Origin of the sequence: Actinoplanes sp. NPDC051859 (assembly GCF_044452725.1) — a bacterium.
Lineage (GTDB): Bacteria > Actinomycetota > Actinomycetes > Mycobacteriales > Micromonosporaceae > Actinoplanes.
Genome location: NZ_JBITBX010000001.1, coordinates 387422 through 615868, shown reverse-complemented (window position 1 = coordinate 615868; position 228447 = coordinate 387422). Strand labels below are relative to the sequence as shown.

Sequence of the window (228447 nt, the reverse complement as noted above, 5' to 3'; positions counted from 1 at the left end):
TGGCATCGCGGGGTCGCCGAGTTCGTCACCAGCGTCGCCCTGACCCCGGAACGACGGCGACACTGCCTGGACTGTGCCGAGCAGTTGGAGGCCTATCTCGTGCCCGTGATCGAGCAGCGGCGACGCGAGCCCGGACCCGACCTCGTCTCGGCGCTGTGCACGGCAGAGCTCGAGGGCGTCGCCATGACCAACCGCGACGTCACCGCACTGCTGATCAACGTCCTGGTCGCCGCCGCGGAACCCGCTGACAAGACCTTGGCCCTGCTGGTCAAGCACCTCATCAACCACCCCACGCAACTGGCCGAGGTGCGCCGGGACCCGGAACTGCTGAGCGCCGCCATTGCCGAGACGCTGCGCTACACCCCACCGGTCCAGCTCATCCCCCGCCAGGCGGACCGAGCGGTCACGTTGGCGGGCCACCCCATCCCGGCCGGAACCACTGTCTTCTGCATGATCGGCGCGGCCAACCGGGACCCCGAGGCGTTCGCCGACCCGGACGTCTTCGACATCCATCGACCCGACCTGGGCACCGCACGGTCCTTCACCGCCGCCGCACAGCACCTCGCCTTCGGCACCGGACTGCACCAGTGTGTCGGCGCGGCCTTCGCCCGCGCCGAAATCGAGACCGTGGCGGCGCTGCTGCTGCCACTGCTCGATCGCGTACGCCTCAGCGATGCAGCCGGCTACCTGGAAACCGGTTTGTACACTCGCGGCCCGGCCGCCCTGCCGTTGGACTTCACCCCCGTAGCCTCGCCCCGTTTGGGAGACACTCGGCCATGACGCCTCGCTTGGGAGACACTCGGCCATGACGCCTCGCTTGGGAGACACTCGGCCATGACGCCGACCGGTATAGCTCGTGCCCTCGACGATCTGCTCTTCGACCCGCTTCCCGACCTGGCCGAGGCGATCGACCGGCACTTCGCCCCCGAATACCGCCAGCGCACCAACGGCGTGTGGAGTGACCATGCCGGGTTCGCTGCGCACATGGCCGCCCTGCGCGGCCTGGTCCGCAGCGGACACATCGAGGTGCACGACGAGCTGCGTGACGGACGGCGCTACGCCGACCGACACACCGTCACGATCACCCGACATGACGGCCACACGTCCCGCACCGAGGTCTACCTGTTCGCCGAGTTCGCTTCCGACGGGCGTTTCCTCCGCGTCGAGGAAACGACGCTGCTGGTCGAGGGCCACGCGAAGGACGCGGAACTCGGGTCGGTCCGCTGACGATGGCGTCGGTGGGAGAACGGCTGAGCACCGCCCGGGTCCGTGCCTTCGTCGGCCGCGAAGCGGAGGTGGAGCGCTTCGCCCAGGCCCTCGGCGGCGCCCCCCAGGCACCGTTCGCGTTCTATACGTACGGGCCGGGCGGCATCGGAAAGTCAGCGCTGCTGCGCCGGCTGGCCGACCGCGCCCGGCAGGACAACCGGCCGCTGATCGAACTCGACGGGCGCTTCGTCAGCCGTGACACCGCCGACTTCGCGCACGCCGCGGCGGCCCTGGTGGAAACGCCCGGCACGATCCTGTTCGTCGACTCCTTCGAGCACTGCCAGTGGCTGGAAAGTTGGCTGTGGCAGCAGTTCCTGCCCCAGGCGGCGGCTGACACCCTGGTCGTCCTGGCCGGACGCCTGCCCCCGCCGGCGTCGTGGACAGCCGACCCCGCCTGGACCGGACTGCTGCACGTCACCGAGTTGGCCCCGTTCTCCGCCGACCAGGCCCGGGCCCTGCTCGTCGTGGCACAGATCCGGCCCGAGCTGCGGGATCGGGTGTTGCGCTTCGCCGGCGGCAACCCGCTCGCGCTGTCCCTCGCGGCGGCCGCCGGGTCAGCCGGGTGGAGCCGCGACGACGACATCTGGGCGCCGTCCGCCGACGTCCTGCGTGCCCTGCTGGCCGGGCTCATCGGCGAAGTGCCGTCCGCAGCGCACCGCCGGGCGCTCGAAGTCGCGGCGCAGGCCCACTCGACCTCCGAGGAACTGCTCACCGCCGTCCTGCCCGAAGAAGACGCGCACCTGCTCTTCTCCTGGCTGCGCGACCTACCGTTCATGGAGGCGACGCATCGGGGACTGCACCCGCACGACGCCGCCCGCGAAACGCTCGCCGCCGACCTCCGCTGGCGCGCCCCCCACGCGTACGCCGCCATGCGCGAACGACTCGCCGAGGAATACCTGCGCATGCTGCGCGAGGCCCCCGAGGATCGGGTGTGGACGGTCACCGACGAGCTCTTCTTCCTGTTCCGCGAAGGCAAAACGCTAGCCAGGCTGCGCACCTGGTCCCGCGAGGACGAGGTGCACGACCGCCCGCTGCAGCCAGACGATGTCGACGACGTCGTGCGCATGGCCGAAGCGACCGAAGGGCCCGAATCCGCAGCACTGGTCCGCTACTGGATACAGCGCCAGCCGCAGGCCTTCAGCGTCTACCGGCTCGTCAGCACCGGCCGGACCGTGGCCTTCACCGCCCGCCTCGCGCTGAGCGCCCCACCCGACCCCGAAGACGTGTCCACCGACCCGGTCGTGGCGGCGGCCTGGGCCCACACCGACGCCAGCACACCGGTCCGACCCGGCGAACACATCGGCATCAGCCGCTTCACCGTCTACCCCGAGCGATACCAGGTGCCGTCGCGGGTCATCGACCTCAGCAGCTCCCGCGCCCAGGCCGAGGCCGCCCGCGCACACGGCCGGGCGTACGGCTTCGCGGTGTGGCGAGACGCCGAAAGCTGGGCCGCCCGGGTCAAAGGCAGCCTGCAGGACACCGGTGCACGCCCGCGGGTCGGCGCGCACAGCTACGGACTGTTTGGCATCGACTGGCGGCGGACACCCGTCGAGACCTGGCTGCGCCACTTCATCGCGGCCACCGACGTACCCGTGCAGTCCGGGCCGTCCGGTGTTTCCCGGACCGCCTTCGACCAGGCTGTCCGGGAAGCCCTCGACCACTGGCGCGACCCCGGCGCCTTCGCCGTCTGCGCACTGCTGCGTGTCCGGCTCGCCGCCGACCTCACCGATCCCGTCGCAGAGCTGCGGGCCCTGCTGCAGCAGGCGGTCGACGACGTTGCCCGGGATCCGCGCGGCGTCCGCGCCCGTGACGCCCTCACAGCCGGCTTCCTCTCCGGTGCGCCCACCCAGGAGGCCGCCGCCCGCCGCCTCGGACTGCCCTACGGCACCTACCGGCGGCACATGCGCCAGGGCCTCGACCTGCTCTGCGAGGCGCTGTGGCAACAGGAGCTCTACGGCACCCGGCAATAGCAGGCGGGCTTGCGCAGCCGAGGGTGGACACCCGTGGACAGCGTTGAACAGGGCCCGTCCCGTTCCGCCCTGGCCCCGGGCTCCGGTCGGCGTCAGGCTGGACCCATGTCCCGCACGCCGTACCTGACCGGCCACCACGCCCCCGTCGGCGACGAGATCACCACCACCGGTCTCGCCGTCGACGGCACCCTGCCCCCGGAGCTGACCGGCTGCCTGCTCCGCAACGGCCACAACCCCCGGCCGGGCGTCACCCCGGCCCACGGCGGCACCGGCAGCGGCATGGTCCACGGCATCCGCCTCCGCGACGGCCGCGCCGAGTGGTACCGCAACCGCTGGGTTCGCACCCCCGCCCTCGACGGCGCGCCCCACCTCACGGAGAACGGCGTGGACCTGACCGCGAGCCCGGCCGGAACCCACGTCGTCGCGCACGCCGGCCGCCTGCTGGCGCTGAGCGGCACGCACCTGCCTTTCGCCCTCACCGCGGACCTGGAGACGCTCGGCCCGGACAACTTCGCCGGCCGGCTGCGGACCCCTATGACCGCGCACCCCAAGGCGGACCCGGTCACCGGCGAACTGCACTTCTTCGGCGCGTCGCCGTTCCCACCGTTCCTGACCTACCACGTCGCCGGCCCGACCGGCGAGCTCGTCCACAGCACCGAGATCCCCCGCGCGACGGCAGCCCTCAAGCACGACTTCGCCCTCACCGGGCGGCACGTGCTCTTCCTGGAAGGCAACGTCACCTTCCACCCCGACGACCAGTCCGGCGTCCCGTACCGCTGGGACGAGCGGCATCCCGCCCGCATCGGCGTCCTGCCCCGAGGCGCGGGCGGGGGCCGCGACGTCCGCTGGTTCTCGATCGAGCCGGGCAGCCTGCGGCATGTCGCGAACGCCTACGAGGACGGCGACGGCCGCATCGTCGTGGAGGGTCCGGCCATGGACCGGGAGGGCTTCCAGCTCTCCTCGGACTGGTGGACCGGGGCACCCGGGCGGGGCAGCGAACCGTACGCCCGCTCGTACACCCGGCGCTGGGTGATCGACACTGTGGCCGGCACCGTCGACGAGCAGATCATCGACGACCTCACGGTGGAGTTCCCGACCATCAACGCCGCTCTCCTCGGCGCCGAACACCGATATCAGTACGCGGTCGCCTACCCCGACCACGAGGGCTACGGCAGCCACGGCATCGTCAAGTACGACCGGGTCACCGGGGCGCGCCGCATCCACCGGGTCGGCGACGCCCGCATGCCCGGCGAGGCGCTGTTCGTCCCCGCGGACGGTGGCACTCGCGAGGACGACGGCTACCTGCTCACGGTGGTCTCCGACCTCAAGCAGGACACGTCGTCCCTCGTGGTACTGGACGCGACCGGCCTGAACCGGGTCGCGGCCGTGGCACTCCCACGACGGGTGCCGGTCGGCACGCACGGCTCCTGGATCCCGGCAGGCTGATGTCCCGCCGGCGCCAGGTGCGGGCCCGGCCGACGACCTCCTGCCCGCGTCAGGTGCGGGCTCGGCCGACGACCTCCCGCCGGCGCCAGGTGCGGGCCCGGCCGACAACGTCCTATCGGCGCCAGGTGCGGGCCGGGAGGCTGCGGACGTTGCCGAGTTTGTCCCTGGCGCGGAGCTGGACCGTGAACACCTTGCCGTACCTGCTGGTCTGCATGGAGAACGTGGAGGTGGACTTCGCGTCCCACTGAGCCAGCCTGCCGTTGATCCACAGCTCGACGCGGGAGACGCCGGCCGGGTCGCTCGCGGTGGCCTTGATCTGCACGGTTCCCCTGACACCGGCCCTGTCCGCCGGTCCGGACTTCCAGGTCAGCTTCGGGCCGGCGTTGTCGGCGATCACGGTGCGGTCCAGCGAGCTCACGTTCCCGGCCCGGTCGAAGACCTTCCACTGCAGTGCGACCGTACGGTTCAGCGAACCGCTGCGGTAGCGCACCGCGAACGGCGCCGATTCGTCCTTGCCGACCAGTTTGCCGTCGGCGTAGAGCAAGGCGTGGCTGACGCCGGAACCCTTCGGATAGCCCCCACCCGCGTCGGTGCCGGCGGCCGCGGTGACGGTGACGGTGCCCCGGATGCGGGTCCGGTCGACCGGAGTCACCGCTCCGATCGTCGGCGGGGTGGTGTCCACTCTGGTCACGGCCCGGGCGGCCCGGACCTCGCCGTACGTCAGCCACCTGCCGAGGATGGGCAGGCCCGCCGAGGTGCTGGTCAGTGCGTTCTCCATCGTCCACGGGGTGGCGCCCGCCGTCCGGGACCCGACCAGACCGGCAACCCCCGAGGCCAGGGCGGTCGAGTACGCGGTGCCGCAAACCGGCTGCGGGTCACCGGCCGTCGTCACGCCCGTGGCGCAGTACGGGGCGGCCACGTCGACCCAGTCGGCGCCGTAGTTGGAACCGGCCGTCAACGGCGTACCGGCGAACCTCCTGCCCGCCGAGTCGCTGCCGCCGACCGCCAGCACCCCGGCGTTCGCGGCCGGGTAGTACGGCACCGGACCGCGTGCGTCGTCACCGGCGCCGGCCAGCACGACCGCGCCCTTACTCCGGGCGTAGTCGATCGCGGGCTGGAGTCGCACGCCGGACTTCGGGTCACCGGTCTGATCCGGGGCGCCGAACGACAGGTTGATGATTTTCGCGCCCTTGTCGGCGGCGGCCCTGACACCCGCGGCGATCTCGCCCTCCAGAGCCGTGCCGCGCTTGTCCACCGCCTTGATCGGCAGGATCTTGCAGGCCGGGCAGACCGCCTTGATGAGGACGGCGACCGAGGTGCCGTGGCTGTTGCGGCTGTCGTCGAGCGTGTTCTGCGGGTCGGGCGCCCGGTTCAGCACGTTGGCACCCGGCACCAGCGATCCCGCGAGCTCGCTGACCGGCGTGACTCCCGTGTCGACCACGGCGACGGTGACGTTGCGCCGGCTGGTGGTGGTCTTCCACGCATCGGGCACGCCGATCTGGGCGAGGGCTTCCTCGGTCGTCCGGCTGCGCGTCGCGCCGCCGGCGCCCGCACGCTCCACCAGGTCCGCCGGCTCCGCCTCACCGCGGCCCGCCAGGTCCTCCGGCTCCATCCCGGGGTAGTCCGGGTCCCGGCCGGTGCCAGAGTTCCCGGCTGCCGGACCGGTCGGTGCGCTCGACTTCCGGATCGGCTGGGGCGCGACGTCGGCGCGGGGGCCCAGCGTCGCCACCGTCCGCCGGACCTTCCGGCTCTGCGCGGAAGCGGGCTTCGTCGCGGGCCGGGCCACGTGCGGAGCGCCGCCCTCCTCGGTCGAGGTCACGTACTGCCGGAACGCGCGGACATCGTGCTCACCGTTGAGGCAGGCGACGGTCGTCTGACAGACCTTCCTGTCATGGAGGGCGTAGGCATGGAAGATGTCCAGCTTGCGGTTGCCCGCGGTGTAGTAGACGTTGGCCGGTGACTTCGCCCCCGCGTACGCCAGGTAGCCGCTGATCCGGTGCGGCGTCCGGTACTGCAGGTGCGCGTCGTACGTCAGGAGTGCGGTCGTGCGGTGATCGACATGGTCGGTGCCGCGGTGTTTGTCGGAGTAGTCCATCGTCTGGATGGTGTCCGGCCGGTACGCCCGCATGATGTCCAGCAGCAGCGTGGTCAGCCCGGCCTTGGTGTAGGTGTTGACGCCGTCCACCGAACGGATCACGGGCAGGACACCGCGGTAGAGCTCCTCCAGGCTTTCGCTGTTGTTCGCGGGGAAGCCCCCTCGGCCGCCGTCCGGGGCACGGAGAAAGACCAGGGCCACGTTGGGATTGCCGGTCAGAGTTTCGTACTGGATGAGGTGACTGCCGTACTTGACCTTTTTTCCGGACCATTTGTCGTCGGTGTCGGCCATCATCGCGTACGCCGCGCGCGGGCCCATCTCGCGCCGTTGCCAGTAGGCCTTGCCGGCACCGGCGTCGCCGGCGGTGACGAAGACGGTTAGAGTGCACCGGCCCGCATCGATGTCCCGTTGGATATCGGGATTCATGAACAGCAGATCGTCGTCCTGGTGCGCGACAACGTTCAGCACCCGACCGCGCGCACATCCGGACCCGTCGGCCACGCCGGCATTCGCCGGAGCCGTACCGGCAGAGGCGACCAGTAGTGCGGATGCGCCGATCAGCGCTGCCGCCCAACGTCGCATCCACGTCATGGCCGATCCGCCCCGCATGTGACTCCTGTCGTTGTTCTGCTGCGGGGGGCACAATACCTATCGCCACCAAATCGCCGTACGCCTCTCTTTTGGCGTGCGAAACAGCCGGCGAACGCGGGACGTCAGAAGCTTTCCGAAGGACCGGCAAGCTGCGGACGTTGCTGACCCGCAGCGGCGATCGACCGCCGGGGTCAGCCCATGCGCTCCCACCAGTCGCGGCTGATGAAGGTCCTCGACCTCGTCGGGCGGAAAGGGGGGAGTTCGCCGGAGAAGGCCCCGGACTCGCGAGCGAAGTCCTCGTCCAGCCTCCAGAGCTCCGGCTCGCCTCGCGCGGCCACCCGCGTAGGCCAGGAGGCTGCTCCCGGCGGCCGGGCATCCAGCTCAGCGCGGGCCCGGCGCAGGACGGCCCGGCCGGACCGGGTAACCACCGGGACATCAATCAACATGAAAGTGGCTACCGCGGCCACGACACTCAGTCCGAGCAACGCCAGCACCTGGAGCGAACGACCCGGGCCTGCGTGCAACGACAGAGTCAGCATGGACGCCGCGAAGCACCAGGCTGCGGTGACCCAACCGGGCATGCCCCACCAGGTCATCCGCTTCTGCTGCTTCGCCGACAGGATCCAGCCCCGGCGCACCAGGCGCGCGCCGACCGCGTCCGTGCGGGCGGTCAGGAGCTCGTCGTTGAACAGATCCGCAGCCTCGCGGGGCTGTTTCATGAGGGCCAGGAGTGCGGTGTGCAGCGGCGAGGCTCCCTCCGGGAGGACAGCACCCGGGACCGCCACGAGACCCTGGGAGCCGACCCGAATCAACGCGTGGTGCCGCAGCGCGGCGAGTCCGGTGAAGACCACCAAGCGCGGGCCGTCGTGCACGTAGGCCAGCTCGATCGGCCGGGCCGCCCCGTCAGCATTCGCACCACGGCAGATCCACCACCGGGCCGCCCCGACCAGGACCAGGGCCGCGAGTACCAGAGCCAGGTGCAGCAGCAGAATTTCGCTCGTCGCCGGCATCGTCGCCACCGGGTTCAGCTCTCGCTGGTCGCCAGCGGCCGGTCCGAGCCGGCCAGCTGCGCTTCGGCTTCGACGATCACCGAATGCACCGTGGAGACGTCCCGGTCCCACCAGTCCGCGAGAGCGGCCAGGACCAAGGTCTTCATTCCTATCTCGTCGAAGATGGACAGCTCCGGCAGGGGGACCTCCTCACCGAGCACCGCGCGGATGGCGAATTCCGTGTGCATGAGATGCAGCTCGGGATGCATGTCCCGCTGGATCCCGGCCGGCAGGTCACTGATCGTCCGGAGCGGCGCGTCGGGCCGGAACTCATGCCGAACCGCCGCAACGAAGGCGGCTCTGGTCAGCCGGGTCACGTCGTCCGAGCGCGTCGCATGCAAGATCTTCACGAGGCGTAACCGTTCCTCCTCGTGCCGGAGCATCGTGGCGCTGATGAATCGCCCAGCCACCGTGGACGGCCGGACATCGCCGGTGCCGCGACCGTCCCGCCGCGATCTCTTCGCCGGCCTGCCCCGGCCGAACAGGCGTCCCAGCAAACCAGGGGAGCCGTTGGCGCCGTCCGGCGAAAGAACGGCCGTCGCATCGTCGTCGGTGAGATAAGGCCGCCTCGCCCTTCGATGCAGCACCTTGTCCAGCACCGGTGGATCCGGCGGACCCTCGGGAAGCACCTCCGCGTCGTCGGCGGCTATCCGCCGTTCGGCAGCGAGGAGCAGCTCGTCGGCCTGCTCATCGTCGAGTCCTAGCTCGTCGATGAGCGCGAACAGCAAGGCATGCATGATCTCGATCGCTCGGCCGGATGCCACCGACGTCAGGAGCGGCACCTCCCCCAGCACACCACGCAGCACCGCTTCGACATCGGCGGCATCCCACTCGAGGTGTGTTTCGCGGGCGAGGAACCGGCGAACGAATACGGTGATCAGACGCAGATCGTGCCGCCCGAACCGCCGTACCGCCGCCAGCGCCATCGCGACCGGCAGAACCTCCAGCCAGCCACCGCCCTCGGGGTCCTCGATCTCCCGCAGTCGACGCCATTCCTCTTCGTCACCCCGCAAGGCGGCACTGAGCCAACCGGCTTCGACGGACTGGAACGGATCACAGGCTGCCACTAACGCCTCCACTGGAAGGTACCCCTGAGACTACTTGAACCCTTTTGCCATCCGCCGGATCAACGTCAGGACGAGCCAGGTGACCATGAAGAGTTCGTTACCGCCGTCGAAACTGGTGACGTGTCCCCCTGGTGTCGGTCGCGTGGTCGAAGCACGGGCGATGTAACCGAAAGCCTGTCCGGCCGATGTGCCCATGTCGTCCAGCTCATCACCCAGGGCATCTGTCTGCTTTTTCTGTTGCTTCTGCGTGTTCTCGGTGGTCTTCCGGGGCAGAGCCTTCGCATGCGGATTGTCGGGTAGCTTTTCGGCCTTGGGTTTGCCCTTAGGCTTGGCCGCCTTGTAGTTGGGCTGCTTCTTGCCGCCACCCTTCTTCTTGCCGCCACCCTTGTTACTGCCGCCACTCTTCTTGCCGCCACCCCCCTTCTTTCCGCTGCCCTTGGAGCCGCTGCCCTTCGAGCCGTTGCCCTTGGAGCCGCTGCCGCCCTTGGAGCCGGAAGGCTTGCTCTTGTTCTGAGTGGCCGGGTGCTGCCGGACGTATTTCTTCTCGCTCGCCGGAGTGGACTTTGCCGAGGGACGAGTGCGCCCGAACTTCTTCTCGCTCTGCAACCGTTCGCGTTCGTTGCGGATTGCATTCTGGTTGCTCTTCTGCTTCGGCTTCGGCTTCGGCTTGGCGCCCCTGCCGACGCGGCCGATGCCACCGATGCGGGGCATGGAGCCGCCGCCGGCGATAGCTGGTCCTCCGCCGCCGCCCTTGGGGTCCCAGGCGAGTCCGGTGGGGTCGGAGAAGCTGATCGGGTTGTTGTTGGCGTAGGCGTATCCGTGCAGGGTCTGCGGGTCACCCGGGGCGACCAGCGGGTCGACGGAAATGAAGCGCCCGGTGCCGGGGTCGTATTCGCGCGCGCCGAGGTGGATCAGGCCGGTGGGATCGGCGGTGCCGCCGACGAAGGCCTTGTTGCCCGGCCAGATCGGGGCGGCGCCCCGGGCTTCGCCAAACGGCGTGGTGCGGCGGCGGATGCTAGCGAGAGTGCCGGCGTCGATGGCGAGCTGCCCAGTGCCGTGGTGATCGGCGACGACCCACGTCAGGCCGGCGCCCGAGGTACGGACGGCATCGCCATAGAAGCGGGTGCCTGTGGCTTTCCCACTGGTGTCTACGCGAACCTCGCTGTGGCCCAGTTCCAGGGTGGTCGCAGCCGGGCCGGTGGTGATGAGTCGGGTGCCGTTGGCGTCGTACAGATAGGAGTGCGTGCCGCCGGCCGCCGCGGCGACGCTCTGCAGGAGTCCTTCGGCGTCCCAGGTGAAAGTGTCGGTGCCGGTCCCGGCAGAGCGCGTCTTCAAGTTTCCGGCGGAGTCGTAGGTGTAGTCGGTGGCCGGGCCACCGCGGGTATGGCGTCGCGTCAGAGTGTGGGGCTGGGCAGCGCCGGCCGCCGGCGTGGTGTAGTCGCGGACGGTGTCACCAGCCGGGGTGTGGCTGGTGTCGGTCAGGCGGTTGCCGATGTCGTCGTGGGTGAACGACTGCCAGTAGGCGTCCGGGCCTCCGACGACGGCCTGCGTCGGTTCGGTCTGGCAGGCACTGGCGGTGGTGGTCCATGCCTCGGTGAGGCGCTGCAGATAGTCCACCCGGAAGCACTGCTGGCTGATGGTGGTGTTGCCGGCAGTCTCGTTGACCTCGTTGATGGCGGTGACGTTGCCGGACGGATCGAACGAGTAGAGCTCGGTCAGCTTCTCGTCGAACACGTTGGCTGCCGCGGTGCGTTCGGTCGAGACCTGGGCCTTGACCCGCTCCAGGGTGGATTCGTCATAGCTGTCGGTGAGACTGACGCGCTTACCGCCGGCCCCGAGGAGGCGCTGGGTGACGCCGCCGTGCCAGGCGTAACTGGCGGAAGCGAGGTAGGTGTCCGTGCCGGAGAGGGTGGCGAGGTCGCCGGCGGCGGTGTAGGTCGGCGTGACCGTCTCCGCCGGCAGGTCCGCGACAGCGGGGTACTTCATCGAGGCCGGCGAGCCGTCCGCGTGGTAGGTGTAGTCAGTGGTGTAGGTCCCGCTGATGCCGGTGTGCCCGGCGGGGATGGTGACAGAGGTGCCGGTCGGGTCGTACAGGTCGGTGTAACCGTTGACGGTCTGCGTGTACTGCTTGCCGTTCGCGTGCCGGACGGCGGCGGTGATCTCGCCCTTGGCGAGGCTGTCGTAGGTCCACGAAGCCCGCACCGCGCCGGTCGCGGTGTCGTCGCGCAGTTCCGTCATACGGCCCAGCGCGTCGTACTTGCGCCACAGCTTCTCGCTCCGGCTGTCCGTGCTGGTGGTCAGCTGGTCGGCGTTGTCGTACTCGTAGGTCGTGGTCCCGGCGTCGGGGTCGCTGGACCCGGTCATCCGGCCGAGCATGTCGTAGGTGCGGGTCCACTTGTTCCCGGCCGGGTCGGTGATCCTGGTGAGGTTGCCGAGCCGGTCGTAGGTGTAGGCCGTCGTGTAGGTCGGGACCAGGTTGCCGGGTCCGCGGTGCTGCTGGACCTGGGTGACCTGTCCGGTCACGTCGATGTGCCGGGTGGTCTTGGTGCCGCCCGTGGGCGGGGTGACGGTGACCCGGTCGCCGAAGTACGAGATGAAGGTGCCCCACTTGCGGGCGTTGCGCGCCCAGGTGGCCTGCTCGGTCGGGCGTTCGAGGCCGTCGTAGGTGGTGCGTTCCTGGAGGTCCACTGCGGCGTCGTCGAAGGAGACGAGGGTGCCGGTGGGGCCGGAGGCGTTGTTGTAGAAGGTGGTCTCGGCGACGGCGAGACCACGGGAGTCGTAGCGGGCGTCGGCGATGGCGCGCTTGCCGTCGGGTGCGGTGCTCTGCTGCTGACGGTCCCGGCCGAGTCCGTCGACGATGTCGTAGGAGTCGATCTGGTTGCCGTTCGGGCCGAGCTCGCGGGTCCGGGTGTGGCTGGGCGCGGTGGTGCCGTTGACGACGTAGTCGTACTGGGTGTGCGGAGTCTGGGCCGTCGTACGGCCGGGCAGCCACAGCTTGGTCAGGCGGCCGAGCGGGTCGTACGCGGCGTTGGTGGTCTTGTTGTTCGCATCGGTCTCGGCCGTGGCCAGCCCGCGGACGTCCAGGCTGGTGGTGGTGACGTGCCCGGCCGGGTTGGTTTCCTTCTCCCCGGTGACCGGGCCGCCGCTGGCCGGAATGTATTCGGTCTTGGTGATGCGGTTCAGCCCGTCGGTCTCGGTCAGGGCGCGGCCGTAGGCGTCATAGGTGGCACTGCCGGCGGTGACCCAGTTCGCGGTGCTGCCGCTGTAGGAGGCCAGGTCGTCGGTGCGGGTGTCCAGCCCCCGCGTCGGCGCCGCGCCCAGCGTGGTGGAGCCGTCGTAGTAGGTGCGCTCGCCGCCCAGGACATCGGCGGGACCCGGGGTGGCGGCGCAGTTGGTGATCAGCTCCTCCGCGGGGAAGTCGAGCAGCCACGCGGCGGCGTTGGTGTTGCGGGCGTACGTGGTGGTGGTGCACACGTCGTCGTCCGGCGAGTCGATCAGCCCGCGGTCGATCTCCTTGGTGACCTGGCCGTATGTCGGGTCGAGGGTGTACTCGATCTCCCGCTCGCGCCAGGTGCCCGAGGTGGGCAGGTACTCGAAGGTCTCCTCGCGGGAGGTCGCCCTGAAGTACGACCGTGCGGTGGCCGGGGCGAGGTGTGCCGCGGCTTCGACGCGCTGACCGGTCTGACTGTTCCACGGCTGGAAGCGGTACTTGTAGAGCGGCGTGGTGCCGTTGGTGTCGTAGTCCAGCTGCTCGAGTAGATGGCCGGACCGGAACTCCGCGTCGGTCCAGACGGAACCGTGCGAGTCGGTGATCGAGGCCGTCCGCGCTGTCTCCCCGGCATCGGTGCGGTCGGCGTTCATGCCCCGGAAGTACCGGTACTCACTCTTGCTCTGGGTGCCGCCGGTCGCGCCGTCGGTCACGGTGACGTTCGAGTAGCCGCGCCAGTCGGACCAGGTCCGGAAGGGCAGCGATGACGCCCACTTGTCGTTGTCGTTGTGGTGCCACAGCACGCTCGAGGAGGAGCTGGCGGTGCTGTATCCGTAGGTGTGCACGACGTTCGGGGAACCGCCGACGAGGTCGCGTTCGGTGACGCTGGCGACCCGGTACTTGTTCCACCACGACCAGCCGGCCGGTGAGCCGGGCGGGGCGTAGTACTGCGGGAAACACCGCTTCGAGTTGTTGTCCGGGTTCGCCTGCGAGGTGACGGTGCAGTCCGAACCCTCGTAGGCGATCTGCAACTCGCCGCCGGTCTCCGAGGTGATCCGGGTGATCCGGTACTTGTTCGTCTGCGGCACCGCCTTGGCGGTGTTGAAGTCGGTGCGGTTGGCGTTGCGGGTGCCACCGAAGTCGACCTTCGGCAACGCCTGGCTGCCGCCGGTCTTACCGGTACGGGTGATCGTCGCCAGCCACAACGACGGGTCGGTCGTGTCGCCCGTGGCCGGGAAGCTGTGCGTGAACGCCCACTCGTCCACCGGCGCGTACGTGGAGCCGGACAGCACCGACGTGGTGACCTTCGACAGGCGCTTGGCGGTCCAGAACGACGGCGAAGCGTTGTTGTTGCACGGCGCCGCGCTGCACTGCAGGTCCCACGGGGTGTCAGGCCAGTTCACCGCGGTCGGCGTGGTGCCGTTCCAGCAGGTGGTCATGCACCGGTCGGCGGTGGTGAAGTCCACCTTCATCGGCGCCTTGGCCGTCGTCTCGCTACCGGCCCGGGAGCCGTACTCGATGCGCTCCAGCCAGCCGCCGCGGTCGTAGTTCCCGGTGGCCGTCGAAGCGGCGAGCTTCGTCTTGCTGGACTCCTTCTGGTACCAGTACGACATGGAGTTGCCGTTCGGGTCCACGACGTAGTCGAGGTTCCACCGCCACGTCATCGAGCACCACGACCCGGCGAATCCACCGGTCTTGTAACACGGTTCGCCGGTCCGATTGGCGAACACCGGCACACCCCACGCCGAGTTGGTGACCGGCTGACCGGTCTGCCAGCCCGGCAGCCGGCTCTTGCCGAACCAGAACTGGGTTCCGTCCGGGGTGGTCAGCTTCCAGTGCTCATTGTTGTGGTGCCCGGTGCCGAGGCCGCCCGTCACCAACTGGAGGTACGAACCGTCGTCGTCGGCGAGCCGCCAGCGGCCCGTCGCATCGTCGAGGATCAACTCGGTGGTCTGACCGCGCCACGAGAGCACCGCATTCTGGTCCCGGAAGCACAGATCGCTGGTGGCGTTGGTGTACTGCGCGGTGGTCGCCCCGGTCACGTCGTCGCGGCACGCCCGGAACTGACGCTCGATGAAACCGGGCTCGAAGTTCCAGCCCTCACCGATCCACGACGGCTGCGTGTTCTCACCGTTCGTACGACCGTCGACCGCACCCGAGTTGTAGTTCAGTGCCAGGTCCGGCTCGAGTTCGCCCGGCGCGGGCGGCACCTGCATCGGGTACGACCAGGTGAAGTCGCCGGACTGCTGACCGGCCGACCACGACGCCGACTGGGCGAGGCTGCTCTTCGCGAACGTGCCGGTGTCGACACTCGTCGCCGCCGCGGTCACGGCAAGCACCGTGGCCTGACCGGTCCGGGCGGGCGCCACCGTGGTGTCCGCGGTCAGCGTCGCGGCCTTCATGTCGTTCTTCGCCGCGACCGGGGTCGCCGTCTGGCACTGCGCCTTCTCCGGCGTGTCCGCCGAGCAGGCCGGCAGCTGGACGAGCTGCGTACGCCGCGCCCAGTCACCGCCGAACGCCTGCTTCAGCGACGAGTAGTCGACCTCCACCGACACCGGAGCGCTGGCTTTCGCCGCCGCCGAGCCGGACAGCCGCATCATCAACCCGGTCACACCAGCAGCGGCCGCCTTGCCTCGGCTCAGCACCTCGGAACTCACCTGACCGACAGCGGTGTCAGCCAGACCCGCCGCCGCCGCGGAACGACGTGCATCCGCGGCAGATGCTGATGCCGTCGGCGGCACGGCCGAGGACGCGCCGATCCGGATCGGCTGGCCCGGCACCGCGACCCGCTTGGCACCTGAGACCGTCACCTCGGCCTTGCCGGGAGCCGGCCAAGTCGTCCCGGACGGCTCCCAGAGATCGGTCTGCGACTGCGACACCTGCTTGGCTCGTGCCCCTACCTCGTCGACCGCGATCGACCGGTCCGCTTCGGCACCTGGCACCACCGGCTTCGGCGCTGCTTGAGCGTGCTGCGTGAACGGCACCGAGGTGACGAGAAAGACCGTCGTCACGAACAAGACGGCGCGCCGGACCCAGGGCCACAGAACGAGAAAGACGCGCGACGAACCGATTTCAGCGTGCATTGCCTCAGCCATCTCCAGTCGAGCCCGAACGCGGGCGCCGGAGACGTTACGGAGAGCCGGGAATAGCTCACATACGATCGTCGACCAGCTTTGGATCAGCCGCATTCGGCACCGTCTGGCACCTCCCGGTCCGCCAAAGCAGAAATCGATCTTGATTAGCCGCCAATGTGGGAAAAAGACGAGCTGTTGGCCCGCTTGACATCTCTGCGACTACCGGACGGGTCGTCCGCGAAATCAGGCATCAGCCCATTTCCCGGCACACGGTCCATGAAGCGCTGTTCTGAACCTCGGCCACGGGCCATCGCGCCGCCGGTTCAGCCGCCTGGGCTGAACCGGCGGTGAGCTACACCACAACTCGGGCTGTTCGTCGGGACTCCGAACGCGAATGCCCTCGGAAACCCCGCACCCAGAGTCGATCGCGCCCGCCCGCAAGGCCCGACTATTGCGACGATGGCTCGGTGAGGGGCAGGCGGACCAGGAAGCGGGTGTCGCCCGGCCGGGATTCGAGCTGGATGTCGCCGCCGTGGCCGTTGACGATGATGCGGTAGGAGATGTCGAGGCCGAGGCCGGTGCCTTCGCCGACGGGCTTGGTGGTGAAGAAGGGTTCGAAGACGCGTTTGCGGAGTTCTTCGGGGACGCCGGGGCCGGTGTCGCCGATGGAGACCACGACGTGTTCGTCGGCGCCAGTGGTGCGGATGGTAAGGGTGCCGGCGCCGGACATGGCCTGGACCGCATTGTCGATGATGTTGGTCCAGACCTGGTTGAGCTCGGCGGGGTGCGCCGGGACCTGCGGAAGGTCGCGGTCGTAGTCCTTGACGACCGTGACCCCGTCGCCGATCTTGTGAGAGAGCATGACGAGGGTGCTGTCGAGGCCGGTGTGGACGTCGATCCACTGGTGGGCGGCGCGGTCGAGCTGGGAATACTGTTTGGCCGCGGTGACCAGGTGGGAGACCCGGCCGGTGGCGTCCTCGATGTCGCTCATCAGCTGCTCGGTCTCGAGGGCGTAGCCGATCCAGTGGATGGCCTGGTCCAGCAGCTCGGGCGAGCCGACCTTGGCTTCGATGTCGTCGAGGCAGCGGGTGTCGAGGCCACCCTGGGCGAAGACCGGGGCGAGGTCCCAGGCGTGGGTGACGTTCCGATCCGCCATCCAGTCGCCGAGCTCGTCCTCCCGGTCCGCCGTCTGCATGGCGGTCAGGGTGGGTGCCTTGGCGGCCTTCTCGATGACCTCTTCCTGCAGCTCGACCAGCGCGTCGAGCCGGTCCGCGGCGACCTTGCCCGCGGCCAGCATGCCCAGCTTGTGCCGCATGCCGGCGACTCGCATGCGCAGGGCGCCGGTGGCCCGGGACGCGGCGGCGGCGGGATTGTTGAGCTCGTGCATCAGGCCCGCCGACAGCGCGCCGAGCGCGGTGAGCCGCTGACGCTCACCGATGGCCGCCTGAGTGCTGCGCATGCCGAGGTAGAGGCCTTCGAGCAAATGGATCGCCATCGGGAACCACTCGCGCATCAGAGCGCCGAAGTCGGCCGCCGACAGGACGAAGAAGTCGGTGTCATCGAGGGCACGCATCGAGGCCATGTACGTCCGCGGGACACCGTCGTCGCGGATGTAGGCCTGGGTGGCGCCCATGTAGACGCCGCGCTGTTCCGTCCGCGAGGTCTGGACGTCGTCCTGGCCGACCCGACGAAACAGGGAGATGGTGCCGCTCAGCAGGATGAAGAATTTCTCGGCGGGGTCGCCTTCGCGCAGCACCAGGGAACCGGCCGGGGCGTGCATGGTGCAGCCGTGGTCGGCGATCCAGGTGAGTTGCTCGTCGGTCAGCTTCTCGAAAAGGAACAGGGTGCGAAGCTCTGCGGCGGCGAGCTTGCCCGGCTCGCAGGGCTGCAGCTGAATCTCTTCGGCTTCGAGGTCGGCCATCACTGCGCCTCCAGATAGCGGTGGACCAGCGTGACGGCCATCGCGCCCTCGCCGACCGCCGAGGCCACCCGTTTCACCGAGCTGGCCCGGACGTCGCCGGCGGCGAAGATGCCGGGAACGCTGCACTCCAGGTAGAACGGATCGCGGTCCCGATTCCATCCCGGTGGGCGGCCGCCATCCCGCAGCAGATCCGGGCCGGTGCAGACGAAACCTCGCTCGTCTCGCCGGACGGTGTCGCCGAGCCAGTCCGTGCGCGGTTCAGCGCCGATGAAGACGAACAGGTAGCCGCATTCGACGCTGGTGGTCTGGCCGTTCTTGCTGTCACAGATGGTGATGGCTTCGAGACGACCGTCGCCGCGGGCGCCGACCACCTCGCACCGGGTCCGCACGTGAATGGTGTCGATCCGGTGTAGCTGCTGGATGAGGTAGTAGGACATGGATGCTTCGAGCGAGTCGCCGCGGACCAGCAGTGTGACGCTGCGGGCGTACCGGGCGAAGAACAGTGCGGCCTGACCGGCGGAGTTCGCGCCGCCGATGATGTAGACGTCGCTGCCCGCGCAGGATGGTCCCTCGGTCGCCGCCGAGCCGTAGTAGACGCCGGAGCCGGTCAGCTCGGCGACCCCTTCGGCAGCCAGCGGACGGTACGCGACGCCGGTGGCGAGCACCACCGCGTGCGACGACACCTCGCCACCGTCCGCGAAGGTCAAGGTGCGGGCCGAGCCGTCCGCCCGCAGCCCGGTCACCTCGCGGGTGGTCAACACCTCGGCGTCGAACTTGCCGGCCTGCCGCCGGGCCCGGTCGGTGAGCTGGGCGCCGGAGATGCCGTCCGGGAAACCGAGGTAGTTCTCGATGCGCGAGCTCTGCCCGGCCTGGCCGCCGACCGCCCGCCGCTCCACCAGCAGCGTCTTGAGGCCTTCGGACGCGCCGTACACCGCGGCGCCGAGCCCGGCGGGCCCGCCGCCGACGATGATCAGGTCGTAGAAGTCCCGATCGGGGGCGGTGGACAGCCCGACGGCCTCGGCTAGCTCCTGCGCGCCCGGCTGGGTCAGCGCCCGACCGTCGGCGGTGACCACCAGCGGAATGGCTTCCGGGCCTACCCCCGCAGCGTCGAGCAGGCGACGGCCTTCCGGGTCGTCCGCGCCAAGCCAGCGGTACGGCACGAGGTTGCGCGCCAGGAAGTCCCGGATCTGGTACGACGGCTCGCTCCACCGGTGCCCGACGACCCGGATGTCCTCGGTCTCGCGGTCGCCGGTGGCCCGCCACGATTCGAGCAGCGCGTCGATGACCGGGTAGAGCTTTTCCTCGGGTGGGTCCCAGGGCTTGAGCAGGTAGTGGTCGACGTCCACCACGTTGATGGCCTGGATGGCGGCGTCGGTGTCCGCGTAGGCGGTGAGCAGCGCCCGGCGGGCGTGGGGGAACAGGTCCATGGCTTGTTCGAGGAACTCGATGCCGTTCATCTGTGGCATCCGGTAGTCGGCGAGCAGGACGGCGACGCGGCCGCCACGCAGCTTGATGTCGCGCAGCGCGTCCAGGGCGTCGGCGGCTGAGGCGGCCCGGATGATCCGGTAGTGCTCGCCGTAACGACGGCGCAGGTCGCGGGCGATGGCCCGGGACACCGACGAGTCGTCGTCGACGGTCAGGATGGCGGGATGGCCCATGAGTGTTCCCTCAGCCGTAGGTCAGGGTGGGCGCGCCGGCGACCTTGAGCACCGTCTCGTCCGCGTAGCACCACCACCAGTCCTCCCCCGGCTCGTACGACTGCACGAGCGGGTGGTCCTCCGCGTGGTAGTGCGCGGTCGCGTGTTTGCCGGGCGACGAGTCACAGCAGCCGACGTGCCCACAGGTCATACAGACGCGCAGGTGCACCCAGCGGCCGCCGGCGGCCAGGCACTCGACGCAGCCGGCGCCGGACGGGGTGACGTCGGTCGCCTGGTCGAGGTGGGAGCAGACGGGAGCGGTCATGACGGTGTTCCTTCCGGGGCGAGCAGGTCGGAGAACTCGGGGTGCCGCGCCACGTAGCCGGCGACGAACGGGCAGCTGGCGAGCACGGGGGTGGCGCGGCGGCGGGCATCGTCGAGGGCGGCAGCGGCGAGCCGCTTCGCCAGGCCCCGCCCCTCGAAGGCCTGGTCGATCTCGGTGTGGGTGAGCTCGAGACGCGTGCCGTGCCGGCGGTAGTTGAGGACGCCCGCCAGTTCGCCGCCGAGCAGCACTTCGTAGCGGGACTGCTCGAAGCTGTCGACGACGACCGCGTCACCGGGGTCACCGCCGCCCACCTGGGCGCTGCCTTCGACCCGCAGCTTGCGCCGGGCACGTTCGTAGAAGGAAGTGCGGCCGAAGCGGATGACTTGTGCCGCTGCCGGCACCGGAATGATGCTGAGCCGGTCGCCGGGGCCCGCGTAGCCCTGAATGATGCCGTCGACCTCGATGGCGAGCCGGCCGCTGGTGGCCGCCACGTCGAGGGCGAGCTGCTCGTCGGGCGAGAGCACCAGCGAGCGGTTGAACGAGGAGTGGGCCGCCGAGGCGCCGACCAGGATGCCGGCCACGTTGGGCGAGACGATCGGCCCGCCCGCCGAGAAGCTGTACGCGGTGGAGCCGGTCGGCGTCGCCACGATCACCGCGTCGGCGGCATACCGCACGAAGTTGCTGCCTTCGACGTCGATGCCGATGTGGGCGAGGCCGTCGCCGGGGACCCGGACCAGGGCGATGTCGTTGAAGGCGGAAACCTCGCGGCCATCGGGCAGGACGGTGCGCACGGCGGTGCGCGGCTCGACGGTGAACCGGTGCTCATCGATCATGGAAAGCGCGTCGGGCAGGTCGGGCAGGTCGACCTCGGCGAGGAAGCCGAGGCGGCCGACATTGACGCCGAGCACGGGTGTCTTGCGGCCCTCGACCAGCCGCATGGTGCGCAGCATCGTGCCGTCGCCGCCGAGGCTGACCAGCAGCCCGGCGCGCTCGACCATCTCCCGGTCGGAGACGGCCACCGCGGCGCAGTCGATCCGGGTGATCTCGTCGTGCAGCCCGAGGACGGTCACGTCGCGGGTTTGCGCCCACCGCACGATCGCGTCGATGGCGGCACCGCAGTCCCGCCGCGGGTGCAGGACCAGACCCACCACCTTGACCATGCCCATGGCCCGATCCTCCTCCGCTGGATGTCGGAAGTAAGCCTTCCACGCCGGAGCGGCGGCGACGAACGGGGCTGTGGACAACCCCGACCTGTCATCATTAGGAAACAATATTGACAGATGTGAATGAACTCGCCAGACTCGGACCAAGAGAGCGCTCTCCTTCCGTTCCACCCCAGATCAACGGAAGGAATCCCATGTCCCGTGCCGTCCATGCGCTCGGCATCGGCGCCGCAACCCTCGCCGTCGCCGCCCTCCTCCCCCTCTCCACCCCCGCCGCCGCCGTGCCACCGAACGCCGCAAGCTCCGTGCCGCAGGACGCCGCGGCAGCGGCCGTCGGACGAGCCGCCGCTGCGCCCACCGCCGGCACCGCACAGACCGCCGCAAGGACGGCGGCCAGCAGTGTTCACGCCACGGCGCCGCGTATCGACCTGGACCCGGCGATGCTGGCGGCCATGCGTCGTGACCTGGGGCTCAGCGACGACCGCATAGCCGCCCGGCTCGCGACCGAGGCCGCCGCACCGATCACCGAGAAACGGCTGCGGGAACAGCTCGGGGCGAGTTTCGGCGGCGCCTGGATCGCCGCCGGGGCGGACCGGCTCACCGTCGGGGTCACTGACGCCGCCCGCGCCGGAGAGGTTGTTGCGGCTGGCGCCGTACCGAAAATTGTCGGAAGAAGTGCGCACGAGCTGGCCGCCGCGCGCGCCAAGCTGGACCACCGGGCCAGGCAGGCCGAAGGCACCGCGATTCGCGGATGGCACGTCGACCTGGCGGCCAACCGCCTGGTCGTGCTGGTCCAGCCCGGCGCGGCGGCGCAGGCCAGGGCGTTCGCGGCCGCAAGCGGTGCGGGACCGGTCACCGTGCGCGAAAGCCAGGACCAACCGCGCCCCATGTACGACATTCGCGGCGGAGATCAGTACGCGATCAACGGCAACACGCTGTGCTCGGTGGGCTTCGCGGTCACGGGTGGGTTCGTCAGCGCCGGGCATTGCGGCGGCGTGAACAGCACGACGGCCGGTTACAACAACGTGGCCCAAGGGACCTTCGCGGGCTCGTCATTCCCCGGCCACGATTACGGGTGGATCCGCACCAACGGCAACTGGACGCCCCGGCCGTGGGTCAACAACTACGCCGGCGGCACCGTCACCGTCGCCGGCTCACAAGACGCTGCCATCGGCAGCTCGGTCTGCCGCTCCGGCCGCACGACCGGCTGGCGCTGCGGGACCATCCTCGGCCGCAACGAAACCATTGTGTACGCCCAAGGCGCCGTCTCCGGCCTCTCCCGCAGCAACGCCTGCGCCGAACCGGGCGACTCCGGCGGTTCCTGGCTCTCCGGCAACCAGGCGCAGGGCGTCACCTCCGGCGGCTCCGGCAACTGCTCCTCCGGCGGCACGATGTGGTTCCAGCCCGTCAACGAGATCCTCGGCGTGTACGGGCTGACGCTGACCACGAGCGGCTCCGGCGGCAGCACCAGCGCGGTGGTGAGCAACTGGCACAACAAGTGCATCGACGTGCCGAACTCGAACTTCTCGGACGGCGTACCGCTGCAGATGTGGGGTTGCAACGGCACAGGCGCGCAGCGCTGGACGTTCGCCAATGGAACCCTGCAGACATCGAACAACAAATGCCTGGACGTGGCCTGGGGCTCGACCGCCAACGGCGCCGTCATCCAGATCGCGACATGCAGCGGAAACCCGGCCCAGCAGTTCGTGCTGTCAGCGGCCGGGGACCTGGTCAACCCGCAAGCCAACAAGTGTGTCGACATCAAGGACTGGAACGGCGGCGACGGTGCCCGCCTGCAGATCTGGGACTGTGCCGGCACCCTCAACCAGAAATGGCGCCGGTCCTGACAGCAGCAGGCGCTCGCCCGAGTCCTCAGGCGAGCGCCGCCGCTCTAGTCGTTCACGAACTTCCGCAAGGACGCTCAGCTTGGCGTAGATCTTGCGGTCCGCACCGACATACACGAAGGTCGGGCACTCCTGCTCGTCCCCGGCCATCGACTTGTCCAGCAGCACCTTGCCGGTCGCCACCTCGTACACCCGCAGCCGCCAGGTGGTCCGCATGAGCGAGACCGTCTCCGGCTTCGGGTCGTCTTACTTGCAGTTGCGCAGCTTCTTACCGACGCTGGACCGGTCCAGGCAGATACCAATTCATCCAAACTCCTCAAGGGGCGCGTCAGCCTAAGAGGTCGAGTTCCGTCGAAGCAACGCGGAATGTCACACCCCACCCGCTGCTCAGACTTGCTCCTCACGTCGCGTCATGCCCCATAGTCGGTGCCCATGGAGAAACGCCCGCTCGTGGCCTGAGGACCGCTAGGGTCGGTGTCCATGTCGCACAGGATTCTGGTCATCGGCGCCTCGGGACATCTGGGTTCGCGGGTGGCGGCCCGCGCCACGAAAGCCGGCTGGGGGGTCGCAGGGACGTACTTCTCGTCGCCCACCGTGCAGGCGGAGGTCGCGCTGGACGTGCGGGATCGGGATGCGGTTAGGGAGGTGATCGCCCGGGTTCGGCCGGCGGCGGTGGTGCACACGTCCGCCGGCCGCGACGACTGGCGAGTCATGGCCGATGGCGCCGCGCACGTGGCGGTGGCAGCGGCAGCCGCGGGGGCCCGGCTGGTGCATGTGTCGAGTGACGCCGTGTTCTCCGGGAAAGACGTCGACTATGACGAGTCCGCGCTGCCCGACCCGGTGTACCGCTACGGGGCCGGCAAGGCGGCCGCGGAGACGGCGGTCCGGGCCATCGATCCCGGCGCCGCCGTGGTGCGGACATCGCTGATCCTTGGGGACGGCGACGGACAGCATGAGGTCCTCACCCGCGACCTGATTGCGGGCCGGGTGCAGGGTGCCCTCTTCACCGACATGATCCGCAAGCCGGTCCACGTCGACGACCTGGCCGACGCGCTGCTCGAATTGGCCGCCGGCGACTATGCCGGGGTGCTGAACGTCGCCGGCCCGGAGGTCATCGACCGGTACGCCCTGGGCCTGCTGATCGCCCGGCGGGACGGCCTCGACCCGGCCCGAGTGCCGAAGGGTTCCATCGCGGCCGCCGGGCTCAGCCTGCCCACCGACGTCCGCCTGTGCACTGAGCGGGCGACTGACTTGCTGAGTGTCCGGCTCCGCGGCGTGTCGCAATTCCTGGCGACGGCCTAGGGCGCACGTCTTAGCGGCTCGGCGACTTGCCGGCCGTGAAGTCGCGGGCGCGGGCGATCAGCTCGGGCGATCCGCACTGCTCGGCGAGTTCAAGGCCGTCGCGCAGCACCCGGCGGGCTTGCGGGCGGCGGCGGGCCAGGTTCAGGAGGCCGCCGAGGTCGACCAGTGCGGTGGCCAGCTCGAACCGCCGGGGCGTACCTTGCAGAACGCGAACGGCTTCCTCGGCGGGCTCCCGGCCGGCCAGGCCGGGCCGCACCCGCCCTTGGATGCGCAGCGCCCGGCCCAGGGCCGAGGCCAGGCCGTGCCGACGGGTCAGCGCTACCTCTTCGGTGACCAGCCGCTCCGCCGCCTCGGCCGCGCCCAGTCCGGCGAGGACGGTCGCGGCGGCGGACCGCCAGGGCAGCACGCCCGGGTGGTCGGCGCGGCGGGCGGCGACGCGTTCCCCGCAGCGGTACAGGTCGGCGAGGCCTTCGCCCGGCCGGGACTGCGCGGCATGCAATCGCCCCCGGGAGTAGCGCAGCAGCAGGTATTCCGGCTCGTCGGGCAGGTCACCGCCGAACGGGGTGGCGGCGAGCAGGGCGTCTGCCGGTTCGAGCTCACCCCGGTCCAGCCGGACCGCCAGGCGGCGGGCGGTGAGCAGGGCGGCGGTCGCCCCGTCCGGCTCGGCCCCGGAAACCTGCAACAGCTCGGCGGCGGCCTCCGCATCGTCGCGCGCGGCGGTCAGGTCGCCCAGGCGGCGGGCTGAGGAGCTGCGTTCCGAGTACGCCATGACGAGCCCACCCGCGGAGCCCGCACGCCGCGCCACTTCGACGGCGACGGTGCACCCGGCGTACGCCACGGCGAGGTCATCGGCGTCGGACAAGCGGCGTAAGGCACCGAGGTAGCGGGGCAGGTCGTCCGCGTCGGCCGGGGCCTGCACGGGCACCGGCCGGGTGCGGCGGGCGATGCGGTCGCGGCCAGGGTCCGTCAGTCTCGGCCGTGCGTCGCGGACTGTCATGGGAGGGTCTGTACCCCTTCCGGCGCGGGAGGCACCTCCAGGTTCGCCTGCCGCGCCGCGGAACACAAGCGCCCCGTGCGGCGGGAAGAAGTATTTGCGAGGGGGTGCTGCTGACTGCCCTGGCATCTGCGAGGTTTACGCTGCGAGCGTGACGACATACCGCATCGGTGAGGCGGCCGAGCTGCTGGGCGTCAGCGCGGACACCGTGCGGCGGTGGGTGGACGGCGGCCGGCTCGACGCGGGCCGCGACGATCACGGGCACCGGAGCATCCCTGGGGCCGCGCTGGCGACCTTCGCCAGGCGGCTGGTCGACGAGCCGGATCCGGGGTCGCACCGCTCATCGGCGCGCAACCGGCTGCGCGGCATCGTCACCGCGATCACCCGCGACGCGGTGATGGCGCAAGTGGACATCCAGGCCGGCCCGTTTCGGGTGGTGTCACTCATGAGCCGCGAGGCCGTTGAAGATCTGGGCCTCGAGGTCGGGTCCACGGCGGTTGCCGTGATCAAGTCCACGACGGTGGTCGTGGAGCGAGGGGACGACAAATGAGGACACGCTTGCTGACGGCCGTCGCGCTGGCCGCGGTGTTGGTGACCGGCGGTTGCGGGGACGGCGACGACAAGGCCCCGAGCAACGGTGCGTCGTCGGGTGCCCCCCGGGTCGCCCAGACCAGCAAGGTGACGGTGCTCGCCGCGGCATCGCTCACCGAGTCCTTCGACAAGATCGGCGCACTGTTCGAAGATCTCAACCCCGGAGTCGACGTCACTTTTTCGTACGGCGGCAGCTCCGGCCTCGCGCAGCAGATCACCTCGGGTGCGCCCGCGGACGTCTTCGCGGCGGCCAGTCCGGCCACCATGAAGACGGTCGTCGACGCCGGAGACGGCAACGGGCCAACGGTGACGTTCACGCGCAACCAGCTCGTCATCGCCGTACCGAAGGGGAATCCGAAGGGCATCACCTCGCTGGCCGCGCTCGCCAAGCCGGAGGTGAAGGTGGCATTGTGCGCCGAGCAGGTGCCGTGCGGCGCCGCCGCGACGAAGGCGCTCGGCACGGCCGGGGTGAAGGTCACCCCGGTGACCCAGGAGCAGGACGTCAAGGCCGCGCTCGCCAAGGTCAAGCTGGGCGAGGTGGACGCTGCGTTGGTTTACCGTACGGACGCCAGGTCGGCAACGGCAGACGTGGACGGCGTGGAGTTCGCAGAGTCGGCGTCGGCGCTCAACGATTACCAGATCAGCGCGCTCACGAACGCCCCGAACCCGTCCGGCGCCAGCGCGTTCGTCACGTTCGTGCAGACACCGCAAGCGCAGCAGGTGCTCACCGACGCGGGATTCCAGCAGCCCTGAGCAAGCTCACCCGACGCACGCCGCTGGTCCTGGCGATCCCCGCGATCGCCGGGCTGGTGTTTCTTGTCCTGCCCCTGGCCGGACTGCTGATCCGCGCACCCTGGCAGACACTGCCGCAGCGCCTGACCGAGCCCGAAGTGCTGGCCGCGCTGCGGTTGTCACTGCTCACCGCGACGCTGGCGACCGGCGTGTGCCTGCTGCTCGGCGTACCCCTCGCATGGTTGTTGGCCCGGACCGGCTTTCCTGGCCGCAGGGTGGTGCGGGCGCTGGTCACCGTGCCGTTGGTGTTGCCGCCGGTGGTCGGCGGCGTGGCACTGCTGCTGGTTTTCGGCCGCCGCGGCCTGGTCGGCGAATGGCTGGACACGACGTTCGGCTTCACCCTGCCCTTCACGACGACCGGGGTGGTCGTCGCCGAGGCGTTCGTGGCGATGCCGTTCCTGGTGATCAGTGTGGAGGGTGCGCTGCGCGGTGCGGACGCCCGTTTCGAGGAGGCCGCGGCGACGCTGGGCGCCGGGCGCTGGACGGCCTTCCGCCGGGTCACGCTGCCCCTGGTGGCACCAGGAATCGCCGCAGGTGCGGTGCTGTGCTGGGCACGGGCCCTCGGCGAGTTCGGCGCGACGATCACCTTTGCGGGCAACTTCCCGGGCCAGACCCAGACCATGCCGCTCGCGGTCTATCTCGCTTTGGAACAGGACCTGGACGCCGCGATCGCGCTCAGCCTGGTGCTGCTCGCGGTTTCGGTTGCCATCCTGGCCGGACTGCGCGACCGCTGGCTGGGTGCGACGTGATGCTGGACGCCAGGCTGGTCGTCCGGCGGCCGGCATTCACCTTGGACGCGACGCTGGAGGTCGCACCGGGTGAGGTCGTGGCGCTGCTCGGGCCGAACGGGGCAGGCAAGACCACCGCACTGCGAGCGCTGGCCGGGCTGACTCCGCTCGACGAGGGCCACATCATCCTGGACGGCCGCCACCTCGAGCGGCTCGCTCCCGAGCACCGCAACATCGGCGTGGTGTTCCAGGATTACCTGCTGTTCCCCCATCTGTCCGCACTGGACAATGTGGCCTTCGGGCCGCGCTGCCGGGGCGCCTCCCGGGCCGCCGCGCGAGCCCGGGCCGCCAACCTGCTGGCCCAGGTGGGGCTGAGCGACTTCGCGGCCCGCAAGCCCCGGCAGCTGTCCGGGGGGCAGGCGCAGCGGGTGGCACTGGCCCGCGCCCTAGCCACCGACCCGCACCTGTTGCTGCTGGACGAGCCGCTGGCCGCTCTGGACGCGCGCACGCGCCTCGACACCCGGGCCCAGCTGCGGCACCAGTTGAGCGCGCAGCCGGGGCCGACGGTACTGGTCACGCACGACCCGTTGGACGCGATGCTGCTCGCCGACCGGCTGGTGATCCTGGAGGACGGCCGGGTGGTGCAGACCGGTGACGCGGCGACGGTGACGTCGACGCCGCGCACCGACTACGTGGCCCGCCTGGTCGGCCTCAACCTCTACCGGGGACGAGCCGAGGGAACCCTGGTACAGGTGTCCCCCGGCTTCGCCCTCACCACGGCCACCCCACTGACCGGCGAGGTGTTCGTCGCATTCCCCCCGGCCGCCGTCGCGCTCTACCCGACCCGGCCGCAAGGCAGTCCCCGCAACACGTGGGAGGCGACGGTGACCTCGATGGCCCCACACGGCGACGCCCTACGCATCGAGCTGAGCGGCCCGCTCGCCGTGGCCGCCGACGTCACCCCCGCCGCCGCGGTGCACCTCGCCCTCGCCCCGGGCAGCGCGGTGTGGGCCAGCCTCAAAGCCACCGAAGCCTCGGCCTATCCCGCCTGACGGCCGCCGCCGTTTACCCACCGGAGATTCAGCTAATTCACAACAAAGTCGCGCATAGTGGGGAGCTCACCCGCCACCGTCGGAGGTAGTCCATGGGTTCCCTGCTCACCGTCGTGAGCCTGCTGTTGCTGCTGGTGCAGGTGCTGCTCATCGCCCGGGCCATCCTCGACTGGACGGTGGTGCTGGCCGGGCCCAGCATGCCCGGCTCGGCCCGGTCCCGGCTCACGGCAGGCGTCCACGCGGTGACCGAACCCATCCTCGCCCCGGTCCGCCGCATCCTCCCGCCCCTGCGGTTCGGCGGCGTCGGCATCGACCTGGCCTTCATCGTCGTCTTCCTGTCCATCATCGTGATCCGCTGGTTCCTGCCCTACTGACCCGCGTTCCGCGTGATTGCCGGTCGGACGCTCGTCACCGACTAGGGCCTGCTCGGCGGCGGTGCGGGTGAACGGTCCGCCGGTCGACATCAGCCGCATCGCGGCCTCCCGGCCCGCACCGAGCAGCACGTCGACTGGTGCGCCCGGCGCGGAGGCGGCGGCGAGCAGTTGCTGGGGTTTCCTGGTCGCGGCGGGTCTGCTCCGCGGCGTCCCGCGCGGTGCGTTTGGCCATCAGCTGATCGCTGTGCCGCTCGGCCTCGGCAGCGCCGATACCCGCGTCGGTGACCAGGGCCAGCCGCTGCGCCTCGGCTTCGTCGGCGAGCTTCTGCACGGTCGCGGCCTGCTCCGCCGCGGCCGTCGCGGCGGTCGCGGCAACCAGGGCGGCGTCGGCGTGCGTCTTGGAATCCTTGGCAGCGTCATGGGCCTTGTCCGCCTCGTCGGCGGCCTTGCGTGCTGCGGCTGCTGCCGCCTTGGCGTGCGCCGCCGTCTGGCGGGCAGCCTTGCCAGACTGCGCGGCGGCGTCGGCGGACTTGTTCGCGAACGCCACCGCCGCCTGCGCGGCCCGGGTCGCCCGCGCCGCAGCCCGACGCGCGTTCGCGGCCTCGTTACGGGCCCGGTCTGCCTGCGCGTCCGCCGCCTGGGAATAGCCGCCGGCCTCATCCGCCGCAGCGCCGGCCTCATCCGCATTCTGCGACGCCGACGCCGCCGCCAGGGCTGCCGTGGCGACGTTACGTCCCGCCTCAGAGGCCTTCTCCGCGGCCTGCGCCGCGGTGTTCGCTGCCTCGACCACCTTCTCCGCCGCAACTGCGGCGTCCCTGGCGTCCTTGGCCTTGTTCTTGTCGCGGGCAGCAGCCGAGGCCATGTTGTAGGCGTTCGTCGCCGCATTACCGGCGCTGACCGCCATACTCGCTGACTGCGCGGCCGCGTCCGCGGCGGCCTGCGCGGCCGCGTACGCCTGCGCCGCCGCCGTGATCGCTACCTGCGCCGCGGCGGCCGCCTTACGCGCCGCATCAGCCGCCCGACCCGCCGCAGCAGCCGCGTCCTTCGACGAATTCTTCGCCTCAGCGGTCTCCTTCGCCACGACCCGCGCCGCTGTCTTCGCCCGCACCGAGCCCAGCAGGGCAGCCTTCGCCGCCTTCGCTGTCTCGGGCCCACCGTCGCGCATCAGCCAGAGCGCATAATCACGGTCAAGCCGTACGTCGAAAGGCTCACCGTCTTCGGCCCGGGCCGGAGACGGGACAGCGAGCATTGCCACCGCGAGTAGAAGAGAAACAGCGCCGGAAAGCCATCGGCGGATCCGATGGCTGGGCGGCGCACTGCGGGAGGCAGGCCGCAACGAGATGTAACCCCTTTTGGTACCAAAACGGCCGGAACACCGTCAGTGAATACGCGTATGCGGACCGCGTCTCGTCGATGCGAGAGAGGCCCGCGCGATTGACGCCGATAATGGCAGGTTGCCTCGCGCACAATCAACTCAGCCGGGTTGCGGGCCATTCGTAGGTTCCACTAGCCTTTGCCGGCCCGCTGCCAATGAAACTGGAGTGTCACCGTAGTGAAATCCCACCCGCGCCTGCTCACCACTGGGGCGCTGGCCGCCACGGCTATTGTGGCCAGTGTCACTGCCCTCGTCGCCGCCTTGCCCGGTGTGGCCGCCGAAAAGGCTGCCGACGACTCTGGATCCCTGGTCGAGTCCTTCGACTACCCTGGCGGCGCGAAGATCGAAGGGGCATCCGCCTGATCAAAGGTGACGGGACCATCATGCTCGTCGGCTGCGACGAGGGAAAGACTTCCGCAGAGGTGTGGAGCTACTCCACTTCCAAGCCTTACTGCTTCGAGTTCAAGGGGAAAACGGGCTTCGTCACCCTGGAACTCGAACGAGTCTACGGTATCCGCAACAACAACGACTTCCCCATTGAAGCGAAGATCAGCATTGACGAGGTCGTGAAGCCGCCCGTCGAGATCCGTGAAGACAACTGGAAGGGTGTTGGAGTGGCCGCCGGTGAAGGGCAGGCCCTGCTGCTGGAACTCCGTGCCTCCTAAGGGTCCTTCTACCAAGAAGGACTGCATGGATTCAGCGCAGATACCAAACCGATAAAAAGCGGCCGATTTGGCCCCTGGCCTTCATCGGCACCGATAGTCACCCGACCCCCTTGCGTCATAAGGAGATTTCTTGCACTCGCTAGGTTCTACTCGGCTGCGCCGCTTCGCTGGCCTCGCCGCCATTTCTCTCGCCGCGGGATCCCTGTGGTCCGCGCCGGCATCCGCGATCGGTGGACAGCCGCCAGCCGCTGACGCCTACAAGTTCGTCGCCAAGATCGACGTCGGTGCCGCCGGCGGTGAAGGCAGCCGCAGCTGCACCGGAGCGTTGGTCGCTCCGCGATGGGTCGTCACCGCCAAGGACTGCTTCGCCGTTGCTGGTCAGCCTGCTCCGACAGGACGGCCGACGCTGCCGACCAAGGCGACCATCGCCCGGCCGAAGCTGTCCGCCACTGACGCTGGCTATGTGGTGTCGGTGACTGAGGTGGTCAGTCACCCCGACCGCAACGTGGTACTGGCGAAGCTCGCGATGCCGGTGACCGAGGTGGCACCCGTCAAGCTCGCCACCACTGCCCCTGCTGCTGGTGACACGCTGCGGGTGGCCGGCTACGGACGCACCGCCACCGAGTGGAGCCCGGACCAGCTGCGCACTGCCACGTTCACGGTCAACGGCATCGACGCCGTATCGGCGCAGATCGCGCCCAGCGACGCTGAGCAGGTCGGACCGTGCAAGGGTGACGCCGGCGGCCCCGGTCTGCGCGAGAGCGGCAGCACGGTCGAGCTGGTCGCGATCACTCACAGTGCCAAGGGCCAGGGCGGCTGCCTGGGCGAGGACAAGAACGCCGCCCGCGGCGGCACACAGACCCGTCTGGATGATCTGGGTGGCTGGTTCGCGCAGCAGCTGAACGAACCCACCGTCAACATCATGATCAACGACAGTGCCAAGAAGTGCCTCGCAATGACCAGCCAGGCCGACCCCAAGGGTGCGCCTGCTATCCAGTGGGACTGCAGCGGCAACCCCGACCAGGACTGGCAGCTACGCGCGCGCAGCGACGGCAAGTTCGAAGTCCGCAACGACCGTTACAACATGTGCCTGGCTACCGCAGGCAGCGCCACACCGAAGCCCAAGGCATTCCTGTTCCAGTGGACCTGCACGAACGGCGCCGAGCAGTCGTGGGAACTGATCAAAGACTCCCGCGGGTTCACCAAGTTGAAGAACGGCCAGAGTGGTCTATGCATGGCCACCGAAAACCACAAGTCCACCGTAAACGGCCTGCGCATCCTGCAGTGGCACTGCGGCGCCATCCCGGACCAGGACTGGAACATCAAATCCCGCATCATCGGCCAGCACGTGGTCAACAACCACAGCAACCTGTGCCTGAGCAACGGCGGCACGAAGAACCCCAAGGCGATCGCAACGCAGGTCGTCTGCACCAACTCCAACGACATCGAGTGGCACCTGCGCGCCCGCGGCGGTAGCTACACCGAGATCCGCAACGACCGCAGCGGACTGTGCCTCGGCCTGCAAGCCGGCTCCGACAAGCGAGGAACCCTCGCCGTGCAGTGGCACTGCAACAACGGCAACAAAGACCAGAACTGGCTCGTCGACGTCGACGCCAACGGCCTCACCAAACTCATCAACGCCAACGGCGGCCACTGCCTCGCCATCGAAGGCGGCACCAACAAACCCGCCCGCCTACTGCAGTGGGACTGCAACGCCAACAACGGCGCCAACAAAGACCAGTACTGGCGCCTGTAACACCTGACGCAAGCACTGACTGACCACGCGAAGCGGGTACCCACCAGCCGGTGGGTACCCGCTTTCGCCGTCACCAGGGCTTCAGGTTTGGGGGCCCTGCAGCACCCCCAGCTGCCGTCGTCAGCATTCCAGGGGCAGCCGGCTCCCACCCGCCGATCTGCCACGGCCGGCACTGCCCCGTCCTTCCGGGCGTCGCGCTGACGGAGCGTTCGGATCACCTTGAGCATCTGGTCATGCCGAGCAATCCGCTCCACCGGCGATCAATCGCGATCGAGAGCGCAAAATCTTGACAAGAGTCAGGAACATCCGGTCGACAAACGGGATCGCCGTGGGCCGCCCCTGGCGGAGGGCGGGCCCACGGCGAAGTCAGGCGCCGATGAGATGCAGGGCGCCGGGCTGGACGCGGACCGTGACCGGCCCCGCGGGCAGACGCTCACCGTCGGCGTAGAAGGGGGTCGGGCGGTCCGTCTCGATCCGCACCTCACGGATCTGCCGGCTGGTGATGCCCGGCATGGTCACGTGCGTGCCGTGCTTCATGCCGTTGAGCACGGGCACCAGCCGGCGGCGGTTGAGGTCGCCGATGGTGACGAGGTCGAGCAGACCGTCGTGCAGGATCGCCGCCGGGGCGACCTTGAGGGCGCCGCCGTACCAGGGGCAGTTGGCGACCACCACCGTGTTTCCGCGCAGTTCTTCCGTGATGCCGTCGACCGTCAGGGTGTAGGTCAGCGGCTTCCAGCGGGCGAGGACGCCGGCCGCGGCGATCTGGTAAGCGATCGGTTTGCGGGGCAGCCGCCAGCGGTTGGCGGCGTCGTTGGCGGCTGCGTCGAGGCCGGTGCAGACGCTGCCGATGACCACCCGGTCGCCGGCCAGTGCCACGTCGACCGGGCGGCTGGCGCTCTCCCGCAGGGCGGCGGCGAACTCCGAGACGTCGTCGCGGGGCAGCGAAATGGCGCGGGCCAGGTCGTTGCCCCGGCCGGCCGGGATCACGCCGAGCTCCGCTTCGGTGCCCAGGACGCCCGCGGCGACGGCACCGACGATGCCGTCGCCGCCGACCGCGAGGACGGCGTCGCCGCTGCTGGCTGCCGCGGCGGCCAGCTCGGTGGCGTGGCTTAGACCGCGGCTGTACGTGACCTGGACCCGGGCGCCGGTTTCGCGGAGCACTTTGGCCAGGTCGATCATCGTCTTCGCGGCTGCGCCGGAGCCGGCCGCGGGGTTCACCACCGCCGTGAAGGATTCGCGGATCATGGGAGCAGGATTCCCGGGTTCAGCACGTTGTGCGGGTCGGTGGCCTGCTTGACCGCGTGCAGCATGGCGACGCCGACCGGGCCGATCTCGGTGGCGTACCAGGCTTTGTGGTCACGACCGACACCGTGGTGGTGAGTGATGGTGGCGCCGGAGGCCGAGATGGCGTCGCCCGCCGCGGTCTTGGCCGAGCGCCACTGGGCGATCGGGTCCTCGGCCTGCGCCGCCACCACGGTGTAGTAGAGCGAGGCACCGGTCTCGTACACGTGGGAGATGTGGCACATGACGATCGGCGGGGTGCCGGCGTCGCCGAGGGTGTTCACCAGGGCGTCGCGGACGGAGCTGTAGGTCTCGGGCAGCCGGTCCCAGAAGGTGGCGGTTTCCAGCGTCTCGGCCAGCGCGCCCGCGTCGAGCAGGGCGTCGCGCAGGTACGGCGCGCGGAACCGGCCCGCTTCCCAGGCCTTGCCCGGTGCCTCCCCGAGCGGCTCGGCGCCGAGCTCCGTGAGCCGTGCGGACGGGTCGGCGGCGCCGTCGAACCAGCCGACGATGGCGAGGCAGCCACCGTTGGCGTCGCTGGCACCGGTCGCCGCGTTGATCATGGTCTCGGCCTCGTCGGAGAGCCGGAGCACCGCGGGCAGCGGCCCGTCCTGGGCAAGGGCGCGGACCGCCTGCATCCCGGCCTCGAACGACGGGAAGGCCCAACCGGTGTAGGTCAGCTCGCGCAGCGGCCGGATCCGGACGGTCACCTCGGTGACCACGCCGAACGCACCCTCGGAGCCGAGCAGGAGCTGGCGCAGGTCGGGACCGGCGGCGGACTGTGGGGCCTTGCCCAGGTCGAGCGAGCCGGCGCCGGTGGCGGCGCGCAGGCCGACGACCATCTGGTCGAAGCGGCCGAACCCGGCGGAGGCCTGGCCGCTGGACCGGGTGGCGGCGAACCCGCCGATGGTGGCGAACTCGAAAGACTGCGGGAAGTGGCCGAGGGTGAACCCTTCGGCGTTGAGCATTTCCTCGGCCTTGGGGGCCGCTACGCCCGCTTCGAAGGTGGCCGTCCGGGAGGTCTTGTCCAGCCGGACGAGCCGGTCCAGGCCGCTAAGGTCAAGGGCGAGGACGCCTGCGTAACCCTCGCGGACTGCGCGCAGACCGCCCACCACAGAGGTACGGCCACCGTGCGGCACGACGGCGATCCGGTGCTCACCGGCGATCCGCAGCACCTCGACGACCTCGTCGTGGGTGGTGGGCCGGGCCACGCCGTCGGGCGCGTCCGGCACCGCACCGGAGCGCCCGGTGAGCAGGTCCTCGGTCGACATGCCGCCCGCGTGGCGCAGGCGCGCATCGGTGCTGGTGTCGAGTCCGGGGAAAGCGGGCAGCGGCGCGGGTGGGGTGAGCTCGGGCTCGGCGGCCGGGCGCGGACCGGTCACGCCCAGAGCGGACGTGAGCAGGTCGCGCACCGTGGATGGCAGCGTGACGGCGTCGGCGGGAGCTCCCCAGCGGAAGGTGGTCATGCGTTACACTGTGACACATGACGTCAACTCGTAACAGTACGTCTTCGAGAAACAATCCGGAGGACGCACTTCTCGACGCCGCCCGCGAGTGCGTGCTGGCCGTGGGACTGCGGCGCACGACGCTGACCGACGTGGCCCGCCGGGCCGGCGTCTCCCGCATGACGATGTACCGTCGCTGGCCGGACATGGCCGCACTCATGGCCGACCTGATGACCCGCGAGTGGAGCTCACTCGCGATCACCTCGGACTCCGAGGCACAGGGTGGCACCGCCCGCGAGCGCATCGTCGACAGCCTGGTCCGCGGCGCCCGGTCGCTGCGCCGGCACGCCATGTTCCGCCGGGTCGTCGAGCTCGACCCCGAGATCCTGGTCCCCTACCTGGTCGACCGGCGCGGGGGCGTCCAGAACGCGATCCTCGACCACCTCGTCTCCGCTATCAAGGCCGGCGACAGCGACGGATCGCTGCGCGCGGGCGAGCCGGTGCTGCTGGCCCGGTCGGCGATCCTGGCCGTGCACGGGTTCGTGATCTCGGCAGGCACCATGCTCGACCACGACAGCCCGGAGGTCACCGAGGACGCGCTCGACGCCGAGCTGCGCCTCCTGCTCGATCGGTTCCTGCAGCCGTGAGCGCGACCCGACCCGGTCCCGCGGCCGAGAACCCCACATCCCTCTCCGCAGCCCGCCGCGTACGCGAGCTGGCCGACCTTTCCGGCGGCATCACCGTCGACGTGCTCGTCGTCGGCCTGGGCGTGACCGGCGCGGGCGTCGCGCTGGACGCCGCCTCCCGAGGCCTGTCGGTGGCCGCCATCGACTCCGGCGACCTCGCTTTCGGCACGTCCCGCTGGAGCTCCAAGCTCGTGCACGGCGGCCTGCGCTATCTCGCGGGCGGGCACATCGCGCTGGCGTACGAGAGCGCGGCGGAGCGCAACGTGCTGTTGCGGCGCACCGCCCCGCACCTGGTGAGCGCGCTGCCGATGGTGTTGCCGCTCACGCCGTTTGTGCCGCCGTCCCGCGAGCTACTGGTCCGGGCGGGCTTCGCCGCCGGCGACCTGCTGCGCGCGGCTGCGGGCACTCCCCGTTCGGCCCTCCCCCGCTCCCGCCGGATCTCCGCTGTCGAGGTGCGCCGGATGATTCCCGCCGTCCGCCGCAACGGGCTGCGTGGCGGCCTGGTGCAGTGGGACGGCCAGCTGGTGGATGACGCCCGCCTCGTCGTGGCCCTGGCTCGGACGGCGGCCGGTTACGGTGCGCGCATCCTGACCCGATGCGCCGCGGAGGAACTGCACGGTAAGGGTGCGACGGTCCGGGACACGCTGACCGGCGAGCACCACGAGATCCGGGCTCGCACGGTGGTCAACGCCACCGGCGTGTGGGCCGGCGACCTGGATCCCGCGGTCAAGCTGCGCCCGTCCCGCGGCACGCACCTCGTGCTGCGCGCGGCAACGCTCGGCAACCCGACGGGGGCGCTGACGATCCCGGTGCCCGGCGAGACGAACCGGTTCGTGTTCGCGCTGCCGCAGCCGGGTGGTCTGGTGTACGCCGGACTGACCGACGAGCCGGTGGACGGCCCGGTGAGCGACGTGCCGCAGCCCAGCAAGACCGAGGTGGGGTTCCTGCTGGACGTGCTCGCCACTGCATTGGACGTCTCGGTGACCGAGGCGGACGTGGTCGGCAAGTTCGCCGGGTTGCGGCCACTGTTGGCTGGCCGCGCCGACAGCACCGCCGACCTCTCCCGCAGCCACGCGGTGCTGACGTCGGCGATCGGCGTCACCACGGTCGTCGGCGGCAAGCTGACCACCTATCGGAAGATGGCTGCGGACGCGGTCGACGCCGCGATCCGGCATGCGGGCTTGTCGGCGGGACCGTGCCGCACCGCACGGACCCCGCTGGTTGGCGCGGCGCCACCGGAGAAGCTGTTCACCGTCAACGCCCCGCCTCGGCTGATCGCCCGGTACGGCGCGGAGGCCACGGCGGTGCACCGGCTCGGCACGGAGGACCCCGCACTGCGGGAGCCGATCGCGCCCGGCATCGAGGTGACGGGAGCGGAGCTGCTGTTCGCGGTGCGTCATGAGGGCGCGCTCACCGAGGACGATCTGCTGGACCGGCGGACCCGCTTGGGCCTGGTGCCGGAGGATCGGGTCCGCGCGGAGCCCGCCGCAAAGGCGGCCCTGGCCGCAGCAGACCGGGCAGAGTAACCGCCGCGGCCGGGGGCGCAAGCCGGGCCAGGTACGACAAGCCGGGCTGGGCGAACAAGCCGGGCCGGGCGGGATAGACAGGGCGAGGAGGAACCCGGGCTCGGGGGAAAACGCCGGGAAGAAGGAAATCACTGGCTGAGTGAGTGCTCGCTCATTAAGCTCCCCGGCGTGACTTCTCCTACCGGCGAGGCCCGGCGGCGACGGGTGCGTGCGATGGCACCCGACGACCGCCGGGCCGCACTCGTCGCCGCCACCGTTCCGTTACTGCACGAGTGCGGTCTCGACGTCAGCACGCGTCAGATCGCCCAGGCCGCCGGCGTCGCCGAAGGCACCATCTTCGGTGTCTTCCCCGACAAGGACTCGCTGGTCGTGGCCGCGCTCATGCATGCGCTCGACCCACGGCCCACGATCGAGGCCATCGCCGCCATCGACCCGGCCGAAGGTTTGCGCGAGCGGCTCGCCCGGGCGGCGGCGCTGATCAACGAGCGGTTCACCTCGAACGCCCATCTCATGGCCGGCGCCCGCAAGCTGTTGTTCGCCTCGGAATCCCACCCGGAGGCCGCCGCGAAGATGGCCGCGGGCCGCGAGCGTCTGCACTCCGCGCTCGCCGAGCTGATCGAACCGGACGCCGCCCTGCTGCGGCGGCCGCCGGGCACAGTGGCCCGGCTCCTCCTGCTCTTCTGCGGAGCAAATTCCTTCGGGCCGTTCGGCGACCCCGCCCGCTTCGACGGGGACGAGCTGGTCTCGCTCCTGCTCGACGGGCTGCTCGTCGCGTCCGGTCCTGACCACGGGGGTGCGTGAATGCTGATCCGACTGTTGCGGGCGCGGCTGCGACCGTACAAAAAGCTGATCTTGTTGGTGGTGGTGTTCCAGTTCATCGCGACCATGGCGACGCTGTATCTGCCCGCCATGAACGCCGACATCATCGACCAGGGCATCGTGCCGGGCGACACGGGCTACGTGCTGGAGCTGGGCGGCGCGATGCTCGGTGTCACGCTGATCCAGATCCTCGCCCAGATCGCCGCGGTCTACTTCGGCTCGCAAGCCGCGATGGGTGCCGGACGGGACATCCGGGCCGCGATCTTCGGCCGGGTGATGGACTTCTCCACGCGTGAGGTGGGCCAGTTCGGCGCACCTTCACTCATCACCCGGATCACCAATGACGTCCAGCAGGTCCAGATGCTGGTGCTGATGGCGTTCCTGCTGATGGTCTCGGCGCCCATCATGTGCGTCGGCGGCATCCTGCTCGCCCTGCGTGAGGACGTGCCGCTGTCCGGGCTGCTGCTGGTGATCGTGCCGCTGCTGCTCATCGTGGTGGTGGCGCTGATCGCCGCCATGCGTCCGCTGTTCCGCGGCATGCAGACCCGCATCGACACGGTGAACCGGGTCATGCGCGAGCAGATCACCGGCATCCGGGTCATCCGCGCGTTCGTCCGCGACGACCGCGAGCAGGCCCGGTACGGCGACGCCAACGACGCACTCACCGCCGTGTCGCTCAAGGCCGGCAAGCTGATGGCGCTGATGTTCCCCACCGTCATGCTGATCGTGAACATCTCGAGCGTCGCCGTCCTGTGGTTCGGCGGGCACCGCATCGAGGACGGGCCGATGCAGGTGGGCGCGCTCACCGCCTTCCTCAGCTACCTCATGCAGATCCTCATGGCGATCATGATGGCAACGTTCATGCTGGTCATGATCCCGCGCGCCGACGTATGCGCCGAACGCATCCAGGAGGTACTGGATACCGACTCCTCGGTCCAGCCGCCGTCCGCGCCGGTCACCACCCTGGACCGGCACGGCCACCTGGAACTGCGTGACGTCGACTTCCACTACCCCGGTGCGGAGGCTCCGGTGCTCTCCCAGGTGCGGCTGCAAGCCCGTCCCGGCGAGGTCACCGCGATCATCGGCAGCACCGGCTCCGGCAAGACCACGCTGCTCAACCTGATCCCCCGGCTCTTCGACGCCACCGGCGGCACGGTGCTGGTCGACGGCGTCAACGTCCGCGAGCTCGACCCCGGGCTGCTGTCCCGCACGGTCGGCCTGGTGCCGCAGAAGCCGTACCTGTTCAGCGGCACCGTCGCATCGAACCTGCGCTACGGCAACCCGGACGCCACGGACGACGAGCTGTGGGCGGCGCTGGAGGTCGCGCAGGCCAAGGACTTCGTATCCCGGATGGAGGGCGGCCTGGCGGCCTCGATCGCCCAGGGCGGCACCAACGTCTCCGGTGGGCAGCGGCAGCGGCTCGCCATCGCTCGGGTGCTGGTCCACCGGCCGGAAATCTACCTGTTCGACGACTCGTTCTCGGCGCTCGACTACGCCACCGACGCGGCATTGCGGGCCGCCCTGGCCGAGCGCACCGCAGACGCCACCGTGCTCATCGTCGCGCAGCGCGTCAGCACCATCCGCGACGCCGACCGCATCATCGTGCTGGACGACGGCCTGGTCGTCGGCACCGGCACCCACCCGGAACTCATGGAGTCCAACGAAACGTACCGGGAGATCGTTTTGTCCCAGCTCACCGAACAGGAGGCCGCGGCATGACTGACTGCACCGAGGCTCGCCTGCCGGCGGCTAACGACGGCCGCACCGCCGAGGGCCACGAAGGCATGCCAGGAGGAACAGCATGACTGACTGCACCGAGGCTCGCCCGCCGGCGGCTAACGACGGCCGCACCGCCGAGGGCCACGAAGGCATGCCAGGAGGAACAGCATGACCTCGGCCGAACGGAGGCCGGCGCCGCCGGCGATGGGGCCGGCCCGGATGATGGCCGGTGGGATGCCGGCCGAGAAGTTGCAGGATTTCAAGGGGTCGAGCAAGCGGCTGCTGGGCATGCTGCGTCCGCAACGGATGCTGGTCGGCGCGGTGCTCGTGCTCGGCATCGCCAGCGTGACCCTGTCGGTGATCGGGCCGCGGCTGCTGGGCCACGCGACCGACGTCGTGTTCGCCGGCTGGCTCGGCAAGGATCTGGCCCCCGGGCTGAGCAAGGCTGACGTCGTGGCGCAGCTGCGCGCCCGCGGCGAGACCGGCCAGGCCGACATGCTGGCCAAGATGGACTTCGTGCCCGGTCAGGGCGTGGACTTCGACAAGCTCGGTCACATCCTGCTGTGGGTGTTGGGGATCTACGTCGCGGCGTGGGTCTTCGGCGTGCTGCAGGGCCGGATGACCGCGCAGGTCGCCCAGTCCGCCGTGCACGGGCTGCGCCGGGACGTCGAGGCGAAGCTGTCCCGGCTGCCGCTGTCCTACTTCGACCAGCAGCCGCGGGGCGAGGTGCTGAGCCGGGCCACGAACGACACCGACAACATCGCGCAGACCCTGCAACAGACGCTCGCCCAGCTCCTCACCGCACTGCTGATGATCGTCGGCGTGCTGGCGATGATGCTGTGGATCTCGCCGCTGCTGGCGTTGATCGCGCTGATCACCGTACCCGTGTCGATCTGGGTCACCACCCGGATCGGCAAGCGGTCGCAGCCGCAGTTCGTCGCCCAGTGGAAGACCACCGGCAAGCTGAACGGGCACATCGAGGAGATGTTCACCGGCCACGCGCTGGTCAAGGTCTTCGGCCGCGGCAAGGAGGCGGCGGAGACCTTCGAGCAGCACAACAGCGAGCTGTACGCGTCCAGCTTCCGCGCCCAGTTCATCTCGGGCCTGATCCAGCCGGCCATGATGTTCATCAGCAACATCAACTACGTGCTGGTGGCCGTGGTGGGTGGTCTGCGGGTTGCCTCGGGCTCGCTGACGCTGGGCGAGGTGCAGGCGTTCATCCAGTACTCCCGCCAGTTCAGCCAGCCGCTCACCCAGGTCGCCAGCATGGCCAACCTGGTGCAGTCCGGGGTGGCCTCGGCGGAGCGGGTGTTCGCCCTGCTCGACGCGCCGGAGCAGGAGCCCGATCCCGAGCCTTCGGGGGTACGCCCGGCAGCTGGCCGGATCGCCTTCGAGCACGTGTCGTTCCGCTATCTGCCGGAGAAGCCGCTGATCGAGGACCTCTCGTTCGTGGCCGAGCCGGGTCAGACGGTGGCGATCGTCGGGCCGACCGGTGCCGGCAAGACGACGCTGGTGAACCTGCTGATGCGCTTCTACGAGGTGACAAGTGGGCGGATCACGTTGGACGGCGTGGACATTGCCACGCTGCCCCGGGCTGAGCTGCGGGAAAGGGTCGGCATGGTGTTGCAGGACACCTGGCTGTTCGGCGGGACGATCGCGGACAACATCGCGTACGGCGCGGACGATCCGTCGACCGCGGATGTGGCCGCTGCGGCGGAGGCGGCACACGTGGATCGGTTCGTGCGTACCCTGCCGGATGGCATGGACACGGTGATCGACGAGGAGGGCGGCAATGTCTCCGCGGGTGAGAAGCAGCTCGTCACCATCGCGCGGGCGTTCCTGGCCGAGCCGAGCATTCTGATCCTGGACGAGGCCACCAGCTCGGTGGACACCCGCACCGAGGTGTTGATCCAGCGGGCGATGAACACGCTGCGTTCGGGGCGGACATCGTTTGTGATCGCGCACCGGCTGTCGACCATCCGGGACGCTGACGTGATCCTGGTGATGGAGGACGGCGCGATCGTCGAGCAGGGCAGCCACGCTGAGTTGATCGCCGCGGGTGGCGCGTACGCGCGGCTCTACTCGGCGCAGTTCGCGGAGGCCGCGGTCGAGGTGGACTGACCACGGCGGACATGCGGAAGGGGGCGGCCCGTGGGCCGCCCCCTTCTTACTGCTTCATTCGGTCAGCCGCTAGGTCAGCGGATGGAGAGCCGGATGCTCTTCGAGGTGTTCGTCAGCATGCCGACGTCACCGTCGCCGTACACCGTCGCCTTGTAGAGGTACGAGGCGCCGGAGCGGAGACCGGTCAGCGTCCGGACGAACTTGCCGTTGGCGTCCAGCGTGCCCTGGCCCACGGTGCTCCAGGTGCCGTTGCTGTTGGCGCGCAGGATGCGGACCGACAGCCCGGCGACCCGCGGGTCACCGAAGACCGACAGCACGGCCTGGCCCCGAGCAGACGACCGGGCGAAGAAGTCCGGGTCCTGCTTCAGGTTCACCTTGACGGCGTTCGACTGGTTGGTGCCGTCGTTGGTGCGGAACCACCAGCCGGTCGTCGTGAACTTCGGGAAGAAGTCGTACGTGCCGGCGCTGCTGGCGGTCGTGTTGCCGAGGTTCTGCCAGTCCGCGCTTTCCGCGGCACCGATCGGCTTGCCCCACAGGGTGACGCTCGCACCGGCGGTGGCCTTGCCGCTCAGCTTGAGCGAGCCGACACCGAGGCGGAAGGCGGCGGAGGACATGAGCGTGAGCTCCGCGTCCGGCTCGCTCGGCGCTTCACCGTCGTTGGCCGGGATGGTGACGACACCGTCCACGACCTTGCCGGTGCCGGCGAAGCCGGTGCCCGAGACCAGGATCGTCTCGGCCGGTTCCGGCGTGGTGTCGTCGGCGATCGTCAGCGTGCCGATGTTCACCGTCGAACCCGACGGGGTGTTGGCGCTGATGGTCACCGGGAAGGCGGCCGGGCTGAAGTCGGTGCCCGAAGCCGCGGCCTTGCCACCCATCGCCTTGCCGGTGAGCGAGATGTTCAGCACCGTCTGGGTCGACGAGCTGCCCGTCACCACACCCCGGAGCACCGGGGTCTCACCCTCGGCGGCGTCGATCGACAGCACCTCCAGCGACGGCGCCATGTCGTCGTTGGTGATCGTCAGCGACGTGTTCAGCGGGCCGCCGGTCGCGTCGTCGTCGCTGTCCCGCGTGATGGTGTAGCGGACCGTCTCGTCCGGCTCGAAGACCTCGTCGCCGTTGATGACGACGAGCATGTAGCCCGAGGTCTGACCCGCCTGGATGGTGCCGGTCAGCGGGGTGACCACCTCGTAGTCGACGTTGTTCGTGGCCGTACCGGCCGGGCTGGACGCCGCGGCCACCCAGTCGACGTCCTCGGCGCTCGGGTTCGACAGCTTGAGCTGGTAGAGCACCGCGACCGGGCCGTTGGTCTCGTTCTCGGTGAAGTCCGACTTGACCAGGCTGAGGACCGGCTTGTCGTCGTCGTCCTTGATGAGGACCTGGTTGGCGGTCAGGTTGAGACCCGCCGCGAGGCCGGGAGACGAACTCGCGTCGCTGAGGGTGATGACCATGTTCTCGCCATTGCCCTCGTCGACGTTGTCGCCCATGACGTCGACGGTGAACGACTTCTCGGTCTCACCGGGTTCGAAGGTCAGCGTGGTCGCCGAGACCGCGGTGAAGTCGACGCCGTTGGTCGGGACGCCGATGCCGGCACCCGCGTCGGCCGAGCCGGCACCGACGATGTACTGGACCTTCTGCTGCCGGCCGGAGGCCTTGCTCAGGGTGACCTTGAAGGTCCGGGCCCGGCTGATGGTCGGGCCGCCCTCGGTGACCTCGACCGGCGTCAGGGTGACCTGCGGGCCGGGCGTGGTGCCGCTGTCGTTGATGCTGCCGGTCTGCGCGGACGGGTTGCTGACCGAGGCGTTGGTCGGCTCGGTGATCTTGACCTGGAGGTCCTCGATCGCCTCGTCGATCGAGTCGAGCTTGGTCTTGACGGTGATCGGCACCTTCGGCGTCTGCGACAGCGGGTCGAAGGTCAGCGTGCCGGTGGCGGCCTCGTAGTCGTCGCCCGCCTTGGCGTTGCCGTGGCCGGCGACCTGAGTGCCGGCGGCACCGTCAGCGGTGGCCCACTTCGCGGTGACCGTGTTCTCCGACTGCCCGCTCAAGGTGGCGTTGAAGGTGAGCGTGCCACCCTCGGACACCGCGGTCGCGGGGTCCAGGTCGACCGTCGGCGCCGCGTCGTTGTCCTCGATGTTGACCGTCACCGACTGGGTGCCGGTGACGTTCAAGCCGGTGGCCGTCTTGACGGTGAAGCTCTGCACCTGCGGCTCGTCGATCGTGTCGTTCTTGACCTCGACCTCGATGAACCCGGACGGGTCGCCGGCCGGGATCACGATCGCGTCGTCCACGGCGTCGTAGTCCTGCGGCGCCTTCGCGGTGCCGTCCTCGGTGGCGATCGGGATCGTCACGTCGAACGGCGAGTCCTTCGACAGCGTCGCGGTGACCGTGGCGTGCCGATCCGCGTTCGCGAGTCCCTCACTGACCGTGGTGGGGTTGCTGGACAGCGTGAAGGTCGGGTTGTCGTCGTCACGGATGGTGCCGACCGCAGCGGCGGTGCCGAAGGTGATGTTCGGCGAGGCCGTCGACGCGGTCAGGGTGACGGTGAAGTCCTCGTCGTCCGCCTCGTCGTCCTGGTCCTGGGTGGTCTGGACCGTGACGGTACGCGTCATGTTGGACGCCGTGTTCGAGGTCGCCGGGAAGACGACGGTGCCGACGCCGGTGGTCTCGTTCGGCGTGACGGCGGTGTAGTCACCGGGCGCCGTCGCAACGCCGTTGGAGGTGGTGAACCTGACCGTCTCCTGCGGGATGGTGTTGCCGTTGGCCGGCTTGGTGCGGGTGATGGTGAAAGTCATCAGCCCGCCCTCGGTCACCTCCGTGTCGGCGATCGAGTAGACGCCGTCTTCGGCGGCGGCGTAGGCGGGCGACGAGACGAGGACGGTCGGCACGAGGCCGACGATGCCGGCGACCGCGGCCGTCAGCGTCGTCCGCACCGACTTCGGGCCACGCAGCATGAACGGTACCGAGCCGCTCTTGGCCGCATGGGCTGGTTGATAGCGCATGTGTTTCTGTCTCCTTCGGCGGCTGGGCCGCCTCCCGCTCGGGAGGTCCCTGGCTTTGCGTCCCCGTCTTCCGACGGGTTTGCCTTTTTCTCGGTACCGCTCGCGACAACTGTGGTACGCCGCCGCGAGACCGGTTCGGCGCGTCCTGAAGCACAGGAGAAGCTCGCACTTGGGAACTGCGCCGACCGTACTGTAACCACGGATTTGCGGGGCTGTGGGGGAAATGGACTTTTCGGTCGGATGGCCCACTCCGCACGGTTTTATGCCGAGCGGTGATCATCCGATCGTTCGAGGTCAAGGGCCTGTACCCGCCTCACGAGGCGACTGTCGACACTCGCCGCGCTCGCGCTTTCCCGCTTTGCGGAGACGCTGCAGAGAAGATCGGACGGCGGCGCGCAACATAGTCGAATGTCGCGGCATAAAAGAGCGGAACGAGCAAAAAGTAATGACTATTTCTTGGCTTGGTGGCGATTTCGCGAAAAGCCCGCCGATCGGGCTACCGGTAACCAAGCGAGCAGGACTGCCAGCGCCGCCGCCGCCAGCAACGGCACCCGCCACCACCGGTTCCCATCCGGCGCCGGCGCGGACTGCGGCGCGGACACCCACGGCCGCGCAGTCTTCGACCAGGCCAGAAAGGCGTCCCCGATCGGCAGTTGGCCGGCGGCGTACCGCTTGGTCCACGGGGTGGTGACCGGGACACCGGCGAGTTCGCCATAGTCGGCGAGCGAGTCAGCCAGACCCTCGTCGCCCTGCACCCGGGCCGCGCCCAGAGTCACCGCTGTCGCGGACAGGCTCACGCCCCACACGAGCGGCCCGGAGTCGACATCCCCGGAGCCCGGGCTGCCCGGCGGAAACTCCCGCACCGCCGGGCCGAGCCGCAGCGGCCGGGTCACGAACAGCGCGCGGAAGTGCAGATACTGCTCGCGGGCAAAGGTCGGGTCGATATCCGTCAGGAAGCGCAGGATCATGCTCTGCGAGGTGCCCCGGGCCACCGACGTGGGCGCGCCGGTCGCCGGGTCCACGGTGTGCGGCAGCAACCCGGTCGCCGGATCGAGGCGCGTCCGTACGCCGGCCAGCCACCGAGCGACCGTGCCGCCGTACCGGGGTGGGAAAAGCTTGTCGTGCAAGCGCAGCGACGCGATCGCCACGGTGGAGTCGACCGGCCAGGCCTGCCCCGGATAGGCGGTCAGATACGGCGTCGGCGCCGCATCGAAGGCCCGGGCCAGCGCCGCCGACGACGCCTCGAACTGCTCGCGCAGCACCGGATCCGGGCGCACCGCGAGGATGCCGCCGCGAAGCCAGTTCGTCCAGCCCTGATAGAAGACGCCGTACTCGGGCGTGAGCTGTGCGCTGAACGGTGCCCGGCCCTCCGGCGTTTCCAGCCGCTCCAACGCCCAGCGCGCTTCGCTCTCGTTGCCGAGGTCCGCCTGGGTCAGGCCGTAGAGGGCGTACAGAAAGAAATAGCCCTCGGGGAACAGCAGTTGGGCTTCGGCGGCTGCGCCGTCGTCGAGGGCTGAGCGCAGGAACGTGAGCTGCCGCCGTACGTCCGCGGTGTCATGGTCGCCGGTGAGCCGCACGGCCGCGACGAGGGCGACCAGGGTGACCACGACGGCGGCGACCTTGCGGAGCATGCGCCGAGCGTAGGCAACCGACGCACTGGGGACCACGCTGCCTGATCCGACGGAGCGGACCGGCCGAACGGACGACACCGGGAGCGGATGCGGCGTGCTGTGATCTTGCTCGGTTGCCTATACGCTCCGAACCCGTCGACCCATGAGGGAGCGTTGATGCCGTCCCCGGCGCCTCGGACCTTGCTCATCATTGGCGCGGCCGTGGTCGCTGTGCTCGCCGCGGCCCTGGTGCCGTTGTTCACCGGCGCCGACGACGGCCCACCCGCCCCGCAGACCGCACCGGCCGCCGTTCCCGGTTGGCGGCTGGTCTGGGGCGACGAGTTCACCGGCGGCGGTCTGGACCGGGCCAAGTGGAACCTGCGGAACAACGAGGGTCGGGACATGGACCTCGGCTGCAACGTCGACAACCCCAAGAACACGCTGGTCGGCGACGGCAACCTCACCCTGCGCGCGCTGCGGGAGCAGGCCACCTGCAGCTCGCAGACCCGGCAGTACACCCAGTCGTACCTCGACACCATCGGCAAGGCGTCCTGGACGTACGGCCGCTTCGAGATCCGCGCCAAGTCGCCGAACGAGCCCGGGACGTCGCAGGGCCTCTGGCCGGCCTTCTGGCTGCGGCCGGACGACAGCGGCAACGGCGAGATCGACGTGACCGAGCTGCCCGGCGGCCGGGACTGGTACGACAAGTCCACCGCCGCCATCTTCTGGGACTACACGCCGGTCAAGGAGGACGTCCGCATCGGCCTGCCCGGCGGCGGCTATCCGGGGGACGGTTTCCATACATATGTCACGGAGTGGGAGGCCGGCTCGCTGAAGTGGTACATCGACGACAAACTGGTCTGGACCCGGGACCGCAGCACCACGCCGTGGTTCGACAAGGCGTTCACCAAGCCGTACAACCTGCGGCTGAACTTCCAGGTGGGCGGCTGGCTCGGCAGCCCGGACGCGCAGACCACGTTCCCGGCCGATTTCGTCGTCGACTACGTCCGGGTGTACCAACGCTGACCGCAGGGCCCTGTCATTCGTGACAGAGCTTCACCTATCGTCTAGCGGATGCTGAACGAGTCGACGCGGGTCTCCGTCCCTGGGCAGCGGCCCCCGTCCGACCCGATTTCCACCGCCGCCGACCCGCGTGAGCGGCCGGACGGTCTCGGCTGGGTCACCCGCGCCATTTTCGGCGACCCCGGCGTCACCGTCACCGTTGGCGACAACCCCGGTGCCACCCTCCGGTACGCCGTCGTCCCCTCGCTCGACGACGCCCGGTTCCTCCTGCCGCTCGCCACACGCCGGGTGACCGCGGCGTCGCTGCTGGCCTACAACGCGCTACGCCCGCCGAAAGTCCGCGCGGGCCGCGCCGCCGTGGGCACACTCGCCCGGCTGGGGCTGCTCGGCCTGACCAAGGCCCCTACCCTGTCCGTGCACGCCGCCGAGCCCCGCGACCTGCTCGCCGCCTTCCTCGCCGAGCAGCTCGGCGTGCCCCGCCTGCACGCCGCGATCGGCATCCGGCCGCCGGACCCGCACCACAAGCCCACCCTCCAACTCTTCGACGACCAGGGCCGCCCCCGCGGGTACGCGAAAATCGGCTGGAACGACGGCACCCGGGCCATGGTCCGCGCCGAAGCCGCCACCCTCGGCGACCTCCCCACCGGCGGCGGCTTCCCGCCCGCACCCGAGCTCATGCTGCACACCCAGTGGCGCGGCCGGGAGATCGCCGTCATCGCACCCATGCCCCGCCGGGTCAAACGGATCCGACGCCCCGAGCAGCCCCGGCTCGCGGCCATGCTGGCGGTGGCCCGGCGCGGCGGACCCGCCACCGCCCCGGCCCCGGTCGCCGGCCTCGTGGCGGCCTGGCGGCACCGGGCGGCCGGCGGCGACCCGCGCATCCACGGCTTCATCGACGCCCTCGACACCGACACCACCCTGGAATTCGGCGACTGGCACGGCGACTGGGTGCCGTGGAACATGGCCCGACACCGCGGCGCCCTGCTGGTGTGGGACTGGGAGAACCGGTCCGCAGGGGTGCCGGTCGGCTTCGATCTGGCCCATCAGGCGTTCCAGACCGCCCTGTCCACGCACGGACGGGCCGCCGCGGAGTGTGCGGTCGCTGTGGACGAGGCGCTGCACGCGTACGGCCCGGAGCTCGGGCTGGACGAGACAGCGCAGCGGTACGTGGCGGACGCCTACCTCGTCGAGCTGTGGCTGCGCACGTACGAGCTGTCTGGTGGCGGTGCCGGCTGGAACCCCAAGCTGCACCCGGCGCTGCTCGACGTGCTCGGCAGCCGCATACCGCGATGATGCGCCCGGAGCTCCTTGCCGTCCGGCGCTACTGGACGGAGCGGGTGGCGTGTTTGGAAACGCCCGGCGACGCCGCGGCCGCGCAGGTGCGAGCTAGCGCGGTGGCCGTGCTCGGGACGCACGGCCGGCTGACCTCGATCCAGCGGTCCATCCTGGACGGTGCCATCGTCGAGCTGGAGCAGCGAACGTTCCCGCACAGTGCCGAGCTGCTGCACCTGGCGCGGCTGGTGCTCCGCGCGATTCAGGACCAGTCGAACGTCATACCGAGGCGGGCTTCCAGTGCCGCGTTGTACGGCCGGTAGTAGGCGCTCAGCTCGGCGCGTACGGCGTCGTCCATGCCCTGGCTGGGCCGGTCGTTGAAGACGTCGTAGGCGGGCAGCTCGTACGGCGGCAGCCCGAGGAAGTCCAGGATCTGCGCGTACGTCTCGGCGGGCTTGCGGTACAGCGTCTCGCTGCCCACGATGCACAGCTGCGAGGCGTCGAAGCGTTCCAGCCACGGCTCGAGATGCTCGAGGTAGCGTCCGCGTGCCCGGTACGAATACCAGTCGTACGGCTCGGAGAAGGCGTCCGGGTCGGCCAGTAGCCGCTCCCGCTCCCCCGCGGTCCGGCTGTCCTCGGCGGCCAGGGCGGCGGCGAAGTCCAGGGGTTCGACGCCTTCGCCGCGCCGCTCCTTCCAGTGTGAGTACGCCCGCTCGACCGGGTCGCGCAGCAGCACGATCATCCGGGCGCGGGGCATCAGGTCGGCGACCCGGCCAGCCACCATCGGGTGGAACATGTAGAGCGGCGCGGCCTCGCCCACTTTGGACGGTCCGCCGTGCTTGCGTTCGAGCGCGGCCCGCTGCCGCCGGGTCGGGAAATGCGACCGGTACCAGGCTTCGCCGCGCAACCAGTTCTCCTCGAAGTAGTGCGAGGTCTTGGTGTTCCAGGCGGGAAACAGCCGCGGCACGAGTGGGTGCTGGATCAGGTAGCGCCACAACGACGTGGTGCCGCCCCGCTTCGTGCCGATGACGAGGAAGTCGGGCAGCGGCCGCTGGTCGCTGGTGTGCTCGCCGTAGCGCACCAGCAACTCCCGGACCTGCTCCCGGGCGCCTCGCGGTGCGACGCTCTTGATCCGGTCCTTGACGGTCATTGTTTCTCCTGGGGCTTCAGTTGGTGCCGGACCGCTGCCACGGCAGCGCGGATCCGGCGGTCGGACAGCAGGGCGAGGGCGCTGACGGCGACGATGCCGAGGGCCACGGCCAGGCCGGGCAGTCCCCGGCCCGCGATCAGGGTGCCGATTGCGGCCGCAGCGCCGGTCGCGGCGGTCACGGCAAGGGCAGAGCCGACGAGGGTACGCCCGAACAGCGCCTCCCCCAACGCCCGGCGAGCCAGCACCGCCGCCCCGACGTTTTCGCACACGATCCCGGCCGACCACGCCAGCGCCGCACCCAGAGCGCCATATCGGGGAATCAGCAGGAAACACAGCGCCAGGTTGACGGTCAGCCCGGCCACTGTGGCGCACAGGTGTCCCCGGCTGTTGCCGCTCATCAGGAGCACGGTCTGCACCAGCCCCACGCCCACATTGACGGCCATGGCGACGGCGAGCACGGCCAGCGGCGCCGCACCCGAGGAGAAGTCCGCGCCGAACAGGGCAAGAAAGGCCGGGGCGAACACCGCGAGCAGCAGGTACGCCGGCCAGGACAGCAGCACGATCCACAGGCTGGTCCGCCGGTAGACCTGCGCTGCCTCGGCCAGCCGTCCCGCGCCGAGCAGCCGGGACAGCTGCGGGGCGATGGCGACGCGCAGGCCCTGCACCACGAGGAGCCCGGCCAGGGCGTACCGGCCGACGGCGGCGAACACGCCCGCCTCGGCCTGGGTCGCCAGCGCCCCGGTCAGCAGGACGCCGACCCACATGCTGCTGGCGTCGATCGCCACCGAGGCAGCGCGGGGCAGCGCGAAGCCCCAGAACGACCGCCAGTCGGCGCGTGCTGGCCGCCACGAGGCCCCTGCGCCGACACCGAGCGGCTGGGCCACCAGGGCGAGCGCGATGACCAGCGCCACAGCGACCGGCAGCAGCCAGCCGGCGAACCCGGCGAGCACTCCGCCACCGGTCAGGACCGCAGCGATCATCAGCGCCGGGCGGGCCATCGGCACGAACAGGAACTGGATCCCCACGTACGCCGACACGGCCCGGGTCGCGCGGACGGCAGCCAGCAGCACGGTGCCGACCACGATCACCGGGACCCCGGCGAACGCCACCCGGATCAGCGTGGCTCCGGCCGGGTCGTCGAGCAACGCCCGCGAGATCGGGCCGGCGGCGAACAGCCCGGCCGCCGCGACGAGCAGGGCAAGTCCCGCGGTCGGCAGCAACGCCACCGGAATCAGCCGGGCCGCGTCGCCGGCCGGCCCGGTCCGCCGGCGCGGCAGCGCCCACATCAGACCGGTGTCGGCGCCGAGGCAGCACAGCGCGCCGACGATGGTGACCACTCCGATGACGCTGAACAGCGCACCCGAGCCCGCCGGCCCGAACGACCGCACGATCACGATGGTGAGCACGAACCCGAACGCGCCGTTGACCGCAGCCCCGGCCAGCCCGATCGCCCCGCTGCGGGTGCTGCGCCGCACCTCGGCAGGGGCGACCGCCGTCACGGGTGCACCTCCAGGCCGGGCTTGGGCTCCCGGTTGACCGGACCGTCCACCGCCGCGAGCCCCAGACCCACGGCGAAGAGCAGGACCGACATATTGGGATCGATGTACGCGTAGAACGGCGTCACCACCGCCGCGATGACCGGCAACGCGCTCAGCCACAACCCGGCCGGCGTCACCGCACCCGCGAGCCGACGTGCGAGGAGCAGCAACAGCACGTAGAAGCACACCGTTGCGGGAATGCCGTGGCTGTACAGCAGCTGCCAGATCATGCCCTGGGTGCCGAGCGGCTCGGCGGCGTGCGTGGTGTCGACCGAGTTGGGCTGGCCGAAACCGAGCAGCGGCGAGTGCAGCACTGCCGCCCACGTCTGCACGTACAGGTCGAAGCGGTCGGACGTCGTGTCGGTGGTCGAGGTGCGGTTGGTGATGAGATCCACGACCGGGATGAACAGCGTGACGATCCAGCCGGCCAACACGATCGCGGCGATCGGCAGCAACAGCCGGACCCGGCCCTTGGCGATCTCCCGACCGAGCAGGTAGAGCACGCCGGCGCCGAGCCCGATGAACATGCCCCGGTTGAGGGTGAGGAACGCCGGGACGAGCGACAGCGGCAACGACACCAGCAGGACGATGCGCATCTTCCCGCGCCGCACCGACGTCAGGTACGCCAGCACGAACGGCACGAGGAACGAGTACGCCGTACCCCAGTTGTTGGTGAACGGGTAGGGCGCCGCCGGCCGGTAGATCGGGTTGTTGCTCAGCTTGTTGAACTCGGTGGTGTCCAGCCGGACCAGGTCGGTGATGAACCGTTCGCTCTGCACGCCCTGCGGCAGCAGCAGCTCGAACGGGCTCGGCGCACTGAACTTGGGGAACAGGACACCACACCAGCCGAGCGCCACCATGCCCAGCCAGAAGAAAGCCAGCGGGTTCGCGATCTTCACCCAGGACGCGCGGTCACGGGCCACGTTGTAGACGTAGACGCCCACGATCAGCGCGGTGCACAGGTGACTCAACCGCAACCCGAAGACGGCCAGCGAGGTGGCCCGGTCGAGCCGAGTCGCGCTGATGACGACGAGGCCAAGCAGGATGAACCACAGCCACGTGCCGGTCGGCAGTCGGACGTCACCGCGCGTGGTGAGCAGCGCCAGCAGCACCATCCCGAAGAACGGCCACACGAAGTAGAAGACACCGAGCCCCCACCAGAGCGGCATCAGCGCGAACATCGCGGTGAGCGGCCACAACGGCAGTTTTGCCGTACGCACCAGCCAGGCCTGCGGATCGAGCACGCCGGGCTCGACCGCGGCGACGGCCCGCACTTTGGCCGGCGCGCTGGCGCTGATCAGCCGCCGGGGGCGTGCCGACGTCCTGGGCAAGTCAGATCCCCTTGCCGCGTTTCTGCGCCATCCGCAGCACCCGTTCGCCGGTCATCAGCCGCAGCAGCACCGGCAGAATCACCAGGACGCGCTTCTCCCGCGGGTTGAGCCCGAGCACGGCGACCAGCTCGCGCAGCGCCTCGGTCCGCCGGTTGCCCGCGGCGAGGGCGAAGGCGATCTGCCCGCGCAGCCGGGCCAGTCCGACGCGGCTGTGGGACAGGTCGGGGTGCTTGCGAATGAGGTAGCGCTGGGCTTCCACGATCATCGCCCAGCGGCCGAAGTAGAACGAGCCGCCGTGCCAGTCGACGATGACGAGGGGCTGCGGCACGACCGCGATCGGCGTGTGGGCGGAGACCCGCAGCAGCCACTCGTAGTCTTCGCTGTAACCGCCGGGAATGCCCTCGTCGACCGGCCCCGCTGCGGCCCAGGTGCTGCGGCGCACCAGCATCGTGCTGGAGTGCACCTCCATGATCCGGTCGGTGAGGAACTCCTCGTGGGTCACGATCTCCCGGTCGAGGACCCGCTCCTTGTCGATGCCGGGTCCGCGCAGCCGCAGCCCGCAGCTCACCGCCCCGATCGCCGGGTCGGCGAGCCGCTCGACCTGCGCGCGCAGCTTGCGGGGCAGCCAGATGTCATCGTCGTCGCAGAAGGCCAGCAACTCGCCGCCGGCCACCTCGGCGCCGCTGTTCCGCCCGCCCGGCAGACCCTGTTTGTGCGTGTTGCTGATCAGCTTGAGCGAGCGGTCCGGTCCCACCGCGATGGCGAGGTCGCGCACGTCGACATGGTCGTAGACCACGATGCACTCGATGTGGCCGGGATAGTCCTGGCGCAGGATGCTGGCGACCGCCCGCTCCAGGAGCCCGGGCCGGTCGCGGGTGGCGACGATGACGCTGACATCGGGGAGGCGCTCAGGCACCGTGGCCTCCGGTCAGGACGAAACCGACGGTCTGGGCACCGGCCGAGCGCAGCCGATCCACCAGCCGGGTCAGCTCGCCGTTGGTGGTCCGGTCCCGCGCAACGACCAGCACGGCCAGGCCGGACTGGGCGGCGCGGACGCCACGCTCGTCGGTGTCCGAGGGCGGGGCGTCGATGACCACGACGCCGCTGCCTGGCTCGTCGCCCAGCGCGCAGAGCCGTACCGCGCCGCCGCCGATGAGCACCACCATGGGGGACCGGCCGTCGTTGTCCAGCGACGACCGGACCGCCCGCGAGGACCCGTTGATCCGGGCGGCCGCCTCCACGATCATCGTGCTGTCCGGGTCCAGGGCGGTCGCCACACCGGTGCGCGACTCGGCCAGCCGCATCGGCGAGGAGAGCGTGCGTCCACCGGCCGCGGACGAGCCGGACAGCCCGGCACTGTGGCCGCGGCCGAACGTCCCGGGTCCGCCCGAGCCGTTGAGTCCCGCGGCTGAGCCGGCGGTCCGCTGCCGCGGTGGCGTACGTTTCTGTGCCGCGAACAGCACCCGCTTCAGTTCCTCCACGCTTTCGCTGGATGCGGCCAGCGTGACGTCTTGGCCCGCCTCGGCCAGCGCCACCGCGAGGTTGCCACTCACCGTGGTGCGACCCTCGTCGTCCCGGCCAGAGAGCACGACCAGCGGCCGGTCGGGCTGCCGGTCGATCCATTTCAGGACGGCGAGCGACACGTAGCGGGCGTCGGCGGCGGGACCCGCGTCGCCGTGCCGGCCCACGGCCCGCACCACGCCGAGCGCGGGAACCCCGACGATGTCGGCGGCCTGGTCGATCGAGCGGATCCGGCGGTCCAGCGCCTCCCGGGCGTGCGCGATGACCACACCGAGGAGCAGACCGCCGAGGATCGCGGCCGCCAGATAGAGCGGGCCAGCGTCGTGGCTGGACGGCACCGGGGTACGGGCCGCGGCAGCGATCGAACCGGGGCTCAGATCGGCGGAGGCCACCTTCGCGCGGGCGTTCGCCAACTGGGCAAGCTGGTCGTTGAGCGCGCTGACCTGGTTCAGCTTGGCCTGGGTCAGCGGTGAGACGGTGTCCGAGCCGATCGCGGTGTCATCCGGCAGGTCGCCCTGGGCGTCGAGCCGCTGCGCGGTCACCGACTTCACGGTGTTGTCGTACGACCGGATCAGCGCGGCCCGCTGCTGCTTGTAGATGTCCTCGCGGACCTTCAGGTAGGTCTGCGCGGCCGTGTTCGCCCCGGTGATCGCGCTGTCCTCGCTGTCGTCGGCGAAGATGAAGCGCAGCACCTGGCCGCCCGTGGGGACCTCGGTGGTGAGCGCCTCCCGAACGTCCTCCGGGTCGCGGGCGAGGCTACGCGCGGTCGAGTCGATGACCTCGTTGCCGAGCGCGATGCCATTTTCCGCGGTCATGTTGATGGCCCGGTCAGCGCCGCTGGAGGGCAGCGTGAACGGGTCGGTCACCACCGGCCGCAGCACCACGACCGCGGTGGCCCGGTAGGTGGCCGGGAAGAAGAACAGGTAGGCGAGTAGCACGATCGTGACGCCCACCGTGGCGGCCAGCACGATGCGCCAGCGGCGCAGCGGAATCCTGACGACGTCCGCAAAGCCGACGACCCGCTGCCGGCCGGCGGCGACGGAATCAGTCACATCCATGGTTCGTTTCTCCCCGACATCTCAGTCGTGTGCACTGTCCACCTCCGACGTTCCCGACCGGGCACCGTTGCCCGGCCGGGACCGTCGCAGGTCCTGCGTCCGCTACGAGGTGGCGAAGAACAGGGTCGAGTTGTTCCAGGTCGCCGCCGGAGTGCCGGTCGCCACGACGGCGGCCGACGCACCGTTGACCGCCGAGGCGGCCGCCGGGTCGAAGGCGACAGTGCGCAGCTTGCCGTCCGTGGAGCCATAGACGAGCTTGCCCGCCACCCAGGTCATACCACGCACAGTGCGCCAGTCGATACCCGTAGTAGGCAACGTGAACTGGGTACAACCCAGAACCGAGCCGTCCGGCGTGAGGTACCGGTACAGGAGGTTGCTGCTGGATCCGGTCGTGTAGTACATCCGGCCCTGCAGGTAGAAGGCACCGGTCATCGTGCCCGCCGGGAACCAGGAGTTGAAGCCGCTACTCACCCAGGGCGCACCAGCCTGGCCGCCGGTGAACATCGACGTGTTGAGGACCGAGCCGTTCGCCCAGTAGAGCTTGTTGCTCAGCGCGAACGCCGCGCGGGCGTTGGTGAGCTGCGGCTGCGCCACGGTCGACGGGTTACCCAGGCCACCCGGCCCGAACGGGACCTTCGTCGTCTGGCCGTTGCCCGCACCCAGGTAGAGGAAGCCCGAGGTGGCCTGCGGCGCGTCCTGCACACCAATGGTGCGCCCGCCCGCGGTCGGGAAGTACCCGAGGCGGCCGTGGTACTCCTTGCCGAGGCCGTCCGAGTCCTGGCCGAGGAAGAGGCCGCCCGGGCCCTTCCACAGCTCCCACACGATCGGCCCCCAACCGGTGCCGCCGGCCGGCAGCGCGTTGCCCGGCGAGCGGGTCGGGTTCCAGGCCAACGGCACGCCGTTCTGCTGGTCCAGCGCCGCGAGGCCGTACCGGTCGACGCCGCCGGGGCCCTGCGAGTCGCTGCCGTTGGCGTTGTTCTGCCAGCGGAAGTGCCCGGCCACGTAGACGACGCCGTCGGCGACCTCGAGCGAGGTGACCGAGTCGGTACCGGTCAGGTTCACCCAGGTGGCCTCGACGTTCGCGCCCCGGTGGGCGGTCTCCCACCGGGCCGTACCGTCGCAGTAGGCGTTCGGACCACTGCCACCGTCGGCGATGATGACGAAGTAGTCGCCCTTGTCGGAGAAGTCGACGTCCCGGGCATAGAACGGGAACGAGCCGCTGTAGCACGCGGGCACGTACTTGTCGGTGTTCCAGTTCGCGACGGCCGGCGTGCCCGCCGTCTCGATCATGACGACCTGGTTGCGGGCCGCGCCGTTCACCTTCGTGAAGTTGCCAACTGCGACGACGGTCTTGCCGTCCGGGGCAACCGCGAGGCCCCAGACCAGCTCCGTCGAGTTGGCGTACGGCCGGGCACCGCTCGCGTCGATCTGGAAGCTCGCATCGATCGCGCCGGTGGTGGCGTTGAGTCGGGCCAGCAGCGAGTGCTGGGTGCCGTTGACCCAGTGGAACGCGCCGGCGATGTAGAGCTGGTTGCCGTGCACGATCGCGCGGCGTACGACACCGCCGTCGGCACGACCCGCCCAGCTGGCGACGGTGGCGCCGGTGGTCGGCTCGAGTGCGACCAGGTTCTTGCGGGCCACCCCGTTCACGGTGCCGAAGCTGCCGCCGACGATGAGCTTGCCCGTGGGGCTGACCGCCAGGGTCTGCACCGCGCCGTCCAGCTTGGGGGCAAAGCCGCTCTGCAGCGCGCCCGTGTTCACGTCGTACGCGATGAGGTGGGTGGCGGGGGTGAAGGCGGTGGCACCGGCCGCTTTAACTCCGGTAAAGGATCCACCGGCGTAGACGGTGTTTCCGATCTGCGCGAAAGCCCGCATGCTGCCGTTCTGTGCATGCGGCGTGTTGTCCGCCGGATTTGCCGTGACAATGGTGGCCGATTCGCTGGGTGGTACGTACGCGGCATGTGCCGGTATGGCGGTCATGGTGACCGTCAGACTCGTCACCACGGCCGGCACCAGCAAGCTGCTGGCGAGTCGCCGCGACCGGAGTCGACGTTTCAGGGACACGAGCCCTCCTAAGCGGAATTTAAGGATTGACGCAGCCTCCTTGCCGTACCAGGTGGTGCGCCATCGACCGTACGGACAACACCACCGCCTTTCGGGACGAGGCAAGGAGTTCAATCTTTTCCGAAAAAAAATGGCGAGACTCCGGGCACCGATCGCACCGACCAGCCCGCGGCCATATGCAGGTCCGCGAGCGTTACTTCGTGTGCTTCTCGGGCTACGACGAGCTTTCTTCCCTCGAGTTCGCGGGCCATCTCGACCTGGTGGTCGTCGACGTGCTCGCCGTGCTCGCGGCGCCGGGGCACGTACAGCGCGCGCTTGCCGGCTTGCATTGCCGCCAAGGCGGAACCGACTCCCGCGTGGGAGATGACGACGTCGGCTTCGGCGAGCGCCTGCCGCATCTCCGTGACCGGCACCTGCCGGCGCGCGCCTGGCGGCATCTCGTCGATGACCGTCGAGCCGACTTGCCACAGAATGTCCCATTCGGACGGCAGGAGACCGACTAGTCGGGAAAGCAGCCGCGGAAACGCGAACCGGGCGTGCGTACCGAGCGTCACCACCACCTTGCGAATCGGCGGCGGATCCGCCCGTACCTCCGCGCGGAAGGTGTCGAAGATCGAGCCGCCGTACCGCCAGGCACCTTCCGCCCAGCCCGGGTACTGGGTGTAGAGCCCGACCCCCGGCAGCCGCGCGGCCAGCCGCCCGGTCAGTGACGGCCCGCCGGTCCGAGTGGCGCTCTCGATGTACGAGCACGGCACTCCGGCGGCGACAGCCGGCAGGAAGAACGCCATCGCCACGGCGGCCCCGGTGCTGATCACGTGCTCGTAGCGCTCGGCTTTGAACATGCGCCGCGCCACGACGAAGTCGCGCAGCACCCCGGTGATGTCGCGGCTGGTCACCGGCGGGACGAAGACGACGTCCTCAGCGGCCAGCAGGGACCGGCTCTGCGGACTGTCGAACGTCACCCAGCGGCGCGCACCGAGGCCCAGCCGGGGTGCCAGGTCGTACAGCTCGGCCAGGTGACCGCCCGTCGAGGCGACCAGCATCGTCGTCACGCCGGCACCACTTCGGGCTGCTTGTCACCATCACTCTCCGACACCCCTGCGGCGATCCCCGCCGAGGCCGGTGTTCGGCGCGGAAACCGCCCGGCGAGGATGCAGACGGCTACCGCGTACCCGAGGAAGAGCGCCGGACCGAAGATCAGGCCGCTGATCACGTCGGTGATCCAGTGCTTCTGGGTGTACATCCGCGAATAGCCCTCGTAGAACGCCAGCACGAAGACCACCGTGCCGAGCACGACGTGCCAGCGGCGCTTGAGCTCCCAGGTCAGTGCGACGAACAGGGCGATCGCGCCGAAGGTCATCACGATCCGGGCAATGCCCCCGGACGGGTACGACCCCAGCCCGGTCGGCGGGTGCCCGCGGTTCACCATGCCGGCCAGGATCGCCTGCACATACTGCTCGAGCGGGAAGCTGATCAGGATCGCCACCAGGGGCAGCCAGAACCGGCGACGCCACAGCACGGCGAAGACCACCGCCGCGGCCACGACCACCTTCTTCAGCGGATCGCGATCACCGAGCGCGGTGTAGAACCAGTTGAACTCCTCGAACGTGGGGTTGCGTCGCTCGGTGACCCAGAGCAGCACCGGCCAGTCGACCGCGTCTTCCAGGCTGTGCGCCAGCAGGCCCACAGGCCAGAAGACGGCGATCGTCAGTGCGGACCAGAACAGCACGAAGACCAGCGCTGTCTGCGGCCGTCCGAGGGTCACGACGAGCCCGGCCACGGCCTCCCGGGTTTTCGTGACCACCCGCCCCCGGGCGAGCCGGCGCCCCGGCCCGTACGCGAGCAGCGGTCCGGCCACGGCCGGCACAATGACCGACAATACGGCGATAAAGTAGAGCAAGATCACCGAGCTGTTTCCCCACCTGTATGGCGTCCCCCGACCGCAGTTTTTGCTGAAAAGTGCGGCGCGTCTAGTACGCGCCTGCGCCCCGTATGACCACCATGACGGTCCGCATGAGGATCACCAGGTCCACCGTGAGTGACCAGTTCTCCACGTACCGCAGGTCGAGCCGGATCGAGTCCTCCCAGGACAGGTCCGACCGGCCACTGACCTGCCACAGCCCCGTCATGCCGGGCTTGACCACCAACCGCCGACGCATGTCCTGCGGATACTGCTCGACTTCGCTGGGCAGCGGCGGCCGCGGGCCGACCAGCGACATCTCGCCCAGCAGCACGTTGATGAGCTGGGGAATCTCGTCCAGGGAGTAGCGGCGCAGCCACCGGCCGGACCGGGTGATCCGCGGATCGTCCCGGAGCTTGAACAGCACGCCAGCCGAGTCGTTCTGTCCGCGCAGCGCAGCGATCCGAGCCTCGGCGTCGGTGTGCATCGTCCGGAACTTGAACATCCGGAACATCTCGCCACCGCGAGCCACGCGCACCTGCCGGAAGAACACCGGGCCACCGGTGTCCAGCTTGATGATCAAAGCGATCGCCAGGCACAGCGGCGCGAACAGCACCAACAGCAGTGCCGCCACCGACACGTCGAAGACCGACTTGATCAGCCGCCGGCCGCCGGACAGCCGCGGATGCTCGATGTGCATCATCGGGAGCCCGTCCACCGGGCGCACCGTGATCCGGTCCCCCGCGGTGTCGACCAGCGACGACGAGACCATCAGGTCGATGTCGTCGCGCTCCAACTCCCAGGCGAGCCGCCGCAGCATCGGCCCGTCCAGCTCGGGGCAGGTCAACACCATCACCGTGTCCGCGCCGGCCGCGGCAGCCGAGTTGGCAGCGGCGCCCAAAGCACCGAACACCGGCACGTCGACCGTACGCGCGGCGCCGGCCAACTGGTCCGCGGGCAGGCAGGCGCCGATGACCTGCAAACCGTGATGCGACCGCCGGTGCAGCTGCTGGATGAGCTGGGCGACCGCCGGCGCGTGGCCGAGCACCAGGACGCGATGCATACACGCGCCACGTTTGCGCGCCCGGTGCAGGATCTTGCGCAGCACGACCCGCCCGCCGAAGGACAACACCGTGGTCATCACCAGGGCGATCAGGAGGTAACCGCGCGCTATGTCGGCTTTCGCGACGTACGACGCGAGAGCCATCCCCGCGGTCAGACGCACCCCGGCCCGAAGCACCCGCTGGTACTCCTCGCCGCCGACGAACAGCACCCGCCGCTCGTACGCGTGCGACAACGCCAACAGGCCCACCCACACCGGGGGGATCAGCGCCGACAGGGCGAGATACCAGTCCGCGTACGCGGCGCCCTGGAAGCGCAGCACGAAGGCGGCCAGCGTAGCCACCAGCGTTGCCCCGAAGTCGACGACCAGGAGCAGCCGGACGTAACGCGCCTCCCACACCCAGCGGTCGGCGTGTCCCCGTCCCCAGACGTCACCAAGATCCCGTTCGGTGACGTCTGCATAGTCGCTGATTTTGGGAATGTCTTGCGTATCGGCGTTGCCCGCCGAAGTTCCCGTCGTTGTCACGACGCCTCTGCTTCCGGTGAGACCCGACGCTCACTCGGCAATTTCGCGCACACCAATTTCACGCCCTCCACTCCTTGGCCCACAAACAACAAGCGCAAGGACGCCTAGGCGGTGAACGCTAGACGAGCGAGGAGATAAAGCCGACCCCGCGTGTCGCAATCTTTACTTGGGCCGTACCCAAATTTCGGATGCTGAGGTGCGACGCATCCGGTTCAATGCCGTCGAACTCGTCTCGACTTCGGACAAACTAGCAGCCAGACCCAGAGTGACGGAAGACTTGACATCACCGTCAATGTCTGCCCGTTTTTTCCTCATTGCCGCGCGCCTTTTCGCCCGGTCTGAGAAGCCTCAACCGCGGACGGTGACACCGACGTCCCGCAGCGCGCAGGGTGCCCGACCGATCGCTGCAAAGAAGTTGATCGTCAGTACTGGACTGAACCACCCAGTCGAGAGACAGCCGCGTCGATCGGCCCACTTGACAGAACCGCACCCGTCGGCAGTGCCGTCGATTCACCCCAACAAAGTCTGAAATGTCAGGCGGGGAGTGGCGTCACCGTCGCGGTCGTCGCCTCGCCTCTCCCGCACCCCCCGACGCAGCGGGCGAGGCGGCACGGACAGCGCCCGATCCCAGGACCCACCAGCGAAAGGCCCGATTCGTCCTCAGCGAGAAGTTCGGGCACCGGGCCGCGGCGGAGCCTTACTCCCAGCGGAATTTGCGGGCGGCGGCGGTGAGGGCCAGGGCGGCCCAGAGGGACAGGCTCAGCCAGATGGTGCCGGGCACGGCTGCCCCCTCGGTCAGGGTGCTGCGCAGTGCCTCCGCGTGCGCGGCCAACGGCAACAGGAAATGCCCGGCCGCACCGAGGTCCGGCGCCGCGAACATGATGCCGCCCGCCGCCAGCATCAGGACGTAGATCAGCGTCGCCGCCGCGGTCACCGTCTCCGGGCGTAGCAGGCTGGCGATGAGCAGCGACAGCCCGCAGTACGCGGCGGCGGCCAGGACGGTCACTCCGATCGCCGACAGCAGGTGACCCGGCTCGGGCCGCCAGCCAGCGACGACGCCGACCAGGGCGAGCACCACGATCTGGACCGCCACCAGGCAGAGGATCGCGGCGGTCTTCGAAAAGAGCAGGCCGGGCCGGGTGAGCGGGGAGGCACCGAGGCGTTTGAGGACGCCGTAGCTGCGCTCGTAGCCGGTGGTGATGGCCTGGCCGGTGAACGCCGTCGACATCACGGTGAGGGCGAGAACGCCGGGGACGACATAGCCGAGCCGGTCGTCGGTCGGGAGGTTGGTGGCGCGGGTGAGGCCGGCGCCGAGCAGGACCAGCAGGGGGACGCCCATGGCGAGGACGATCGCCTCGCCGCGCCGGGCGGTCAGCAGCAGCTCCATCCGGATCTGCTTGCGCAGGATGACCCGCAACGGGGCGCGGCCGGGAGCCGGAGTGAACGTGCCGGTGCTCATCGGGCTGCTCCCGCGGTCAGGGCCAGGTAGACGTCTTCGAGGGTGCGGCGGCGGGAGTTCACCGCGGTCACCTGGGCGCCGGCCGCAGCGAACCAGGCCAGCACCGCCGCGATGGCCTCGGTGTCGAGGGCGCCCGCGATCGTGTACTCCCCCGGGGTGTCCTCGACGATCTTCGCGGCGAGGCGGGTGCCCAGGGCGTCGAGCGGGAGGCCGGGGTCCGCGCGTACGTGCAAGAGGTCGATGCCGGCCGCGGCCGTGAGCTCGGCGGGGGTTCCGGTGGCAGCGACCACGCCGTTGTCCATGATGACCACGTGGTCGGCGAGGCTCTCGGCCTCGTCGAGCAGATGGGTGGTCAGCAGCACGGAGACGCCGTCCGCACGCAGGCTCTCGACCAGCTGCCAGGTGGTCTGCCGGGCACCCACATCCATGCCGGCGGTCGGCTCGTCCAGGAAAACCAGCTCGGGCCGGCCGACCAGCGCCACAGCCAGGGAGAGCCGCTGCTGCTCGCCGCCGGACAACCGACGGAAGGTGGTCTTGGCAAACTTCCGCAGGCCGAGGCGGTCCAGCAACATGTCCACATCGAGCGGATTCGCCGAGTACGACGCGAAGAGCCGCAGGATTTCGCCCGCGGTGGCCCACGGGTAGACGCCGCCGGACTGCAGCATGATGCCGAGGCGCGGCATCAGCGCGTCGTGGTCGGCGATCGGGTCGAGCCCCAGCACCCGCGCGGTGCCGCCGTCCGGGCTGCGGAAGCCCTCGCACACCTGCAGGAGGCTGGTTTTGCCGGCGCCGTTGTTGCCCAGCAGGGCGAGGATCGCACCTCGGGGGACGGTCAGCGATACCCCGCAGACGGCGGTGACCTCGCCGTATTTCACGACGACGTCCTGCACCTCGACGGCGGCCTCGACCATGGCGGAAACTCTACTGGCTCGGCGTGACGCCGCCGCCGGGCCTCCGGCCGATGTGGTCTACGTCCTGCACGCCGCCGGCATTTACGAAGGGGGCAACGGGGGCTAAAGTCCTCGCTGGGAGCGCTCCCAGCATGCGGGAGCGAGCCGCCGGGCCTCCGGCCGGTTCCCCCCGGCAGCCTGCCCACGTCACGCAGGCGCCCGGCCCGGCGGCCCTCCCCACCGCTAAGGTGCAGCCCATGACAGGCTCGGTCACCCCGGTGGAAATCTTCACGGACGGCGCATGCGTGCCGAATCCCGGACCAGGTGGCTGGGGCGCCGTCCTGCGGTGGGGCACCCGAGAGAAGGACCTGCGCGGCGGCGAGGCGAACCCGACGACGAACAACCGGATGGAGCTGATGGCGCCCATCCAGGCGCTCGAAAGCCTGACCCGAGCACCACTGCCGGTGCTGCTCTACACCGACAGCATCTATGTCCGGGACGGCATCACGAAGTGGCTGCCCCGCTGGCAGGCCAACGGCTGGCTGACCTCGGCTAAACAGCCAGTCAAGAACGTCGACCTCTGGCAACGCCTCGACGCGGCCGTCCGCCGGCACGACGTCCAGTGGCACTGGGTCAAAGGCCACGCCGGCCACCCGGAAAACGAGCGCGCCGACCGGCTCGCCGCCCGAGGCCTGCAGGAAGCCCTGGCCGCCCGCTGACCAAGGGAGCCACCAGGCCCCTGAGAACCGCACGCCACAAAGACTGGTCGAGGTCAGGCGCCGCCGGGCCTCGTCCGCGGGCGCGGCACCGGCTGCAGCCGCGTCGTTTCCTGCTCGCTCTCGCCGCCCGGCACCTTCGCCCGCGCAACCCGGTCCGGATTGAGCCGATAGGTGGCCGCCTGCACCAACCCGTCGGGCACCAGATGCCGACCACCATCGCTGTCCGCCGAAACCGCACCGGAGCCGGCTCGCTCCCCTTCCGGCACCGGCTCCAAGCCAACCTGCGCAGCTGCCGGCGCTGCTTCCGAGCTGGCCGACATCCCTGCCGGCGCTGCTTCCGAGCTGGCCGTCATCCCCGCCGGCGCTGCTTTTGAGACGGCGCGAACGGCTGCCCGGCCCCGGGCCGAGCGGCGAGTGCCGATCATTCGGGCCGCGGTGCTGAAGACGCTGCGGGTCGCGGTCTCGTAGCCATCCCGGTAGGCCTCGTCACGGTCGAAACCGGTGCGGTACCACTGGTGCAGGCGGCCCACCGCGTACCCGACGCAGGCTGTGCACGCGGCGAGGAGAGCGATCACGAGGGCGTCTTGTCCGGGTGCGGCCATGCGACAGATTCTCACCAAGGGCATAGACCGGGAGCTATAGCCCTTTTGACGTACCCCGATCGATGGACAGACCTTGACGCCTCTAACTCGGCGCGCCCGACGGCGGCGTGCCACCCGGGCCACCGCCACCCGGAGCGCCCGACGGCGGCATGCCACCCGGGCCACCGCCACCCGGAGCGCCCGACGGCGGCATGCCACCCGGGCCACCGCCACCCGGAGCGCCCGACGGCGGCATGCCACCCGGACCGCCGCCGCCCGGAGCGCCCGACGGCGGCGTGCCGCCCGGAGCACCGCCCGGGGCTGTACCTCCGCCGATCTCTTCGCCGGCCGGGTCGATGGCGATGGTCAGGGTCGCGGTGAAGCCCGAGGCCACGTCGCCGGTGACGGTAGCCAGCTCGGTCGCCGCCGAGTCTTCGCCGAAGACGTTGTCGGTGGCTAGCGAGACCTGACTCATGTTGGTGACGCTCTTGCTGTAGCCGTCGGTCGCGTACACGAGGTCGGCGACGTTCTCGGGGATCGCGATCTGCGAGGTTTTGACAATGGGGCCGTCGCCGCTGGTGGCGTGGGCAAGGGAGGCGTACACCTCGAAGTGGATGTGCGGCCAGCGGCCCGAGTAGCAGGCGGGGAAGATACTGGTGAAGGTGGCCGCTCCCATGCTGTCGGTCACCTGGATGCCGCGCAGGTAGTTCTGGTCGGTGACGCCCGTCGAGTAGAGCGAGTAGTTACCGTCCCGGTCGCAGTGCCACGCGTAGACGGCTGCCCCGGTCACCGGCGCGCCGGTCAGATCCTTGACGATCAAGGAAAACTCCAGGGGTACGCCCGCAGCCGTGCCCGACGCGTCGCCGAACGACGAGCGGATGTCCTTGCGCACGATGCCGTCGAGGGTGCGCACATCCGGCCCGTTCGAGCCGTCCGCCGGGTAGGGACCCGCTGTCTCGGAGGCGACCTCGGTCAGGGTTCCCGCCGTGGCCGTGCTTGTCGACGCCTTCGAGCCGCAAGCAGCGAGGAGGGCCAGGGCACCCGCGCCACCGAGGCCGGCTAGGAGTCGGCGGCGGGACATGGTCTGTCGGTCGAACTGGAGGCCTTTGTCGTGCACTCGGCGTACAAATGCAGCATTTTCCCCTTGGTTCAGCACGATCTCACCCTTCTGCTGACTGCGACCCCTTCATCAGACCCGCGGCGCCTGTCTCCTTCCTGTGCGTTTCGTGTGCTCTGCTGGTGAATAAGCTCGCCGGGTGCCGACCGATCTCTACATCTCGACCGACGTCGAGGCGGACGGGCCGATCCCGGGGCCGTACTCGATGCTGTCGTTGGGCATGGCCTCGGCCGCGACCTACGACGGCACCACCTTCACCCGGCTCGTGCCGGACACGTTCTATGCCGAGCTGCAGCCGATCTCGCCGGAGTTCGTCCCGGCGGCGTTGGCGGTGTCGGGACTGGACCGGGCGGCCCTGGCTCGCACCGGGACCGCCCCCGCCGTGGCGATGGCCGAGAACGTGGCCTGGCTGTCGGAACTGGCCGAGCGGCATCGCGCGCGCCCGGTGTTCGTCGGCTACCCGCTCGGCTTCGACTGGATGTTCACGTACTGGTACCAGGTGCGCTTCACGGGTGGCTCGCCGTTCGGCCACTCCGGCCACCTCGACGTCAAGACCCTGTTCGCGACCAAAGCCCGCCGCCCCATCCGTACGGTGGGCAAGCGTTCGATGCCCGCCCACCTGCTCAGCAGGACGCCGCACACCCACCACGCGCTGGACGACGCGATCGAGCAGGCGGAGCTGTTCTGCAATATCGCCGAATGGTCCGGCGCCTAGGGGCTCTAACCGGCTTCCCGCTTGGCCTTGGCGCGTCGTTTGCCTTCGTGCATCGCGGCGACGCGGGCGACCGGGATGGTGTGGCCTTCGGCGATGAGGTCTGCGCTGAGGTGCTGCGGCGCCGGCATCGCGGTGGCCCACGGGTCGCCGGCCTTCAGCAGATCGGGCGCGGTGTGCACGGTGAAGTCAGCCGGCGTGACGTCGCCCAGGTCGTCCCATGCCACCGGGAAAGACACCGGCACGCCGGGGCGGACCCTGGGACTGTAGGCAGCGATCACCGTCGCACCGCCGGAGCGGGTGGCATCGAGGAAAACCTTGCCGTGCCGGTCCTGGACGATGAAGGCGGTCGTCGCCAGCTCCGGATCGAGCCGTTCGGCCCGGACGGCCACCGCCCGGGTTGCGGCGGCCACGTCGGGCGCGGCGGCCGTGCCGTCGAGGGGGACGAAGACGTGCACTCCCTTGGCGCCGCTGGTCTTCACCGCGCCGTCGAGGCCCGCGTCGGCGAGAGCTCGGCGCACCAGGCGGGCCGCTCGCACCGCGAGGTCGAACGCGCCGCCCTCCGGCGGGTCGAGGTCCATGATCAGATGGGTCGGCCGGGCCGGGTCGGCGATCGTGGTGAGCGCCGGGTGGTATTCGACGGCCCGCTGATTGCCGAACCAGAGCAGGGTGCGTCGGTCGTTGCAGAGCGCGTAGTGGACCTCGCGGTGTGAGGCTTCGGCCCAGACATCGGTGCGGGCCACCCAGTCCGGGGTGTACTTCGGCAGGTTCTTCTGCATGAACTTGTCCTGGCCCCGGAGCACCCGGATCACCGACAGCGGCCGGTCCTGCAGCACCGGGATCAGCCGGTCGCGCACCGCGTCGAGGTAGTCGACCAGGTCCCGCTTGGTCGCGCCGGCGCCGGCGAAGAGCTCCTGATCCAGGTTTGTCAGGGGTACGCCGTCGCGTTCTTCCTTTTCCGCTGCCATGCCCCCATCCTGCCCGGATCGCGGCGGCTTTTCCGCTCAGCCGGCTCGCATGATGCTCAGCCGGCTCGCATGATGCTCAGGGCGGGCAACACCATGGCGAGGGTGAGCATCGCGTAGGCGCCGCCGGTGAAGAAAAGCCCGCGCCGCGTGGCAACGACGGCCGCGGCGAAGGGCAGCACCACCGTGAGCAGTGCGGCGAAGGCTAGCGTGCCGCCTTGCCGTTCGGCTCCGAGCAGTCCCCAGCCGAGCAGGAACGGCACGGCCACCAGCCAGAGCAGGGTGATGAAGAGGACGTGCAGCGCTGCCTCGGCGCGCCCAGCTGCGGCACGCCGGTCGTCTTGCTTCTCCTGCGCCGTCCGGTGCGCGACAGCGCGGCCGGCCAGCCGCGGCCCCTCGATCTCCAGCGTCACGAGGTGCACTCTAGGTCAGCTTTCGCTGCTGCGCCCGTCGAGCGGTCACCCGTCTGGGCGCTGCTCAGCCGGCTGCGAGCGGGCCTCCGCCGGCACAGTTCAGGCGATCGAGGACACCGGGCCCCAGACCGACTGCGGACTCGTCGCCGTCAGCTATGGGATGTGCGTTCGCCGCTGCCACGGGCCACGACGGTCGTGGGGATGATCACCGTCTGGGCCGGTCCGGTGAAGCCGCTGATCCGCAGGTGAGCCAGCCGAGCCGCTTCGCGGCCGAGGGCGATCGGGTCGTGTGCCACCACGGTCGTGCCGAGCACGTCCGCCAGGTCGAAGTCGTCGAAGCCGATCAGCGCCGGTGGCCGCTCGAGCCCGCGCAAGGCGCGTAAGGCACCCGTGGTCAGCCGGTTGTTCGTCATGAAGAGCGCGGTGGGCGGCGCATCAAGGGCGAGCAACTCCCGGACGGTCGCCTCGGCCCCGTGCACATCGTGCACGTCGGTACGCAGGTAGGGGCGCCACTGTTCGGTCCCGGCCGCTTCCATCGCCTGCACGAAACCGTCGAGTCGAGCCTGCTGCGGCGCCATCCGGGCCAGGTCGGCGACGAAGGCGATCCGCCGGTGCCCGTGGTCCAGCAGATGCTGCCCGGCCGCCCGGCCGCCGCCCAGGTTGTCGATGAGCACGGTGTCGGCCTCGAGCCCGTCCGGCGGCCGGTCGAGGAACACGAACGGCACGCCGCGGTTGCCTTCGACGGCGAGGTAGTCGTGCCGTTCCGCGCTGGGGACGACGAGCAGGGCGCGCACCCGGCGTTCCAGGAACGCGTCGACCAGGGCCCGTTCCAACTCGGCGTCCTCGTCATTGTTGGCGGTCACCAATTGCAGCCCGTGTTGGCGCAGCTCGCGCTCGATGCCGCTGGCGACCGCGCTGTAGAACGGGTTGGTCAGGTCGCCGCTGATCAGCCCGACCAGCGCCGAGGTGGCGCCGCGGCGCAACTCGCGGGCGATGCCGTTCAACCGGTAGCCGAGCGTGTCGGCCGCCTGCTGCACTCGCCGACCGGTGGCCTCGGCGACGTTGGGTTCGTCGTTGAGCGCCCGGGATGCGGTCTTGAGGCTGACGCCTGCCAGCTCGGCAACCTGCGTCAGCGTAGGCCGGCGCGGGTTGGTCCCGTCCGCGGCCCGGGATGGCGACATGGTGCTCCGAGTCATAGAGGTGACGAAGGACAGCAGTATGACATCGATGTCGGCGTACGGACCCGGTGCGGCCGGTGGAGATCATCCGGCGACCGGCTGACATCGATGTCAGGAAAACCTTGTCAATCCCTCCATCGACGCGTGACGATGTGCATCCCGCAGCCTGCGACAAGGAGACGGTATGCACCGGCCACGTTGGGGTGTCGCCCTGTTGTCCGTCAGTCTCATCACGGCGGCCTCGGCCGTCGTGACCGGTGGTGCGGCACGGGCCGCGTCAGCCGAGCAGTTCCACTCCTCCTTCGAGGCTGGCGATCCGGCACCCACCTGGACCGACTCGGTGGACGGCAACCGCAGCGACGGCGTCGACGGTGGGGCTTCCGCCGGCATGCCGGGCAGTCTGCGAACCCGGGTCACCGCCATCACGGCGAACGCCCAGCCGATCCCGAACGAGGGCGTGACCAACCTCAACGACGGCGATGCCGCCACCAAGTGGCTGGTCGACACCCCAACGAGCTGGGCGCAGTACACCCTCGACGCCCCCGCCACCGCGGTGCGGTACGCCCTCACCTCGGCGAATGACGCTCCCGAACGCGACCCCCGGGACTGGACGCTGGAGGGCTCGACGGACGGCACCTCGTGGACGACCCTGGACGCCCGTACCGGGCAGACCTTCGAGCAACGCTTCCAGACGAAGACCTTCACGGTCACGAGCCCGGCCGCGTTCGGTATCTACCGTCTGCACATCACCGGCCATCCCTCCGGCGAGCTGACCCAGCTGGCCGACCTCGAGCTCGCGGACGCCACCACCACGGCGCCACCGCCGGGGCCGATGCAGAGCCGGATCGGTGCCGGGCCGGCCAGCTCACCCACCGCCAAGGCCGGCGTCGGTTACACCGGGCTCACAGCGTTCGCCATCGCCGGGCGGCACACCGCCTCGGGCCGCGGACACTCGACCAACAAGGTGTTCGACGTCAACGTGCCAGTCACCGCCGACACCGAGCTGTCCTACCTCGTGCTTCCCGAGTTCAACCGGGCGGACCTCAGCAACCCCGCCACCTACACCGCGGTCGACCTGGCCTTCACCGACGGGACCTACCTGTCGGACCTGCGCGCCAGAGACCAGCACGGCACCGTGGTGAGCCCGGCCGCCCAAGGAGCCGCGAAAACGCTCTACACCGCGCAGTGGAACAAACGGACGTCCCGCATCGGTGCGGTCGCCCGCGGCAAAACCATCGACCGGATCTTGATCGGATACGACAAGCCGGCCGGTCCCACCAGCTTCCGCGCCTGGTTCGACGACATCACCCTCGCCGAGGTCGCGCCGGCAGCACGCAAAGCACACCTTTCCGAGTACGCCGAAACACGCCGCGGCACCCAGTCGTCCGGCGACTTCTCCCGCGGCAACAACTTCCCGGCGACCACGGTGCCGCACGGCTTCAACTTCTGGACCCCGGTCACCAATGCCGGATCCACGTCGTGGCTGTACGAGTACCACCGGCAGAACAACGCGGCGAACCGGCCCACCTTGCAGGCGTTCGCCGCCAGCCACGAACCCAGCCCGTGGATGGGTGACCGGCAGACCTTCCAGGTGCTGCCGTCCGCCGCGACCGGCACGCCGGATGCGAACCGCGGCGCCCGGGCGCTCGCCTTCGGGCACGAGAACGAGGTCGCGAAGCCGTACTACTACGGCGTGACGTTCGACAACGGCATCAAGACCGAGATCGCCCCCGCCGACCACGCGGCCCTGTTCCGGTTCACGTTCACCGGCGACAGCGGCAACCTGATCTTCGACAACGTCAACAACAACGCGGGGCTGACCATCGACGCGGCCGCCCGTACGGTCAGCGGCTGGTCGGATGTGAACAGCGGCGGCCTGTCCGCCGGGTGGACCCGGATGTTCGTCTACGCCACGATCGACGCGCCGATCACCGCCAGCGGCATGCTGCCCACCGGGAACCGGCCTTCGACCGGCTACGTCAAGGTCGGCACGGGGCCGGACCGGACGGTGACGATGCGCATCGCCACCTCGCTGATCAGCGTGGCGCAGGCGCGGCACAACCTCGAGCTGGAGGTGCCGGCAGACGCGACACTCGCCACCGTCCGGGACCGGGCCCAGGCGGCCTGGGACGCCAAGTTGCGGACGATCGAAGTGGAGGGCGCGTCCGAGGATCAACTCGTCACCCTCTACTCCAACCTGTACCGGCTGTTCCTCTATCCGAACTCCGGCTTCGAGAACACCGGAACCGCACAGCAGCCGGTGTACCGGCACACCGTGCAGTCGGCGGTGACCAGCCCGCCCAGTTCGCCGACCGAGACCGGCGCACCCGTCAAGGACGGCAAGGTGTACGTCAACAACGGCTTCTGGGACACCTACCGCACGACCTGGCCGGCCTACGCACTGCTCACACCGCAGGCCGCCGGGGAGATGGTCGACGGGTTCGTGCAGCAGTACCGAGACGGCGGCTGGATCTCCCGGTGGTCGTCGCCCGGCTACGCGAACCTGATGGTCGGCACCAGTTCCGACGTCGCCTTCGCCGACGCGTACCTCAAGGGCGTACCCGGCATCGACGCCGAGGCGGCCTATCAGGCCGCGGTGAAGAACGCGACCGTGACGCCGCCGAACCAGAACGTCGGCCGCAAGGGTCTGGCAACGTCGATCTTCAAGGGCTGGACGCCGAGCGACGCCACCGGCGAGGCAATGTCCTGGGCGATGGACGGCTACATCAACGACTTCGGCATCGCCACCATGGCCGCAGCGCTGGCGAAGAAGGGCGGACCGAAGGCCGCCGAGTACGCGGAACAGGCCGAGTATTTCCGCAACCGGGCCCTGAACTACGTCCACATGTTCGACAAGTCCGTGGACTTCTTCCAGGGCCGCGACAGCGCCGGCGCCTGGCGGCTACCGCCGTCGGCCTACGATCCGCGGGTCTGGGGTTACGACTACACCGAGACCAACGGCTGGAACATGGCGTTCCACGTGCCGCAGGACGGCCAGGGCCTCGCCAACCTGTACGGCGGCAAGGCCGGCCTCGCAAAGAAGCTCGACACGTTCTTCGCGACACCGGAGACGGCCGGATTCCCCGGCTCGTACGGCGGCACCATCCACGAGATGCTCGAGGCCCGGGACGTCCGGATGGGCCAGTACGGCCACAGCAACCAGCCGTCGCACCACATCATCTACATGTACGACCACGCCGGGCAGCCGTACAAGACGCAGAAGCTGGTGCGGGAGGCCCTGTCCCGGCTGTACCTGGGTAGTGAGATCGGTCAGGGCTATCCGGGCGACGAGGACAACGGCGAGATGAGCGCCTGGCAGATCTTCAGCGCGCTCGGCTTCTATCCGCTGCGGATGGGCAGCCCGGAGTATGCGATCGGTTCACCGCTATTCACCAAGGCGACCGTCAACCTGCCGGGTGGCAACAGGATCGTGATCAACGCCCCGCAGAACAACGCGGACAACGTGTATGTGCAGTCGTTGCGGGTGAACGGCAAGGTGCATCAGTCGACGTCGCTGCCGCACTCGGTGCTTGCTGGTGGTGCGACGCTGGACTTTGTCATGGGTGCCGCACCTTCCGCCTGGGGTACCCGGGCCGCAGACGCTCCGCCCTCTCTCACGAAGGGCGACGCGGTGTCGGCGCCGCTGCGTGATCTGACCGGTCCGGGTCGTGGCACGGCGTCTGATCCGGCGCTGGTCGACGACACCTCCGCTACCCGGGCGGTCTTCCCCGGCGCCACACCGTCGTGGAGCTACCAGTTCGCCGGCAGCGGCCAACGCGCCAGCTATTACACCCTCACGTCGGGGGCGGCGGCCGGTGATCCCCGATCGTGGAAGCTTTCCGGCTCGTCGGACGGCGTCACCTGGAAGACGCTCGATGAGCGCCGGGACCAGGTGTTCGCCTGGCGGCTGCAGACCCGTCCGTTCAAGATCGCCAAGCCGGGCCGCTACCTGCATTACCGGCTGGAGGTCACGGCGAACACCGGCGAGGCGGGAACCACACTCGCCGAGGTGGAACTGCTCGGCAACTGACGACAGCAGCGCCGCGGACCTCCACCTGGAGGCCGCGGCGCTCTACTGTGGTGCCATGTCTGACGAAGCCCTGTGGGCCGCCGTCGCCGCGGCCGACCTGTGCACCCTCGCCACGATCCGCAAGGATGGGCGGCCGCAGCTCTCCGACGTCAACTACACGGCCGACTCGCCGACCCGGGTGCTGCGGGTGTCTACCCGGGCGTCCCTCGCCAAGGTGCACAACCTGCGCCGCGATCCCCGTGCCACCTTGCGGGTCGGCCCGCCGAACGGCGGTTACGTGGCTGCCGACGTCACCGCGTCGCTCTCCGCGCCAGCAGCCGACGAGCACGACACCACGGTGGAGGAACTGGTCGAGGTTTACCGCCTCGTGGCCCGGCAGGAACACCCGGACTGGGACGATTACCGCCGAGCCATGGTGGCTGACGGCCGCCTTGTCCTACGCCTCACCGTCGAACGCCTCTACGGCTGGACGATGCCTTAACGTACGCCGCTGCGGAACCGCCGCCGGCTGGTCAGGTCGCTCCGGGGGTCCAGGCAGACCCGGTTACGGCCGGCGCGCTTGGCCTCGTAGAGCTGCTCGTCGGCGCGCGCGAGCACCGTCGTCTGGGTGCTGTCCGGGTCGGCGGCGGTGACGCCGATGCTGATGGTGACCGGCAGGTCGCCGGTGATCGGCGTCCAGTCGTGGTCGGCGATGGTCCGCCGCAGGTCCTCCAGCCGGAACACCGCCGTCGACGGGGACACCCCGGTGATGACGAGCAGGAATTCCTCACCGCCCAGCCGGGCGGCGATCCCGCGTTCGCCGACGTCGACCTGCCCGAGCAGTCGGGCGCACTCGGCGAGCACCCGGTCGCCGGCCTCGTGGGACAGCGTGTCGTTGATGCGCTTGAAGAAATCCAGGTCCAGCAGGGCCGCGGTGACAGCCGTCGACCCGTCGGTCAGGAGGGCAGGCAGGGTCTCGTCCACGTACCTGCGGTTGCTCAGGCCGGTGAGGGCGTCGCGGCGGGCCTGGTCCCGGAAGGCTTCGGCCTGCCGGCGGGCCTCGTTGACCTCGAAGAGTGCCTGCCGGTTGCGGGCCTGCGCCTCACGGTCCGCGTTGCTCAGGGCGCGTTCGGCGATCCGGTGCTCGCACATGGCGTGGTACGCCTGCTCGAACTCACCCGCCGCCGCGAACAGCTGGGCCTGTTCGAGCTGGAGCTGCACGGCGAGCCGGCCGAAGTGGATGGCGTCGCACAGCTCGTTGCTGGCGTCCAGCGAGACCTGAGCCGCGACGAGGTCGCCGCGGTGCCGTTGCACGGTGGCGAGAGTGAGCAGCAGTTCGGCCTCGGCGTCGCATTCGGAGTCGTCGCCCGTACGGTAGGCGGCCAGCGCGGCCCGGGAGGCCAGTTCGGCGTCGGCGTAATTCTCCAGGCGTAGTTCGACGCGGGCGATGGTGTCGAGGTCGCAGTAGTCGAGTTCCCAGCCGCTGTCCTCGCTCAGCGCCAGCAGCCGGTCGACCACCTGGCGGGCCGGGCGCACGTCGTCGCCGTCCTCGTACTCGTGGTAGGCCCAGTTGTTGAGCACCATCGCCTGCCGGCGCAGGTCGCCGAAGCCGGCGGCCATCCGGTAGGCCTCTTCGTAACGGTCCCGCGCGGCGGGCAGCGAGCCGGTCTCGGCGTACGCGTCGGCGAGCTTGATCAGGCAAGCGACCCGGGCGGGCGGCGGGGTGGTGTCGTCGAGGGCGTCGACCGACTGGACCAGCTGCTCGAGGTTGGCGACCAGGTCACCCATGGTGCGGTAGGTGCGACCGATCAGTTCGTGGGCGCGGGACAGCACCCGGCGGCAGCCGGCGGCGGCGGCCCACTCCTGCGCTTGGAAGGCGAGCTTCATGGCCGCGGCGGGGTCGCCTTGGCGTTCGATGAGGTCGACCCGCAGCAACGTGCAGCGCCAACGCAGTTCCAGCTCGCCGAGCTCGTCGGCAACGCGTTCGAGCTCGGCGGCTCGGGGCAGCGCTACCTCGATGTCGACGCCGGCGCTGCTGACGAGGTCGTCGAGTTCGGCGCCCACGGCGGCGGCATCGAGGACGGTCGCCGTCCGGGCGTTGTTCGCCGGAGTGGTCATCGCCGACACCTGCCTTTCTCGTGGGCAAGCCTGCACATCGACGACCGCCGGAAGATCTTGAGCGTTTCGCCCGGCCCGCTTGAGCCGGGGTTGACACTCGCCAGCACCGCTCCGATACTCATTCCACTAATGAACTAGTGGAATGGCGGAAATGATCGCTTTCCGGATCGACCGGCGCTCCGGCACCGCCGTCTACGCGCAGCTCGTCCAGCAGGTAAGGCAGGCCATCCGCACCGGACGGCTGGTGCCGGGCGATCGGCTGCCGACTGCCCGCGAGGTGTCCGAGCGCAACGGCATCAACCCCAACACGGTGTTGCGGGCGTACCGGGACCTGGAGGTCGCCGGGCTGGTGGAGCCGCGGCAAGGCTCCGGCACCTTCGTCCGCGATGCGCTCCCCCAACCGCAGGTGGACGTCACCGAGCTGCGCCAGGAACTCACGCAGTGGGTCCAGCGAGCCCGCACTGCTGGCCTCGACGCCACCGACATCCACGCACTCGTCGCCGACGTCACCGCCCAGGAGGACCCCCATGCCTGAGGAACCACCGGCCGCCCTGCGCGCGCTGGAGATCAGCCACGGCTTCGGTGCCATCCAAGTCCTGCACGACTGCACGCTCACAGTTCCGCAAGGTGCCGTCGTCGCCCTGCTCGGGCGTAACGGTGCCGGCAAAACGACACTGCTCCGCGCCCTCGTGGGACTACTACGCCCGCACCGAGGTCGGATCGAGGTCTTCGGGCAGCCGTTCAGCGCCGCCGCCCTGCCCCGCATCGGTTACGTCGACCAGCAAGCACCGCTCTACCCGATGCTCACGGTCGCGGAGACGCTGCGGCTGGGCGGCCGGCTCAACCCCCACTGGGACCATGCGTACGCCCGAAAGCTCACCGCCGCCGCCGACCTGCCCGACACCGCGCGAGTCCGCACGCTCAGCGCCGGCCAGCGCACCCGACTCGCCCTCGCCCTGGCCCTCGGCAAGGCCCCGGACCTCCTCGTGCTGGACGAGCCGCTGGCCGCCCTCGACCCGGTCGCCCGGACCGAGGTGGTGGGCGCGCTGATGGCTGGCGTCGCCGAGCGCGGCCTCACCGTGCTGATGTCGTCGCACGTCGTCGCTGACATCCAGGACGTCTGCGATCACGTCGTCGTGCTCGGCGCCGGCCGGGTCCGGCTGTCGACCGGGGTCGAGCAGGCGCTGGCCGCACACCACATCGTGGTCGGCACCGACAGCGACCTCGCCGGCCTGGACGTCATCGACAGGCAGCGCACCGGGCGCGAAATCACCGCCCTCGTCCGCGGCGCCGGTGACCCACCGACCTTGGAAGAACTGTTGCTGGGCTACCTGCGCGCCGACGCGTCGCAGCCGACCGAGGAGGTGTCCGCCGCATGACGTGGCTCGCGCTCCGACTGCTCCGGCCGTACCTGATCGTGGCCGCGACCCTGGCCGCCGCCGCCACGGCATACCTGGTCCACGCGGCCGGGGTGGTCCGGCGGCAACTCGACGCGGCCGGCCTGCCGGACTGCGTCGACCCGAACTACTGCTACCCGCAGGGCGCGGCGCTCGATGCCGTGCTCGGCATGGAGCTCACCGCGGCGTTCGTGCCGCCGCTGATCGCTCTGATCCTGGGCGTCGCCCTGTTCGCCCGCGAGCGGGAGAGCGGCACCACCGCCTTCGTGCTGACCCAGTCCGTCTCCCGACGCCGCTGGGTGCTCACCAAGCTCGGCTGGGCGCTGGCCGCCGCGGTGACCTGCACGGGGACGGTCGCGTTGGTGTTCCGGCTGGTCGCCACCCGATACACCGCGATCGCCAGCGACACCTATGAGCTCCTGCAACTCCTGCACCTCAACAACGCCGCCTACATGGTCGCGCAGTCGGCCCTGCTGGTCGCCCTCGCCGGGATCATCGGGCTCAGCGTCGGGCGTACGCTGCAGACCCTGATCCTCACGGCGGTGAGCGGACCGGTCGCGCTGGCCCTCGCGGCCGGGATCTGGGCCATGCTCGCCACGGGAATCGCGGCGGTCACCGGCCCGATCGACACCGCCGCCGCGGAAGGCTTCGCCAGCGAGCGCACCTATTTCGACCCGTTCGCCTATCCGGTCAGCGTGGTGGTCGTCCTCGGCGTGCTGGGACTGGTGCTGCTGGCGCCGAAGGTGGGTGCGGAAACCTGAGGGTGGAACCCCTCAAGTTCCGGGCCGCGCAACCCGATCTCGGCAGGTATGGCAACCACCCCGGACCCGCCGGTGACGCTCCGGCGATCACCGGGTGCCGTGCGCCGGTGGGCCCGGCTGTGCGTGGTGGTCGCGGTGCTCACCGCCAGCTTCGGAGTCGCGCTCAGCGCGGGCGTCGGCGGCCCGGCCGTCGCCAAAGCCATCTCCAACTTCGGGCTGCTCGCCGCCGCGTTCTGCGCCGCGGTCACCTGCCTCATCCGCGCAGCCACCCTCCGCGGGCGGATGCGCGGAGCGTGGGGCCTGGTCGGGCTCGGTGTGCTCTCGTGGGCGGTCGGCCAAGGCTGCGCGGTACGGCTGGACCTGCTCACCGGCACGGTCCCGCTGCCCTCCGTGGCCGACGTCGGCTACCTCGGCATGCTGGTATTCGCCACCGCCGGCCTGTTCGTCTTCCCCGTCGCCGCACAGACGATCGCCAACCGGGCGCGCAACGTGCTCGACGGGCTCATGGTCGCCGTCTCGCTGATGCTGATCGCCTGGATCTTCCTGATCCACCCGATCCTGCAGGCCGGCGGCGACAGCCCCCTCGGCCTCGCCATCAGCCTCGCCTACCCGCTCGGCGACGTCGTCGTCATCACGGTCGTCATCTACCTGCTCGCGCTGCGCCGCCGCACCGGACACACGCTCGCCGAACTGGTCCTCGTCGGCGCCGGCATCGTGGCCTTCGCGGTCTCCGACATCGAATACGCGTACCAGAACCTCATCGGCGCCTACGACCCCGGCGACGCCACCGACATCGGCTGGTTCGCAGGCTTCGCCCTCATCCTGCTCGCCGCGGCCCGGCCGGCCACCCGCGGGCGACGCGTCGCCGAGGAGCAGGCCTCGACCGGGCAGCCGCTGGGTGTGCTGCTGCCCTACGTGGCGGTGGTCGCCGCCCTGCTCACCAGCGTGGTCTGGTTCGCGCAGACCGGGCAGAACGGCTCGTACGTGGTCTACAGCCGCTCCGCCCTGATCGTGCTGATGATCGCCCGCCAGGCACTCACCCTGCTGGAGAACCGCGGCCTCACCCGAAACCTCGAAGCCCGCGTCGCCGCCCGCACCGCCGAGCTGTACAACCGCGAACAGCACTTCCACGCCCTCGTGCAACACAGCTCCGACGTGGTGACCGTGATCCGCGCCGACACCGAGGTGATGTACCAGAGCGAATCCGTGCAGCGCATCTTCGGCATCCCGGCGGAGTGGTTCATCGGCCAGCGGCTCGGCACGATCCTCGAACCCGAGGCAGCCGAGTCGCTGCAGGCCGCGATCCGGGAGGTGGAGGGCAAGCCGTACGCGATCACCGTCGTGGAAATGGGGCTGCGCCACCGGGACCAGCGGCTGCGTCAGGCCGAGGTGACCATCACCAACATGCTGGCCGACCCGAGCGTGGCCGGCCTGGTGCTGAACACCCGGGACATCAGCGAGCGCAGGGCGTTGCAGGCGCAGCTGGTGCACGAGGCGTACCACGACTCGCTCACGCAGCTCGCCAACCGCGCTCTGTTCCGTGAGCGGGTCGCCGAGGCGCTGCAGCAGCGGCCCGCGGGCGGCGACGTCAGCGTGCTCTTCCTGGACCTGGACGGGTTCAAGGAAGTCAACGACAGCCTCGGCCACCTCGCCGGTGACCGGCTGCTGGTCCAGGTCGCCGACCGGCTGCGTGACCAGGTCCGCGAGGGCGATGTGGTGGCCCGGTTCGGCGGCGACGAGTTTGCGGTGCTGATCTGCTCGCCGGTCGGCTCCGGCGACGCCGAGCGGGTCGCCCAGCGGATCGTCGACGGCCTGCACGAGCCGGTCCGGGTCGACGAGCGGGAGCTGCACGTCCGGGGCAGCGTCGGGTTGTCGGCGTACTCCGCACTGGGAATCGCCGGCCAGGACGCGGCGGAGCAGCTGATGCGCAACGCCGATCTCGCCATGTACCGCGCGAAACACAACGGCGGCAGTGGCTTCGCGGCGTACGACCCGGCCATGCTGGCGGGCCTGGTCGAGCGGCTGGAGTTGGAGACCGACCTGCGCCTCGCGCTGTCCCGCGACGAACTGGTCGTGCACTACCAGCCGACGATCGACATGGCTGACAGCCACGTCGCCGGCTTCGAGGCGCTGGTCCGCTGGCAGCACCCGGTTCGCGGCATGATCTCCCCGATGGACTTCATCCCGCTGGCCGAGACCACCGGGCTGATCGTGCCGCTCGGCCGGTGGGTGCTCACCCAGGCCTGCCAGCAGGCGATGGACTGGTCCCGGCAGACCGGCCACCCGCCGGTGATGATGGCCGTCAACGTCTCGGTCCGCCAATTCGACCACAGCGACCTGTCCGCCATGGTGCGCGAGGTGCTGACCGAGACGGGCATGCCCGCCGATCGCCTGTGCCTCGAAATGACCGAGAGCGTCCTGATGACCGACACCGAGGAGAACCTGGCCCAGCTGGTCCGGCTCAAGGCGCTCGGCGTCACGCTGGCGATCGACGACTTCGGCACCGGCTACTCGTCGCTGGCCTATCTGCGGCGGTTCCCGGTCGACACACTGAAGATCGACCGGTCGTTCGTGGAACGGCTGGGCGAGCAGACCGACGACGCCGCCCTGGCCGAGACGATCGTCCAGCTCGGCCAGAGCCTCGGCATGTCCACGGTCGCCGAAGGCATCGAAGAGTACGGTCAGCTCGCCGCCCTGCGTGCCATGGGCTGCACGTTCGCGCAGGGCTTCTACTTCTCCCGCCCGGTGCCCGCCGCCGAAGCCGGCCGGCTGCTCACCGAAGGCGCCGGGGCGACCGCCAGCTGACCGGCGACCATCGGTCACCATGACTACGTGGGCGACCTGATGATCAATCTCCTCGCCAGCATCATCGCCGGTGTCGCGGTGTGGCTGGCCCAGTTCGCGATCCGCCGCCGGCGGCTGGCGACCGAGCGCGCCTTCTTCGGCCTGACCGCCGGTGGCAGCGCGCTCCTGGTCGCCTCCCGGCACGCCTCGTCACCCCGCGAGCACAGCATTCACCGCCGGGACGTCGCCGCCCTGGTCGAGCTGGCGACGATCGTCCGCGGGTGCGGAGCCCGCGCCGATCTGGTCGGCGGCGCCGAACCGATCCACGAGCTCGGCCGGGTCACCGAATTCTGCGTCGGCGGCCCCGGCGCCAACCCCCGGTCGGTCACCCACCTGCGCGCGGTCCTGCACGGCATTTCGTACGCGGTGTACGAGTGGCCCACGCACGGCGGCGAGCTGTCCTTCACCGTGGCCGACACCACCTACGTCCACACGCCGGAGACCGGCTACGCGATCCTGGCCCGCTTCACCGGACCCGCCGGCGGCCGTCCGGTGCTGTACCTCGGCGGGCTGACCGCGGGCGGCAACCTCGCCACCGCCCGCTACCTCGCCAACCACCACCGGGACCTGACCCGGCAATACGGCGCGGAGCAGCCCTTCTGCCTCGTCCTGCGGGTGCGCGAACCGGGCGCGTACGGCACCGACCACACGGAGATCGTCGCGGACGTGAGCGAGGCCGCCTTCACGGCACCCTCCGGGCAGTAACCTGCACATATGGGCACTACGGGGGACACACTGACAGTCGGCAACGAGGCCCTCTACGAGGCCGCCTTCCGGACCGGCGACTACGCCGCGGCCGAGGCGACCTTCCGCGGCCTGCTCGACACCGCCCGAGCCGCCGGCGACCGGGCACTGGAAGCGGCCGCACTGGACCGGCTCGGCATGCTCGCCCACTTCCGGGCGCTCGAGGACGACCCCGTCAAGGCGGACAGCGGCGCCGAGGAGCAGCTGTTCCAGCAGGCGTTAACCATCCGCCGAGAGCTCGGCGATCCGGCCGGCACCGCGGAATCCCTCTTCGGCCTGGGCCTGGTCCACCAGGTGCTGCACGGCGACTGGGACGCGGCGATGGCCTGCTTCACCGAAGCTCTGGCACTGGCCGAGCAGCACGGCGACCTGCTGCTGCGCTCCGAGGTGCACCGGCACATCGGCTTCTTCCACGCCAGCGGCGACCTCGAATCCGACCTGGCCCTGCACCACCTCAGAATCTCCCACGAGCTGCGCCAGGAACTCGGCGACCCACGGTGGATCCCCGGCAGCACGGTGGCGCTGGGACTGGCCGAGCTCGCCGACGGCCTCCGCGACCAGGGCCTCGCCCACGTCCGCGAGGCCCTGCACCAGGCCCGCGACGCCCGGCTCAGCGCCCAGCGCATCGGCTGGATCGAACACTTCCTCGCCGAAGCCGAAGCCGAAGCCCAACACTGAGGGCTAGCCACACCACCGTTGGGCTGGGTTATCCTCTCGAACCGATGACTATGCCCGCCGCTCCGCCCGGGATCTACCACTCCCGCTCGCGGACCACCCGCAACCGGGCCGCGCTCGCCGCGGCCGGCCTGTCCCTGCTCCTGATCGGCTACGCGATCGGCCGCTGGCAGGACTCACCGGCCGTGCCGACTCCCGCCGCGGCGGCAGGTGTGGCCGTCACCTCGTCCGCGCCGTCCCCGGCAACGACGCCGCCCAGCGAAGCACCGCCATCCGCTCCCCCCGCGCCGGTGGGCGGCGTGGACGCGTACGCCCCCATCCAGGCGGAAGGCAGCACCAACCAACAGGGGACCGACACGCAGGACACGCAAGACGAGGGCGGCGGCCGCAACGTCGGCTGGGTCAGCAACGGCGACTGGCTGCAATACGACCAGGTCAACTTCGGCACCGCGCCGGCGACCCGGTTCACCGCCCGGGTGGCCTCGGAAGTCGGCGACGGCGTGATCGGCCAGCTCGACATCCGCATCGACAGCCCCTCCGCCACCCCGGTCGGCAGCCTGCGGATCAGCAACACCGGCGGCTGGCAGACCTGGCAGAGCCAGACCACGATCACCGCCCCGGTGACCGGCCTGCACACGGTCTTCCTGACTTTCACCGGCCCCGCCGACACCGAGTTCCTCAACCTCAACTACTTCACCTTCGGCCACTGACGTGCCACCGCACGCCGACCTGACCTACCGCGAGGTGGGTGCCACCCGCGACGACGCACTGCCACCCGGCTACGACCACGCCCACCGCGACGTCCCGATCGGCGCCGGCCGCGGCGCCTTCGACGCGGCAGTCGACGGCCTGTTCAGCTGGCGCATGCACCGCGGCGCCGGGCTGCGCATCGACGATGCGACGCCCCCGGCCGACACCGGCACCGAGGTGCTCCTGCGCTTCGGGTTAGGACCGATCCGGCTCAGGGTTCCCTGCCGCGTCGTCTACACAGTGGCGGAAGCCAACCGCCGAGGCTTTGCGTACGGCACGCTGCCCGGCCACCCGGAACGCGGCGAGGAACTCTTCCTGCTCGAACTGACCGACCCCGGCGAGGTGCGCTGCCGCATCCGCGCCTTCAGCCGCCCCGCAACGCTGCTCGCCCGCGCGGGCGGCCCGGTCAGCCGCCTGACCCAGCGCTACCTCACCGACCGGTACATCCGCGCGCTGCGGAGCATCGCGGCCGGGTCGCCACTCGGCTAACGTCGCCGGATGCCCACCATTCGCCCGATCGCCCTCGCCGTACCGCGTCGCGGCACCGACCTGCTCGTCTTCGAATACCACGACGCGACCAAGGTGGAAACCTTCTACCGTCCGCTGGGCGGCGGCATCGAGTTCGGCGAGACCGCCGAAGCAGCGGTCCGGCGGGAGCTGCGCGAGGAGCTCGCCGCCGAACTGCTCGACGTCCGGCTGCTCGGAGTTCTGGAGAACATCTTCCACGCTTTCGGCCGGCCCGGGCACGAGGTGGTGTTCGTCTTCGACTGCCGGCTCGCCGACCCGACACGCTATGCCCAGGACACCGTCGGTCCGGTCCTGGACGACCCCGCCGCCACGGTCCTGTGGCGAGCCCTGGACAGCTTCGGCACCGACGCCCCGCTGTATCCGCAAGGTCTCGCCGAGCTGCTCCGCCAGGCCTGGGGCGGGTAGCCACCGATTATCTGGCGGCGCCGCGCGTCGCGGTCTGCCACCATGGTGCGCATGCCGCAGAACGCCCGTCGCATGATGCGCCCCAACCCGGGGCCCGTCGGCGTGCGTTAACTCGCCACCACTACCAGCCCCGCGTGCAGGGGCTGGCGGAACTCGGTCTGCCCCGGCATCCGCGGAGCAGACCGGAGACCATCGTGAGCCAGGCTTTCTATGTCACCACGGCAATCCCCTACGTCAACGCCGCTCCCCATCTGGGGCATGCGCTGGAGCTGGTTCAGGCCGACGTCCTCGCCCGACACCGACGCCTACGCGGCCAGCCGGTCCGCTTCCTGACCGGCACCGACGAGAACGCGCTGAAGAACGTGACGGCTGCGGCCGCAGCGGGGGCTGCCGTGTCCACCTTCGTGACGGCGAACGCGGACCGGTTCGCCGAGCTGGCCGACGCGCTGGCCCTGTCGTTCGACGACTTCATCCGGACCAGCAGCGACGAGCGCCACGCCCCCGGCGTCGAACAGCTCTGGCGTCGAACCGCCGCCCGCGGCGACTTCTATCGACGCAACTACGACGGCTTGTACTGCCAGGGCTGCGAGCAGTTCTTGGCCGCCACGGATCTGCGCGACGGGACATGCCCGGAGCACGGCACCGCCCCGGATGCGGTGACCGAGTCCAACTGGTTCTTCCGACTGTCGCGCTACGCCGACGAGATACTGGCCGTGCTGGAGTCGGGCCGCGTACGCATCGAGCCGACGGCCAAACGCAACGAGGTGCTGGCCTTCGTCCGCGCCGGGCTCACCGACATCAGCGTCTCGCGGCCGGCCGTACGAGCCGCGGGGTGGGGCATCCCGGTGCCCGACGACCCCGACCAGGTCGTCTACGTGTGGTGGGACGCCCTCGCCAACTACATCACCGCCCTGGGCTACGGCGGTGCGGGCTCGGCGTACCAGCGGTGGTGGGTCGACGCGACGGAACGGGTGCACGTCATCGGCAAGGGCATCGTGCGGTTCCACGCCGTGTACTGGCTGGCACTGCTGCTCTCCACCGGCCAACCACTGCCGAGCGCCATCTTCGTCCACGACTACCTCACCGTGGCCGGCACCAAGCTCGCCAAGAGCGCGGGCAACACGATCGACCCCTACGACCTGGTCGATCGGTACGGCGTGGATGCGCTGCGCTGGTGGCTGCTCCGCGAGGTCGCCCGGGTCGGCGACACCGATTTCACCGAGCAACGGCTCCTGACCCGTTACCACCAGGATCTCGCCAACGGTCTGGGCAACCTCGTCAATCGCACCCTGTCCCTGGTGCACAAGTACCGCTGCGGCACGGCCCCGGAACCTGCCTGGACGGCCTCCGGACCGGCCGGTTCGCAACCTGCCGGGAAGGACCCGGAACCGGCGTGGGCGGTCGCCGCCGCAGTAGAGCTGACCGATACGTGCGGAGCGCTCGAGACCACGGTCGACGGGGCGCTGGCGGTCTTTGACTTTCGGGCCGCCACCGACGCGATCTGGACCGTCGTTGCGGCGGCCAACCGCCTCGTCGAGACCGAACGGCCCTGGGAACTGGCCGCACGTGAACGGGCTGGCGACGACGCGGCCGGTGCACGGCTCGACACGGTCCTTGCTGTTCTGGTCCAGGCCTGTCGCTCGCTCGCCCACCAACTGTCGCCGTTCGTTCCTGACGGTGCTGCCCGGTTGTCGGCGCAGCTCGGGGCCGAACCGCAGGTCGGCTCCCCGCAACCAGCTTTCCCCCGCCTGACGTGATCGGTCGGTGCTCGCAACGTTGCGGACCTCGTTGACACTCACGCGGCGAAAATCGAACAAGTGTTCTAAGATGGCCGCGTGGCTGACCTGGCGACCATCCTGCATGCGGACCTGGACTCGTTCTACGCGTCGGTCGAGCAGCGCGACGATCCCGGGTTGCGGGGGCGGCCGGTGCTGGTCGGGGGCGGGGTGGTGCTGGCCGCAAGCTACGAGGCGAAGGCTTTCGGGGTCCGCACACCGATGGGCCTCGCCCAGGCGCGGGCGCTGTGCCCGCAGGCGGTCGTGGTCCCGCCGCGAATGTCGGCGTATTCGGCGGCGAGCAAGGCCGTCTTCGAGGTTTTCCGGGACACCACGCCGATCGTCGAACCGCTGTCCATCGATGAGGCGTTCCTCGAGGTCGGCGGCCTGCACCGCATTCGGGGCACGCCCACCGAGATCGCTGCGGCGTTGCGGGAGCGGGTCCGGGAGCAAGTCGGGCTGCCGATCACCGTGGGGGTGGCGCGGACCAAGTTCCTGGCGAAGGTGGCAAGCGGGGTCGGCAAGCCGGACGGGCTGCTGGTGGTGCCGCCCGGCGGAGAGCTGGCTTTCCTGCATCCGCTGCCGGTCGAGCGGCTGTGGGGCGTCGGGCCGGTGACCGCGGGCAAACTCCGAGATCGCCAGATCCGGACGGTCGGACACGTGGCCCGGATCGGTGAGGCCGCCCTGGTCGCCATCCTCGGCGGGCACGCGGGCCGGCACCTGCACGCGCTCGCGCACAACCGGGATCCGCGGCGGGTCCGGGTCGGGCAGCGCCGCGGATCGATCGGGTCGCAGTGCGCGCTGGGCCGGCGGCCACGGCCGTTCACCGAGGTGGATGCGACGCTGGCCGCGCTGGTGGACCGGGTCACCCGGCGGATGCGGTCGGCCGGACGGGCCGGGCGTACGGTGACGCTGCGGTTGCGGTTCGGCGATTTCAGCCGGGCGACTCGCTCGCGCAGCCTGCTCAAGGCCACGATGCGGACCCGGACAATCCTGGAGACCGCCCGCGCCCTGCTGCTGGCGGCACGGCCGTTGATCGAAGAACGTGGCCTCACCCTGGTCGGCGTGTCGGTGGGCAACCTGGACGGCGACGGGGCCGTGCAGCTCGAGCTGCCGTTCGAGGACCCGCACGACGACAGCCTGGACGGCGCACTCGACGCGGTCCGGGACCGGTTCGGCTCCGCCTCGGTAACCCGCGCGGCCTCCCTGGGCCGCGAACTGCACCAGTCTGTGCCGCTACTGCCCGACTGACCCCGCCTCGGCGCCGCGCACCTGGACGGGCCACCCCACGCGCCAAGCCGCCCACGCGGAGCCGACAACACGCCAAGCCACCCACGCGAGCCAACCATGCGCCAAACCGCCCACGCGGAGCCGACAACACGCCAAGCCGCCCACGCGGAGCCGACAACACGCCAAGCCACCCATGCGAGCCGACAACACGCCAAGCCGCCCGCGCGGGCCGACAATGTGGGCAGGCGCCTGCGCGGGTGACCGCGGTGGACCTGGCAAGCCCGGACCGGGGTGGGTGCGGCAGACTGCAAGCCGTGCGGAAGATCTATGTCATCGGGATCGGGGCCGGCGACCCCGACCAACTCACCCTGCAGGCGGCCAAGGCGATCGGGCGGACCGACGTCTTCTTCCTCCTGGACAAGGGTGAGGCCAAGGAGAGCATGATCGAGCTGCGGCGGAGCATGCTGAAGGCGTACGGAAAACCGGGCCGGCGCATCGCCGAGGGCCGCGACCCCGACCGGGACCGCACCCCCGCCGACTACGAGGGCACGATCGCTGACTGGCGGCACCGGCGTTCCGAGGTGACCGAGGCGCTGATCCGAGAGCACCTGCTCGACGGCGAGGTCGGCGCGTTCCTGGTGTGGGGCGACCCGTCGCTCTACGACTCGACCATCGCGATCCTCGACGAGATCCTGGCCCGCGGCACCGAGTTCGACTACGAGGTCATTCCGGGAATCAGCAGCGTTTCGACGCTGGCGGCCCGACACCGGATCGGTGTCAACCGGGTGGGCCGCCCGTTCCAGGTGACCACCGGCCGCCGCCTGGCCGAGCAGTGGCCGGACGGCGTCGACGATGTGATCGTGATGCTCGACGCCGGGCAGACGTTCGGCGCGGTGGCCGACAAGGACGTCGAGATCTTCTGGGGTGCCTATTTGGGTACGCCCGACGAACTGCTGATCTCGGGTCCACTTGCCGAGGTCGCCGACGAGATCCGCCGAGTCCGCGCGGAAGCCCGCGACAGACACGGCTGGATCATGGACACCTACCTGCTGCGCCGCCGGGTCTAGAAAAGCCGAGGGTCTAAAAGCCGCGGGTCTAGAAAAGCCGCGGGTCTAGATACCGGCGCCGGGTCCGGGAAACCAGCGCCGGGTCTAGGAGTCCTCCAGGTCGCCCTCGGTCTCCAGGTAGACCTGTCGCAGGGCGGCCAAGGTGTCGGGCTCAGGGGCAGCCCACAGCTTGCGGTCGGCGGCTTCGAGCAGCCGCTCCGTGATGCCGTGCAGCGCCCACGGGTTGGACTGGGTCATGAACTTCTGGTTCTCCGGGTCGAGCACGTAGGTCGAGGCGAGCTGCTCGTACATCCAGTCGGCGACCACGCCCGCGGTGGCGTCGTAGCCGAACAGGTAGTCCACGGTCGCGGCCAGCTCGAAGGCGCCCTTGTAGCCGTGGCGGCGCATGGCCGCGATCCAGCGCGGGTTGACCACGCGGGCCCGGAAGATCCGCGCGGTCTCCTCGGTCAGGCTGCGGGTCCGTGCGGCGTCCGGGTTGGTGGAGTCGCCGATGTACGCCGCGGGCGCCTTGCCGGTCAACGCCCGCACCGTGGCGATCATGCCGCCGTGGTACTGGAAGTAGTCGTCGGAGTCGGCGATGTCGTGCTCGCGGGTGTCGATGTTCTTCGCCGCCACGGAAATCCGCTTGTACGCGTCTTCCATGTCCCCGCGTGCCGCCACCCCGTCCAGGCCGCGGCCGTAGGCGAAGCCGCCCCAGACGGCGTACACCTCGGCGAGGTCGGCGTCGCCGCGCCAGTTGCGGCTGTCGATCAGCGGGAGGATGCCCGCGCCGTACGCGCCGGGCCGAGAGCCGAAGATGCGGGTGGTGGCCTGGCGCCAGTTCTTGCCCGCGTCGGTGTCGGCCTGCGCGTGGGCCCGGACGAAGTTCTGCTCGTGGCTCTCGTCCAGGCCGGCGACCAGCGTGAACGCGTCATCCATCAGCGCGACCACGTGCGGGAAGGCGTCGCGGAAGAAGCCAGAGATGCGTACGGTCACGTCGATCCGCGGGCGGCCCAGCTCGTCGAGGCCGATCGGCTCGATGCCGGTGACCCGGCGCGAGGCCGGATCCCACAGCGGGCGTACGCCGAGCAGCGCGAAGATCTCCGCGATGTCGTCGCCCGCGGTCCGCATGGCGCTGGTGCCCCACGCGGACAGGCCGACCGAGCGGGGCCAGTCGCCGTAGTCCTCGCGGTAGCGCTTGAGCAGCGATTCCGCCATGGCCTGGCCGGTCTCCCAGGCGAGCATGCTCGGGATGGCCTTGGGGTCGACGGAGTAGAAGTTGCGGCCGGTCGGCAGCACGTTGATCAGGCCGCGCAGCGGCGAGCCGCTGGGTCCGGCCGGGACGTAGCCACCGTCGAGGGCGTGCAGCACGTTGGTCAGCTCGTCGGTGGTCTTCGCGAGCCGGGGCACGACCTCGGTGGCGGCGAACGCGAGCACCGCGCGTACCGAAGGGTCGTCGGTGATGGCCGGGACCTCGGCGGGCCAGCCGGCTTCTTCCATGGCGGTGACCAGCGCGCGGGCCTGTTCCTCGACCTTGTCGGTCTCGGCGGTGGAGGCATCCTCGGCCAGGCCGAGGGCCTCGCGCAGGCCGGGCAGCGCGGCGACCTGGCCGGCCCACATCTGCCGGGCGCGCAGCATGGCGAGCACCAGGTTGATCCGGGCCTCGCCGGTCGGGGCGGCGCCGAGGATGTGCAGGCCGTCGCGGATCTGGACGTCCTTGACCTCGCACAGCCAGCCGTCGACGTGCAGCAGGAAGTCGTCGAACTCCTCGTCGCCGGGCCGGTTGTCCAGGCCCAGGTCGTGGTCCATCTTCGCGGCCTGGATCAGGGTCCAGATCTGGGCGCGGATCGCCGGTAGCTTCGCCGGGTCGAGGGTGGCGATGTTCGCGTGCTCGTCCAGCAGCTGCTCGAGCCGGGCGATGTCGCCGTACGACTCGGCGCGGGCCATCGGCGGGATCAGGTGGTCGACCAGGGTGGCGTGCGCGCGGCGCTTCGCCTGGGTGCCCTCGCCCGGGTCGTTGACCAGGAACGGGTAGATCAGCGGCAGGTCGCCCAGCGCAGCGTCGGTGCCGTCGGCCGCGGACATGCCGACGTTCTTGCCGGGCAGCCATTCCAGGTTGCCGTGCTTGCCCACGTGCACGACGGCGTGCGCGCCGAACTCGTCGGCCAGCCACCGGTAGGCGGCCAGGTAGTGGTGGCTCGGCGGCAGGTCCGGGTCGTGGTAGATCGCCACCGGGTTCGCGCCGAAGCCGCGCGGCGGCTGCACCATGACCACGGTGTTCTCGTCGCGCAGGGCCGCGAGCACGATGTCGCCGTTGTCCACATAGAGTTCGCCGGGCGGCGGACCCCAGTGCCGCTCCATCGATTCGCGCAGGTCGGGGTCGAGGGTGGCGAACCAGGATGCGTACGCGGCGCCGCTGATCCGGACCGTGTTGCTCTCCAGCTGTTCCTCGGTCAGCCAGTCCGGGTCCTGCCCACCGGCGGCGATCAGCGCGTGAATGAGCGCGTCACCGTCCTGCTCGGCCACACCGGGGAAGCCACCGATCCAGTAACCGCGCTCCCCCAGCGCGGCCAGCAGGCGCACCGTGGAAGCCGGCGTGTCCAGCCCGACCGCGTTACCGATCCGGGAATGCTTCGTCGGGTACGCCGACAGCATGACCACGATCCGGCGCTCGGCCGGCGGAATGTGCCGCAGCCGGGCGTGGGCCACGGCGATCCCGGCCACCCGGGCGGCGCGCTCGACATCCGGGACGTAGACGGAGAGGCCGTCCGGGTCGATCTCCTTGAAGCTGAACGGCACGGTGATGATCCGGCCGTCGAACTCGGGGATGGCGACCTGGGTGGCGGCGTCCAGCGGGGACAAGCCGTCGTCGCTGGCCTCCCACGCCTCGCGGCTGCTGGTCAGGCAGAGCCCCTGCAGGATCGGCACGTCGAGGTCGGCGAGCACCCCGACGTCCCACGCCTCGTCGTCACCGCCGGCCGAGACCGTGGCAGGCTTCGTGCCGCCTGCGGCGAGCACGGTCACGACCAGCGCGTCCGCCTTGCGCAACTCGGCCAGGAGCTCTGCTGATGCCGTACGCAGAGAAGCGGTGAAGATCGGCAGCGGCCGGGCACCCTTCGCCTCGATCGCCTGGCAGAGCGCCTCGACGAACGCGGTGTTGCCGGCCATGTGGTGGGCCCGGTAGTAGAGCACTGCCACGGTCGGGCCGTCGTTGTCGCGGGCCTCGCGGGCCAGGACACCCCAGTCGGGGGCGGGCACGGGTGCCGCGAAGCCGTGGCCGGTCAGCAGGATCGTGTCCGAGAGGAAGTCGTGCAGGGCGGCCAGATTGTCCGCACCGCCGTAGGCCAGGTAGCCGTGTGCTTCGGCGGCGACTCCGGCGGGCACCGTGGAGAGCTTCATCAGGTCGGCGTCGGGGGCCTGCTCGCCGCCGAGTACTACCACCGGCACCGGCCCGGCCAGCAGGGCGTCGAGCCCTTCCTCCCAGGCGCGGCGGCCGCCGAGGATCCGCACGACGATCAGCTCGGCGCCCTCGGTGAGCGTGGGCAGATCGGCGACAGCGGTCCGGGCGGGATTGCCCAGGCGCCACTCGCGGCCACTGGCCCGGGCGCTGAGCAGGTCGGTGTCGGACGTCGACAGCAGCAGAAACACGGCTCTCCCCTCGGGGTCCGCGCCCCGGGTCGAAGGAATCTCACGGCGACCGGAGTTTCTGGCTCCCGGGCTGCATGCCCGGTGACAGTGGCGGGACCGCGCCGGACTCACACCGGCTTCCTCCGCGGCGTCGCCGCACGTGACCTCTCACTCTGCCGACCCCACATCGCCGAGTCAACGTGACCCGGTGTGACGATCCCGACCGGCCTGGGGGAACTGTCACCCCCGATCCGTAGTATCCGGGCCGTGCCCTCCCGCCTCTCCCCCGACGACAGCCTCGGCGGCCACGCCGACGCCTCGCCCGGCGCGGAGCGAGCCGACATCTCAGCCCCTGCGGAGCGAGCCGACAGCGATGCCTGTCCGGGCGCGTTGCGGCTGCACGACGCTGCGGACGGGCCACTGGCTCGGGTGCGTATTCCGGGCGGACGGATCACCGGGGTCCAACTGGCCGAGTTGCGAGCGATCGCTGCGGAGTGGGGCGACGGGCATCTCGAACTGACCAGCCGCGCCAACCTGCAGCTCCGGGCCCTGCGCGACGTCGACCCGGTCCGTCTCGCCGGACGCCTGTCAGCCGTGGGGCTGCTGCCGTCCTCGACGCACGAGCTGGTCCGCAACATCGCCGGGTCGCCGCTGCTGGCGGATCCGACCCCGATCGCCGCCCTGGACGAGGCGCTCTGTGCCGACCCCGCCCTCGCCGCGCTGCCGGGCCGTTTCCTCTTCGCGATCGACGACGGCACCGGCGACGTGGCCCGGTCGGCGGACGTGGCCGCGCTGCCGGATGGCGCCCTGCTCTTCGCCGGACGTGACCTGGGCCTGCGGGTCGATCGGGAGCAACTGGTGCCCGCCCTGATCGCTGCGGGGCACGCGTTCCTGGCATTGGCCGCCGAGGACGTCGAGTCCGGCCGGCGCCGTCCCTGGCGGGTCCGCGAACTGGCCGACGGCCCCGCACGGATGGCGGCGGTGGTGGGCACCCACCTGGGCGATCCAGCCGTCCCACTCCGAACGGCGCCCACGGATCGGGTGGGCCAAACGCCAGCCGATGCGACGACGCACCCCCACGCTGACCTGACGCTCGGCGCGCTGGTCCGGGAGCCGATCGGTGTCATCGCCCAGGCGGACGGGCGGGTCACGGTGGGCGCGCTCGTGCCGCTGGGGATGCTCGGCGAGGAGGCGATCCGGGTCCTCGAGGCCGCAGCCACACTCGTGGTCACGCCGTGGCGCGGCGTGGTCGTGCCTGACGTACCTGCGGATCAGGCCGAAGGGTGGCTGCGTAAGCTCGCCCGGGCCGGGCTGGAGACCGCTGCGGGATCACGGTGGGTCGGGGTGACCTCGTGCGCCGGGCGACCCGGCTGCGCCAAGGCCCTGGCCGACGTACGCGCGGACGCCGACGCCACCACCCGCCCCGGGGCCGGGCTGCCGGTGCACTGGGTGGGTTGCGGCCGGGGCTGCGGCAGCCCGGCCGGCCCGCACGTGCGGGTGGAGGCCACCGACGCCGGCTACGCGGTGTCCGTGGCGCCGCAGGATGACGAACGTACGGTGGCCGGCCCCGTCCCGGCCACCGAGGTGGCGACACTGGTCGCTGCCGTGAGGAAGGGCTGACATGGAGTACGTGCGCGACGGCGCCGAGATCTACCGGCAATCATTCGCGACCATCCGCGCCGAGGCTGACCTGTCGAGCCTGCCGGGCGACGTCGCGCGGGTGGCCGTCCGCATGATCCATGCCTGCGGGATGGTCGACCTGCCCGGTGACCTCGGGTTCAGCGCCGGCGTGGTGACCGCGGCGCGGAAAGCGCTGCTCGGTGGCGCGCCGATCCTGTGCGACGCGGAGATGGTGGCGTCCGGGGTGACCCGCAAGCGGCTGCCCGCGAACAACGACGTCGTCTGCACCCTGCGGGACCCGCGGGTGCCCGCACTGGCCGCGGAGATCGGCAACACGCGCAGCGCGGCGGCGCTGGAGCTGTGGGGCGACCGGCTCGACGGCGCGGTGGTGGCGATCGGCAACGCGCCGACCGCACTGTTCCGGCTGCTGGAGATGGTGGCGGCGGGCGCTCCCCGACCGGCCGCGGTGCTGGGCATTCCCGTCGGTTTCATCGGCGCGGCCGAGTCGAAGGACGCGTTGGCCGAGTCCGGCCTGGAGTACCTGATCGTCCGGGGGCGCCGAGGCGGCAGCGCGATGACGGCGGCGGCGGTCAACGCGCTCGCCTCGGAGGAGGAGTGACGGTGGCGGGTCGGTTGTACGGCGTCGGGCTCGGCCCGGGCGATCCGGAGCTGGTCACGGTCAAGGCGGCCCGGCTGATCGCGGCGGCGGATGTCGTCGCATACCACGCGGCGAGGCACGGGCGCTCGAACGCCCGCGCGATCGCCGCCGAATACCTGCGCGCGGGGCAGCTCGAAGAGCCGCTGATCTACCCGGTGACCACCGAGACGACCGACCACCCGGGCGGCTACCAGGGCGCGATCGACGAGTTTTACGCCGCGAGCGCGGACCGGCTCGCCGCGCACCTGGACGCCGGACGCGACGTCGTGGTGCTGGCCGAGGGTGACCCGTTCTTCTACGGCTCGTACATGCACATGCACAAGCGGCTGGCCCACCGCTACGAGACCTTGGTAGTGCCCGGCGTGACCTCGGTGAGTGCCGCGGCGGCGGTCCTCGGCCGCCCGCTGATGGAACGCGACGAAACGCTGACCGTGCTGCCGGGCACGCTGCCCCCGGCCGAATTGGCCGCGGAGCTGGCGGGCACCGGCTCGGCCGCGATCATGAAGCTGGGCCGCACTTTCGCGGGTGTCCGCGAGGCCTTGGACCGGGCCGGCCGCCTCGACGACGCCTGGTACGTCGAGCGCGCCACCACCGACCTGCAGCGCACCGGTCGCGTGGCCGACGTCGACCCGGCCTCGGTGCCCTACTTCTCCCTGATCCTGCTCCCGAGCCGGGCCGCGGCGGCGTTCATGGCAGGCGAGGAGATACCGGCCGCCGCGAAGCAGGGCACGGTCACCGTGGTCGGCCTCGGACCCGGCTCCCCGGAGTGGCTCACCTCGGAGGCGCGGGCCGCGCTGGCCCAGGCGGACGACGTGATCGGCTACGGCCCGTACGTGGACCGGGTCCCGGCCCGCCCAGGTTTGCGCAAGCACGCCTCCGACAACAAGGTCGAAGCGGAACGGGCCGCGTTCGCCCTGGACCTGGCGAAACGGGGCCGCCGGGTGGCGGTCGTGTCGTCCGGCGATCCGGGGGTGTTCGCGATGGCCGCCGCGGTGTTGGAGGTCAGCGAGGATCCGCAGTGGAAGAACGTGCCGGTCCGGATCGTGCCCGGCCTCACCGCGGCGCAGGCCGTGGCTTCCCGCGCGGGTGCGCCGCTGGGGCACGACTTCTGCATCATGTCGCTGTCGGACCGGCTGAAGCCGTGGGAGATCATCGCCGCCCGGCTGTCCGCGGCCGCCGCGGCCGACCTGGTCATCGCCATCTACAACCCGGCGTCGCAAAGCCGCAAGGAGCAGCTGGTCCGAGCCCGTGACCTGCTGCTCGAACACCGCAACCCGCACACGCCGGTCGTGGTGGGCCGCGACGTCGGCGGTCAGCAGGAGTCGGTCCGGGTCACCACGCTCGGCGAGCTGGACCCGGCAACGATCGACATGCGCTGCCTGCTGATCGTCGGGTCCAGCCAGACCCGCATGCTGCCGCGCACCGACGGCTCGGCCCAGGTGTTCACGCCGCGGACCTACCCGAGCTGAGCCGTCCAGGCCACCGCCTCGTCGACGGTCGCGGCGGTCAGCACTCCGGCGGGCAGGGGCGGCCGGTCGACCAGCACCACCGGAATCCCCTGCTCCCGGGCGGCGTCCAACTTCGCGGTCCCGCCACCGCTGTCCTTGCTCACCAGGACGTCGATGCGGTGGCGGCGCAGCAGCTCGCGTTCGCCGTCCACGGTGAACGGCCCCCGGTCGAGCAGCACCTCGATGCGCTGCGGCAGCGGCGGTTCCGGCCGCTCGACCGACCGCGAAAGGAACCAGCAGCCGGCCAGCCCGGCGAACGCGGCAATGCTCTGCCGTCCGGTGGTCAGGAAGACCCGCTCACCCAGGGACGGCAGCAGCGCGGCAGCTGACATCAGATCGGCTGCCCGAAACCAGAGGTCCCCTGGCTGCGAGGACCAACCCGGTCGGCGCAGCACCAGCAGCGGCACCCCGGTCACCCTGGCGGCCTCGGCGGCGTGCGCGGTCATGGTCGCCGCGAACGGGTGCGTCGCGTCCACCACCGCACTGATCCGTTCCGCGCGCAGGTAGCGCACCAGACCCTCGACCCCGCCGAACCCCCCGATCCTGACCTCGCCGTGCGGCAGCAACGGCCGGGACGTGCGCCCGGCCAACGAACTCACCACGGGTACGCGCGCAGCCAGCTCCCGCCCCTCAGTGGTCCCCCCGAGCACCAGCACCCGCGGCAGCGCCCCACCCTGAACAGGCCTACGAGCCGGCAGCCCCCCGCCTTCGCCAGGTGTGTCTACCGACAGCGCCCCACCCTCGCCAGGCGTCATGTCCGGCAGCGGTCCGTGGAGTAGAGGTGGCTGTCCGGGAACTGTGACGCAGTCAGTGCGGCACCGACGACGATCACCGCCGTCCGCCGAATGCCCGCCTCGATGACCTGAGCCGCGATGCCATCGAGTGTGCCCCGCAGAATCACCTCGTCGGCGCGGCTGGCCCGGGCCACCACCGCCACCGGGCAGTCCGCGCCGTAGTTCGGGATCAGCTCCGCGACGACCGCCCCGATCCGCTGCACGGCGAGGTGGAGCACCATCGTGGCCCGGCTGGCGCCGAGCGTGGCCAGATCCTCCCCCGGCGGCATCGCGGTCGCCCGTTCCGCGGTCCGGGTCAAGATCACGGTCTGGGCCACCTCAGGCACGGTCAGCTCACGGGCCAGCGACGCCGCCGCGGCGGCGAAGGCCGGCACGCCTGGCGTCACGTCATAGGGCACTCCCGCGGCGTCCAATCGGCGCATCTGCTCGGCTACCGCGCTGAACACCGCAGGGTCACCGGAGTGCAGCCGAGCCACGTCCTGACCCGCCTCGGTAGCAGCAACCATCTCGCCCATGATCTGGTCCAGGTCGAGGTTTGCGGTGTCGACGAGGCGGGCGCCGGGCGGGCACCCGTCGAGCAGCTCGCGCGGGACAAGACTGCCCGCGTACAGGCAGACGGGTGCGGCGGCAATCAGGCGCTGTCCGCGTACGGTAATGAGGTCCGCGGCGCCGGGACCCGCTCCGATGAAGTGCACCGTCATGGCTTGACCACCGACCAGATCGTCACCGGCATCATCGCTCTCCATCCCGTGAACCCGCCGACCGGCGCGGCCCGGCTCACCGACAGGCGAGTCATTTCCCCACCAAGCTGGGCATACCAGGCGGCCAGCACCGCCTCCGATTCGAGCGTGACCGCGTTCGCCACCAGCCGTCCGCCCGCGGGCAGCGCGGCCCAGACGGCCTCCACCACCCCGGCGCGCGTCACCCCGCCGCCAACAAAAACCACATCGGGCGCCGGCAACCCGACCAGAGCGTCAGGTGCGCGACCCACCACCACCTTGAGCTTCGGTACGCCCAAAGCAGCCGCATTCGCCGCGACACGCACCGCCCGCTCAGGGGACGACTCGACCGCTACGGCCCGGCACGCGCGGTGGCTGCGCAGCCATTCGATCGCGATGCTGCCCGACCCGGCACCCACGTCCCACAGCAACTCCCCCGGCTGCGGGCCCAGCAACGCCAGCGTCACCGCCCGCACTTCACGCTTGGTCAGCTGTCCGTCACTGTCATAGGCATCGTCCGGTAGGCCCGGGGTGATCGATCGCCGCTCCCCGCCGCGACCACACTCGATCGCCACCACGTTCAACGGGTCCAACCCGGTCAGATCGATGGGGGCAACCACGCCTCCGCCCGGAGCCGCAACACCATCAGCCGGATCCGCGACACCATCGACCCGAGCCGCCACACCATCGACCCCGCCGTCTACCGGAGCCGCCACACCATCGACCGGGACCACCGCGCCGCAGGCCGCAGCCGCCGCGCCGTAGGCCGGGGCCGCCGCGCCGTAGGCCGCAGCCGCCGCGCCGTAGGCCGCAGCCGCCGCGCCGTAGGCCGCAGCCGCCGCGCCGTAGGCCGGGGCCGCCGCGCCGTAGGCCGGGGCCGCCGCGCCGTAGGCCGGGGCCGCCGCGCCGTAGGCCGGGGCCGCCGCGCCATCGACGGCGGCTGCCGAGCCGGTGCGCTGCTGTTCGTCCGGGCCGCCCAGCTGGGACAAGACTGTCAGTGTGCTGTCGGCGTATCCGCGGCTCCGGAGGAGTTCCGCGATCTTGGCGGGAGTGGAGGCGTCGCGGCTCAGCACGAGAATGCGGCGGCCGGGGTGGATCAGCGGGTGCAGTTCCTCGACTGGCGCGGTAACCAGGCTGAGCACGTCGGTGTCGGCGAGGGGCCAGCCCAATCGGGCCGCGGCGAGCGAGACCGATGACGGGTGCGGCAACACATGGACATTCTCGGCGTAGCGCCGCAGGGTCGCGCCGATGCCGTGGAACATCGGGTCACCGCTAGCCAGAACGGCGACCCGGCGACCGCGGTAGGCATCGAGCAAACCCGGCAATGCGGGCAGCAGCGGCGAAGGCCAAGGAACCCGCTCACCGGCCACTCCGGCACCGAGCACCTCAACCCCGGCCAGCTCGACCCCGGCCACCTCAGCCCCGAGCCCCTCGACCCCGGCCACCTCAGCCCCGAGCCCCTCAACCCCGGCCACCTCAGCCCCAAGCCCCTCAACCCCAGCCGCCTCAGCCCCAAGCACCCAAGCCCCGGCCACTCCGGCACCGAGCACCTCAACCCCGGCCGCCTCGCCGCTGGCCCCTTCGGCATCGAGGTTTTCGGTGGACAAACCCGTGGAGGATTTATCAGCTTTTTTTAGCGTATCCTGGTGTATTTCGTTGCTCGTGGGGACAGGGAGTAGGGCTAGTTGGCGGTCGCTGCCGAAGATGACGTCGGCGGCGGTCAGGGCTGCTTTCGCCGTACCCGTCAAACCGGCCCAGCCGTCGGCGCCGATGCCGACCACGGTGAGCACGGCGGGGTTGTCTGTCACGTCGGTGACGGTAGCGGAGCGAGTTTTCTGGCTGCGCGTTGAGCCTTCCCCCGCCGCATCGCGTACTACCCCCCGACGGCCTGCGCAGACAGGGCCGTCCTGTGGGGCGCCGGGGGGCGGCCCGACGGAAGACGACTGCCGGGCGGTGACACCGATGGCGCGACCAGGGCCGACGATGTATCAAACTTTCGAGGACCAGCGCCCCGAGCGGAACTTCTGGGAGCAACCGGACCTCAACGAGCGGGTACCGCGCGGCGACATCATCGTGGAGTCGCCGGAGGATCCGACCGGCTGGCAGGGCTCCGGCCCGGCGATCGTCACCGACGACCGCCCGCCGGCCGAGGCAACCTCGGGCAACCGGCTGCTGACCATCCTGCTGTTCTTCGCTGGACTCGCCACGAGCGTCGCCCTGTGGCTCTTCGAGACCGAGGCCGGCGAGATCAGCGACGCCACCTCGCTCATGATGGCGATCGGCCGGATCACCGGCCTCGCGGGCGGCTACGTCCTGTTCATCCAGTTGCTGATGATGAGCCGGGTCTCCTTCCTCGAGGAGTGGGTCGGCGCCCGCGATCTCCTGCGCTGGCACCGCTGGCTCGGCACGTCGGTGGTCGTTCTGGTCGTCGCCCACGCGGTCTTCATTGTGTACGGCTATGCGCTCACCAGCGAGACCGGCGTGGTCGACCAGGGCTGGACGATGATCAAGACCTTCCCGGACATGATCGGTGCCACGGTCGCCACCGGGCTGCTCGTCTTCATCAGCCTCATCTCGATCCGCGGTCTGCGCACCAAGATGCCGTACGAGCTGTGGCACCTCATTCACCTCACCGGATACCTGGTGCTGCTCCTCGGCTACGGCCACCAGGTCGCGATGGGTGCCAACCTGTCCGGCGACTTCGCCGACATCTTCTGGCCGGCGCTGGGCGCCCTGGTCATCGCCGCCCTGGTCTGGGGCCGGATCGTCGAACCGCTCTGGCTCAACGCACGGCACCGCTTCGAGGTGGCCGAGGTGGTCTCCGAGGGCGCCAACACCTTCTCCATCTACATCGACGGCAAGAACCTGGACACCCTCCCCGCCCAGGCCGGCCAGTTCATGCGGTGGCGCTTCCTGAACGGCAACGGCTGGTGGCAGTCCCACCCGTTCTCCCTCTCCGCCGCCCCCAACTCCCAGTGGCTCCGCCTCACCGTAACCGCGGTCGGCGGCCACACCGCAGCGCTGGCCGAGATGCGCCCGGGCACGAAGGTGTGGGCGGAGGGTCCGTTCGGCACCTTCACCGCGCAACGGCGTACCCGGCGCCGGGCCCTGCTCATCGCGGGCGGCAGCGGCATCGCCCCGATCCGCGCCCTCCTCGAAGACATGCCGCCAGACACGATCGTGATCTACCGGGCCAGCCGCCCGGACGAGCTGGTTTTCCGCGAGGAACTCGAAGACCTCGCCGAGCGCCGCGACGCCTGGGTCCGCTACATCGTCGGCTCCCGCAACGACCCCGGCCCGCGCCGCCTCTTCACGGCGGAAGGCCTCCTCGGCCTGGTCCCGGACGTGAACCGGCGCGACGTGTATCTGTGCGGGCCGCCCGGACTGGTCAACGCAGCGGTGGGGACGCTGCGGGAACTGGAAGTTCCGGACAGCCAGCTGCACCTCGACCCGTTCGAGTTCTGACCCGCTGCCCTTCCCGTCCACGCTCTGTTTCTCCCGTCCCGACCCTCCTCGCCTCCGGTCCACGCTCTGTCTCCGCCGTCCCGACCCTCCTCACTTCCCGTCCACGCTCTGTCTCCGCCGTCCCGACCCTCCTCACTTCCCGTCCACGCTCTGTCTCCGCCGTCTCGGTCCTCCCCGACCTTCTCGGCGCCTGTCCTTTCCCCCCTTTCTGTCCGTTGGTTTTGATCCACTTCCGTTCCCTTCGATTCGCAGCCCGGGAGTTATTGATGCGACGCAGCACCGCAGCAGCCGTAGGAACCTTGACCGGCGCCGCCCTCATCGTGGGCGTCCGGCTCAGCGTGTCCGCTCCGGCCGTCCCGGTGGCCGCTCCGCCCGCCGTCGACCTGACCGGCTCGGGGCAGGACGCCTCGACGCCGAGCAAGAAGCCGGACAAGAACGGCTCGGACAAGGAGGAGTCGGGCTCGGACTCCTCTGACTCCTCGTCGTCGGAAGGCGCCGCCGGTGGCAGCGGCCTCAAGAACGGCGTCTTCAAGGGCTCCGCCAGCAAGAACCCCTACGGCACCGTCCAGGTCTCCATCAAGATCCAGAACGGCAAGATCACCGCCGCCGACGCCACCTACCCGACGTCCGCCGACAGCGGCACCATCAACCCGCCCGCGGTCCAGTCCCTCAACCAGTCCACGGTCAAGGCCCAGAGCGCCGAAGTCGACGCCGTCTCCGGCGCCACCTTCACCAGCGACTCGTACGCCAAGTCGCTCCAGGCCGCCATCGACGCCGCCAACGCGTAAGGTCCGCCTACGTGACCCACCCTGCCGACCGCGACCCCACCAGCCCCACCGCCTGGTCGATCCACCACCTCGGCGAACCCTCCCCGGCGACGACTCCCCCGGCAGCAGGCACCGCAGGGGTGGACGTTGCCCGCGAGTCGTCGGATGGGCTGACGCCAGCTGGGACGGCTCCTGCCAGCGAGAGATCAGCCGAAGCGGCATCGGCCGATGCAGCGGCGGCGGCAGCGGTCGACGCGGCGGCAGCGGCAGCGGTCAACGCGGCGGCAGCGGCAGCGGAAGCGGTCGATGCGGCGGCAGCGGAGACTCCGAACCGCACAGCATCACTGCCCGAGACCGCGACCACAGGGGCGTCGGCAAGAGTGACCGGGCTCAGAGCTAGGGCGCGTGGTGCCAAGTCGGTGCATCACGTCGAGCAGGTGATGGGCACAGTCGTGAGTTTCGACCTCGCCGACAACCTGCCCGAGGCCACGCTCACCGCCATGATCGGCGATGTGTGCCGGTGGCTGCACGAGGTGGACCATCGGTTCAGCACCTATCGCGACGACAGTGAGGTCAGCCGCCTCCGCCGCCGCGAGATCGAGGCCGCGGACTATTCGCCCGATCTACGCCACGTTCTGGAGGCGTGCGCGGACCTGTGGCGGTCCACGGACGGTTACTTCGACGCGTACGCTGCGGGCCCGCTCGACCCGTCTGGCTATGTCAAAGGCTGGTCCGTGGAGGTCGCCTCGGCCCGCCTTGCCGCCGCAGGCTCCATGCACCACTGCATCAGTGCAGGCGGGGATATCCGCGCTCGCGGGTTATCCGCCACGGGCGCCCCTTGGCGAGTGGGCGTCCGCCATCCTTGGGAAGCCGACAAGCTGAGCTGGGTGCTTGCCGTCACCGACGCCGCAGTAGCCACCTCCGGTGTTTACGAACGCGGCGATCACGTCTTCAACCCCCGCACCGGCCAGCCCGCCCGCGGTCTTCGCTCGGTCACCGTCGTCGGCCCCGACTTGGCCCTCGCCGACGCCTACGCGACAGCTGCCCTGGCCATGGGGGAACCGGGCCTCGGCTGGCTGGCCAAACTCGCCCCGGACGGCTACGAGTCAGCCGTGGTAACCGACGACGGCCGCGCATTCACCTCCCCCGGTTTGCCCGCTGTCTGATCGCCCTGCGACGGGCGAGCGATCCAACCCACAGGTCGGACCACAGGAAACGGAACCCGGCCGCCGATGACAGGCGACGGCCGGCAGAAGTCGTCCCCCTGATTACCCGATCTTCGATGACGTTCGAGGGATCCCCATAGGTCAACGCACGGGAGAAGGGCACCAACCTCCCTCCACGGGCAACCGATCCGCCAGAAGCCAGCGCACAAGAACGGCACCGGCCTCCCGCCACGGGCAACCGATCCGCCAGAAGGCAGCACACAGGAACGGCGCTGGCCTCAGATCGGGGCGAGTGGTCTGTCAGAAGTCAGCCCACAGGAATGGCACCTCCTTCGGGAACAGCGCGGTCAACGCCTCGATAGCGGACGGCTGCACCTGGCCGAAACCGCGAGTCATCAGCTCGATCGGGTCGAGGACGCCGTAGGCCAGGGCGGAGATGCCGGGACAGGTCAGCGTGGCTTCGGGTTCGGCTTTGGTCTCCTCGACCGTCAGCACGCCTGCCTCGCCGTTAAGGCGGTAGCGGCCCGCGATCAGGTCATCGTCAACCACTTCCACGGTCACGCCAGCGTCAGCGCCGACGCTGAGGCCGTTGAGCGCGGCGATCGACAGCAACCGCACCATAGGACCGCACTTGCCGGGGAACCGGATCTGGCCTTCGGTGTGCACCGCCAGGTCCGTACCCCAAAGGTCAGGAATTTCGTCCGCAGCGATCGTCAGCACGATCCGGGTCACCTGGTCCACGTGCCGAGCCAGGAACTGCAGCAACAGGGCGCGCCCCATGGGACCGGTGGTCAGGAAGTCCTCCGCGACCAGGTCGCCGCCATATTCCTCGATCCGATAGGTCACGACACCTACCACTTCGCCGGCCACGCGGGCGATAGCCGCCCAGAGGGGTGGGGTGTCGCGAAATTCGGCGGTGCGCGTTTCGTCGTACACGGAAAAGCCGTGTCTTTCCTGCAGCAGCCGCAGCGTCATGGCATTGAATGCGTCGAAGCCCTCGGAGAGCTTGAGCCGCTCAACCTCGCCGGGCAGATCGACGCTCAGCAGCTCGGAGATGCCTTCCGGCGCGAAAGTAGCGGTCCGCGTCCGTGGCACACCCACGTAGCCCAACCGCCCGTAGAACGACGGCCGGAACGGATAGAGGGCGCTGACGGTGCACCCTTGGTCGCGCATCTGCCCCATCAGTTGCGTCATAAGTTGCCGCACCAGCCCCCGGCGCCGAGCTGAGGGATGCGTGGAGACCGAGGCGACACCAGCCATGTCCTGCACCACACCCCGCACGTTCTGCCGCATGGGAAAAGCCGCGGCACCGGCCAGGGTCTGCCCATCCTCCTCAGCGATGAGGCTGGTAACCGTGCGGTAGTAGGCCATCCGCCGGGCGTAGGTCTCCCGCTCAGCGTCCTCCCACGGCGACCCCATGAACGCGTAAGCCTGCAAGGGGAACATCGTGTCGGTGCGCTCGTCGGCCGCGATCTGTCGGATCTCCATGGCCCCTATCCAACCCAAGAAGCGGTCGTAGGCGCTCGCGAGTTTCGCCAGCCTGTGGATAAGTACGCAGCACTGCCCCCTGACCTGCGGATCCCCCCACCCGCGACGCGCCGGGGGACCCCGGTTTGGCAAGGCGCAGGGCGACCGGCTAATGTTTCATCCGTCGCCGGGGGAACCCGGAGAGACAAGCGGACGTGGCGCAGTGGTAGCGCATCACCTTGCCAAGGTGAGGGTCGCGGGTTCGAATCCCGTCGTCCGCTCGGAGAGGCCGCCACAGGTTACGTGCGGGGCCAGCTCGGTGGAGTGGCCGAGAGGCGAGGCAACGGCCTGCAAAGCCGTGTACACGGGTTCAAATCCCGTCTCCACCTCGGCAGTTGAACGAGGGCGATTGGCGCAGCGGGAGCGCGCTTCCTTGACACGGAAGAGGTCACTGGTTCGATCCCAGTATCGCCCACCAGCACAGAGGCCCTGTCCCATAGACGGACAGGGCCTCCTGTCATGTCTGGGTGACTAACTGGGTGACTACCGCTGCACGGCGGTGTCGAGGGCGAAGATCCGGTCCATCGCGGCAGCCCCGGTCAGCAGGACCGGGCGGAGCTGGTGGCGGTACACCTTTTCGGTGACAGAGGTACCGGAGTGGCCGCACAGGTCGGCGATGTCGTTGATCGAGACTCCGTTGTCGGACAGCAGCGAGACGAAGCTGTGCCGCAGTTCGCGCGGCGTCCAGTCCGAGGGGTCAAGACCGGCGGTCTTAGTGATGCGCCGGAAGGAGCGCCGGACATTGGCGGCGTCGAGGGCGGTGCCCAGGGATGAGGCGAAGACAAGATCGAGATCTTGCCACTTCTTGCCCGCCTCCTTGCGATCTTGGATCTGAAGATTGCGCTGCACGCGGAGAGCGATGACGCCGCGGAGCGGCAGGGCGAGAGTCCGGCGGGACTTTCGAGTCTTGGTGTCCCCGCCTTCACGGACTGACCGCCACACCTGGACGGACGGCGGTACGGGTTCGTCGCCGTCCGGACGGCCATCGAGGTCGACGTGGGACCAGGTCAGCGCCCGCAGTTCTTCGGTACGTGCGCCCAGCAGCAGGGATAGAACGACGTAGGCGTAGAGCCTCGTTTCCTCCGCAGCGTTCAGGACGGCTTTCGCGGCGTCCAGAGTAAGAGACTTCGACGGGCGACCTGGAAGCCCGGAAGGCACGCCGCACAATGCCACGACGTTCTGTTTGACCTTGTTGCGAGCCATGGCTCGCGTTACCGCGCGATTGAGGCATTCGTAGATGCGCTTCACGGTGCTGGTGCTGTGCGTCTTGGCGAGTCGCAGCAGCCATTGGTCGACCTCGGAGGCGCTAAGTTCCTGGAGTTTTCGTGCGCCGAGGCCAGCAACGATGTGCTTGCACAGGTGTCGGTTCTTGTCGACGGTGCTGGCTGCCCTGTCGCTCAGCCCATAGGTGAGCCAGTCTTCAACAGCCTGGGCCACGGTGTAGCCCGTCTGAGCGGCCGAGAGGCCGTCCTCATACTCGCGAATCTTCTTGCGTAGGGCGGCGTGCGCGGCCGTTTTGGTCTTGCCGCTGGCTTTGCGGACGATGCGCTTGCCTGCCGGGGTGTAGCCGACCGTCACCGAGGCGATCCAGCGCTGTCGCGCCTCGTCCCAGTGCAGTCCACCATCTCCCCTGCTCCGGCGTTTGGTCATGCGGCGACTCCTCTGCTGCTCTCCCGTTCCAGTAGGGAGACGTATTCGGTGATGGCCGACTCGGGGACGAGTCGGGTCCGGCCTTCCTTGACGGTGCGCAGTCGGCCGGAGCGAATGAGTTCGTAGATCACGGAGCGGCTGAGGCTGAGTTGCCGCATCGCTTCGGGGACGCGGTACAGAGCTTTGCGCTGGGGTTCGTTCAACGGCGTTCCTTCCGGGTCGGTGCGGTCAAGCGGCTTGCAGAGCAAGTTCCACGGCGGATCCGGCCTCGTGGGCGAGTTCATCGCGGCCGGTGTCGTGTCGGGCGCGGGCCATGGCGGCGGCGGTGTTGGCAAGGAGTGCGTCGCCGTTGGTGTGCCAGCCGGTGCCGGCGAAGGTGAGGGTGCCGACGAGGAGGGTGGTTTCCTTGCCGAGGTGGTTCGCGGCGCGAACGGTGCCAGGTTCCTCGGTGGCGGCCTGGTCCTCGGCACGGCGGAAGTTGACGCGGGTGTCGCGCAGCAGCCGGAAGGTGATCGAGTAGCGGCGGGCCTTAGTGAGGAAGTGGCCGCCGTAGCCGAGCATGTGCGCCCATCGGCGTAGCCGTGCGTACGGGTTGGCCGGGCCGGTCGGCTTCGCAGGTTGGGTGTCAAGGCTGGCTTGACGTTCGGCGGCGCATTGCGGGCAGACCCGGTAGCGCGTGTGGCCGCCGCACTCCGGTGAGTCCCACGGTGCGAGGAACGTGCCGCCGGGGTGGCCGGTGGAGCCGCGCAGCAGCCCGGTCCGATGCTGCTGGTGGTGGTCGTTGGGTTGGTGGCCGAGGCGCCAGCAGGCGGCGATGAGGCGGGCAGTGTGGTCACCGTGCGGGTCGCCGTACTGCTGGATGGTGTCGTGGGTGATGCGGGTGGAGTTGTGGCCGGTGATCTCCGTCGATTTGGTGGCGTACTTGGCGAGGTAGCCGGCGGCCATGCCGTCGGTGACGTCTCCGGTGCCGGTGAGGGTGATCGGGCGGACGTCGATCTGGTCACCCCAGGCCATCGGCCAGCCTTCGGGCCGGGCGAAGTGTTCGGGGGTGGTGAACGTCGTGGCGGAAGCGGCGCGCAGAGCCTCGACAAGGTCGTCGGCGGTGATGCCCGGTGGGGGTGGGACGACTTGGGTGAGGTCGCGGGCATCGACGCCGTCGAGGCGGATCAGGGCGTGGAAGTGGATGGCGCCGCGGCGTTGCATCTCGGCGGCCTTGCCGTGCGAGAGCCGGACGGGTGGGATGCGCCGGACGCGTTTGCCATCGGTGCAGACTTCGAGGAACGGGATTCCTCGAGTACGGCAGAGTTTCGCGAGGCGTCGTTCGGCGTCTTGTTTGGTGCGGTGCCAGAGTTCGGCGGCGTGCAGGTTGAACACGACGTGGTGGTCGTGGTCGTAGCAGTCCAGGCACAACGGCCGCCCGAGCACCGGGTCGTCGGCGGTGTGGCGGGTCCAGCAGACCGCCGGCTGTCCGTGCTCGCAGAGGCCGGGGGTGTTGCGGCGGGCGTGGCAGGGGTCGGGGCGGCAGTCGCAGCGTTTACGGTCGGCGCAGGTGTGCGTGCGAATGCGGCGGGTGTGGACGGTGCCGAAGCCAGGAGCCGTCAGGGTGACGAAGACGGCCGGGTGCGCGGACACCGTGGTGGGGACGCCTTTGCCGCCGACGAGGCCGGCGCGTAGCAGTTGGTAGGCGTCGCGCTGGTAGGTGCGGGCGCAGGCCGGGCAGACCGTGCCGCGGCGGTTGCCGCAGGCTTTGTAGATGGCCCGGTCGGGCAGGTCGTCGGTGTGCCGGGAGTCCAGCAGCGTGCCGGCGGCGGTGTACCGGTTAAGGGTGCCGGACAGGCGGATCGGGCGGGTGCAGCCGGCGGCGGCTTGCACGTGGGACAGCCAGCCGTGGTAGTCCGGGCGGGAGGCGCGGGCGACAGCTTGCCCGAGGGCCGACGACGAGGCGGGTGGTGGGGTCCAGGGTGTTGTTTCGGCGTTCGATCCCGCACCCCGGGCAGAGTGCTCCCGGGATGCGAGGTCCAACGTCGAACTCATGATCAGGCAGCAATCCCGGTCGAGTGCTGCGGGCCGTGGTGGCCCATGAAGGTGAAAGTCACCTGGTGTTCGATGACGGTGATGCGGCAGGCCGGGCACTGCTGATCCCGTGGGACGTGACGGCCGCAGGCGATGACCGCGGTGGTGTCCCCGGATCGAACGGTGACGGGTTGGCGGCAGGGGCCGCCGGGGACGACGGCGAGCACGGTGCGGCGGGTGTCGTAGGGGTGCGGGTCGTCGGGGAAGGCCGGGCAGGTGTGGGTGAGGTGGTGGATGTCGACCTGGTAGGTGGTCATCGGGCACCACCCAGGGCCGGGGTGTTCCCGTTGATGCGGGCCGGCTGGTCGATCATGGCGAGGAGCCGGGCGGCGACTGTGTCGGTGGTGCCGAGGCGTGCGGCGAGCTCGGCCGGGGTGAGTGGCTGGGTGGAGGTTTGCCGGTGCTGGACGGTGACCATGCGGGCGGCGGAGATCAGCCGGGCCGGGATGTCCTCGGTGGGAATGGCGTCTGCCTGAGGGCCGACCGGTGAGGCGGTGGTCGGAGCGAGCGAGGTAACGGCAGCCGTCACCATCGGGGTAGCGGATGCGGCTGGGGTGGCCGCCGTGGTGTCGGCGGGCTCGATGTCGGTGTCTGCCGTGCTTGCCGTGATGGCATTGGCCGCCGCGAGCAGTTCTGAGGCTTGCTTTTCGATGGCGGCGAAGTCGGGTCGGATGCGGCCGGCGACGATCTCCACACCGATGACCAGGACAACGACGAGCCCGAAGATGAGCCGAAGGCCCAGCGATCCCGGGGCGAAGATGTTGACGGTGGCCGACAACAGCGCCGCGCCGATGAAGACCGTCAGAGCCCACCGTTTGGCATCCACGGCGATGCCGGCTGTGCGGACGACGATGAGCATGGAGACCATGGCGGCGTCGAAGATGAGCGGGACGAGGTAGGCGAAGTAGCCGGCGTCTTGTGCCCACAGATAGTGGGCCTGGTGCAGGTAGCTGGTGGCGAGTGCGGCGAGCAGGGTGAAGCGGTTCCATCGTTTGATGGTGTCGATGGCTTTGAGCATGTTCGGTACCGCGTTCTTGGCGTACTCGGCGGCGAATTGGTGGGTGAAGGCGGTCATCGGATGCCTCCGTCGTTGGTGACCGGGAGGACGGCGGTGATGCCGTTGCAGTGCTCGCACCAGACGGCGGCGTAGCCGTCGGTGAGCATGTCGTTGATGCGGTCGTCGAGGGTTTCCCACTCGGCCGGGAACAGGGAGACGTCGTCGCAGTCGTCGCACCACCGCTGGGTGGGGCACAGCCGTAGGACGGGGCCGAGGTCGGGGTGGATGCCGGCGGGGGTCATGCCGTCGATGCACCACACGCAGTGCGGTGCGGTTTCGGCGTCGTGCCGGTCGTAGAGGCTCACCGCATACCGCCCGCGGGTTCGCAGGTCAGGCAGGCGTCGGTGGAGCGAGGGATGTAGTAGGGCTGGGTCATGCCGCAGTGGCGGCAGGTCCGCCGGGCCTTAAGCGCCTTGGCGACGGCGGCCAGCTGCGCCGGGGTGGCCGTCCATTTCGGTTTGGCCAGGTCGCGGCGGTAGAGGTAGGCGATACGGCGTTGGGCGCGGTGGCGCCACAGGATTTGCGCGACCGGGTCCTGCCCGTCCGGGCGTAGGCCGGCGGCGCGGAGCTGGCGGCGGGTAGCCAGATGCTCGGGTGCGTAGTGGTAGGGGAAGGTGGGGAAGCCGTAGCGGGCGCCGGTGGGGTCGTAGAACTCCGAGGCGATGCCGGTGCGATCGGCCAAGTCGTCCAGGGCGGGGCTGCGCAGGTCGGTGGTGGTCATCGGTCGTTCCCCCAGCGCTGCTGGGCGGCCTGCCGGGAAATACCGAGCCGGGCGGCGATGTCGGCCCAGGAGTAGCCGTGCCCGCGGAGGCCGCTCACGGCGTCGGTGATGGCGTCATCGAGGACGGCCGACAGGGCGACCATGTCGGTAAGGGCTTCGACGTCGCCGGCGGCGACCCGCTTGGCGTAGGCGCGGATGATGCGCCGGGCGAAGGCGGCGTATTCGTCGTTCTCGACGACATCGCGGCGCTTGGGCCGGGAAGGCCAGCCGCCGGTGGGTCCGGGCTGAAGTGTCAAGGTCTGGTTGACGTAGGACAGGCTCACCGGGCACTCCCGGCAGGGTGGGCGAGGTCCCAGTCGTCGGCGGCCTCGGTGAGGGCCTGGACGACCTGGTCGAGGGTGCGGTCCGGGGTGTCGTTCCATTGGCCGATGACGTCGACGGCGCTGGTCTGGAACGGGTCGTAGTCCGGGTCCAGGGAGCCGGCGAATACGCGCAGGGCGGGGATGACGCCCCATCCGTCGTGGTCGAACGAGGTGGTGTCGTCGGAGGCGGTGAGTAGGCACCGGCCGTAGGCGGCGGTGTTGATGGCGCCGAGGGCGCAGGCCGGGGGGAAGGTGTCGGTGGCGAGGTAGTCGAAGACTTCGCCCTGGGTCCAGCCGTGGGTCTGCAGGTAGAGGGCGGCGCAGCGCAGCAGCACGGCCGGGGTGGCGGGGGTGGTGGTGTCGTCGGGTACGGCGAGCGGGTTGTGGGTAGCCTTCATGGCATCCACGTCCTTTCCGTCACAGGAGAGCGGGATGTGGGTTGGGGACAGGACCGGCCGTTGCCTGCCAGCTAGGTGCCGGTCCTGTCGTGCGTTCAGAGCTATGCGGTTGGGTGGTCGGGTGCGCCGACTAGCAGCCGGGGCAGTGCCGACGGCCCGATCGGCCGGCGAACAGTCCGGCGCCGATGAGGGCCAGGGCGAGGACGCCGAGGATCGGCCCGGCATGGGCGGTGACGAACTCGACGAGCTGGCCGAGCAGATAGGCAACGGCGGCAAGGAATCCGGCGGTAGCGCCGGCAACTGCGGTGGCGATGACCGCGACACGAAGTTTCGGGTGGGTGGATCGGACACGAGTCCGGGTGTAGGCGCTGACCGATGCGACACGGACGGCGGACCGTGTAGGTGCAGGTTCACGGAGTCGCACGATGATCTGATACCGGTCGTCGGTGACCGGGCGGGGTGCGGTGAGCGCCACCAGGGTTCCAGCGGAGCGGTGATTCGCGATCAGGTTGGCGAGTTGGGAGGCAGTGCCGGTGATGGTGTGGTCCCGGACCACGAGGCGGGAACCGGCGGGTGGGGTGTAGGTGGTCATGCGGCCATCTCCCATGCGGTGGTGATGGATGGTGCAGCAGTGGACGGGTGGCGCAGCCAGGTCGCGTAGTCGGCAATTGCGTAGATCTGCGCATCGCTGAGGTACGCGGCTTTGATTCGCCGGGGTATGCCGCCTTCGGCAAGCAGCCAGGCGGCGCCGCGGTTGTCGGGGTCGATGTCGGTGGCCGAGTAGCCGAGGTCGGCCCAGCCCTGGCCGAGGATCACGTCCGAGCTGCCGTTGGTGGTGCAGCGGAACGCGCACCGGTAGCCGAACAGGTCCCGCAAACTGGCGGGGATGATGTCCCAGCTCGTGCGTTGGGTGGCGGCGATGACAGGCATGCCGCAGGCGCGGCCGAGCGAGACGAGCCCGCGCAGCAGGCCCTCGAATTCCTCCTGCTGGGCTTTGCTGCCGAGCACGGTGGAGAACATGGCGAGTTCGTCGATGATCGTGACGATGATGGTGAGGTCGTCCGCCGGGCTGATCTTGCGGCGGCGGTGAGCGAGGATCCACTGGTAGCGGTTGCGGGCGACGGTCAACAGCCGTCGCAGCACGGTGATAGCGGCCTCGATGTCGTCGCCGATGAACGCGTCGGCGGCGTTCATGTAGGGGCCGAGTTCGACCCACTTGGCGTCGAACAGCACGAGGCGGGTGCGGACGGCCAGGGCCGCGGTAGCGGCGGCCAGGTTGATCAGGCCGGATTTCCCGCCGCCGGGTTCTCCGGCGATGAGCAGGTTGCGGTAGACGACGTCGAGCAGCACAGGCTCGCCGAATTCGTTGATGCCGACGAACATCGGGTCGAACATCGACAGCCGCGGTGCGGCTGCGAGCCGGTTCCCGGGCGGGTGCAAGGTGTTGATGGGCATGGATTGGGCCTCCTGTAGGCGATACGCTGCGGAGACCGACGCGGAAGACATGGGTTGTTGGAGGCCCGGAGATGTCTTTCGCGTCGGTTCCGTGTGTCAGTCAGCGAGTGGGTCGGTGATGGGGTCCCAGCCCGGACCGGTCCGGCGGACGCGGCGGCGTTGTGCTTCTTGCAGGAACAAGGCCGCGTTGTAGACGCAGGTCGAGGCCAGGGTGAGTACGCCGAGCCGTTCGGTCTCGGTCAGACCCGGCTGGGTGTCACGGATCGGGTCGTAGCCGTCGAACAGGAACAGCCGCATCAAGTGCTGCGATGCCTGCATCAGGTCGTCGGCGAAGTCGAGCAGGTGCGCGACCAGAGCGCGGTTATCGCAGCTCAGGTAGGTGATCTGGAACAGGTCGGCGTGCCGGGTGATATCGCGGGCGGTGAGGCAGTGCCGGTGTTCGTGCAGGTCGTAGCCGGTCAGGTCGATGCTCATGGCGGTGTCCTCTCAGTCCCAGGGGTCGAAGTCGGAGGTCACGGTGGCCGGGGCCGTCTTGGCGGTAGCCGGCTTCTTGCCGTTGAGGCCGGTGGCCGACTTCGCGGCCGTGGCGAGCGGGGCGGGTTCGGCGGGGACGTCGGGCAGGTCCAGGGCCGTGGACACCGCCAGGGATGCTGTCTGCACGGGGATGTCGCCGTCGGGTAGCAGGTCTGGCAGTGTCGATTGGACGTTGGCGTTGAGGACTTCGCGGCGTTTGATGTCGAAGCGCAGGAACGCGGCCCGCTTGGAGCTGCCGGCGAGTTCGACGAGTGCGGAGGTGGCGTGGCAGGTCACGGCGATCTCATCGAGGCGTGTTTGCAGCCGCGACAAGGACAGTCCGGGGCGTAGGTAAACCCAGACGCGTTCGCCGGCCGGGGTCGGCCGTGACCACAGGATCAGCGGGAGGCTGCCCGTGCGGTTCGCGATGATGAACTGCGAGAAACACACCCTCAGCCGGTGCCGCACGATGACGCACCACGACAGCGCGACGATGCGGCGGCGGACCGCCGGAACCAGGGCCGGAACGCCCACCAGGGGCACGAGGATGGCGAGGGTGACGGCGGCCGGGGTGGCATTCGCGAGCGCGACCCACCCGTAGACGAGGCCAAGGCTTGTGGTGATCTCGAGCGACCACCACCAGAGGATCCGCAGCACCGGCCAGATCCTGACGAGGACCCAGACGAACCCGCCGGTGACGGCGGCGATGGGTGCGGCGAGCAGACCGGCGAGGATCGGGTGCATGTGATCGGACGCGACCGTCAAGGCGAGGAGGCCGACGACGACCGCGGTGATGATGAAGGCGAACCGGGCGTTGCGTTCCGAGGAACGGTGCACCTTCTGCTCGATGACGGTGACGGTGCCGGACCTACGCCCGAAACCGAAACCTCGGCTAGATTTGGACATGACACGTCCTCCCAGTTGATGGGCTGGATGGGTTGGGAAGGCGTGGGGTCGGCAGGTTGGTAGCCGGAAACCGACCCCGCGCGTCTTCAATGGATGGCCACAGGTTGGCTAGTTGTGGCGGGCGCTGTTATGGGTCAGCCGCCCGGTCGAGGCCACGATGACGTGCAGCTCGTCCTTGGTGGGTTTCGGCGTCTTGGTCCGCAGGTCCGCGCGCATCCGGCGGGCCTCCTGGTAGGCCTTCATGCCGAGCTCGGGGTCTTTCTTGAAGATGCCCATGATGTGTGTCCTCTCGATCGGATGTGGGTCGACTCAGAAAGCGGCGATGAGTAGTGCGGCCACCCAGAGGCAGCCGTAGTGCAGGGCCTGATCGGCGAGGTACATGCCGCAGATCGGCGACATGCGGTCGGCGAACTGAGCGGCGCCGAGATGCTGGAGAATCCAGCGGACCGGCCAGCGCCGATCCAAGATCGCGTGGGTGACAGCGGAGAATCCGAACCCTGCGACCACGCCCGTAAACGTCAGCGGCACATCGAGGACGACGGCCGTGACGACGAGCATGACCAGAGCAGTCGCGTGGTAGGTGCCGACATGGATCAGTAGGTGGCGCCAGCCGTGCCAGCCCACATAGGTCTTCGCGGCGGCGTCGGCGTCGGTCTGGAAGATGTGGTCCGCGAGCTGATGCGCGGCCACGAGCGTCGCCGAGGCGACGGCGAACACGAGAGCTGAATTGGACATGGTCAACCGCCCTCTCATCAAGGGTTGGAGTGGTTGGGAAGGCGGCGAGGCCAGCAGGAATCGGTAGCCGGACCGGCCCCGCGCCACACTTCGCGATTGCTGCGGCCACTGAATCGGCCGGCGAATCGAGACAGTGGGAGAACCAACAAATGTCTCGAACCGGAAAGGTGAAGCAGTTAGGAAAGGTGCGACCACGAGCGGTCGAAGGGTGCCACGGACACTGTGGCTGGGTGTTCCGGTGCTGTCAGGAGTGCTACTTACTTGCCGGGGTACTCGTCAGGGGCTTCAGCGACGCCGCGCGGAACGCAGTGCCGTTACGACCGTTGGTCGCCCATGCCTTGGCCTCCAGCGCTTCGACAGCGACGAACTGACCAACCTCCACCGACGGAATCTCACCGACCGTCGTGACGTTGATGACCTCGCCGCCCGTCTCGTCGAGCGCGACGACCTGGGTTGACCACATCGGACGGCCCGTTCCCCTCTCGGACCGCTGATTGCCCTTCTCGTCCACCTTCGGCTGAGCCTTCTTCGCCACCGTGAACGTGATGCCGGTCGTGTCCACGTAGATCTTCACGAGGGTTACCTCCCTGATGATGAGCCCGTCCCTTGCGGACGTTCGCTCGTTCGTGGCACTAGGTTCCTGCGCAGGGCCGTCACACCATCACCCCGTGGCTGGACTTCTAGGGACGTCTGGAATACGTTTAAGTCGTCCCTAGATGTGCGGAGGGGTAACAATGGCCAATGAACGGTTAAGAGATGCTTTGCTCCGCGATGGATTGACCCCGGACGTTCTCGCGGACAGGCTCGGTATCAGTCCGAAGACGGCCGAACGCTGGGTGACTCTAAGCCGAGTTCCGTATCCCCGGCACCGGCACGCAGTAGCGGCGATGCTGCGCGAGCGAGAGTCCTACCTATGGCCAGAGGCTCGTACGCCGGAACACGTCGCACGCGTATCCGAGAGCGAATGCATGAAGGTGTTCCCCCGTCGTGCTGCCGTGCCGTTGGATCTATGGGGCCGGCTCGCCGAGCAGGCTGTCAGCGAAATCGGGATCCTCGTCTTTTCCGGACTGTTCCTACCCGAGCAGGTTCCCCAGCTCGTTCGGCTGCTCAAGGAGAAGGCGCACGAGGGTGTGAACATCCGCATCCTTCTTGGCGATCCCGACTCTGAAGCAGTCAGCAACCGAGGCGCTGAGGAGGGCATCGGGGAGTCGATGGCGAGCAAGATCCGGAATGTCCTTGCCTTCTATCGACCGCTGCAAGGAGTAGCCGGCGTGAACGTCAAGTTCCACAGCACGACGCTCTACAACTCCATTTACCGTTTCGACGGCGAGATGCTGGTCAACACTCATGCCTACGGCTTCCCTGCAGCTCATGCCCCCGTGCTCCACCTGCGGCGCCTGTCCTCCGGAGAGTTGTTCGACACTTACGCGGACAGCTTCGATCGAGTCTGGTCAAGCGGCAAGCCAGTCTGGTGAGCTACGGCGTGCAAGGCTGAGAGCATGGCCCGCATCGAGCACTTCAATGATCCCGACGCCCCGAAGCCGAACAGCATCGTCGTCGCGGTGACAGTCTTCGTGGTGCGAGAAGGCAGGCTGTTGCTGATCCGCCGAACAGACAACGGACTGTGGGCGTTGCCGGGCGGTGCACAAGATTTCGGGGAGTTCATCGCGGAGACTGCCGTCCGCGAGACCGTGGAGGAAACCGGAGTCACTGTCGAGGTCACCGGGGTGGTCGGCATCTACACGAACCCCGCGCACGTCGTCGAGTACAGCAACGGCGAGGTTAGACAGCAGTTCTCCATCTGCTTTCGAGGCCAGTACGTATCCGGTCAGCCAACCACGAGCGACGAGTCATCCGAAGTCCGCTGGGTCGCACCCGAGGAACTGGAGTCTCTCAACATCCACCCGTCCATGCGCCTTCGCATCGACCATGGCTTCGCCCACAGCAACGAGCCCTACATCGGATGATGCGACAACCGCAGCTCAGTGCGTCGTACCGCATCGATAAGAGTCGGCTCTGCGCGATCCCAGAAGCGGGTCACAAGATGATCCGGACCGTAGCGTCGTCGCACCTCATTGAGCCGGTCAGCGACGTCTAGCGACTCACCGTCCGGGCCCGTGGTCATGTCCGCATACCAGAGTGCGTCAGTGATGGGCGAATGCTCGTCCTCGAAGTCGGTCAATAGATCCTCTTCGAGGTTCCGTTCCGCCGCCTCAAAGATTGCGCAAGAGTGATGGGCCACGAGCCCACAGACTCGTTCAGGAAAGCTCTCGCTCCGGATGTACCTTGCTCCGTCGAGCGCGTGCAGCCCAGTGATGGCTAGCTCCGGGACGTAGCCGATGTCGTGCAGCCAGGCCGAGGCAACGAGAATCTCTGCGTCGTCCGCAGGAAGACCGGTCGAGATCCGACTAGCCTTGATGGCCACCGCCTGAACATGCCGCCAGCGACGAGGAAGCGGATCCGGAAGCAACTTCTCAGCTAACCGCTCCGCTCGCTCGGCCAACGACACCATGCAGACAGGCTCTCACGTCCCCAGACGTCCCACCATCCCACGACTACGTGATCTTCGATCCACGAGTCAGGCCAGGTAGACCGACAGGCCCGACGCGTCTAGTCCAACCTGATGCCGGACGGATAGTCCCATCCGACGGGTACGCCAAATGTGCAGAGGTCCGGAAATGAAGCGCTCCGTACGCTGCGACGGCGGCGGCACGGGGACCGCCCTCCGCCGCTCACGGTAAGTAGTCGATGTACGGGCTGGCACCCGGACCGCGGCAAGTGAGTACGCGAGGGGTAGGTAGTCGGGATACACGCCGCGGTGACACTTTGCGCTCTACCGTGGCTCAAGAGTTCTAACGAAAGCTTTATATTGTCTGGTTTTGGTCAGTTCATCGATCATCGCGTATAGCCGAAGAGCAACTGCCGAAAATCGGGCACTCGACTTTTCTGCAGGAGATGATCGCTGTCGCTCTCTCTCATAGGCGAGCACTACGTGCTGGAATTCGACGATCGACTTCTGAAACGAAACCTCATCCTCAGTCCTTAGTTCGAGCTGTAGTGCCGGCAAAGCGTCACCAGTAAGTTGTGATGCATGGTGCACCAGTTTGTCGACATCGATTACGGAATCTTCGAAAATCTCCCGATGTGTCATCAGCACATTAAAAAAGAAATCCTTATCCACGACCTGTCCGTAGAATGCCCTTCCGGAAAAATTGGATCCGTCGTCCGCTCTCTCTAGGGGGAGGATGGCGATGGCAATCATGTGTTCTAATGCCCGGCCCAACGCTGCGCCGATGATGTAGCGTCTCTTCCGAATGCGCTCCTTGCTCGTCAGCCAGTTGAAACCGAGGGCTACCACCAAGATGCTCGTCGAGAAGCCTGTGATGCTCGACAAGAGATTGACCAGATACGGGTGCCCTTGTAGAAATCGCAGACTGGAACTCTCTAGCCATAGCCCGGCTGCCAGACTTGCGAAAGCAAGAAAGGCCAGGGAGAAGAGGATCTTTGCTGGCAGTCGATCGGGCAAGGGGTCTCACATCCTCCGGATCGTGGTGGCCTCAGAGCATACTGCTCGGGTAGAGCCGACATCGGAAGCGACTGCATGATCGGGCCACATGGCGGTAGCGGCGTCCATCACGGCGCGCGTATCGGAATGCGAACCAACCACCACGCGTAGGCGTCGATCGCGGCCTAGCCGCTGCAGGGTGGCGGATACCGGCATGTGTCGACTCGGATAGCCGAGACTGTTCGTATCCGGCAGCCGCTACGAGCGATGAATTCCTACGCGCCACCTACTCCTCGCCGATGCAGTGGAGCGGATGCCCGGACCGCTTGAATGAATGACACCAAGAAAATCAGAACGTAAGTTGCGTGACTGCCTGAGAATGTATCGAGGGCGAGATCGATTGCACTGTCATCGGCAGATCCGGACAACGCCGTCCGTGTTGGCGATTGGCATAGCGTGGCTGGCGGATGCTGCCGGTTGGCCCTCCCAGGCGTACAAGCGTCGATTCTGGCTGTGTACTTCGTGGCGTACGCGACTCTGCAGTCCAAGGCATATGCCGACTCCAACAGGCCCGACGGCCCGACGTGTCTAGTCCCACCTGATGCTTGACGGATCCGTCCCAGGTGTTGCTTGACGGCCTAGTGACTCGATGTAGGCGTCCGTTGCCAGATTCGGCGCCACTCACTCTCGGCCCAAGGGCTGAGCTCGACCCGCAGGGTGATCACAGGGGGCGGCGGAGCCACCCCACAGTGGGAGCAGAGCTCGGCTTCCTGACGATGGCGGCAACATACTGGGCAGCGGGCTGACCAGTCCGCGCCGGTGCTGTAGTTGTCCATCACCCGCTGTACGACTGCTGCGAGGCGGTCACGGGGATGCCGGGTGGGGTCAGGGCAGTAGGCGATTCGGTGCCATGCGTACCAGCGGTCTGAGCGCCGTGGCGTGCGTCGGCCTTGCGCCTTCTCCTGACGGCGACGTTCCGCGAAGGCGTCGCGATGCGCAGCCCACCGGACACGGGCTTCCTCAAGTTCGGCTACCGCCCGCTCCAGCGCTGCTGGGTCGTCTTCGAGCCGCTGCGGAATGCTCGCACTAACGATGAGGTGATGCCAGGTTGCGCGGAATCCGTATGGCCCGAAGTGCAGCACGCACTGTCGCAACCCCAGCAGCCGGTCCCGCAGCGCGAGCTCGCGATCACGGACCCGTCGAGCCTGAGCGGGAAAGCTGGTCACGGCAACGACCGTACCGACGCCAGCGCACCGGCAACACCGAATTCCGGCTCCGCAGCCCCAGGTAACGGTCCGTATAGCCGTACCGTCAAGCATCAGGTGGGACGCGAGTGTCAAGCATCAGCCGTGACGGGACAACGTCAGGACCGACGGCTTTGTTCAAACTTTCTGTACGTCTTCAAGGCGGCCCGAACCGGGCCGCTCACTCCGTCGCCGAAGGCAGCGCACCGCCGCCCGCGGGGATGCGGGCGGCGGCACGCTAACCGCTCCTCGGCGACACTCGTGGAAAGCGAAGAAAGGTCGGGCCTGCCGAAGACCGTCTCAGGTGCGGGGTTAGGGAGTGTGATCCGGCAGCCGACCGGCACGGCCTGGGCGACGCGGTGCAGCTGCCCGCGTCGGGCCGCAGCGCGTGTGGTGGGCCTGGAGTGGTTGCAGTACTGCGCCTCCGGCGGGGGCGCTCGGGCTCCGGGATGGCCGCGCATCCCGTCACCCACGACCCGGGCAAGCCGAGCAGACCCCCGCTGGCGCCCGCCGGCCTGGGTGCCTAACGTCAAGGCCGTCTTGACACGGCGGGCGCCAACGATGCCCCGCTCCACCAAGGGCGGGTCGAAGGTGACGGGATGGGCACGCTCCATCAGGTCCATCAGGCTGAACCTGCGTTACGTCTCGCATGCTCGCTCGTTATGAGTGACTACTCACGTACAACGATCCGACGGTTGGATGAATATGGAACCCCTTGACATCGTAAAGATGCGCGCCCAGACAGCAACCATCCCTGTCGATACGCATGTGGTTAGAATACGGAGTGCTCGCGGCGAGACGGATGATCATGTTTTTATGACACTAGATCTCCCTAATGGTCGAATTGCCCGCCAATGCGTCGTGACTGCGGATAGTGCCCCTACTGTTAACGACAGCGATTTCGAGCAATGGGATTTCCTAGGAGAGTACTCGGCTTTTCTCAACCGAAAGAATGGCAACATAGAGGCTCTAATCCGAAATTTTAGCGGCATGCCGCTCCGTGTAGCGATGGAGAGACTGGCAACCCAACATGCATCTTCGCCGGATGAAGAAAAGGTGAAATCCGTCGATATCGGGTCGGAACAAGACGGGAAGGCAGTCGATACATTCCGTGTCTTGCTGACCGACCCCTCCGACAAGCTTCAGGTTGAAATCAGCGAAGCTGATCCAACCCTAGCTCTATTCGAGAGTGGCTCGCCGAGGTCGTACAGCCTAAAGATAAAATTGAATAATGTGCCAACAGTCGGCAATGCCCTGGCCATACTGAAGGAACTATCGACCGCGATCTTCGTGGACCTAGATCTCACCCACAATGTCGTTTTTGGCCTTCAAATCACAAGAGCACTGGCAAGCAATAAGCGGCAGAAGTCACGAACTAGCCGGAAGAAAGTTCAGCCTCCCCGACTACCACGACTTAAGTATTCGGCAGAGGCTGCTTCTTTGTATTCGTACGGCCGCTCAGCTACGGGGATGCCGCTGCTGGAGTTTCTCGCTTACTATCAAGTTATGGAGTTCTTCTTCCCGGTATATTCTCGGCAAGAACTCATGCAACGCGTGAGGCATGAACTGCTAGATCCTCGATTCGACCCTAACAATGATTCAGATCTGGCGCGCATGCTTAACCTGCTTGCCAGCACCGGCCGAGGGGGTCTCACTGAGTCGGATCAATTGCGCGCGACGATTAGTCGGTGCGTAGACGAAGAAAGCCTTTCTCACTTCATCAAAGATGACCCTGACATGGAGGAATTTCTTACAGGTAAACAGGAAATCAAAGGTGTGCGGTCAATCAACTTCGCCAATAGGGATCAAAAACTTACAGATCAGGTTGCACATAGGCTATACCAAATTCGATGTCGAATCGTTCACACGAAGGAAGACGGAGGTCCTGCTGGGTCACAAATGATGTTGCCATTTGGCGAAGAGGCAAGAAAGATGTCGACTGACATCGAACTTGCGCGATATGTAGCCCAGAAAGTTTTGATCGCAGGCGGCCGAGCAGCTTCCTGGGGATAGCTCAGGCGAGTCCATAATCCCGACTAGCTCGGCAGCTCAGTTACTTCTTGGCACAGTGGCGGTCGCTCAGGAATCGGGTGACTAACTGAGTGACGACCGAAGTGTTCATAACTGGACGCTAACGGACGTTCGCGGACTGTCTTCGCAGCTCAGCACTCATGTGAACCGAGGCCAACCCGCCATGATCGTTCCTTGACACGGAAGAGGTCACTGGTTCGATCCCAGTATCGCCCACCAGCAAGAACAGCAGTTCAGAACGGGTTTCGCCCCTCAGGGACGAAGCCCGTTTCTTGTTGTAGGCCAAGATCTGGAGCGGTTTGGAGACGATCTTGGAATTGCCATCGCGATCACTTCTCCCCTGCCCTCAACAACCGATCGAGTGCCGCCACCGGTGAACGGGCGCTGAGCCGGCGCCGCTGGGCCGACGCGTTCTCCCATATTCGCGTCAGTTCGTCGAGCAGCTCGCGGATCATCCCATCGGTGACATGCGAATAGAGCGCCTGCATCGAACCGTCCGCATGACCCATCTGCGCATCCATCAGCCGGGCCGCCCATAGCGACCTCGGTCGATCGTCTGCCATGGTGGTCTGCCGATATGGCAGCTGAACCCCTTCGCGGGCCGCGCCGCTTTGGTGCCTACCTGTTCGGATCTGGCACCGGCAATGCAGACAGCCCTGGCCGGTGCCTGGTCAGTCAGCGAACCCTGGGGTTTGGTCCCAGCCCTCCGATCATTCTTCTGTCTCGCCGAGAGCGGCACTTGATGGGGCCCTGCCGGCGGGACTGATGGAAGCGTAGCGACCTCACGTTGAACCTTAAGCGTTTGATCTGAGGGTCAAGGGGTTGCGACTGACAGATGCATGACTTCAGGGCGGGCGCGCCGATCGATAAGCTTCGTGCTCATGGCGTCGCGGAGTAGGTCGAATCTTTGGCGGTTCTGGGGTTACGGCGTCCTGGCCTTACTGCTGCTCTCCCTGGGCAGCAACGCCTTCGGTCCAGGAATCTATGCGGTTCTAGTCGGGCTGCTCATCTTCTTCGTCCTCTTTCAAGCGCCGGTGTACTGCGGCGCGATCAACCGAAGGCGAGGCGCCGACGTTGATTTCTGCCGCAACAACTCCACCGGCCTCATCTTGGGCTGCCACCTTCGGCAACACAAATGGTCGAAGTTAGGACAAGAGTGGTGGTCTCTTGGCTGGCGGCAGAAGACGAAGGGCATCTGGACGGGCGCCGCAGCGAAGTTGGCGACCGTCAGCGGAGTTGTCGGCACCGTGACCGGCATCATCGGCGTCATCAAGTAGTCGTTTGAGGTGCTGGTCGCGTAGTTGCAGAGCGAGGACGATTCGCTGCGCGACTGGGCGGAGTGGGGTCTGCGGCTGTTGGACACGAAGAAGTCCCGGCGGGTGCTGTGGCACGCGCAGAACCAGCCGCCCGGGGCGGCTCCGGCTTGCGGGCCTTGAACCGGGCGATCGGTGCGGTGGTGGTGCGGGCGACGCCGGGCTGACCGACCAAGGCGCCTCAGCGGGATAACGACTGGTGGTCGCCTGCGAAACAGCCAGGTCGTGGGACTTGGCGTCGCCAGTGGCCGGCCCACCTGTCCGACCAGGCGGCCATGCCCGCAGCCAAGGTTGCGGCCGCGGCCAGCATTCGCGCCGGGTCGCCTCAGCCCTCTCCAGGTTGCCGCTGAGCGCTTCGAGGCGGCGTTTTCGTCCCTTGGCGGGAAATCCCGGGAGCCGAGGACTGCATGGCGGCGCCGCCCTGGGGGCGGGCCGTGCACAGAAGATCAATCCACACCGCACGGCGAGCGGTTGGTCGAAGCCGACCAACCGCTCGCCTCAGGAGTTCCGCGAGTCTGCAATCACCACGAACCTCTGCAGCCGAACAATCCACGATGGACGAAAACGGTAACGCTCCGTGCATCTTCCAGTCTCGCGCTCCGGACACCTCTCCCACTTCGCCGGGCGAAGTGAGCCCCCGATCATTTTGGCTCCGGTAGACGGCATGGATTGTGTGGACATGTGTCGTTCCAGTCACGCGCGTTCATCGTGACCAATGCCGTCCTCGTTTCGTCCTCGGTCGCTCCTCGCCCGACCGAACTGGTCCCCGTACACTGCTCGGGAGGTTGGCGGGGCAGGGGAGGCGGCGTGGAGTTTGGGATCCTCGGGCCGCTGGAAGTTCGGCATGACGGCCGCCGAATAGCGATCGGCGGGACGAAGCAGCGGCGGGTCGTCGCGACCCTGGTGCTCAGTGCTGGGCAGGTAGTTTCCGTGGATCAATTGATAGACGCCGTATGGGATGGCGAACCTCCGGTTACTGCACGTAAGCAAGTGCAGAACGCGATCTCCACCCTTCGACGGACACCGGTAAGCGAGGCGCTGGCAGCGGTCGGATCCGGTTATGTGCTTCAGGTCCCGGCAAGACAGGTCGACGCTGGAAGATTTGACCAGTGTCTGGCCGAGGCGCAGGCGGCTCGGTCCCGCCACGATCTGGCCCGCGCAGCCGAGACTTTACGGACAGGGTTAGCGATCTGGCGCGGACCCGCACTTGCAGGCGTCGGTGGCAGAACTATCTCAACCGCCGCGAGCCAGCTCGAGGAGCGGCGGTTGTCGGCGGTCACCGCGTGGGCGGAGGTCTCTCTCGATCTTGGGTCGCATGCGGCCGTCGCCGATGAGCTGTGCGCCGAACTAGATCGATATCCATTGTGCGAACCGCTGGCTGGCCTGCTGATGTTGGCGCTGTATCGCGCTGGGCGTACCGCAGAGTCGCTGGTGTGGTACGAGCGGATCCGTCATACGATAGCTGATGACCTAGGGGTGGACCCGGGCCCTGAGCTGCAGAATCAGTATCATCGAATACTGGCCGCAGACCGCACACTGAGTTATCGGTCGGAGGCGTCGCTTCCGCGCAATTATCTGCCCAGAGACGTAGGGCATTTTACCGGCCGGCTGCCTGAGCTGGAGCGGCTCACGGCCGTTGCAAACGGTGGCGGCGTCACCGTGATCCAGGCCATTGACGGAATGTCGGGGGTCGGCAAGACGGCTATTGCGGTGCATGCGGCGCACCGGCTTGCCGATCAGTTCGAAGACGGTCAGCTCTTTGTCGACCTGCACGGGCACACCGCCGGCCGCGATCCATTGACAGCCGACGAGGCCCTCGATGTGCTGCTACGCGCAATGGGGTATCCGGATGCACGAATTCCGAAGAATCTGGATGAGAAGGCTGCGATGTGGCGGGGGGAACTCGCCGGCCGTCGGATCTTGGTGGTCCTTGACAATGCGTTGAGTTCCGCCCAGGTCACGCCACTCTTACCGGGGTCGGCCAGCTGCTCTGTCATGATCACAAGTAGGCGCCGGCTGACCGGGCTGGCGGGTGCAGACGTGTTGTCCCTGGACACGCTGCCCCCGGACGACGCCGTTGCCTTGTTCCGCGCGGTCGCGGGGTCAGATCGTTGCGAGGCCGAAGCCACGGCGGTCATCAAGGTGGTCCAGCTCTGCGGCTACCTACCCCTCGCGATCGGCATGGCCGCCGCAAGGCTACGTTCGCGCCCACAATGGAAGTTGTCGGATCTGGTCGCGCGGCTGACCGATGACCGTGGCAGGGCAAGATTGCTGCGGTCGGATGATTTCGGTGTCACCGCGGCCTTCGCTCTGTCGTATCAGCACCTTGTCGATTCCGAGCAGCGCATGTTCCGCTTACTCGGCTTGCATCCGGGGACAGACATCGATGTTTTTTCTGCGGCGGCGCTCGCCGATCTGCCCTCGCACGAGGCCGAGCACCTGCTCGACGCCCTGTGCGACATGCACCTGCTGACAGCGCATCTCCCTGGCCGATATCGCTTGCACGACCTGGTGCGCGACTTTTCCCGGGCTTGTGTCCACGGGGATGAAACCGCACTGCAAAGGTCGGCCGCCTGGGATCGCCTCCTCGACTATTACCTGCATGTCACGCAGATTGCCGCCGAGTTGGACAACCCCAAGCGGCCTCGACTTGGCGTAAGCCCTCGATACCAGCCGGCAGCCGTCCCTCAGCTTTCCACGACATCAGACGTCCGGTCATGGGTGAACACCGAGTATGCCAACCTGCTGGCTGCCGCCCAGCTCGCAGCTCATCACCGGGCCGACGATGACGGCTGGCAGCTCCCCCGCAATGTGGGGTCGCTGCTCTACGAGAACGGCCAGCTCTCGGCGAGCCTGGAAGTCTTTACCATCGCATTGGGCGCATGCCAGCCCGATACCCCGCCTGCCGTGAGGTCCGCCTGCTTGCTGGACGTCTCTTTGATGCACAAGGTGCTGGGCCGGTATCGGCTTGCACTCGATTTCCTCCATCAGGGCACAGCCCATGCCGCCGACTCAGCCGATCTCGACGGAATCGCCCGCTCACTTATTCACAAGGCCGACTTGAGCAACCTCATCGGATCGTTCGCCGACGCCGTCTCGTACGCCACTCGAAGCATCGAGCTCTACCACGAGCAGGGCGACCTGTGGCGTGAAGCGGTAGCGCTGACAGTGCTGATGGATGCGCTGAACTGCCTGGGACGCCATCGTGACGCGATCGAGGCCGCGGATCAGGCGGCGCTACCTCTTGACGGATTCGTGAACCTGCGACAGGCGAGCGCTGTTCTGAGCCGTAGGGGGACAGCGCACAGCGGACTGGGCGAACACGACAGTGCGATCAGGTTGCTGACCCAGAGTATCGACCTTGCTCGGCAGGGTGACGACCGACGCTTCGAGGCTGACTACTTGCACCGGCTCGCCGAGGCGACTCGAAGATCGGGACAACCGCTCGCGGCACTGGAGCACGCCCATGAGGCGCTCGGCATCCTTCGCGACATACCCGACCCGGTGGATCTCGCTGAGACACATAATGTGCTCGGCGCGATCCACAGCGACAATCATCAGTACAATTTGTCGCTTGTGCACTATCGGCAGACGCTCGACATCACGGCAGACGTCGAGTACCGCGTGGCGAGGGCGCACGCTCACCACGGCACCGGCCGTTCCCTGGCGGCACTCGGGCACCCCGACGCCGCAACGCACCTGCAGCAGGCTCTGGCGATCTACGCCGAACTCGGCCTCCCGGAGGCAGAATGCGTCGACCTTCATCCTCCTCGCTGAGCTGCATCTGCCGGTGGCTGTCCACCGCGGCGGCACCGTCCCGCGCGGTGCGGGCCTCGTCGGGCTCCCACGCCAGGTGGGGCGGTGCCACGGTGCACCTGAACATCAAGTCACCGCCTTGCGTAAGCACGATGTCGCCTTTCAGCAGCTGCGTCATCGCTTGTGTGCGTTGTTCCCAGAACGTTCGGGTCACTGCTGACCAAGGGTGTCCAGGTGGTCCTGGAACGCGTTGGTGGACCAGACAAGCGTCACGGCGACCGCGGGCACCTGCAGCAGGATGGTGGCCTGTCGGCCACGCCATCGCACTTGCCCGCCCTCGGTTCCCGGCGGGGCGTCGGGCTCGCCGAGGACCTCCGTAGCCAAGGTGACGGCTCGCTGGCGGACGTCCATAAGAAAGGCCTGGTCGTCCTCGTCGAGGATCGAGGTGAGTCGCATGGTGATCCGCCGCACCTCGCCATCGTTGAAGGCGAATCGGACGGCCTTCTTACCGAGCTCGTATCCCGGGTCAGCCATGGCGCCGGTGCCCGAGACGAGTCGGCCCAGCTCCCAGCCGAGTCGGGTCGTCAGCGCGGGCACTTCCGCTTCGCTCCAGGACCATGTTGTGTCGCGAATTCCGGTCAGCAGCGACCGCAGGGCGTCGTGGTCCACTGTGCGATGGGCGGTCAATGCTTATCACTCTCGTCGCGGGTCAATACCGGATCGGGCTGGACGCTGGCGGCTACGCGTTGAGCATTTTCCAGTTCCCTTCCGAGATGACCTCGACGGCACCGTCGACGACCTGAATGGCCGTCTGTTCGTCGATGACGTAGGCCGGCACGCCGATGTCGGCGGCCCACCGTTGCGCGTGCGCCAGCGTGTTGGTGGGGAACAGGTCGAGGTGCGGAAAGATCGAAAAGTCGACGATGCCGAGCGTACGGTCGTCCGATGCCGCCGGCCATTCGACGAAGTACGTGCCGATGCGGGGCGTCAGCACCATGCTGCCGGCGCTGACGCCGACCCAGACCAGGTCGGGTAGTGAGGGCAGCAGGTCTGCCAGTCCAGATTCCCGTAGCCAATGACAGAGGTAGGTGGCGTCGCCGCCGTCGACCAGGAGCACGTCGGCTTCGCGGACCCAGGGAATCCAGCGTTCTGGCCCGATGGTGGGCAGTGCGGTGAGTTCGAGGACGCCCAGTGATCCCCAGCCGAGGCCGGACAGGTGTTGCCAGGTGGAGTTGGGGTCGGCGGCGATGAGGCCCTGCACCGATGCTGGGCCGCACATCGGGTGGCCCCATTGGGCCGTGGGGATGCAGAGTGCGCGGCTTTCGTTTATCGGTTTGCCGAGCAGCTGGAGGAGGGCTGAGCGGATGCTGGGGTTCGTGACGCCGCCTGACGTCAACAGAAGCTTCACTGTGCATTCCCTCCACGCGCGGAGCTACGTCACGTCATCGTAGTTTCGCCAATCGCCTCGGGGTCGGTGCAGATCCAGGGGCCGACGTGGGCGAGGTCGGGGAGGTAGGCGACCCGGGGTAGTTCGTCCTCGCGCGGGGGCCAGTCGCGGTGCGGGAGGTAGGCCACCCGCCACGCCAGGATGGGGAACAGCCAGAGCACGCCGGCGGCTGGCGAGGTCAGATGTTTCGGTGTCGGCCCGGTGGCGCTCATTCGATGGGCGGATGTGTCGATAGGGCGATGGGGAGACCGGAGCGAAGCAGAGAGATAAAAGTCAGATGCTTGGTCGGTTGGGGCGCCTGCGCGTTGGGGCGCGACTGGTGGTCTGTCTGGGGACTGTGACGGCATTGTTCCTGGCTGCCGGGATCGTCGGGCTGGTGGCGCTGCGGGCGCAGGACCGGGCGGTCGCGCATATGGAGGACATGCTGCTCCTGAGCCGCGCCGTGCAGGAGATCAAGTACTTCAACTCGGATGTGAGCGGCTGGCAGGTTGCCTATGCGTGGGAGGCCGCGCTCGGGGATCCGAAGGCGGCGGTGCAGCCGGACGCGGCGAGCCGGGCCGGCTATCTGGAGGTGGTCGGACGGCTGCGGACCCACTTGGCCGGGGTCGACACGTCGGCGATGACTTCGGCGGAGGCGGAGACCTTCGCGGCGATCCGGTCCGACTGGGACGCGTTCCTGAAGATGGACGACGAGATCGCCGCGATGTTCGCGCAGGGCACGGCGGCGTCGGTGGCGAAGGCGAACGAGACCATCGGCGGGGCGTCCTGGGACATCTATTTCCGGATTCTGGAGAACACGCAGAAGCTGGTCGACAGCGCTCAGGCCCGCAGTGACGACGCCGCCGAGGATGCGACAGCCGCGTCGCGGACCGCGCAGATCCAGCTCACCGTGGCGATGGGGGTGGCGCTGCTGCTGGCCGTACCGCTGGTGTGGGCGACGCGGCGCAGCATTGTCGCGCCGCTGACCGCGGCGGTGGCAGCGCTGAAGGCCGTGGCGGGGCGGGATTTGACCCACCGGGTCGACACCGGGTCGATGGGTGGGGAACTGCGAGACATGGGTACGGCCGTGAATGAGGCTGCTGACACGCTGGGCGCCGCCGTCCGACAGATCAAGGCGGACGCCGCCCAGTTGTCGCACGCGTCCGAGGCGCTGCGGGCCGGCGCCGGACTGATGGTTGTGGGGTCGGAAGAGGCGGCGACCGGGGTGCGCAATGCGGCGGCTGCGGCGGAAGAGGTCAGCGCCAACAGTCAGACGGTGGCCGCCGCCACCGAGGAGATGGAAGTGTCGATCCAGGAGATCGCGAGCAGCGCCGCGCAGGCGGCGACGGTGTCCGGCGAGGCGTTGAGCGCGGCGAGCACGGCCGGCGAGCGGGTGCAGCGGCTTACCACGTCGTCGTCGGAGATCGGGGCGGTGGTCGAGGTCATCAACGCGATCGCGGCGCAGACGAACCTGTTGGCGCTCAACGCCACCATCGAGGCTGCGCGGGCCGGCGAGTTGGGCAAGGGCTTCGCGGTGGTCGCGGGTGAGGTGAAGGATCTCGCCCAGGAGACGGCTCGGGCCACCGAGGACATCAGTGCCCGGGTACGCGCCATCCAGGACGACAGCACGGGTGCCGCCGAGGTCATCGCCACGTTCCAGGGCGTCATCGAGCGGATCAACGATTACGTGACCACTATTGCCAGCGCGGTGGAAGAGCAGGGCGCGACGACGGCCGACATGAGCCGGAACGTGTCGCATGCCGCGACCGGGTCGGCACAGATCGCCGAGCATGTCCACGCGGTCGCGGCCACGGTGCAGGAAACCCACGGTGCGGTCACGTCGAGCAGCGCCACGATCGACGAGCTGAGCCAGATGGCGGGCCACATGAACCGTACGGCGGCCACCTTCGCGGTCTGAGGGGTAGGTTGATACCCAGACATCTACGCGTATCGATCAAAGGGGATCGGATGAGGTCGAGGCTGTTCGCCGTGGCTGGCGCCGTACTTGTGGGGGCCGCGTTCTTGGCACCACCCGGCGCGAGTGCCGCACCCCGCGCGCCGCAGCCGGCGAGTGCGCCCGCCGGTCTGGTTCCGGACCAGCCCACTCCCGAGGAAGTGGCCCGGGCGTTGACCCGGGTGGCGCAGGCCAGCGACGGTCGGGTCCGGCTGGGCACGATCGGGCACAGCAACGAGCGGCGGCCGTTGCAGCTCGCCACCGTCGGCACCGGCGACGTCCGGCTGCTCTACGTCACGCAGCAGCATGGCGACGAGCCGCTGGGCACACCCGCGGCGATTCGGGCGCTGTGGGCGCTGGGTGTGCCGCGCACCGCGTGGCACCGGTGGCTGCTGTCGCGGGTCACCCTCGACATCGTGGTTCAGGCCAACCCGGATGGCGCGGTCCGGGACCAGCGCTACAACCACGACCCGAGCGCCACCGGCGAATACTCGGAGCCGGGCGTGGGCTACGACATCAACCGGTTCCACAACCCGCTGACCCCGATCGAGGACAACCCGGTCCCGGAGTCGCGCGCGGTCCTCGATTACTGGCACCGCACCCGGCCGGCAGTGGTGGTCGACTATCACATGCAGGGCCGGTACGTGCAGCCCGACGGGCGCGAAACCACCGCATCGATCCTGTGGCCGACCAGCACGTTCGTCGCCGAGGACGCGGTCATCCGGTCGCAGCAGCTGGCGGTGCGCAACTACGACGTGCTGACCGAGCGGGCTGGGGCCAACGTGACGAAGTATCCCGGTGGGGACTACGAGGGGATCGCGCGGAACGCGTACGGAATCCTGGGTAGTGCGTCCCTGCTCGTGGAGCTCTCGAACCTGCCGGCCGACCAGGTGGACTTTCAGATCCGCACCGCGTTCACGTCGATGATCGCGACCGCGCAGGGTGCAGCGGACGGCAGTCTGTGGCGTGCCGACCCGGACCGCACGGCGGAGATCCCGGAGCGCGGCCCGTCCCGGCCGGCGAGTGTGGCGTTGCGCGACGCCGCTTAGCGGTCGCCCCGCCGTTCGGACCAGGACGACAAGCCGGACAGGTTGACCGCGCCGCCGGCCAGGACGGCGCGGTGGCCGGCGCGGGCCAAGCGGCGACCCCACTGCGAACGCGGGCCGGCGTAGTCCACCTCCGGTCCGGACAGCGGGCAGAGCACGGCGACCGCATCGGTTGCCGTACCGGTCGCGTCCAGGCCGAGCTCGCGAATCGCCTGGGTCTTGGCCTCGGTCAGCGTGGCGACGGCGTTCACCAGCGCGCCGTCGCTCAGCCGCCGCGGCACCCACGCCACGATGTTCACCGTCCCCGCGTGCGGCGCCACCTCGACGTCCGTCCCGGTGCCCGCACGTGGAGCCACGCCGGGTTGCGACGCCACCTCGACATCCGGTGCCGCGGCCTGGACCGGCGCGCCGAGCCCGACCGTCGCCCAGAGCCGCACGTCCTCGTCCTCAGCCACGACCACGTCGGCCACGTCGACGCCGGTCAGCAGACCGATCCCCGGACCGGAAAGCTGCAGCTCAGCGGCGATCTCCCGGAGGTGGTCGGCAGGGTCGTCACGGTCATAGGACATGGGTACGGTCGCATTCACGATCCACCGCCGCGGCCCGATCCCCCCGCCCAGCACCGCCGACGAGATCGCCAGCACCGGCTCGGGCAGCGTCCAGCTCAGCAGCGGCACCGCGCAGCCACCCTCGGCTCGGTACGAGTGCACCGGTTCAGCGATCACGAACGCACCCTAGCTCCGTTTGCGGAACGGGCCCTTGACGCAGTAGGTGATGCCGCCGGTGACCTTGCCGGTGCGGCCGCGTTGCGACGAAAAGTAGAGCCGGTCGCCCTTCGGGTTGAACGCGACCCCGCACAGCTCTGAGCGGTGGTGGCCGGTGACTCGTAGGAACGGCGACACCCCGCCGTCCGGAGTGATGAGGCAGATCTCCATGTTGCCGTTGTCCTCGGCGATGTAGAGGTCGCCCGATTCGGCGCCGGTCAGGTTGTCCGGGCCGGTGAGCGGCGGCGGCCCGCCCTGGACGAGGCTGTCGTCGTAGGCGAGTCGGTACCGCCCGGCGGTGAGGTCCAGTGCCCACACCCGGCCGTCACCCTTGGTGGTGAAGTAGACGGTGTCGTTGGCGTAGTAGCAGCCCTCGCCCCCGTCGAACGCTTTGGCGGCGGCGACCTGGCGGCGGGTCCGGGTTCCGGAGCCGCCCGGATCGGGGACCGACGCCCAGGTGAAGGCGCCTGAGGTTCCCGGGCCTGCGCACAGCACTTCCAGCCGGCCGGCCTTCAGGTCACCCCAGGTGTCGGGCACGAACCGGTAGAAGCACCCGTCCGGCTCGTCCTCGGTGAGGTAGACGACCTTGCGGACCGGGTCGGCCGCAGCGGCCTCATGCCGGAACCGACCCAGCGCCGGGCGGACCTTCGCCGCGCGGCCCGTCGGGTACGTCTCGTAGACCCGGCCGCGGTCGACCTCCTCGCACGACAGCCAGGTGCCCCACGGCGTACGGCCACCGGCGCAGTTCATGTCGGTGCCGCCGAGGATGCGGCGCGCCGCTACCGGCTTGCCGTCGGGGCCGAAGCTGATCAGCGAGGCGCCGCCCCCGTCAGCGGCCGGGACCTCGGAGTTCGAGACGTAGCACCAGCCGTCGCCCTCCGCGAAGGTGGCGCCGCCGTCCGGAGCCTGGTGCCACTTGTAGGTCGTGCCGGAGACCCGGCGGCCGGTCTGCGCCACGATCTTGCTGCTGAACCCCTTGGGCAGCCGAAGTCCGTTGGCGTCCGAGGCGCGCAGCGGCCCGTACGGCCCGGGTGCCGGCTGGGCCGACCCGTACGCCGCGGACCAGCCGGTGAAGGGCAGTGCGACCGTGCCCGCGCCCAGGACTGTCGCTCGCAGCAGCGCCCGCCGTTCCATCCGCACCCCATTTACTCCACGTGACCTCTCCGGGACGCAGCGTACGGGCAAAGCTCTCAACCTCCCCGCAACCGTGCCGATGGGGGGTGCCTTGCATCGCCCCAAGGAAGGACCCCCCGGATGCGTCTGATGTCCCGCGCGCGGTACCGCGGCTGGCTCATGGTGGCCGCCGCCGCACTCACCGCCGCCCCGGTCACGCTGACCGCCACACCGGCGTCGGCCGCGCCGAGCACCGGCAAGCTGCCGCACGCCGTCGGCGGGCTCATCACCAGCGCCACCCGGACCCCGGCCCGGGTGCCCGGCGGGGTGCAGGCGTTCGACGTGGTGCCCGACAGCGTCGACCTGCGGCAGTACGCCCCGGCGGTCGGTGACCAGGGCCAGATCAGCTCGTGCGTCGCCTGGACCATCGGCTACAGCATCATGGGCTACTACGCCAACCGGACGAACGGCAGCGGCGCCCCGTACGCGCCGCTGTTCCTCTACCAGCGCAACGTCGTCCGGGGCGGTGCGCCGAACGCGGGTCTGAACCCGGACAGCGTGCTGGCGAATGTGCAGTCCGCGGGCATCGACACCCAGGCGGACTACTTCCAGGGCACGACCGACTGGAAGACCCCGCCGACCCAGGCACAGATCGACAACGCCAAGCAGTACCGGGTCAGCAACTACCAGCTGCTGTTCAACGGCGCGAACCAGGGCACGGCCGCCCAGAACTCGATCAAGCAGGCGCTCGCCACCGGCGCCCCGGTCGCCCTCGGCATCCCGGTCTACAAGGACTTCATGAACCTGGGCGCGCACTCGCTCTACAGCACGACGACCGGCGGCAACCTGGGCAACCACATGATCGCGGCGTACGGCTACGACGCCCAGGGTGTGATCATCCGCAACTCCTGGGGCACCCGGTGGGGCAACAACGGCGACGCCAAACTGTCCTGGGCCTTCATCACCAAACAGGCGATGACCGGGTACGCCGTCAAGGGCACCACCACCCCGGCCACCCCGGTGACTCCCTCCCCCGCCGTAGCCGGACTGTCGGTCACCAAGGGCACTGCGGGCACCCAGGTCACCATCACCGGCAGCAACCTCGCCGACGTCACCGCGGTCCGGTTCGGCAACACCGCGGCCACCTTCCAGCCGCAGACGGCAGCGGGCATCACGAAGCTCGTCGCCACCACGCCGACGCTGGCCGCCGCGGGCCTGGTCGACGTGACGGTCACCAGCCCGGCGGGGAGCAGCACCGCGAAGACGAAGTTCACGTACTCGCCGCCGCCGCCCGCGGTCACCGCGCTCACCCCGGACCGCGGCGTTTTCTACGGCGGCACGGTGGTCACCCTCACCGGCACGTCCCTCATCGGTGTGACCGGCGTCAAGGTCGGCACCGCCGCCGCGCCGTTCAAGCAGGTGTCCCCGACGTCGCTGACCTTCACCGCCCCGGCGGTGAAGGCGGCCGGTCCGGCCACGGTCACCGTCACCACCAAGTCCGGCGTCAGCACCACCACCGGCCAGTACACGTACGTGAACCCGCCCGCGCCGACCGTCACCGAGCTGACGCCCGCGACCGGGCCGACCTACAAGACCACGCCCGTCGTCGTCACCGGCACCGGCTTCACCGGCGCGACGTCGGTCACCGTGGACGGCTCCGCGGTCAAGTTCTCCGTGGTCTCGGCCACCCAGCTCAAGCTCACCCTGCCCGTCCACGCGGCAGGGACGGTCACCCTTCGCGTCACCACCGCGGGCGGACCGTCCACGGTCGACGGCACCTTCACGTACGTCGCCCCGCCGGCGCCGGTCATCACGGCTCTTAGCGCGGTGACCGGCTCCACCAAGACAGCGACCGCGGTCACGATCACCGGCACAGGCTTCACCAACGCCACGGCCGTGCTGGTCGGCTCGACCAAGCTGACCTTCATCCGGGTGTCGGACACCCAGCTGAAGGTGTCCGTCCCGGGACGGGCCGCGAGCACGGTCGCCGTCACGGTGACCACGCCCGGCGGGACCAGCGCCGGGACACCGTTCACCTTCGTCGCTCCCGCCCCCGTCGTGAAGAAGAAGTAGCTCAGCGGGCGCAGGAGTCCAGGGTGGACAGCGGGCAGATGCGCGCCCGCGGGTAGTAGTCGCCCATCACCGCCTCCGCGGTGGCGGGCAGCCCGTCCGGCGGCACGTCCAGCACGGACTTGCCGAATCCCGGGACCGGCATCATGTTGCGCAACAGCACCAGATGCCGGGCCCGGGGGGACGTCAGCGAGAACGGTACGAAGGTCATCCCACCGACGGCCTCGATGCGGGCACGTTGTGCTTCCGTACCGATGACGAAGGTGTAGTTGCCGCCCAGGTCCAGCGAGGTCACGTCGTCGTGGCGGCACCCCGGATCGGTGTTCCCGTCCGGCAGGTCGTTGACCACCACCGGATAGTCCGGGACGCGCAGATTGGTGCAGAGCGACCAGTAGCGCATGTCGTCGCCGCGTTGGGGCCACGGGTGCGGGTGCGGCTGGTCCGGGCTGGCCGCCGCCCGGCCGCGCACCACCACCACGTTCTTCTCGCCCGGCGGGGTCACCCAGGTGCTGAGGTAGCCACTGTCCGGGTTGGGGAAGAGCTGGTCGTTGCCGGTCGGCCGGACAAAGGTCAGGTCCGGCACCGGAATTCTCGCCGCTGAGCTGCCCGCCGGAGCCGCCTGGGCGGCGGGCGCATGTCGGGTCGAGCACGGTGGCAAGGTCTGGCTCTGACCGCCGTCGGTGATGGTCAGCGTGGGCAGCACGACCGGCGCCGAGGGGCCACCCGTGGGCAGATAGATCCGATAGACCAGCGAGCCGAGGGCACCGTTGGGTGATCCTTCCGGCGCCAGCGGCAGCACGTTGGTGTCACCCGGCGCGACAGACCGCCGCAGCTGCAGTGTGTACGTCCCACCTGCCACGGCTGGCACCTGCCACGGGTTGACGGAACCCGGGTCCGGCGCGATCTCGTAGTCGGCCCGCGCCGACGAGACGCCGTTGCTGGTGAACGTGCCCTTGTACCCGTCGTAGACGGCGAAGGAAAAGTATCGGGCGTCCGGAAAGACGCCGGTGACGGTGATCTGCCGGCCCAGGTTCGCCTTGATGGGCATCACCCAGTAGCGGGCGTTGGTGTCGGGCAGAGCGACGTTCTCGGCCTCTGCCCCGACTTCCTCGGGCCAGGCGCAGGTCGGACCCGCAAGAGCGGCGCTCGCGCTCGCGGGTGCGGAGAACAGGGACCCCAGGAGGAGCAGCGCCATGGCAGCTCGGACTCGCCTCATCCGTTCAGGACAACATGACAAGATAAAGACATTGTTCAATGTTAAGGCCATCCCGATGAACATCACAGTAGGTGATCTTCAGGCGACCCTGGGCTGAGGCCCGGCGCGCACCGCCCCGGGTCTGCCATCATTGCCGGATGCTGGTGCCCGGCCGAATGCTGCGTGGTGTGCTCGCGATCGTCGCCGTGGCGACCTTCGCCGGATGCTCGTCGGACGACGACGAACCGGACGGCGGCAAGCTCACCGTCTCGATGATGCAGAACGCCTTCCTCAAGCCCGCCGACATCGGACCAACCTGGAAGGCGCCCACCGAGTCGGCACCGCCGACGACCCTGGTGAGCATCTGCGGCGGCGACACCGAGCCCGCCATCATCCCGGGCAAGCCGTCGGTCACCTCCGCACCGCTGGCCGACGAGGGCACCGAGGGCGCGCAGAGCATGACCCAGATCGCCCTGGTCTACGACGACATCATCTCGGCGTCCACGGCACTCGCCCAGCTGCGGACGGTCGCTGACGCCTGCCCCAAGAGCGTGCAGAAGCCCGCCAAGACCGGGGACCGCGAAGAGCCAGCCTACACCGAGACCGCCACCACCTCGGCACTGGAAGAAAGCGCCTGGATCGGCTTCGTCACCATCCGCAACAAGCAGTACGACAAGGCGCACGCGGCCACCGCCGACGTGGCGGTGGTCGCCCTGAGCCGGGAAAACGTCGTGCTCATCGACCAGTACGCCATCTACCGGCTGGGCCGCTCCGACGCGAGCGCCAACCCGCAGTTCACCGCCGACTGGCAGAAGCTGATCGGCACCACCCTCAACCGGGTGAGCTAACGCGCCCGGCCCTCGGCCAGCATCGCGACCGACTTGGCGATCCGCCGCTCCCGGGTCGCCTCGGACTTGGCGCCCGTGACCTGCAGGACGTGCCAGCTCTGATTGCTGAAGGAGAGCCCCGCCCAGAACGCTTGGGCGGCCGGCTCCGCGGCGAGCGCGGCCGCCAGGTCGGCCGGAACTTCCACCGTGCGGACGGCCGTGTCGAGTGCCACCTCGACGTCGAGCACGTCGCCCGCCGCAATCCCCGCCTCGGCCCGGCGCTCCGCGCTGACCCCGAGCCAGTAGGTGCCACCCATCCGCGCGATCGAGCCGCGCCACTGGTGACCGTTGACCTCCACGACCACCTTGGGCCGACCGCCGCCGCCCAGCTCGGCGACGACCTCGTCAGCGACCTGGAAGCCGGTGGTCGTGCCGCCGGTGGCCTGCAGCTCCGCCGTGAATCTCATGCCGCTGAGACAATCACGGATCCCCGACCGGGTCCAGGAAACACGCAGCTCAACCCCCGGGTCAGGCCACGGTCGCGGCGGCCGACTCGACGGCGGCGCGCAGGCACTGGGCGAGCCCGATCGCCTGGACGATCGACAACACGGGCGCGCGCAGTTCGAAGATCAAGCTCTGTTTCACGGCCGTCAGCCCGCCATGGTTGCGCAACTCGGCGACCGGAGTGCCGGCCTCGTCGGCCAGGGTGAAATCCCGCGCGGTCCAGGTGCCCTGGGTCGTGAGCACCCGCCCGTCCGGCAGCGACACCACGCCGCGTCCGGTCGGGCCGGTCCAGCCGCTGAACTTGAGCGAGAGCAGGAACTGCGACTGCGGACCCATGAGCTCGTACTTGTTGCCCCAGAACCCGGCCTGCCCGCCGGTGGCGAGCACCTCCTCGCCGGCCGCAGCGAGAATCTCGAAACGTCCGCGCGCGTTCCACGTTCCGCGCCGAATGGTGGCGACGGGCACGCCGTCGCCGGACGTGACACGGGAGGTGGTGCCGAAGAACGACGCGTCGGGGAGCAGCAGAATACCGACCGATGGCGTGAACATCCGTCAATCCTCGCCGGTCCGTGCAAGTGGTCAGGTGCTCTCATACCACCCGCAGTCGGAGCACACGTCGAAGCCTCGGAACTGGGCGAGGCGGCGACGGGCGCACACCGGGCACACCACCCGGTAGCGCTCGCGGCGGTGCCGGGCGCGGCCGGTCGGATGGACGATGGTGAAGAACATCCGGCGCTGCCACTCGCCGTCACCCGGGTCCGCGGCGACGACTCCGTAGTGGTGTCGGACGTCGACGCGGACGAGCAGCCCGGTGGCGGCGTCCGGCCTCGGCGGCACCAGCAACAGGGGCGCGACATCCGCCGGTTCCGCGTCGTCGACTCCGGAGATGATCGATGCGGCGCGGCGGACACCGCCGGTGCCGAGCGGACCGATCGGCAGGTCCCGACACCAGGGCGGGCGCGGCCCGGGGTCGGACTGCCCGAGTCGGGTCCGGAAGAGCACCCACAGGCCGAGCGGTGCCGAGCCGACCAGGCCGACCTTCACGTCGGCGCCCCGGCCGTCGTTCAGGCCCAGCACCTGCGGAATCCGGGCCGAGCGGGGCGCGGCCGCCACCGCGATGCCCATGCCGGGATAGAGCACTTCCGCGACCGCCTCGGTGAACCGCCACAGGGCACCCCGGGCGATCGGCCCGGCGATGGCCTCGCAGTCGGCGGCGGCCCACTCCGACACCCGCCGTTGCTGCGGCCGGTCCGGGAGCTGCACGCGCCGGGGCAGCGGAATCCCGGCGGGCTCGAACCAGGACGGTCGCTCGCTCGGTTGGTCTCGGTGGCCTGCACGCATTGACACATGCTGACACCGCACCGATCCGCTCGGCCACGACGAACCGGCGGCGGGTACCCCGTTAGGAGTACCCGCCGCCGGTCTCAAGGCGGGTCAGAAGCCGCCGGTGTAGAGGAGCCGGTTGGGTGAGCCGTTGCCGGGACTGGTCACGACGTTCGGGGTGGAGCCGGACACGATCGCCGTGTGCACCTGGGCCGCCGTCGCGGTGGGGTTCTTCGCCAGGTAGAGCGCCGCAGCGCCGGCCACATGCGGGGCCGCCATCGACGTGCCGCTGATCGTGCTGGTCGCGGTGTCGTTCGTCGCCCAGGCCGAGGTGATGCCGATGCCCGGGGCGAAAACGTCGACGCAGGTGCCCCGGTTGGCCCAACTCGACTTCTTGTCCACGTTGTCCACGGCGGACACGGTCAGCGCGGTCGGCACCCGGGCCGGGGACTGGGTGCAGGCGTCGAGCGCGAAGAGGCCGAGGAAGCCGTTGCCGGCGGCGATCGAGTAACTCACGCCGGAGGCGATCGAGCGGGTCACCGCGTTGTCGAGAGCGGTGTCGGCGCCGCCACCGAGGCTCATGTTGGCGACCGCGGGCTTCACCGCGTTGGCGGTCACCCAGTCGATGCCGGCGACGACCTGTGCCGTGCTGCCGCTGCCCTGGCAGTTCAGCACGCGTACGGCCACGAGCTGCACGCTCTTGGCGACGCCGTACGCCGTCCCGCCGACCGTGCCCGCGACGTGCGTGCCGTGGCCGTGGCAGTCGTCGGCTGTGCCGCCGTCGACGGCGTCGAAGCCGCTGGTGGCCCGGCCGCCGAAGTCCTGGTGGGAGGTACGGATGCCGGTGTCGATGACGTACGCGTGCACGTTCGCCGCACCGGTGGAGTAGGTGTAGGCCTGGTTCAGCGGCCGGTTGCGCTGGTCGATGCGGTCCAGGCCGTACGAGGGCGGGTTGGTCTGGGTGTCGCTGGCCCGGTGGATCTGGTCGGCCTGCACGTACGCGACCGCGGGGTCAGCGGCCATCCGGCGGGCCTGCTGGGCGCTCATGGTCGCCGCGAAGCCGCGCAGGGCGTGCGAGTACGTCTGCCGTACCGTTCCGCCGTGCCGGCTCGTGAGGGTTTTCGCCTGCCCGGCCACCGCCGCGCGGTCCTCGTGGAGGACGACGACGTAACTGTCCGGCACGACCTCGGCGCCGGGCGCGGCGAGGACGGCTTTCTCGGCGGGCGCCGCGGTTGCGGGCGCCGGCACGCCGAGAGTAGTCAGGGCGACGGCCGCTGTAGCTGCGATCGTCCACCGCACGGATTTCTGCATGAACGCCTCCCGATGTGACGGGTTGACTGCGTTCCGTGAAAGTAACAGTTACATCGATGCTTGAGAATGTTTCATGACTGTCCGAATTTCAGTCCGTGGCCGCGGGGCCCTCGAGGCCCGCCCGCTCGTCACGATCCGCCCATTCGAGCAAAGGGCGCAGGTCATGGGCTATGTCATCGATTCCGGCGTGCAGGTCACCCAGGTCAGCGAACCGCGCCGGAACCGTGACGATCGTGAAGTCGTCCGGCGCGGCAACATCGATCTCATCCCACCGGATCGGCGTGGAGACCGTGCCCCGCTGGTTGCCGCGCACCGAGTACGCGCTCGCGATCGTGTGGTCCCGCGCGTTCTGGTTGTAGTCCACGAACAGCTTCGAGGGATCACGGTCCTTGCGCCACCAGGTGGTGGTGACGTCGTCCGGCGCCCGGCGCTCCACCTCCCGGGCAAATGCCAGCGCCGCCCGCCGGACCTCGCCGAAGCCGTGCTCGGGCCGAATGCGGACGTACACGTGCAGGCCCCGCCCGCCGGACGTCTTCGGGTAACCGACGATGCCCAGCTCGTCCAGCACCTCATGGGCGACGTGCGCGACCCGCCGCACGGTGGCGTAGTCACAGTCCGGCATCGGGTCCAGGTCGATGCGCCACTCGTCAGGCTGCTCCGTGTCGGCCCGCCGGGAGTTCCACGGATGGAACTCGACCGTCGACATCTGCACCGCCCAGATCACCTCGCCGAGCTGGGTGACGCACAGCTCGTCGGCGTGCCGGTTGTAGCGCGGGAAAGTAACCCTGACGGTGGAGAGCCACGGCGGCGCGCCGTTCGGCACCCGCTTCTGGTGCACCTTCTCCCCGGCCAGGCCGTCGGGGAAGCGGTGCAGCATGCACGGCCGTTCCCGCAGCGCCCGGACGATGCCGTCGCCCACGCTGCGGTAGTAGTTGACGAGGTCGAGCTTGGTCAGCCCCAGCTCGGGGAAGTAGACCCGGTCCGGGTTCGACACCCGCACCGTGTGCTCCCCCGCCTCGACCTCGACAGCGGGCGACTTAGCGGCCATGGATCACAACGTAGCGGCTGAGGTCTGTCCTGCGGGGCATGACGGCCTGCGCCGGGCCCAGCTTCCGCCTCGCTGCGCGGTCCGAACGGCCGAGTACAACACCGGTACTCGCCCGCCCGGCCCACTTGCTAGCCGAAACCTGGACTCCGTCTCGGCGTCGCCATGCCCCGCAGGACAGACCTAGGCCTCCGAGCGGTGCCGACCCACGTGGAGCAGGTGCCGCTGCTCGGGGATCGCCGCGTTCCGGCCACCACCGAGGTGCTTGATCTCGTACATGGCGTGGTCCGCGGCGCGCAGGGCCTGGTCCGGGTCGTCGGCGGCGTTCGCGACGTGCACGCCGACGCTCGCGCCGATGACCACCTCGTTGCCCTGGACGTAGAACGGCTGCTCGATCGCGAGCCGGACCCGGGTGCTCATCGCGTCGGCGTCCGTACGGTGATAGATGCCCGGCATCAGCACCACGAACTCGTCGCCGCCGACCCGGGACAGCACGTCGCACTCGCGGACGCAGGAGGCGAGCCGGTCGGCAACCTGGCGCAGCAGTTCGTCGCCCGCCTCGTGGCCGTGCGCGTCGTTGACCGGCTTGAAGCCGTCCAGGTCGACGAAGAGCACCGCCACCGGCTCCTGCCGCAGCGACGAGCCGAGTGCGTCCTGCATCCGGCGCCGGTTGGGCAGCCCGGTCAGCGCGTCGTGCTGCGCTTCGTGGGCCAGCCGCTCCTGGAAAGCACGGGTCTCGGAGACGTCCCGCGCGTTGATGACGATGCCGTTCAGCGCCGGGTTGTGCATCTGGTTGGACGCGGTGAACTCGAACCACGTGGCGTTGCCCGACGAGTTCAGCACCCGGCACTGCAACCGCAGCACGCTGTCGCGCTGGTCGAACAGCCGCCCGAACGCCTCCCGCATGCCCGGCCGGTCGTCCGGGTGGACGAGGTCGAACACGCTGCTGCCCTGCAACGACCCCGGCGGGAAGTGCAGCACGGAGGCCGCGCTCGGGCTGGAGTACGACAGCTTCCCGTCGGCGTCGAGCACCGCTACCATGTCCGGCGCGTGCTGGAACAGGGCCGCGAACTTCTCGTCCGCCCGACGACGCTGCACCTGGGTGCGGTAGCCGAGGATCGAGATGCCCACGACGCCGATCAGCAGCATCGCCAGCAGGGTCACGTTGATGGTCTGGCTGCGCCGGTGCACGGCGCCGTCGAACGAGGCGGTGGTCTGCGTCCGCACGTACGCCCAGCCACTCGGCAGCGGGTCGCCGGTGACCGCGATCGCCAGCATCTCGACGCCGTCCGACTCGTACTCCACGAAGATCGGGCCGGCCGGGTTGGCCCGGGCCGCCGCCACGATCGCGGGATCGATCCGTGAGCCGATCTTGCTGATGTCACTGCTGATCCCGACCACGCCGGCGCCGTCCACGATCTGGGTGGTGTGCGCGGAGGCCTTCAGCTTCGTCGTGTACGCCTGCAGATTCGTGTCGGTGAACTTGTTGAACCCGACCAGCAGCGCGACCGGTGCGCCCTCGACCTCGATCGGGATGGCCACGGCCTGGACGGCGCTCGCCACGCCCTTGGCGTCGGTCACGCTCATCACCGGCGAGAAGCCCGGCTTACCGGCGAGCAGCAGCTCCCGCATCGCCTGGTAGCCGGGGTCGTCAGCGTCCGGCAGTGGGTTGCGCCGGGTCGCATTGAGGAGCTTGCCGTCCAGCGAGGTCAGCGCCGCCCCGTACGGGAACAGCTCCGACTTGCGGATGTACTTCTCCAGGACCTGGCGGTCGGCGGCCGCCCCCGGCGCCAGCGTGAAGGGATGGCCCGAGGCGAACTCGCTCAGTTCCTTGGCGGAGAGCAGCTGCATCGACCCGGCCAGGGTGGCGTTGTTGACGGCCAGCGCCTGCGAGTCGGTGCGGTGCACCGTGTCGGCGGCACGCAGCGCCGAACGGTTCACCAGCACGCCGACGATGCCGACAGCCGCCAGCAACAACACGCTGACGACCACGGCGATCCAGTTGCGCAGCCGCATCGATTGCCTCCTCGCCGGGACTCAATCGGGCGGAGGCGGGCCGACTTAAAGGGTTTCCAACAGGTAGCAGGGTCACCTCTGCCCCATCGGCCCCACCAGCATCAGCGGGGTTTCCGCCACGGTGCAGAACGGCCTTGCAGCCACCACTGCAGAGAGCTGGTGAGTTGCGGCAGCACGAAGTAGGTCATCAGCGGCGTCAGGCACAGGGTGGTCGCCAACGTGCGCAGGACGAGGTGCTGCCCCTCCAGCGCCGGCGCGAGGGTGATCCCCGACAGCAGACTCAGCGGGAAGAATCCGATCCAGATCACCACGGCCTGCTTCCACCGCGGGGGCGGGCTGGCGGGCGGGGAGAGGTCGTCCACCGACAACTCCCGGGGCGGGTCGAACCAGCCCTCGATGCCGGTCCGCTTCTCCACCCGGGTGTGCTCCACCATGCCCTGCGCCGAGGACAGCCACCACCGGCGTTGCGGCGATTCCTCCCAGGCCCGCAGGGCTTCCGCGTCCGCGAAGCGGTAGAGCATGTGCCAGTCCGTCGAGCCCAGCACCGGCCGGACCCAGCCGACGCCGAGGAAGCCCGGAAAGTCTTCGGCCAGCGTGACGCCGGCGCGTACCCAGGCCAGCATCTCCGCGTTGCGCGACGGATCGGCCTTGCGGGTGATCGCGACGGTGACGGTGTCCATTCCCCCATGATCGCAATGTCGGCGGCGGCGAGGGCGGCGAGGAGAACATCCGCAGCCGGCGCAGGAGTAGATTCCGCAGACATGATTCGACAGCTTTCGATGGCCGCGCTCGGCCTGGCGACCCTCACCGCCACGAGCGGCCCCGCGGCCGCCGCCGACACGGCACCGTCCTGGCAGCTCACCGAGACCGGCGTCACCGCCCGCTTCCGCGGCCTCGCCCCGGTCGACGCGCACACCGCTCGGGTGGCCGGCTCCGGCGGCACGATCCTGCGTACGGTCGACGGCGCCGCCACCTGGCAGCGAGTCGACCCACCCGGCACCACCGACCTGCAGTTCCGTGACATCGAAGCGTTCGACGCCCAGCACGCGGTGGCCCTGACCATCGGCGAAGGCGACCAGTCCCGCCTGTACGCGACCGGCGACGGCGGCGCCACCTGGACCGAGACGTTCCGCAACGACGACCCGGCCGCCTTCTACGACTGCGTCACGTTCCTCGACCGCCGCCACGGCCTGGCCCTGTCCGACCCGGTCGACGGCAAGTTCCGCATCCTCGCGACAACGGACGGCGGCCGTACCTGGACCCCGGCCCGCGCCGAACCGGGTGAGTACCGCTCCGGCGCAGCCTGGTCGGCCGCCCGGACAGTGCTCGCCGTCGGCCCGACCGGCAGCGACATCAGCCGCGACGGCGGACGGACGTGGACAGAATTCGACCCGGGCAGCTTCGACGCGGTGCGCTGCGCCGGCGGGGCCTGCTGGGCGTCCGGCGAACAGGGCCGAGTAGCCCGGCTCCACTGATCAGCCGGGCTGGGGGTGGGGCTGCCCCCACCCCGCTTCGGGGGGCCAGCACTGCTGACGCCCAGCCGGCGCGTCGCAAGGCTGGACGCCATGACGACGACCACCTTTGCGCAACGCTCGACTGCCGGCAGCGACTTCGCCGAACTGGCCCGGCGGATCAACCGGGCAGGACTTCTCGACCGCAAGCCCGGCTACTACGCCGTCCGGCTCGGCGTCGTCACCGTGCTGCTGGCCGGCGGCTGGACCACGTACTTTCTCATCGGCTCCTCCTGGTGGACGCTGGCCGTGGCCGCCTTCCTGGCGGTGATTTTCGCCCAGGTCGCGCTGGTGGCGCACGACCTCGCCCACCGGCAGGTGTTCCGCACCGCGACGGCGAGCGCCCGCGCCGGGCGGATCGCCGGCAACCTCGCCATCGGCATGAGTTACGGCTACTGGATGGACAAGCACACCCGGCACCACGCCAACCCCAACCACGACGACCTCGACCCCGACGTCGGCCCGGGCGTGCTGGTCTGGTCCCCCGAGGCAGCTGCCGCCCGCCGCGGTCGCTTCGACCGCTGGCTCACCCGCAACCAAGCTTGGCTTTTCTTTCCCTTGCTCTCCCTGCTCGGGCTCAGCCTGAAGAAAGACAGCATCAAAGCTTTACGTACGGGCACAGTCAAGCAAAGCCGCCTGGAGAAAGCCCTCCTCGCCGCCCACCTGACCGGTTACCTGGCCGCCCTGTTCCTGGTGCTCAGCCCCCTGCAAGCCGTGGCCTTCCTCGTCGTGCACCAGGGCCTGTTCGGCAGCTACCTCGGCATGACCTTCGCTCCCAACCACAAAGGCATGCCCCACCCGACCGGCACCGAAGACTTCCTCCGCAAGCAGGTCCTGACGTCCCGCAACGTCCGCGGCAGCCGACTGACCGACATCGCACTCGGCGGCCTCAACTACCAGATCGAGCACCACCTGTTCCCGGCCATGCCCACCCCGAACCTGCGCAAAGCCCAGCCCATCGTCCAGGCCTACTGCGCCGAACTCGGCATCCCCTACGAAGTCACCGGCCTCTTCGAGTCGTACGGCATCGCGCTCCGCCACCTCCACGACGTCGGCGCACCCCTACGGACGCCTGCGGAATAGCTCGGCAGGCCGTGGCCCCGACCCGGCAGGCAGGTTCAGCGCGCCAGGCCGTGCCGTTTGTGGACCACCTTTTCGACGACGGAGGCGGGCAGGAGCCGGCGTAGGGCGAAGACGAGCGGGGCGTTGCTGCCCACGGCGTACAGCGCCTTGGGGCGGGGCGCTTCGATGGCTTTGACGATGGTGTGGGCGACCCGTTCCGCGGACACGCCAGCGCGTTCGTTGCGGTCGAGGGCGGTCAGCATGGTGTCGAAGTCGGCGCGGTGCGGGGAGTCGTCGGCCACGTACCGAGTGCGGCGCTCGCTGATGCCGGTGTTGATCGAGCCGGGCTCCACGGTGGTCACCCACACGCCGAACGGTGTTCCTTCCTGCCGGGCCCCGTCGCTGAAGCCTTTGAGGGCGGCTTTTGTTGCTACGTAGGAGGAGCGGTACGCGAGTGGGAACGACGCCAGCATCGAGCCGACCATCACCACCCGGCCGTGGCCGCGGTCCCGCATGCTGGGCAGGGCGAGTTGGGCGAGGCGGACCGGGCCCAGCACGTTGACCTCGAACAGCCGGCGCAGAGCGTCGCCCGGCAGTTCCTCGAACGGCCCGGACTGGCTCTCCCCCGCGTTGTTGACCAGCACGTCCACGGTGGCGAGCCGGTCGGCGAGCGCTTCGACCGACGTCAGCGAGGTGAGGTCGAGCGGCAGGTATTCCACGCCGACCGCGCGCTGCTCCGGAGCCAGGGACTCGGGGTTACGGCTCGTACCGAAGACGCGGTAGCCCCGTGCGACCAGCAGGGCAGCCGTCGCCCGCCCGATGCCCGACGACGCTCCGGTGATCAACGCACTGCGATCCATCGACGCACCATACCGGTGTCCCGGCCTAGGCACGGCTGGCTGGGCCCGCGGTCTTCTGTCTCGGCGGGCGCGGGCGGGGCGCGGCCGCACACCCGGGCGAGGTAGCGGTGCGGTGCGGCGGTGCCGGGGGCGGTAACGTGCCTGCGTGCTGCCTTTGACGCTTGCCGAGATCGCCGCCGCCGTCGGTGGGACCCTGCACGATGCCGACCCGCAGGCCCGGGTGACCGGCCTGTGCACGTTCGATTCGCGGGCCGTCGAGCCCGGCGGGCTGTATGTCGCGCTGCCCGGCGCGCGGGTCGACGGGCACGACTTCGCGGGCGCGGCGGTCGAGGCCGGGGCTGTCGTGGTGCTGGCGACCCGCCCGCTGGGACTGCCCGCCATCGTGGTCGAGGACACCTTGGCCGCGTACGGCCGGCTGGCTACCGCGATCGTCGCCCGGGTGCCGAGCCTGGGGGTGGTCGGGGTGACCGGATCGGTCGGCAAGACCACGGCCAAGGATCTGCTGGGGCAGGTGCTGTCGGCCCTGGGTCCGACGACCGCCCCGCCGGGCAACCGCAACAGTGAGAGCGGTATGCCGGAGAACGTCTCGCGGCTCACGGCGGAGTCGAAGTTCCTGGTGCTGGAGATGGGCGCGCGGCACGTCGGCGACATCGCCTATCTGACCTCGCTGGTCCGCCCGCATGTCGGTGTGGTTCTCAACGTGGGCACCGCGCACCTGGGCGAGTTCGGCAGCCGGGAGGCCATCGCCCAGGCCAAGGGCGAGTTGGTGGAGGCGCTGGCCGCGGACGGGGCGGCGGTGCTGAACGCCGATGACCCGATGGTGGCCGCGATGGCTCCGCGGACCGCCGCGCAGGTCGTGACGTTCGGTCTCAGCGAGCACGCGACGGTACGCGCGGAGGAGGTCCGGGTCGACGCGACCGGCCGGGCTTCGTTCACGCTGCGCGCCCCCGCCGGCTCGGCACCGGTGTCGTTGCGTCTCATCGGCGAACACCTGGTGCCGAACGCGCTGGCGGCTGCCGCGGCGGCGCTGCACTTTTCCGACGATGTGGCCCTGATCGCGCGGGCGCTGTCGGCGGCCGAGCCGGTGTCGGAGGGCCGGATGCAGGTGACGGACAGCCCGGCCGGGATCACCGTCATCAACGACGCCTACAACGCCGGTCCGGTGTCGATGGCCGCCGCCCTGCGGACGCTGGCTCAGCTGGCCGCGGGGCGTCGGGCCGTGGCGGTGCTGGGTCAGATGAACGAGCTGGGTGACACGTCTGTCGCCGACCACATCGGGGTCGGCGAGGTCGCCGCCGAGGTGGGCGTCGACTGGCTGATCACGGTCGGCAACGACGACGCGGTGCAGTTGGGCCAGGCCGCCGCCGCCCGTGGCGTGACCACGGTCCACGTCCCGGACCGCGACGCCGCCCGCAAGGTGCTGGCCGACCAGGCCCGCCCCGGCGACGTGATCCTGTTCAAGGGTTCGAACAGCAACGGCCTCATGGCCGTCGCTTCGGACCTGGCCCGGGAGTAGCGGGACCGCGCCCGGGGTCAGCCGGCCCGTTGCCATTGCCAGCCGGCCGGGCACGAGGGGCAGCCGAGCCGAGGCCCGGAGCAGCGGGGCTGTGCCCGTAGCTGACCGGGCCGCGCCCGGGGCTGTAGGGCACCTGACCGGCGGCTGAAGGGTGATGCCCCGGGGCTGCCCGCCGGTGGACAGGGCCGAACGGGCCAGGCGCGAACGGGCCGGGCGCGAACGGGCCAGGGGCGAACGGGCCGGGCCCGGCGGCGGGAGGCCCCGGCGCCGGGGTGACGTCCAGCGGCGGCGAAGCAACTCGGACGCGGTGGCCCAACAACCGGCAGGTCTGTTCATACAGGAATCGGGCTGGCCGCCGCAGCGTGTAGTACAGGACGGCGCCGGCTGCCGCGATCGCCCAGCCGAGCATGTTGCCCACCGCCTTGTAGAAGGCGTGGCGGAGCACGAGGAACGGCAGGACCAGGAGATACAGCCCGAGCGTGCCCGCGGTCCACAGCACGTGCACCCAGATCGGCTTGCCGGCCAACTCCCGCTCGAGAAAGTGCGGCTCAGGCGGCGGTGGCGGCTTCGGATGCCAGGAGATCGGCGGCGGCTGATGCATGGGGACTAGCGTAGGCAGCACCAGCAAGACGGGTCACCTAGGAATGGCCGCCACCATGCAGGCGTCATTTCATTTAGGTTGATGGATGACTTGACTCGGCTTTTGGATCACAAATCGGACATAGGCAGTGTCCGAGCGGAGCCCCGAGGCGTTGATGGGGGTTATGGTGCAACGCTCATCCCTGCAGGAGATCCGCGAGCTGACATACAAGCCCCGCGACGCGTGGTGGACGGTGCTGCTCGTCGACCCGGTGGCGGCCCGGCTGGTGCGGCTCGTCGCGCCGTACCGTCGGATCACGCCGAACGTGCTCACGGTGATCGCGATGATCCTGGGTCTCGGCGCAGCCGGCTGCTTCCTCATGCAGGGGCGCTGGTGGCTGGTCGCGGGCGCGCTGCTCTTCCACGTGAGCTTCGTCGTGGACTGCATGGACGGCAAGATCGCCCGACTGAACGGGACCGGGTCGATGTTCGGCGCCTGGTTCGACTTCATGTTCGACCGGCTCCGCGTCTTCCTGTGCGCAGTCGCCCTGTTCGGCGGGCAGTACGCCCGGACCGGCAACGAGGCTTATCTGTGGACGCTGATCGGGGTGACGTTCCTCGACCTGTTCCGCTATGTGAACTCGCACCAGATGACCCGCACCCGCACGGACATGCGGGAGCAGATCGAGCAGGCCCGGGGACCCGTCGCTGCCACCGACGCGGAGGACGCCGCCACGCCGCCACCGGTCCTGTTGCATGGCCCACGCGCCCGACTCCGGCACGCGCTGCAGTCGCGCCGGATCCGGACGCACCTGGTGAGTGGCATCGAGTTCGAGATGGCGGTGTTCATCGTCGGTCCGCTGACCGGCTGGGTGATCCAGACGTCCCTGGTTGCCGGCGCCCTGCTGCTGACCTTCGAGCTGTGGCTCATCCTGCGCCTGTGGCAGACGACCCGCGCGTTCCCGGTCGCCCTGGCAAAGGCGCACGCGGAAGCCGCGGTCACCGGCGCCGCCGCCCGCGTCAAGACCGGTGGGGAGCGCGCGGTCGAGGCCCAGCGCGAGGCAGCCATCTCCCAGTAACCTTTTAGTTAACAAACTATATTGACGTAGTTCACTGCCTGACACTGTACTGACAGGCATGACGCGGACCCCGAATCTGATCGCCAACGGCGGAGCGGAGAGCGACCCCGGCGGCACGGGCCAGCCGTCGGCGGTCACCGGCTGGACGACCTCGGAAGGCACCGCCGCGGTCGTCGCGTACGGCACCCCGGGCTATCCGACCGCAGGCGGACCCGGGCCCCAGGACCGCGGACGGAACTTCCTCACCGGCGGCAACTCGGCGCTGACCCGGCTGACGCAGGTCGTCACTCTGCCGGATCCGGCGCAGATCGACGCCGGGACCACCCGCTTCGACTTCACCGGCTGGCTCGGCGGGTACGCGGGCCAGGACGACGGGGCGCGGCTCTCGCTGGAGTTCCTGTCCGCCACGGGCGCACCCCTGGCTTTGAGTGTCCTCGGACCGGTGACCGCGACCCAGCGCGGCAGTGTCACGGGCCTGCTGGCCCGCTCGGGTTCGGGAACCGTCCCACCGGGGAGCCGGCTCGCCCGGGTGGTGCTGCTCATGACCCGCGACGGCGGTACGGCCAACGACGGCTACGCCGACGACATCTCGCTCGTCCTCACGGCGGGCGGCCGGTGATGCGCGTCGACCGTCGTACTCTGCTGCGGGCCGCCCTCGGCGCCGGCGCGGTAGCCGCCTGGCCGCTCACCGAAGGCCTGGGGCCGCGGGCCGCGCACGCCGCCGCAGCCGCTCTCGGCGCCTCCTGGGATGCGGCGCCGTTCACCCTCGGCGTCGGGTCGGGCGATCCGCTGCCGACGAGCGTGCTGCTGTGGACCCGGCTCGCTCCGGAACCGTTGGCCGACGTGCAGCCGCTGCCGGACATCGTGCAGGTCGACTGGGCCGTCGCCACCGACGCGGCGATGACGACGGTGGTCGCCGCCGGATCGGTCGCCGCGTCCGCCCTGCTCGGGCACAGCGTGCACGTGGTCGCCGACGGCCTCCAGCCGGGTCGGCGCTACTGGTACCGATTCGCCGCGCTGGGCCGGGTCAGCCGGACGGGCCGCACCAAGACCGCCCCGGTTGGCGCAGTCAGCCGCGTCCGGTTCGCGTCGCTCAACTGCCAGAACTACCAGTCCGGCGAATACCCCGGCATGCGGGACCTGGCCGCGGATGACGCGCTCGACTTCGTGGTCCACCTGGGCGACTACGTGTACGAGGGCTCCGAGCTCGGCGTCGCCACCACGCTGACCGACTACCGAAAACTGCACGCGCTCTACAAGGGCGACCCGCTGCTGCGCGCCCTGCACGCCGCCCACCCGTTCTATCTGACCTGGGACGACCACGAGGTCGTGAACGACTACTCCGGGTCGCGCGGCGCGGCCACCTTCGTCGCTCGCCGGTCCGCCGCCTACCAGGGCTGGTACGAGCACATGCCTTTACGCCTCGAAGGCGCCGACACCGCCCTGCCCGATCCGCGGATCTACCGCAACCGGCACTGGGGTGACCTGCTCGAACTGGTGGTGCTGGACCTGCGGCAGCACCGCTCGGCGCAGAACCTGGCCGACGGCACGATCCTGGGCGCGACGCAGAAGGCGTGGCTGAAGCAGCGGATCAGCGGCCGCGGTGCGGGCTGGCAGTGCTGGATCAACTCGATCTTCCTCAGCCAGCAGCGGGCGCCGCAGGGCGGCTTCATGTTCACCGACCAGTGGGACGGCTTCCGGGCCGAGCGAGCGGAGCTGCTGCACCACGTCCGAACCTCGGGCGGCCCGGACTTCGTCACGATCACCGGCGACTGGCACAGCGCCTTCGTCCAGGACATCCGGCCCGACTTCGACAATCCGGGCGCGCCGGTCATCGGTACGGAGTTCGTTGCCCACTCCGCCACCTCGAGCGCGTATTCGGCGAGTTGGAACGCGACAAACGGGCCGCTGCTCGGCGCCGCGAACCCGCACCTGCAGTACTTCGAGGGCAACCGCTACGGCCACGACCTGTACGAGGTGACCCCGCAGCGCTGGACCACCCGACTGCGCGTGGTGGCCGACCGCGCCGACCCGGCCGCCACGGTCAGCACCCTGACGAGTTGGCACGTGGACCGAGGCCGCCCGGGGGCGTACGAGGACCCGGCCACGAAGGGCTCACCGGCGCAGTACCGCCGCTGACATCGAAGTGAGACAGATCGGCCCCTGGTGTAACACACTTGAACGTGGTGAAGTGGGACCCATGACCGACTATGACGTCATCGTCGTGGGCAGCGGATTCGGTGGCAGCGTGACGGCGCTGCGGCTGAGCGAGAAGGGGTACCGCGTCGGCGTGCTCGAGGCCGGCCGGCGGTACACCCCGCAGACGCTGCCGAAGACCTCATGGGACCTGCGCGCGTTCCTCTGGGCGCCCGCGCTGGGCCTGCGCGGTATCCAGCGGATCACCCTGCTCAAGGACATCGTCGTGCTCTCCGCGGCGGGCGTCGGTGGCGGCTCCCTCGTGTACGCGAACACGCTCTACCAGCCGCCCGCGCCGTTCTTCGACGACGAGCACTGGTCGGGCATCACGGACTGGCACAGCGAGCTGCAGCCGCACTACGACCAGGCGTCCCGGATGCTGGGCGTGACCGAGCAGCCGTCGATGACCCCGTCCGACCGGGTCGTGGAGGCGGTCGCCAAGGACATGGGCGTGGGGCACACCTTCCGCCGTACGCCGGTCGGGGTCTTCTTCGGTGAGCCCGGCAAGACCGTGCCGGATCCGTTCTTCGGCGGCGCCGGACCGGATCGGACCGGCTGTTCGGAGTGCGGCGACTGCATGATCGGCTGCCGGTCGGGCGCCAAGAACCGGCTCGACCTGAACTATCTCTACCTGGCCGAGCGCAAGGGCGCCGTGGTGCACCCGGACACCGAAGTGACGAAGCTGCAGCCGGTGGCGGACGGCTGGCGGGTCGAGACGAAGAAGGGTGTCTTCACCGCGCAGCAGGTCGTGCTGTCCGCGGGCGCGCTCGGCACGCAACGACTGCTGCACAAGATGCGCGACACCGGTGTGCTGCCCAAACTGTCGCAGCGGCTGGGCTCGCTGACCCGCACCAACTCGGAAGCGCTGCTCGGCGCGCAGACCATGAAGGTGCCGGCCGAGCCGTTCTCGCAGGGCGTCGCCATCACGTCGTCGTTCCACCCGGACGAGGTCACCCACATCGAGCCGGTCCGCTACGGGCAGGGCAGCAACGCGATGGGCATGCTGACCACGCTGCTGGTCGACGGCGGCGGCAAGGTGCCGCGGCCGATGCGGTTCCTCGGCCAGGCGCTGCGTCACCCGGTGATGCTGCTGCGGTCGCTGTCCAACCGGCGGTGGAGCGACCGCACGATCATCGCGCTGGTCATGCAAACCTTGGACAATTCCTTGACCGTACGGCGCACCCGGCGCGGCCGGCTGACCACCGGACCGGGCCACGGTCCCGCCAACCCGACCTGGGTCCCGGTCGGCCACGACGCCGTCCGCCGGATGGCCAAGGAGATCGGCGGCCAGCCGGGCGGCGCGCTCGGGGACGTGTTCGACATCCCGATGACCGCGCACATCCTCGGCGGCGCCACGATCAGCGAGTCGGTGCAGACCGGGGTGGTCGACCCGTACCAGCGGGTGCACGGCTATCCGGGCCTGCACATCGCGGACGGTTCGGTGATCCCGGCCAACCTGGGGGTCAACCCGTCGCTGACCATCACCGCGTTGGCCGAGCGGGCGATGTCGTTGTGGCCCAACAAGGGTGAGGCGGACGCGCGGCCGGCGCTCGGTGCGGCGTACGAGCGCGTGACGCCGGTGCCGCCTCGTTCACCCGCGGTGCCCGCGCACGCGCCGGGGGCCTTACGGCTGATCCCGATTGCCCCGAAGCCCCGCGGCCCGCACGCGGACGAGACCACACCGGCCTAGACCACGTCCGCCGAGAAGTCGGTGACGGCCAGGCCGGCGCCGCCGATCCAGGGCTCGAACCCGGCCTGGAGGCTGGTGAGATACCAGTCGTCGGTGATCTTTCCGCGGGCCTGTACGTCGTCGATGAAGTCGAGGACGCTGAACGTCCAGCCGGTGATGGGCGCCGGGGCGACGTACGAGATGACGTCGTTGGCGCCGTTGTTGCCCTGCCAGACCGTCCAGGTGCGACCGCCGATCGTGGCGGTGCCGGCCGGGGCACCGATCGGCTGAATGGCGCCCTGGTGATGGAACCAGATCATGATCTCCATGGCGTTGACACCGTCGCGCCGCGGCGTGGGATCGAGCCAGATGTCATACGCCGCGTCATAGGTGGCACCGCTCACGTACGCATACGAGATACCGCTGGTCACCTGCGTGATCGCACCGACTCGGCGCGGCAGATTGGTGCCCGGGGAACAGTTCCCGTAATGGCAGCCGTAGTAGACCGCCGGGTACGACACGGGTGCCCCGGACGTGTTGCCGATGCCTTGCTGACTGGTGATGGTGAATCCATCGCCGGTGACATTGATGCACTGTTCGGCGCTGCTGCCCCAGCGGTTGTTCATCACCACGTATCGGTTCGCGATGGTGGTGGTTCCGAACTGATCGCAGATCTGCGGGTCCGCTGGTCCGGCTTGGCCTGGCGCGAATGCGGTAAGGCCGGCGGCGGCTCCGAGTAGGGTGGCGGTGAGGAAACGGAAGGCATGTCGCATGGAAGCTCCTCGGGGTGGGGACCTCGGGGGACAAGGTTTCTGGGAGCGCTCCCACCACCGTACAACATATTGATGAACCATTGAACTGTTGCCGAGAAGTTTCGCAGACTCCGCCCTGGCGGGCCCCACCGCCAGCACAGCCATGAGACGGATTTCGCCGCGATTTCGTCGGTAGCCGTTCGCGACATGCGCGGCGACAATTTGCTTCGGTGCGGTCGGACCGACAGAATGAATAGGCGAAATTATTCGAGACAATGGCACCGCCGTAGGAGCGACTACATCATGGCCAAGCAGGTAATCACCCTTCTGACCGACGACCTCGACGGCGGCGAGGCCGACCGCACCGTCGAATTCGGACTGGACGGGGTGAACTACACCATCGACCTGTCGGAAAAGAACGCCGGCAAGCTGCGCAAGGCCCTGGACCCGTACCTCTCGGCCGCCACCCGGGTCGGCCGCAGTAGTGCCGAGTCGCGGGTCACCCGGCGTGGCGGCGCGGCGGCCAGCACCGGCCGGGCCACCCGCGACCAGAACCAGGCCATTCGCGAGTGGGCCAGCAAGAACGGTTACGAGGTGTCGGAGCGGGGTCGCATCCCGAGCTCCATCGTCGAGGCGTACCACGCCAAGCGATAGGTTCTCCCCGGCCACGGAAAACGGCGTCGCCACTTCGGCGGCGCCGTTTCGGCTTTCCGGCCGTGCAACCGGCTGTACTAGGTTGAATCGAATCGCATCGAATCGAGCCGGAGGACGAATGCGCGTCATCATCGTGACCGGGGCGTCGAGTGGGATCGGTCGGGCGACCGCCGTCCGCCTCGGCCGCGCGGGCACCACCGTCGTGCTGGCTGCCCGCCGCGCGGACGAGCTCACCGAGGTCGCTGCAGAGGTCGAGAAGAACGGCGGCACCGCCGTCGCCGTTCCCACCGACCTGCGCGACCCGGCCGCGATCGAAGCACTGGTGACCCGGGCCCGGGCGGTCACCGGCACGATCGACGCGCTGATCAACAACGCCGGACTCAGCGGTCCCGAGACCGTCCTGCTCGAGGACGCGCCACTCACCGCCATGGTGGACGTCAACCTGCTCGCGCCGATCCGCCTCATGCGCGCGGTCGTGCCGCCGATGCGGGCGGCCGGTGCCGGTGCCATCGTCAACATCGGCTCGGTCGCCGGCGAAATCGGCATCGGCGGCGCGTACTCGGCGACGAAGTTCGCCCTGCGCGGCATGACCGACTCGGTCCGGCGTGAACTCGCCGGCACCGGGATCAGCGTGACCCTGATCGAGCCGGGCCGCATCGCAACCGCGATGAACGCCCGGGACGCCGACCGGCTGCCCGGCCCCGACATCGTGGCCGCCGCCATCGAGCAGGCACTGCGGAAGCCGCGGCGCCGGATCGTGGTGCCGCGGCGTTACCGCATCGCTATGGCAGCCTCCGCCGCCCTGCCCTGGATGACCGACCGCGCCTTCGCCGGCAAGGCCGCACCGCGCCCGCCGAAGAACGGCTAGAGCGGCCCACAGCGGCCGGGACCGAGGCTAGACCGGCTCCGGCACCCGTTCCTCGGCGACGGGCTGCCCCGTGCGCTCCGGACGCAGGGCGTAGCGGGCAACCGGGATACCGACCGCGACCAGGATGGCTGCCACGACCAGGCTGAACTGGTAGCCCTCGAGGTAGCGGTGCAGCTCGCTGCCGGTCGCCGCGGCCGAACGGTTGCTCAGGATCGCGCCCAGGATGGTGATGCCGAGGAGGCCGAACACCTCTCGGGAGACGTTGAGCATCCCGGAGGCGATCCCGGCCCGACCCGCCGGCAGCGCCCCGACGATGACGTTGTTCAGCGGGACCATCAGGCCGCCGCCGATGCCGTAGAGCACGAACCACGGCAGCAGGTCGAGGTAGACCGTGCCCTCACCGTACGTGGACAGCCCGGCCACCGCGACCGCCATCAGCAGCAGCGAGCCCGCCACCGTCCGGGCGGCTCCGAAGCGCTGCTCCAGGCGCGGGGCGAGGGTGGCGGCCACAGCCATGACCAGGGCCATGGGCACGAACGCGGCACCCGCCTCGGTGGGCGTGAAACCCAGCACGCTCTGCAGGTAGATGGCGGTGTAGAAGTAGATACCGAAGACGCCGAACGCCCACAGGCCCATGGCGAGCAGGCCGCCGCTGAACATCCGCATCCGCAGGAACGCCAGATCCACCATCGGGTTCGCCGACCGCGCCTCGATCACTACGAACGCCACCGCCGCCACGGCGGCAATCCCGAAGCCGGTCAGGATCGTGCCGGAGGTCCAGCCCTTCGACGAGCCTTCGATCAGCGCGTACGTCAGCGCGAACAGCGCGAGGGACGAGGTCGCCAACCCGGGCAGGTCGATGCCCCGACCGGCGCGCCGCCCGGCGGGCAGACTGAGGGCGCCGAGGACCGCGGTGGCAACGCCGATCGGCGCGTTGATCAGGAAGATCCAGCCCCACGAGACGTGCTCGCTGAGCCAGCCGCCGATCACCGGCCCGACGGCCAGCGCCAGCGCGCCGACGCCGCCCCAGACGCCGATCGCCATTCCGCGCTCACGCGGATCCGGGAAGAGCTCGGGCAGCAGGGCCAGGGAGGCGGGTGTCAGCAGCGCCGCGCCGATGCCTTGGACGGCTCGCGCGGCGATCAGGGTTTCCTGACTGCCGGCGAATCCGGCGGCCACCGACGCGGCGACGAACACCGCCAGCCCTGCGAAGAACGTGCCGCGCATGCCGAGCACGTCGGCGAGCCGGCCGCCGGCGAGGAGTAGCCCGGCGAACACCAGGATGTACGCGCTCGCGATCCACTCCAGGCCGCTCATGGTGAGGCCGAGGTCCCGTTGGATCGACGGGAGGGCCACGTTCACCACGTTGTTGTCCAGGTACGTCATGAAGGTGCCGAGCGCCACTGCGACGAGCGCCCACCACCGTCGGTTGTTCCCCATCCGCTTCTCCCTTGTACGAGGTACACGTACGCCGTACATGTACGTCGTACATGACACCTGTACGTTGTATGGTTGTCAAGTGACAGTGGAACGACTCACCAAGGCGGCCGTGGCGCACCACGCGCTGCGGCTCGGCGACGAGGAAGGCCCGGAGGCGGTAACCATCCGGCGACTCGCCAAGGACCTCGGCGTCACGCCGATGGCGCTCTACTGGCATTTCAAGAACAAGGACGAGCTGCTGCTCGGCATCGTCGACTACGCACTCACCGGCATCCAGTCCGACCGGTCCGCGACGGACCCCTGGCAGGTGCAGCTCCGCGCGATGATCGAAGCCCTGGTCGGCGTCATGCGGGCACACCCGAGCCTGCCGGTCCTGCTGACCTCGGTGGAAAAAGAACAGGCCGAGAGCTTTTCCCGGGCCACCAATGACGCACTGGCCCTGCTCACCCAGGCCGGCTTCACCGTTGAAGAGTCCTACTGGGCCGCGTCCTACCTGCTCTACGGCGCGATGGGCCTGGTCGCGTGGCAGCCCGGCTGCCCGGCGCAGGTGCCGAAGGGCGAGGAGGCCGAGTGGCGCCGCCAGCGCCGCCTCGGCCTCGAACGCCTGCCCGAGGACCAGTTCCCCATGCTGATCGCGTTCGCGGGCACCTACGCCACCGAACCCGACCTCGACCGCTACTTCACGTTCGGCATCAACCTGCTGCTGTCCGCCATCGAAGCGACAGCGCCCGCAACGAGCTGACGATCAGTCGCCCAGGTGCGGCAACAGCTTGTCCAGGCGTACGGGCAGATCCCGGACCCTGATCCCGGTCGCATGCCATACCGCGTTGATGATCGCGGCGGGTGAGCCGACGATGCCGATCTCCCCGATGCCCTTGCTGCCCATCGGATTGAGCTCGTCGTCCTGCTCGTCGATCCACTCGGCGTCGATCCACTCCACGTCGGCGTGCACCGGCACGTGATACTCGCCGAGGTCGTGGTTGACCCACTCCCCCATCGCCGGATCGAGCACGCCCTCCTCGTGCAGGGCCATGCCCATGCCCATCGTCATGCCGCCGATGAACTGGCTCCGGGCGGTCCGCGGATTGAGGATGCGCCCGGCCGCGTACATGCCGAAGAGGCGCGAGACGCGGACCTCGCCGGTGTCGGCGTCCACGCGTACCTCGGCGAAGTGTGCGCCGTATGTGTGTTTACCCTCCGCCTCCAGCTGCTTGACCAGCTCGGTGGTGTCAAAGGTGGCCTCGTCGCGGCCGGAGTTGCGCAGCTCGCGGCAGGCGCCGGTCACCGCCCAGCCCCACGAGGCGGTGCCGGACGAGCCACCTGCCACCGAGGCCTTCGGCAGCGTGCTGTCGCCGATCCGGACCCGCACCTGCTCGGGTAGTAAGCCCAACTCGTCCGCGGCGATCTGGGTCAGGACGGTCCGCGCCCCGGTGCCCAGGTCGGCGGCGGCGATCGCCACCTCGACCGAGCCGTCCGGCGCCCGACGGACCCGGGCGGTCGACGGCATCGCCATGGCCGGATAGGTGGCACCCGCGACGCCGGTGCCGATCCACCAGGAGCCTTCGCGGCGGCGACGCGGCCGGTGGTCCCGGTCGGCCCAACCGAACCGGCGAGCACCTTCGCGCAGGCAGGTCAGGTAGTGCCGGCTGCTGAACGGCACGCCGCTCTCCGGCTCAGCCTTCGGCTCGTTACGCACCCGCAGCTCGATCGGGTCCAGGCCCAGCTCGGCGGCCAGCTCGTCCATCGCACATTCCAGGCCGACCATGCCGGGTGCCTCGCCCGGCGCCCGCATCCAGCGCGGGGTGGGCAGGTCGAGGCGGACCAGGCGGTGGCCGGTGCGCCGGTTGGGGGCGGCGTACATGTGTCGGGTGGCGACGGTCGTCTGCTCGGCGTACTCATAAATCCGGGAACTCTGCTCGACGGCCTGATGGTCGATCGCCGTGAGCGTGCCGTCGCGCTCGGCGCCGAGCCGGATGCGTTGCAGGGTGGGCGTGCGGTAGCCGACCATGCTGAACATCGCCTGCCGGGGCAGGGCCAGCTTGACCGGCACCCCGGCGACCTTGGCACCCATGGCGGCGAGCACGGCGTTGGCCCGGGCGGTGCCCTTCGAGCCGAAGCCGCCGCCGACATGCTCGCTGATGACGTGCACCTGCTCCGCCGGCAGGCCGAAGACGCCGCCGACAGCCTGCGCCACGCCGGGCGGGTGCTGGTTGGAGTCATAGAGCGTCAGCTCATCGTCGCCGGTCCACACGGCGATGGTCGCGTGCGGCTCCATCGGGTTGTTGTGCAACGCCGGCGTGCTGTAACGGACGTCCACCGTGACCGGCGCCGCGGCGAACGCGGCCTCGACGTCGCCGGCCTCGGTCACCGCCGGGAAGTCCGGGTTCACCGTTTCCGGCGTGTAGAGCTCCGGGTGGTCCACGCGCAGGATCGCATCGTGCGGCTCGGCGTCGATCTCCAGACGCACGACCTGAGCGGCCCTGCGGGCGGCTTCGAAGGTACGGGCGACGACCAGTGCCACCGCCTGCCCGCGGTAGCTGATCCGGTCCGACTGCAGCACCGCCAGCTCCGGATCGTCCGGCTGCACCAGCTTCGGCGCGTTGCCGTGCCACAGCACCGCGAGCACGTCGTCGGCCTCGGTCAACGGGTCCACCACCACCGACGTCAGCGTGCCGCGCGGGACGGGCGACTGGACGACCCATGCGTACGCGACGCCGGTCACCGGATACTCAGCGGCGTACTTGGCGGCACCGGTCACCTTCGCCGGGCCCTCGATCCGGGCAAGCGGACTGCCGACCGCCCGCGGCGTCGTAGTGGTCACGTGCACTCCCCCGTCAGTCGGGTCAGCACAGCCGACACCAGATTGCGGATCAACGAAATCTTGTACGCGTTGTCGCGGAGCGGCACCGCTTCGGCCAACTCCGCGTCAGCGGCGGCGAGGAACTCGGCCCGGGTCGCCGGCCGGCCGCGCAGGGACTGCTCCGCCGCGTACGCCCGCCAGGGTTTGTGGGCGACAGCCCCGAACGCCAGCCGGACGTCGCTGACGTGACCGTCCTCGACGGCGACCGCCGCGGCGACCGAGCCGACCGCAAAGGCGTAGGACGCCCGGTCCCGGGCCTTGCGGTAGGCGGACAGGCGCGCCATCGGCAGCGGTGGCAGGTCGACGGCGGTGATCAGCTCGCCGGGCCGCAACACCGTGTCCTGTTCCGGAGAGTCGCCGGGCAGCCGGTGGAAGCCGGTGACCGGCACCTCGCGCTCGCCGTCCGGGCCGCTGATCTGGACGGTCGCATCCAGCGCCACCAGCGCGACCGCCATGTCCGACGGATGCGTGGCGACGCAGTGCTCCGATGCGCCCAGAATCGCGAGATTGCGGTGATCGCCGTCGCGGGCCGGGCAGCCGCTGCCCGGCTCATGCTTGTTGCACGGCTTGGTCATGTCCATGAAGTAGCGACAGCGGGTCCGCTGCACCAGATTTCCGCCGGTCGTAGCCATGTTGCGGAGCTGGCCGGACGCCCCCGCGAGCAGCGCCTGACTCAGCACCGGATAGTCGCGGCGCACCGCCGGGTCCGCGGCCAGGTCGCTGTTGCGCACGCCGGCGCCGATCCGCAGGCCACCGCCGGGCAGCGCGGTCACCTCGCGCAGCGGCAACCGGTTGATGTCGACCAGCAGGTCCGGGGTGGCGACGCCGAGCTTCATCAAGTCCACGAGGTTGGTACCGCCGGCCAGGAACGTGGCGCCGTCAGTCCAGGCGGCCAGAGCCGAGGCCACATCGGTCGCGGGGGTGTAGGCGAAGGTTTTCACCGGCCGGCCGCCTCGGCGATGGCCGGGACGATGGTGGCGTACGCGCCGCAGCGGCACAGGTTGCCGCTCATCCGTTCCCTGATCTCCGCATCGTCGAGCGTCACCTCGTCGCCCTCGGTCACCGCGCTGGGCCAGCCGCAGGCGACCTCGTGCAGCATGCCCGCCGCCGAGCAGATCTGGCCCGGCGTGCAGTAGCCGCACTGATAGCCGTCCTGCTCCAGGAAGGCCCGCTGCACCGGGTGCGGCTCCTCCTGGGTGCCGAGACCCTCGACCGTGACGACCCGGGCATCTTGCTGGCTGATCGCCAGCACCAGGCAACTGTTCACCCGGCGCCCGTCCAGCAGCACCGTGCAGGCGCCGCACTGGCCGTGGTCGCAGCCCTTCTTGGCGCCGGTCAGGCCGAGATGTTCGCGCAAGGCGTCCAGCAGGGTGGTGCGCGGATCGAGGTCCAGGGTGCGCTCGACGGAGTTGACGACGAGATTCATGCCCGATGCGTACCCAAGGTCACCAGATTCAACCGGCTTGCCACCGGGTACCCCGGTCCTTATGCGTGTGGTGATCGTCGGAGCGAGCGGAAACGCCGGCACGGCCCTGCTGCGGAGGCTGCGCAACGAGCCCGGGATGGACCTCGCCGGGGTGGTTCGGCGGCTGCCCGCCACCACGGAACCGCCGTATGACGCGGTGGAATGGCACTCCTGTGACATCGGCGCCCCGGACGCGGCCGGCCGGCTGACCGAGCTGTTCCGCGGTGCCGACGCCGTGGTGCATCTGGCCTGGCAGATTCAGCCCAGCCACGACCAGCGCCTGCTGTACCGCACCAATGTCACGGGCAGCCGGGCCGTCGTCGAAGGCGTGCTGCGCGCGGGGGTCCCCACCCTGGTCTACGCGTCGTCGGTCGGCGTCTACTCGCCCGGCCCCAAGGACGCCTATGTGACCGAGGAATACCCGCGGTTCGGCATCCGCGGCTCGTCGTACAGCCGGCACAAGGCACTCGTGGAAACGCTGCTGGATCGGGTCGAGTCGGATCATCCGACGCTGCGCGTGGTCCGGTTGCGGCCGGGGCTGATCTTCCAGCGCGAGGTCGGCACCGAGATCGGCCGCTACTTCGCCGGCCCGCTGCTGCCGGCTCGCCTGCTGCGGTACGGCCGCATCCCGATCATCCCGTCCCACCCGGCACTGCGGGTGCAGGCGGTGCATGCCGACGACCTGGCTGACGCGTACGCCCGCGCGCTGACCGCAGACGTCCGCGGCGCCTTCAACGTGGCGGCGGGGCCGGTGCTGGATCCCACGGTCGCCGCCCGTGCCTTCCACGGCCGGGAGGTGCCGGTGCCGGGCCTCCTGCTGCGCGGTGCCGCCGATCTCAGTTGGCGGCTGCGACTGCAACCGGTGGATGCGGGCTGGGTGCGGCTGGGGCTGAAGGCGCCCCTGATGTCCTGTGACCGGATCGCGGCCGAGCTGGGCTGGCGGCCGCTGACCGACGCCGTGCACACGCTGAAGGAATTGGTCGCGGGCCTGGCCGAGCGTGCCCACACGGACAGTCCGCCGCTTTCCAGCGATCCGGAGCTGCCGGGCCGGCTGGGCGGGGTGCTGAGGGGTCGGTTGCCCGGGTCCGGGAATCCGTACTGAGTCAGGACACGTCGCGGCGATAGGTGCTCAGCGTCAGGCCGAGGACCGCCCGGAACTCGTTAGCCAGATGCGCGTGGTCGCTGTAGCCCAGTTCGGCGGCGAGATCAGCCAGCGTCGCCGCGGGATCGGTGCGCAGCCGGGCCGCGGCCTCCTGCAACCGGCGCCGTCGGATCATCGCCAGCGGGGGCAGGCCGACGTAGCGGGCAGCCAGACGTTGCAGCGTGCGAACGGACACCGACAAACGGTCGGCGACGTCCTCGACCGTACGGATGTCGGCGTCAGCGTCGATCAGATCCGTCATGGTGTTGGCCAGTAATGCTTCCTCGGACGGCGACCCCACAGCGGCCCTGATCCAGGCAGCCACGTCCGCGACCGCGGTGTGCGGATCGCTCGGCATGCTCGCCCGCACCTGCCGCACCAGGCCCGGGGCTTCGACGAGAACCGAAGCGTCGCGCAGCGTCTGCGGATCCGCGAGGAAATGCGGCACCGCCGCGGGTCGTAGCAGGGCACCGACGGCCCAGCCGGTGCCGGTGAGGTCGCGGTACGACGCCCGGGTGGTCGGCCCGGTGACCTCCGCCGAGTCCGCGTAGAGGACCAGGTTGCTGGCGGGATAGGCAATGACATGTTGGCGGGAGGTCCGGCCGGGCTGCAGGTGCCACCGCGGGATCCAGAACCAGCGCACCAGCTCGGCGGCGCCGGCCGGGGCGGGCAGCCGTGCAAAGGTGGGTAGCCGCGCGGGATACAGGACTCCGCGCGGGGCGTCCTGTCGCGAATCTTCAAGCCCGTCGCCGTCCGCCACACCTAGCATCGTGCCTTATGACAGAACGCATTCCCGCAGCTGACGGCAAGTACACCACGAACGGCACACCGCACGGCGCCACCAGCCTGACGCCGTTTCTGGCTATCGCGAACGCCCGCGACGCGATCGAGTTCTACGTCAAGAACTTCGGGGCGCGGCAGGTCGACGTGACCGAGATGGGCGGCGTCGTGGCACACGCGGTGCTCGACTTTGGCGCCGGCCAGCTCCAGCTCGGCGAGCCGATGCCCGGCTACGGGCTGATCGCAGCTCCGGAAGGCGACGAGGACTGCTATTCCATCGGCCTGTACTGCCCGGACGTCGACGCGGTGGTCGAGCGTGCGGTGGCGGCGGGCGCGACGGTTCGCGAAGCGCCGACCACCTTCGTGTCCGGCGACCGGTTCGCCAGCATCCGCGACCCGTTCGGCGTCCGCTGGTCCGTCATGACCCGGGTCGAGGATCTGTCCGAAGAGGAAAGCGCCCGCCGGGTCGCCGAATGGGCGCAGAGCCAACAACCCTGACGACCCGCAGAGCCGGTCTTGCGGAGGGCTTGAGCCTGGCGGGCGATGCTGGTGTCAGGAAGCCATCCGGGTCCGAGCGGCTGAGATCCCCAGGCCTGGCTGAGCGCATGTGACGGCCCTCCCCCGGGAGGGCCGTCGTGCTGTGCGGGTCAGGGGCAGGTCTGGCGCCATTCGCTGAGGCTGCGCTTCTTGCGAATCGCGGCGAAGCCCAGTTTGCGGGCCGGTGCGCAGAACGTCTGCACGGCCACCTCGTACTCGATCTCGAAGACCGGCTTGCCCGCCTTGACGAACGGCGTGAGCAGGTGGCACTCCTTGAAGTACGCGCACTGCTCGTTGACCGCGAAGTCGAAGGAGCTGACGAGCTGCGGCACCTGGTCCAGGTCGTTCTTGAGGCCGACGGCAAGACCGAGGCTGTGGGCGACCTTGGCGATCCGCCGGTTGTAGGTGAGCTGGTCGGCGGCGGTGAGGCCGACGCCGTTGTCGTTCGCGTACCCGTCGACGTTGTCCGGGTCGACCGCGTCGAAGCCCTTGTCCCGGCAGAGCCGCATGCGCTCCTTCATGATCGGGCCGAGGACGTCCCAGCGGCGGACGTCGAGCCACTTCTCGCCGGGCCAGCCGTCGAGGTCCTTGCCGAGCACGTCGGCCGGGAACTGGTTCTTGTCGGCGCGCCAGTCTTCGTACGAGCCGGCGCTGAAGTAGCAGATGACCTTAGCGCCGCGCCGGTGGAGCTGGGTGATCTGCTGGGCGGTCGTCGCGTCGCCGTCGAGGTCGTAGACGGTCGCGGGGACGGTGAGGTCGATCTTGCCACTGAACTGGATCTGCCAGCGCAACGCAGCCGACGCCTTGGGCTTCCACCAGCCAGAGGTGGCTGCCTGGGCCGGTACGGCAGTGGACAGCAGCAGGGCAACCAGGCCGGCAATCACACCGAGGCGTCGAAAAGTCACGGAGAGTTTCATCGGCGTGGTCGCGCCGATCCTGAGCAGATCGCCCGGCCAGCGAAGCACCAACCGGGCGGTCGCTCGCGTCCTACTTGCCGGCCGGCACGGTGATCGGCGGCAGCTTCTTCGCCAGCGCGGCAACATCCTGGCGGATGCCGGGCAGCAGCTCGTAAAGCTTGTCACCCGGGCACAGGGTGGCGCCGGCGTCCGGGTTGGCGCGGTTCCAGTCCTGGTGCGTGGTGATGGTGTTGAGGGTCGCCTTCTTCCCGGAGATCGGGTTGACGTACTCCGTGGTCGCCAGCGGGTCGAGCTTGGCGGTGGCGGCGAACCGGGCGAGCACCACCTTGAGCGAGCGCAGGGCGGCAGCGCTCGGCGGGGCCTGCATGTAGTTGCCGAGCAGGCAGATCCCGACGTTGCCGCCGTTGAAGCCACCGACGTGCGCGCCGTTGACCGCCAGCGGCAGGCCGTCCGGGCCCGGCGTCGGACCGAAGACCGGCACGGCGTCCGGGTCGGAATACGCGCCCTCGTACACCCGGCCGTCGGCGTCGATCAGCAGCTGGTAGCCGATGTCGCCGAAGTCCTGCGTGATGGCCTGGTTGTAGTAGATGCCCCGGATGTGCGCGATCGGGTCGGCCACCGGCACGTCCTCGCCGCTGTGGTGCACGGTCAGCGTCTGCACCTTGAAGTACTTCAGGTCCAGCTTCGGGGTGCCGTCCGGGTTGAACCGGTACGACTCGTCGGCACCCCACGCCGCGCGGCTCAGGTACTGCGGGCACATCTGCCGGGGGACGTTCATCGGCAGGCGGGTCTGCGCGGCGGCGACCGTACGTTTCGGACCGTCCACGGTGTTGATCTCGACCACCGAGACGCCCTCGCCGCGCACCTCGTAGTCCAGCACCCCATCGGCCTGGATCAGCATGTTGGGCTGCACGACCCGGCCATCGGGGCCGCCCGGGCACACGGACGGCGTGCGCCACGGCTGCCAGCCGTTCTCGGTGCGGAGCCGCACGGAGGCGGCGCCGTCGACGGACAGGTGGGTGAGCGGGAGCTCAGGAGCGATCGCAACGCCGGAGGGGACGGCACCACGACTCGCCGACAGCGTCTCCGGCACGCTCGCGCCGGCAGTGCCGGGGGCAGCGGAGGCTGAGCGGGACGCCGCGAGGGACAGGGGCGCGGCGACCGCGAGGCCGGTGGCACCACGCAGAAGGGATCGACGGGAAATCATGTGTGCCGAGCCTAGTGAACGCTCGCAAGGTTGCCGAGGACGATGCGTTCCGAGGTCAGCAGATACTCGCGGAGCAGCTGCGCGGCGCGGATCGCTTCGCCGGCCTCGTACATCGCGGTGATGTCGGCGTTCATCGCGACGAACGGGCGGTGCAGGGCCGCCAGGTCCGGCGCGGCGGCGAAGGACAGGCGCAGTTCCGCGGTGAGCTGCGCCATCCACGCGGTAAGGCGGGGACTACCGGCCAGCGCGACGATCTGCTCGTGGAAATGCATGTTGGCTGTGCCCACGGCCCACCAGTCGCCCGCCGCCGCGGCCCGGGCCGCTTCGTCGATCGCCGCCCGCATCCCGGCGGCCTGCGGTGGGTCGGTCGGCGCCTGCTCCAGCGCGGAGCATTCCAGCAGCACGCGTACGCGGTAGATGTCGGCGATCTGCGCAGGGCTGAGCGAGGCCACGAACACCCCCCGGTTTGGGTGCCGGACCAGCAGGCCTTCCTCGATGAGTGTGGAGAACGCCTCGCGCAGGGTGTTGCGGGAGACGCCGAGCGGCCCGGTCAGCGACGACTCGGCGAGTCGGGTGCCGGGCGCCAGCTCACCGTCGATCATCAACTGGCGCAGCTGGGCCACTGCCCGGGCCGCGGACCCGGCTCTCTGCACGGTCGGCACGTCCTTGAGTCAATCAGCCCACGGGGCCAGCGTGAACCGGACCGTCGCCCCGGGGCGAAGCTGGGCCGCGCGGTCCGCCGCTGCCGGGGTGAGCACCGCGAGCACCGGGTAGCCGCCGGTCACCGGATGGTCGGCCTGGAAGACGATGGGCTGCCCGTCCGGGGGCACCTGAACCGCCCCGCGGACGACGCCCTCGCTGGGCAGCTCGGCGGTTCGCGACCGGGCCAGCGCGGGACCGTCGAGCCGCAGCCCGATCGCATTGCCGGCCGGTGTGACGGTGTAGGTGGCACTGAGGAAGGTTTTGACCGCCGCGGCCGTGAACCAGTCGTCCCGCGGGCCCAGATCCACCTCGAGGTCGGTCGGCAACACGGCACCGGCCGGCGATGCGCCGATCGGAAGGATGTCCCCCGCCACCGGACGCGGCGGGCCCAGACCCGCCAGCAGGTCGGTCGACCGTGACCCCAGCACCGGTGCCACGTCGATGCCGCCGCGGACGGCCAGGTAGCTGCGCAGTCCGCGCTTCGGCACGGACACCGCAACGGTCACTCCAGCGAGCACCCGCGCCACTTCCCCGGCGCCGATGCTGACACCGTCCACCAGCAACACCGCGTCGGTCCCGGTCAGCGCCAGCACTGCGGGCTCGTCGAGGCAGAACTGCAAGCCACCGAGGGTGCATTCCAGGACCGCGGCTCCCGGCGGGTTGCCGACCAGGGCGTTGGCGCGGGCGTACGCCTGTCGGTCCACCGCCCCGGAGGGTGCGACGCCCTGGTGCGCGTGCCCCGGGCGACCGGCGTCCTTGATGACGGTCAGCGGGCCGGGGCGCAGGATGGTCAGGTTCACTCGGGCACCGCCGTAAAGGTCACCCGGACGCCAGGGAGGAGCAGCGCGGGCTCCGGCCGCGCGAGGTCCCACATCCGCTCGGTGGTGCGGCCGATGAGCTGCCAGCCACCCGGGCTGTCGTTCGGGTAGACGCCGGAAAAGCGGCCCGCCAGGGCGACCGAGCCGGCCGGAATGCGGGTCCGCGGCGACGCACGCCGGGGCACGTCCAGCGACGGGTCGTCGCCGGTGAGATAGCCGAAGCCCGGGGCGAAACCGCCGAACGCGACCGTCCACCGCGCACCGGTGTGCCGGGCGACCACCTCGTCGGTGCTGACCCCGAGTCGGGTGGCGACCTCGCCCAGATCGGGACCGTCGTAGACCACCGGGATCCGCACCCGACCGGCCTCGGCCGGCACCGCATCGCTGGGGCGGAGGGCGGCGGTCGCCGCCCGGACCGCCGCCGGGCAGGTGACCGCCGGGTCCAGCCGGATCAGCACCGTACGCGCGGCCGGGACGAGGTCGACCACGCCGGGCAGCCGGGCGGTACGCAGGGCGGCGTACAGCGCGAGGGCCGCGTCGAGATCGTCGACCTCCGCGAGCACGGCCTCCCGCCCACAGCGCAGGAACCGGGTCATTCCGATCCGCCGGCGAACGCCGTGACGGCCACGCCCGCCGCAGTGAGGGCATCGTGCACCGCGCGGGCGATGGCGACCGCTCCGGGCGAGTCGCCGTGCACGCAGATCGAGTCGGCTTCGATCTTGAGCAGGGATCCGTCGCTGGCGACCAGGGTGCGGTCGGTGACCAGTCGGACCATCCGTTCGGCGATCTCGGCCGGGTCGTGCAGCAGGGCTCCCGCCGAGCTCCGCGGCACCAACGTGCCGTCGGGCTGGTAGCCCCGATCGGCGAAGGCCTCGCGCACTGTCCGCAGCCCGGCATCCTCGGCGAGCCTGAGCAGGGCTGAGCCGGGCAGACCGAGCAGCGGCAGATCCGGGTCGTAGCGGCGAACCGCGTCGACCACCGCGGCCGCCTGCCGCTCGTGGTGGACGACGGCGTGGTAGAGCGCACCGTGCGGCTTGACGTAGAGGATCCGGTCTCCCGCGGCGCGGGCGAGGCCATCGAGCGCACCGAGTTGATAGATCACGTCGGCGACCAGATCCGCGGACTCGTAGTCGATGAACCGGCGGCCGAAGCCGGCCAGGTCGCGATAGCCCACCTGAGCACCGATGACCACGCCACGGGTTACCGCCTGCTCGCAGGTGGCGAGCAGGGTCCGCGGGTCACCGGCGTGGAAGCCACAGGCCAGGTTGGCGCTGCTGACGAGTTCCAGCAGCGCCGCATCGTCGCCGAGTGTCCAGGCGCCGAAGCCCTCACCCAGGTCACTGTTGAGGTCCATACCGTCACCCTAGGTATCGTTCAACGATCCTGCAAGAATTGTTCAACAATCTGGGTCACCGGGCGCTGCCGAGTACCTGCCACACCGTCGTCCGGCGCATCGGCACGCCCTCCAGACCCTCATGCACCGGCACGTCGTACTCGGCTCGACGCACCAGACCCTCAGCCGGCAGATACGCCCGTCCCGGATCCCCCACCAGCACCAGGACACCCCGCCCGGCCGCGGCGCGCAGGAACGGCAGCACCCGACCGGCCATCTCCCGGCTGTAGAAGACGTCGCCGGCGAGCACCACGCCCGATGGCTCGTACCCGCCGCTCAGGAGATCTCCCTCGACGGCCTCGACCCGCACCCGGTTGGCCTCCGCATTAACCAAGGCCGCGGCCAGCGACAGCGGGTCGATGTCGTTGGCGGTCACCGGCCGCCCACCGGCCTTTGCCGCGGCGACCGCGGTCACCCCCGAACCGGCAGCCAGGTCCAGCACCGCGCGCCCCGCCACCAGATCCGGCTCGTCGAGCACGTGCCGGGCCAGCGCCTGCCCACCCGCCCACGCGAAAGCCCAGAACGGCGGCGGCTGCTCCGCGCCACCCACCTCGGTGCGCTCCCACAGCGCGATCGGGTCCTCAGCCTGGTGCAACATCAGCTCAGGCAGCAACGGTACGGGAGCGAGCCGCGTATGCGCGCGGACGAAATCGGCAGAAGTGACCACCCCGCGATTCTGCTCAGCTGCCCCAGCGCGTAACCGATCAGGGTCCCAGAGTGCCCCATGGACGCGAGATGAGGAGGGAACGAGCATGCCGGCACGGTGGGCTGCCGCCCTCTTCGGTGCGGTGATGGCAGGTCTCGGCGTCCTCTTTTCGCTCGAGCCGGCGTTCCGGACGCCCGTACGCTTGCTCGCCGGCGCCCTCGCCGTGGCAGCCGTGCTCATCGGGCTGCGCTGGCACCGCCCGGCCGAACGCACCGGGTGGCACCTGCTGGCGATAGCGGTCGTCCTGTCCTCGGTCGGTTCAGCGGCCTACGCGCTGGGAACGGATGCACCCTGGCTGCGTACTGGCGGCACCATCGTTCTCCTGGGCTTCTATCCGGTGCTCGCCGTGGCGTTGTTCCTCTTCGTGCGGCACAGCACCAAGGGGCGGCGCGACCGTGGTGGGCTGCTCGACGCTCTCACGCTCACCTGCGGCGTGGGCCTGTTGGCCTGGACCTTCGTCATCGGCCCGCGGGTACGCGACGCGGACCTGGCCCTCGCCGACCGCGTTGTCCTCGTCGCCTTCCCGGTCGGCGGCCTGCTCTGCCTCGGCATGCTGGCCCGCCTGCTCATCAGCGTCCGCCGCCGACTGCCCGCCGTCCTCTGCCTCACCGCGGGCGTCGTGACGATGCTGGCCGTCGACGTGGTCACCGACCTCGCGGCGCTGAACCAGGACCTCGCCTACCTGGCCGTGTTCGGTCGGATCCCGCTGTACGCGGGCATCGGCGCCGCCGCCCTGCTGCCCTCCATGACCGAGCTGACCCGCGACGTAGTGCGGCAACCGGCCGAACTCAGCCGGACCCGGCTCGCCCTGCTGGCCCTGGCCTCGCTGGTCGCGCCCGCCGTCCTGATCTTCCAGGTCGGCGTCGACGGCCGGGTGCCCGACCTCACCGTGATCGCCGGACTGAGTGCGTGCACGTTCCTGCTGGTGCTCGCCCGGATGGCCGGGATCATGTCCAGCCACCGGCTGGCGCTCGCCCGCGAGCGAGGACTGCGCGAAGCCTCCGAGGCGCTGGTCTCGGCCGCAGATGCGGACGGGGTCGCGGAAGCGGTGCGCAAGGCCGTCGCCCAGCTCCTGCCGGCCGACACGATGCACCGCGTGGTGCTGGCGATGGCGTTCTCCGAGCCAGACCAGCCGGTCTCCGCGGAAACCGCGGCCCAGTCCGCCCAGGACCGTGCGGCGGGCACTTCCGCGCGGCTGGTCGCCACCCGCGACGTCGACTGGGCGGTCGCCGTCCGGATGACCCAGTTCCCCATGGTGCTGCGCTGTCCCCTGGTGCTCGCCGACCGCCCGACCGGCGACCCGCTGGTGGGTGTGCTGCACGTCGGCGCCCCCGCGAACGCGCTGCTCGGTCTGCAACGCGCGCTCGAAGTGCTCGCCACCCAGGTCGCGCTTGCGCTCGAACGGATCGCGCTGTCCGAGGAAGTCGTCCGGCGCAACAGCGAAGCCTATTTCCGGACGCTCGTGCTGAACACCTCGGACGTCATCCTGATCGTCGACGAGGAGGACCGCGTCCGGTACGCGAGCCCGTCCGCCGGTCACGTCCTCGGCGCCGACCCGGTCGGCGTCATGCTGCCCGACGTCATCCACCCGGGCGACCGCCCCCGCCTGTCCGGGGTGCTGGCCGGGGTACGCCGCGGAATGACCATGCCGACGGGCATCGACTTCCGCGCGGTGGGACGGCGGCGTACCGAGGTCATGCTCGAAATGCACTGCCGGGATCTGCGCGCCGACCAGACCGTTGCCGGCCTCGTCGTGACGCTGCGCGACGTGACCGAGCGGCGGCAGCTCGAACGCGAGCTGACCCACCAGGCGTTCCACGACGCGCTGACCGGCCTGGCGAACCGGGTGCTGTTCGCCGACCGGCTGCAGCACGCGCTGGCCCGCGGCGCCCGGGACGGCTCGGTGGTCGGGGTCCTCTTCATCGACCTCGACGACTTCAAGATCGTCAACGACACGCTGGGACACGCCGTCGGCGACCAGCTGCTCGTCGCGGTAGCCGAGCGCATCGCCGGCGCCCTCCGCGTCGACGACACCGCAGCCCGGCTCGGCGGCGACGAATTCGCCGCCCTCGTCGAGAACGTGCAGGACCCCGGTGCGGTCGAAGAGACCGCCGCCCGCATCCTGGCCGCGCTCGCCCACCCCATCATCATCGACGGCGAGCCCATGCAGGCCGTCGCCAGCATCGGCATCACCACCACCCCAGAGGCGGACAACGCCGACGAACTGCTGCGCCAGGCAGACCTCGCGCTCTACGTCGCGAAGGGCGCCGGTAAGAACCAGTGGCGCCGCTACCAGAGCCACCTGCACGGCGCGATGGTCGAACGCCTCGAACTCCGCTCGGCGCTGGACCACGCCGTCGCCGAAGGCAACTTCCTGCTGCAGTACCAGCCGATCGTGGACCTGGCCTCGGACGAGGCGGTCGGCTTCGAGGCACTGGTCCGCTGGCACCACCCCGAGCGCGGCGTCATCCCGCCCGACCAGTTCATCGAGGTCGCCGAGGAGAGCGGCCTGATCGTGCCGATGGGCCGCTGGGTCCTCGACCAGGCCCTGCACACGGTGGCCCAGTGGCGCCGCATCCTGCCCCGCACCCGCCAGCCGTACGTCAGCGTCAACGTGTCGGTCCGCCAGTTCCGCGAGGCCGGGTTCGTCGACCAGGTACGCGCGTCGCTGGACTTTGCGGGCGTACCCCCGCAGGCCCTCATGCTGGAGATCACCGAGACCCTGCTCATGGGCGACGACGAGCAGATCTGGTCCGACCTGGCGATCCTGCGCGACCTGGGCGTCCGCATCGCCATCGACGACTTCGGCACCGGCTACTCATCGCTGGGCTACCTGCGTCAGCGGCCGATCGACGTCCTGAAGATCGACAAGATGTTCATCGACGACATGGTCAACGACGACCAGCAGTTCGGCCTGGTCCGCGGCATCGTCAGCCTCGCGCACACCCTCAACCTGACCGTGGTCGCCGAAGGCATCGAAGACGCCACCCACCGCGAGATCCTGGCCCAGCTCGGCTGCCCCCTGGGCCAGGGCTACTTCTTCTCGTCACCCCTGGACGCCACCGAAGCCCTCAACTGGCTGCGTGCGCCCCAGGCGAGCATCGCCGCCGCGGCCTAACGCGCCTGCAGCGTCCAAGCCCGGACGCCACCCACAATGCCGGCGGTGTTCGGCACGACCACCACGTCGTCGCCCATCCGGGCCAGCTGCGCCGCGGTGATCAGGCGAGAGTTGCCGCCGCCCAGATAGAGGCGATCCCACAGGAAGACCGGCCGCAGCCCCTCCACCACGTTGCGGACCCGCCGCGACCACAGCGCATCCCCCAGCCGCCGCCGCTCGTGCTCCCCGATGTACGTGTCGTAACTCATCCCCCACCGCACCGGCGCCTGCGACATTTCCAGATGCGGCGCGAGCGACCCACCGTCGAACAGCGCGCACCCCAACCCGGTGCCCAAGGTCAGGATCAGCTCGCATCCGGTCCCCGCCACCACGCCGGCGCCGTGCACCTCAGCGTCGTTGAGCACCAGCGTCGGCAGCCCGAACGCCTCGGCCAGGGCGGTCCGCGCGTCATAGCCGTGCCAGGCGTCGACCAGCTCCGGATCCACCTTGGTCCGCGGCCCACTCCGCGTCACATAGTGCGGCGTCGCCACCACAACCCCGTGCCGCAGCATCCCCGGCATGCCCACGGTGACCCGGTCGGCGCTTGGCAACTGCTCGCCCAACTCCACCAGAGTCTTCACAAACAGATCCGGCGGCAGCGGGTACGGCGTGGGCACCCGCAACGGCTGCGCCCGCATCGTGCCGGCCTCATCAAGCACCGACCCCTTGATGCCTCCGCCGCCACAATCGATCGTCAGAGTGAAAGCCACCCGTGCAGTCTGACAGTTCCCGTCGCGAACAGAACCGCGGCGCTCAGAACCGGGCAAAGCTCCGAATCGGCATCCGCGGACCGAACTTCGGCGCCACGATGCCACCCAGGGCGAACAGCTCGCAGACCCGACCTCGCTGACCGGCGTACGGCGCCAGCAACTCCAGCATCCGGGCGTCCGTACCGCGCGTCTCCCCGGCCAACGCCCACGCCACCGTGTTCGGGATGTGGAAGTCGCCGACGCTGACCGCATCCGCGTCGCCGTACGCGGTCCGCACCACCTCGGCCGCAGTCCACGGCCCGATCCCGGGAATCGCGGTGAGTCGTCGAGTGGCCTCGGCGCTGTCCACGCACTGTTCCAGTCGGGCGGCTACCAGCGCACAGCGCAGCAGTGCCTGCGCACGGCGCTGCTCCACCCCGAACGGATGAAAGACCCAGTACGCCGTCGCCGCCACCGCTTCCGGGTCCGGCGGCAACAGCAACTCGGCCGGGCCCGGCGCCGGCTCCCCGAAATGCTTGACGAGCGCTCGATAAGCCCGATGCGCTTCGATACCGGTCACCTTCTGCTCGAGCACCGCCCGGATCAGGCGATGAAACAGCAGGCCAGTGGCGGGGAACCGGACCCCCGCGAAGGTTTTCGCCAGCCGCGCGACCAGCGGATGCTGCGCAGCCAGCTCGGGAAACGCGGTGACGTCATCTCGCAACCCCGCGAAAGCGTCAGCCCGCTCCACGATCCAGTCCGCGCCGGCTCCGTGCCCGGTCGCGGTCAGCTCCGCCCCCACCCTTTCCAGGTGCAAGGACGCCGGACCTTCCGGGGTACGCGCAGACAGCCACAACACCCCGTCAGCGATCCGCCCGCACGGGTCCTGCCGCACAGCAAGCAACGACCGCAGGGTACGACTGAAGTGATACCCGTCCGGCAGCCGCAGCCGGCGCGTCACCGTCGTCACCGCGCCACTATACGACCGTCAGCCGCCTTCTCCCAGGTCACGAGCCCACACCCGGCCGTTCGGCCCGCTTCCCTTGGCTTAGTTGCCCGGACCTCGCATGAGTTGGGCTGCGGTGCGCTCCTTCAGACGTGCGATCGACGCTGGGTCCAGCTGGGCCGAGGGGTCGGCAGCTGGTGCAGCATGTCCAGTAGCGGGAGCACCGGGCACCGTCGGAGTGGCCAGCGGAAACGAGCCGACGACCGGACCCGCCGACGCGCCGCTATTCGAGGGGTCAGGGTTTCGATGCGCTTGAGCCGACGCGGAGGCTGCCACGACAGCGGCGACCACTGCCGCACCCAGAATCAGTGAGCTGGTGATCCGTCGTTTCGGCGGCGGTGCGGTGCTGGCCCGATCCGGTGAGCTCCACGGTCCCATGCACTGATCGTGCCTCGCGCACTGTGGAGGGTCAACGGAAACGCACATAAGCGTAAATCTTTACACCCGCCCGCGCCGCTCGTCCGCCCGGCACACTGTCGCCGATCTTCCAGCGACGAGCGGTTGACGCCACCCGTTCAATTGAACAAGATCGATCTATGCGATTACTCAAACCAAGCCTGACAGTCGTAGCCCTCGTCGCGGTGCTGACGACACTGACGGGCCCAGCGGCACAGGCAGCGCCCCGTGCCGAAACCCCGGCACCTTCCTCCACCTCGATTCCACCGACTCCGATGCCGTCCGGGGCGCCCTCATCCTTCCCGGTTGCCAGGCCGACAGCCGACGGGGGAAACAACAACGCGGCGAAAGAGGACAGCTCGCCGGCCCTCAGTCACGCAGAGATCATGCGCCTGAAGGCCCGCGTCGCGACCGAGGCGTCAGCGTCGAACAGGCAGCCTGCCGCCGACCACGCGGAGGGGTCGGCGTCCATGGCAGCTCTCTATCCTCGCGACTATTGGGTTTCCGTCCCGGACGGAGTCCCGCTGCCGTCAGAGGCTCCCGTTGTCGGCGTCAACACCTGGCGGCTCGTCGGCAACACATTCCTGTTCGGCGACATCAACGGCAGCCTGCAGCAGTACGTTCAGTGGGGCAAGGCCCTGCTAGTCATGCAGTCTGACGGCAACCCAGTGCTCTACGACGAGAACGGTCGCGCCCGCTGGGCCTCGAACACCAACGGCAACTGGGGCGCCTACGCCTATTTCCAGCCGGATGGAAATCTGGTCGTCTACAGCGCGAGCGGGAGAGCACTGCGCGCTTCCAACACCTGCTGTCACAGCGGATGGAACCTCCACGTGCAGTCCGACGGCAACATGGTGATCTACGCACCGGTGTGGGCCCCCAGGTGGGCCACCAACACCGCCCACTGAACCAGCAGATCGAACTCCGCTTCACGTCACTCTGACCGCACACGATAGCGCTGACATGCCCACATACGGCAGCGGCCGGCGCGCCCCAGGAGCGCCGGCCGCTGTGGTGCCGGGCGGTCAGGAGGGAAGGCCACCGCCTACCTGCTGGCTGACCCAGGAGCGGATGGCGGGGAGGTCGCCGTAGATGGACGGTCCGGTGGCGCACACGGGGTTGTTGTTTCCGGCGCGGCTGGTGACGCCGATCAGTGACCAGCGGCCGTTGATGGTGCGAACCTGCGGGCCGCCGGAGTCGCCGTAGCAGGCGCCGGCGTTGCCGTTGGTGTTGTTGGTGCAGATCTCGTAGGCGGCGTCGATGCCGGAGCAGCGGCTGTCGGCCAGGATCGAGGTGTCGAGCTCATTGGCGATACGCGGTGCGGAGCCGCAGCCGGGGCTGGGACAGGTCTGCCCCCAGCCGATGATCCGGGTGGCGGTGCCGGTCGCTCCGGACGAGGTGGGGATGGGTGCCGGGGCGTAGCTGACGGAGGTGGCGAGTTCGAGCAGTTTGATGTCACTGCGCGGGTGGTTGACGCCACGACGGACGGAGACGACGGTGCCGCCGCTGGTGCGGTCGACGCTGCCGACGCGGACCGAGCTGGGCGTGGGGCAGTGCTTGGCGGTGACAGCCCAGTTGGCCTTGATGAGGGAGCCGGTGCAGCCGGAGACGTACACCATGAACGGGTAGTTCTGGGTGGCGGGACGGCCGCCCACGACGCGGTCAGCGCCGGGCGGAGGGGCGGGCGCGGCGATCGCGACGGCCGGGGTGAGCAGGCCGGCGACGGTGGCGGTGACCGTGAGCAGGGTGCGGGCGAGGATGCGCATGTGGTCGTCCTGTCTGTGCCGTTGGGGGTACGGCGGGCCGGGAGCCCGTAACAATGTATCCAGGTGTTTAAATTATTCGATACATATTGAACAGGGGCGTATCCCGGCGTGATGGGACTCTGGCCCTTGGCCGGATCTCGACCGGGCTCGTCTTCCACTGGGCGGTTCTAGGCCTTGGCTTCGCGGAGTGGTCGCCAGGCGAACACCATGATCACCGTCAGGACCAGGGCGGCGATCCAGAATGGAGTCGTGATCTCCCAGACGGCGGCCAGGAGCCCGCCGAGGAGCGAGCCCAGCGCAGCACCGCCCAGGTCCAGCAACGCATAGACGCTGCCGACCCGGCCGCGGAGCTGATCAGGAACCGCCCGCTGCCGCACGGATGCCACGGTGATACCCCACACCGAGACGCGCACGCTGAAGACGACCAGGACGACTGCCGCCACCCACGGCGTCGTCGTCACCGCCAGGACGAGGCGTCGAGGCCGAACGGTACGGCCGCCGAGACGACGAACAGCCAGGCGCCCAACGGCTTGGCGACGAATTGGTTGCCGACGGTGAAGGTGGCGTACAGGCGCGCATTGGCACTGGGCAGCCGATCCGGCGCGACGACGGACGGCAGGAGGGCTCCCATCGCGGTGTCGGCCAAGGTTTCGCCGCTGCCGAGGAGGAAGAGCACGGCGTAGATGGCGGCGACCGTGACCGTGTCGGTGGCGACGGTCACGGTCAAGGCGGTCAGCGCGAGCGCCCGCACCAGGTTCACGGCGATGATGAGCCGGCGCCGGTCGACGCGGTCGACGTAGGCGCCGCTGATCAGGGCGAACAGGAGCCACGGCAGTTGCTGGACGAAAACGGCGCCGGCGATGAGGGCGGGATGGTGGGAGACCGACGCGACCAGCAATGGTTCGGCGGCCATGGTGACTCCGTCACCGATGTTCGACACCGCCGAGGCGGTCCACAGTTTGGTGAAGTCCGCGCCGAGCCGCGCGGAGACATGGGCCCGCAAAAGAGCTCCTCGAGCCAAGGAAGGGAAACGGTCGTCTCAAGGACCGCTCCGCGGCGAGGAGCACGCGCCGCCGGGACGCCCGGCGGCTACTGGCCGGTCAGCGCGCGGTGTGCTCTCGCAACGAAACGGGGACCGTCACCAGGCAGAGGCGCATGCCAACTCCCAACTGTGGATCGATGGACTGTGGATCGATGGAGCCCCCGAAGAATATCCCCGGGCATGCCGATGGCCCTGACCGCGCTCCCGGTCAGGGCCATCGGTGCGGTGAACGGAGCCGGCTAGGTCCGTGTCACCCGGTACTGAAGCTTGCTGCCCCATGCCGCCCTCAGGGGGGTGGGTGGCTTCCCGGTCACCGATGGGGGGTCCCCCGTGGGCACGCAGGAGAGTCAGCGCGACCTGGTGGGGTTCGGTTTCCGGATGAGGCAGGGCTTCGTACCTACATGTTGTCGTCGTTACCGGCGGTTGTTGTTGCGGCCGCCATTGTTGTTCTGCTGGTTGTTGTTCTGGCCGTTCTGGTTGTTCTGGCCGTTGTTGTTGTTGCCACCGCCGACCTGGATGCGGACCGCGTCGAAGGCCGGGGTCTGGTTGGCGCGCTCCATCATCGGGATGCGGTGCGAACCGTCACCGGCCCACGAGGCGCACTGGGCGAGGCCGTTGTCGGGCAGGCCCGGCACCTGGATGGTGACGACGTCCGGCTGGCGACCGCCTTGCTTGTCCTCGGTGGCGACGAAGAACGCCGGGACCGGCTCCGGGTTCGGTGCCGCGTTGGTGTTGTTCAGCATCCGGCAGGCGGTGTGGAAGTGGCCGCGGACGATGCCGTTCTGCAGCACCGAGGACTCCACGTAGTACCCACCCTGGCCGGCCGCGAGGAACCGGTCGCGGATCAGGTTGCGGGTGCTCACCTTGAGGGTGAACGCCTGGCCCCGCTGGACCTGCTGCGGCGCCTCGGTGATCAGCAGCGACGGGTTGTTCCCGGCGGCGCCGACCTCACCGAACTCGGTGGAGACACAGCGGTTGCCGTTCTGGAAGCCGTCGTGCGGCTGCAGCCGGCTGGTGTTGCAGCTGTTGGTCAGGATGCCCAGACCGGCACCGGGGGGCGGGTTGTTGTTCCCGTTGTTGTTGCCCCCGTTGTTGTTGCCGCCGTTCTGCTGGCCGCCGTTGTTGTTCTGGCCGCCGTTGTTGTTCTGGCCGCCGTTGTTGTTCTGGCCGCCGTTGTTGTTCTGGCCGCCGTTGTTGTTCTGGCCGTTCTGGTTGTTCTGACCGTTCTGGTTGTTCTGGCCGTTGTTGTTCTGCTGGCCGCCGTTCTGCTGGCCGCCGTTCTGCTGCTGGCCGTTGTTGTTCTGCTGGTTGTTGTTGCCGCCAGCGTTGGTGTTGTTGTTCGTGTTGGTGTTCTGCGACACCCACTGGCGACACCGGGCGCGCATCTGCTCGGTGGTCGGCACGCTGCCGCCGCCGTCATCCGCGTGCTGGGTGACCTTGCCGTTGTTGGTGGTGTACGAGCCCTTCCGCGTCTGCGTGGAGAGCTGCGACTGCTTCGGCGCCTGGAGGTTGTTGCATGCGGTCAGAGCTCGCTGGGTCTGCCGCGACTTCGTGCTCGCGTCGGACACCTGCGTGACGGTGACGATGCCGCCGAAGGCAACCAGGGTGGCTACCGCGGCGATGATCCGGCGCCGACCGGTGAACCACTTGGAATTCTTGGATTCGCGCCGGTACTGCGACCTTCGCATTGCTGACACCTTTCTCTGTCCACACACATGGCGGGCGGTGGATCCGCCGGGGGTGTTGCCTGACGGCCTGGTCGTCTTGGCCAGGTCGATCCCGGGAACGGGGTTACCGTGTCCGGAAGATGCGCATGGTGGTGACCACACCGGCGATGAGTGCTCCGGCGAGGACGATGAGGATGACGGGAGTGCTGACCCCGGGCATGGCACCCGAGTTGCTCGCGGCCGCGACCATCGCGGTGTCGACGGCCGGTCCACCGGCACCGGCCGGCGCGGGAGCCGTCGGCAGCGCGCCGTAGTCGACGATGCCGCTGCTTTCCAGCAGCGACATGTGGGTCATCACGAACTGGTTGGCTTCCTGCGCCAGTTTGCGGATCTCGTCGTTGCGGGTGCTGGCACGGATCGTCGCGATCGCCGGGAAGATCTTGCCGTGTGCCGCCCGGAGCCGGTCGATGTAGATCTGGTCGAACTGCTCCGACGACGGAGCGGTCTCCATCTCGTTGAGCCAGCCCTGCTGATCGTTGTTGGGCAGGTTCGGCAGAGCGATCCCGAACTTCTTGGCGACCGCGACGTCAAGCCGGTCGAGCACCACGTGCTGCGCCGCGATCGACTTGCCGATCTCCTGGACCCGCGCGTCCTTGGACTTTTCCATGGCCATGTTGCCGGCCGGAATCTCCCAGAGCCCGGCGAGCCGGACCTTGATGACGAAGTCCCGGTCGGCCAGGGACAGCGCCCCCTTGCCTTGCGCCGTCAGGCCCGGCGGCACCGGCACGCCGGGCTCGGCGGCCGTCGCGGTGCCCGCGGGGGCCAGCATGAACGCCAGGGCCGTGGCCAGAGCGCCTACCAGCCAGCGGGGAGACCGGCGGTAAGAGCGGTTGGCGATCATTTCTTCAACACCTCCGACGAGGGACGGAATCGGTCCGGGAATTCGTTGAAACGCTAGGAGCAGGCCATGCGTGTCGCAATGGAAAACGAACTTCTTACGCGCGACTTAAAACAAACTTGAGACCGCGGGAATGCGGTCAGCCACGGCGGGCCGGCACCCGAGAAGGCACCGGCCACACCAGCGGTCTCACTCAGTAGCTGTAGTCCGACCCACCGCTGCCTTCGGGGCTGTCGCCGGCCTTTCCGCCATCCTTCGGCGGAGCGACGGGCTTCGAGATCGCCGGCAGGCACTCGAGGTTCTTCTTGCCTTCGGGGGTGATCACGAACCAGGTACCGGCCACGTTCTGGCCCTTCCACTGGCCCGGCTCCTTGTCACCGATGTAGGTGTAGAGCGGCCACTTGTCGAGGGTCAGCTGCAGCGTGCCGTCCTTGCGCTCGACCGTGCCGACCAGCTCCGCGTCCACACCCTCCACCTTGGGCTTCTCACCCTTGTTGATCAGGGCGGGCGGCCACACCTTCTCGCAGTCGTCGTTGCAGTTCGAGACGACCTCGGGCGAGATCTTGTCCTTGTCGAACCGGTACAGCACGAAGCCGTCCTGGTTCTGGACGGTCGAGCCCATCCGCTTGACCGTGGCGGCCTTGAGCTCGCTGGTCACCTCGTCGTCGCTGAGCTCGGGGCCCTCGGCGCCCTCCTCAGCCTCCTCGGCTTCCTCGGGCTCGGCGCCCGGGGTGGCCTCCGGCGTCGCGCCCGGGGTGGGCTCCGACGTTGCTCCGGCCTCGACTGCGTTCGACGCCGGCTGGGCGCCGTAGTCACTGCTGTTGTAACCCGCAGGGGCACACCCGGTCAGCGCGAACGCCGCCGCGATCGCCGCGCTGACGACGGTCAACTTCCGCTTCTCCGGTACCACGAGAGCCCTCCCACTGATTTCGTCATCGTGTTCCGCGCAGTAGTACGCGGGGCAGGGCGCCGGGGTTGAAGAATCGGCCCAATCAATTTCCCGGAATTTTCTTTGAACCCTTCCGCACCGCGGTACGTGATTGACAGGCCCTACGGCGCATTCCTCGCTGACCGTAATTGCCTTATTCCGTACCGTGAAAAAGCAGTAAGCCCGGCCGCGACGGCGACCGGGCTTACCAACGTGCGAAGGGTGTTACTAGGGAACGCGGACCAGATTCTGCTTTTCACCCGTCTTGGGATCGACCGCCCGCACGATGACGTGCGCGATGTCCTCGGGTGCCAGCGACGTGACCCCCACCAGACCGGGCACCTCCCGCGCGGCAGCCGTGCCCCAGCCCTTCTCCCCCACGACCCAGGTGGACAGCACCTGTTCCTGGCCCTTGACGGGGACAGCGACGAGCTCGCAGAGCAGCGGACCGTCCTTGCCCTTGACGTTGGAGACCATGAAGGACACCTGAGTTCCGAAGTCCTTGGGCTCGTAGCCCACCGCTGCTGTCACACCGGTGCGGGCGTCGGTGGCGGTGAGCACCTTGCCGGGGAGCGGTGTGCCACCGATGCCGATCCCACCGTCGGCCAGCGGCAGCGGATCGATGCTCTTTGTCGACTTCGTCGCCGCCTGCTGATTCGTGCCCGGGCTCGCCGGCTCCGTGCCGAGCCACTTGCCGCCGGCGAAAAGCGCGCCGATGGACAGCATCGCGAAGACCACGACCGCCGCGGCCAGCGAGTAGAGCCGCCGGCTGTTCGCCCGGCGCCGCTCCCGCTTGACCTCGCCGATCATCGACTTGAGCATCAGCCCGTCGCGGCGGGACTGCTCGGTCGCCACCAGGGCGTCCGCGTCGACGTCCGAGAGGATGTCCACCACCGGCAGCAGTGACTCGAGCTCGATAGCGCAGGCCGGGCAGTCGATCAGATGGTCCTCGAAACGCTCCGCGTCCCGCTGGTCGAGTACGCCGAGGGCGTACGCGGCCACGTCAAAGTGTTGTTCCTGCGTCATTACTCAGTCACCCCCCGCTGCTGCAGAGCCGTACGCAGGGCCCGCAAGGCGTAGTACACACGCGATTTAGCCGTACCCAGAGGCAGGCCGAGGATCTCCGCCGCCTCCGGAACGGTGCGGCCGCGGAAGTAGGTCTCGACAAGGATCTCCCGGTGCGACTGGCTCAGCGTACGCAGTGCATCGGTGACCGTCATCAACTGGAGCACCCGGTCGGTGTCGTCGGCCGTGCTCGGGAAGCTCTCGAGCTCCCGGTCGTACGTTTCCGGCGGCCGGGCGCTGGCGCTGCGATGGTCGTCGATCGCGATCCGTCGGGCCACCGTCACCAGCCAGGGCCGCAGCGACTGCTGCCCTTGCGCGCCGAGGCGGTGGGCGTTGCGCCATGCCCGCAGCAGCGTCTCCTGGACGATGTCCTCGGCCCGCTGCCGGTCGCCGCCGGTCAGCCGGAGGACGAACATCAGCAGTGGACCCGCATGCTCCTCGTAGAGCATCCGGACCAGCGTGTCTTCATGACTGGCGGTCGTCGACCCGCCGTCATGGCGTGCCTGCCGCCCTGTCACGGTGTCACCAATCTCCGCACTGCGGCCTCCGTCGAGTGCCTGCCACCGGCCATCGGAACGCTGCTGTGTCATGCCGCGCACCTCGTAAGTGCGCCGCTCCATGACCGTCGCATGCATCGCTTCCTCCTGCCGGTGCCTTCCCCGTCGCCTGTCATACGGCTGGGGAGGCCCGCCAGGATCAACGCGGCCGGGAAAATTTCCTGGTCCGTCGTGGAAGCTGAGGCGGCGGCACACACACGCAAGAGATTCCTCCGGTTCCCGGCGCGCTGGCGCGCTCGACCGCCCGCGAAAAGCGGGAGGTCGGAGCGCACGTGGGGCGCAACAATCATCCATAGGTGCCGATATGCACCCAGGGGCACGCGAATAATACTCAGCGGATTGCTGCCACCGACAGACGCGCAGTGCGTACTCGAGACGGTCGGATGATGTCCGGTCAGCGCGGCGTCAGCCAGCACTAACCCAGGGTAGTTCTAGCGCGTTTTTCCACCAACACAGCGTAGTTTTCTGGGCACGTTCAGCGGGACCGACACGGAGCGTGAAAAAGCATCAACCGGTCATCGGGTACGCCCGCAGCCCGTCACCGGGTCTGCGCGGCCGCCAACGTCAGCGCCCGATGCAACACCCGCGCGTCACCCAACAGCCCGCGCAACCGGCGTTCCAGCCCCGCGATCGGCACCAGATTCTGCGGCGCCCGCGGGTCCTTGTAAGCGGACGACGCGAACCGCGGCAGCGTCGCCCCGGACACGTCAGCAAGCTCGATGGCCTGGTCAGGAGTCAGATCCGGCGAGCACTCGATCCGGACGATGCCGGACCATGGCGCCCCCGAGCCGCCGGGCAGCCGCAGATACCAGGACCAGCCGCCCCAGACCGTGCCGAGCGCGAAGACCGGGGTGCGTTGCCCCGGCCGCAACCCGGTCACCACCGGGGTGAGCTGGGCCGGAAGGTACTGCTTCTGTTGAGTCTTCACGTAACCGATCGTGCGGGGGAGCTGGCGGCGGTTCCGCAGCGGCCCGTCCACGACCAACAGGTCCGCGCCGTCCGAGCCGTGCTGCCGAGCCTCGCCCGAAATCTCGATCTCGAGCGCCGTCAGCGGACCCTGCACGGCAGCCGGCAGCTTGCTCGCCTCACCCGTGCCGCCGACCCGGTGCACTTCGTACCGCACGGTGCCGGCCTGCACGTCGGCGGCGGACGGACTCGCGGTGAACAGGCCACGGGCCACCCGGGCCCCGGCCAGCTCAGCCACCCCGCGGCGCAGGTCGCAGCGGACCACGCCGGCGGCGTACGAGGCGGCCAGGCCGGCGTACGACTGGCCGTCCTCCTCGGCGGTCCACAGCCCGGCGTCGTTGCGGCGCACCCCGTCGACCAGGAACACGACGTCAGGACAGCGCACGCCGGACGGCACGTCGATCGGCGCCCACTGAGCCGCCGGCACCTCGACGTCGACGTCCACCTGCGCGCTGCTGGGCGAGGCCGGGCCGTCCGAGGCGTCCCCGCCCTCGAACGACGCGCCATAGGCGGGATCCCAGGCGTCGACAAACATCTTCACAGGCCGACCCTCTTCACGTGTGCGCTGCGTGCGTCCTTGTGCACCTCGAACCGGACCGGCACCCGCTCGGCGAGGGCGTGCACGTGGGTGACGACCCCGACCATCCGGTCGCCGCGGGCGGCGAGATTCTCCAACGTTGCCGCCACCACGTCGAGCGTCGCCGCGTCGAGCGTGCCGAAGCCTTCGTCCAGCACGATCGACTCCAGGCTCGCCGCCGTCGTCGACATCCCCGCCAACTGCTCGGACAGGGCCAGGGCCAGGGCCAGCGACGCCTGGAACGTTTCACCGCCGGACAGGGTCCGCACCGCCCGGCGTAGCCCGGCGTCGTGGTGGTCGACGACGAAGAACTCGCCCTTGTCGTGCATGAGGTCGTACTGACCGCCGGTCAACTCGCGCAGAATCCGCGAAGCGCCGTCCACTAGCAGGTCAAGGGCCTCCTCCAGCAGCCAACGCTCGAAGTTGTTGGCGCGCAGGTGCCCGGCGAGAGACTTGGCGACCCGGCCGGCGCGCACCAGATCGGCGCGCTGCTCGGCGTATTCGCGGGCCTGCTCGCGGCGGTCTTCCAAGCGCTGCCACGCCGCCTCGGCCCGCTCGGCAGCAACCGCCGCCGCGCGGATCAGGTCGGCGTCCGCGCCGCCCGCCGGGGCCGGCAGCTCGCGCTTGGTGAACAACGCACCGACGGCCGTCACCAGCTGCCGGGTGTCGGCCTGAGCAGCCTCGACCGCGGCAGCCGCCTCCGCACGGGCCGCAGCCCGCTGCTGCGCCGAGGAGGACGCCCAGTCCACCAGCGTCGACCAGGCGCCGGCCAGGTCGTCCCGGTCAGCCGGTGGCGGCCCGAACCGGGCCACCCCGTCCCGGACCGAGTCAAATGACCGCCACGCCGTGCGCTGCTGCTCCTCGGCGGCGGCGACCGCGGTCTGCGCCCGCCGGTGGGCCTCCCGCGCCGACCGCACCTCGGCACCAGCCGCATCGAGGCGCCGCTGCAGCTTGGTCAGCTCGGCCAGCCGGGCCTTCAGCGCGGCGACGCCGGGCGAGTCGGCAAGCCCGGCAGTCACCTCGGCGAGTCGAGACTTGTGCTGCTCGAACTGGGCCCGTTTGCGGTCCAACCCGCGCTCCAGCTCGCGGGCGACCGCGTCGCGCTGTTTGAACGCGGTCGACGCCACGTCCGAGGCCGCACGGGCCGCCTTGCCCTGCTGCTCGGCCACCTTCACCGCCGAACCGGCGGGCATCGCCGGCACCACTGTCACGCGCTGCTCGCACACCGGGCAGTCGTGCCCCGCGGTGAGCTGCGCGCGCAAGGCCGCGGCCCGATCCAGCGCCTGCGCCTCGGTGTAGTCCAGCCGAGCCCGTTCGAGGAGCTGCTCGGCGCCGAGATGAGCCGAGCGGGCCAGCTCCGCCGCGGCGACCGCGTCCCGATGCTCGACCTCAGCGACCGAGACCTCGCCCGCGAACCACTCCGCCTGGCCGGTCAGCCGGTCATGCTCGACGTGCCGGTCCAGCAGCAGGCCCAGGGAACCCGCGTCACCAGCGGCGGCGAGCTCCCCGCGTACCTTCTCTTCGCGCTCTTCCGCGGCCCGGACGGCCGTCGCCGCGCCTTCGGCCGTGACCCGCGCGGCGGCCGCGGCCTCGGCCACCTGGGCACTGCCGGAAGGCATGGTGACCCGCGACAGCGCGGCCAGCTCCGCGGCAACGGCGTCCCGGGCGACGGCTAGTTCGGCTTCGCGTTCGCGAGCGGCACGCAGGCGCGGCATCGCGGCCTCCACCTCGCCGGTCAACTCTCGCATCGCGGCCAGCCGGGCGGCGGCCGATTCCACCGCAGCGTCGTCGGCATCGGCCAACGCACCCAAGGCCTGATCGACCACGGCGAGCTGGGCTTCCGCCTTGGTTGCCCGGGTGGACGCGCGCGTCTGCACCTCCTCATAGAGTTGCAGGCCGAGCAAATTGACCAGGATCTGCTGCCGGGTGGCCGGCTTGGCGTGCAGGAAGTCGGCGAACTGGCCCTGCGGCAGCACGACGCAGCTGGTGAACTGCTCGTAGGGCAGGCCGACCGCGTCCACGATGGCCCCGTCCATCTCGGCCGGGGTCCCCGCCAGCACATCACCGAGGTCGTCCAGGCTCATCCCGGTGTCCAACCGGGTGACGTCGAAGCCCGGCGGCATGAGCTGCAACCCGGCGCCCGCCGTCTTCACGTTGCCCCGGCCGTCGCGGCGCACCACCCGGGTCGCGACATAGCGCGAACCCGCCGACTCGAAGACCAGGCGCACCCGGGCCTCGGTCGCCGACGGTGCGAGGGCGTTACCGATACCCCGGCTGCCGCCCCACCGCGGCACGGTGCCGTAAAGGGCGAAGCAGATGCCGTCGAGGACGGTGGACTTGCCGGAGCCGGTCGGGCCGACCAGGGCGAAGTAGTCGGCGTCGGTGAAGTCCACGGTCGTCTCGTCGCGGAACACCGTGAACCCGGCCATATCTAGCCGTAGCGGCCTCATTGCTGCGTGCTCACCTCGTCTAGCAGCTCGTCGAAGAGTTCCCTGACTCCGTCCTCGGTGGTGCCGCGATGATCCAGATAGTCGCCGAACAGCTCGCGCGGCGACCGCCCGGCCCGCTGGGCCAGCTGCGCCGTCTTCTTGTCCGGCATCATGTCCGGGTCGATGCGCACTTCGAGCGCGTGCGGCAGCAGCTCCTGCACGTCCTCGCGCAGGCCCACCCGCGGCGCCTCCCGGACGAACACCCGCAGCCACGCGTCCGGCAGGTTCACCGTCGCGAGCTGTTCCAGGCTGCCGCGGACCGTGCGCAGGGTGCGGGCCGACGTCACCGGCACGTCCCGGACCTGCGCCGCCTTCTCGGTGGAGACGTCGACGATCGCGACCGAGCAGACGTTCTCCTCCTCGCCGAAGTCGACCGCGAGCGGACTCCCGCTGTAACGCACCGGGCACGGGCCGATGACCCGTTGCGCCCGGTGCAGGTGCCCCAACGCGACGTAGTGGGCATTCGGCGGAAAGACCGTCGCCGGAACGGCATAGCCCATGACGGTGTGCGCCTCGCGTTCGCCACCGCCCGCACTCGCGCCGACCACGGTCAGGTGGGCGGTCAGCAGGTTGATCACCCCGGGCTCGCTGAAGCCTTCAGCGAGGCGGGCGATCACCCGAGCGACGTGGTCGGCATAGGTCTGGGTGGCCTCGGCCGCGGTCAGGTCGTACATTTCGACCGCGCGAACCGCATAGCGCTGCGACAAGAACGGCAGAGCAGCGAGCTGCCAGCGCTCGCCCGCTTCCGTCTCGCCCTTGATGAGGAGATCTTCGGGCTTGTCGCGTACGGACCCGCGCAGCTCAATGCCGGCCGCGTCGGCCCAGGGGCGCAACGCGTCCAACGCCGGACCATTGTCGTGATTGCCGCCGATGGCGACGATCCGCGCGCCGGTCTGCCGCAGCGCGGACAACGCCCGAGTGACCACCCGCGTCGAGTCCGGCGACGGCGCCGCCGTGTCGTAAAGGTCGCCGGCGACGATGACCAGGTCCGGCCGCTCGCGGCGGGCGATCTCCACGACCTGGCCGAGCACGCGGATGTGTTCCTCGTGGCGGGAGCGCCCTTTGAGGACCTTGCCGACGTGCCAGTCGGACGTGTGCAGGATGCGCATCGCTCATCTTTCGCCGTTTTCGATCTTGCTCTGCGCCGAGGGCGCCCTGGCAGGCTAGAACGGAATGTCGTCGTCTTGCGAACCGCCACGGCCACCCACGACCGTGAAAGGGTCGACACCCTGCACGATCGAGCGCTGGGTCCCAATCGGCGGCGGACCGGACTCGGACTTGCGAGTCGCCCAGGCGGGGAACGGGAATTCCACGCAGAGCGGCACCGGAATGTCGGGCTGGTTGACGAACATCGTGCCCGGCCGGGCCAGCAACGCACGTTGGCGCATGGCCGGCGGCAGGAAGCCGTACTCCGGGCGGGACGCTTCGGCCGGGTCGAGGCGGCCGACCACCCGGATCGCGGAGTTCGTCACGATCCGCCGTTCGACCTCGCTGGCCGTCTGCTGCGCGCCGATCAGGATGACGCCCAGCGAGCGACCGCGCTCGGCGATGTCGAGCAGGACCTCCTTGATCGGCGACGAGCCCTCCCGCGGGGCGTACTTGTTGAGCTCGTCGAGCACCACGAACAGCAGTGGGCGACCGGTGCCCGACTTCTCCTTGTCGTCGAACTCCGTCTTCAGCGTCACGCCGACCACGAACCGCTGCGCGCGGTCCGGCAGGTTGTGCAGGTCGACCACCGTCACCTGGGCGCTCTCCGCCGTCTTGATCCGGTGCGGGCGCCGGGCGGCGAGGTCGCCGCGGATCAGCCGGGCCAGGTCGCGCTTGCTGCCGATGAGCCGGCGGGCGAAGGCGTTGACCGTGCCCATGTTGACCGCGCTGCCCGCCCACATCGACCGGGTCTCGTCGTCGGTGAGCTGGTCGACGACGTGATCCACCAGGTCGCCGTAGGAGCCGAGCCGGCGGCCGTCGATGCTGATCCCGCCCTCGGCCGGAACCGCGTGCCGGGCCAGGTGCGCGGTCACCGAATGGACCACCATCGTGTACTGCTGGCGCTCGTCGTCGGCGTCCGCGAACACGTACGGCAGGAGCCGGTCGGCGCAGAACTCCTCGAGCGTCCAGTAGAAGCTGTCGACCCCGGTGAGCCGGCTGCTCACATCCGGGGCACCCGACGAGTCGTTCGCCCGCGGCGGCGCATAGACCCGCACATCCGGGAAGGCCGTCGCCGGCAACTCCAACAGCTTGTACGCCGCGGTCGTCGACTCGTCCAGTTTGGTGTTGGAATGGTCGAGGAACAGCAGGTCCTCGCCCTTCACGTTGAAGATCAGCGCCCGCGCGTTCGCCCCGTCGGCGCCTAGCGACCCGGACCGGAACACCGAATAGAGCAGGAACGTGGCAAAGCTCGTCTTGGTCGCGACGCCCGAGATGCCGGAGATGGACACGTGCGCGCCCCGGGTGCCATCGAGGAAGTCCGCGTTGAGGAACACCGGGACGCCGTCACGCCCGGTGCCCATCGGCACCCGGCGCTCCATCCGGTCGAAGTGCAGCGCCGCGTCCCGGGCCTCCCCGATCGCCCGATGCACGACCGCGCCCGGCTGCGGCGGCACGTAAAGCTCCGGGTCGACCCGGGTCGTGGTGATCTCAGCCGCCTCCTGCACCAGGGCGGGCAACGTGCCCTCGGCAATGGCGAACACGTCGGAGTCGAACTGGGCGCCCTCGTGCCGCGCCCGCACCTGGGTCACCACCCCGGCGATCTTCACCGGCTCCCGGTCGGGCAGCTCACGGCTGGTCACCACCACGTCGTCGAGCTGCAGGTAGCTGCCCGGTGTCACCGCCGTCCAGAACTGCAACGGGGTGGCGTCGGCGGTGCCCAGGACCCGCCCGACCGGCTCGCTCGCTTCGCTTGCTTCGACAGACACGCCGATCATGTTGCCTCAGGCGTACGACAGTTGTCGGACCGCGTGTCCCCCGTCAGGGTTTCGGGCGTACTTTCAGGGTGTTCGCGCGTACCTCACGAAGAGCATGTCGTCGGCGGCCAGGACGCTTTCCAGGGCCATGCGCCGGGGCGCGTGACCGTCGGGACCAGCGGAGATGCGGCCCGCTGTGCCCCCGGCGAGCAGCGGTGACACGGTGAGACAGACCTCGTCGACGAGGTCCGCGGCGAGCAACGAGCCGAACAGCCTTGGCCCACCCTCGCAGAGAATCTGGGTCGCACCCCGCCGGTGCAACTCGGCGACCATTCCGGCCAGGTCCACCTCATCGTCACCCAGCGCGACGATCTCCGCGACCTCGCTCAGCCCCGGTGGCGGCACCCGATCCGCGCGGGTCACCACCAGTGGCCGGACCGGCGCGTCGGCGAAGATCAGCTGGGCAGGGTCCAGGTCCAGCGAGTCGGAGACGACCACCATCAGCGGGAACTCCGGCAGGCCGTGCTCGAGCCGCCAGGCCCGGCCAGTCTCGTCCAGTCGCAGTGCGTCGTACTTCTCGGTGCGTACCGTGCCCGCCGCGACAACCAGGGCGTCGCAGCTCGCCCGCAGCAGATCAAAGATCTGTTTGTCACCCGGGCCGCCCAGCCCGCCGGACAGGCCGTCGACCGTGACCGCCCCATCCACACTGGCGATGAAGTTGACCCGCAGCGTCGGCGCCGCCCGCCTCGGGTAGCGCTCCCGCAGGTCATCGAGGATCATGGCGAGGCCGGACCGGTCACCGGTGGCACCGGCACGACCGGCCGGTGCTGGCAGTCGCACCAGGACTTGCCCTTGCAGTCCTTGTGCCGACGCTCGCGACACGCACGGCAGATCATGCCGTCCAGCCTAGGCTGTCCGGCGCGGCATGGATGGCAGGAGAATAATGCGGCCATGACGAGGCAACCCGCCCCCTACCCGGGACGCCCGACCCTCGACGCCGTGGCAGCCCGCGCCGGAGTGGGCCGAGGCACCGCGTCCCGGGTGCTCAACGGCTCCGCTCAGGTCAGCCCGCAGGCGAAAGCCGCCGTCGAAGCGGCGATCGCCGAGCTGGGTTATGTGCCCAACCGCGCCGCCCGGTCCCTGGTCACCCAGCGCACCGACTCGGTCGCCCTGGTGGTGTCGGAGTCGCAGGAGCGCGTCTTCGGCGAGCCGTTCTTCGCCGGAGTCCTGCGCGGCATCAACGCCGCCCTCCTGGAGACGCCGCTGCAACTGTGGCTGGCCATGGCCGCCTCCCCCGAGCAACGGGAACGCGTCGAAACCCACCTGACCAGCCAGCACGTCGACGGTGTCCTGCTGCTCTCCCTGCACGACGACGACCCGCTGCCCGGGCTGCTGCGCGACCGCGGCATGCCGTTCGTGCTCGGCGGCCGCCCCGCCGACCCCCACCCCGACGACTACTTCGTCGACGTCGACAACGCGTCCGGCGCCCGCCACGCGGTCGAATACCTGATCGCCAACGGCGCCCGCCGCGTCGCCACCGTCGCCGGACCCCAGGACATGGAGGTCGGCCGGGCCCGGCTCGCCGGTTACCGCGCGGCGGTGCACGGCCCGGAACTCATCGCGTACGGCGACTTCAGCGAAGAAGGCGGAGCGGAGGCGATGCGCGCCGTGCTCGCCCAGGAGCCCGACCTCGACGCAGTGTTCGCCGCCTCCGACCTCATGGCGAGCGGCGCGCTGCGGACCCTGCGCGATGCCGGACTCCGCGTGCCCCAGGACGTGACCCTGATCGGCTTCGAGGACGCACCGGTCGCCCGCCAATGCGAGCCGCCGCTGACCACCGTGCACCAACCCGTCGACGAGATGGGCCGGCGGATGGCCGAGCTGCTGGTGAGCCGAATCCGCCGCGAACCGGTGCCGAATTCTCACGTTCTGCTCGACACCCACCTGGTCCGTCGCGCCTCCGCCTGACGCGCCATACCCTCGCGGTGACGCCAGCTCGCGCCGGCCTCGCCTGACGGCCGGACCCGGCTTCGGGCTGGCGCATGCTTTGACGGCGGGCTCGGCTTCGGCCGGCCCGTGCTTTGACGGCGGGCACGGCTTCGGGCCAGCCCGTGCTTTGACGACGGGCACGGCTTCGGGCCAGCCCGTGCTTTGACGGCGGGCACGGCTTCGGGCCAGCCCGTGCTTTGACGACGGGCACGGCTTCGGGCCAGCCCGTGCTTTGACGACGGGCACGGCTTCGGGCCAGCCCGTGCTTTGACGACGGGGACACGGCTTCGCAACCGGTGCGAAACGACGTCCGGGCAGGCTGAGGCCATACGGGAGGGCACGGCTGTGCCGTCCACGGACGGGAGGAGTCGCATGTTGCTGCGCGTACGGGTCACTCTGCCGGACCGCCCGGGTGCCCTCGGCCAGGTGGCACGCACGCTTGGCGTCGCCGGCGCCGACATCGTGCAGGTGGTGGTGCTGGAACGGCTCGGTGGCCGCGCCGTGGACGACTTCACCGTCGTGTGGCCGGGCGCTTCCCGCGTCGACCGGCTCCTCGCCGGTCTGGCCGCCATCCCCGGCGTCCAGGTCGACGGCGTCTGGAAGGCCATCGGCGCACCCGTAGCCGGCGGCCACGACGCGGAGCTGTTGGCACAGATCGCCGCGAACCCGACAGATGGGCTCGCCACTCTGGTCGATGCCGTACCGGCCCTGCTCGCCGCCGATTGGGCTGCTGCCGCGATAGTCCCGGCCGACTGGGCCGCCCGTGCGGCCACACCCCGGCTGGGCGCGGAGCCCCTGGCCGCCGAGCCGACAGTTGCGTACGCGAGCTGGCGCGCCCCGGTTCCCCTGCACCTGCCCGAGGTGACCCCGCTGCGTCCCCGTCCGCTGACCGACACCGGCGGCACCCGCTATGCGGTGGCCCCGTTCGGGCGCGCGGGTCTGGTGCTGGTCCTGGCCCGCGCGGACGAGGACGACCTGCCCACGGCGGCGTTCCACGTCACCGAGGTCGACCGCATCGCCCAGCTCGTCCGCGCCGCCGCCGTCATCCTCGGCGACCGCCTGGACCACGCCACCGTCGCGTCACCGGTGACCTAACCAGCGCCGGACGTCCGCCATTCACTCGTGACATGACAACGGCGCCGGACGTCCGCCATTCACTCGTGACATGACAACGGCGCCGGACGTCCGGCAGTCATTGGCGGAATGCCGGCGGGTGCTCCGGCCGACGAACGCCTTCGCGGCCGGGCCCACGCTGGTTGCCACGCCATGACCGGCCTTTCGCCGGTTCCGAGTTCGTCGGCGCCGACTGGGGCCGGGTTCAGTGCCGGATCAGTTCGGCGGCCAGCAGGTCCATGAGCAGGCCGTCGTGCCACGTGCCGTCGGCGCTGCGTTCGTACTGGCGCATAACACCGACCGGCCGAAATCCGACCTTGGTGTAACACCGAATCGCGGGGGTGTTGTCGGCCGCCGGGTCGATCACCAGCCGGTGGAAGCCCTCCTGGTCGACCAGGTGCACGGCCAGCGTTCGCACGGCGTCCTCCCCGACGCCGCGGCCGTGCACCGCCGGGTCGAGAAAGATGTCCATGTTGGCGTGCCGGTATTCCGGGTCTTCCTCGGCCGCCCACTGGATGGCCCCGACCACCCGGCCGTCGAGCACCACCGCGAGATAGCGCAACTCCTTGTCGGCGATCGCCTCGCGAATCTCCGCGGCAAAGTCGTCGCCCCGCCACCGGGCGACGACTTCCGGCGTGCTCCGCACCGCGACCAACGCCGGCACGTCCTGCTCCATGGCTGGCCGCAGCGTGACCACCTTGCCGCGCAGCTCTAGAAAAGCACCAGGCACAGCGTCATCCGCATTCACCGACCCGGCAGCTTCCGAAACACCGGACGCAGCGTCCTCGAAGAAGCCGGGCGCGGCGCCGTCCACCGACCCGGACGGCGCGCTGTCAGGAATGTCGGGTGCCATGTTCCACGCAGGTGGCGGTCCAGCCGGTCGGTACGACTTGGACTTTCATGCGGCGGCGGCAGTCCGGGCAGTAGCGCGGCGGTTCCAGCTCACGAGCGGCGGCGCAGGCGCGGTGGTCGCCCTCCGCAGCCGCCGCACCACACCGGTCGCACCACACGAGGACCGTCACAGGGTTGCCGACAGCGCCTTGACGGGCATCTTGAGCTCCTGGAGCAGCTCGATGTCCGAGGTGGCCGGCCGGCCCAGCGTGGTCAGGTAGTTGCCGACGATCACCGCGTTGATCCCGCCCAGCAGACCTTCCTTGGTGCCCAGGTCGCCGAGGGTGATCTCGCGGCCGCCGGCGTACCGAAGGATGGTCTTGGGCATCGCCAGGCGGAAGGCGGCGATGGCCCGCAGCGCGTCCTTGCCCTCCACGACCGGGCGGTCACCGAGCGGGGTGCCCGGGCGGGGGTTGAGGAAGTTCAGCGGGACCTCGTGCGGATCGAGCGAGGCGAGCTGCGCCGCGAACTCGGCGCGCTGTTCGATGGTCTCGCCCAGGCCGAGGATGCCGCCGCAGCAGACCTCCATGCCGGAGTCGCGGACCATGTTGAGCGTGCTCCAGCGCTCCTCCCACGAGTGGGTGGTGACCACGTTGGGGAAGTAGGACTTGCAGGTCTCGAGGTTGTGGTTGTAGCGGTGCACGCCCATCTCGACCAGCTCGTCGACCTGCTCCTGGCTGAGCATGCCCAGGCTGGCCGCGACCTGGATGTCCACGGCTTCCTTGATGGCCGCGACGCCGTCGCGCATCTGCGCCATCAGCCGCTTGTCCGGCCCGCGCACGGCGGCGACGATGCAGAACTCCGTGGCGCCGGTGGCGGCAGTCTGCTTGGCCGCCTCCACCAGGGAGGGAATGTCCAACCACACCGAGCGAACGGGTGAGGTGAAAAGACCGGACTGCGAGCAGAAGTGGCAGTCCTCGGGGCAGCCGCCGGTCTTCAGGGACACGATGCCCTCGACCTCGACCTCCGGACCGCACCACTTCATCCGCACGTCGTGGGCGAGCTGCAGCAGCTCCGGCAGGTCCTCGTCCGGTAGGCGCAGCACCTCCAAGATGCTCGCCTCATCGAGCCCGACACCGTCAGCAAGCACCTGGGCCCGGGCCCGGTCGAGGATCTCTGGCATGCCCGTACCCTACAAGGCATTGCGCCACCGGGGGATCCCGGTGGGAAGTGATAGTTTCCCCGGCGAAACGGTCGGATCGGTGATTGCGAGGACACGCGTGACGGGCTGGTCGGAGGCGCTGGAGCGCCAGGCCCACGCGCGGGCGAAGGCCGGGCTCACCCGCACACTGCGGCCGCGCGCAGCCGGCGACACCGTCATCGACCTGGCCGGCAACGACTACCTCGGCCTCGCCGTCCACCCCGCGGTGGTTGCCGCGGCCAGCGCAGCCCTGCACGCGTACGGGCTGGGCGCCACCGGTTCGCGCCTCGTCCGCGGCTCGACGACAGAACACGCCGACCTCGAGTCGGATCTTGCACACTGGCTGGGTTTTCCCCGGGCGCTCGTCTATTCGTCGGGCTTCCTCGCCAACCTCGGGGCGGTCCGCGCCCTGGCCGAGCCCGGCACGCTGCTGGTCTCGGACCGCTACAACCACGCGTCCCTGATCGACGGTTGCAAGGCCTCCGGCGCCGACGTGGTCGTGGCCCCGCACGCCGACCCGGCAGGCCTCGCCGAGATCCTGGCCGCCCATCCCGGGCGCCGCACCGTCTTCATCACCGAGTCGGTCTTCTCCGTCGACGGCGACCTCGCCCCGCTCGCCGAGCTGCACGACGTGACAGCCGCCCACAGCGCACTGATGCTGGTCGACGACGCACACGCCCTCGGCCTGCTCGGTCCCGAAGGCGCCGGCGGCGTGGCCGCGGCAGGCCTCGCCGGCGCCCCCGACATCGTGGTCACCGCGACCCTGTCCAAGTCCCTGGGCGGCGCGGGCGGCGTGGTCGCCGGCCCCGAGCCGCTGATCCGGCACCTGGTCGACACCGGTCGCACCTTCATCTACGACACGGCACCGCCCCCGGCTGTCGTCGCCGGAGTCCGGGCCGCCCTGCGGATCACCCGCAGCGCCGACGACCGGCGCGCAAGGCTGCAAGACCGGGCCGATCTGACCGTACGCCGATTGCGTGCGGCCGGGTTCGAGATCTCGGCACCGGCGGCCGGTGTGCTGTCGGTCCTGGCCCCCGGCCCGGAGGCGGCGCTGGCCTGGGCGGCCGACTGCCGGGACCGCGGCATCGCGGTGGGCTGCTTCCGCCCGCCGTCCACACCGGATGGATCGTCCCGGCTCCGGCTGACCCTGAACGCGGGCATCACGGCGGAAGACTTCGACCGTGCCCTCGACGTGATCGTGGAGTGCGCCCCATGACGACCGGCGACCAGACCGCACCGCCCCAATCCCCCGAACCGCCCGCACCGTTCCCCACCGTGCCGGACACTCCCGCGCCCCTCGATCCCGCGCCTCTCACCCCCGCGCCTGTTTCGCCAGTGCCACTCGCGCCTTCGCCCGTCCCGCCATCGCCCGCGCCACCGACACCGGCGCCCATCTCCCCTGCGCCGCCATCGCCCGCGCCACCGACACCGGCGCCCATCTCGCCCGCGCCGCCATCGCCCGCGCCACCGACACCGGCGCCCATCTCGCCCGCGCCGCCATCGCCCGCGCCGCTCACGCCGGGCCCGGGTGTGCCGGGTTTGCCCGAAGCGCCGGTGTCGCCCGGGGTAGGGCCGGCGGATCCGGCCGACGCCGACATTGCCACGCTCACCACTGCGGTGCCCGAGGCGATCGACCCGACCCCCGAAGCCCGGCCCGCGCCGACGCAGCCTGGCGAGTGGCGCGGCATCGTGCTCATCACCGGCACCGACACCGACGTGGGCAAGACCATCGTCACGGCTGCCATCGCCGCGGCTGCGCAGGCGGCAGGGCTGCGGGTGGCCGTGGTCAAGCCCGGGCAGACCGGCATCGCCGACGGTGGCCCCACCGATATCGACCGGGTCGTCCAGCTCGCCGCCCCGCACACCACGCGGACACTCGCCTCCTACCCCGAGCCGCTGGCGCCGCTGCCCGCGGCCCGGATCGCCGGGATGGCGCCGCTGGAGCTCTACGAGGTGGTCGACGCCGTGCGCGCCGAATCCGCCAAACACGACCTCGTGCTGGTCGAGGGCGCGGGGGGCCTGCTCGTGCCGATGGGCGTACGACCCTCGGGAGAGGCGTGGACGCTGGCCGACCTCGCCACCACGCTGGGCGTGCAGACGATCGTGGTGGCCCGCGCCGGGCTGGGCACCCTCAACCACACGGCTCTGACGCTGGAGGCTCTGGAGCGCCGCGGCGTACCCGCCAAGGTCGTCCTCGGCGCCTGGCCCGCCGAACCCGAGCTGGTGCACTGGGCCAACCTGACTGAACTGGTCCCACACCTGGTCGGCGCCCTGCCGGACGGCGCGGGCCGGATGGAACCCGGCGTCTTCCAACGTTCAGCGCCCGGCTGGCTCACCCCCGCGCTGTACGGCGTCCTCGACGACTGGCGCGTCTGGGCGGACGAGGCAGCCGAACCCCCGGCATAGTGCCTCGTTCGTCGCTAGCGTGTGGGTTTCGTGATCCGTACGCGGAGGAGCTGTCGTGGATGGCATCGGCGGGCAGCTCGTGCTCGTGCTTGTGCTCGTAGGAATCAACGCGGTCTTCTCCGGCAGCGAGATGGCGCTGGTGTCGCTGCGGGACAGCCAGATACACAAGCTGGAGCGCACGTCCCGGTCCGGGCCGGTGCTGGCCCGCCTGACCCGCGACCCGAACCGCTTCCTGGCGACGATCCAGATCGGCATCACCCTGGCCGGCTTCCTCGCCTCCGCGGCGGCCGCCGTGTCCCTCTCCCAGCCCCTGATCGAGCCCCTCGGCTTCCTCGGCGCGGCCGCCCAGCCCACCGCGATCGTCCTGGTCACGATCGCGCTGACCTTCGTCACCCTGGTGGTCGGCGAGCTCGCGCCGAAACGGATCGCGATGCAGCGTACGGAAGGATGGGCTTTGTTGGTCGCCCGCCCGCTGGACCTACTCTCGACGGTCTCCCGACCGGCGGTCTGGTTGTTGAGCGCGGCCACCAACGTCATCGTCCGCCTCGCCGGCGGCGACCCCCGCGCCCAACGCGAAGAGGTCACCACCGAGGAGATCCGCGACATGGTCGCCGCCCAGCAGGACTTCTCGGTCGAACAGCGCACCATCATCTCCGGCGCCTTCGAAATCGCCGACCGCATCCTCCGCGAAATCCTGGTCCCCCGCCGCGACGTCGTCTCGCTGGCGACCGGCCTGCGCTGCCCCGAAGCCCTCGACCAGCTCATCGCCGGCGGCCACACCCGAGCCCCCGTCGTCGGCCCGGCCGGCCTGGACGACGTCATCGGCGTCGTCCACCTCCGCGACCTGGTCAGCGCCACCGGCCCGGTCGACGCGGTGGCCCGACCCGGCCTGTTCCTGCCGGAAACCCTGCGCGTCTCCGACGCCCTCCGCCAGATGCGCGGCGACCGGCAACAGCTGGCGATGGTGGTCGACGAGCGGGGAGCCATCGACGGCATCGTCACCATGGAAGATCTGGTCGAGGAGATCGTCGGCGAGATCTACGACGAAACCGACCGCGATGTGCAACAGGTCGTCAAGGAACCGGACGGCGGGCTGCTGATGCCCGGCTCCTTCCCGATCCACGACCTGCCTGATATCGGCTTCGACGGCAGCCAGAGCGACGAGGGTGACTACACGACGATCGCGGGCATGGTGTTGGCAGTGCTCGGCCACATCCCGACGGCGCCGGGTGAGGTGGTGACGCTGCCGCAGTTCACGGCCGAGGTGGTGGAGGTGACGGGGCGGGCGATCACGCGGGTCCGGCTGCGCGCCCTTCCGCACAACGAAGATTGAACGCTGCTACCTCATCCGGCAGCTGAGCGAGAGATGCGATGCGCAGCGTCGCCAATCGGTCCACCTCCGGGTCGTCGCGCTGGATCGTTGCCCACGGGCCGCGCAAGATCAATGCCGTCAGGAAACCCGCTGTGACGGCCGGCCTGATGTCGTTGTCAAGACGATCCCCCACATAGACAATCTCGTGCGGAGCGAACGGAGCTTCCTGCGCCAGCGCTGCGAAAAAGCCCGGATCCGGCTTCGCCACGCCCCAGTCGTCCGAGGTGGCGATCAGGTCGGCGGGCAGACCGAGCGCACGCAGAATGCCGCCCGCTCGCACGGTCTGATTGCCAGCAATCCCCACCCAGAGCCCCGCTTCCCGAAGCGCGGTCAACGACGGACGCACGTCCGGATACAGATCGTCCTCGCCAAACCACTCAGGCCGGCCAGCCGCCGCCCGCTTCTCCCGCTCCTGCGTCAGGTCGAACCCGGGCTGGAAGACCTGGAAGGTCTCCCGATAGTCCTGGCCGCGGGCGATAACTGCGCCGAACACCGCCGAAAAGGTATGCCGAGGCACGCCGAGCCAGTCCGCCCAGGTGCTGTACTCCCGCGTTTCGTCGACCAGGCATTCGCCGACGTCGAAGACCACCGCACGAATCACGACCTCGACCCTACGATGTCATGCACCATCGACTGTCGACGGACTGGTCGAGTCGCCTCGGCTCAGTGGTATGCCCCACTCCCGCAAGACGTCGTGGACGTCGCCCGGGTGGCATTCGAGAGCAACGAACTGACCCTGGCCCCACTCCGATATCTCCGATATGTCGAGGCTGGCATCGCCGAACCGCACTCCAATCTCTGCGTCGGCAGGCAGGGACGAGAGCTTCTTGAGCAGGTCATCTCGCTTCATCTGGCGGCAACCCTTCTCGACGCACTTCGCTGATTCGAACCTAACAACTGATATGCATGCAGGTCAATAATCCATTGGGGCGTCGCCGGCGACCCAAATGAGGGCAAGTCCTGTTAGGTCATTGATATGCTTCGCCGACACAGCTGAGCAGGAGGGTGTCGGATGAGTTCGCAGCCTCGCCTGACCAGGCCGGAGCCACTGCACCAACAGATCGCCCGGAAGCTTCGCAATGACATCGCGGCAGGAGTGCTGGCTGACGGCGCGGTACTGCCAGCAACACGCGATCTTGCAGTCCAGTACGGAGTCAGCGTCTTCACCGTCAGCGAAGCGATGAAGCTGCTCGCCGCAGACGGCCTGATCCGCAGTGAGGCGCGATCACGGCGCACCGTCACCGCATCCGATCAGATGCGCCGAAGCGAGATCAAAGCGCGCATGCCCCAGGTGCTGCTGATCGGCGGATACGCCGGGAGCGGGAAGACCGAACTCGGTCGGATCATAGCCAAGGAAACCGGATGGCCCATCCTGGACAAAGACACCTTGACCCGGCCCGTCGTCGAGGCAGCCCTCCAGATCCTCGGGCAGTCACCCAACGACAGAGAATCCCCGACCTACCTGGAGCAGGTTCGGCCACGGGAGTACGAGGCTCTTCACGCCGCCGCAGTCGAGAATGTGGAATGCGGAAACAGTGCCATCGTCACGGCGCCGTTTCTGCGGGAGTTCGCACATCAAGCCTGGCTGAGTCGTACGCTCGCCCGCTTCGCTGATCTGGGAGCGATGACGACGCTCGTCTGGGTCTACTGTGACCTAGCCTCGATGCACACGTACCTGCGGCAGCGGGGAGCCGCTCGGGACGCAGCGAAACTCGCCGACTGGAAGTCCTACACGGCGGCAGTTGATCTGGAGCTCCGACCCTCCGGCCGGCACTACGTTATCGACAACTGCACCTCCAGCGAACCACTCACGGATCAGGCGAAGCACCTTCTCAAGGTGGTGCTGGACGGAGACTCGGAATGAGCCGTGGTGTGATCCTGTACGGACCGCCAGCCTCGGGTAAGGACACCGTGACTGCCGCGTTGCGTACGCTCGACCCGACTTTCACCTTGTTTGCGCGGCTCAAGGCGGGCCCGGGTCGTACCCATGGCTATCGCATGATCGATGACTCCGAGCTCGAGCGAATCCGCCACAGCGGCGAAATCATTTGGGCAAATGAGCGCTATGGCGCCACCTATGTCGTGGACCGCGGGGCTCTCGCCGATTCGCTCGTCCGCGGAGTCCCCGTCCTGCATCTCGGTCAAGTCGAGGCGATCGCCGAAGTGCTAGCGGCAACGCCGGGCACTCGCTGGACGACGGTGTCGCTGCGCTGTCCGCGGGAGGTCGGCGAGGCACGGATCGCCGCCCGGGCCACCGGCGATCTTCCTGCCCGGATGATCGCCTGGGACCGCACCGAACCGCTGCCGAATGCGGACCTCGTCATCGACACCGCCCTGACCACACCGGGAGAAGCAGCACGCCTCATCTTTGCCGCCGTGAGTAGGACGCATTCGAGCGACTCGAACCGCTACACCCAGCCACAACCCACTGACGCCTGGGCTGCCGAGGCTGCGGCGCAGGGAAAGGTCGGCACTCAGCGGCTCCTCGTTGTCGAAACCGTCCCGGCGTCGGATGAGGTGCGAACTGCCCTTCGGATTTCCGCCGGCGCCCACGTCGTGGTCCGGCGCCGGCTGATTCTGGCCGACGAGAAACCGGTCGAGGTTGCTGCCTCGTTCTATCCGGCCAGCATCGCGGCGGGCACTCCCCTGGCGGAGAACAAGAAGATCCGGGGCGGCGCAGTCCGGATTTTGGCGGATGTGGGTTTGCCGCTCGAGGAATCGATCGAGCGGGTCACCGCGGAACGGCCCACCGCCGAGGACGTCGTCGTCCTGAATATAGCCGCGGATGAGCCGCTGATCGTTATCCGCCGGGTGAGTGCTCCGCAAGGCCGGGAACCCGTTGAGTACGCCGTCAATCGCATGGTCAGCAGCCGGGTGACCCCGCTCGAATACCGCATGCGCACCGACTGATCAGCGGGGGTCCGTCGGGGCGGTGTGCCGGGCAGCCTGACGCAGGTCGATGTCTTCGATCATTTCGCGGGCCAGTTCCTCGGTGATGACCCGGTCCCGTACCGCGCGGCCCAGAGCCAGCCGTTGGGCTTCGAAGGCGGCGTCGATGTCGGCGTCTTTCGTCGGCCGGACCGTCACCTCGGCAACGATTTTGCGGGCTCGGGCGCGCATCTCGTCTTCCTCGGCGCGTTCGGCAGCGAGGTTGAACTTGAGGCGTTTGGCGAGCCAGCCGATCGTGGTGCCCTGAATGAGCAGGGTGCCGAGGGTGACGATCAGGGCGATCGCCTGGATGGCGTTGCGGCCGGGGAACGGGTCGCCGGACGTGGTGTGGGTGGGCACGGCGGCTGCCGCCACCAATGTCAGAATGCCGCGCATGCCGGTCCAGCCGACGAGGACGGTTTCCTTCATGGTCGGCGGCGGCAGGGGTTCGCCGCCGCGGCGGCGGGCCATGTGCTCCGCACGGCCTTGCCGGAACCGCGGGTCGCGGGCGGCGCGGCGTTCGATCATGCGGCTCTTGACCGTCCACCGCCCGAACAGTCCCAGCACCGCCACCAGCCGAAAAACCATGGCGGCGAGCAAAAGCACACCCGCGGCGATCAGCGTACGCGTCAGATCAGGGTCTTCTGCCTCGGCGAGTTCCCCGACGACGAAGCGGAGCTGCAGTCCGATGTACGCGAAGACGAACGTCTCGAGGAGGAAATCGACGACCCGCCACACCTGTTCCTCTTGCAGGCGCGTCCGGTAGAGGCCGGGGTACTGGTGCTTCGGGTCCAGCGTAAGGTTGATGCTCATCGAGAACGCCGCGGTGACCACGGCGACGATTCCCGAGGCGTGCACCTCCTCGGCGGCGAGGAATGCGGTGAACGGCAGGAGCAGCGACAGCGAAGTTTCCAGCGTCGGGTTGCGCAGGTTGCGGCGGATCAGCAGCCCGGCCACGGCGAAGAGGGCACCGATTCCCATGCCGATCGACGCCGTACGCAGCAGTTCCAGGATGCCGCCGGACCAGGTGGCTTCCACCCCGTTGACGGCGGCGACCGCGATGCTGAACAGGGTGAGCGCGGTCGCGTCGTTCACCAGGCTCTCGCCGGTGAGGATCGAGGTGGCCCGCTTCGGCAGGCCGATCTCGGCACCGTGCGAGACCGTGGTGATGGTGTCCGGCGGCGCCAGCACCGAGCCCAGCACGAACGCCGCAGCCAGACCGATCGACGGCAGCAGCAGCGTGGAAAGCCACCCGAGCACGGCAGCACTCAGCACTACCAGGGCGACGCCGAGCGTCACGATGGCGCGCAGATTCGCACCGAAGCTGGACAATGAGGCCGCCCGGGTCGCCGAGTAGAGCAGGGGCGGGATCACCACCGCGAGGATCAGATGGCTGTCCAGCTCGAGGCGCGGCACCCCGGGAATGAACGATGCTCCGGCGGCGAGCACGACGATGACCCACCCGGGCTCGATCCGGTGGCGCCGGGCGACTGCGGTGACCGCGATGCCGACCCCGACGATGAGAAGTAGCTGAACACCATTCACCGCCTCACCCTAGAACTCTGAAGATCCACTCACACTCGCGCCAGCTCCTTCGGTGCCTGCCTTTACCTTCCGCTCCGCATTCCTGCGCTCCGGCGGTCGGGGTGTCGGCGGTGCGGATTGAGTCGCTCCTGGCTCCAGCGGCAGGGTGATCGTCTCCCCCGCCAGCACGGTCAGCTCTTTGCCGTGGTGGGTGAAGGTCAGATCCGAGCCGGTTACCGCGTACGTGACGTCGGCCGGCGTGACGACGACTCGGATCGTGCTCGCACGCCACCGCAGGCTGAAGCGTAACCGCGGCAGGCTGTCCGGCAGCTGAGGGGCGAACGCCAGGTGCCCGCCGTGGTCGCGCAGCCCGCCGAAGCCTTGCACCAACGCGATCCACGCACCGGCGCACGCGGCGATGTGCAGGCCGTCGCCGCTGGCCTCGCCACCGGAGCGCAAGTCCAGGAGCGCCGCCTCGGCCAGGTAGTCGTGGGCCAGGTCGAGATGGCCGGTCTCCGCGGCCAGCACCGCCTGCGCCGGGGCGGACAGCGACGAGTCCCGCACCGTACGCGCCTCGTAGTACTCGAAGTTGCGCCGCTTCTCCTCGGCGCTGAAGGCGTCACCGCGCAGCAGCATAGCCAGCACCAGGTCGGCCTGCTTCACCACCTGCCGGCGGTAGAGGTCGAGGTACGGGAAGTGGAGCATCAGCGGGTAGTCGTCCTCCTTGGTGTCCTCGAAGTCCCACTCCTGCAGGCGGGTGAAGCCGCTGTGTTGCTCGTGCACTCCGCGGCGGGACGCATACGGAAGGAAGAGCCGCCGCGCCGCCGTCCGCCACGCGCTGATCTCGTCGGCGGTGACCCCGGCGACACCGAGCCGTTCCGCGACGTCGGCCGCGCCGTGCAGGTTGAGCTGGGCCATCAGGTTGGTGAAGATGTTGTCGTCGACCAGGGCGGTGTACTCGTCCGGGCCGGTCACCCCGTCGATGTGGTGCACTCCCTCGTCGTCGGCGTGCGTGACCCGGCACCACAGCCGCGCGGTCTCCACCAGGATCTCCGCACCCGCCTCACGCAGGAACTCCTCGTCGCCGGTGGCCGTGACATAGCGCAGGACCGCGGCGGCAATGTCCGCGTTGACGTGCAGCGCAGCGGTCCCGGCCGGCCAATAGCCCGAACATTCCGCGCCGCTGATCGTGCGCCACGGATAGGCAGCCCCGGCGAGCCGCAACTCCCGGGCACGCTCCCGCGCGGCATCCAACGTCGCATGCCGCCAGCGCAGAGCAAGACCCACACAAGCCGGATGCGTGTACGTCAGGACGGGCAGCACGAAAGTCTCCGTGTCCCACAACACGTGGCCGTCATACCCGTTCCCGGTCAGCCCTTTGGCGGCGATCGGGTGTGGCCCCGCCTGGGCGCCCGCCTGCAACACGTGGAACAGAGAGAAGCGCACCCCCTGCTGCACCTCGGGATCGCCGTCCAGCTCGACATCCGCCGTCTCCCAGAACTCGTCGAGATAGTCCCGCTGCCGCCTCAGCAGCTCGTCGAAGCCCCACCGTACGGCCTCATCCCGAGCGGACAGCGAGTTATCCACAGGGGACTCCGAACCCCAGCAGTACGCGAGAAACTTGTCCAGGCGCAGGGGTGCGCCGGGCTCGACGGTGGCACTCACCACGGCCCGAATCCGATCCGGTTCAGCTGAGGTGGAGACAGGAGGACCGACATGAGCCACAGCGGACGCAACCTCGATTCCGCTGCGCCGGGTGCGATGCCACAGCACGTCGGTCGAATGCGACAGCGACCGCAGCGGCGCTTGCAGTGTCGCCGAGGCGCGGGGATCGTCGCGCTGATCCGGCTGTTCCTCGTTGGCAACCAGGTCCGACTCGATCCGGATCCGCACCGGGCGGTCGAGCGCAGCCACCTCGTAGCGGATCGCCGCCACCGCCGGGTGGGGAAAGGAGACCACGCGAATACTGCGAACCCGAACGGCCGCCCCCGACGCCGACACCCACTCCACGTCCCGGGTCAGCGTGCCGGCCCGCAGGTCGAGGCAGCGCTCATGGCGGCGCAGCGTCCCGGTGCGCACATCGAAGCGCTCGCCGTCCACAAACAGCGCGATCGGCTTGCCGTTGGGCGCGTCCACCACGGTTTCCGTCTGCTCCGGAAAGCCGTATCCCGCTTCCGGATAGACCAGGTCGCGCTGCTCATACAGCGAATTCAAATAGGTGCCGGGCATCCCGCACGGCCCCTCGTCCAGGTTTCCCCGCAGGCCGATGTGGCCGTTTGCCAAGGCAAAGACCGACTCCCGTTGGCGCAGCACCGACGTGCTCAGCGCGTCCCCCGACAGCGAGGTTTCCCGAACGACCCACGGCTCAGCCGGCCCCAGCTCACTCACCGGCGGTCCCTCGCGCCCGCTGGCGGTCAACGACGGAGCCGTCCTGTGCCGGTCCGGCTTGCTCGAGCTCCTGCACCCGCTTATGCACATCGTCCATTCGCAGATTGGGTCTTCCGCTCGGATGGCCTACCGTGGCACCGGCCGCGGCCACCGCCCACTGCGCCGCGGTCCTGCAGTCGTCGCCGCGCAACAGGGCCATCGTCAAGGCCGCGGTGAAAGCGTCCCCGCCACCGGTCGTGTCGACCACAGGCTCGTCGCTCAGGGGCAGCCACACCTGCCCGCCGCTAGCGTGTTCGGCAGTCAGGGGCAGCAACTCCTGCCCATCGCTAGCGTGCTCGGCAGTCAGGGGCAGCAACTCCTGCCCATCGCTAGCGTGCTCGGCGGGCAACGGCAGCAACTCCTGCCCATCGCTAGCGTGCTCGGCGGCGAGCCCACGCTGGGCTTGGTCGGCGTTGCGCCAGACGAAGAGGTTGCCGTCGCCCGTGCCGAGGGCGACAAGGCGCGGACCTTTGGCAAGCAGGGTTCGCGCGCTTTCCACTGTCGGCGGGCCGCCCAGCAACAACTCCGCCTCTTGATCGTCTGCGCGCAGCACGTCGGCCACAGCCAGCAATTCGTCTCGGCACTCATCCGGCATGCCGTCGAGGACGACCAGCCGGCCCGCGTCGTGTCCGATCCGGGCGGCTGCCAACGCGGCAGCGGCCGGTTGCTGCAACTGCACCAGTACCGCGTCTGCGCTCGCTAGCACGTCCTTGACGGCGAGCACGTCGGCTTCGGTGAGCAACACCGCAGAAGGCAGATGCTGGACGTACCGCCACGTGCCAGCAGGCTCCAGCAGCTCCACGATCAGGCCGGTGAGGGTGTCGCGCCGCCGAACCACTGCGGAGACGTCCACCCCGTCCTGGCGGGCCTGGGCGAGCAGCACGTCGCCGATGACGTCGTCGCCGGCCACCGCCACCAGCCGGGGCCGTACGCCCAACTGGGCGAGCGCCACGGCTTGGTTGGCGCCCTTCCCGCCCAATTGTTCCCGCCGTGCGCCGGCGTCACCGGCGGTTCCGACTGCGGGGACGGCATCGACGGACAGGACGAGATCGCGCGCGAGTTGCCCCACGACGGCCGCTACCGGAGTACTCATTGCGATCTAGTACCCGACAGTTTGTGCGACATTCCCCCGTACGGCGCTCGGTGAAGGTGATTCATGGCGGTTGACCATTGCGGGCGCCCCGGGGCTCCTCACTAGGCTCACAGTGACCACGAGCGATCAATGGACGACTATGAGCGATCAAGACGACGATGAGCGATCAGGCCTGAGGGGTACCCGATGACAAACAGCAGCCCGGTGTCCGGCGGCGCGTACGAATACCTGGACAACGTCAGCCCCGAGGAGCAACGCCGACTCGATGCCGTCCGGCGTTACCGCCTGGTCGACCAGCCGGTCGAGGACGCCTACGACCGGATCGCCTTCGTGGCGGGCGCCATCTTCGACACGCCGATCGCCACCGTTTCGCTGGTGGAACGGGATCGGGTGTGGCTGGCGGCCTGTCAGGGCCTCTCCGGTGTCCGCGAGGTGGGCAAGGAGCCGGGCCTGTGCGCGTCGGTCATCGCCCAGGACGACGTCTACGTGATCAACAACGCGGCGGTCGATCCGCGTACGCTGGAACATCCGCTGGTCCGCGGCGATTTGGGCCTGCGCTTCTACGCCGCGGCGCCGATCCGCACCCATGACGGCTACCGGCTGGGCACGGTCAATGTGATCGACAACCGGCCTCGCGAGGCGACCCAGCGCCAACTGCAGGCTTTGGAACACCTGGCATCGATGGTCTCGGACGAGCTGGAGCTGCGCCTGATGGTGATCCGCAGCGCGGCCGCCGAACAACGGATGCGCGACACGGTGTCCTGAACAGCGGGGCTAGCCGGAATGGTCCATGAGAGCGGGGCTAGCTGGAATGGTCCACGAGCACCTGGCATCTGGCGGCGTGCGGTCGGTCAGGCGAAGGCCCTGACATAGGGTCACGCCATGATCCGTGGCGTACTGTTCGATGTCGGCGAATGCCTGGTGGACGAGACGCGCGCATGGGGCGCCTGGGCCGATTGGCTTGGCGTCCCGCGGCACACCTTCTCGGCCGTATTCGGGGCGGTGATTGCTCGCGGCGAGGATTTCCGCGAGACCTTTCAGGTCTTCCGACCCGGTTTCGACTGGGTGCAGGAGCGGGAGAAGCGGGCCGCGGCCGGTCACGCCGAGTGGTTCGGCGAAGAAAACCTCTATCCCGACGTACGGCCGGCGCTCGGCACGCTGCAGGAGGCCGGGCTCTGGGTCGGGATCGCCGGCAATCAGACCGTGCGTTCCGGTGGCATCCTGCGCTCCCTTGACCTGCCCACCGACCTGATCGCCACATCGGACGACCTCGGCGTCGCCAAGCCCGACCCCGGCTTCTTCGCCGCCGTGGTCGCGCAGACACCCTTCGCACCCCACGAGATTCTGTATGTGGGCGACCGGCTCGACAACGACATCCGGCCGGCTGCCGAGGCGGGTCTTCGGACGGCACTGATCGTGCGCGGGCCGTGGGCGATCATCCAACGACACGACCCCGAGGCGGACCGCTTACCCACCATGCGCATCGATTCACTCACCGAGCTTCCCGAGCGGATCGCGGCGGCTACTCCGCGTCGGTGAGCGCCGTCTGCATGCTGGCTGGCCTGTTCAGCGGGCAGGCTTGGGAAATCGGCGGTGTGGGTATCGGCCGGGCATGCGGACTCCCCGGAGAGTGGCTGTGGTCGCTCATCAGCGCAAGAACCTCGGTGGTGGGCTCGACGAGTTGCGCCGCCGCATCACTGATGAGGGCGTGGACGAGCTTTTCTGGTACCAGGTGCCGAAGAGCAAGAAGGCGCCCAAGCAGGTGCGGCGGGCGCTGAAGGAGAAGCCAGACCTCCTGATCGTGTGGGGTGGGGACGGCATGGTGCAGCGCACCCTGGACACCATCGCTGGGGGCAAGCGGGGCGGGAAGGTTCCGGTCGGGATCATTCCTGCGGGTACGGCGAACATGCTCGCCAGCAATCTCGGAGTTCCCGACGACATGGCCGGGGCGGTGCGGATCGCCTTCCACGGGCGGCGGCATGCGCTGGACCTCGGCGTACTCAATGGTGAGCATTTTGCCGTCATGGCCGGGATCGGGTTCGACGGGGCGATGATCCAGGACGCCGACGGCAAGCTGAAGGATCGGCTAGGCAAGCTTTCGTACGTGTACACCGGCCTGCGCCACATCGACGACCCGGCACCGAAGGCACGGATCACAGTGGACGGTACGCCGTGGTTCTCCGACGATGCGACGTGTGTGCTGGTGGGCAACGTCAGCATGATCACCGGCGGGATCACCGCGTTCGACGACGCGAAGCCGGATGACGGGTGGCTGGATGTCGGGGTGGCTACGGCGCGGGGTGCGGTGCAGTGGGCGCGAACGATGGGGCGGATGGCGGCAGGGCGGTCTGCGGACTCACCGTTCGTGCACATGACGCGGGCCCGGCAGATCGACGTGAAGCTCGAGGAACCGCTCATGTACGAGCTGGACGGCGGGGCTCGCGAGGCGGTGAAACGGATCCGGGTCGAGGTGGCTCCGGCTGCTGTCAAGGTTTGTGTGCCACGGCAGCGATCGGATAGCTGACACTTCGGTCCGTACCCTGAATAGCTTTTTATGGTGTTTTAGCGCTCTCAATCCTCTGGTATCGGACAGTCGGCGCCCCCACACTGGGTCCGTCCGGCACCGCTACGCCTCTCCAGGGGGTTCGCATGACGTTCCACCAGAGTTCCGCAGTGAGCGTCGCCACGGTGATGACCGCCGTCACCGTGATTGTCATCGGTTATCGGGTCGGGCGGGCCCACGCGGCCTGGCGAGACTTTCGCGCAGCGAAGCGCGAAGTCCCCGCCCGGCGCAAGATCGCCTGGGGCCACACCCGGCCATTGGTCCTAGGCGCCGCATTCGTCCTGGCCACCTTGTTCGTCGCCGCCTACGACGCCGGACGATAGGGGTGCGTTCTGCCGATCACGGCGTCGCCGAGCCGTAAGGCATGTCCATCAGCAACGTGGCTCCGACTCGGCAGGGAGCCACGCCCCGGAAGGTGACCCCGGGAATGCCCGGCAAGGCGTTCCCGGGGTCATCCCGCTCAGAGCTGCTGCCACCAGCCGTCGACGGCGGGCGGGTTGTCGACGTCGACGCGTTCGCCCGGCCGGGGCACCGCCAGCTTTACGCCGCGGGCCTTGGCTTCGGCCCAGGCCCGGTCCGCGGGCTCGGCCCAGTCGTGCAGGGCGAGGTTGAACGTGGCCCAGTGCACCGGAATCATCAGTCCGGCCTGGACATCCACGTGCGTGGCGACGCCGTCCTCCGGGGTCATGTGGATGTCGGGCCAGGCGTCACCGTACGCGCCGATCTGCACCAGGCTGGCGTCGAACGGCCCGTGCTGCTCGCCGATCCGGGCGAAGCCCGGGAAGTAACCGGTGTCGCCGGAGTAGAAGACCTTGCGGTTCGGCCCCGCGATCACCCATGAAGCCCACAGCGTTTCGTCGCGGGAGAAGCCGCGCCCGGAGAAGTGCCGGGCCGGGGTGGCGACGAACTCGATGCCGGCGACCGTGGCGCGCTCGTCCCAGTCCAGCTCGACGATCCGGGTGGCGGGCACGCCCCACCGCTCCAGGTGGGCGCCGATGCCCAGCGGCACCAGGAACGGGGCGGCCTGCAGGTCGACCAGCGTGCGGACCGTCTCCATGTCGAGGTGGTCGTAGTGGTCGTGGGAGATCAGCACCGCGTCGAGCGGCGGCAGCTCGCGCAGTGGCACCGGCGGCTCATGCAGGCGCTTGGGGCCCTGCAGCCGGGACGGCGAGCAGCGGTCGCTCCAGACCGGGTCGACCAGGACCCGGCGACCCTCGAGCTCGATCATCGCTGACGAGTGGCCGTACCAGGTGACGTAGAGGCCGTCGCCGCCCGTTTCGGGAGTGCGCACCGGGATGGGCCGGGCCGGATAGCGGTGCTCGCGGCCGGTCAGGGCCGCCGCCAGCAGGCGCGGCATCGAGGCGACCGCCACCTGGGCGGCGGGCACCGAGTTGCGGAACTTGCCGTCGGCGAACTGCGGGGAGCGGTCGTAACGGGCACCCCGGACGCCGTCCGCGCGGGCGCCGATCCTGCGGGAGCCCATCTGCAGGGGAATGTCCCGGGCGGCCCACACCGCGGCCGCGCCCAGAGCCAGGGCGATCCATGCCCCTTTGTGCCCGCGACGCCCGTCTGCCTGCTTCGCCATGCGCCGTGCCTCCTGCAGTCGGTGAACAATCCCGGCAGCCCAGTCTGACGCTGTCCGTACCGTGGCCGCCACCGGACGGCGGGTTTGTGCCACACTGCCGCCGTGACGATCAACACTCTCCAGGAACAACAGCAGCTCATCGTGCGTCAGCGCGTCCGGCTGATGGTCAACCAGTACGAGGTCTGCGCCGCGAACCCGGACGGTTCCGAGGGCGCGCTGCTCGCCTTCGCCCAGCAGAAGCGGATGGCGTTCAAGGAGCAGGTCACGATCTACTCCGACGACACCAAGACCACCCCGGTGTTGGGCTTCAAGGCGCGTCAGGTGCTCGACCTGGGTGCCACGTACGACGTCACGGACGCGTCCGGCAGCAACATTGGCCTGTTCCGCAAGAACTTCAAGGAATCGCTGCTGCGGTCGACCTGGCACCTCGAGCAGCCCGGCCACGGCGACATGGTGGGCCGCGAGACGAACCTCGCCGTGGCTATCCTGCGCCGGTTCGTCGACGCGCTGTCCTGGCTGCCGTACCACTTCGACTTCGTGCTGGGCGACCGTACGGCCTTCTCGGTGGTCAAGAAGTGGGGCCTGCGCGACCGGTACGTGGTCACCATCCACGACCCGCAGGTCGACCGCCGCCTGGTCGTGGCCATGGCGGTCGCCCTCGACGCGTTGCAGGCGCGCTGACCGGCGAGGATCCGTCGTGTAATAGCGTCGGGCGCATGGAAGATCTCCGCGCCCGGCGCTTGTTCGGTGACGGCCTGGTCGCGCCCGGCGACCTGGCGGCCAGCCCGTTCCGGGTGGACCGGGACCGAATCGTCAGCTCGCCGTTCTTTGCCCGGCTCGCCGGCGTCACCCAGGTGATCAGCCCGGGCGGCGCGGGCCTGCTCGTGCACAACCGGCTCACGCACAGCCTCAAAGTCGCCTCGGTCGGCCGGGCCATCGCGGAACGGCTGATCCGCGATTACGGCGACCTGCTCGACAAACTCGGCGGCTGCGACCCGGACGTGGTGGAGGCCGCTGCCCTCGCCCACGACCTCGGCCACCCGCCGTTCGGACACCTCGGCGAGCGCGTCCTCGACAACCTGGCCCGCCAGCGGCTCCGGCTGCGCGACGGCTTCGAGGGCAACGCCCAGTCGTACCGGATCGTGACCAGCACGGAAATTCGCGGGCAGACGACGCTGGGGCTCAACCTGACGGCGGCCACCCGCGCGGCGATCCTCAAATACCCGTGGACCCGCCGCACCCATCCGCTGCCGCACCCCCGGCTGTTGGACCCGCCGCCGCGCGGTGCCGCCGCTCCCCCGGACGACCCGGACGGCGGGTCGCTGAAGTTCGGGGCGTACTCGACCGAGGTCGAGGACATGACGCAGGCGCGGGCGCCGTTCAACGACCGGGTCGCCTACTGGCAGCAGACGCCCGAAGCCTCGGTGATGGACACGGCCGACGACATCGCGTACGCGATCCACGACCTGGAGGATGTGCACCGGGTCGGCGTCCTGCAGCAGGGTGCAGTGGCCGCGGAGCTCATGGCCTGGCAGCGGAAGTCGCTGCGGGACATCCCGGACGAGGAGCTGATCGTGCGGCGCCCGGGCGGCTCGATCGAGGCCCTGCGCCGCCAGCTGCACCGCAAGGACGGCTGGGTGGCCGACGACGACGCGTTCGCCGCGGCGGTCGAGCAGGTCCGCGCCGAACTGGTCGACGGCCTGCTCAGCGCACCCTTCAACGGCTCCCTCGAAGCGGAAGCACAGGTCGCGGCGTTCTCGGCGACCTGGACCCGACGGCTGGTCGAGTCGATCACCGTGACCGAAACCCCGGCTGTGCGATCCGGGCACGTGCTGCTGGCTCCCGCGCAGTGGCACGAGGTGCAGGTCCTCAAGTTCGTCCAGAACCGGTTCGTGCTGGCCCGGCCCGACCTGGCCCTGCACCAACGCGGCCAGGCCCGGCTGCTCAGCTCGCTGGTCAGTGCCCTGCTCGACTGGCTAGCCGACCCCGACGAAGCGGAACGACTCCCGCGCCGGCTCCGCGACCTGGTCGAACTGGCCGAGCTGGAGCTGCCGGACGGCACGCCGGACGCGCTGACCCGCGCACGCGGCCGCGCGGTCATCGACTTCGTGGCGGCGCTCACCGACAGCCAGGCCGTGGCGCTGATGGAGGCGCTGTCCGGGCGTACCCGTCAGCTCTGGACCGACGCTTTCGTACTGTAGAGCCGTGCTACCCGAAGTCACCGCCGTCCGATACGTCACCGCCCTGCGCGAAGGCGGTTCGCTGCCGGGCATCGTCGAAGCCGGCAACCTCGGCACGTACGTCGTGAAGTTCCGCGGCGCAGGTCAGGGGCCGAAAGCGCTGGTGGCCGAGGTCATTGCCGGGGAGCTGGCCCGCCGACTCGATCTGCCGGTCCCGGAGCTCGTCGTCGTCGGCCTCGACCCGGTGGTGGCCCGAGCCGAGCCGGACGAGGAAATCCAGGAGCTGATCAAGGCCAGCGCCGGGGCAAACCTCGGCATGGACTACCTGCCCGGGGCGCTCGGCTACGACCCCGTCGCCCACCCCATCGACGCGGAGCTGGCCTCCCGGGTGCTGGTGTTCGACGCGTACGTGGAAAACGTCGACCGCAGCTGGCGAAACCCCAATTTGCTGATGTGGCATGGCGACCTGTGGCTCATCGACCACGGGGCCACGCTGTACTTCCACCACAACTGGCCGCGGGCGTCGGCGGTGGTGCACCGGCCCTACAAGTGGGACGACCACGTGCTGCGGCCGTACGCAAAAAAAGTGCCGGAGGTGGCCGCGGACCTGGCCCCGCGGTTGACCGCGGACCTGCTCGACGAGGTTCTGGCCTTGGTGCCGGATGAGTGGTTGGCCGAGTTCGATTTTGCGTCGGCGGCCGAGGCCCGCGCGGCCTACCGGGATCATCTGGTTGCTCGCGCGGCCCACCCGGAGGCGTGGGTGCCGGCATGACCCCTTATGAGTACGCGCCGATTCGGGCCGTGCCACGCGTGGAGCGCGGTGAGCTCATCAACGTCGGCGTCATCCTTTACTGCCAGCGCCGGGATTTCCTCGAAGCCCGCACTCATCTGGATGAGCGGCGGCTGCTGGCGTTGGACCCGAACGCTGACCTGGACGGGATCCGCGCGGCGCTGAAGTCGTGGGAGACGACGTGTGCGGGTGGGGTGGATGGCGGGGCCGCGCGGGAGATGAAGCAGGGGGAACGCTTCCGTTGGCTGGTCGCCCCACGGAGCACGATCCTGCAGGCCGGCGCTGTCCACATGGGACTGGCTGAGGATCCGGCGGTCGAACTCGACCGGCTCGTGACACTACTCGTCCGCTAACCGGGAACTGAATTCCGGGCTGCGGGCAAGAAGGGGTGTAACGACCGACGGTCGAGAGGCTTGAAAGAGATGTTCAGAACGACCGAGGGGGCACCTGCGCCGCTCACTCCGCCGGCGGAACCGGCGGATGCGGCCATCATCGTGCGCTCCCGGGATGAGCCCGAGCAGTTCGCTCTGCTGTTCCGTCGGCACGCCCCCGAGCTTCACCGCTACATCGTCCGCCGGCTCGGCCCGGACGCGGCTGAGGACGTGCTCTCCGAAGTGTTCCTGGTTGCCTTCCGGCAACGGGACCGCTACGACGTGGCCCGCCCCGACGCCCGACCCTGGCTCTACGGCATCACCAGCAATATGGTCGGCCGGCACCGCCGCGACGAAGTCCGCGCCCTGCGCGCCTTCCAGCGCACCGGTGTCGACCCCGTCATGCAGAGCTTCACGGAGCGCAGCGACGCCCAAGAGGACGCCGCCGCGGTCAGCCGTGACTTGGCAGCGGCATTGGCCGGTCTGCGCGCGGTGTACCGCGATGCCCTGCTGCTGGTGGCCTGGGGAGAGCTGACCTATGAGGAAGCGGCGTGCGCACTGGATGTTCCGGTGGGCACGGTGCGATCCCGGATCAACCGGGCACGGACGAAGATGCGAGCGGCACTCGGCGGGGTCGACCCGACCGCCTTCCAGGAAGAGATCCGCCATGCCTGACCACAATTCCCTCGAAGCCCTGCGGCAGGACGTGCCGCCGCTCACCGGCGAACGACTCGACCGAGCCGAGGCACGGTTTGTCGCCGCCCTGCGCGCTGAGAATGTCAAGTCGCCAGCCCGCACCCGGTCCGCGTCGCTTTTCTGGCGGGTGGGGCTCCCCACCGCGGTCGCCGCGGCCGTCGCTGTCGCCGCCGGGGTGACGATCAGTCGTGAACCGGCCGACCGGCAGCAGGCCGGTGCGGGCGGGCCCGCGGTCGCCACGCCGTCCCCGACCGCCCCGTCCAGCAGTGCGGCTCCCCGCCTGCGGCTGACCTCGGCTGCACAGGTGCTCGACCGGGCCGCCAAGGCCACGGAATCGGAACAGGAGCTGGACCCTCAACCGGGCCAGTTCCTCAAGTACGAATCGCAGACGATGGATCGATCGATCTCCGGCGACGACGTTTGGCTTTATCGCACAAAGCGCACGCTGTGGCGGTCCGTGGACAACAGCACCGGACCGGTGCTGCGGATCGAGCACCTTGCACCGCTGCCGCTGCCGGGCCGGACCGTGCCGGCCGACGGGCTGGCGGAGGAGGGCCAGGTGGAGACGATGGCGCCACATTTCATCTGCGGCGCAAAGCCCACCGACTACATCTTCAACCGCGCCCTGCCGGTGACGCCCGGAAAGATGCTCGACCATCTCAAGCACTCGGGCTACGACATGGGCACGCAGAAGCAGACCGTGTGGTTCAACGCCTGGGAGCTGATGAACGAGTCGTACCTGCCGCCGGCCCAACGGGCTGCCGTGTTCCGGGCACTCAAGTCACTGCCCGGCATCGACGTGCGCAACGACGTCGTGGACTCGGTAGGCCGACCGGGAACGGCCGTGACGCTTGTGGACCCGAAGGAGGGGGTTCGGCAGGAGCTGATCTTCGACGCGGTGACATTCCGGTACCTCGGCGGCCAGTCTGTGGCCGTCGACGCGAAGAAGACCGGAGTTCCAGCTGGCACGCAGGTCGCCGCTGATGCCGAGCTGTCGGTCACCCTGACCACCGACACTCCGAAACCGGCCAAGCCCGCGAAGTGCGGCTGACAGACGGCTCTCACCGAACTGATCCTGGGCGCGTGAACGCCGGATCGAGACATGGATCTGAGTCTCCGAACTCAGGACCGGGATGCCGCCTGGTGCATATCGTCGCCGCGTGACGAAACCATCGGTCAGTCGACAGTGGCCTCAGGCTGTTTTAGCGGTCCTTACCGCGGTCTGGCTGTGGGCGGTCCTGCGGTCGGTCCTGCTCTGGGCTTTTGCTGGAACGGATGGCATCTTCGGGAACCAAGCGAACGGAAACGCAGCAGTGGAAGCTGCGCTCCAGCAAGAGAAGGCCTCGGCGACCATGGTCTTGTTCAGCGTCATGGTGGGCGGGCCGGTGCTGATCGCCGTGGTGGCGTTCGCCTGCCGGATGTCGCGGACCGCGGCAACCTATTTGGTGCTGGCGCTAGCGTCCAGCATTCTCGCTGCGGTGCTGGGTGCCCAGGCCAATCGGATGTCGCCGTCGTCTCCGACACCACCACCCGCGCCGGTCAGATGCCAGGAACATAGTGGCGGCGAAGCTGAATGCCCGGGCGGATAGAGCGGCGCTTACTTCACGGGGCGTTGCCCGTGAAGTAAGCGCAGCGTCAGATCGACCGTGCTGACCGGTCCCCGCGGTGAGTGGCTCTGGACCGTCCGGCCGGGGTGCAGGCGGTCGTCGGCGGCGTACCACTGCTCGAGTTTGCGGTCGGCGGCCTCGTCACCGTCGTCTGCGGCGATGAGGAGTGCCGCCACCTCGTCGATCAGGGAGAGGTCGCCGTCGAGGTCCATGGACATCGTGCCGTACATGTCCCAGAGGAGGAGCTCGTCGCCGTAGCGGTGGGCGGCTTCGTGCAGGACGTAGTTGCGGATGAACCAGGCGCCGCCGACCGGGACGTCGGGGTGCACCCCGTAGCTGCTCGGGTCGAGGTCACCACGGCGGTAAGCGGTCCAGAGCTGGGCGGCCGGGACCAGGCCGCCCGGGCCGAGGGGGACGTCGAGCGGGTCGACGGGAAGACCCCAGGACGGATCGAGCTGGGTGTCGGCGGCCCGCCAGCGGTCGCCGTCCCACCACTGCGTGACCACATGGTCGAAGTGGAAGGACGGGTCCAGGTAGTCGGCGAACCCGATCCGGCTGCGGGCCGGGATCCCGTGCTGCCGCAACGCGGCCACCGTCAGGAGGGTGTAGTCGCGGCAGCAGCCGGCGATGCGGTTCTCGGGAGCGCGCTCGGGGGTGAGCAGTGAGCCGGGAAAGCGACGCTGGTCGTGAGCGAGCAGCCGGTCGAGCCAGCGGCTGTCGATCTCCGCGAGACGGTCCGGCGGGAAGTCGATGCCGGAGCCGCGGTAGTGCACGATCAGGTTGCGAACGGCCGAGCCGAGGGTGGGCAGGTCCGCGGGCAGCTCGGCGAGCAATGCCGCGTACTCGCGCGGAGCGGAGTAGGCGCTGTGCCGGGAGTAGTCCATCTCAAGACTCCTGAAGGGGCTGGGCGACGTCGACGAACGGGTCGGCGCCGGCGATGTCGTGCCAGTCGGCGAGGTAGATCTCCCGGGGCGCGCCGACCGGACGGCCCGGGTGGGCTTCCAGCGCCGCGTACGCCTGGAGGATCCGCGGGTAGTAGCAGTCGTCGCGGGTCACGGTCACGTACGCCTCGGTGTGCGCCGGTTCGATCCGCACGACGATGTCGCCGGTGGGTTCGACCGGGCCGGTCACCGGCACGCAGACCTCGATGGGCGCGTCGTTTTCCGGAGTGACGACGCCGTGGTAGATCACCCAGTGCGGGGCGGTGACCGCGGCGCCGAAGGCCGCGCTCAGCTCCCACGCGCCGTGCAGGATCCGGTCGAGTAGGCCCTGCTGGTCGGTCTCGTAGCGAATCGACGCGATCTTGACCGCGGGTACGGTCCGCTGTCGGACCTGATAGCCCGGGTCGGGGCGGTCCGCGGCGAGCAGGTGCGCCCGGAACCAGCTCATGCTGCTGCGCCGCGCCTGCATGTCCCGCTCCTGGGCATCCCACCAACGGTCGAGCCGGGCGGCCGCCTCGTCGTCACTGCCGGACAGCACCTCGGCCACCACGGCGAGCGGCATGTCGAGCTGGCGCAGCAGGCTGATCCGGCGGGCGCGGTCGAGCTGGTCCGTGGTGTACCGGCGGTAGCCGCTGCCCGGGTCCACCGCGGCAGGCGGCAACAGGCCGGAAATCTCGTACAGTCGCAGGGCCTTGATGGACAGTCCGGCCCGGCGGCCGAACTCGCCGATCGTCAACCCCTGCAGGTCACGGGCGTTCATGGGAGCAGTCTGCACGCTGCCCCAGGGGACGGGTAAAGCGTTATTGCCGGCGTTTTCGCAGTGCGAGGGCGCCCGCGGAAGTGAGTGCGACGGCTCCGGCGGCCGCGAAGCCGACCGCCGTGCGGCCCAACCGGGCGGGGCCGCCGTCCACCCGCGGGGTGCAAGTGAACACGTTGCCGTCGTGGGGTGCGGTGGGGGTCCGGGAGATGCCGAGTCGGCCCATCAGCGGCCCGACCAGCGCGTCGTACACCGGTGGCAGGGCGCCGAAGCCGAACTGCACCAGGCGGTTGGCCGCGCCCACCGACAGCGCCCGGCGGGGCCGGTCCGCGAGCCGGACGATGGCCGCGCCCATCCGCTCGGCGCTGTCGACCGGCGGGGGCGGACGGCCCACGAACCCGGCGTAGTTCGCGGCGCTGGTGTAGATCGGGGTGTCGACACTGCCCGGCACGAGCTGGCAGACGTGGATGTCTCGTGCGTCGCGGGTCTCCTGCCGCAAGGTCCGGGCCAGCGCGCGCAAACCCCACTTCGCCGTTGCGTACGCGGACATGTTGGGTGCGGTGATGTGCCCGACGAGCGAGCTGCACAGGATCAGCGTGCCCCGGTCCTGCGCGCGGAAGACTCGCAGGGCGGCGCGAGCGACGTTCGCCGGTCCGAGCAGGTCGGTGCCGACCACCTGGTCGAACACGTGCGGCGGCAGATCCTCGAACCGGCCGTACGCCATGACGGCGGCGGTGTCGGCCCACACGTCGATCCGCCCGAAGCTCTCCAGCGCCGCTGTCGCTAGTGCGTCGACCTGGGCCCGTACCGAAACATCGGTGGGCACGACCACGACGGCGCCGCCGCATTCCGCAGCGACTTTCTGAAGGTCGGCGAGGCCGCGCGCAGCGAGGACGAGTTTGTCGCCGCGGGCGGCAAAGGCAAGAGCTGCGGCCCGGCCTATTCCGCTGGATGCGCCGGTCAGCACCACTACCCGTGACGTCATGGGGATGCATTTTCCCGCTTGATGCGGCGACCTAACGGCACTTCGCGCTTTCTTTTTCGGGTTCGGCGGGGAGACTGTCGGCATGGACCTGCCTGTCAGCCCGCCCGTGAAGCCGATGCTCGCCAAGCCGGTCGCCGAGATCCCGCCGGGGCAGCTCTACGAGCCGAAGTGGGACGGTTTCCGGTCGATCATCTTCCGGGACGGCGCCGAGGTGGAGATCGGCAGCCGCAACGAGAAGCCGATGACCCGCTACTTCCCCGAGGTCGTCGAGGCCGTCCTGGCGAACTTCCCGGAGCGGTCCGTGATCGACGGCGAGATCATCGTGGCGGACACCGCGCGCAACACGCTCGACTTCGAGGCCCTGCAGCAGCGCATCCACCCCGCAGCGAGCCGGGTCAAGCTGCTGTCCGAGCAGACGCCGGCCGGGTTCGTGGCCTTCGACCTGCTGGCGCTCGGGACTGAGGACCTGACCACCCGGCCGTTCGCCGAGCGGCGGGCCCGCCTGGAGGAATGCCTTGCCCAGGCGAAGGCACCGATCTACGTCACGCCAGCGACGGACGACCTGGAGACGGCCCGGCGCTGGTTCGCCGAGTTCGAGGGCGCCGGGCTCGACGGACTCATCGCCAAGGGCAAAGATCTGGGCTACGAGCCGGACAAGCGGGTCATGACCAAGATCAAGCACAAACGTACGGCGGACTGCGTCGTCGCGGGCTACCGAGTGCACAAATCAGCGGACAACCGGATCGGCTCCCTGCTGCTCGGCCTGTACGACGAGCGCGACGTGCTGGTGTCCGTCGGCGTCATCGGCGCGTTTCCGATGAAGGTGCGCGAAGAACTCTTCGAGGAGCTGCAACCCCTGGTCACCGAGTTCGAGGGACACCCGTGGAACTGGGCGGCCCACGAGTCCGGCGAACGCACCCCGCGCAAGAACGAGGTGAGCCGCTGGAACAACGGCAAAGACCTGTCGTTCACGCCGCTGCGCCCCGAACGCGTCGTCGAGGTCCGCTACGACTACATGGAGGGAATCCGCTTCCGGCACACCGCCCAGTTCGAGCGGTGGCGCCCCGACCGGGACCCGCATTCCTGCACCTACGAGCAGCTGGAACGACCGGTGCGGTTCAAGCTCGCGGACGTGCTGACGAGCCGCTGAGCGATCTTGTCAGGGTCACCGCGTAGCCTCGTGCGCGGAAGACTCGATGAGCAGAAAGGCCGTGCACCGTGCCGCGTACCCCCCGTTCGGTCCTGGCCGCCCTGCTCGTCGCGATCGTGACCACCGCAGGCTGCACGCTGCCGGTCTTCGCCCCCGAGGACTCGGACAACGCCGCTCCTCCGTCGACCACCGGCAAGAAAGCGCCGCCCGCGGTCCCGGGCACCGAGGCGCAGTGGACTCCCTGTCCCGAGGTGCCGCGCGAGCTCGTCGGCCGCGCCGCGCAGGGCATGACCTACGACTGTGCCTCGGTGGCCGTGCCGCGCGACTGGAATGCGCCGCAGAGCGGGCAGACCTACGAGGTCGCGATGCTGCGCATCAGGTCAGCCACCCAGAAGGACCGGATCGGCTCGCTGCTGATGAACCCGGGCGGCCCCGGCGCCTCCGGCATCGACATCGCGGTCTACTACTCGTTCGGTCAGGCCCTCGGCGGCCTGCCCACCGAGATCACCGACCGGTTCGACATCGTCGGCTTCGACCCGCGCGGCATCGGTCGGTCCAGCCCGGTGACCTGCATCAGCCCCACCGACCAGGACGCGAGCTTCGCCGCGCCGCCCGACCCGCGCACCGATGAGCAGTTCCAGCAGGCCGTCGCGCTCAACAAGCGGATCGCGGAGGGCTGCGGCCGCAAGTACCCGAACCAGCTCGGCACCTTCAGCACCGAGCAGGCAGCCCGGGACATGGATGCGGTGCGCGCCGCGGTCGGCGACGCCAAGACCACCTACCTGGGCTATTCGTACGGCACGCTGCTCGGCGCGACCTACGCCCAGCTGTTCCCCCACAAGATTCGGGCCCTCGTCCTGGACGGGGCTGTGAACCCCAAGCAGGACTTCGTCGCCGGCTCCGAGGCGCAGGCCAAGGGGTTCGAGCGCGCCTTCACCAACTTCAGCACCTGGTGCAAGGCCACGCCGGCCAAGTGCCCCATCGCCCCCGACGCGCGCGGTGCGGTCACCGCCGCACTGGCCGAGGCAGCGACCTCTCCCGTACCCGGCCGCGACGGCCGGGACGCCACCTCGGGGTGGATCTTCGTGGCCGTGATCTCGTCGCTCTACAACGAGGCCGGGTGGGAGAAGCTCGCCCAGGCCGTCGCCAACCTGCAGGCCGGTAACGCCGAGGGCATCTTCGACCTCGCCGACCAGTACGCCGACCGCAAACCCGACGGCTCGTACTCCAACCTGTTCGACGCCAACCTCACCGTGAACTGCGCCGACAGCGACGAGACGCCCTCGGTCAAACAGATCCGCAAACTGCAGGGCGAGTGGCGCACCAAGTACCCGCTCTTCGGCGCGGCGCTCGCCATCGGCATGCTGCCGTGCGTCGACTGGCCGGCCAAACGCGACCCGTACCCGGCGGGAGCCGCAGCCGGCGCCCCGCCGATCGTCGTGGTCGGCACCACCGGCGACCCGGCCACGCCGTACGAGAACACCGCCGAGCTGGCGACCATGCTCGGCACCGGACGTGTGCTGACCTGGGAGGGCGAGGGCCACACCGCGTACCCGGCCACGCCGTGCATCGTCAGTGCCGTGGACCAGTACTTGCTGGACCTGACGGTGCCGCGGGAGGGTCTGCGCTGCCCGGCGAAATGATCCCCTCGCGGGCCGCCAGCTCCTCCAGCAGCCGGCGGACAACGCGCAGGTTGTTCTTCAGCTCCTCCTGCTCGTCATGCTTGAACGCATCGGTGTCCACGATCAGCTTGCTGGCGAAATGCGCCGTGATCAGCGGCACGACCACCAGCACCATGATCGAGATGAGCAGCCCGGCCATGATCCGGCCCGGCAGCGTCGAAGGCGCGATGTCGCCATAGCCGACGGTGGAGGCCGTGACCACCGCCCACCACAGCGAATCACCGATCGATTTGCCCTCGATGAAGTGGTAGAGCACCGCACAGATCGCGATGAGCAGCGAATACGACAGCATCAGCGTCTTCGGGGAGTTCGCCAGCCAGACGAGTCCCCGGTAAACCTGCCGGAACGGCAGCAGCAGCACCTGCATAGCCGTCATCGTGCCCCCGCCCGGGTGCAGACCGGCTCAGCCCGACGGGCGTGTCAGGATGGCCGCGTGGCCGAACCGATCTTCCGTCTCGCATCCCGTGCGGACGTTCCCACGATCCTGCGCCTGCTCGCCGACGACGACATCGCCCGCAGCCGGGAAGCCGCTGCGGACCCGCAGCAGATCGACCCGGCTTACTGGGCAGCCTTCGAGGCCATCGACGCCGACCCGCGCAACGAGCTGATCGTCGCGGAGCTTGCCGGCCAGATCGTCGGCACGTGCCAGCTCACCTACACGCCGTCGCTCAGCCGGCGCGGCACCGAACGGATGACCATCGAGGCCGTCCGGGTGCGCGCGGACCAGCGCGGCCAAGGCCTCGGCCGCCGCATGATGGCATGGTCCCTGGACCGAGCCCGCGACCGAGGCTGCCGACTGGCCCAGCTCACCACGGACAAGCGCCGCTCCGACGCACATCGTTTCTATGCGGGGCTGGGCTTCCAGGCCACCCACGAAGGCTTCAAGATCTCCCTCTGATCCTGCACTCCGGCTCGGGCAACAGCGGAGGTAGGCCCCATCTACGGAGAACCGATCTACCTTGACGTCGGCTGCTAGTGCTTGTCGGTTTCCCAGTTGGCGGCGTTTTTGCGGCTCGGCTGGACCCGCGGCGGCTCCCCCGGCATCTTCGGATGGTCCGGCGGGTACGGCAGGTCGCCCTGACCGTCACGCTCGTCGCGCTCCGACCATTCCAGCAGCGGCGTGAGGTCGTGCGCGACGTCGTCGATGCCCGCGTGCGGGTCCCCCACCTTCGCGAACCGTGCCGGGACCGTCCGCAGGTCGAAGTCGTCCGGTGTCACGTCGGGCAGCTCGGCCCAGGTCACCGGGGTCGACACGGTGGCCCGGGCGTTGGCACGCAGCGAGTACGCGCACGCGATCGTCCGATCCCGCGCCATCTGGTTGTAGTCCAGGAACACCCGGTCGCCGCGCTCCTCCTTCCACCAGGAGGTGGTGATGGTGTCCGGGCTGCGGCGCTCGACCGCACGGGCCAGGGCGATCACCGCGCGCCGGACCTGCACGAAGGACCACTCGGGCCGGATGCGGACGTACACGTGCACACCCCGGCCGCCGGACGTCTTCGGATAGCCGACGAAGCCGAGCTCGTCGAGGACTTCGTGGACGACCTCGGCCGCCGCCACCACGTCGCCGAAGCCGAGGCCGGGCTGCGGGTCGAGGTCCAGCCGCAGTTCGTCGGGGTTGTCCGGGGCGGCGCCGCGCACCGGCCACGGGTGGAAGACGATGGTGCCCATCTGCGCGGCCCAGGCCACGTGGGCCAGGTCGGCGGGGCACAGCTCGTCGGCCGTACGGCCGCTGGGGAAGCTGATCGTGGCGGTCTGCACCCACTCCGGGACTCCCCGGGTGGGGATGCGCTTCTGGAAGAACGCTTCGCCTTCGATGCCGTCGGGGAAGCGCTGCAAAGTGGTCGGCCGGTTGCCGAGGGCACGCATGATGCCGTCGCCGACCGCCAGGTAGTACTCGAACACGTCGCGCTTGGTGTAGCCGCGCTCGGGGAAGCAGACCTTGTCGGGGCTGCTCAGCCGTACGGGATGACCCGCGACCTCGACCTCGACGGCGGGTGACCGGGAAGCTGCCATGCGATGACCTTATGCGCAGACGGCGACGGCCGTCCCCTCCGCGGAGGGGACGGCCGTGGCGAGTCGCGCAGATCAGGCGTTGCGGCGACGACGGGTGTAGAACACCGCGCCGGCACCGGCGGCGACCAGGACGGCGCCGAGTCCGACGGTCATGCCCATCGGCGCGCCGGTGAGCGGCAGGGTGCCGCCCGCGCTGACGCCACCCGGGGTGGTCGGGCTGGGGGTCGCGGGTGCCGAGGACGGGAGCTCGCCGCCCGGCGGGACAGTGTCGACGCTGGCGGTCGGAGTCGCCGGCGTCGTGGTGGGCGGCGTGGTGGTGGTCCGCGACGGGGTCGGGGTCGGGCTTTCCCCGCCGTATCCGCCGTTGCCCCGGGTCGGGGCGGTGTTGGCGGTGCCCGGGCTCGGGGTGCTGCCGTACCCGTAGTCGCAGTCGTCGCCGCGCTCGCCCTCGGCGCACGGCGTCGCCATCACAGCGGGGTGCGGGGCGCGGGCCGCGGCCTCGCCAGCGTTCGCCGCGGCCGGAGCCCCGGTCAGGGCCAGCGAGGCGAAGACGGTGACGCCGGCCGCGGGCAAGACGGCGGCCAGTCGGCGCGTCAAACTCATGAGGAGCATCCGTTCTGTTGCAGTATGTAACCGGTCTAGGTCCGCACGGAGTTTAACGTCTTACGTCCGATTTGCACGCAACGCCCCCGTTTTGCCCTCTCTGTCAGGACGGGACCCCGCCGATCCGGTGGCTCCGCCACAGATGCGAGAGCGCGAAGACCTTCGACTCGAACTGCGGATCCGCCGCAAACAACTCCCCGCTGTACGGCGCCGCGAGCTGCACACTCGCCCCGGTCTCCAGATAAACCGACACGACCTGCCGCGCACCCCGCCGCTCGGCCCGCAGATCCACCACCCGGCTCCACGGCTGGACCCCGGCCCCGAACGGCGTCACCGTCCGAATGCCGTCCCGCCCGATCTCGGTAGCCACCCGCGGACGCAGCAACACCCCACCCACGGCCCCCGCCACCGGCGGCGAACCCCCCAGCCACGCCCACACCGCCCCCGGCGGCGCCTCCCCCAGCAGCACCGCGCCGATCACCCCGGCGGCCAACGCCACCACCGCCAGCACAACACCGAGATAAAGACCACGCCCGAGGGCCTGCAGCCAAGTGGGCCGGAACCGCGCAGCTTCCATAGGTGTCTCAACTGCTTCAGGTACGCCCGTACGCCGCACTCCCGGTCCGCCACCCGACGTACGGTGGACCAATGACACCCGATCTCCCCACCGACGGCCTCCCCACCACCGAGGACGAATGGCGCGTCCGCCTCAGCCCCGACGAGTTCCGCGTCCTGCGCCAAGCCGGCACCGAAGCACCCTGGTCGGGCGAATACGTGAACACGAAAGACGCCGGCACCTACCGCTGCCGAGCCTGCGGCGCCGAGCTCTACCCCAGCGACACCAAGTTCGACAGCCACTGCGGCTGGCCGTCTTTCGACGACGCCATCCCCGGCGCCATCAAGGAAATCGAAGACCGCACGCACGGCATGGTCCGCACAGAGATCCGGTGCGCCCGCTGCGACAGCCACCTCGGCCACGTCTTCAAAGGCGAAATGATGACGCCGAAGAACACCCGTCACTGCGTCAACAGTTTGTCCATCAAGCTCGACCCGAGTTCGTCCTGACTCCGGCACCACCGACTGTCGTGCCGGCAGTCACATCACCTGGCAGCATCTTCCGCTTCTTGGGCGGCCGCGGCGGCGGGTACTGCGGCAGGGGGACGGTCATCCTGAAAACTCCTCGACTGGAGAGCTGAACTGGCGAGCGACGCGTGAACCCTGCGCCCTGCTCTCCGTTCACCGTCTGCGGTCGAGCCGCTAGCACCGGGAACGTGGGACGCTCAGAAGCACCTGCGTCACGGCGACCTTCGCTCCAACGTGCGCCACACACGAGGGGCCGAATGCCCGTTTCATCCGAACTTGCCGGTCTAGCATCGGCACTCGCCGCTGAGGGTTGGCAGGGCCATCAAGCTCGACCCACGACAGTCCTAACGCGCCGGAGACAGCCGCTCTCCAACCCCGTCTGCCGGTGGGGCGCGCTACGGGGTGGGTGCGACGGGAACGGTTCCGCCCGACCGCCTCGAGCCGCGATTGCGGAAGTAGTCAGTGATCGCGGCAACCACCACGGCCCCGCTGCCGAGGCCGATCACCAGCATCCCGGCGCCGATCGCGAACATTCCGGAGTCGTCCATCTGCATTGCCCGGAAGGTCCAGGGCACGGTGAATGCCACGGTCAGGACCGCGGGCGCCGCCCAGCGGTTCACGCCGGCCAGGACCGCTGCCACCAGGAGTGCGACGAGGGTGACGACGCAGCCGATGACCTGGATTGCGGTGTACGGGCCGGACTCGACGCCGGTGGCCGGGTCGAGCTGGTAGGTGGTGTCGTGGCCGAGCCAGGCGTACCAGGTGATGACGGTCGCGGCGGCCAGGAGGGCGGAGCCGAGAACGGTGCGGGAGATCTTCATGGGGTGAATCTACGAAGATCTTTTTTGATCAGCGTGAGTGTGCGTACCCAGATCGGTGAGTTCTTCGACTCGATAGCGCACGCCGGTCGGGGCGGTCTGCCAGTCCCCGGTGGCGGTCACCTGCCACTGCGGGCCGAGCTCCGGCGCGTAGGTGTCGCCCGCGGCGTCGAGGTCGATGCGGGTACGGACGAGGTGGCCGGCGTGGGGCAGCAGCGCCGTGTAGACGGACTGCCCGCCGATCACCCAGAAGTCGTCGTGGCTGTCGAGGAGTTCCTGCACGGAGCCGACGACCTGCGCGCCCGGGGCGGACCAGGAGGGCTGGCGGGTGAGGACGACGTTGGTGCGGCCGGGCAGGGGTCGGACTTTCGCCGGGAGGGAGTCCCAGGTGGTGCGGCCCATGACGACGGTCGTACCCATGGTGAAGTCTTTGAAGATCTTCTGCTCGCCGGGGACGTGCCACGGGATGTCGCCGTTGGCGCCGATCACGCCGCCGCGGGCCTCGGCCCAGATCATGTGGATGGTCATGGTCAGACGGCGACGGGAGCGCGCAGGGCCGGGTGGTGTTGGTAGTCGACGAGCTTGAGGTCGTCGATGCCGTAGTCGAAGAGGGAGGCGGCGGAGGCCAGCTCGAGTCGGGGGAATGCGTAGGCGTCCCGGGAGAGCTGCTCGCGGACCTGGTCGACGTGGTTGCTGTAGATGTGGCAGTCGCCGCCGACCCAGATGAAGTCGCCCGGGGTGAGGCCGACCTGGGCGGCGATCAGCTGGGTGAGCAGGGCGTAGCTGGCGATGTTGAACGGTACGCCGAGGAACATGTCGGCGCTGCGCTGGTAGAGCTGGCAGGAGAGCTTGCCGTCCGCGACGTAGAACTGGAACATCGCGTGGCACGGGGCCAGGGCCATCTCGGGCAGCTGGGCGACGTTCCAGGCGGAGACGATCATCCGGCGCGAGTCGGGGTCGGCCTTGAGCGTGGTCAGCAGGTCGCTGATCTGGTCGACGTGGCCGCCGTCCGGGGTGGGCCAGGAGCGCCACTGCTTGCCGTAGACGGGGCCGAGGTCTCCGTTGGCGTCGGCCCATTCGTCCCAGATGGTGACGCCGTGGTCGCGCAGCCATCGGGTGTTGCTGTCGCCGCGGAGGAACCACAGCAGCTCGACGGCGACAGACTTGAAATGCACCCGCTTGGTGGTGATCAGCGGGAAGCCTTGGGAGAGGTCGTAGCGCAGGCGTTCACCGAAGAGGCTGACCGTGCCTGTCCCCGTCCGGTCCGATTTCGGGGTTCCGGTCTCGAGGACTCGGCGCAGGAGGTCTTCGTACTGGGTGTCCGCCATGGCCGACACGGTAGCGCGTGCCCGGGACGTTCGACGCCCCGGGCATGGCTAGCGAAGCTCAGTGCGACCAGGACTCGCTCATCGCGGAGATCTGCTGGTTGAGCTGGGCGAGGTCGCGGTTCGGCTCGTCGTCGTCGGCGCCCTTCTCGGCCTTGAAGCCGAGCGGGGTGCCGAGTTCCGACCAGCGGTCGAAGAGGATGGACTGGGTCAGAACGTCCTTGACGTCGTCGTGGGCGGCTTTGAGCTCATGTACCGCGTTCTCGTACCGCTCCACCTTTTTCAGCAGTTCAGACTCGCACTTGGTCATGCACGCACGGTAGCGAGAAATGAACCTTCTTCGGGTTGATATGCGAAAAGCCGGGTTAACCCCGGCTCTTCACGCTAAAGGTCGAACTCGCCGTCTTTGGCCCCGCCGACGAAAGCGTCCCATTCTGCGGGGGTGAAGAACAACACGTCACCGTCCGGCTTGCGGGAGTCGCGCACCGCCACGCCGCCCTCCAGGAGAGCGACCTCGACGGCCGCTTCGTCGGACGTGCCACTACGACGCCACACCGCGTCGGTCAGATCCAGCTCGAATTTCGCCACGGCGGTCAGTCTGCCATCCGCGGCGGACGCCGGCCACGGTCCACTTCCCCGATCCGGTGACCCCCGGCCGAGTCAGTCCCGGAGCTTGCCGGCGATCGACACGATTCGCTGGGCCAGGTGGTCGAGCGCGGCGAACTGCACGTCGGTCAGCGGGGCGTCGTTGCTGCCGCCGGTGACGTGCGAGACACCGTACGGGTTGCCGTCGGCGAACTTCAGCGGGTCGGTGTAGCCGGGCGCCACCACGACGCCGCCGAAGTGGTAGATCGTGTTGTAGAGCGCGAGGATCGTCGACTCCTGGCCGCCGTGCGCGGTCATCGTCGAGGTGAACCCGGCGTAGGCCTTGTTGGCGAGCAGACCCTGCTGCCACTGCGGGCCGAGCGTGTCGATGAACTGCTTGAGCTGGCTGGCGATGTTGCCGTACCGGGTGGGGCTGCCAAACAGCACCGCGTCGGCCCAGACCATGTCGTCGGCCGCCGCCCTGGGCTCGTCCTTGGTCTGGTCGAAGTGCTGGCTCCACGCCGCGTTGGAGGCGATGGCCTCCTTCGGCGCAAGCTCGGACACCTGCCTCAGGCGTACCTCTGCGCCGGCCTTCTCACCGGCTTGGGCGAGACGTTCCGCCATGTTGTGGACTGTGCCGGTAGCCGAGTAGTAGATGACGGCCAGCTTGACGTTCGCCACGAGAACTCCCCTGAAGTTAATTGCAGTGTCAACTAACCGTAGGAGGGTTCCCGGAGCCCCGGAGGCGAAACGTCAGAGAAGCAACTCGCTGCCGTGCGGACCTACCGCGTCGGCGTGGTCGTCGTCCAGCCACACGCCGTCGCTGGCGAGGTAACGGAAACGGTAATGCCCCGGTTCGAGGCTGACCGTCACGGTACGGGTGCCGTCCCGCCGTACCTTCAGCTCGTGCAGTCCGGGTTTCCAGTCATTGAACGTGCCGACCACACTGACCGGGCCGTCCGGCGCGTCCTTCGGCAGGCAAAACGTCACCCGCGTCTTGCTGCCGAACAACTTGCTCCGCTTGATCATGTGTCCCCCTGGAATCCCGCGCTCCATCGGAGACAACGGCCGAGGACGCGAGAAGTGACGCTTACGATGCTCCGATGCATCCCTCCGAGAAGATCCACGTCGCCACGTTCGCCGACCTCGACAACGCCGACCTGTACGCGATCCTGAAACTGCGCGTCGACGTGTTCGTGGTCGAGCAGGCGTGCGCGTACCCGGAGATCGACGGCCGCGACGACGAAGCCGGCACCCGGCACGTGTGGGTGACCGGCGACGGCGCGATCCTCGCCTACCTGCGGATCCTCGACGTGGACAGGGCGCCGCGGATCGGGCGGGTGGTGACCGCGGTGAGCGCGCGCAAGGGCGGCTACGCGAGCCGGCTCATGGCGCACGCGCTCACCGTCGTCGGCGAACGGACCGTCACCCTCGAAGCGCAGGAGCACCTGACCGGGTTCTACGGCCGGTTCGGCTTCGTGGTGGCGGGGGCGGGATATCTGGAAGACGGCATCCCGCACGTACCCATGATCAGGGAAGTGCCGCCACGATCTCGGTGACCGAGCGGCGGCGGCCGGTGTAGAACGGCACTTCCTCGCGGA

At 69.5% G+C, this 228447-nt stretch carries 206 protein-coding genes, 3 tRNA genes, 3 pseudogenes and 2 riboswitches (2 of these 214 only partly in view); of the genes and pseudogenes, 93 read left to right on the top strand and 119 right to left on the bottom strand.

The annotated features are described in order from the left end of the window. The 4 genes from ACIA1L_RS02815 to ACIA1L_RS02800 form a co-directional block, all read left to right on the top strand. Positions 1 to 780 carry the 3' portion of a cytochrome P450, cyclodipeptide synthase-associated gene (locus ACIA1L_RS02815; RefSeq protein WP_396070750.1) on the top strand. 468 nt of this gene lie to the left of the window's left edge, so the window shows 780 of its 1248 coding nt (coding positions 469–1248); the start codon falls outside the window, past its left edge; it ends in the stop codon at positions 778 to 780. 54 nt (positions 781 to 834) lie between these two features. Further along, positions 835 to 1227 carry a nuclear transport factor 2 family protein gene (locus ACIA1L_RS02810; protein WP_396070748.1) on the top strand — a complete coding sequence of 131 codons (393 nt, stop codon included), beginning with the start codon at positions 835 to 837 and terminating at the stop codon, positions 1225 to 1227. Positions 1228 to 1229: 2 nt separating this feature from the next. Beyond that, entirely contained in the window at positions 1230 to 3236 is a 2007-nt protein-coding gene (locus tag ACIA1L_RS02805) for an AAA family ATPase (RefSeq protein ID WP_396070746.1), read from the top strand. Between the two features lie 105 nt (positions 3237 to 3341). Continuing rightward, positions 3342 to 4682, top strand: coding sequence for a carotenoid oxygenase family protein (locus ACIA1L_RS02800; RefSeq protein ID WP_396070744.1), 1341 nt, complete (start codon positions 3342 to 3344; stop codon positions 4680 to 4682). A gap of 112 nt (positions 4683 to 4794) precedes the next feature. Here the strand turns inward: ACIA1L_RS02800 and ACIA1L_RS02795 are convergent, their stop codons facing one another. The 8 genes from ACIA1L_RS02795 to ACIA1L_RS02760 form a co-directional block, all read right to left on the bottom strand. Next, on the bottom strand, positions 4795 to 7368 hold the full coding sequence (locus ACIA1L_RS02795) for a S8 family serine peptidase (RefSeq protein ID WP_396070742.1): 2574 nt from the start codon (positions 7366 to 7368) through the stop codon (positions 4795 to 4797). Between the two features lie 191 nt (positions 7369 to 7559). Next, the gene (locus ACIA1L_RS02790) at positions 7560 to 8378 is read right to left on the bottom strand and encodes a TIGR04222 domain-containing membrane protein (RefSeq protein WP_396070999.1); all 819 of its coding nucleotides are present in this window, start codon (positions 8376 to 8378) and stop codon (positions 7560 to 7562) included. 14 nt (positions 8379 to 8392) lie between these two features. After that, positions 8393 to 9484 (bottom strand): hypothetical protein, encoded by a 1092-nt coding sequence (locus ACIA1L_RS02785; RefSeq protein WP_396070740.1) that lies wholly within the window; start codon positions 9482 to 9484, stop codon positions 8393 to 8395. 30 nt (positions 9485 to 9514) lie between these two features. Beyond that, entirely contained in the window at positions 9515 to 15703 is a 6189-nt protein-coding gene (locus ACIA1L_RS02780; RefSeq protein WP_396070738.1) for an RHS repeat domain-containing protein, read from the bottom strand. 511 nt (positions 15704 to 16214) lie between these two features. Beyond that, positions 16215 to 17687: an ATP-binding protein gene (locus ACIA1L_RS02775; RefSeq protein ID WP_396070736.1), complete on the bottom strand. Its 1473-nt coding sequence runs from the start codon at positions 17685 to 17687 to the stop codon at positions 16215 to 16217. Continuing rightward, the gene (locus ACIA1L_RS02770; RefSeq protein WP_396070734.1) at positions 17687 to 19345 is read right to left on the bottom strand and encodes an FAD-dependent oxidoreductase; all 1659 of its coding nucleotides are present in this window, start codon (positions 19343 to 19345) and stop codon (positions 17687 to 17689) included. The genes ACIA1L_RS02775 and ACIA1L_RS02770 overlap by 1 nt, the downstream gene beginning before the upstream one ends. A 10-nt stretch (positions 19346 to 19355) precedes the next feature. Then, positions 19356 to 19649 carry a UBP-type zinc finger domain-containing protein gene (locus tag ACIA1L_RS02765; RefSeq protein ID WP_396070732.1) on the bottom strand — a complete coding sequence of 98 codons (294 nt, stop codon included), beginning with the start codon at positions 19647 to 19649 and terminating at the stop codon, positions 19356 to 19358. Then, positions 19646 to 20815: an NAD(+)/NADH kinase gene (locus ACIA1L_RS02760; protein WP_396070730.1), complete on the bottom strand. Its 1170-nt coding sequence runs from the start codon at positions 20813 to 20815 to the stop codon at positions 19646 to 19648. The genes ACIA1L_RS02765 and ACIA1L_RS02760 overlap by 4 nt, the downstream gene beginning before the upstream one ends. 191 nt (positions 20816 to 21006) lie before the next feature. On the opposite strand from ACIA1L_RS02760, the gene ACIA1L_RS02755 reads away from it, so the two are divergent. Both ACIA1L_RS02755 and ACIA1L_RS02750 read left to right on the top strand, forming a co-directional pair. Then, positions 21007 to 22659, top strand: a complete 1653-nt coding sequence (locus ACIA1L_RS02755) for a ricin-type beta-trefoil lectin domain protein (RefSeq protein WP_396070728.1) — start codon at positions 21007 to 21009, stop codon at positions 22657 to 22659. A gap of 477 nt (positions 22660 to 23136) precedes the next feature. Next, positions 23137 to 23958: a sugar nucleotide-binding protein gene (locus ACIA1L_RS02750; RefSeq protein ID WP_396070726.1), complete on the top strand. Its 822-nt coding sequence runs from the start codon at positions 23137 to 23139 to the stop codon at positions 23956 to 23958. Between the two features lie 10 nt (positions 23959 to 23968). Here ACIA1L_RS02750 and ACIA1L_RS02745 read toward each other — a convergent pair whose 3' ends face one another. Beyond that, positions 23969 to 24955 (bottom strand): hypothetical protein, encoded by a 987-nt coding sequence (locus tag ACIA1L_RS02745; protein ID WP_396070724.1) that lies wholly within the window; start codon positions 24953 to 24955, stop codon positions 23969 to 23971. 148 nt (positions 24956 to 25103) lie between these two features. On the opposite strand from ACIA1L_RS02745, the gene ACIA1L_RS02740 reads away from it, so the two are divergent. From ACIA1L_RS02740 to ACIA1L_RS02705, 8 genes are all read left to right on the top strand, one after another. After that, positions 25104 to 25502 carry a molybdopterin-binding protein gene (locus tag ACIA1L_RS02740; protein WP_396070722.1) on the top strand — a complete coding sequence of 133 codons (399 nt, stop codon included), beginning with the start codon at positions 25104 to 25106 and terminating at the stop codon, positions 25500 to 25502. Further along, entirely contained in the window at positions 25499 to 26296 is a 798-nt protein-coding gene (modA, locus tag ACIA1L_RS02735) for a molybdate ABC transporter substrate-binding protein (RefSeq protein WP_396070720.1), read from the top strand. Before ACIA1L_RS02740 ends, modA begins: the two co-directional genes overlap by 4 nt. Continuing rightward, positions 26281 to 27084 (top strand): ABC transporter permease, encoded by an 804-nt coding sequence (locus tag ACIA1L_RS02730; protein ID WP_396070998.1) that lies wholly within the window; start codon positions 26281 to 26283, stop codon positions 27082 to 27084. The genes modA and ACIA1L_RS02730 overlap by 16 nt, the downstream gene beginning before the upstream one ends. Continuing rightward, complete coding sequence (locus tag ACIA1L_RS02725) at positions 27084 to 28115, top strand: ABC transporter ATP-binding protein (protein ID WP_396070718.1); 1032 nt, start codon at positions 27084 to 27086, stop codon at positions 28113 to 28115. The genes ACIA1L_RS02730 and ACIA1L_RS02725 overlap by 1 nt, the downstream gene beginning before the upstream one ends. Positions 28116 to 28207: 92 nt before the next feature. Further along, entirely contained in the window at positions 28208 to 28489 is a 282-nt protein-coding gene (locus ACIA1L_RS02720; RefSeq protein WP_396070716.1) for a YggT family protein, read from the top strand. A 1552-nt stretch (positions 28490 to 30041) separates the two neighbouring features. Beyond that, complete coding sequence (locus tag ACIA1L_RS02715; RefSeq protein ID WP_396070714.1) at positions 30042 to 30227, top strand: hypothetical protein; 186 nt, start codon at positions 30042 to 30044, stop codon at positions 30225 to 30227. 20 nt (positions 30228 to 30247) lie between these two features. After that, on the top strand, positions 30248 to 30529 hold the full coding sequence (locus ACIA1L_RS02710; RefSeq protein WP_396070712.1) for a hypothetical protein: 282 nt from the start codon (positions 30248 to 30250) through the stop codon (positions 30527 to 30529). 130 nt (positions 30530 to 30659) lie between these two features. After that, positions 30660 to 32285, top strand: coding sequence for an RICIN domain-containing protein (locus tag ACIA1L_RS02705; protein WP_396070710.1), 1626 nt, complete (start codon positions 30660 to 30662; stop codon positions 32283 to 32285). A gap of 366 nt (positions 32286 to 32651) precedes the next feature. On the opposite strand, the gene ACIA1L_RS02700 is transcribed toward ACIA1L_RS02705, so the two are convergent. Then, positions 32652 to 33530: a diacylglycerol/lipid kinase family protein gene (locus ACIA1L_RS02700; protein WP_396070708.1), complete on the bottom strand. Its 879-nt coding sequence runs from the start codon at positions 33528 to 33530 to the stop codon at positions 32652 to 32654. Then, positions 33527 to 35029, bottom strand: coding sequence for an FAD-binding oxidoreductase (locus ACIA1L_RS02695; RefSeq protein WP_396070706.1), 1503 nt, complete (start codon positions 35027 to 35029; stop codon positions 33527 to 33529). Before ACIA1L_RS02695 ends, ACIA1L_RS02700 begins: the two co-directional genes overlap by 4 nt. A gap of 17 nt (positions 35030 to 35046) precedes the next feature. Between ACIA1L_RS02695 and ACIA1L_RS02690 the strand changes: the two genes are divergently transcribed. The 5 genes from ACIA1L_RS02690 to ACIA1L_RS02670 all read left to right on the top strand — a co-directional run bounded on the left by ACIA1L_RS02690 (position 35047) and on the right by ACIA1L_RS02670 (position 41879). Continuing rightward, positions 35047 to 35655 (top strand): TetR/AcrR family transcriptional regulator, encoded by a 609-nt coding sequence (locus ACIA1L_RS02690; RefSeq protein WP_396070704.1) that lies wholly within the window; start codon positions 35047 to 35049, stop codon positions 35653 to 35655. Next, positions 35652 to 37220, top strand: a complete 1569-nt coding sequence (locus ACIA1L_RS02685) for a glycerol-3-phosphate dehydrogenase/oxidase (protein WP_396070702.1) — start codon at positions 35652 to 35654, stop codon at positions 37218 to 37220. The genes ACIA1L_RS02690 and ACIA1L_RS02685 overlap by 4 nt, the downstream gene beginning before the upstream one ends. Before the next feature lie 168 nt (positions 37221 to 37388). Continuing rightward, a complete protein-coding gene (locus ACIA1L_RS02680; RefSeq protein WP_396070700.1) occupies positions 37389 to 38021 on the top strand; it encodes a TetR/AcrR family transcriptional regulator in 633 nt (210 codons plus the stop codon). Continuing rightward, positions 38022 to 39758 carry an ABC transporter ATP-binding protein gene (locus ACIA1L_RS02675; protein WP_396070698.1) on the top strand — a complete coding sequence of 579 codons (1737 nt, stop codon included), beginning with the start codon at positions 38022 to 38024 and terminating at the stop codon, positions 39756 to 39758. Between the two features lie 168 nt (positions 39759 to 39926). Further along, positions 39927 to 41879 (top strand): ABC transporter ATP-binding protein, encoded by a 1953-nt coding sequence (locus ACIA1L_RS02670; RefSeq protein WP_396070696.1) that lies wholly within the window; start codon positions 39927 to 39929, stop codon positions 41877 to 41879. 74 nt (positions 41880 to 41953) lie between these two features. Here the strand turns inward: ACIA1L_RS02670 and ACIA1L_RS02665 are convergent, their stop codons facing one another. Then, positions 41954 to 44875 (bottom strand): Calx-beta domain-containing protein, encoded by a 2922-nt coding sequence (locus tag ACIA1L_RS02665; protein ID WP_396070694.1) that lies wholly within the window; start codon positions 44873 to 44875, stop codon positions 41954 to 41956. Between the two features lie 14 nt (positions 44876 to 44889). Next, positions 44890 to 44969, bottom strand: a riboswitch (cyclic di-GMP riboswitch). A gap of 355 nt (positions 44970 to 45324) precedes the next feature. Beyond that, positions 45325 to 46506: a hypothetical protein gene (locus tag ACIA1L_RS02660; RefSeq protein ID WP_396070692.1), complete on the bottom strand. Its 1182-nt coding sequence runs from the start codon at positions 46504 to 46506 to the stop codon at positions 45325 to 45327. Positions 46507 to 46662: 156 nt separating this feature from the next. On the opposite strand from ACIA1L_RS02660, the gene ACIA1L_RS02655 reads away from it, so the two are divergent. From ACIA1L_RS02655 to ACIA1L_RS02645, 3 genes are read left to right on the top strand one after another with little or no spacing between them, the layout of a single operon-like run. Continuing rightward, the gene (locus tag ACIA1L_RS02655; protein ID WP_396070690.1) at positions 46663 to 47511 is read left to right on the top strand and encodes a family 16 glycosylhydrolase; all 849 of its coding nucleotides are present in this window, start codon (positions 46663 to 46665) and stop codon (positions 47509 to 47511) included. Positions 47512 to 47559: 48 nt separating this feature from the next. Next, positions 47560 to 48801, top strand: coding sequence for a hypothetical protein (locus ACIA1L_RS02650; RefSeq protein WP_396070688.1), 1242 nt, complete (start codon positions 47560 to 47562; stop codon positions 48799 to 48801). Next, complete coding sequence (locus tag ACIA1L_RS02645) at positions 48798 to 49103, top strand: hypothetical protein (RefSeq protein ID WP_396070686.1); 306 nt, start codon at positions 48798 to 48800, stop codon at positions 49101 to 49103. Before ACIA1L_RS02650 ends, ACIA1L_RS02645 begins: the two co-directional genes overlap by 4 nt. Here ACIA1L_RS02645 and ACIA1L_RS02640 read toward each other — a convergent pair. The 11 genes from ACIA1L_RS02640 to ACIA1L_RS02590 form a co-directional block, all read right to left on the bottom strand. Then, positions 49043 to 49930 (bottom strand): sulfotransferase family protein, encoded by an 888-nt coding sequence (locus ACIA1L_RS02640; RefSeq protein ID WP_396070684.1) that lies wholly within the window; start codon positions 49928 to 49930, stop codon positions 49043 to 49045. The two genes, ACIA1L_RS02645 and ACIA1L_RS02640, sit on opposite strands and share 61 nt — an antisense overlap. Then, a complete protein-coding gene (locus ACIA1L_RS02635; RefSeq protein WP_396070682.1) occupies positions 49927 to 51429 on the bottom strand; it encodes a polysaccharide biosynthesis C-terminal domain-containing protein in 1503 nt (500 codons plus the stop codon). Before ACIA1L_RS02635 ends, ACIA1L_RS02640 begins: the two co-directional genes overlap by 4 nt. Beyond that, positions 51426 to 52799: an O-antigen ligase family protein gene (locus ACIA1L_RS02630; protein ID WP_396070680.1), complete on the bottom strand. Its 1374-nt coding sequence runs from the start codon at positions 52797 to 52799 to the stop codon at positions 51426 to 51428. The genes ACIA1L_RS02635 and ACIA1L_RS02630 overlap by 4 nt, the downstream gene beginning before the upstream one ends. Before the next feature lies 1 nt (position 52800). Continuing rightward, positions 52801 to 53715: a glycosyltransferase family 2 protein gene (locus ACIA1L_RS02625; protein ID WP_396070678.1), complete on the bottom strand. Its 915-nt coding sequence runs from the start codon at positions 53713 to 53715 to the stop codon at positions 52801 to 52803. Next, entirely contained in the window at positions 53708 to 55378 is a 1671-nt protein-coding gene (locus ACIA1L_RS02620; RefSeq protein WP_396070676.1) for a hypothetical protein, read from the bottom strand. Before ACIA1L_RS02620 ends, ACIA1L_RS02625 begins: the two co-directional genes overlap by 8 nt. 102 nt (positions 55379 to 55480) lie before the next feature. Further along, positions 55481 to 57394 (bottom strand): delta-60 repeat domain-containing protein, encoded by a 1914-nt coding sequence (locus tag ACIA1L_RS02615; RefSeq protein ID WP_396070997.1) that lies wholly within the window; start codon positions 57392 to 57394, stop codon positions 55481 to 55483. A 158-nt stretch (positions 57395 to 57552) separates the two neighbouring features. Next, positions 57553 to 58485: a glycosyltransferase gene (locus ACIA1L_RS02610; RefSeq protein ID WP_396070996.1), complete on the bottom strand. Its 933-nt coding sequence runs from the start codon at positions 58483 to 58485 to the stop codon at positions 57553 to 57555. A gap of 5 nt (positions 58486 to 58490) precedes the next feature. Then, positions 58491 to 59300 (bottom strand): phosphatase PAP2 family protein, encoded by an 810-nt coding sequence (locus ACIA1L_RS02605; protein ID WP_396070674.1) that lies wholly within the window; start codon positions 59298 to 59300, stop codon positions 58491 to 58493. 112 nt (positions 59301 to 59412) lie between these two features. Beyond that, positions 59413 to 60930, bottom strand: coding sequence for a sugar transferase (locus tag ACIA1L_RS02600; RefSeq protein ID WP_396070672.1), 1518 nt, complete (start codon positions 60928 to 60930; stop codon positions 59413 to 59415). A 697-nt stretch (positions 60931 to 61627) separates the two neighbouring features. After that, positions 61628 to 62389: an ABC transporter permease gene (locus ACIA1L_RS02595; RefSeq protein ID WP_396070670.1), complete on the bottom strand. Its 762-nt coding sequence runs from the start codon at positions 62387 to 62389 to the stop codon at positions 61628 to 61630. Further along, positions 62386 to 63300, bottom strand: coding sequence for an ABC transporter ATP-binding protein (locus ACIA1L_RS02590; protein WP_396070668.1), 915 nt, complete (start codon positions 63298 to 63300; stop codon positions 62386 to 62388). The genes ACIA1L_RS02595 and ACIA1L_RS02590 overlap by 4 nt, the downstream gene beginning before the upstream one ends. 236 nt (positions 63301 to 63536) lie before the next feature. On the opposite strand from ACIA1L_RS02590, the gene rnhA reads away from it, so the two are divergent. Further along, a complete protein-coding gene (gene rnhA / locus ACIA1L_RS02585) occupies positions 63537 to 63998 on the top strand; it encodes a ribonuclease HI (protein WP_396070666.1) in 462 nt (153 codons plus the stop codon). A 53-nt stretch (positions 63999 to 64051) separates the two neighbouring features. On the opposite strand, the gene ACIA1L_RS02580 is transcribed toward rnhA, so the two are convergent. Together ACIA1L_RS02580 and ACIA1L_RS02575 are read right to left on the bottom strand one after the other, a co-directional pair. After that, positions 64052 to 64600 carry a hypothetical protein gene (locus ACIA1L_RS02580; protein WP_396070664.1) on the bottom strand — a complete coding sequence of 183 codons (549 nt, stop codon included), beginning with the start codon at positions 64598 to 64600 and terminating at the stop codon, positions 64052 to 64054. Between the two features lie 82 nt (positions 64601 to 64682). Continuing rightward, positions 64683 to 65735 carry an intradiol ring-cleavage dioxygenase gene (locus tag ACIA1L_RS02575; RefSeq protein WP_396070662.1) on the bottom strand — a complete coding sequence of 351 codons (1053 nt, stop codon included), beginning with the start codon at positions 65733 to 65735 and terminating at the stop codon, positions 64683 to 64685. A gap of 100 nt (positions 65736 to 65835) precedes the next feature. Here ACIA1L_RS02575 and ACIA1L_RS02570 point away from each other — a divergent pair, with 100 nt between their 5' ends. Beyond that, entirely contained in the window at positions 65836 to 66411 is a 576-nt protein-coding gene (locus tag ACIA1L_RS02570; RefSeq protein ID WP_396070660.1) for an exonuclease, read from the top strand. Between the two features lie 5 nt (positions 66412 to 66416). On the opposite strand, the gene ligD (ACIA1L_RS02565) is transcribed toward ACIA1L_RS02570, so the two are convergent. From ligD (ACIA1L_RS02565) to ACIA1L_RS02555, 3 genes are all read right to left on the bottom strand, one after another. Next, positions 66417 to 67376 carry a non-homologous end-joining DNA ligase gene (gene ligD, locus ACIA1L_RS02565; RefSeq protein WP_396070658.1) on the bottom strand — a complete coding sequence of 320 codons (960 nt, stop codon included), beginning with the start codon at positions 67374 to 67376 and terminating at the stop codon, positions 66417 to 66419. A 56-nt stretch (positions 67377 to 67432) separates the two neighbouring features. Further along, a complete protein-coding gene (locus ACIA1L_RS02560; protein WP_396070656.1) occupies positions 67433 to 67786 on the bottom strand; it encodes a hypothetical protein in 354 nt (117 codons plus the stop codon). Between the two features lie 149 nt (positions 67787 to 67935). After that, entirely contained in the window at positions 67936 to 68982 is a 1047-nt protein-coding gene (locus tag ACIA1L_RS02555) for a LacI family DNA-binding transcriptional regulator (RefSeq protein WP_396070654.1), read from the bottom strand. Between the two features lie 196 nt (positions 68983 to 69178). Here ACIA1L_RS02555 and ACIA1L_RS02550 point away from each other — a divergent pair. Both ACIA1L_RS02550 and ACIA1L_RS02545 read left to right on the top strand, forming a co-directional pair. After that, a pseudogene (locus ACIA1L_RS02550) lies at positions 69179 to 72985 on the top strand (GH92 family glycosyl hydrolase); the annotation flags it as partial. Between the two features lie 64 nt (positions 72986 to 73049). Then, positions 73050 to 73475, top strand: a complete 426-nt coding sequence (locus ACIA1L_RS02545) for a PPOX class F420-dependent oxidoreductase (protein WP_396070652.1) — start codon at positions 73050 to 73052, stop codon at positions 73473 to 73475. Here ACIA1L_RS02545 and ACIA1L_RS02540 read toward each other — a convergent pair. Beyond that, complete coding sequence (locus tag ACIA1L_RS02540) at positions 73472 to 75091, bottom strand: GGDEF domain-containing protein (RefSeq protein ID WP_396070650.1); 1620 nt, start codon at positions 75089 to 75091, stop codon at positions 73472 to 73474. The two genes, ACIA1L_RS02545 and ACIA1L_RS02540, sit on opposite strands and share 4 nt — an antisense overlap. Positions 75092 to 75242: 151 nt before the next feature. Here ACIA1L_RS02540 and ACIA1L_RS02535 point away from each other — a divergent pair, with 151 nt between their 5' ends. The 12 genes from ACIA1L_RS02535 (at position 75243) to cobF (ending at position 87267) form a co-directional block, all read left to right on the top strand. Next, on the top strand, positions 75243 to 75626 hold the full coding sequence (locus tag ACIA1L_RS02535) for a GntR family transcriptional regulator (RefSeq protein WP_396070649.1): 384 nt from the start codon (positions 75243 to 75245) through the stop codon (positions 75624 to 75626). Beyond that, on the top strand, positions 75619 to 76470 hold the full coding sequence (locus tag ACIA1L_RS02530) for an ABC transporter ATP-binding protein (RefSeq protein WP_396070647.1): 852 nt from the start codon (positions 75619 to 75621) through the stop codon (positions 76468 to 76470). Before ACIA1L_RS02535 ends, ACIA1L_RS02530 begins: the two co-directional genes overlap by 8 nt. Next, positions 76467 to 77249 (top strand): ABC transporter permease subunit, encoded by a 783-nt coding sequence (locus tag ACIA1L_RS02525; RefSeq protein WP_396070645.1) that lies wholly within the window; start codon positions 76467 to 76469, stop codon positions 77247 to 77249. Before ACIA1L_RS02530 ends, ACIA1L_RS02525 begins: the two co-directional genes overlap by 4 nt. A 48-nt stretch (positions 77250 to 77297) precedes the next feature. Beyond that, entirely contained in the window at positions 77298 to 80054 is a 2757-nt protein-coding gene (locus tag ACIA1L_RS02520) for a putative bifunctional diguanylate cyclase/phosphodiesterase (RefSeq protein WP_396070643.1), read from the top strand. Positions 80055 to 80081: 27 nt separating this feature from the next. Then, the gene (locus tag ACIA1L_RS02515; protein WP_396070641.1) at positions 80082 to 80798 is read left to right on the top strand and encodes a hypothetical protein; all 717 of its coding nucleotides are present in this window, start codon (positions 80082 to 80084) and stop codon (positions 80796 to 80798) included. Positions 80799 to 80807: 9 nt separating this feature from the next. After that, a complete protein-coding gene (locus ACIA1L_RS02510; RefSeq protein ID WP_396070639.1) occupies positions 80808 to 81515 on the top strand; it encodes a tetratricopeptide repeat protein in 708 nt (235 codons plus the stop codon). Between the two features lie 44 nt (positions 81516 to 81559). Further along, positions 81560 to 82222 carry a carbohydrate-binding protein gene (locus tag ACIA1L_RS02505; protein WP_396070637.1) on the top strand — a complete coding sequence of 221 codons (663 nt, stop codon included), beginning with the start codon at positions 81560 to 81562 and terminating at the stop codon, positions 82220 to 82222. Between the two features lies 1 nt (position 82223). After that, the gene (locus ACIA1L_RS02500) at positions 82224 to 82751 is read left to right on the top strand and encodes a DUF1990 family protein (protein ID WP_396070635.1); all 528 of its coding nucleotides are present in this window, start codon (positions 82224 to 82226) and stop codon (positions 82749 to 82751) included. 9 nt (positions 82752 to 82760) lie between these two features. Continuing rightward, on the top strand, positions 82761 to 83195 hold the full coding sequence (locus ACIA1L_RS02495) for an NUDIX hydrolase (RefSeq protein WP_396070633.1): 435 nt from the start codon (positions 82761 to 82763) through the stop codon (positions 83193 to 83195). 194 nt (positions 83196 to 83389) lie between these two features. After that, positions 83390 to 84952: a methionine--tRNA ligase gene (gene metG, locus ACIA1L_RS02490; protein ID WP_396070631.1), complete on the top strand. Its 1563-nt coding sequence runs from the start codon at positions 83390 to 83392 to the stop codon at positions 84950 to 84952. A gap of 78 nt (positions 84953 to 85030) precedes the next feature. Beyond that, entirely contained in the window at positions 85031 to 86221 is a 1191-nt protein-coding gene (gene dinB, locus ACIA1L_RS02485) for a DNA polymerase IV (RefSeq protein WP_396070629.1), read from the top strand. Between the two features lie 293 nt (positions 86222 to 86514). Then, positions 86515 to 87267 carry a precorrin-6A synthase (deacetylating) gene (cobF, locus tag ACIA1L_RS02480; protein ID WP_396070627.1) on the top strand — a complete coding sequence of 251 codons (753 nt, stop codon included), beginning with the start codon at positions 86515 to 86517 and terminating at the stop codon, positions 87265 to 87267. 84 nt (positions 87268 to 87351) lie between these two features. Here the strand turns inward: cobF and cobN are convergent, their stop codons facing one another. Further along, positions 87352 to 90894 (bottom strand): cobaltochelatase subunit CobN, encoded by a 3543-nt coding sequence (gene cobN / locus ACIA1L_RS02475; RefSeq protein ID WP_396070625.1) that lies wholly within the window; start codon positions 90892 to 90894, stop codon positions 87352 to 87354. A 52-nt stretch (positions 90895 to 90946) separates the two neighbouring features. After that, a riboswitch (cobalamin riboswitch) is annotated at positions 90947 to 91017 on the bottom strand. A gap of 123 nt (positions 91018 to 91140) precedes the next feature. On the opposite strand from cobN, the gene ACIA1L_RS02470 reads away from it, so the two are divergent. From ACIA1L_RS02470 to ACIA1L_RS02460, 3 genes are read left to right on the top strand one after another with little or no spacing between them, the layout of a single operon-like run. Continuing rightward, positions 91141 to 92493: a precorrin-3B synthase gene (locus ACIA1L_RS02470; RefSeq protein WP_396070623.1), complete on the top strand. Its 1353-nt coding sequence runs from the start codon at positions 91141 to 91143 to the stop codon at positions 92491 to 92493. A 1-nt stretch (position 92494) separates the two neighbouring features. Further along, a complete protein-coding gene (locus ACIA1L_RS02465) occupies positions 92495 to 93112 on the top strand; it encodes a precorrin-8X methylmutase (protein ID WP_396070621.1) in 618 nt (205 codons plus the stop codon). Positions 93113 to 93114: 2 nt separating this feature from the next. Further along, on the top strand, positions 93115 to 94620 hold the full coding sequence (locus tag ACIA1L_RS02460; RefSeq protein ID WP_396070620.1) for a precorrin-2 C(20)-methyltransferase: 1506 nt from the start codon (positions 93115 to 93117) through the stop codon (positions 94618 to 94620). On the opposite strand, the gene ACIA1L_RS02455 is transcribed toward ACIA1L_RS02460, so the two are convergent. The 3 genes from ACIA1L_RS02455 to cbiE form a co-directional block, all read right to left on the bottom strand. Further along, the gene (locus ACIA1L_RS02455) at positions 94608 to 95315 is read right to left on the bottom strand and encodes a cobalt-precorrin-6A reductase (protein WP_396070618.1); all 708 of its coding nucleotides are present in this window, start codon (positions 95313 to 95315) and stop codon (positions 94608 to 94610) included. The genes ACIA1L_RS02460 and ACIA1L_RS02455 overlap by 13 nt on opposite strands. A 95-nt stretch (positions 95316 to 95410) precedes the next feature. Then, the gene (gene cobM, locus ACIA1L_RS02450; protein ID WP_396070995.1) at positions 95411 to 96154 is read right to left on the bottom strand and encodes a precorrin-4 C(11)-methyltransferase; all 744 of its coding nucleotides are present in this window, start codon (positions 96152 to 96154) and stop codon (positions 95411 to 95413) included. Continuing rightward, on the bottom strand, positions 96151 to 97980 hold the full coding sequence (cbiE, locus tag ACIA1L_RS02445; protein ID WP_396070616.1) for a precorrin-6y C5,15-methyltransferase (decarboxylating) subunit CbiE: 1830 nt from the start codon (positions 97978 to 97980) through the stop codon (positions 96151 to 96153). The genes cobM and cbiE overlap by 4 nt, the downstream gene beginning before the upstream one ends. Before the next feature lie 175 nt (positions 97981 to 98155). Between cbiE and ACIA1L_RS02440 the strand changes: the two genes are divergently transcribed. The 3 genes from ACIA1L_RS02440 (at position 98156) to ACIA1L_RS02430 (ending at position 101570) form a co-directional block, all read left to right on the top strand. Continuing rightward, entirely contained in the window at positions 98156 to 99637 is a 1482-nt protein-coding gene (locus ACIA1L_RS02440) for a ferric reductase-like transmembrane domain-containing protein (RefSeq protein ID WP_396070614.1), read from the top strand. Positions 99638 to 99903: 266 nt separating this feature from the next. Then, positions 99904 to 100425 carry an FMN-binding protein gene (locus ACIA1L_RS02435; RefSeq protein WP_396070612.1) on the top strand — a complete coding sequence of 174 codons (522 nt, stop codon included), beginning with the start codon at positions 99904 to 99906 and terminating at the stop codon, positions 100423 to 100425. Between the two features lie 419 nt (positions 100426 to 100844). Continuing rightward, positions 100845 to 101570 carry an FAD:protein FMN transferase gene (locus ACIA1L_RS02430; RefSeq protein WP_396070994.1) on the top strand — a complete coding sequence of 242 codons (726 nt, stop codon included), beginning with the start codon at positions 100845 to 100847 and terminating at the stop codon, positions 101568 to 101570. Between the two features lie 300 nt (positions 101571 to 101870). On the opposite strand, the gene eis is transcribed toward ACIA1L_RS02430, so the two are convergent. Continuing rightward, complete coding sequence (gene eis, locus ACIA1L_RS02425) at positions 101871 to 103058, bottom strand: enhanced intracellular survival protein Eis (protein ID WP_396070610.1); 1188 nt, start codon at positions 103056 to 103058, stop codon at positions 101871 to 101873. A gap of 188 nt (positions 103059 to 103246) precedes the next feature. Here eis and ACIA1L_RS02420 point away from each other — a divergent pair. The 3 genes from ACIA1L_RS02420 (at position 103247) to ACIA1L_RS02410 (ending at position 103515) form a co-directional block, all read left to right on the top strand. After that, a tRNA-Gly gene (locus ACIA1L_RS02420) sits at positions 103247 to 103318 on the top strand. A gap of 37 nt (positions 103319 to 103355) precedes the next feature. Continuing rightward, a tRNA-Cys gene (locus ACIA1L_RS02415) sits at positions 103356 to 103426 on the top strand. Positions 103427 to 103440: 14 nt separating this feature from the next. Beyond that, positions 103441 to 103515, top strand: a tRNA-Val gene (locus ACIA1L_RS02410). Positions 103516 to 103580: 65 nt separating this feature from the next. Here the strand turns inward: ACIA1L_RS02410 and xerC are convergent. From xerC to ACIA1L_RS02330, 16 genes are all read right to left on the bottom strand, one after another. Next, entirely contained in the window at positions 103581 to 104747 is a 1167-nt protein-coding gene (gene xerC, locus ACIA1L_RS02405; protein WP_396070608.1) for a tyrosine recombinase XerC, read from the bottom strand. Continuing rightward, a complete protein-coding gene (locus ACIA1L_RS02400; protein ID WP_396070607.1) occupies positions 104744 to 104950 on the bottom strand; it encodes a helix-turn-helix domain-containing protein in 207 nt (68 codons plus the stop codon). Before ACIA1L_RS02400 ends, xerC begins: the two co-directional genes overlap by 4 nt. A 25-nt stretch (positions 104951 to 104975) precedes the next feature. Next, entirely contained in the window at positions 104976 to 106781 is a 1806-nt protein-coding gene (locus tag ACIA1L_RS02395; RefSeq protein WP_396070605.1) for a replication initiator, read from the bottom strand. Positions 106782 to 106783: 2 nt separating this feature from the next. Further along, positions 106784 to 107077 carry a hypothetical protein gene (locus ACIA1L_RS02390; protein ID WP_396070603.1) on the bottom strand — a complete coding sequence of 98 codons (294 nt, stop codon included), beginning with the start codon at positions 107075 to 107077 and terminating at the stop codon, positions 106784 to 106786. After that, entirely contained in the window at positions 107074 to 107895 is an 822-nt protein-coding gene (locus ACIA1L_RS02385; protein ID WP_396070601.1) for a DUF2637 domain-containing protein, read from the bottom strand. Before ACIA1L_RS02385 ends, ACIA1L_RS02390 begins: the two co-directional genes overlap by 4 nt. Further along, positions 107892 to 108182: a hypothetical protein gene (locus ACIA1L_RS02380; RefSeq protein ID WP_396070599.1), complete on the bottom strand. Its 291-nt coding sequence runs from the start codon at positions 108180 to 108182 to the stop codon at positions 107892 to 107894. Before ACIA1L_RS02380 ends, ACIA1L_RS02385 begins: the two co-directional genes overlap by 4 nt. Next, positions 108179 to 108568, bottom strand: a complete 390-nt coding sequence (locus ACIA1L_RS02375; RefSeq protein ID WP_396070993.1) for an RRQRL motif-containing zinc-binding protein — start codon at positions 108566 to 108568, stop codon at positions 108179 to 108181. The genes ACIA1L_RS02380 and ACIA1L_RS02375 overlap by 4 nt, the downstream gene beginning before the upstream one ends. A gap of 26 nt (positions 108569 to 108594) precedes the next feature. Continuing rightward, positions 108595 to 108894 carry a hypothetical protein gene (locus ACIA1L_RS02370; protein WP_396070992.1) on the bottom strand — a complete coding sequence of 100 codons (300 nt, stop codon included), beginning with the start codon at positions 108892 to 108894 and terminating at the stop codon, positions 108595 to 108597. A 23-nt stretch (positions 108895 to 108917) separates the two neighbouring features. Beyond that, a complete protein-coding gene (locus ACIA1L_RS02365) occupies positions 108918 to 109358 on the bottom strand; it encodes a hypothetical protein (protein WP_396070597.1) in 441 nt (146 codons plus the stop codon). Between the two features lie 130 nt (positions 109359 to 109488). After that, positions 109489 to 109950, bottom strand: coding sequence for a hypothetical protein (locus ACIA1L_RS02360; protein WP_396070596.1), 462 nt, complete (start codon positions 109948 to 109950; stop codon positions 109489 to 109491). Continuing rightward, a complete protein-coding gene (locus ACIA1L_RS02355; RefSeq protein ID WP_396070594.1) occupies positions 109947 to 110813 on the bottom strand; it encodes an FtsK/SpoIIIE domain-containing protein in 867 nt (288 codons plus the stop codon). The genes ACIA1L_RS02360 and ACIA1L_RS02355 overlap by 4 nt, the downstream gene beginning before the upstream one ends. A 96-nt stretch (positions 110814 to 110909) precedes the next feature. Beyond that, positions 110910 to 111287, bottom strand: a complete 378-nt coding sequence (locus ACIA1L_RS02350; RefSeq protein WP_396070592.1) for a hypothetical protein — start codon at positions 111285 to 111287, stop codon at positions 110910 to 110912. Between the two features lie 12 nt (positions 111288 to 111299). Continuing rightward, positions 111300 to 112232, bottom strand: coding sequence for a hypothetical protein (locus ACIA1L_RS02345; protein WP_396070590.1), 933 nt, complete (start codon positions 112230 to 112232; stop codon positions 111300 to 111302). Positions 112233 to 112340: 108 nt separating this feature from the next. Further along, positions 112341 to 112508 carry a hypothetical protein gene (locus ACIA1L_RS02340; RefSeq protein WP_396070588.1) on the bottom strand — a complete coding sequence of 56 codons (168 nt, stop codon included), beginning with the start codon at positions 112506 to 112508 and terminating at the stop codon, positions 112341 to 112343. A gap of 33 nt (positions 112509 to 112541) precedes the next feature. Further along, a complete protein-coding gene (locus ACIA1L_RS02335) occupies positions 112542 to 112967 on the bottom strand; it encodes a DUF3307 domain-containing protein (protein WP_396070586.1) in 426 nt (141 codons plus the stop codon). 253 nt (positions 112968 to 113220) lie between these two features. Beyond that, a complete protein-coding gene (locus ACIA1L_RS02330) occupies positions 113221 to 113541 on the bottom strand; it encodes a hypothetical protein (RefSeq protein WP_396070585.1) in 321 nt (106 codons plus the stop codon). 394 nt (positions 113542 to 113935) lie between these two features. On the opposite strand from ACIA1L_RS02330, the gene ACIA1L_RS02325 reads away from it, so the two are divergent. Then, positions 113936 to 114442 carry a hypothetical protein gene (locus ACIA1L_RS02325; protein WP_396070583.1) on the top strand — a complete coding sequence of 169 codons (507 nt, stop codon included), beginning with the start codon at positions 113936 to 113938 and terminating at the stop codon, positions 114440 to 114442. Positions 114443 to 114466: 24 nt separating this feature from the next. Continuing rightward, positions 114467 to 114934, top strand: coding sequence for an NUDIX domain-containing protein (locus ACIA1L_RS02320; protein WP_396070582.1), 468 nt, complete (start codon positions 114467 to 114469; stop codon positions 114932 to 114934). Here ACIA1L_RS02320 and ACIA1L_RS02315 read toward each other — a convergent pair. Continuing rightward, a complete protein-coding gene (locus tag ACIA1L_RS02315) occupies positions 114922 to 115479 on the bottom strand; it encodes an HD domain-containing protein (RefSeq protein ID WP_396070580.1) in 558 nt (185 codons plus the stop codon). The two genes, ACIA1L_RS02320 and ACIA1L_RS02315, sit on opposite strands and share 13 nt — an antisense overlap. Positions 115480 to 115800: 321 nt before the next feature. Then, positions 115801 to 116493: a hypothetical protein gene (locus ACIA1L_RS02310; RefSeq protein WP_396070578.1), complete on the bottom strand. Its 693-nt coding sequence runs from the start codon at positions 116491 to 116493 to the stop codon at positions 115801 to 115803. 1922 nt (positions 116494 to 118415) lie between these two features. Between ACIA1L_RS02310 and ACIA1L_RS02305 the strand changes: the two genes are divergently transcribed. Beyond that, complete coding sequence (locus tag ACIA1L_RS02305) at positions 118416 to 119729, top strand: hypothetical protein (RefSeq protein WP_396070577.1); 1314 nt, start codon at positions 118416 to 118418, stop codon at positions 119727 to 119729. A gap of 347 nt (positions 119730 to 120076) precedes the next feature. Here the strand turns inward: ACIA1L_RS02305 and ACIA1L_RS02300 are convergent, their stop codons facing one another. Beyond that, entirely contained in the window at positions 120077 to 120310 is a 234-nt protein-coding gene (locus ACIA1L_RS02300) for a hypothetical protein (protein WP_396070575.1), read from the bottom strand. A 318-nt stretch (positions 120311 to 120628) separates the two neighbouring features. Here ACIA1L_RS02300 and ACIA1L_RS02295 point away from each other — a divergent pair, with 318 nt between their 5' ends. After that, positions 120629 to 121024 (top strand): hypothetical protein, encoded by a 396-nt coding sequence (locus ACIA1L_RS02295; protein WP_396070573.1) that lies wholly within the window; start codon positions 120629 to 120631, stop codon positions 121022 to 121024. 843 nt (positions 121025 to 121867) lie between these two features. Further along, positions 121868 to 124837, top strand: a complete 2970-nt coding sequence (locus ACIA1L_RS02290) for a BTAD domain-containing putative transcriptional regulator (RefSeq protein ID WP_396070571.1) — start codon at positions 121868 to 121870, stop codon at positions 124835 to 124837. A 189-nt stretch (positions 124838 to 125026) separates the two neighbouring features. Here the strand turns inward: ACIA1L_RS02290 and ACIA1L_RS02285 are convergent, their stop codons facing one another. Genes ACIA1L_RS02285 through ACIA1L_RS02275 form a run of 3 tightly spaced genes read right to left on the bottom strand, consistent with a single transcriptional unit; the run spans position 125027 to position 126475 of the window. After that, entirely contained in the window at positions 125027 to 125503 is a 477-nt protein-coding gene (locus ACIA1L_RS02285) for a DUF6301 family protein (protein ID WP_396070569.1), read from the bottom strand. A gap of 52 nt (positions 125504 to 125555) precedes the next feature. After that, positions 125556 to 126224, bottom strand: coding sequence for a Type 1 glutamine amidotransferase-like domain-containing protein (locus ACIA1L_RS02280; RefSeq protein WP_396070567.1), 669 nt, complete (start codon positions 126222 to 126224; stop codon positions 125556 to 125558). A gap of 29 nt (positions 126225 to 126253) precedes the next feature. Continuing rightward, on the bottom strand, positions 126254 to 126475 hold the full coding sequence (locus ACIA1L_RS02275) for a hypothetical protein (RefSeq protein ID WP_396070565.1): 222 nt from the start codon (positions 126473 to 126475) through the stop codon (positions 126254 to 126256). Between the two features lie 125 nt (positions 126476 to 126600). Between ACIA1L_RS02275 and ACIA1L_RS02270 the strand changes: the two genes are divergently transcribed. Both ACIA1L_RS02270 and ACIA1L_RS02265 read left to right on the top strand, forming a co-directional pair. Then, positions 126601 to 128160 carry a methyl-accepting chemotaxis protein gene (locus ACIA1L_RS02270; RefSeq protein ID WP_396070563.1) on the top strand — a complete coding sequence of 520 codons (1560 nt, stop codon included), beginning with the start codon at positions 126601 to 126603 and terminating at the stop codon, positions 128158 to 128160. A 50-nt stretch (positions 128161 to 128210) separates the two neighbouring features. Next, a complete protein-coding gene (locus tag ACIA1L_RS02265) occupies positions 128211 to 129245 on the top strand; it encodes a M14 family zinc carboxypeptidase (RefSeq protein WP_396070561.1) in 1035 nt (344 codons plus the stop codon). On the opposite strand, the gene ACIA1L_RS02260 is transcribed toward ACIA1L_RS02265, so the two are convergent. Continuing rightward, on the bottom strand, positions 129242 to 129967 hold the full coding sequence (locus ACIA1L_RS02260; protein WP_396070559.1) for an adenosylcobinamide amidohydrolase: 726 nt from the start codon (positions 129965 to 129967) through the stop codon (positions 129242 to 129244). The genes ACIA1L_RS02265 and ACIA1L_RS02260 overlap by 4 nt on opposite strands. A 9-nt stretch (positions 129968 to 129976) precedes the next feature. Continuing rightward, positions 129977 to 131140, bottom strand: coding sequence for an alkaline phosphatase PhoX (locus ACIA1L_RS02255; RefSeq protein WP_396070557.1), 1164 nt, complete (start codon positions 131138 to 131140; stop codon positions 129977 to 129979). Between the two features lie 120 nt (positions 131141 to 131260). On the opposite strand from ACIA1L_RS02255, the gene ACIA1L_RS02250 reads away from it, so the two are divergent. After that, entirely contained in the window at positions 131261 to 133192 is a 1932-nt protein-coding gene (locus tag ACIA1L_RS02250; protein WP_396070555.1) for an IPT/TIG domain-containing protein, read from the top strand. A 1-nt stretch (position 133193) separates the two neighbouring features. On the opposite strand, the gene ACIA1L_RS02245 is transcribed toward ACIA1L_RS02250, so the two are convergent. Next, a complete protein-coding gene (locus tag ACIA1L_RS02245; protein WP_396070554.1) occupies positions 133194 to 134384 on the bottom strand; it encodes a hypothetical protein in 1191 nt (396 codons plus the stop codon). A gap of 158 nt (positions 134385 to 134542) precedes the next feature. Here ACIA1L_RS02245 and ACIA1L_RS02240 point away from each other — a divergent pair, with 158 nt between their 5' ends. Then, positions 134543 to 135232, top strand: a complete 690-nt coding sequence (locus tag ACIA1L_RS02240) for a hypothetical protein (RefSeq protein ID WP_396070553.1) — start codon at positions 134543 to 134545, stop codon at positions 135230 to 135232. Here the strand turns inward: ACIA1L_RS02240 and ACIA1L_RS02235 are convergent. The 7 genes from ACIA1L_RS02235 to ACIA1L_RS02205 all read right to left on the bottom strand — a co-directional run bounded on the left by ACIA1L_RS02235 (position 135229) and on the right by ACIA1L_RS02205 (position 142090). After that, positions 135229 to 135678, bottom strand: coding sequence for a YdeI/OmpD-associated family protein (locus ACIA1L_RS02235; RefSeq protein WP_396070552.1), 450 nt, complete (start codon positions 135676 to 135678; stop codon positions 135229 to 135231). The genes ACIA1L_RS02240 and ACIA1L_RS02235 overlap by 4 nt on opposite strands. Before the next feature lie 61 nt (positions 135679 to 135739). Next, entirely contained in the window at positions 135740 to 136264 is a 525-nt protein-coding gene (locus ACIA1L_RS02230) for a hypothetical protein (RefSeq protein ID WP_396070550.1), read from the bottom strand. Positions 136265 to 136294: 30 nt separating this feature from the next. Next, positions 136295 to 137056 (bottom strand): hypothetical protein, encoded by a 762-nt coding sequence (locus ACIA1L_RS02225; protein WP_396070549.1) that lies wholly within the window; start codon positions 137054 to 137056, stop codon positions 136295 to 136297. Positions 137057 to 137149: 93 nt separating this feature from the next. Continuing rightward, entirely contained in the window at positions 137150 to 138349 is a 1200-nt protein-coding gene (locus tag ACIA1L_RS02220) for a S8 family peptidase (RefSeq protein WP_396070547.1), read from the bottom strand. A gap of 88 nt (positions 138350 to 138437) precedes the next feature. Then, positions 138438 to 139397, bottom strand: coding sequence for a non-homologous end-joining DNA ligase (ligD, locus tag ACIA1L_RS02215; protein WP_396070545.1), 960 nt, complete (start codon positions 139395 to 139397; stop codon positions 138438 to 138440). A gap of 180 nt (positions 139398 to 139577) precedes the next feature. Beyond that, complete coding sequence (locus ACIA1L_RS02210; protein ID WP_396070544.1) at positions 139578 to 141410, bottom strand: diguanylate cyclase domain-containing protein; 1833 nt, start codon at positions 141408 to 141410, stop codon at positions 139578 to 139580. Positions 141411 to 141511: 101 nt separating this feature from the next. Then, positions 141512 to 142090 (bottom strand): antibiotic biosynthesis monooxygenase, encoded by a 579-nt coding sequence (locus ACIA1L_RS02205; protein WP_396070542.1) that lies wholly within the window; start codon positions 142088 to 142090, stop codon positions 141512 to 141514. Between the two features lie 81 nt (positions 142091 to 142171). Between ACIA1L_RS02205 and ACIA1L_RS02200 the strand changes: the two genes are divergently transcribed. Both ACIA1L_RS02200 and ACIA1L_RS02195 read left to right on the top strand, forming a co-directional pair. After that, entirely contained in the window at positions 142172 to 142885 is a 714-nt protein-coding gene (locus tag ACIA1L_RS02200) for a WD40/YVTN/BNR-like repeat-containing protein (RefSeq protein ID WP_396070541.1), read from the top strand. Positions 142886 to 142975: 90 nt separating this feature from the next. Next, positions 142976 to 144004, top strand: coding sequence for a fatty acid desaturase family protein (locus tag ACIA1L_RS02195; RefSeq protein ID WP_396070539.1), 1029 nt, complete (start codon positions 142976 to 142978; stop codon positions 144002 to 144004). A 35-nt stretch (positions 144005 to 144039) separates the two neighbouring features. Here ACIA1L_RS02195 and ACIA1L_RS02190 read toward each other — a convergent pair whose 3' ends face one another. Continuing rightward, a complete protein-coding gene (locus tag ACIA1L_RS02190) occupies positions 144040 to 144843 on the bottom strand; it encodes an SDR family oxidoreductase (protein ID WP_396070537.1) in 804 nt (267 codons plus the stop codon). A gap of 145 nt (positions 144844 to 144988) precedes the next feature. Between ACIA1L_RS02190 and murF the strand changes: the two genes are divergently transcribed. Then, a complete protein-coding gene (gene murF, locus ACIA1L_RS02185; RefSeq protein ID WP_396070535.1) occupies positions 144989 to 146359 on the top strand; it encodes a UDP-N-acetylmuramoyl-tripeptide--D-alanyl-D-alanine ligase in 1371 nt (456 codons plus the stop codon). On the opposite strand, the gene ACIA1L_RS02180 is transcribed toward murF, so the two are convergent. Then, positions 146325 to 146960, bottom strand: a complete 636-nt coding sequence (locus ACIA1L_RS02180; RefSeq protein WP_396070533.1) for a hypothetical protein — start codon at positions 146958 to 146960, stop codon at positions 146325 to 146327. The genes murF and ACIA1L_RS02180 overlap by 35 nt on opposite strands. 127 nt (positions 146961 to 147087) lie before the next feature. Between ACIA1L_RS02180 and ACIA1L_RS02175 the strand changes: the two genes are divergently transcribed. The 4 genes from ACIA1L_RS02175 to ACIA1L_RS02160 all read left to right on the top strand — a co-directional run bounded on the left by ACIA1L_RS02175 (position 147088) and on the right by ACIA1L_RS02160 (position 151903). After that, positions 147088 to 148017 carry a CDP-alcohol phosphatidyltransferase family protein gene (locus tag ACIA1L_RS02175; protein ID WP_396070532.1) on the top strand — a complete coding sequence of 310 codons (930 nt, stop codon included), beginning with the start codon at positions 147088 to 147090 and terminating at the stop codon, positions 148015 to 148017. Positions 148018 to 148075: 58 nt separating this feature from the next. Then, a complete protein-coding gene (locus ACIA1L_RS02170; RefSeq protein ID WP_396070530.1) occupies positions 148076 to 148636 on the top strand; it encodes a hypothetical protein in 561 nt (186 codons plus the stop codon). Next, positions 148636 to 150156 (top strand): alkaline phosphatase D family protein, encoded by a 1521-nt coding sequence (locus tag ACIA1L_RS02165; protein ID WP_396070528.1) that lies wholly within the window; start codon positions 148636 to 148638, stop codon positions 150154 to 150156. The genes ACIA1L_RS02170 and ACIA1L_RS02165 overlap by 1 nt, the downstream gene beginning before the upstream one ends. A gap of 61 nt (positions 150157 to 150217) precedes the next feature. Next, the gene (locus tag ACIA1L_RS02160) at positions 150218 to 151903 is read left to right on the top strand and encodes a GMC oxidoreductase (protein ID WP_396070526.1); all 1686 of its coding nucleotides are present in this window, start codon (positions 150218 to 150220) and stop codon (positions 151901 to 151903) included. A 2-nt stretch (positions 151904 to 151905) separates the two neighbouring features. Here the strand turns inward: ACIA1L_RS02160 and ACIA1L_RS02155 are convergent. Beyond that, positions 151906 to 152655: pseudogene (locus tag ACIA1L_RS02155) on the bottom strand (glycosyl hydrolase family 5); the annotation flags it as partial. Between the two features lie 282 nt (positions 152656 to 152937). On the opposite strand from ACIA1L_RS02155, the gene ACIA1L_RS02150 reads away from it, so the two are divergent. Together ACIA1L_RS02150 and ACIA1L_RS02145 are read left to right on the top strand one after the other, a co-directional pair. Then, positions 152938 to 153288, top strand: a complete 351-nt coding sequence (locus tag ACIA1L_RS02150) for an Lsr2 family protein (RefSeq protein WP_396070525.1) — start codon at positions 152938 to 152940, stop codon at positions 153286 to 153288. A 118-nt stretch (positions 153289 to 153406) separates the two neighbouring features. Next, on the top strand, positions 153407 to 154156 hold the full coding sequence (locus ACIA1L_RS02145; RefSeq protein WP_396070523.1) for an SDR family NAD(P)-dependent oxidoreductase: 750 nt from the start codon (positions 153407 to 153409) through the stop codon (positions 154154 to 154156). 27 nt (positions 154157 to 154183) lie between these two features. Here ACIA1L_RS02145 and ACIA1L_RS02140 read toward each other — a convergent pair whose 3' ends face one another. Further along, positions 154184 to 155596 (bottom strand): MFS transporter, encoded by a 1413-nt coding sequence (locus tag ACIA1L_RS02140; protein ID WP_396070522.1) that lies wholly within the window; start codon positions 155594 to 155596, stop codon positions 154184 to 154186. Positions 155597 to 155675: 79 nt separating this feature from the next. Between ACIA1L_RS02140 and ACIA1L_RS02135 the strand changes: the two genes are divergently transcribed. Beyond that, positions 155676 to 156338 (top strand): TetR/AcrR family transcriptional regulator, encoded by a 663-nt coding sequence (locus tag ACIA1L_RS02135; protein WP_396070520.1) that lies wholly within the window; start codon positions 155676 to 155678, stop codon positions 156336 to 156338. 3 nt (positions 156339 to 156341) lie between these two features. On the opposite strand, the gene ACIA1L_RS02130 is transcribed toward ACIA1L_RS02135, so the two are convergent. From ACIA1L_RS02130 to ACIA1L_RS02120, 3 genes are read right to left on the bottom strand one after another with little or no spacing between them, the layout of a single operon-like run. Continuing rightward, complete coding sequence (locus ACIA1L_RS02130) at positions 156342 to 158417, bottom strand: xanthine dehydrogenase family protein molybdopterin-binding subunit (RefSeq protein ID WP_396070518.1); 2076 nt, start codon at positions 158415 to 158417, stop codon at positions 156342 to 156344. Beyond that, complete coding sequence (locus ACIA1L_RS02125; protein ID WP_396070516.1) at positions 158414 to 159397, bottom strand: FAD binding domain-containing protein; 984 nt, start codon at positions 159395 to 159397, stop codon at positions 158414 to 158416. The genes ACIA1L_RS02130 and ACIA1L_RS02125 overlap by 4 nt, the downstream gene beginning before the upstream one ends. Beyond that, a complete protein-coding gene (locus tag ACIA1L_RS02120) occupies positions 159394 to 159882 on the bottom strand; it encodes a 2Fe-2S iron-sulfur cluster-binding protein (RefSeq protein ID WP_396070514.1) in 489 nt (162 codons plus the stop codon). The genes ACIA1L_RS02125 and ACIA1L_RS02120 overlap by 4 nt, the downstream gene beginning before the upstream one ends. A gap of 61 nt (positions 159883 to 159943) precedes the next feature. Between ACIA1L_RS02120 and ACIA1L_RS02115 the strand changes: the two genes are divergently transcribed. Then, a complete protein-coding gene (locus tag ACIA1L_RS02115; RefSeq protein WP_396070513.1) occupies positions 159944 to 161023 on the top strand; it encodes an NAD-dependent epimerase/dehydratase family protein in 1080 nt (359 codons plus the stop codon). A gap of 1 nt (position 161024) precedes the next feature. On the opposite strand, the gene ACIA1L_RS02110 is transcribed toward ACIA1L_RS02115, so the two are convergent. Further along, positions 161025 to 161768: a helix-turn-helix domain-containing protein gene (locus tag ACIA1L_RS02110; RefSeq protein WP_396070991.1), complete on the bottom strand. Its 744-nt coding sequence runs from the start codon at positions 161766 to 161768 to the stop codon at positions 161025 to 161027. Positions 161769 to 161839: 71 nt separating this feature from the next. Between ACIA1L_RS02110 and ACIA1L_RS02105 the strand changes: the two genes are divergently transcribed. Continuing rightward, positions 161840 to 162340 carry a VOC family protein gene (locus tag ACIA1L_RS02105; RefSeq protein ID WP_396070511.1) on the top strand — a complete coding sequence of 167 codons (501 nt, stop codon included), beginning with the start codon at positions 161840 to 161842 and terminating at the stop codon, positions 162338 to 162340. 149 nt (positions 162341 to 162489) lie between these two features. On the opposite strand, the gene ACIA1L_RS02100 is transcribed toward ACIA1L_RS02105, so the two are convergent. The 7 genes from ACIA1L_RS02100 to ACIA1L_RS02070 all read right to left on the bottom strand — a co-directional run bounded on the left by ACIA1L_RS02100 (position 162490) and on the right by ACIA1L_RS02070 (position 168083). Beyond that, a complete protein-coding gene (locus ACIA1L_RS02100) occupies positions 162490 to 163284 on the bottom strand; it encodes an endo alpha-1,4 polygalactosaminidase (RefSeq protein WP_396070510.1) in 795 nt (264 codons plus the stop codon). An 82-nt stretch (positions 163285 to 163366) separates the two neighbouring features. Continuing rightward, a complete protein-coding gene (locus ACIA1L_RS02095) occupies positions 163367 to 164503 on the bottom strand; it encodes a peptidoglycan recognition family protein (protein ID WP_396070509.1) in 1137 nt (378 codons plus the stop codon). 11 nt (positions 164504 to 164514) lie between these two features. Beyond that, positions 164515 to 165165 carry a GntR family transcriptional regulator gene (locus ACIA1L_RS02090; protein ID WP_396070508.1) on the bottom strand — a complete coding sequence of 217 codons (651 nt, stop codon included), beginning with the start codon at positions 165163 to 165165 and terminating at the stop codon, positions 164515 to 164517. A 9-nt stretch (positions 165166 to 165174) separates the two neighbouring features. After that, positions 165175 to 166005: a biotin-dependent carboxyltransferase family protein gene (locus ACIA1L_RS02085; RefSeq protein ID WP_396070506.1), complete on the bottom strand. Its 831-nt coding sequence runs from the start codon at positions 166003 to 166005 to the stop codon at positions 165175 to 165177. After that, a complete protein-coding gene (locus ACIA1L_RS02080) occupies positions 166002 to 166619 on the bottom strand; it encodes an allophanate hydrolase subunit 1 (RefSeq protein WP_396070505.1) in 618 nt (205 codons plus the stop codon). Before ACIA1L_RS02080 ends, ACIA1L_RS02085 begins: the two co-directional genes overlap by 4 nt. Further along, positions 166616 to 167377, bottom strand: a complete 762-nt coding sequence (locus ACIA1L_RS02075; protein WP_396070504.1) for a LamB/YcsF family protein — start codon at positions 167375 to 167377, stop codon at positions 166616 to 166618. Before ACIA1L_RS02075 ends, ACIA1L_RS02080 begins: the two co-directional genes overlap by 4 nt. Before the next feature lie 55 nt (positions 167378 to 167432). Beyond that, a complete protein-coding gene (locus ACIA1L_RS02070) occupies positions 167433 to 168083 on the bottom strand; it encodes a class I SAM-dependent methyltransferase (RefSeq protein WP_396070502.1) in 651 nt (216 codons plus the stop codon). Between the two features lie 85 nt (positions 168084 to 168168). Between ACIA1L_RS02070 and ACIA1L_RS02065 the strand changes: the two genes are divergently transcribed. Further along, positions 168169 to 171240: a putative bifunctional diguanylate cyclase/phosphodiesterase gene (locus ACIA1L_RS02065; protein ID WP_396070501.1), complete on the top strand. Its 3072-nt coding sequence runs from the start codon at positions 168169 to 168171 to the stop codon at positions 171238 to 171240. Here the strand turns inward: ACIA1L_RS02065 and ACIA1L_RS02060 are convergent. Together ACIA1L_RS02060 and ACIA1L_RS02055 are read right to left on the bottom strand one after the other, a co-directional pair. Next, positions 171237 to 171989, bottom strand: coding sequence for an ROK family protein (locus ACIA1L_RS02060; protein WP_396070500.1), 753 nt, complete (start codon positions 171987 to 171989; stop codon positions 171237 to 171239). The genes ACIA1L_RS02065 and ACIA1L_RS02060 overlap by 4 nt on opposite strands. Before the next feature lie 43 nt (positions 171990 to 172032). Further along, positions 172033 to 172929: a DNA-3-methyladenine glycosylase 2 family protein gene (locus ACIA1L_RS02055; RefSeq protein ID WP_396070990.1), complete on the bottom strand. Its 897-nt coding sequence runs from the start codon at positions 172927 to 172929 to the stop codon at positions 172033 to 172035. Positions 172930 to 173756: 827 nt separating this feature from the next. On the opposite strand from ACIA1L_RS02055, the gene ACIA1L_RS02050 reads away from it, so the two are divergent. Then, entirely contained in the window at positions 173757 to 174278 is a 522-nt protein-coding gene (locus ACIA1L_RS02050) for a hypothetical protein (protein WP_396070498.1), read from the top strand. A 117-nt stretch (positions 174279 to 174395) separates the two neighbouring features. Here ACIA1L_RS02050 and ACIA1L_RS02045 read toward each other — a convergent pair whose 3' ends face one another. The 12 genes and pseudogenes from ACIA1L_RS02045 to ACIA1L_RS01990 all read right to left on the bottom strand — a co-directional run bounded on the left by ACIA1L_RS02045 (position 174396) and on the right by ACIA1L_RS01990 (position 189008). Next, entirely contained in the window at positions 174396 to 175136 is a 741-nt protein-coding gene (locus ACIA1L_RS02045) for a S1 family peptidase (protein WP_396070496.1), read from the bottom strand. A gap of 167 nt (positions 175137 to 175303) precedes the next feature. Then, positions 175304 to 176139 (bottom strand): annotated as a pseudogene (locus tag ACIA1L_RS02040) (MFS transporter). A 452-nt stretch (positions 176140 to 176591) separates the two neighbouring features. Next, positions 176592 to 177866, bottom strand: coding sequence for a Pecanex-like protein 1 (locus ACIA1L_RS02035; protein ID WP_396070495.1), 1275 nt, complete (start codon positions 177864 to 177866; stop codon positions 176592 to 176594). Between the two features lie 103 nt (positions 177867 to 177969). Then, positions 177970 to 178746, bottom strand: a complete 777-nt coding sequence (locus ACIA1L_RS02030) for a DUF4142 domain-containing protein (protein ID WP_396070493.1) — start codon at positions 178744 to 178746, stop codon at positions 177970 to 177972. Positions 178747 to 178936: 190 nt separating this feature from the next. Then, on the bottom strand, positions 178937 to 179632 hold the full coding sequence (locus tag ACIA1L_RS02025) for a hypothetical protein (protein WP_396070492.1): 696 nt from the start codon (positions 179630 to 179632) through the stop codon (positions 178937 to 178939). A 267-nt stretch (positions 179633 to 179899) separates the two neighbouring features. Beyond that, the gene (locus ACIA1L_RS02020; RefSeq protein WP_396070490.1) at positions 179900 to 180697 is read right to left on the bottom strand and encodes an anti-sigma factor family protein; all 798 of its coding nucleotides are present in this window, start codon (positions 180695 to 180697) and stop codon (positions 179900 to 179902) included. Further along, a complete protein-coding gene (locus ACIA1L_RS02015) occupies positions 180697 to 181371 on the bottom strand; it encodes a sigma-70 family RNA polymerase sigma factor (protein WP_396070489.1) in 675 nt (224 codons plus the stop codon). Before ACIA1L_RS02015 ends, ACIA1L_RS02020 begins: the two co-directional genes overlap by 1 nt. Positions 181372 to 181831: 460 nt before the next feature. Beyond that, positions 181832 to 182794, bottom strand: coding sequence for a hypothetical protein (locus tag ACIA1L_RS02010; RefSeq protein ID WP_396070989.1), 963 nt, complete (start codon positions 182792 to 182794; stop codon positions 181832 to 181834). A gap of 2 nt (positions 182795 to 182796) precedes the next feature. Continuing rightward, positions 182797 to 185286, bottom strand: coding sequence for an AAA family ATPase (locus tag ACIA1L_RS02005; RefSeq protein WP_396070488.1), 2490 nt, complete (start codon positions 185284 to 185286; stop codon positions 182797 to 182799). Next, positions 185283 to 186434 carry an exonuclease SbcCD subunit D gene (locus tag ACIA1L_RS02000; protein ID WP_396070486.1) on the bottom strand — a complete coding sequence of 384 codons (1152 nt, stop codon included), beginning with the start codon at positions 186432 to 186434 and terminating at the stop codon, positions 185283 to 185285. Before ACIA1L_RS02000 ends, ACIA1L_RS02005 begins: the two co-directional genes overlap by 4 nt. Positions 186435 to 186488: 54 nt before the next feature. Continuing rightward, the gene (locus ACIA1L_RS01995) at positions 186489 to 188240 is read right to left on the bottom strand and encodes an ATP-binding protein (RefSeq protein ID WP_396070484.1); all 1752 of its coding nucleotides are present in this window, start codon (positions 188238 to 188240) and stop codon (positions 186489 to 186491) included. Positions 188241 to 188312: 72 nt separating this feature from the next. Then, positions 188313 to 189008 carry a pyrimidine reductase family protein gene (locus ACIA1L_RS01990; RefSeq protein ID WP_396070988.1) on the bottom strand — a complete coding sequence of 232 codons (696 nt, stop codon included), beginning with the start codon at positions 189006 to 189008 and terminating at the stop codon, positions 188313 to 188315. Between the two features lie 171 nt (positions 189009 to 189179). Between ACIA1L_RS01990 and ACIA1L_RS01985 the strand changes: the two genes are divergently transcribed. After that, a complete protein-coding gene (locus ACIA1L_RS01985) occupies positions 189180 to 190196 on the top strand; it encodes a LacI family DNA-binding transcriptional regulator (protein WP_396070482.1) in 1017 nt (338 codons plus the stop codon). A gap of 393 nt (positions 190197 to 190589) precedes the next feature. After that, positions 190590 to 191312, top strand: a complete 723-nt coding sequence (locus ACIA1L_RS01980) for an amino acid-binding protein (protein WP_396070480.1) — start codon at positions 190590 to 190592, stop codon at positions 191310 to 191312. A gap of 223 nt (positions 191313 to 191535) precedes the next feature. Here ACIA1L_RS01980 and ACIA1L_RS01975 read toward each other — a convergent pair whose 3' ends face one another. From ACIA1L_RS01975 to bioB, 3 genes are all read right to left on the bottom strand, one after another. After that, entirely contained in the window at positions 191536 to 192060 is a 525-nt protein-coding gene (locus tag ACIA1L_RS01975; RefSeq protein WP_396070987.1) for a GNAT family N-acetyltransferase, read from the bottom strand. Between the two features lie 103 nt (positions 192061 to 192163). Next, complete coding sequence (locus ACIA1L_RS01970; RefSeq protein WP_396070479.1) at positions 192164 to 192352, bottom strand: hypothetical protein; 189 nt, start codon at positions 192350 to 192352, stop codon at positions 192164 to 192166. Then, entirely contained in the window at positions 192349 to 193344 is a 996-nt protein-coding gene (gene bioB, locus ACIA1L_RS01965) for a biotin synthase BioB (protein WP_396070477.1), read from the bottom strand. The genes ACIA1L_RS01970 and bioB overlap by 4 nt, the downstream gene beginning before the upstream one ends. Before the next feature lie 97 nt (positions 193345 to 193441). Here bioB and ACIA1L_RS01960 point away from each other — a divergent pair, with 97 nt between their 5' ends. The 3 genes from ACIA1L_RS01960 to ACIA1L_RS01950 all read left to right on the top strand — a co-directional run bounded on the left by ACIA1L_RS01960 (position 193442) and on the right by ACIA1L_RS01950 (position 197101). After that, positions 193442 to 194578, top strand: coding sequence for an 8-amino-7-oxononanoate synthase (locus tag ACIA1L_RS01960; RefSeq protein WP_396070475.1), 1137 nt, complete (start codon positions 193442 to 193444; stop codon positions 194576 to 194578). 413 nt (positions 194579 to 194991) lie between these two features. After that, positions 194992 to 195768: a dethiobiotin synthase gene (bioD, locus tag ACIA1L_RS01955; protein ID WP_396070986.1), complete on the top strand. Its 777-nt coding sequence runs from the start codon at positions 194992 to 194994 to the stop codon at positions 195766 to 195768. A gap of 55 nt (positions 195769 to 195823) precedes the next feature. Then, the gene (locus ACIA1L_RS01950) at positions 195824 to 197101 is read left to right on the top strand and encodes a hemolysin family protein (protein WP_396070474.1); all 1278 of its coding nucleotides are present in this window, start codon (positions 195824 to 195826) and stop codon (positions 197099 to 197101) included. Here ACIA1L_RS01950 and ACIA1L_RS01945 read toward each other — a convergent pair. Beyond that, positions 197058 to 197741, bottom strand: coding sequence for an HAD family hydrolase (locus ACIA1L_RS01945; RefSeq protein WP_396070473.1), 684 nt, complete (start codon positions 197739 to 197741; stop codon positions 197058 to 197060). The two genes, ACIA1L_RS01950 and ACIA1L_RS01945, sit on opposite strands and share 44 nt — an antisense overlap. 411 nt (positions 197742 to 198152) lie before the next feature. Here ACIA1L_RS01945 and ACIA1L_RS01940 point away from each other — a divergent pair, with 411 nt between their 5' ends. Both ACIA1L_RS01940 and ACIA1L_RS01935 read left to right on the top strand, forming a co-directional pair. Continuing rightward, entirely contained in the window at positions 198153 to 199004 is an 852-nt protein-coding gene (locus ACIA1L_RS01940; RefSeq protein ID WP_396070472.1) for a GntR family transcriptional regulator, read from the top strand. After that, positions 199001 to 200050, top strand: coding sequence for a UTRA domain-containing protein (locus ACIA1L_RS01935; protein WP_396070470.1), 1050 nt, complete (start codon positions 199001 to 199003; stop codon positions 200048 to 200050). The genes ACIA1L_RS01940 and ACIA1L_RS01935 overlap by 4 nt, the downstream gene beginning before the upstream one ends. Here ACIA1L_RS01935 and ACIA1L_RS01930 read toward each other — a convergent pair whose 3' ends face one another. The 3 genes from ACIA1L_RS01930 to ACIA1L_RS01920 are packed head-to-tail and all read right to left on the bottom strand — an operon-like array spanning position 200051 to position 205112. Then, complete coding sequence (locus ACIA1L_RS01930; protein WP_396070468.1) at positions 200051 to 201613, bottom strand: cation:proton antiporter; 1563 nt, start codon at positions 201611 to 201613, stop codon at positions 200051 to 200053. Between the two features lie 9 nt (positions 201614 to 201622). After that, positions 201623 to 203980 carry a glycoside hydrolase family 65 protein gene (locus ACIA1L_RS01925; protein WP_396070467.1) on the bottom strand — a complete coding sequence of 786 codons (2358 nt, stop codon included), beginning with the start codon at positions 203978 to 203980 and terminating at the stop codon, positions 201623 to 201625. Next, positions 203973 to 205112, bottom strand: a complete 1140-nt coding sequence (locus ACIA1L_RS01920) for a PfkB family carbohydrate kinase (RefSeq protein ID WP_396070466.1) — start codon at positions 205110 to 205112, stop codon at positions 203973 to 203975. Before ACIA1L_RS01920 ends, ACIA1L_RS01925 begins: the two co-directional genes overlap by 8 nt. Positions 205113 to 205298: 186 nt before the next feature. On the opposite strand from ACIA1L_RS01920, the gene ACIA1L_RS01915 reads away from it, so the two are divergent. From ACIA1L_RS01915 to ACIA1L_RS01900, 4 genes are all read left to right on the top strand, one after another. After that, complete coding sequence (locus tag ACIA1L_RS01915) at positions 205299 to 205877, top strand: GAF domain-containing protein (RefSeq protein WP_396070465.1); 579 nt, start codon at positions 205299 to 205301, stop codon at positions 205875 to 205877. Between the two features lie 117 nt (positions 205878 to 205994). Beyond that, positions 205995 to 206651: an HAD family hydrolase gene (locus ACIA1L_RS01910; protein ID WP_396070464.1), complete on the top strand. Its 657-nt coding sequence runs from the start codon at positions 205995 to 205997 to the stop codon at positions 206649 to 206651. Positions 206652 to 206748: 97 nt separating this feature from the next. Then, positions 206749 to 207636, top strand: coding sequence for a diacylglycerol/lipid kinase family protein (locus ACIA1L_RS01905; RefSeq protein ID WP_396070462.1), 888 nt, complete (start codon positions 206749 to 206751; stop codon positions 207634 to 207636). Between the two features lie 125 nt (positions 207637 to 207761). Beyond that, positions 207762 to 207998 carry a hypothetical protein gene (locus ACIA1L_RS01900; protein ID WP_396070460.1) on the top strand — a complete coding sequence of 79 codons (237 nt, stop codon included), beginning with the start codon at positions 207762 to 207764 and terminating at the stop codon, positions 207996 to 207998. A 137-nt stretch (positions 207999 to 208135) separates the two neighbouring features. On the opposite strand, the gene ACIA1L_RS01895 is transcribed toward ACIA1L_RS01900, so the two are convergent. Then, on the bottom strand, positions 208136 to 209260 hold the full coding sequence (locus ACIA1L_RS01895) for an MBL fold metallo-hydrolase (protein WP_396070458.1): 1125 nt from the start codon (positions 209258 to 209260) through the stop codon (positions 208136 to 208138). Between the two features lie 162 nt (positions 209261 to 209422). Between ACIA1L_RS01895 and ACIA1L_RS01890 the strand changes: the two genes are divergently transcribed. The 7 genes from ACIA1L_RS01890 to ACIA1L_RS01860 all read left to right on the top strand — a co-directional run bounded on the left by ACIA1L_RS01890 (position 209423) and on the right by ACIA1L_RS01860 (position 214886). Then, the gene (locus ACIA1L_RS01890) at positions 209423 to 209941 is read left to right on the top strand and encodes a hypothetical protein (RefSeq protein WP_396070985.1); all 519 of its coding nucleotides are present in this window, start codon (positions 209423 to 209425) and stop codon (positions 209939 to 209941) included. 35 nt (positions 209942 to 209976) lie between these two features. Then, positions 209977 to 211461 carry a deoxyguanosinetriphosphate triphosphohydrolase family protein gene (locus tag ACIA1L_RS01885; RefSeq protein ID WP_396070457.1) on the top strand — a complete coding sequence of 495 codons (1485 nt, stop codon included), beginning with the start codon at positions 209977 to 209979 and terminating at the stop codon, positions 211459 to 211461. Positions 211462 to 211465: 4 nt separating this feature from the next. Next, complete coding sequence (locus ACIA1L_RS01880) at positions 211466 to 212212, top strand: HipA family kinase (protein ID WP_396070456.1); 747 nt, start codon at positions 211466 to 211468, stop codon at positions 212210 to 212212. Continuing rightward, positions 212209 to 212583, top strand: coding sequence for a DUF3037 domain-containing protein (locus ACIA1L_RS01875; protein ID WP_396070455.1), 375 nt, complete (start codon positions 212209 to 212211; stop codon positions 212581 to 212583). Before ACIA1L_RS01880 ends, ACIA1L_RS01875 begins: the two co-directional genes overlap by 4 nt. Before the next feature lie 69 nt (positions 212584 to 212652). Beyond that, positions 212653 to 213276: an RNA polymerase sigma factor gene (locus ACIA1L_RS01870; protein WP_396070454.1), complete on the top strand. Its 624-nt coding sequence runs from the start codon at positions 212653 to 212655 to the stop codon at positions 213274 to 213276. After that, a complete protein-coding gene (locus tag ACIA1L_RS01865; protein WP_396070453.1) occupies positions 213269 to 214348 on the top strand; it encodes a CU044_5270 family protein in 1080 nt (359 codons plus the stop codon). Before ACIA1L_RS01870 ends, ACIA1L_RS01865 begins: the two co-directional genes overlap by 8 nt. 109 nt (positions 214349 to 214457) lie before the next feature. Further along, complete coding sequence (locus ACIA1L_RS01860) at positions 214458 to 214886, top strand: hypothetical protein (RefSeq protein WP_396070451.1); 429 nt, start codon at positions 214458 to 214460, stop codon at positions 214884 to 214886. Between the two features lie 8 nt (positions 214887 to 214894). Here ACIA1L_RS01860 and ACIA1L_RS01855 read toward each other — a convergent pair whose 3' ends face one another. Genes ACIA1L_RS01855 through ACIA1L_RS01845 form a run of 3 tightly spaced genes read right to left on the bottom strand, consistent with a single transcriptional unit; the run spans position 214895 to position 217587 of the window. Then, complete coding sequence (locus ACIA1L_RS01855) at positions 214895 to 215788, bottom strand: transglutaminase domain-containing protein (RefSeq protein ID WP_396070450.1); 894 nt, start codon at positions 215786 to 215788, stop codon at positions 214895 to 214897. Between the two features lies 1 nt (position 215789). Then, positions 215790 to 216605 carry a MerR family transcriptional regulator gene (locus ACIA1L_RS01850; RefSeq protein WP_396070449.1) on the bottom strand — a complete coding sequence of 272 codons (816 nt, stop codon included), beginning with the start codon at positions 216603 to 216605 and terminating at the stop codon, positions 215790 to 215792. 40 nt (positions 216606 to 216645) lie between these two features. Beyond that, complete coding sequence (locus ACIA1L_RS01845) at positions 216646 to 217587, bottom strand: SDR family NAD(P)-dependent oxidoreductase (RefSeq protein ID WP_396070447.1); 942 nt, start codon at positions 217585 to 217587, stop codon at positions 216646 to 216648. Between the two features lie 82 nt (positions 217588 to 217669). On the opposite strand from ACIA1L_RS01845, the gene ACIA1L_RS01840 reads away from it, so the two are divergent. Together ACIA1L_RS01840 and ACIA1L_RS01835 are read left to right on the top strand one after the other, a co-directional pair. After that, entirely contained in the window at positions 217670 to 218737 is a 1068-nt protein-coding gene (locus tag ACIA1L_RS01840) for an ATP-dependent DNA ligase (protein WP_396070446.1), read from the top strand. 68 nt (positions 218738 to 218805) lie between these two features. After that, positions 218806 to 220380: an alpha/beta hydrolase gene (locus ACIA1L_RS01835; protein WP_396070444.1), complete on the top strand. Its 1575-nt coding sequence runs from the start codon at positions 218806 to 218808 to the stop codon at positions 220378 to 220380. On the opposite strand, the gene ACIA1L_RS01830 is transcribed toward ACIA1L_RS01835, so the two are convergent. After that, positions 220310 to 220786: a potassium channel family protein gene (locus ACIA1L_RS01830; RefSeq protein WP_396070443.1), complete on the bottom strand. Its 477-nt coding sequence runs from the start codon at positions 220784 to 220786 to the stop codon at positions 220310 to 220312. The genes ACIA1L_RS01835 and ACIA1L_RS01830 overlap by 71 nt on opposite strands. A gap of 66 nt (positions 220787 to 220852) precedes the next feature. On the opposite strand from ACIA1L_RS01830, the gene ACIA1L_RS01825 reads away from it, so the two are divergent. After that, positions 220853 to 221317 (top strand): GNAT family N-acetyltransferase, encoded by a 465-nt coding sequence (locus tag ACIA1L_RS01825; RefSeq protein ID WP_396070441.1) that lies wholly within the window; start codon positions 220853 to 220855, stop codon positions 221315 to 221317. A gap of 74 nt (positions 221318 to 221391) precedes the next feature. On the opposite strand, the gene ligD (ACIA1L_RS01820) is transcribed toward ACIA1L_RS01825, so the two are convergent. The 3 genes from ligD (ACIA1L_RS01820) to ACIA1L_RS01810 form a co-directional block, all read right to left on the bottom strand. Then, positions 221392 to 222432, bottom strand: coding sequence for a non-homologous end-joining DNA ligase (gene ligD / locus ACIA1L_RS01820; protein WP_396070440.1), 1041 nt, complete (start codon positions 222430 to 222432; stop codon positions 221392 to 221394). A 72-nt stretch (positions 222433 to 222504) separates the two neighbouring features. After that, positions 222505 to 223035 carry an LPXTG cell wall anchor domain-containing protein gene (locus tag ACIA1L_RS01815; protein ID WP_396070439.1) on the bottom strand — a complete coding sequence of 177 codons (531 nt, stop codon included), beginning with the start codon at positions 223033 to 223035 and terminating at the stop codon, positions 222505 to 222507. A 103-nt stretch (positions 223036 to 223138) separates the two neighbouring features. Continuing rightward, positions 223139 to 223612, bottom strand: a complete 474-nt coding sequence (locus ACIA1L_RS01810) for a hypothetical protein (RefSeq protein WP_396070438.1) — start codon at positions 223610 to 223612, stop codon at positions 223139 to 223141. A gap of 71 nt (positions 223613 to 223683) precedes the next feature. Between ACIA1L_RS01810 and msrB the strand changes: the two genes are divergently transcribed. Next, positions 223684 to 224100, top strand: coding sequence for a peptide-methionine (R)-S-oxide reductase MsrB (msrB, locus tag ACIA1L_RS01805; RefSeq protein WP_396070436.1), 417 nt, complete (start codon positions 223684 to 223686; stop codon positions 224098 to 224100). Positions 224101 to 224513: 413 nt separating this feature from the next. On the opposite strand, the gene ACIA1L_RS01800 is transcribed toward msrB, so the two are convergent. The 7 genes from ACIA1L_RS01800 to ACIA1L_RS01770 all read right to left on the bottom strand — a co-directional run bounded on the left by ACIA1L_RS01800 (position 224514) and on the right by ACIA1L_RS01770 (position 227875). Then, a complete protein-coding gene (locus ACIA1L_RS01800) occupies positions 224514 to 224939 on the bottom strand; it encodes a hypothetical protein (protein ID WP_396070435.1) in 426 nt (141 codons plus the stop codon). A gap of 9 nt (positions 224940 to 224948) precedes the next feature. Then, a complete protein-coding gene (locus tag ACIA1L_RS01795) occupies positions 224949 to 225464 on the bottom strand; it encodes a dihydrofolate reductase (RefSeq protein WP_396070434.1) in 516 nt (171 codons plus the stop codon). Between the two features lie 2 nt (positions 225465 to 225466). Continuing rightward, positions 225467 to 226264 carry a thymidylate synthase gene (locus ACIA1L_RS01790; RefSeq protein ID WP_396070432.1) on the bottom strand — a complete coding sequence of 266 codons (798 nt, stop codon included), beginning with the start codon at positions 226262 to 226264 and terminating at the stop codon, positions 225467 to 225469. Positions 226265 to 226322: 58 nt separating this feature from the next. Continuing rightward, positions 226323 to 226571, bottom strand: a complete 249-nt coding sequence (locus ACIA1L_RS01785; protein ID WP_396070430.1) for a hypothetical protein — start codon at positions 226569 to 226571, stop codon at positions 226323 to 226325. 74 nt (positions 226572 to 226645) lie between these two features. Further along, complete coding sequence (locus ACIA1L_RS01780; RefSeq protein WP_396070429.1) at positions 226646 to 226849, bottom strand: DUF397 domain-containing protein; 204 nt, start codon at positions 226847 to 226849, stop codon at positions 226646 to 226648. 72 nt (positions 226850 to 226921) lie between these two features. After that, positions 226922 to 227527, bottom strand: a complete 606-nt coding sequence (gene wrbA / locus ACIA1L_RS01775; RefSeq protein WP_396070427.1) for an NAD(P)H:quinone oxidoreductase — start codon at positions 227525 to 227527, stop codon at positions 226922 to 226924. A 72-nt stretch (positions 227528 to 227599) separates the two neighbouring features. Beyond that, on the bottom strand, positions 227600 to 227875 hold the full coding sequence (locus ACIA1L_RS01770) for an isoamylase early set domain-containing protein (protein ID WP_396070426.1): 276 nt from the start codon (positions 227873 to 227875) through the stop codon (positions 227600 to 227602). 74 nt (positions 227876 to 227949) lie between these two features. Between ACIA1L_RS01770 and ACIA1L_RS01765 the strand changes: the two genes are divergently transcribed. Continuing rightward, entirely contained in the window at positions 227950 to 228405 is a 456-nt protein-coding gene (locus ACIA1L_RS01765) for a GNAT family N-acetyltransferase (protein WP_396070425.1), read from the top strand. Here ACIA1L_RS01765 and hemQ read toward each other — a convergent pair. Beyond that, positions 228377 to 228447, bottom strand: partial view of a hydrogen peroxide-dependent heme synthase gene (gene hemQ / locus ACIA1L_RS01760; protein WP_396070424.1) — the end only. The gene runs 631 nt beyond the window's last position; only the last 71 of its 702 coding nucleotides appear in the window; its start codon lies beyond the right edge, outside the window — the gene reads right to left on this strand; it ends in the stop codon at positions 228377 to 228379. The genes ACIA1L_RS01765 and hemQ overlap by 29 nt on opposite strands.

Bases quoted from the DNA above. Each gene is read 5' to 3' on its own strand.
- ACIA1L_RS01855 (WP_396070450.1), bottom strand. From the start codon at position 215,788: ATGGACTACTCCCGGCACAGCGCCTACTCCGCTCCGCGCGAGTACGCG.
- ACIA1L_RS02080 (WP_396070505.1), bottom strand. From the start codon at position 166,619: ATGACCCGGTTCCTGCGCTGTGGGCGGGAGGCCGTGCTCGCGGAGGTC.
- ACIA1L_RS02505 (WP_396070637.1), top strand. From the start codon at position 81,560: ATGACTATGCCCGCCGCTCCGCCCGGGATCTACCACTCCCGCTCGCGG.
- ACIA1L_RS02335 (WP_396070586.1), bottom strand. From the start codon at position 112,967: ATGTCCAATTCAGCTCTCGTGTTCGCCGTCGCCTCGGCGACGCTCGTG.
- ACIA1L_RS02120 (WP_396070514.1), bottom strand. From the start codon at position 159,882: ATGAATCTCGTCGTCAACTCCGTCGAGCGCACCCTGGACCTCGATCCG.
- ACIA1L_RS02115 (WP_396070513.1), top strand. From the start codon at position 159,944: ATGCGTGTGGTGATCGTCGGAGCGAGCGGAAACGCCGGCACGGCCCTG.
- ACIA1L_RS02235 (WP_396070552.1), bottom strand. From the start codon at position 135,678: ATGAGATTCACGGCGGAGCTGCAGGCCACCGGCGGCACGACCACCGGC.
- ACIA1L_RS02430 (WP_396070994.1), top strand. From the start codon at position 100,845: ATGGGCACAGTCGTGAGTTTCGACCTCGCCGACAACCTGCCCGAGGCC.
- ACIA1L_RS02220 (WP_396070547.1), bottom strand. From the start codon at position 138,349: ATGCAGAAATCCGTGCGGTGGACGATCGCAGCTACAGCGGCCGTCGCC.
- ACIA1L_RS02545 (WP_396070652.1), top strand. From the start codon at position 73,050: ATGTCTGACGAAGCCCTGTGGGCCGCCGTCGCCGCGGCCGACCTGTGC.
- ACIA1L_RS02265 (WP_396070561.1), top strand. From the start codon at position 128,211: ATGAGGTCGAGGCTGTTCGCCGTGGCTGGCGCCGTACTTGTGGGGGCC.
- ACIA1L_RS02700 (WP_396070708.1), bottom strand. From the start codon at position 33,530: ATGATCCGCGAATCCTTCACGGCGGTGGTGAACCCCGCGGCCGGCTCC.
- ACIA1L_RS02150 (WP_396070525.1), top strand. From the start codon at position 152,938: ATGGCCAAGCAGGTAATCACCCTTCTGACCGACGACCTCGACGGCGGC.
- ACIA1L_RS02590 (WP_396070668.1), bottom strand. From the start codon at position 63,300: ATGGTCGAGGCCGCCGTCGAGGTGCAGGACGTCGTCGTGAAATACGGC.
- ACIA1L_RS02005 (WP_396070488.1), bottom strand. From the start codon at position 185,286: ATGAGGCCGCTACGGCTAGATATGGCCGGGTTCACGGTGTTCCGCGAC.
- ACIA1L_RS01940 (WP_396070472.1), top strand. From the start codon at position 198,153: ATGAGTTCGCAGCCTCGCCTGACCAGGCCGGAGCCACTGCACCAACAG.
- ACIA1L_RS01830 (WP_396070443.1), bottom strand. From the start codon at position 220,786: ATGCAGGTGCTGCTGCTGCCGTTCCGGCAGGTTTACCGGGGACTCGTC.
- ligD (WP_396070440.1), bottom strand. From the start codon at position 222,432: ATGGCAGCTTCCCGGTCACCCGCCGTCGAGGTCGAGGTCGCGGGTCAT.
- ACIA1L_RS01845 (WP_396070447.1), bottom strand. From the start codon at position 217,587: ATGACGTCACGGGTAGTGGTGCTGACCGGCGCATCCAGCGGAATAGGC.
- xerC (WP_396070608.1), bottom strand. From the start codon at position 104,747: ATGACCAAACGCCGGAGCAGGGGAGATGGTGGACTGCACTGGGACGAG.
- bioB (WP_396070477.1), bottom strand. From the start codon at position 193,344: ATGCCAGAGATCCTCGACCGGGCCCGGGCCCAGGTGCTTGCTGACGGT.
- ACIA1L_RS02315 (WP_396070580.1), bottom strand. From the start codon at position 115,479: ATGGTGTCGTTGGCCGAGCGAGCGGAGCGGTTAGCTGAGAAGTTGCTT.
- ACIA1L_RS02620 (WP_396070676.1), bottom strand. From the start codon at position 55,378: ATGGATGTGACTGATTCCGTCGCCGCCGGCCGGCAGCGGGTCGTCGGC.
- ACIA1L_RS01870 (WP_396070454.1), top strand. From the start codon at position 212,653: ATGTTCAGAACGACCGAGGGGGCACCTGCGCCGCTCACTCCGCCGGCG.
- msrB (WP_396070436.1), top strand. From the start codon at position 223,684: ATGACACCCGATCTCCCCACCGACGGCCTCCCCACCACCGAGGACGAA.
- ACIA1L_RS02355 (WP_396070594.1), bottom strand. From the start codon at position 110,813: ATGCCCATCAACACCTTGCACCCGCCCGGGAACCGGCTCGCAGCCGCA.
- ACIA1L_RS02385 (WP_396070601.1), bottom strand. From the start codon at position 107,895: ATGACCGCCTTCACCCACCAATTCGCCGCCGAGTACGCCAAGAACGCG.
- ACIA1L_RS02020 (WP_396070490.1), bottom strand. From the start codon at position 180,697: ATGACGCAGGAACAACACTTTGACGTGGCCGCGTACGCCCTCGGCGTA.
- ACIA1L_RS01900 (WP_396070460.1), top strand. From the start codon at position 207,762: ATGACGTTCCACCAGAGTTCCGCAGTGAGCGTCGCCACGGTGATGACC.
- ACIA1L_RS02195 (WP_396070539.1), top strand. From the start codon at position 142,976: ATGACGACGACCACCTTTGCGCAACGCTCGACTGCCGGCAGCGACTTC.
- ACIA1L_RS02720 (WP_396070716.1), top strand. From the start codon at position 28,208: ATGGGTTCCCTGCTCACCGTCGTGAGCCTGCTGTTGCTGCTGGTGCAG.
- ACIA1L_RS02675 (WP_396070698.1), top strand. From the start codon at position 38,022: ATGCTGATCCGACTGTTGCGGGCGCGGCTGCGACCGTACAAAAAGCTG.
- ACIA1L_RS02105 (WP_396070511.1), top strand. From the start codon at position 161,840: ATGACAGAACGCATTCCCGCAGCTGACGGCAAGTACACCACGAACGGC.
- ACIA1L_RS01790 (WP_396070432.1), bottom strand. From the start codon at position 226,264: ATGGCGGACACCCAGTACGAAGACCTCCTGCGCCGAGTCCTCGAGACC.
- ACIA1L_RS02325 (WP_396070583.1), top strand. From the start codon at position 113,936: ATGAAGGTGTTCCCCCGTCGTGCTGCCGTGCCGTTGGATCTATGGGGC.
- ACIA1L_RS02510 (WP_396070639.1), top strand. From the start codon at position 80,808: ATGGGCACTACGGGGGACACACTGACAGTCGGCAACGAGGCCCTCTAC.
- ACIA1L_RS01815 (WP_396070439.1), bottom strand. From the start codon at position 223,035: ATGAGTTTGACGCGCCGACTGGCCGCCGTCTTGCCCGCGGCCGGCGTC.
- ACIA1L_RS02690 (WP_396070704.1), top strand. From the start codon at position 35,047: ATGACGTCAACTCGTAACAGTACGTCTTCGAGAAACAATCCGGAGGAC.
- ACIA1L_RS01795 (WP_396070434.1), bottom strand. From the start codon at position 225,464: ATGACCATCCACATGATCTGGGCCGAGGCCCGCGGCGGCGTGATCGGC.
- ACIA1L_RS02300 (WP_396070575.1), bottom strand. From the start codon at position 120,310: ATGGCAGACGATCGACCGAGGTCGCTATGGGCGGCCCGGCTGATGGAT.
- ACIA1L_RS02695 (WP_396070706.1), bottom strand. From the start codon at position 35,029: ATGACCACCTTCCGCTGGGGAGCTCCCGCCGACGCCGTCACGCTGCCA.
- ACIA1L_RS02520 (WP_396070643.1), top strand. From the start codon at position 77,298: ATGGCAACCACCCCGGACCCGCCGGTGACGCTCCGGCGATCACCGGGT.
- ACIA1L_RS02755 (WP_396070728.1), top strand. From the start codon at position 21,007: ATGTCCCGTGCCGTCCATGCGCTCGGCATCGGCGCCGCAACCCTCGCC.
- ACIA1L_RS01885 (WP_396070457.1), top strand. From the start codon at position 209,977: ATGGAAGATCTCCGCGCCCGGCGCTTGTTCGGTGACGGCCTGGTCGCG.
- ACIA1L_RS02345 (WP_396070590.1), bottom strand. From the start codon at position 112,232: ATGTCCAAATCTAGCCGAGGTTTCGGTTTCGGGCGTAGGTCCGGCACC.
- ACIA1L_RS02065 (WP_396070501.1), top strand. From the start codon at position 168,169: ATGCCGGCACGGTGGGCTGCCGCCCTCTTCGGTGCGGTGATGGCAGGT.
- ACIA1L_RS02665 (WP_396070694.1), bottom strand. From the start codon at position 44,875: ATGCGCTATCAACCAGCCCATGCGGCCAAGAGCGGCTCGGTACCGTTC.
- ACIA1L_RS02800 (WP_396070744.1), top strand. From the start codon at position 3,342: ATGTCCCGCACGCCGTACCTGACCGGCCACCACGCCCCCGTCGGCGAC.
- ACIA1L_RS01785 (WP_396070430.1), bottom strand. From the start codon at position 226,571: ATGACCAAGTGCGAGTCTGAACTGCTGAAAAAGGTGGAGCGGTACGAG.
- ACIA1L_RS02790 (WP_396070999.1), bottom strand. From the start codon at position 8,378: ATGCCGGCGACGAGCGAAATTCTGCTGCTGCACCTGGCTCTGGTACTC.
- ACIA1L_RS02765 (WP_396070732.1), bottom strand. From the start codon at position 19,649: ATGACCGCTCCCGTCTGCTCCCACCTCGACCAGGCGACCGACGTCACC.
- ACIA1L_RS02525 (WP_396070645.1), top strand. From the start codon at position 76,467: ATGACGTGGCTCGCGCTCCGACTGCTCCGGCCGTACCTGATCGTGGCC.
- ACIA1L_RS01935 (WP_396070470.1), top strand. From the start codon at position 199,001: ATGAGCCGTGGTGTGATCCTGTACGGACCGCCAGCCTCGGGTAAGGAC.
- ACIA1L_RS02350 (WP_396070592.1), bottom strand. From the start codon at position 111,287: ATGAGCATCGACCTGACCGGCTACGACCTGCACGAACACCGGCACTGC.
- ACIA1L_RS02365 (WP_396070597.1), bottom strand. From the start codon at position 109,358: ATGAAGGCTACCCACAACCCGCTCGCCGTACCCGACGACACCACCACC.
- ACIA1L_RS02775 (WP_396070736.1), bottom strand. From the start codon at position 17,687: ATGGCCGACCTCGAAGCCGAAGAGATTCAGCTGCAGCCCTGCGAGCCG.
- ACIA1L_RS02205 (WP_396070542.1), bottom strand. From the start codon at position 142,090: ATGGACACCGTCACCGTCGCGATCACCCGCAAGGCCGATCCGTCGCGC.
- ACIA1L_RS02170 (WP_396070530.1), top strand. From the start codon at position 148,076: ATGACGCGGACCCCGAATCTGATCGCCAACGGCGGAGCGGAGAGCGAC.
- ACIA1L_RS02295 (WP_396070573.1), top strand. From the start codon at position 120,629: ATGGCGTCGCGGAGTAGGTCGAATCTTTGGCGGTTCTGGGGTTACGGC.
- ACIA1L_RS02795 (WP_396070742.1), bottom strand. From the start codon at position 7,368: ATGACGTGGATGCGACGTTGGGCGGCAGCGCTGATCGGCGCATCCGCA.
- ACIA1L_RS02810 (WP_396070748.1), top strand. From the start codon at position 835: ATGACGCCGACCGGTATAGCTCGTGCCCTCGACGATCTGCTCTTCGAC.
- ACIA1L_RS02160 (WP_396070526.1), top strand. From the start codon at position 150,218: ATGACCGACTATGACGTCATCGTCGTGGGCAGCGGATTCGGTGGCAGC.
- ACIA1L_RS01910 (WP_396070464.1), top strand. From the start codon at position 205,995: ATGATCCGTGGCGTACTGTTCGATGTCGGCGAATGCCTGGTGGACGAG.
- ACIA1L_RS02200 (WP_396070541.1), top strand. From the start codon at position 142,172: ATGATTCGACAGCTTTCGATGGCCGCGCTCGGCCTGGCGACCCTCACC.
- ACIA1L_RS02435 (WP_396070612.1), top strand. From the start codon at position 99,904: ATGCGACGCAGCACCGCAGCAGCCGTAGGAACCTTGACCGGCGCCGCC.
- ACIA1L_RS02395 (WP_396070605.1), bottom strand. From the start codon at position 106,781: ATGAGTTCGACGTTGGACCTCGCATCCCGGGAGCACTCTGCCCGGGGT.
- ACIA1L_RS02595 (WP_396070670.1), bottom strand. From the start codon at position 62,389: ATGAGCACCGGCACGTTCACTCCGGCTCCCGGCCGCGCCCCGTTGCGG.
- ACIA1L_RS02035 (WP_396070495.1), bottom strand. From the start codon at position 177,866: ATGCGAAGGTCGCAGTACCGGCGCGAATCCAAGAATTCCAAGTGGTTC.
- ACIA1L_RS02440 (WP_396070614.1), top strand. From the start codon at position 98,156: ATGTATCAAACTTTCGAGGACCAGCGCCCCGAGCGGAACTTCTGGGAG.
- ACIA1L_RS02255 (WP_396070557.1), bottom strand. From the start codon at position 131,140: ATGGAACGGCGGGCGCTGCTGCGAGCGACAGTCCTGGGCGCGGGCACG.
- ACIA1L_RS01915 (WP_396070465.1), top strand. From the start codon at position 205,299: ATGACAAACAGCAGCCCGGTGTCCGGCGGCGCGTACGAATACCTGGAC.
- ACIA1L_RS02225 (WP_396070549.1), bottom strand. From the start codon at position 137,056: ATGCGTGCAGGCCACCGAGACCAACCGAGCGAGCGACCGTCCTGGTTC.
- ACIA1L_RS02805 (WP_396070746.1), top strand. From the start codon at position 1,230: ATGGCGTCGGTGGGAGAACGGCTGAGCACCGCCCGGGTCCGTGCCTTC.
- ACIA1L_RS02245 (WP_396070554.1), bottom strand. From the start codon at position 134,384: ATGGCGCTGCTCCTCCTGGGGTCCCTGTTCTCCGCACCCGCGAGCGCG.
- cobM (WP_396070995.1), bottom strand. From the start codon at position 96,154: ATGACGGTGCACTTCATCGGAGCGGGTCCCGGCGCCGCGGACCTCATT.
- ACIA1L_RS01850 (WP_396070449.1), bottom strand. From the start codon at position 216,605: ATGAACGCCCGTGACCTGCAGGGGTTGACGATCGGCGAGTTCGGCCGC.
- ACIA1L_RS02145 (WP_396070523.1), top strand. From the start codon at position 153,407: ATGCGCGTCATCATCGTGACCGGGGCGTCGAGTGGGATCGGTCGGGCG.
- ACIA1L_RS02670 (WP_396070696.1), top strand. From the start codon at position 39,927: ATGACCTCGGCCGAACGGAGGCCGGCGCCGCCGGCGATGGGGCCGGCC.
- ACIA1L_RS02000 (WP_396070486.1), bottom strand. From the start codon at position 186,434: ATGCGCATCCTGCACACGTCCGACTGGCACGTCGGCAAGGTCCTCAAA.
- ACIA1L_RS02140 (WP_396070522.1), bottom strand. From the start codon at position 155,596: ATGGGGAACAACCGACGGTGGTGGGCGCTCGTCGCAGTGGCGCTCGGC.
- ACIA1L_RS02320 (WP_396070582.1), top strand. From the start codon at position 114,467: ATGGCCCGCATCGAGCACTTCAATGATCCCGACGCCCCGAAGCCGAAC.
- modA (WP_396070720.1), top strand. From the start codon at position 25,499: ATGAGGACACGCTTGCTGACGGCCGTCGCGCTGGCCGCGGTGTTGGTG.
- ACIA1L_RS01765 (WP_396070425.1), top strand. From the start codon at position 227,950: ATGCATCCCTCCGAGAAGATCCACGTCGCCACGTTCGCCGACCTCGAC.
- ACIA1L_RS02640 (WP_396070684.1), bottom strand. From the start codon at position 49,930: ATGACCGTCAAGGACCGGATCAAGAGCGTCGCACCGCGAGGCGCCCGG.
- ACIA1L_RS02655 (WP_396070690.1), top strand. From the start codon at position 46,663: ATGCCGTCCCCGGCGCCTCGGACCTTGCTCATCATTGGCGCGGCCGTG.
- ACIA1L_RS02230 (WP_396070550.1), bottom strand. From the start codon at position 136,264: ATGTTCACGCCATCGGTCGGTATTCTGCTGCTCCCCGACGCGTCGTTC.
- ACIA1L_RS01980 (WP_396070480.1), top strand. From the start codon at position 190,590: ATGTTGCTGCGCGTACGGGTCACTCTGCCGGACCGCCCGGGTGCCCTC.
- ligD (WP_396070545.1), bottom strand. From the start codon at position 139,397: ATGGCCGCTAAGTCGCCCGCTGTCGAGGTCGAGGCGGGGGAGCACACG.
- ACIA1L_RS02540 (WP_396070650.1), bottom strand. From the start codon at position 75,091: ATGACCACTCCGGCGAACAACGCCCGGACGGCGACCGTCCTCGATGCC.
- ACIA1L_RS02010 (WP_396070989.1), bottom strand. From the start codon at position 182,794: ATGTTTGTCGACGCCTGGGATCCCGCCTATGGCGCGTCGTTCGAGGGC.
- ligD (WP_396070658.1), bottom strand. From the start codon at position 67,376: ATGGCAGCGGAAAAGGAAGAACGCGACGGCGTACCCCTGACAAACCTG.
- ACIA1L_RS02190 (WP_396070537.1), bottom strand. From the start codon at position 144,843: ATGGATCGCAGTGCGTTGATCACCGGAGCGTCGTCGGGCATCGGGCGG.
- ACIA1L_RS02030 (WP_396070493.1), bottom strand. From the start codon at position 178,746: ATGATCGCCAACCGCTCTTACCGCCGGTCTCCCCGCTGGCTGGTAGGC.
- ACIA1L_RS02050 (WP_396070498.1), top strand. From the start codon at position 173,757: ATGCGCCTGAAGGCCCGCGTCGCGACCGAGGCGTCAGCGTCGAACAGG.
- ACIA1L_RS02725 (WP_396070718.1), top strand. From the start codon at position 27,084: ATGCTGGACGCCAGGCTGGTCGTCCGGCGGCCGGCATTCACCTTGGAC.
- ACIA1L_RS02095 (WP_396070509.1), bottom strand. From the start codon at position 164,503: ATGATTTCCCGTCGATCCCTTCTGCGTGGTGCCACCGGCCTCGCGGTC.
- ACIA1L_RS02015 (WP_396070489.1), bottom strand. From the start codon at position 181,371: ATGCATGCGACGGTCATGGAGCGGCGCACTTACGAGGTGCGCGGCATG.
- ACIA1L_RS02645 (WP_396070686.1), top strand. From the start codon at position 48,798: ATGATGCGCCCGGAGCTCCTTGCCGTCCGGCGCTACTGGACGGAGCGG.
- ACIA1L_RS02760 (WP_396070730.1), bottom strand. From the start codon at position 20,815: ATGGGCATGGTCAAGGTGGTGGGTCTGGTCCTGCACCCGCGGCGGGAC.
- ACIA1L_RS01770 (WP_396070426.1), bottom strand. From the start codon at position 227,875: ATGATCAAGCGGAGCAAGTTGTTCGGCAGCAAGACGCGGGTGACGTTT.
- eis (WP_396070610.1), bottom strand. From the start codon at position 103,058: ATGGAGATCCGACAGATCGCGGCCGACGAGCGCACCGACACGATGTTC.
- ACIA1L_RS02770 (WP_396070734.1), bottom strand. From the start codon at position 19,345: ATGGGCCATCCCGCCATCCTGACCGTCGACGACGACTCGTCGGTGTCC.
- ACIA1L_RS01895 (WP_396070458.1), bottom strand. From the start codon at position 209,260: ATGGCGAAGCAGGCAGACGGGCGTCGCGGGCACAAAGGGGCATGGATC.
- ACIA1L_RS01920 (WP_396070466.1), bottom strand. From the start codon at position 205,112: ATGAGTACTCCGGTAGCGGCCGTCGTGGGGCAACTCGCGCGCGATCTC.
- ACIA1L_RS02530 (WP_396070647.1), top strand. From the start codon at position 75,619: ATGCCTGAGGAACCACCGGCCGCCCTGCGCGCGCTGGAGATCAGCCAC.
- ACIA1L_RS02075 (WP_396070504.1), bottom strand. From the start codon at position 167,377: ATGGACCTCAACAGTGACCTGGGTGAGGGCTTCGGCGCCTGGACACTC.
- ACIA1L_RS01840 (WP_396070446.1), top strand. From the start codon at position 217,670: ATGGACCTGCCTGTCAGCCCGCCCGTGAAGCCGATGCTCGCCAAGCCG.
- ACIA1L_RS02165 (WP_396070528.1), top strand. From the start codon at position 148,636: ATGCGCGTCGACCGTCGTACTCTGCTGCGGGCCGCCCTCGGCGCCGGC.
- ACIA1L_RS02275 (WP_396070565.1), bottom strand. From the start codon at position 126,475: ATGAGCGCCACCGGGCCGACACCGAAACATCTGACCTCGCCAGCCGCC.
- ACIA1L_RS01985 (WP_396070482.1), top strand. From the start codon at position 189,180: ATGACGAGGCAACCCGCCCCCTACCCGGGACGCCCGACCCTCGACGCC.
- ACIA1L_RS01800 (WP_396070435.1), bottom strand. From the start codon at position 224,939: ATGAAGATCTCCCGCACCGTTCTCGGCTCCGCCCTCCTGGCCGCCGCG.
- ACIA1L_RS01810 (WP_396070438.1), bottom strand. From the start codon at position 223,612: ATGGAAGCTGCGCGGTTCCGGCCCACTTGGCTGCAGGCCCTCGGGCGT.
- ACIA1L_RS02360 (WP_396070596.1), bottom strand. From the start codon at position 109,950: ATGACCACCTACACCCCACCCGCCGGTTCCCGCCTCGTGGTCCGGGAC.
- ACIA1L_RS02750 (WP_396070726.1), top strand. From the start codon at position 23,137: ATGTCGCACAGGATTCTGGTCATCGGCGCCTCGGGACATCTGGGTTCG.
- ACIA1L_RS02210 (WP_396070544.1), bottom strand. From the start codon at position 141,410: ATGCGGCTGCGCAACTGGATCGCCGTGGTCGTCAGCGTGTTGTTGCTG.
- ACIA1L_RS02610 (WP_396070996.1), bottom strand. From the start codon at position 58,485: ATGCTGGTCGCCTCGACGGGCGGTCACCTGGCCGAGCTGTACGACCTG.
- ACIA1L_RS02660 (WP_396070692.1), bottom strand. From the start codon at position 46,506: ATGCTCCGCAAGGTCGCCGCCGTCGTGGTCACCCTGGTCGCCCTCGTC.
- ACIA1L_RS02390 (WP_396070603.1), bottom strand. From the start codon at position 107,077: ATGACCACCTACCAGGTCGACATCCACCACCTCACCCACACCTGCCCG.
- rnhA (WP_396070666.1), top strand. From the start codon at position 63,537: ATGACAGGCTCGGTCACCCCGGTGGAAATCTTCACGGACGGCGCATGC.
- ACIA1L_RS02465 (WP_396070621.1), top strand. From the start codon at position 92,495: ATGGAGTACGTGCGCGACGGCGCCGAGATCTACCGGCAATCATTCGCG.
- ACIA1L_RS02240 (WP_396070553.1), top strand. From the start codon at position 134,543: ATGCTGGTGCCCGGCCGAATGCTGCGTGGTGTGCTCGCGATCGTCGCC.
- ACIA1L_RS01890 (WP_396070985.1), top strand. From the start codon at position 209,423: ATGGTCAACCAGTACGAGGTCTGCGCCGCGAACCCGGACGGTTCCGAG.
- ACIA1L_RS02555 (WP_396070654.1), bottom strand. From the start codon at position 68,982: ATGACTCGGAGCACCATGTCGCCATCCCGGGCCGCGGACGGGACCAAC.
- ACIA1L_RS01990 (WP_396070988.1), bottom strand. From the start codon at position 189,008: ATGATCCTCGATGACCTGCGGGAGCGCTACCCGAGGCGGGCGGCGCCG.
- ACIA1L_RS02495 (WP_396070633.1), top strand. From the start codon at position 82,761: ATGCCCACCATTCGCCCGATCGCCCTCGCCGTACCGCGTCGCGGCACC.
- ACIA1L_RS02535 (WP_396070649.1), top strand. From the start codon at position 75,243: ATGATCGCTTTCCGGATCGACCGGCGCTCCGGCACCGCCGTCTACGCG.
- ACIA1L_RS02180 (WP_396070533.1), bottom strand. From the start codon at position 146,960: ATGCATCAGCCGCCGCCGATCTCCTGGCATCCGAAGCCGCCACCGCCG.
- ACIA1L_RS02710 (WP_396070712.1), top strand. From the start codon at position 30,248: ATGCTCGTCGGCTGCGACGAGGGAAAGACTTCCGCAGAGGTGTGGAGC.
- ACIA1L_RS02340 (WP_396070588.1), bottom strand. From the start codon at position 112,508: ATGGGCATCTTCAAGAAAGACCCCGAGCTCGGCATGAAGGCCTACCAG.
- ACIA1L_RS02250 (WP_396070555.1), top strand. From the start codon at position 131,261: ATGCGTCTGATGTCCCGCGCGCGGTACCGCGGCTGGCTCATGGTGGCC.
- ACIA1L_RS02650 (WP_396070688.1), top strand. From the start codon at position 47,560: ATGCTGAACGAGTCGACGCGGGTCTCCGTCCCTGGGCAGCGGCCCCCG.
- ACIA1L_RS01865 (WP_396070453.1), top strand. From the start codon at position 213,269: ATGCCTGACCACAATTCCCTCGAAGCCCTGCGGCAGGACGTGCCGCCG.
- ACIA1L_RS02580 (WP_396070664.1), bottom strand. From the start codon at position 64,600: ATGGCCGCACCCGGACAAGACGCCCTCGTGATCGCTCTCCTCGCCGCG.
- ACIA1L_RS02305 (WP_396070577.1), top strand. From the start codon at position 118,416: ATGAATATGGAACCCCTTGACATCGTAAAGATGCGCGCCCAGACAGCA.
- ACIA1L_RS02045 (WP_396070496.1), bottom strand. From the start codon at position 175,136: ATGCGCATCCTCGCCCGCACCCTGCTCACGGTCACCGCCACCGTCGCC.
- ACIA1L_RS01875 (WP_396070455.1), top strand. From the start codon at position 212,209: ATGACCCCTTATGAGTACGCGCCGATTCGGGCCGTGCCACGCGTGGAG.
- ACIA1L_RS02745 (WP_396070724.1), bottom strand. From the start codon at position 24,955: ATGACAGTCCGCGACGCACGGCCGAGACTGACGGACCCTGGCCGCGAC.